The organism is Corynebacterium comes, assembly GCF_009734405.1.
Taxonomy (GTDB): domain Bacteria; phylum Actinomycetota; class Actinomycetes; order Mycobacteriales; family Mycobacteriaceae; genus Corynebacterium; species Corynebacterium comes.
This window is the reverse complement of the sequence record NZ_CP046453.1, coordinates 1,195,795-1,424,644: the sequence shown is the minus strand read 5'-3', so window position 1 is coordinate 1,424,644 and position 228,850 is coordinate 1,195,795. Positions and strand designations below refer to the sequence as shown.

Below are 228,850 nucleotides of genomic sequence, written 5' to 3'. Positions count from 1 at the left end.
CTGCGCACCTACACCGGCGCCGTCGTCCTGGTCACCCACGACCCGGGTGCCGTCAAGGCCCTGGAGCCGGATCGCGTCATCGTGCTTCCCGACGGCGACGAGGACCTCTGGTCCGACGCCTACATGGAGATCGTCGAACTGGCGTAACCGTCAGCACCGTCAGCGCGCATAGCGCGTGGCGAAGTTGCGCAGAATCGCGTCATCCACGGTGAGATCCACGCCCCGGGTCGTGGCGAGGATGGCGTCGAGCTCCGCCGGATCGTGGTAGCCGGCGTTGGCGTAGATGCGCAGACGGTGCTCGAATGCTTCCGGAGCCAGTTCCGGGTGGAACTGGGTCGCGTAGACGTTCTCCTGCACCCGGAACATCTGGACGGGGCAGTTCTCGCCGGTGACCAGTACCTCGGCGACGTCGGGAAGCACGGTGATGGCCTCTTTGTGGCCGACCATCGTCGAGAAGCGCTCGGGAACTCCCTCCAGGAGAGGGTCCCGCGCACCGCGACCGGTGACGGAGACGCCGATGACGCGGGGTGTCTCGCCGTAGGTGCCGTCAATGACCGCACCGATGGCGGTGCCGACCGTGCCCACTCCGTAGCAGGCCCCGAACAGCGGGAAGTCACGCTGCAGGACCTCTTCCATGAGCGCCGCGAGGTCCGCTTCGACGCGGGTCTGCATGGGCGACTTGATCGGGCTGGAGGCGTTGAAGGGGCTGCCTCCGAGCAGGACGCCTGAGTATTCCCGCAGGTCGAGATCGCCCAGAGGGCGGGATTCGAGCCGGATCTGCACGAGCCCGTCGGGGCCGAGCCCCATCTTGGTCCGGAAGCTGACGACCTCGGCTGAGGCAGCCTCAGTCTCCGGGCGGGTGCTCAGCAGGAGGAAGGGCTTGCGCGGGTGGATCAGGGAACCGGACATACCGGGAATTCTAGTCCCGGGGCAGGTCAGCAACCTAGTTCAGCTGCCGCCGGACTAATTTGTCCGCCTCCACGGCGCCGAACACGACGAGGCCCACCACCACCGGCACCGCCCAGCCGAACCAGCCGACGCCCGTGGTGTCGAAGGCCGCCTGCATGAACGGGAGATAGCAGAAGGCGATCTGCAGGACCAGCATGATACCCACGCACATCCACGACACCGGGTTGGTGGTGAACAGCTCCTTCCGCAGGGCGCTGACCCGGGCGAACCGGGCCGTGAACAGGTAGAAGATCTGGCCCACAACCAGTGTGTTCACCGCGATGGTGCGGGAGACCTCCAGGGATGAGCCGTTCATCTGGAGGTACTGGAACACCGCGATGGTGGCGCCGCCGATGAGGGCGGAGACGAAGATGATGCGCAGGACGGCCTCGGAGTCCAGGATCGCATCGGAGGGGTCGCGCGGTCGACGCTTCATGATGCCCGGTTCGGCCGGCTCGAAGGACAACGCCAGGGACAGGGTGATGGCGGTGATGAGGTTGACCCACAACACCTGGAGTGCGGTGATCGGCAGGGTCATGCCCACGAGCATCGCCACGAAGATCACCAGGCCCTGTGCGCCGTTGGTGGGCAGCATGAACACAATCGCCTTGCGCAGGTTGTCGTAGATGGTGCGTCCCATCTTCACCGCTGCGGCGATGGTGGCGAAGTTGTCGTCGGCCAGCACCACGTCGGCGGCGTCCTTGGTGGCCTCGGTTCCCTTGTCTCCCATGGCCACGCCGACGTCGGCCTGCTTGAGGGCGGGGGCGTCGTTCACTCCGTCGCCGGTCATGGCGACGACCTCGCCGTTGGCCTGCAGCGCCCGGACGAGGCGGAGTTTGTGCTCGGGGGAGGTGCGGGCGTAAACGTCGTGGTCACGGACGATCGCCTGCAGCTCAGAGTCCGTGGCAGCCTGAAGCTCCGCACCGGTGATCGCGCGGGCACCGCGCAGGCCGATCTCCTTCGCGATGGCCGAGGCGGTCGAGGCATGATCCCCGGTGATCATCCGGACCCGAATGCCGGCCTCCTGGACGGTGGACACTGCCTCCGGGACCTCGTCCCGGGGCGGGTCGATGATGCCGTAGAGGCCGAGAAAGACGAAGCCGCCGGCATCGACGTCCGTGGTCGCCAGCCCGGTCGACGCCGATCCCTCCCGCCATGCGGCGGCGAGCACACGCATGCCGCGGGCGCCGAGGGACTCGATGTACTCCTCCCAGTACGCCTTGTCGAGGGGTTCGGTGCCCTGCCCCGGCGCGCTCTGGCGATCGCAGCGCTCGAGCAGCCGGTCCGGTGCACCCTTGAGGTGGACGGTCGGGCCTTCGGGCATCTGGTCGAGGGTGGCCATGTACTTGTGCTCGGAGTCGAAGGGCACGGCGGCGATCCGGCGCTCTCTCTTCGCCAACCCCGCCTTCAGCGCGAAGGTGCAGATGCCGCCGTCGGTCGGCTCACCGGTGAGCCGCCACTCGCCGTCCCGCTTCTCGACGCTCGCGTCATTCGCGTACAACGCGACCTCGGCGATCCTCGCCAGATCGGGGTGCTCGGCGAGGTTGACGGGGGCGTCAGCAAGCAGAATCTCGCCGTCGGGGGAGTACCCGGTGCCCGTGACCTCATAAGTGTGTTCGCGGGTGTGGATCGCCCGGACCGTCATCTCATTACGAGTGAGGGTGCCGGTCTTGTCGGTGCAGATGGTGGTGACCGAGCCCAGGGTCTCCACGGAAGCGAGTCTCCGGGTGATGGCGTTGCGGTCGGCCATCTTCTGCACGCCGAGTGCCAGGGTGATCGCCATGACGGCGGGCAGGCCCTCGGGGATCGCGGCGACCGCGAAGCCGATGGCGGACATGAGGACATCACCCCAGCCGGTGTCGTAGATGACCACGGACACGATCACCATGAGGACAGCGAGCAGCACCGCGCCGACGGCCAGGATGGAGGAGAATCGCGTCATCGAGCGGGTCAACGGGGTTTCGACTCTCTCCACTTCCCCGAGCATCGTGGTGATGTGACCGATCTGGGTGTCCGAGCCGGTGGCGGTGACCACACCGAGCCCGGAACCCGCGGCCACCGACGTGCCCGAAAATGCCATGGAGGAGCGGTCCCCCAGGTCAGCGTCCTCGGCGGCGGGTCCGGTGTCCTTGTCCGCGGGCACAGATTCGCCGGTCAGCGCGGACTCCTCGATGCGGAGGCTGGTGGTCTCGAAGAGACGCAGGTCGGCGGGGACCTTGTCGCCGGCCCGGAGCTTCACCACATCACCCGGGACCAGCTCCTCCGATTCGAGGGTGACCCATGTGCCGTCGCGACGGACCTCGGAGGAGGGGGAGAGCATGTCACGGATCGCGGCGAGGGCGTTCGCGGCCTTACCCTCCTGCAGAAAACCGACGAGCGCGTTGATGATCACCACTGCGGCGATGACGATGGTGTCCACCACATGGCCCAGGAGGGCCGTGGTCACGGCCGCGCCGATGAGCACGTAGATCATCGGGTCGCGGAACTGACGCAGCAGCCGCTGGAGGGAGGTCTCCTCCCTGGTCTGGGGCAGGGCGTTGGGTCCGTACCTCTCCAGCGCCGAGGAGGCGGCCTCCCGGCTCAGCCCCTCCGGACGGCTGTCGAGTTCATGGAAGACTTCGCTGACGTCGGTGGAATGCGCTGGGGAGCTCACACAGGAGCATTCTACCCGTGTGAGCCCCGACGCATCAGTTACGAAGTCCGTGCACCGGGGCCGGGATGTAGCCCCCACGGCCGATGAATCCGGCGTTGCCGACCTGGTTGACCGGGATCACCGGGGCGTAGCCGAGGAGCCCACCGAAGTTCACCTCGTCGCCGGGTTTCGTCCCCGGAACCGGGATGACGCGGACGGCGGTCGTCTTGTGGTTCATCACACCGATGGCGGCTTCATCGGCGATCATGCCCGCGATGGTCTCCGCGGTGGTGTCCCCGGGTATGGCGATCATGTCGAAGCCGACGGAACAGATCGCGGTCATGGCCTCCAGCTTGTCCATGGTGATGGACCCGGCGCGGACCGCGTCGATCATGCCCTTGTCCTCGGAGACCGGGATGAAGGAACCGGACAGTCCGCCCACGCGGGAACAGGCCATCATTCCGCCCTTCTTCACGGCGTCGTTGAGCAGTGCGAGGGCGGCGGTGGTCCCGTGGGTGCCCACCTGATCCAGCCCCATGCTCTCGAGGATGTGGGCGACCGAATCACCCTGCTCCGCAGTGGGGGCGAGCGAGAGGTCGACGATGCCGAAGGGGACGCCGAGACGCTCCGCGGCCATGTCGCCGACGAGCTGGCCTGCGCGGGTGATCTTGAAGGCGGCCTTCTTGATCTCCTCTGCCACCTGGTCCAGGGTCGCCGTCTTCTCGAGGGATTCCAGGGCGCGGTTGACCACACCCGGCCCCGAGACGCCCACGGACACGACGCAGTCCGGTTCCTCGACACCGTGGTAGGCACCCGCCATGAAGGGGTTGTCGCCGACGGAGTTGGCGAACACGACCAGCTTCGCGCACGCGATGGCGGAGCGGTCCTTCGTCAGTTCGGCCGCCTCCTTGATGATCCGACCCATCTCAGCTGCGGCGTTCATGTTGATGCCGGCCCGGGAGGTGGCGATGTTGACAGATCCACAGACCAGATCGGTCTCACTCAGCGCTTCGGGGATCGAGCGGATCAGGGCCTTCTCCGAGGTTGTCGCGCCCTTGGCCACGAGGGCGGAGTAGCCGCCGAGGAAGTTGACGCCCACCTCCTTCGCGGCCTTGTCCAGGGCGCGGGCCACGTCAGCGGGGTTCCCCTCCCGCCCGGCGGTGATGAGCGCAATCGGGGTCACCGAGATCCGCTTGTTCACGATCGGGATGCCCAGCTCGGCCTCGATGCCCTCGCACACCTCGACGAGCCGCGCCGCCTGGGTGACCACACGGTCGTAGACAGCCCGGCAGGTCTCCTCCATGGTGGTGCGGGTGCAGTCGAGCAGGGAGATGCCCATGGTGACGGTGCGGATATCGAGGCGGTACTTCTCGATCATCTCGATCGTGTCGAGGATGTCGCGGGAGTTCAGATGGAAGCTCATGGTGTGTTCCCCGTCTAGATTTCGTTGACTGCGGTGAACAGAGCCTCGGACTGGATTCGGATGACCAGGCCCTGCGATTCCTCCACAGGTTCCATGGCCTTCTTGATACGGGTGATGTCATTGACCGACTCATCGAACTCCACCCGGAGAATCATGGTGAAGAAGTTGTCCATGATGGTCTGGGAGACATCGAGGATGTTGATGTCCAGTTCGGCGAGGGCAGTGGTGACGGATGCGATGATTCCGGTGTGATCGACACCGGTGACGGTCATGATGGCAAACATACAACCAATGATAGGGGCCGCTCCCTCCCGAGGCGGTTTCGCCGAAATTTGCCGCAGGTGAGAAGGCGGATCGGTAGACTTGCGGGCATGAACAGCAGAAACCCCAGTGTCGCCAAGGCGCGGACAGAGTTCGCAGATCTGCCCACCACCGCCAGAGTCAGCATCATCGTCGCAGCGGCAGTGGAGGTGACATCAAAGATCGCCGCGTGGGTCGACCTGTACCGCCGTCCGGCCGACAAGGTCCGGGGGCCGAAGTGGGCCTGGGCAGCAGCCCAGCTGATCAATGGCTTCGGCCCGGCCGCGTACTGGAGCTTCGGCCGGAAGTGACCGGCAGAGGAAACCTCACCTATCCCTCCCACCTCCAGTTGGCCACCCTGAAACTGGCGGCCGGACGCAGTCCTGCAGAACTCGGGCTGAACCGGTGGACCATCATCGATCACGCGGACATCCTCGGCCACGGTGAAGAGTGCTTCCGGGAGGCCGGTCGCCGGGTTCTCACCTGGCAGGCACATCGTCGGGCCCGTGTGCGTGCGGAGCGTTTCGGACCGCTGGTTCGGCTTCACATCGGCCCTCTGATGTCCTCGTGTTTCGTGTTGATGGAGGAGCAGACCGCCACCCGCACGGTCCTGGTCTACGGAACGCTTCCCTCCCACGTGGAGCTGGGGGAGGAGGCGTTCATCGTCGAACTCGCCACGGACGGGACCGTCACCGGCCGGGTCGTCGCCTTTTCCCGGCACTCGTGGTGGCTGGCCAAACTCGGTGGCCCCGTCGCCCGCGCCGTCCAGCGTCGGGCCAGCCGTGCCTATGTCGCGGGCATGCGCCCCTGAAACTTTCCGTAGGGTGGGGACATGAGTGACGCACAGAGCAGTAACCCAGGGAAAGTTCTCATCATCGGCGGCCACGGCAAGGTCGCTCAGCTGGTCACCCCACGCCTGATCTCCGCCGGCCTGGACGTGACCTCGCTGATCCGTAACCCGGAACATGCCCCGGATATCGAGGCGCTCGGTTCCACTCCGCTCATCCGTGATCTGACCGGACTGAGCGTCGGGGACTGGGCGGCACTGCTGCAGGATTATGACACCGCGATCTGGACGGCCGGCAACGCAGGCAAGGACGGCGCAACCGCCACGTACAACATCGACCGTGACGGCGCGCTGGCCTGCATCGAGGCGCTGGGTCAGCTGCGGGACGAGCGTGGAGACGCCCCGCGTCTGCTCATGGTGTCCTACCTCGGCTCGCTGGATCACGGCGTGGACCCGGAGGACTCCTTCTATCCTTACGCGGACGCCAAGGAGGCCGTCGACCGCAGACTGCTCGCCTCTGACCTGGAGTATCTCATCCTCGCACCGGGGCGTCTGACGATGGAGCCGGCCGGGGGACTGGCGGTCGTCGATAATGTCCGTCCGGAGTACAGCTCAGTGACAACCTCACGGGAACTGGTGGCGAAGGTGCTGGTGGAGATGGCCACCCGCGAACAGCTCCCGGACCGCCAGGTCCTCGCGTTCGTGGACGCCGAGGGCGGCGCCGGGGCGGGAGAGGCCGCGCTCAGCCGGCTCTGAGCCCCTCAGACGGTCTGGAGCGGCTGCCCGCAGTAGTCCACGAAGTTCTTGAGCAGCCGGTTGCTCCACACGGTGTCGACCGACGGAAGAGACGCGACGATCGCGTGGTAGTCATCCGGAGAGAAATACCCGTAGTCGTAGTAGAAGTCCATGCGGTCCTTCATGGCCTCCGCGTCCATGTCCGCGTGGAACTGGGTCGCCCACACCTGCTCCCCGGAACGGAAGAACTGGACCGGGCAGGATGGTCCGGTAGCCAGGACAGTGATCCCCTTGCCGGGCTTCTCGACGCTCTCCGTATGTCCGGTCAGCGACGTGAACATCTCCGGCATGTCGACGCACAGGGGATCCCGGTGGCCTTCTTCCGTGAGCTCGATGACCGTCCTGCCCGAACCCTCCGCGTAGGTGGGCCCGATCTGGCCGCCATTGATGTGGGTCAGCCAGCTGGCTCCGTAACAGACGAGGAACACGGGGACGCCGACGGCACAGATGCGGGCCAGCTCCGCGTGGACGTGGAGCTGCCACTCGTCCCAGTGACGGTTGGTGATGTTGAGGGAACTTCCGCCGACCATCACCCCGTCATACTCACCGAGGTCGCCGGCGGAGATGTCGACGTCGGAGATGTTGACGTGGGTCAGTTCCTCCGGATCAAGACGGGTGGCCCGGAGGAAATCACGCAGCTCTGCGGCCGCAATCTGGTCGGCCAGTTCACCGGAGCGCAGAGAGACGAGAAGGAAGTTCGACATATGGAGTGAGTGTATACGCTCGACCGTGCGAACCTATGAGCGACGCCGCACGGTTCCCTCCACCAGGTCGAGCACCTGCTCTAGACCCTCGGTGGAGCCGCCGGAGGCCAGACGGGTGATCAGACCGTCGAGGAAAGTCTCCAGGTAGGTGTGCAGGATCTCCGGTGTGACGTCCGTGCGCATGCGCCCGTCTGCCCCCAGGCGGGCGAGACGTTCGCGAACGGCCTTGTCCAGGACCTCCTGGTGTTCGCGCCACCGTGAGCGGAATCCGGCGTCGGTACGCAGCATCTTGGAGATCTCCAGCCGCGTGGCCAACCAGTCGTGGCGTTCGGGATGATGGAGGATGTCCCGCATCACCTCGACCAGGCCCTCCTCGGCGACCAGTTCGGCCTGCCGGGCAGCGTCCTCCCGGGCCAGCGTGAGAAACAGGTTCTCCTTGTCACTGAAGTGGTGGAAGATCGCCCCCCGGGATTTCCCCGTGGCCTGCTCCAGACGGCGTACGGTCGCGCCTTCGTAGCCGTGCTCGGCGAAGCAACGCCTGGCACCCTCGAGAATGTCGGCGCGCCTGCGCGAGAGCTCGGTGTCGCTGACCACGGGCATGGGGGGATCTCCTGTTCGCAGGAAAAGCTGGAAAAGCAGGAAAAAAGGGGAGAGGGGGCTGCCCTCCCCGGCGGCATGGCGCCTGTCCGGGGATGCAGCCCCCTCTCAAGGGCAGTTCACACTGCGCAGGTGATTCGCTTAGGCGTTGGCCGCGGCGATCATCTGGCGCAGGACGTACTGCAGGATACCGCCGTTGCGGAAGTAGTCAGCCTCGCCCGGGGTGTCGATGCGGACAATCGCGTCGAACTCGACGGTGGAGCCGTCTTCCTTGGTGGCGGAGACCTTGACGGTCTTCGGGGTCTCACCGTTGTTCAGAGCGGTGATGCCCTCGATGTCGAAGACCTCGGTGCCGTCCAGGCCCAGGGAGCCGTGGGACTCGCCGGCCGGGAACTGCAGCGGGATGACGCCCATACCGATGAGGTTCGAGCGGTGGATACGCTCGAAGGACTCGGTGATGACGGCCTTCACGCCGAGCAGGTTGGTGCCCTTGGCAGCCCAGTCGCGGGAAGATCCGGTGCCGTACTCCTTGCCACCCAGGACGACCAGCGGGGTGCCGGCAGCCTTGTAGTTCTCGGCGGCGTCGTAGATGAAGGCCTGCGGGCCACCCTCCTGGCTGAAGTCACGGGTGTAGCCACCGGTGACGTCGACCAGCTGGTTCTGCAGACGGATGTTGGCGAAGGTGCCGCGGACCATGACCTCGTGGTTGCCACGACGGGAACCCAGGGAGTTGTAGTCCTGACGCTCCACACCGTGGGCGTCCAGGTACTGGGCCGCCGGGGTGCCCGGCTTGATGGAGGAGGCCGGGGAGATGTGGTCGGTGGTCACCGAGTCGCCGAGCTTGGCAAGGACGCGGGCGCCCTTGATGTCGGTGACGTCGGATGCCTCGAGCGACATGCCGTCGAAGTACGGTGCCTTGCGGATGTAGGTCGAGTTCTCGTCCCACTCGAAGGTCTTGCCCGTCGGGATCTCCAGCTCCTGCCACTGCTTGTCGCCCTTGAAGACGTCAGCGTAGTCAGCCTCGTAGAGCTCGCGGGAGATGGCGCCCTCGATGGTGGACTCGATCTCCTCGGTGGAGGGCCAGATGTCCTTCAGGAAGACGTCGTTGCCGTTCTGATCCTGGCCCAGGGCCTCGTTCTCGAAGTCGAAATCCATGGTGCCGGCGATGGCGTAGGCGATGACCAGCGGCGGGGAGGCCAGGTAGTTCATCTTGACGTCGGGGGAGATGCGACCCTCGAAGTTACGGTTGCCGGAGAGGACTGCGGTGGCGGCCAGGTCGTGCTCGTTGATGGCGGAGGAGACCTCAGCCGGGAGCGGACCGGAGTTGCCGATGCAGGAGGTGCAACCGAAGCCGGAGAGGTAGAAGCCCATGGCCTCCAGGTCCTTCCAGAGGTCGGCGCGCTTGAAGTAGCCGTCGACGACCTGGGAACCCGGTGCACAGATGGTCTTGACCCACGGCTTGGACTTCAGACCCAGCTCGCTGGCCTTGCGGGCCAGCAGGCCGGCGGCGACCAGGACGGACGGGTTGGAGGTGTTGGTGCAGGAGGTGATGGACGCGATGGCGACCATACCGTGATCGAGCGTGTACTCGCCGCCCTGCGGGGACTCCACGACGACCGGCTTGGAGGCACGGCCCTCGGCGCCCTCGGCAGCGGACTCGCCGTTGCCTGCGAAGGACTGGTTGTAGTCGTCGCCCTCGACCTTGGTGGCGCGGACGGGCTCAACGGTCTCGTCGGGTGCGTAGGTCGGCAGGTCCTTGCGGAACTGCTCCTTGGCCTCGGTCAGCAGGATGCGGTCCTGCGGGCGCTTCGGGCCGGCGATGGACGGGACGACGGTGGACAGGTCCAGCTCGAGGTACTCGGAGTAGACTGCCTCCGGAGCATCCTCGAGCAGCCACATGCCCTGAGCCTTGGCGTAGGCCTCGACGCGGGCGACGTCTTCCTTGCTGCGGCCGGTGAGCTCGAGGTACTTGATGGTCTCCTCGTCGATCGGGAAGATCGCACAGGTGGAGCCGAACTCGGGGGACATGTTGCCGATGGTCGCGCGGTTCGCCAGCGGGACGGACTTGACGCCGTTGCCGTAGAACTCGACGAACTTCTGGACGACGCCGTGGTTACGCAGCATCTCGGTGATGGTCAGAACCACGTCGGTGGCGGTGACGCCGGCCGGGATCTGGCCGGTCAGCTTGAAGCCGACCACGCGCGGGATGAGCATGGAGACCGGCTGGCCCAGCATGGCGGCCTCAGCCTCGATGCCACCGACGCCCCAGCCCAGGATGCCCAGGCCGTTCTGCATGGTGGTGTGGGAGTCGGTGCCGATGCAGGTGTCCGGGTACGCGACGCCCTCGTTGTCGAAGACAACGCGGGAGAGGTACTCGATGTTGACCTGGTGGACGATGCCGGTTCCCGGGGGAACAACGCGGAAGTTGGAGAAGTTCTCGGCGCCCCAACGCAGGAACTGGTAACGCTCCTCGTTGCGCTGGTACTCGATGGCGACGTTCTTCTCGAGGGCGTCGGAGGTGCCGAAGGCCTCAACGATGACGGAGTGGTCGATGACCATCTCGGCCGGGTTCAGCGGGTTGACCTCGTCCGGGTTGCCGCCCAGGGTCTTCACGGCCTCACGCATGGTGGCGAGGTCGACGACGCAGGGGACACCGGTGAAGTCCTGCATGAGGACGCGTGCCGGGGTGAACTGGATCTCGATGGAGGGCTCCGCCTTCGGATCCCAGTTGGCGATTGCCTCGATGTGCTCGGTGGTGATGTTCGCGCCGTCCTCGGTGCGAAGCAGGTTCTCGCCGAGAACCTTCAGGGAGTACGGCAGCTTCTCCATGCCCGGCACGGCGTCGAGGGCGTAGTAGTCATAAGACTTTTCGCCGACCTCGAGAGTGCGCTTGGCGTTGAAGGAGTTCTTGCTTTCGGTCACAGGGAGCTCCATTTCCTCTTCATTGAACTGAGATGTTCGATACCCGCGGACGGTCTACCCCGGTCAAGGCAGTCGCACGCCGGCAGAACGCGATGGTCCGTACCCAATACTAGGGTTTAATACCAACGACTGTCGCAATTCTAACAGTACGGGCGTTTTGTTTTTGGTATTCGGTCCGGACCTGGCGGCGCGCCATCACCCCCGCCACACCCGTGGCCGATATAACCGACTGTGACAGGCAGTAGACGGCACCGTTGGAACTGCAGGATCCTGTAAGGAAGTGGCCCAAAAAGATGATTCCCGCCGACGTCGACCTGGACGATCTCGCCCATCAGCTCGACGAGGACTCCGTCGCCTTCGGCGCCTTTGTTCCGGCGGAGAAGGCCGCCGAGCTGGAGCCGGGGCTGGTCGACGCCGTCAGCCACGCCGAGGCGACCGACTTCGGGTCGTTGGGCGTGGTCATCCTCGAGCAGACGCCTGCCCACACTCCGGACATGCGCGACGTGGCCCAGGATCTGTTGATGATCACCGACCTGGACACCGTCATCGTCCGGGCGCCGCTGTCTGGCGCGGTGGTCAGCGGCACGCATTCCCGGGCGGACCTGGAGGCCGCCCAGTATCCGTTCCTGGGCAACCCCGATCTGGTCGGGGCGACCCGTCAGTTCGTCGACGACGTCAACGCGGCGGCCGTCAGCTGGCCTTCGGCCGTGGCTGTGATCGCCATCTCAGTGGTGGCGACCGCGACTTTCGCCGCAGTGGCAGCCCGACGTCGCTCCCGCGCACGGGACGGAAAGTCAAGTTTCCAGGCCTGACCCGACCTCCGCAATTCTTGTCCGTATTGTTATCCACTACCACGGGGAGATTTGCCCTACCTGAAGATTATTGTGATGAATATCACATGATCGTTGCAGGCTTGTGACAGTGCAGGTCAGTGACCTTTAGTAAGTCATGTGGTCAGACTTTAGTTATCTGAGCGTTGGTAAATATTGGGTCACGGGCTGCGGGCGTGTTCTATGGTGCCTTTATCGGCTCACGGGTCGATGGAAGCCCCAAACGAAATCAGGAGTCACAGCTTGACACCACGAAGGATGTGGGTCTGCTGTCACCGTCATCGCTCGGGCATGTGGGGAAGCACGCCAAGCGCGGAGAGTCACCTGGAGTTGTTACGGGGTCTGGATACCCGTGTGCCTGCACCGATGGACAATCGACCTGACATCTGCCTAGTCAAGACTGCCAGCTTGACGTTGCGGGGTCGTGAGGAGGACACGTGATTCCGACCAACTTCAGCCGTGCGCGCCTGCGTACGGTCATCGCCACCGCGCTCTGCGCGGCGAGCCTGACCGCTTTCTCACCCGCGGTCACCTCCGCGACACCGGACACTGCCGCGACGACAGCCACCGGCCTGGTCGGTGACGTCACCCGGACCGAGTCCGAGATTGACCGCCTGGCGCTCGAGATCGGGGGGCTGCACGAGGAGGTCAACAAGTCCCTGGTCGACCTCCACGATGCGCAGGCCACCGCAGAACAGGCACGCCAGGCCGTCCTCACCGCCCGTGCGGAGCTGGACGGGACCCAGGCGAAGATCGATCAGGCGCAGGTCAGACTCGACGAGATCTCCCGAGCCGCCTACCGCCGGACCGCGGCACCGCCGGCGGTGATCACCCTCGCCGGTGAGGACGCCTCCAACGACTCGCTTGACCGTCAGACCTACCTCCGCACCAACTCCGACAAGCAGCGCGCTGCGCTCGAGGAACTCGATCAGCTGCGCACGGAGCAGGCGAACCGGGAGTCCCAGCTACGCCTGGCCCGTGACCTCGCGGAGCAACGCGAAGCCCGGGCAGCGATCCGGGAGACCGACGTTCGCGGAGCCATCGAGAGAAACAACGCGCAGATCACCGTTCTCGCCGCCGAGCGTGACCGTCTGGCGGCCGAACGCGACGCAGCCCGGGAGCAGCTGAACGCCGCTCGCAACGAGATCGCCGCCGGCAACGCCGCGCAGCAGGACGCGGAGGAGTACCGCGCCGCTGAAGCCGCCCGGAAGGATGCCGAGGACCTGGCCGCAGCAGACGCGGAGGCGGCTGCCGGGGCACGAAGAATCGCCGAGGAAGAGACCGCCGCAGCAGACGCAGCACGAGTCGAGGCTGCGGACACCGCAGAAGCGGCGGTCCAGGCGGCCCTCGAGGTCGAGCAGCAGCAGGAAGAGGAGGCTGCCGCAGAGAAGGCAGCGGTGGCGGCAGCAGAAGCCGCGGAGGTCGCAGAAGCGGCGGTGCAGGCGGCCCTCGAGGTCGAGCAGCAGCAGGAGGAAAAGGCTGCCGCAGAGAAGGCCGCGGTGGCGGCAGCTGAGGCCGAGGAGCAGGCGGCCCTCGAGGTCGAGCAGCGGCGGGAGGACCGCGAGCGTCGAGAAGCGGAGGCCCAGGCAGCGGCCGAGACTGCCCGTCAGGCTGAGGATGAGGCCCGCGCCCGCGCAGAGGCGCAGGAACTGGCTGAGCGGGAGGCCGCAGAGCTCACCCGCCAGGAGACTGAGGCGCAGGCGTTCCGGGACGCGGCCACCGCCGCAGCCGTGGCTGCTGCCGCGGCGGTCGTCGCGCAGTCGCAGCCCGAGCACACGTCGCTGGACAATCCCTACCCGTCCGTCACGGACGAGGAGACGGCCCCGGCAGACATCGCCGCGGTCCAGAGCCCGGCCACCCTGGCAGAGGACGTGGCGGATGCCTCGGCTTCCGCGGAGGTGATCACGGTACCGGTGATCGACACCATCGAAGACGTCACCGAGCAGGCCGCAGGTGAGGTCGCCGCGATCGGTGACCGCTCCGCCCAGATCGAGGCCGTCATCGCACGCGCCGAAACCCAGCTCGGTCTGCCCTATGCGTGGGGCGGCGGCAACGCGAGCGGCCCGACGCGTGGCATCCGCGACGGTGGGGTGGCTGACTCCTACGGTGACTTCAACAAGATCGGTTTCGACTGCTCCGGACTGACGCTCTACGCATTCGCCGGCGCCGGTATCGCGCTGCCGCACTACACCGGCTACCAGTACAACCACGGCACGAAGGTCGACCCCGGCCAGATGGAGCGCGGAGACCTCATCTTCTACGGTCCCGGCGGCAGCCATCATGTGGCGATCTACCTCGGGGACGGCATGATGCTGGAGGCCCCGAACTCCGGCTCCGTGGTCAAGAAGTCTCCGGTCCGCTGGTCGGGCATGTCCCCGCACGCGGTCCGTCTGGTCTAGTTCCCGGCAGATGGCGGCGCTTGTCCGCTTTCAGCGGGCTCGTCAACCTGAAGGTTGATAGTCTGAACGTCATGACTGATGGACCTAATTTCGACGCCCTCCTCGTACTCTCCTTCGGTGGTCCCGAAGGCAACGAGGAGGTCGTTCCGTTTCTGGAGAACGTCACCCGTGGCCGCGGCATCCCCCGCGAGCGCCTGGAGAAGGTCGGCGAGCATTACTTCCACTTCGGCGGGGTGAGCCCGATCAACCGGCTCAACCGGGAGATCATCGCCAACCTGGAGAAGGAGCTGGCCACCCGGGGTCGGGACCTGCCGGTCTACTTCGGCAACCGCAACTGGCACCCCTTCGGTGAGGACGTGGCCGAGCAGATGGTGGCGGACGGGGTGCGCCGCGCACTGGTCTTCGCCACGTCCGCATGGGGTGGCTACTCCGCCTGTCTGCAGTACCACGAGGACATCCGCCGCATCATCGCGCACCTGGCGGACAAGGGTCTGGCGCCCATCGAGTTCACCAAGCTGCGCCAGTTCTACGATCACCCCACCTTCGTCCGACTCATGGCGGAGGCCGTGCAGGAGGCCTACGCGAAGATCCCCGCCGATCAGCTGGCCACCACCCGACTGCTGTTCACTGCCCATTCCGTGCCCACCGCGGCTGACGAGGCCGCCGGCGGTCCGACAGACCCGCACCTCTACTCCCGCCAGGTCGCGGAGGCCTCCCGTCTGGTCGCGGAGGCTGCGGGAGTGCCGACCTACGACGTCGTGTGGCAGTCACGCTCCGGCAATCCGCGCACCCCGTGGCTGGAACCCGACATCGTGGACCACACCACCGATCTCGCGGCTGAGGGAATCACGGCCGTGGTGGTGTGCCCGGTGGGCTTCATCTCCGATCACATGGAGGTGATCTGGGATCTGGACACCGAGCTTGTCGACGCCGCCCGTGACCTCAATGTTCTCGTCGAGCGCACCCGCACCGCAGGCCCCGAGCAGGAGTTCGCGGGGATGGTCGTCGACATCATCGACGAGCTGGTCGACAACTCCGGGCGTGCAGGTCTGGGCAACGTCACCGTCCAGGGCTGCACCGTCAACGGTGCGGCCTGCCGCCCGGGCTGCTGTCAGGTCAGCCGCCCGAACTCGCCCACCGCGTAGGCGACCCCGGCCATCCGGGCGGCACGGACGTGCCGCCACAGGGCCAGCAGCTGCGGGTCGATGCGGTGGTCGTTCATCCGCTCGGTCACCGTCTCCACGATCGCCGCAACCCGGTCCGCCCGCGCGAACAGTTTCGCCGCCCGGACAGGCACCGCGGCGGGCAACCCCGGGGTGTCGTAGAAGTCCGCCAGGGTGCCCACCGTCAGGCGGGGCGAGCTGAGCACGTCCGTGCGGTAGCCGGAGGCCTGCACCAGACGGGCGGCCTCGTTGGTGGCCTGCGTGAGCAGCTGATCCGCCTCCCCGGGACTCAGCCACGCCGGCGCCGGCAGCGGCTGCTCCTCCACGAACCACCGCCAGTCACCCCCGCGATCCGGGACGAGGACGTGGGAGGTGAGGGGGTCGGCGTCGCGAAGCACGAGGGCGCCCAGCCCGCTTTCCGACGTCGCCTCCGCCGCCTCGCTGCCCGCCCGCAGGGCAGGTGCCTCGCCCGGCCCTGACAGCACCAACCGGAGCACCGGCTCCTCACCGGACAGGGCGGTGCCCGACACCTGGCGGATATCGCGGAGCACCCCGACGAGCCCCTCGCCACCCAGGTCGGTGAGTGCATCGACGAGATTGTCCGTGGCCTCCAGACCATGGAGCCACGCGCCGAGCCAGACGGCGGTGTTCTGCAGCGGGGACCAGACTTCGGCGCGGATGTTCATGGCGGGGGAGTGTAGCCGATACACTTGCCGGCCATGAGCTTCCGTGATCCCTATCGCGGCGACATCTTCGCCGGACACGCCCGTTCCCGCCCCCGCGAGTACCCGAAGGTCGAGGCCACACCCGGTCTGGTGGTGGAGGTCCGGGGGGAGGACTATGTCGGGGCCGTGGTCAGCTGGGAGCGGACCTACGACGGTGAGTTCGTCCGCCTCGAGGACCGTCGCGGAGTGAAGCGTCTGTTCCAGCTGGTGGCCGGCGGCTTCCTGCTGGAGGGGCAACCGGTGACGCTCATCCGGCACGTCCCGCAGAAGGCACAGGCCCCGCGCAAGTCGAACTCCGGCTCGCGGCGGGTGGAGAACGTCGAGGCGAAGGTCGCTGCACCCTCACGCATCTGGGTCGAGGGCGTCCATGACGCCGCGATCGTGGAGAAGGTGTGGGGACACGACCTGCGGGTGGAGGGGGTGGTCGTCGAGTACCTTGAGGGCCTGGACAATCTGGAGGCCCGCCTGGCCGAGTTCGGGCCGGGTCCCGGCCGTCGGGTGGGCGTGCTCGCGGATCACCTCGTCGAGGGCTCGAAGGAGACCCGCATGACCAGGTCCGTCGGTGAGCACGTGCTGGTCACCGGACACCCCTACATCGACATCTGGGCGGCCGTGAAGCCCACGGCCGTGGGGATCCATGCGTGGCCGGAGGTGCCCTACGGCGAGGACTGGAAGACGGGGGTGTGCCAACGGCTCGGCTGGTCCGATCCCCGGGAGGGCTGGAATCGGGTCTACTCCTCCGTCTCCAGTTACCGGGACCTGGACTCCACCCTCATCGGCGCCGTCGAAAGGCTCGTCGACTTCGTCACCACCCCGGAACTGAACAAGTCCGACCTCATGTAGTCCCCGTTGGTACGTTGGGGGACGTGGGAGCAATCATCTGGTTTATCGCAGCACTCGTCCTCGCCGGCCTCGAGCTGGCGGTGGGCGAGATGACTCTGCTCATGCTCGCCGGCGGTGCACTCGCGGCGGCGGGGGTGTCCCTGGCGGGAGCCCCGTTGTGGGCCTCCGTCGTGGCCTTCGCCATCGCATCCTTCGGCCTGCTCGTCTTCCTGCGGCCCTTCCTGCGCCGCCGACTCCAGGCACCGAAGGCTCTGGACACCTCCGTCCGGGCGCTCGTCGGTTCCACCGCAGAAGTGATCTCCCCGGTCCACGGCACCGCCGGCCAGGTGCGTCTTGACGGCTCCATCTGGTCGGCCCGTTCCCTGGACGCCAGCACGACGTTCGCCGAGGGTGAGCGTGTCACCGTCATCGACATCGACGGTGCGACCGCCGTCGTATGGAAGGAGCCCTAGCCCATGGAAACCATCGGACTGATCCTCTTGGTGGTGGCGCTCGTCTTTGTGGCGTTCGTCGTCATCAAATCCATCGCCCTGATCCCGCAGGGTGAGGCGGCCGTCATCGAGCGTCTGGGCAGCTACACCCGGACCGTCTCCGGTGCGCTGACCCTGCTCGTGCCGTTCATCGACCGGGTCCGCGCCCGTGTGGACACCCGTGAGCGTGTCGTGTCCTTCCCTCCGCAGGCCGTGATCACGCAGGACAACCTGACCGTCGCCATCGATATTGTCGTCACTTACCAGATCAACGATCCCGCCAAGGCGATCTACGGCGTGGACAACTACATCGTCGGTGTCGAGCAGATCTCCGTGGCCACGCTCCGCGACGTCGTCGGTGGCATGACCCTGGAGGAGACCCTCACCTCGCGGGACACCATCAACCGCCGCCTGCGAGGGGAGCTCGATGCCGCCACCTCGAAGTGGGGCCTGCGCATCAGCCGCGTGGAGCTCAAGGCCATCGACCCGCCGGCGTCCATCCAGCAGTCCATGGAGATGCAGATGAAGGCGGACCGGGAGAAGCGCGCCACGATCCTCACCGCCGAGGGCCGCCGCGAATCCGACATCAAGACCGCCGAGGGCGAGAAGCAGGCACGGATCCTGTCCGCCGAGGGTGAGAAGCACGCCGCCATCCTCGCGGCCGAGGGTGAGCGTCAGGGGATGATCCTCAGGGCTGAAGGTGAACGGGCGGCACGCTACCTCCAGGCACAGGGTGAGGCACGTGCCATCCAGAAGATCAACGCCGCGATCAAGGCCTCCAAACTGACGCCTGAGGTGCTGGCCTACCAGTACCTGGAGAAGCTGCCGAAGCTCGCCGAGGGCAAGGCCTCCACCATGTGGATGATCCCCTCCCAGTTCGGCGACTCCCTGGAACAGTTCGCCAAGGCCTTCGCCAAGAAGGATGACGAGGGCACTTTCCGCTACGAGTCCGCCCACGTCGACCAGGAGACCCGCGAGATGGCCAGTGAGGAAGACACCGAGGACTGGTTCTCCACCGCCACCAACCCGGAGATCGCCGCAGCGGTCGCGGCCGCCACCGCCGTGGCCAACAAGCCCGTCGATCCGGAACCGCACGAGATCAAGGCCGCCCCCACCTTCGAGATCGGGCAGCGGGAGCCGGAGATCGGTTAGTCGTACCGGCCCGCCTCCGCGCGGGTCAGCAGATTGACCGCCAGCCGCCAACCGGCGGTCTCCGCCTGCCACCCGGCCGCCTGGAGACGCTGGGACATCGCCTGCTTGGAGATGTCCAGCTCTTCGGCGGCCTCGTTCTGATTCAGACCCGAGCGCACCAGGGAGGTGGCCTCCCGGCCCTCCAGCGTGCGTTTACTCAGCACGTGGCCCATCAGCGCGAAAACGGCGGCGATGTCATCGGCCAGCGTGGACTTCCCCTTCGGCAGGCTCGCCACCTTCACCGTCCCCGCGCGAACCCCACCCCGCAGTGAGCTTGTCGCGGTACCCCGGGTGAGCTCCTCATCCGTGGTACCTGGCACGACACCCACACCGACTGCCCAGCTGCCGTCAGAAAGCAGAGCCATAACCGTGTCGCACAAGGCCTCGGGGGAGTCGACCACCGCGCAGATGTCCTCGACGCCGAGCACCCGGAACTCGCCGACGCCGTCCAGGGTGGACAGTGCCTCAGCCGAACGCGTGACCAACAGGGCACGACGCGGCTCTCTACCCCGGTAACGGGCATGGACGGCTAGCACCTGACAGTCTCCTTCACACGACGATGTTGCCTCCAGTCTACGTCACAGACTTGACCGGCAAGCGTTGGTCCAGCGCGAGTCCGACAAGACCTGCCAGGGCCAGCAGCACGGTGAAACCCAGCACGAGGGGGTCGAGGTCGCCCACCAGGGCGTCGCCGAGCGCGACGGTGACCACCGTGCCCGGGGCGGAACCCACGAACGTGGCAAGCGTGAACATCCCCAATGGCACGCTCGTCAGCGCCGCAGCGTAGTTGAGCACGGAGAACGGCACTCCCGCGATCATCCGCAGGCTGGTCACCGCCAGCCAGCCACGCTCCTCCAGCCGCGTATTGACACCCGCGACCGCCGGATGCGCCAGCCGCGGCGCCATCCAGTCACCGAGAAGCCCCCGCACCACCACCAGGCTCAGCGCAGCTGACACCGTGGTCGCGGTCAACGCGATGAGTACGCCCTGCCAGGGGCCGAAGAGCACGCCGCTTGCCACAGTGAGGATGGTCCGGGGGACGGGAAACTGCGTGATCGCCACGTAGCCGAGCCAGAACAGGAGGATGAAAGGATCTCCGGCGGCCTCCGCCCACGTCCGCAGTGTGTCGATCGAGGGGACCTCCGTGAAGACGGTCACCGCCAGGAAGCCGGCGAGTGCCGCCGTGACCGCCAGTCGACGCAGCCACGACCACCCCGCGACGGTGTTCACACCGTCGCGGGTAAGTCCCACCAGAAACTGCCCGACACTCTTCACGAGGGGACAGTCTACGCCGCGGGGCAGGCCCAACTTCGTGGCCTGTGCAGCGGCGCTTCATTAGACTCGGTTGCTGAAGCACCCCAACGACCCAGGAGACATCATGGCAGATCTGCGCACCGACCACGGCCCCCATCCCTACGTCCTAGACATCGAGGATGTGACCAAGGAGAACGAGGCATTCCGCGACACCCTGTGGACCGGCAGGTTCCTCCAGATGACGGTCATGGCGATTCCCGCGGGCGGCGAGATCGGCGCTGAAGTCCACGGCGACCACGACCAGTTCCTGCGCCTTGAGGCCGGCAAGGGCCGCATCATGATCGGCGACAGCGAAGACAACCTGGACATCGATCAGGTCGTGGAGGACGATTTCGCGATCTTCGTGCCGGCGGGGAAGTGGCACAACTTCGTCAACGAGGGCGAGGAGACCGTGAAGCTCTACTCCATCTATGCGGCACCTGATCACGTCCCGGGCACCCACCACGAGACCAAGGCGGACGCGGACAACGATCCGAACGAGTAGGTCCGGCGCCGGACACTGGTTCGGCCGGCACCGGCGTGGGCGCCGTAGCAGGCGCCGACGCCGGTGCTGCACCGCAAATAAAAAATCTCGCGACACCGTAGGAACGATGTCGCGAGACTTCACAATGTGCCCGGAGGGGGACTTGAACCCCCACGTCCGTTAGTAGGACACTAGCACCTCAAGCTAGCGCGTCTGCCATTCCGCCACCCGGGCTGGGTGTTTATTCATTCTTCTGCGCCCCACCTGCTCGGCTTGGCACTTGCACTACTGTAGCCCTACTCCTGCAAAACGCACAAATCGGCAGGTCAGGGCTAGTTACAAGGGTGTAATGAGGACTGTTTCCGGGGACGGAAATCCGTACCCGAGGACATGGCCGAGCGTCCTCGGGTACAACGGAGGCATGAGCCACTACGCAGATGATTCCCGTTTCCCCGGCCCGGATCCTTATGCACCGCTGAAGGATCTCCCGAGCTTTCCGTTGACCTCGACCGACCTGCAGAACTGCGAAGAGCTTTCCGAGGGGCAGTGCGCCCCGGCGAATGTGTCGCCTCAGCTGGCGTGGTCGGATCTTCCGGAAGGAACCAGGTCCCTGGCGGTGACCTGTCTCGACCCGGACGCCCCCACGGGGTCCGGCTACTGGCACTGGGCGGCGTTCAACATCCCGGTGTCCGTGACCGAGCTGCCCACAGGTGCAGGCGCCCGGGAGGATCTGGGCATTGAGGGTGTGGTCTCCCTGGTCAATGACGCCGGAACGAGGAACTACTATGGCGCGAATCCGCCGGCGGGCCACACCCCGCACCGGTACCTGTTCGCGGTGCATGCGGTGGACGTCGAGAAGCTGGACATCGACCCTGATTCCTCGGCGACGGTGCTCGGTTTCAACCTGTACTTCCATTCCCTCGGCCGCGCCATCCTGTGGGGCTGGTACGAGAACAAGTAGTCTCTGAAGGTTATGAGCCAAAAGAACTCCCGCAGTGAGCGGTCTTTCCAGGTGCCGTTGGCCCTGCGGGTGGGCGGCGCCTTCATGGCGCTGGCCGTTGCCCTGCTGGTCTTCACGGCGGTCGCGTTGATCACGGACGGGTGGATGACGCCGTACGTGGTGACGCCACGTTTCCTGATCATCCTCGTCGCCGTGATCATCCTCGGTGCTTTCGCCACGGTCCGCCGGGATCAGGCGGCGAGCAGGGCGCAGGTCATCGCGCTGATAGCTGCGGTGGTGCTGGTGATGTTCACCCGGCTCATCCCGAACGAGGGTATCTACGTGATGGAGCAGTACTGGCTGGCCATGTACGCGGTGGCGGCTTTCGTGGCGGGCCTGGTCATCCGCCGTTCGCTGATCCCCAAGGGCTGAGTTTCCCGCATTACTGCCGAAGGGCGGGCCGCAGCATCAGTATGCTGCGGCCCGCCCTTCGGGGTTTCTAGACTCGTGCCGGTTTATCCAGCCACTCCAGCTCGGAGCCGATGGCCTCGGAGATGTTACCCAGTCCGTGGCGGTGGATCTGGCTGGCGATGCCCCGGTGGATGTCCCGGATCCAGTCCGGGCCACCGTAGATGAAACCGGTGTAGCCCTGGAGGAGGGTGGCGCCGGCGGTGATGCGCTCCCAGGCCTGCTGCGGGGTGGAGATGCCGCCGACGGAGATGAGCACCAGCTGGTCGCCGACCCTGGCGTGGAGGCGCCTGAGCACCTCGAGGGCGCGTTCGGCGACAGGCGGACCCGAGATGCCGCCTGCGCCCATGGCCTCCACCTCGGCGGCCGGGGTGGTCAGACCTTGGCGGGAGATGGTGGTGTTCGTGGCGACGATGCCCGCCAGACCCAGCTCGAGGGCGAGGTCGGCGACGGCGTCCACGTCCTCGTCGGACAGATCCGGGGCGATCTTCACCAGGACGGGGGCGGAGGTGGACTCCTGGACGGCCGCGAGGATGGGGCGCAGGGACTCGACGGCCTGCAGGTCGCGCAGACCCGGGGTGTTGGGGGAGGAGACGTTGACCACCAGGAAGTCGGCGAGGTCACCGAGGAGGGAGGCGGAGCGCCTGTAGTCGTCGACGGCCTCCGCGGGCGGGACGACCTTGGTCTTGCCGATGTTGATGCCGACGACGTCGTCGGACCTGCGGCGGCGCAGGTTCTCGGCGACTGCGGCGGCGCCCTCGTTATTGAAGCCCATCCGGTTGAGGATCGCCTGATCCGCCCGCAGGCGGAACAGTCGGGGAGTGGGGTTGCCGTCCTGCGGGGAGGCGGTGACGGTACCGAGTTCGGAATAGCCGAAGCCGAGGGCCGTCCAGGTGTCGGCCGTGGTGGCGTTCTTGTCGAAGCCGGCCGCCAGGCCCAGCGGGCGCGGGACAGTGCGCCCGAAGACCTCCTGGGCGAGCACCGGGTCGTTGACCTGGATGACCTTGCCCATCACCCTGTTGAGCGGGCCGGCGGACTGGAGGATGCCCAGAGCGTCGCTGATGATTCCGTGGATGCGCTCCGGCGGAAGGGTGAACATGGCTTTGAGGGCGAGCTGATAGGCGGAGTGACGCAGTGACAAGGCTGGGATCCTTACTGGGAGGTGAGTTCGGGGTTGTCGATGACCTGCAGGCCGCCCCCGGTGGCCGACGCGAGGACGAGGGTGCCGTCCTCGAGGATGACGATGTTCTGGGCGTCCGCGACGGTGTCCAGCAAGGACTTCCGCTCGGGCACGCCGGTGGACACGTCGAAGCCGGCAAGGGTGTTGGTGCCGGTGGAGGCGATCCAGGCGAGATCCCGCTCGGCGTCCCACACGACGCCCCACGGGCTCTCGTCGACGGGGGTGGTCTGGTGGAGGCGGATGACGTCGGTGGCGGTGTAGATCGCCAGCTGATCGCCGATGTTGTCGGAGACCACCACCAGGCTGTTCTCTCCGGCGGCGATCCGTCCGACGCCGAGGCCGACGCGCAGGGTGCCACCCTGTTCCCCCTCGCGCCAGTGGACGTCCTGGATGGTCGTGTTGGCGTGGTTGGTGCGCACGATCGTGTCGACGTCGCCCTCCCGGGGAACGGCGATGAGCTGGCTGGTGTTTCCCGCGACGGTGATCGTGTGGACCGGCTCTTCGGCGCCCTCCTCGAAGACGAGGACCTTGTCGGACTCGGCGTTGCCCACCACCAGTTCGCCCGTTGAGGTCAGTGCCGCAGCGACAGCCGGCGCGGCGTCGGTGCCGGCGATGTCGCGCTTGTCGACGTCGCCCGTCGCGGCGTCGACAAGCAGCACCTCCTCGCGGCACGCGAGGACGAAGGTGTCCGCGGATGCGGTGAGGTCGCCACAGTTCTCGGGGATGGTCACCTCGGTGACGTCGCCGGCGTCGAACTGACTGAGGGTGCCCAGCGCGAGGGTTCCCCCGGCGCGCAGCCCCAGGATGTCGCCGGCGATCTCGAGGTCGGTGACCTCGGAGTACCCGGCCACAAGCTCGATGACCCTGCCGGTCGGGTCCGTCGCCGGGGGAGAGACGTCGGCGACGGCGTTACCCATGTCGGGCACGTCCTGGCCGGGCCCGGCATTACAGGCTGCTGCGAGAAGGGTTGAGGCGGTCACTGCCGCCAGTACTGTCAAACGTCCGGCTTTCACATTGCATGAGCCTATCAGCGCGACACGTCGTCCAATGCCTTGACGATCGCCCTGGGCAGCACGGTGTCCGTGACCTGCAGCAGCTGCTTGAGCTGGCTGTGACTTCCCGCACCGACCACGGCGGACGACACGCCGGCGCGATCCCGTGCCCAGGCCAGTGCGACCACCGCGGGGGGAAGACCCAGGCCGTCGGCGGCGGTGGTCAACGCATCGACGATGGTGTGGGCCTTGCCGCCCAGGCGGGCGTGGACCTCGGCGCGCACGCCGTGGGGGAGGGTGCTGCGGTACCGGCCGGTGAGCACTCCCTGTGCCAACGGCGCGGCGGCGATGACCCCCACCCCCAGGTGGCGGGCGGCGGGAATCAGCTCCTCCTCGATCTCGCGGGTGAGCAGGGAGTACTCGTGCTGGGTGGCCACGATCCGGGGGGCGGAGTGTCCCGCGGCGGTGACCGCCAGCTGCCAGCCCGCGTAGTCGCGCACACCGGCGTAGCGGGTCCGGCCGGTCCGGATGGCCCAGTCGATGGTGTCGGCGACCTCGGCCGGCGGGGTCTTCTCGTCCCAGTAGCCGACTGACCACAGGTCGAGATGATCGGTGCCCAGTGTCTGCAGGGTCGCGTCCAGCTGGTGCATGAGTGCGCGGCGGGAGCAGTCCACCCGCCTGCCCACCGGCGAGCGCGGAGCGATCCCGGCAGAGGAGGACAGGACGAGACGCTCGCGGGGTACGTCGGCGGCCGTGAGGACCTCCGCCAGTATCTGCTGCGCCCGGCCCTGCGCGTAGCTGGGGGAGGAATCGACGAGGGTGCCCCCGGCGTCGAGAAATTCCTGCAGGATGACCTGCGCTTCCTTCACCGGTGTGGACTCGCCCCAGGTGGCTGTCCCCAGACCGATGTCGGAGACGCGGAGTCCGCTGAGGCCCACCAATCGCTGCTTCACCCCCACCACAGTAGTAGTACGGTGGTCCGGGTGAATGACGTGACCATCCTCTCCGCGGCCACCGACGTGGCAGCCACCTCCTCCGAGCAGATGTCCTGGATGCAGGTCATCGTGCTCTCCATCGTGCAGGGCCTGACCGAATTCCTGCCGGTCAGCTCCTCCGGCCACCTGCGGATCGTCTCGGAACTGTTCTGGGGCCAGGACGCCGGCGCCTCCTTCACCGCAGTGGTCCAGCTGGGCACCGAGTTCGCGGTGCTGGTGTTCTTCGCCAGGGACATCTGGCAGATCCTCACCGGCTGGTTCCGGGGTCTGTTCAACAAGGAACAGCGCGGGTTCCACTACCGGATGGGCTGGATGGTCATCGTCGGCACCATCCCGGTGGCTGTCCTCGGCTACTTCGGCCGCGACCTGATCCGCGAGGGACTGCGTAACCTGTGGATCACCGCCACTGTCCTGGTGCTGTTCTCGCTGGTGTTCATCCTGGCGGAGAAGTTCGGCCGCAAGGATCGCACGCTTGATGACCTGACCATGAAGGACGCCATCGTCATGGGCCTCGCCCAGTGCCTGGCGCTGATCCCGGGAGTGTCCCGCTCGGGCGGCACGGTGTCCGCCGGCCTCTTCCTCAACCTCGACCGTGAGGTGGCCACCCGGTTCAGCTTCCTGCTGGCGATCCCGGCTGTCCTGGCCTCCGGCCTCTTCTCCCTGCCGGACGCCTTCGCGCCGCAGGCCGGCCAGTCCGCCACCGGGCTGCAGCTGCTGGCCGGCACCGGCATCACTTTCGTCCTCGGCTACGTCTCGATCGCCTGGCTGCTCAAGTTCGTCGCCCACCACTCCTTCTCCTGGTTCGCCGCCTACCGCATCCCGGCCGGCCTGTTCGTCATGGCGCTCCTGGCCTTCGGCGTCCTGCAGCCGATCTAGCCCTCCCGGATGGGTGGGTGAATGGTCGTCCGTTAGAGTGTGGGCATGCGTTCATGGCCACAACCTGAGGTGCCGCGGGTCAGCGGCACTCCCGTCCCCCTTTCGCTCTTCGACACCGCGGACGGGATCAGCCGCCCCGTGGAGGCGGAGGGCACCGCCGGAATGTACGTCTGCGGGATCACCCCGTACGACTCCACCCACCTCGGCCATGCGGCGACGTACCTGACCTTCGACCTGGTCCACCGTCTCCTGCTCGACCAGGGTCTGAAGGTCCATTACGTGCAGAACATCACCGACGTGGACGACCCCCTGTTCGAGCGCGCCGAGCGCGACGGTGTGGACTGGCGCGACCTGGGCGACGATCAGATCGAGCTGTTCCGTTCCGACATGGAGCAGCTGCGGATCATCCCGCCGCGCGACTACATCGGCGCGATCGAGTCGGTGGACGAGGTCGTGGCACTGGTGGAGAAGCTTCTCGACGCCGGTGCCGCCTACGTCGTCGACGATCCCGAGTACCCGGACGTCTACGCCTCCGTCGAGGCCACCGGGAACTTCGGCTATGAGTCGAACTATGACCGCGCCACCATGGAGAAGTTCTTCGCCGAGCGTGGCGGCGATCCGGAACGCCCGGGCAAGCATGACCCGCTCGACGCGCTGGTGTGGCGGGCCCACCGGGAGGGCGAGCCCGCCTGGGAGTCACCCTTCGGCCCCGGCCGCCCGGGCTGGCACATCGAGTGTTCCGCCATCGCCACCAACCGCCTGGGCGGATCCTTCGACATCCAGGGGGGCGGCAGCGACCTGATCTTCCCGCACCACGAGTTCTCCGCGGCCCACGCCGAGGCCGGTCTCGGCGTCGACCGCATGGCCGGCCATTACGTGCACGCAGGCATGATCGGGCTCGACGGGGTGAAGATGAGCAAGTCCCTGGGCAACCTCGTCTTCGTCCACCGGCTGACCGAGGCCGGCCACGAGCCTTCGGCCATCCGTCTCGGGGTCTTCGCTTCCCACTACCGCTCCGACCGCGACTGGTCCGACCAGATCCTGGCGGAGGCGGAGGCGCGTCTGGCGACCTGGCGTCGCGCAGTGAACAATGCGGGATCGCTGGCTGCGGCACAGTCGCTGGTGCAGGAGTTCCGCGGGCACCTGGCCGCAGACCTGGACACCCCCGGGGCACTGGCCGCCGTGGACGCCTGGGCCGCCGCCGACCGTGGCGCGACCGAGGAAAACGCGGCCGATCTGGTGTGCGATGCCCTCGACGCGCTGTTAGGCGTGCAGGTCCGGTAGATTTCGGGGACAATGACCAACATGACCATCCGCGCCGAATTCCAGCCGACCGTCGACGAATTCATCTCCAACCTCCATTCCTTCGCCACCGGCGACTACCTCAAGCCCGAGGAGAAGGAGTTCTGGGATGAGCCCTTCGACCCGAAGGTGCTCCCGGAGCTGCAGACCATCCTGGAGAAGCTCCTCGACGCCCTCGATGCCCTCCCCGATGACCCGACCGCGGAGACGCTGGTCACGGTCGTCCAGGCCGCCGTGGACCATCTCTCCGACTTCAACACGAAGAATGATGGTGCGGTGCTGGAGCCGGAGGAGATGGCCGAGCTCAACGAACTGATCCATGACGCCTCCGCCGCCACCGGCGCGGACGATGAGGCACTCGCCGAGCTGCCGGAGATCGATTAACACTTCACCCACCCCCCGCCCCGCCGCCATCTTCTGGGACATGGACGGCACCCTCGTCGACACCGAACCCCTGTGGGAGCGGTTCACCTATGAGCTCAGCGAGCGCATGGGTCGCCGCCTGACACCCCGACTACGGGAGACCACCATCGGCGGCAGTTTCGGCCACACCGTACAGGTGTGCGCCGACCATGCCGGTGTCACCGTCACCCGGGACGATCACCCGATCTACCGGGCTTTCATGTATGAGCGGATGGCTGAGCTGATGAACGCGGAGCTCACCCCGAATCCGGGGGTGACCCGGCTGCTCGGTGACCTCAGCTCCCGTGATCTGCCCATGCTGGTGACCACCAACACCGAACGGGTGCTGGCGGACCTGTCGATCGCGGCCGTCGGCAAGCGGTTTTTCACGGGTTCGGTCGCCGGCGACGAGGTGCCCCGCCCCAAGCCCGCCCCGGACATGTACCTCCGGGCGGCGGAGAAGGTGGGCGCGCACCCGTCGGATTGTCTGGTGTTCGAGGATTCCCACACCGGCATGACCGCCGCCGTGACGGCGGGTTGCCGGGTGATCGGCCTGCCCTGGTATCCCGACACGGTGGTGCCCGACGGCGTCGTCACGCTGGAATCGCTGCACAACCGGAACGATTTCGAGGGCGTCGACGCCGCCACGGTCTTCGACTGGTTCCACCAACTGAAGCGCTGAGGGAGGGGACATGGAATAATGTCCCGTCGTGAAGAACTTTGACTCCTTGTTTGCCGAACTCACCGACCGCGCCACGTCCCGCCCTGAGGGTTCCGGGACCGTGGAAGCCCTGGATAAGGGCGTGCATCATATCGGTAAGAAGATCATCGAGGAGGCCGGCGAGGTCTGGATCGCGGCCGAGTACCAGTCCGATGAGGAGCTGGCGGAAGAGATGAGCCAGCTCATCTACTGGACCCAGGTCATGATGATTGCCCGCGGGCTGACCCCCGACGACATCTACAAGAACCTCTAGGAGATCATCATGATCAAGATCGCCGTCCCCAACAAGGGGTCACTGTCCGAAGCTGCCGTGGAGATCCTCCGGGAGGCCGGCTACAAGGGCCGACGCGACTCCAAGGCGCTCAACGTCTTCGACAAGGTCAACGACGTCGAGTTCTTCTTTCTCCGCCCGAAGGACATCGCCATCTACGTGGCCAGCGGCAAGCTCGACCTCGGCATCACCGGTCGCGATCTGGCCCGCGACTCGCGTGCCGACGTCTCCGAGGTCCTCACGCTCGGCTTCGGTGGTTCCACGTTCCGCTACGCGGCACCGGCCGACGAGATCTGGACCGTCGAGGACCTGGCGGGCAAGCGCATCGCCACCTCCTACCCGAACCTCGTGCGCGATGACCTCGCCGCCCGCGGTCTGGAGGCGGAGGTGATCCGTCTCGACGGTGCGGTGGAGATCTCCATCAAGCTCGGCGTCGCCGACGCCATCGCCGACGTCGTGTCGACGGGAAACACACTGCGTCAGCAGGGCCTGGCCCCGTTCGGTGAGCCGCTGGTCTCCTCCGAGGCCATCATCGTCGGCCGCAAGGGCGTGGAGCCGACCGCCGAGCAGAGGGTCGTGCTGCGTCGCATCGAGGGCATCCTCCACGCACAGAACTACCTCATGCTCGACTACAACGTCTCCCGCGAAAAGCTGGCCGAGGCCTCCGAGATCACCCCGGGGCTCTCCGGGCCGACGGTGTCCCCGCTGGCTCGCGACGACATGGTCGCTGTGCGTGCCCTGGTGCCCATCAAGCGCGCCAACGCCGTCATGGACGAGCTCTCCGAGCTGGGCGCTGAAGCCATCCTCGCCTCCGAGCTGCGCATCGCGCGTATCTGACCACCCGGACCCGGGGCATGAGGTGCGGCGTCCCGGGTTAGCATGGGGGGATGAATCGATCCGGATTCACTACCCGAGCTTGATGAGTGAGAGGAACCCGCACCACTATGGCGAATCCCACGGAGAAGTCCACAGACGTCTCTGCCAGCCCGTCGACCGAGACCCGGTCCAAGACGGTCGCCCGCAAGACCCGGACCGAGGAGGATCTCCTCGGTCAGCTCGAGGTTCCAGCCGACGCCTATTACGGCATCCACACCATGCGCGCGCTGGACAACTTCCAGATCTCACGCACCACGATCAACCACCTGCCGGAGTTCATCCATGGCCTCGTGCAGGTGAAGAAGGCGGCCGCCATGGCGAACCGCCAGCTGCACACCCTGCCGGCGAAGAAGCACGAGGCCATCGTGTGGGCCTGCGACCAGATCCTCTTCGAGGGCCGGTGCATGGACCAGTTCCCGCTGGACGTGTTCCAGGGTGGTGCGGGCACCTCCGTGAACATGAACGTCAACGAGGTCATCGCGAACCTGGCGCTGGAGTACCTGGGGGAGGAGAAGGGCCGCTATGACATCATCAACCCCAACGATGACGTCAACATGTCCCAGTCCACGAACGACGCCTACCCGACGGGTTTCCGCCTGGGGCTCCATGCCGCCCTCAACACCCTGATTCAGCAGGGTGAGGATCTGCAGAAGGCGTTCCGGGCGAAAGGCCGCGAGTTCCAGGACATCCTCAAGATGGGGCGCACCCAGTTGCAGGACGCCGTACCCATGACTCTGGGCGACGAGTTCAACGCCTTCGCCCACAACCTGGCCGAGGAACAGGCCGTTCTCCGCAACGCCGCCGACCGTCTCCTGGAAATCAACCTGGGCGCCACCGCGGTCGGCACCGGGGTGAACACCCCGCCGGGTTACCGCCACCAGGTCACCGCGACACTCGCTGAGGTCACCGGCCTGGAGATCAAGTCCGCGCTGGACCTCATCGAGGCGACCAGCGATACGGGCGCCTACGTCCACGCGCACTCCGGGGTCAAGCGGGCGGCGATGAAGCTGTCGAAGATCTGCAACGACCTGCGTCTGCTGTCCTCCGGCCCGCGCACCGGCCTCAATGAGATCAACCTGCCGCCGCGTCAGGCCGGTTCCTCGATCATGCCGGGCAAGGTCAACCCGGTCATCCCCGAGGTGGTCAACCAGGTCTGCTACAAGGTGTTCGGCAACGACATCACCGTGACCATGGCCGCCGAGGCCGGTCAGCTGCAGCTGAACGTCATGGAGCCGGTCATCGCCGAGTCCCTGTTCCAGTCCATCAGGATCCTGGGCAACGCCGCGACCACCCTGCGTGAGAAGTGTGTCGAAGGCATCACCGCCAACCCCGAGGTGTGCCGCGCGTTCGTGGAGAACTCGATCGGCATCGTCACCTACCTCAATCCGTTCATCGGCCACCACAACGGTGACCTGGTGGCCCGCGAGGCCGCCGAGACGGGCCGCTCCATCAAGGAGATCGTCCTGGAGCGCGGCCTCATGGACGCAGACACCCTGGACAAGGTGCTGAGCAAGGAGAACCTCATGCACCCGGTGTTTCGCGGCAAGCTCTACCTGGACGGCCAGTAGTCGGCTGAGTCCGGCCAGTCCGGAGGGGGAGCAGTACCCGTCTGTGTGGGATTCCACACAGACGGGCTTTTTTGTGCGGATTATTTAGGTGCCGGGAAGAATCAAACCCTAATGTATTTGATAGTACCTAACTATCACGCCCGAGAAAGTCTGCGCATATGCTCCTAGCCCTCCAGATCATCATCGTCCTGGGCGCCATCGTTCTCGGCGCCCGACTGGGCTCCATCGCCATCGGTTTCGCCGGTGGCCTGGGCGTCCTTCTCCTCAGCGTGACCGGTGTGCCGGTCACCGCCGAAGACATCCCCTTCGACGTCATCGGCATCATCATGTGCGTCATCGCCGCGATCTCCGCGATGCAGCGTGCCGGCGGCATGGACTACCTCGTCCACGTCGCCGAGCGTTTCCTGCGCCGCAATCCGAGGCAGATCACCCTGTGGGCCCCGGTGGTCACCTGGCTGATGACCGTCTTCGCGGGCACCGGGCACACCGCGTTCTCCACACTCCCGGTCATCATCGAGGTGGCCAAGGAGGGCGGCGTCCGTCCGTCCCGTCCCCTGTCCATCGCGGTCATCGCCTCCCAGATGGCGATCGTCGCCTCGCCGATATCCGCCGCAGTCGTGTTCATGGCCTCCGTCCTCGAACCCCTCGGTGTCAGCTACCTCACCCTGCTGGGGATCATGATCCCGGCGACGTTCCTCTCCATCTTCCCGACGGCCCTGCTCACCAACCGCATGGGCAAGGAGCTCATCGACGACCCCGTCTACCGGGACCGCCTGGCCAAGGGCCTGGTCCGCGAGCCGAAGGGCCCGGGCAACTGGCAGCCCCGGCCCGGCGCGAAGGCGTCGGTGTGGATCTTCCTCGCCGCCATCCTGGCGGTCATGGGCTACGCCACGGCCATCTCCGAGCAGGTCGGGCTCATCTCCGAGCCGACCCTGCCGCGTAACGAGGCCATCATGGCCATCATGCTCGCCGCCGCCGCCGTCATGGTCCTGACCCTCCGCATCCCGGCGGACGAGATCCTCAAGACCCAGGTGTTCCGTTCCGGCATGTCCGCCTCGATCTGTGTGCTGGGTGTCGCCTGGCTGGGCACCACCTTCATCAACCACTACATCGATGAGATCCAGGTCCTGGCCGGTGACGTCCTCTCCGCCAGCCCGTGGCTGCTCGCCGTGGTCCTCTTCTTCGCCGCCTCGCTGCTGTACTCCCAGGCCGCGACCGCCAAGGCACTCATCCCGGCTGCCCTGGCCATCGGCGTCGCCCCGCTCACCGCGGTCGCCGCCTTCCCCGCCGTGTCCGCACTGTTCGTCCTCCCCACCTACCCGACTCTGCTGGCGGCTGTGGAGATGGACGACACCGGCTCGACCCGCATCGGTAAGTTCGTCTTCGACCACCCCTTCCTCATCCCCGGCATGGTCAACATCACCCTGTCCGTCCTGCTGGCCTACGGCATCGGCGCGGTGCTCATCTGATCGATGGCGAGCCCCGTGCATCCGCGTTCACCCTCGATTGTCCCGACCATCCACAAACCTGCTCCGGAAAGTAGTCTGTTTGACATGGCCCAACCTCTCACCGACGTAGCAATTGCCCAGGCCCACACCCTCGAGCCGATCGAGGACATCGCCGCCAGGGCGGGCATTCCTCCGGAGGCCGTCATCCCCTACGGCAGGAACAAGGCCAAGGTGGACATCACCCGCCTGGCCCCCGCGCAGCGCAGGGGAAAGCTCATCCTTGTCACCGGCATCTCCCCGACGCCGGCCGGCGAGGGCAAGTCCACCGTGCTCATCGGGCTGACCGACGCCATGACGCGGCTGGGCAAGAAGGCCGCGGCAGCACTCCGGGAGCCCTCGCAGGGTCCGGTGATGGGGCTGAAGGGTGGCGCCGCGGGTGGTGGCTACTCGCAGATCGTGCCGATGGAGGAGATCAACCTTCATTTCACCGGTGACTTCCACGCGATCTCCGCGGCCACCAACACCCTGGCTGCGATCGTGGACAACCACGTCCATCAGGGCAACGTCCTGGGCATCGACTCCCGCCGGATCGTGTGGCAGCGCTGCCTCGACGTCAACGACCGTTCCCTGCGCGACATCGTCACCGGCCTGGGCGGTCCGGTGCACGGCACCCCCCGCGAGACGGGCTTCACCATCACGGCGGCGTCGGAAATCATGGCTGTCCTGTGCCTCGCCACCGACCTCGCGGACCTCAAGGAGCGCCTGAGCCGTCTGACCGTCGCCTTCACCTTCGACAACGAGCCGGTCACCGCGGGTGAACTCGGCGCCACCGGCGCTCTGGCTGCACTGATGAAGGAGGCCATCAACCCCAATCTCGTGCAGACCCTGGGCGGCACCCCCGCCTACGTCCACGGCGGCCCCTTCGCCAACATCGCGCACGGCTGCAACTCGCTGATCGCCACCCGGGTGGCCCTCCAGCATGCGGATGTGGTGCTCACGGAGGCCGGGTTCGGTTCCGACCTGGGTGCGGAGAAGTTCTTCGACATCAAGGCCCGCTACGGTGACCTGGACGTTCACGGCGCAGTGATCGTCGCGACGATCCGGTCGCTGAAGTACAACGGCGGCATGCCCCGGGAGGAACTGACCCGCGAGGACCTGCACCACCTGAAGGCCGGGGTGAAGAACCTCGCCCGCCACGTCTCCAACATCCAGCAGTTCGGCGTGACCCCGGTGGTGGCGGTCAACCTGTTCACCTCGGACACCCCGTCGGAGCGCGAGTTCATGAAGGCGTGGGCGAAGGACTTCCACGTCCCACTCGCCGAGGTCGAGGTCTGGGCGAAGGGCGGCGAAGGCGCCGAGGACCTGGCCCGCCTGGTTCTGGACAATCTCTCGAAGGAGTCGACGGAGCTCTACGACCCTTCGGAGGGCGTGGAAAAATCCATCGAGACCATCGCGAAGCGCATCTACCGCGCCGACCGCGTCGAATACTCGCCCCGGGCGCTGAAGGATCTGGCGGTGCTCAAGGAACACGGCTGGGACCGCCTGCCGGTGTGCATCTCCAAGACGCAGTACTCCTTCAGCGACGACCCCACCCGGCTGGGCACCCCGACCGGCCACACCCTGCACGTTCGTGAGCTCATTCCGCGCACCGGCGCGGGTTTCATCGTGGCACTGACCGGTGCTGTGATGACCATGCCGGGCCTGCCGAACAGGCCGGCCGCCGACGGCATCGACATCGACGTCAACGGAAAGATCTCGGGCCTGTTCTAGTGCGCCGTTGAGCCGGGCCAACCCGGATACTCCGGCGGGTTTCCGCCGAACTCGGGGCAGACGGACTGGAAGGAACACCAGCCGCACAGCTTCGACTTTGTGGGGCGGAAGCGCCCGGCCTTGCCGTCGCCCTCGATCTTCGCCCACAGGTCACCCAGATCGCGTTCGAAGTACTCGAGTTCCTCCTTGGAGGGGGTGAGGAACATCGAGTCGAGGACCTTGAGGTACATCAGACGCAGCTGGTGGGGGATCACGCCATGGAGACGCCAGTACACCAGAGCGTAGAAACGCATCTGGAACTGGGCGTCGTGGCTGTAACGGGGCAACGGCTTCTTGCCGGTCTTGTAGTCGACGACGCGGACCTCGCCGGTGGGTGCGACGTCGACGCGGTCGATGAAGCCGCGGACCGGCACGCCGTTGGGCAGGACGGTGTTGACGTACATCTCCACGGCGTGGGCGTCGAAACCCTGGGGATTCTCCATCTCGAAATAGCCGCGCAGCAGGGTGCGGCACTCGACGAGGAAGTCCATGAGCGAGTCCGAGGGCACCAGCTCGTCGAGCTCCGCGTCCTCCCCGGCCATGCGTGCCCAGTGCGGTTTGAGCTGTTTCACCGCGGCCTGATAGGTACGCTCCTCACGCGGCTGGGCGTGCATGTGCTCGAGTACCGAGTGGACCAGATTGCCCTTCACCTGGGGAACCGTCTTCGGTTCCGGCAACCGGTCGATGGCCCGGAGCCGGTAGAGCAGCGGGCACTGCCGGTAGTCAGAGGCACGGGAGGGGGACAGGGCGAGCGGGCGGGGAACGGAAGAGGTCATGATGACTGAGACCTTAACTGATTCTGCGCACCGATCCGGCACACGAGCGTCAGTCCCCGGCTGACTCGGTGTCCCGTTCCAGGGTGGCCAACACCTCCGGGTCATAGGGGGCCTTGTCACCGGGGATGTAGCGCACGGACTCCAGTTGTCCGCTGTAGGCGAAGGGTCCGTGTTCCTCGTGCAGGCCCCAGTGGACGGGACCACCGCGGTTGAGGCCGACATCGACGCCGCTGAACGGCGCGAACCCGATCAGCGCCCAGACGTCCCGCAATCTCGTCGCAGTGTCACCGTCGACGGCGACCAGGTGTTCGGCCCGGAACCCCGGGTGCAGTGTCGTGCGCAGGGTGATCCGCCGCGCGCCGGGCTCCAGCGGGCCGGCGTCGACGTCATGGAGCCGGCCGTATTCGTTGAGCACGAAGTAGAGGTGGCCGTTTCTGATGTAGAGGGCGTAACCACCGCCCTGGTCACCGTGGGCGACGAGGATCCCCTCGTCGCCGGGTGAGAATTGCAGCCGCACCTCCACCTCGAAGTTGCGCAGCGTGGTCAGTTTCGAGGAGCGGTAACGTTCCAGTTTCGGGGTTCCCGGCAACAAGGTGACGGGTTTCTCGAACTCCGCCTCTGCAGGTCTGCGCAGTGCACTCGAGAGTGAGGATCTGTCGTCCACCGGGAAGACGGTGTTGTGCCATGCCGCGTGTTCCCAGCCGGCGGCGAGTTCACGGAGTTTCCCGGGATGCTCCGCGGCGACATCGTGGAGCTCGTTGGGGTCCTCGGCCACGTGGTAGAGCTCCCAGTGGCCGTCGTCAAGAGGCACGCCCGGTTCGTGGTCGGCCACGATCTTCCAGCCCTCGCGGTAGAAGCCCCGGTTGCCTCCGAACTCCGTGTACTGCTCCGGATGTGTGCTCGGGGCGTCACGAGCGGGGAGGATGGAGGCGAAGCTGGCTCCGTCGACCTCCTTGGCAGGCAGGTTCCGACGGGTCCCGGGGTGGGGGAGTCCGGCCAGCTCCAGCAGCGTGGGGGTGAGGTCGGTGACGTACTGGTACTGGGTGCGGATGCCATCGTCGTCGGCCTCACGCGCGAGCCCCTGCGGCCAGGAGACGATCAGCGGGACTCGGATACCACCCGCATAGGTCTGCCCCTTGTAGTGGCGGAAGGGTGTGTTTGAGGCATTGGCCCAACCCTCCGGGTAGTGCGTCATCGTCCGGGGTCCGCCGATCAGGTTCGGGTCGATGTCCACGTCACGGTCGAAGTCGGCGGGAACACCCGGGAGGTGGAGGAATCGCGAGTAGTAGGAACGGGTCCCTTCGGCGCCACCCTCCGCGGTACCGCCGTTGTCGGAGGTGAAGATGATGATGGTGTTGTCCAGTTCACCGAGCTCCTCGAGGAGACCGGTGATGCGCCCCAGATTCTGGTCGACGTTGTCGACCATGGCGGCGTAGACCTCCATGTAGCGGGCGTAGCGGTCGCGGGTCAGCTCATCGAGGCTCTCCCATTCCGGGATCCTCCGGCCGAGTCGCCCCACGGCCTCCGGCAGCTGCGTGCCCTCAGGAAGAATGCCCTCCGCCAGCTGCTGTTCATACCTGGTGCGTCGGACCTCATCCCAACCCTTGCCGTAGGTTCCCCGGTACTTGGCGATGTCCTCGGGTTTCGCCCCGTGCGGGCCGTGCATCGCGGTGTGCGCGAAGTAGAGGAAGAAGGGTTTGAGGGAGTCCGAGGCGCGCAGCCCCTTGATGTACTGGAGTGCCTGATCGGTGTAGTCATCGGTCAGGTAATAGCCCTCGGGGGTGTCCTCGCGCTGGATGATCGTGTTGTCGCGGACAATCTGATTGGGGTGGAAGAAGGAGTTGAAGGCCTCCAGGGCGCCGTAGTACTGGTCGAAACCGCGTTGGATGGGCCAGGTGGACTTGTCGGCGGCGGCGTTGAGCAGCGAGTCGCGGGTCAGGTGCCATTTGCCGATGCCGTAGGTGGCGTATCCGTGGCCGCGGAGGATTTCGGGGAGGGTGGCCACGTCTTCCGCGAGTTCGAGCCGGAAACCGGGGTATCCGGGATCGGAGTTTGCCACGCTGGCGAAGCCTGCCCGGTGCGGGTTGAGGCCGGTCAGGGCTGCGGCCCGGGCGGGGGAGCACACCGGGGTGGTGTGGTAGTTGGTCAGGCGGAAACCCGTCTCCGCCAGGCGGGCGAGGTGGGGGGTGTCGATCTCGGCGCCGAAGGGGCTGATGTCGCTGTAGCCCATGTCGTCGAGAAGCACCAGGACAATGTTCGGGGAGCCTTCCGGGGCACGGCGTTCGGCGGGCCAGGCGGGGATCGAGTCCGCGAAGGTGCGGCCGATGGTGCCGCCGAAGTCCTCGTAACCGCGGGCGTGGGGAGGGATGGTGGAGTCTGTCATGGGTGATTCCTGTGTCAGGTGAGGGCGAGGGCAGGCAGGCGAGGGGCAGGTACGGCGTCCAGCAGCCGGCGTGTGTAGTCGGTGGTGGGGGAGCCGTAGACGGTGGAGGTGTCGTCGTACTCGAGGATTTCCCCGTGACGCAGGACGGCGACCTTGTCGGCGACCTGTCCGATGACGGCCAGGTCGTGGCTGATGAAGATCGCGGCGAATCCGAGTTCCGCCTGGAGCCGCCGGAACAGGTCGATGACCTCGGCCTGCACGGAGACGTCGAGGGCGCTGGTGGGTTCGTCCGCGACGATCAACCTCGGCGTGAGCGCCAGGGCCCTGGCGATGGCCACGCGCTGGCGTTGGCCACCGGACAGTTCGTCGGGGTACCGCCGGGCGAAGGAGACGGGGAGCGAGACGGCGTGGAGAAGCTCGGTGACCCGTCGACCGCGGGCCGCCCGGTCGCCGATGCGGTGGACGTCGAGGGGCTCACGGATGGAGTCGGCGATGGTGCGACGTGGGTTGAGCGAGGCCGCCGGATCCTGCGGGATGAACGCGAGCTCCCGCCGCAGGCGCCGGAGTTCGCCCCGGGACAGGCCGTGCAGGTCGCGTCCGTCGAGCCGCACCATGCCGGTGCCGGGTGCGATGAGACCGGTGACGACCCGGCCGAGAGTCGTCTTGCCGGAGCCGGATTCACCGACCACCCCGAGCACCTCGCCCCGCCGGACGGACAGCGTCACGCCCCGGAGCGCCTGGAACGGTGGGGTGCCGCCGGCCGCGGGGTAGGTCACCGCGACGTTCTCGACAGTCAGGTGGATGTCGCTTTCCGACGCCGCCGCGCCGGGCCCCGCAGGCGCCGTGCGGTCGAGGGTGGGGACGGCGTCGAGAAGCTGCCGGGTGTAGGGGTGCTGCGGGTCGGTGAAGAGGGCGGCGGTGGTGTCGGTCTCCAGGACGCGGCCCTCGCGAAGGACCGCGACCCGGTCGGCGTACTGCGCCACGACGCCCATGTTGTGGGTGATGAGCAGGACGCCGGTGCCCCGACGGGAGCTGATGCTCCTGAGCAGGCTGAGGATCTCCTCCTGCACGGTGACGTCGAGGGCGGTGGTGGGCTCATCGGCGATGAGAAGCTCCGGATCATTGGCCAGGGCCAGGGCGATGGCCACGCGTTGTTTCTGACCGCCGGAGAGCTGGTGCGGATACTTGCCCACCAACGATGCCGGGTCGGGCAGCTCGACCTGTGTCAGCAGCTCGATGGCGTGCTCCTCGACCTCGAGAGAGGGGGCCGAGCGGTGCGCGCGGATGGCCTCGCCGATCTGCCAGCCGATCCGCTTCACCGGGTTGAGCGCCGACTGGGGGTCCTGGAAGACCAGGGCGATGGAACGCCCGCGGTGGGCGTCGAGGACGGATTCCTGCGCACCGAGCAGCTCGAGGCCGTGGAACTTCACCGAGCCGGTGGCGGTGGCCCCCGGCGGCAGCAGACCGATCGCCGCACGGGCGGTCATCGATTTCCCGGAACCGGATTCGCCGACGAGGGCGAGCATCTCACCGGCGTGGACGTCCAGGTCGATCTTCTCGACAGCGGGTCGGGGCTGGGCGAAGGTGATGTGCAGGTCACGGATGGACAGAAGCGGAGGGGCCATGAGGGGGATTCCTTACCTGGGTCAGCGGATGCGGCGGGACAGTGACTGGGAGATGAGCATGAGACCGAGGGTGAGGGCGATGACGACCACCAACGGGCCGACGGCGAAGAACGGGGCGTGGAAGGCGTACCTGGCGCCCTCGTTGATCAGCGAACCCAGGGAGGGCGTCGGCGGGGCGATGCCGAGGCCGAGAAAGCTCAGGGCACCTTCGATGAAGACGCCGACCGCCATGGCGATGGTGAGTTGGACCAGGAGGGGGTCGATGCTGTTGGGCAGCAGGTGCCGGCGCAGCACCCACAGCCGACCGGCGCCGACGACGGTGGCGGAGTCGACGTAGGGCAGTTCGCGGACCCGGAGTGCCTGGGTACGCATGAGTCGTCCGAACACGGGGATCTCCGCGAGCACCACGACGAGGAAGACGGTTCCCGGGCCCGCCCCGAGGATGACCGTCAGGGCGATGCCCAGGATGATCGTGGGGAAGGCGAGCATGAGATCGAAGAGGCGTTGTACCACGGTGTCGGTGTGTCGCCAGGTGGCGGACGCCAGGCCGAGCAGACTGCCGACGACGGCGCCGACCGGCACGGCCACGAACGTGATGACCAGGTTGATGCGGATGCCGTGGAGGGTGCGGGAGAGGATGTCCCGGTTGACGGCGTCGGTGCCCAGCCAGTGCCCGGGTGAGGGGCCGAGAAGGTTCGCGCCGGGGATCTGCTCCAGCGGGGAGTAGGGGGCGAGGAGGGGGCCGAGGAGTCCCAGCAGGATCACCGCGGAGACGAGCAGGGCGCCCACCAGGCCGCGCCCGTGGCTGAGGGCATGCAGGTATGCGTTGCGGGAGTCGGTGTTCCCGGAGGCCGTGGTGGTCATGTGTGGGCTCCGATCCGGAGGCGGGGGTCGAGGCGGGCGTGGATGAGGTCGGTGATGACCTGGATGGTGACGAAGAGCGCGACGGACAGCAGCAGCAGAACCTGCACCAGCGGGTAGTCACGTCCTGTGATCGCCTGCTGTGTGAGCAGACCCAACCCCGGCCAGGCGAAGAGCGCCTCGACGATGACTGCACCCCCCAGCAGGTGACCGATCTGCAGGCCGAGCACGGTGATGGCCGGGGGCAGTGCGTTCGGCAGCACCTGAGTGAGCAGGATGCGCCTGCGCGGGATGCCCAGCGCCCGGGCGGTGGTGACGTAGGAGGAGGTGAGTTCGCGGGTGATGGCGTCGTTGAGGAACCGGGTGAGCGAGGCCGCGACCGGCAGCGCCAGCACCACGGCCGGGAGGATGAGGTACTGCAGGGTGACGTCCGGCCGGGAGAACAGGCCCTCCCGCGGAAGCCCTCCTGCGGGCAGTAGCGCCAGGAGCACGCCGAAGACGAGGAGCAGGACTGTGCCGGTGACGAAGTTGGGCACGGCGACGGCGATGGTGGTGAGGGCGTCGGAGAGGCTCTTCACCCACCGTTTGTCGCTGAGTTCCGCGCCGACGCTCAGCACCAGCGCGAGCACGACGGCGAGCAGGAGGGCGGCACCGGTGAGGATGACGGTGTTGAGGGCGGCGTCGGCAAGCAGATCAGCGATGACCCCTCCGATCACCAGTGATCGCCCCGGATCGAGGGTGAGGATTCCGGCGATCCAGGTGAAGTACTGGCTGATGGCCGGCCGGTTGAGACCCAGTTCATCGCGTATGGCGGCGACGGCCTCGGGGGAGGCGTCGACACCGGCGAGTGACTCGGCAGGATCCCCCGGTATGAGGCGGATGAGGGAGAAGATGAGGATCGACCCGACGAGGAGGACCCCGAGCGCCGAGGAGGCCCGGCGGAGCAGGAAATGATTCATGATGATCCTTGGTCGTCCGGTTGCTACCCAGTGAAATAGGCGTCTGAGAGGTCGTAGAGACCGCGCTTGTTCCACTTGACGTCGTGGAGGCTGCCCGTGGTGAGCAGCTCGGTGTCCACGACGGAGAGTTCGATGAGGAAATTGTGGTCGAGCAGATCCCGGTTGAGGGCGGCATAGGCATCGCGGGCCTCCGGGCTGTCCGGGTCGGAGGTCCGCCAGGACTCGGTGGCATGGCGGGAGTAGCCCTCGTCGCGGAAGTTGGAGGCGTTCTTCTCGGAGTTGAAGGGGAAGGCCGCGATCACCAGCGTCGACGGGTTGTACTGGGCGAAGGTGTGCCCGTAAATCCACAGACCCGGGTAGGTGCCGTTGATCAGGTGGCTGAGGTTGGCGGCGGGATCGAGGGGTTCAATCCTGGTCCTGACCCCGATCTCCGCCAGGTTGTCCGCGACTATTTCGGCGACGGATGAGTACGTGAGGCTCCCGGAGGGGATGGTCAGCGGGATCTCCGGGATCTCCCCGACGTCCTCGACGAGTGCCTCCGCTGCCGCCAGGTCACGGGAGGGGAGCTCGGCGGCCGGGTCGTGGGCGGGGGAATAATCGGGCCACGGCAGGGAGGAGGCGCGGGCACGGCCGCGGTAGACCTCCTCGAGGATGCGCTCACGGTCGACGGCGAGCGAGATCGCCTCACGCAGGCGCGGGTCCTCCAGCCCCGGGGCGGTGACATTGGCCCCGATGTAGGTGACGTTGGACGTCCCCTCCAGAGAGACGACGTTGAAGGCCGGGTCGTCCCCGAGCGCCTCGACGTCGCGTGGCTGCGCGGAGATGAGGTCGAGCTGGCCGGCCCGCAGCTGCGAGACCTGCGTCTGGGGGTCCGGAACCACCGCAACCTCGACGCCGTCCACCTTGGGGGCCCCGTCCCAGTAGTCCGGGTTCGCCTCGTAGGAGGTGTGCGCGCCGGGTTTCCACTCCTCGAAACGGAAGGGGCCGGTGCCGTTGTAGTGCTCGCCGGCCCGGAGCTGTTCTACGGTGTTCCGGTCGATGACGGGGACGTTCTCGAACAGGTCGAAGAGATTGTTCACCGGGTGAGCCAACTGCAGGGTGATGCGGTGGGGGTCGGAGCTGTCATAGGAGGTGATCGCCTGGGCCACCCGGAACAACTGGCCGGCGTAGGCCGGGTTGGAGTAGTTGACCAGGCTGAACTCCACGTCCTGCGAGGTGAAGGGGCGGCCGTCGTGGAAGGTGACGTCCTCGCGCAGGTTGAGGGTGACCGTACGGCCGTCCTCGGCCACCGTCCACGAGGTGGCCAGCCGGGGCTGGGGTTCCAGGTTGTCCGGCCGGTAGCTGGTCAGCGTGTCGTAGACCAGGCCGGTATGGGTGACCAGGCCGGAGTAGAAGGCCTGGGGGTTGAGGTCCTGGGCGGCGCCGATGCGGATCGTGCCGCCGCCGTCGGCGGCAGTTTCCGCGGCCTGCTGGCTCACGGCTGAGGTGCAGGAGCTGAGGACAAGGGTGCTCAGGAGGGCGGTGACGCCGGCCAGTACGCGGTTCTTCGTGGTCATGGGTAGTTCCTTTGTCGGGTGGGGCATCCACAGGGCGTCAGCCCGCGCCCGCCCCGTGATGAGGCGTGCACAGGCTGGGCGGTGCCGGAGGGCGTCGGAGGCGGGGCTCAGGCGTGGGAGGGCACGGCGGCGATATCGCCGTGGAAGTCCTGGATGGGACGGGGCTCCTCGATCGGTGAGTAGTGGGAGGCGTCACCGAGCAGGGAGCGTGACTTCTCGCCGTGGACGGAGGTCGGGACGGCTCCGGCGAGGGTGACGCGGCGGACGACACGGGCCTGTTCGCCGAAGTCGGCGAAACCGTAGTGCTGGGTGGCGTGGTTGTCCCAGATCACGAGGTCTCCCTCGGACCACTGCCAGCGGAAGGTGTTGTCCGGCTTGAGGATGCGCTCCTGGAGGATGCGGAACAGTTCGGAGGACTCGTAGGGGCGCAGGCCGGGGAACTCCCTGACGAAGTGTCCGAGCAGCAGTGCGCGCTCGCCGGTCTCCGGGTGGACGTGCACGACCGGGTGCTCGGTCTCGTAGTAGGTGCTCACGAACTCCTTGTGGTAGTCATCTCCACGCACGCCGGGCTCGATTCCCGCGGAGGCGTAGTCGTATTCGTTGGAGTGCAGTGCCCAGAGATTGTCGGCGAGGATGCGCAGCGGCTCGGGCAGCCCGTTGTAGGCGGCGACGGTGTTGGCCCACTGGGTGGCGCCGCCGTAGGAGGGGATGACGGGGGAGCGCAGGATGGAGGCCTTCGGGATGCGGTCGACGAAGGAGACGTCGGTGTGCCAGGAGTTGGCGGCGCCTTCGATGGAGAGGTGGTCGACCCCGCGGGAGGTGACCGTCGGGTGGGCGAGGGTGGGGATGCCCAGACGCTCGGCGAAGGCGTACTGGATGTCGTCGTCGACGTGGTGCTGATTACGGAAGCCGACGACCTTGTGGGTGGCCAGGGCGGTACGGATGTACTCGACCTCGGCGTCGGAGAGGTCGCCGGAGAGGTGGATGCCCTCGATGAGGGCGCCGATGTTGTGCCCCAGGCGGGTGGTGGTGATGGTGCTGAGCGAGGTGGTCATGGCCGTATGCCTTTCAGGAGATGTCGATGAACCGGTCGGTCCAGCAATTTCTGATCAAAGCGAACCAAGCGGTCTGTTTCGATCTGGTGACCAGTTAAGCCCGCGACCCACCGACGGCTCAACGGAATGTTTCATCCTGAATGAATCGAACCCCGACCTGGGTTTCTGCTTAGGTGGAGGCATGAACCAGACGCTCGACCTGATCAAATTCATCACCGCCAGCCCCAGCTCCTTCCACGCCGCACGCGTGGTCGCCGACAGGCTCATCGCCGCCGGATTCTCGCCGCAGGACGAGACCTCCCCCTGGGACGCCACCCCGGGCGGGCACGTCATGGTGAGAGGGGGAGCGGTGATGGCGTGGTGGGTACCGGAGGACGCCACCCCGGACGCCGGCTTCCGGATCATCGGCTCACACACCGATTCCCCCGGCTTCACCCTCAAGCCCGCCCCGGAGCTGGTCAACTCCGGTTGGGCACAGGCCGGCGTGGAGGTCTACGGCGGACCGATCCTGGCCTCCTGGCTGGACCGCGAGCTCACCTTCGCCGGCCGGGTCGTGCTCGGCGACGGCTCGGTCCGCCTCGTCTCCACCGGCCCGATCGCCCGGATCCCGCACCTCGCCGTCCACCTGGACCGTTCGAAGGAGCTGACCCTGGACCGGCAGCTGCACATGCAGCCGATCATCGGGGTGGCCGGGGACGGGGCGCCGTCGGTGCTGGACGTGGTGGCGTCACGGGCGGGCGTCGACAAGCACGACATCGACGGCTTCGAGCTGATCACCAGCGACACCCAGCCGGGGCAGATCTTCGGCGCGGACGGCGAACTCATCGCCGCGGGGAGGATGGACAACCTCACCTCGGTGCACGCCTCGCTGCTGGCGCTGCTGCGCGCGATCGGGTCCGGCGACACCGGACCGGACATCCTCGTGCTCGCCGCCTTCGACCACGAGGAGGTCGGTTCCGCGACCACGACCGGCGCCGCAGGGCCGATCCTCGAGGACGTGCTCACCCGCACCGCTCATGCCCTCGGAGCAGACGGGGACGGGCTGCGCCGCATGTACGCCCGCTCCAGCTGCGTGTCCGCGGACGCCGCGCACTCCGTGCACCCCAACCACGCCGCCAGGCACGACCCCGACCACCACCCGCTGATCAACGGCGGACCGGTGCTCAAGATCAACGCCAACCAGCGCTACGCCTCCAACGCCGAGACCGTCGCCCGGTGGCGCCGCGCCTGCCGGGCGGCCGGGGTGCCCAGCCAGACCTTCGTGGGCAACAACTCCGTACCCTGCGGTTCAACGATCGGCCCGATCACCGCGACCCGTCTGGGCATCGCCACGGTGGACGTGGGCGTGCCCCTGCTGTCCATGCACTCGGCCCGGGAGCTGGCGGGAGTGTCGGACCAGGTGTGGTTCGTGGACGCCCTTGAGGCATACTTGATCAATCGTTGATCCACCCCGCAAGGAGCACCCCTTGGCCAATTCCGGCCCCTTCCAGTACGGCGACCGCGTCCAGCTCACCGACGCCAAGCGCAGGCACTTCACCATCATCCTGACCCCGGGGGAGAAGTTCCACACCCACAAGGGTCTCATCCTCCACGACGACATCATCGGAATGGACGAAGGATCGGTCGTCCGCTCCTCCCTGGGTTCGGACTACCTGCTCTTCCGGCACCTCATGGTCGACCACGTCCTGTCCATGCCCCGCGGTGCGGCCGTGATCTACCCGAAGGACTCCGCCCAGATCCTCATCGAGGGAGACATCTTCCCCGGCGCGCGGGTCCTGGAGGCCGGCGCCGGTTCCGGCGCACTGTCGATGGCGCTGCTGCGCGCCATCGGCCCCACCGGCAAGCTCATCTCCTACGAGATCCGCGAGGACCACCTCGACTTCGCCGAATCCAACGTCGACGAATTCTTCGGCGGACGCCCCGCGACGTGGGACCCCCGCCTGGGTGACCTCACCCAGGTCACGGTCGATGACCTCGGCGGCCCCGTCGACCGCGTCATCCTGGACATGGTCGAGCCGTGGGAGTGCCTGGACGTGGTACGCAACACCCTCATCCCGGGTGGCGTGTTCATGACCTACGTGGCCACCGTCCCGCAGCTGATGAAGGTCATGGAGGGCATCCGCGAGCAGCAGTGCTTCACGGAGCCGAAGGCCTGGGAGTCACTCGTGCGTGAGTGGAAGGTGGAGGGGCTGGCCACCCGCCCGGAACACCGGATGAACGCCCACACCGCGTTCCTCGTCTGGGCCCGCCGGCTCGCCGACGGCGTCATGCCGCCGCGCCCCCAGCGCCGCGCCCGCAAGTAAGTCCGGCAGCCCATACCGCCAGAGGTATCCCTGGCAATAGCCCGGGGATGGACTGCAGGGACGGTGGCGGGGGTTACAGTTGAGGCATGGACAGCTCCCAGACCACGGACCCCACCGGCCTCAGGCGTGAGATCCAGACGCTGAGCAGCCGCAACGCCAAACTGTCGCAGCTGCTCAAGGCATCCCGGGACAGGCTCAAGGACCTCTCCGCCCAGGTCGACGCCCTGGCGGAGCCCGCCTCCACCTACGGCGTCCACCTCGGGGACAGCGACAACGGACGCGACGCCGAGGTCTACACCTCCGGACGCCGCATGCGCCTGAAGGTGTCCCCGCACGTCGACCGGGCGCAGCTTGTGCCCGGCACGCTGGTGCGCCTGGGCGACGGCTCCATCGTGGTCGAAACCTGCGGCTTCCCGGACACCGGCGAACTCGGGATGCTCACCGAGCGCATGGACGACAACCGCGCCCTGGTGGCCAACTCCACCGGCGAGGAGAAGCTGGTGCGCCTGGCCACGCCACTGCGCGGGACCGCGCGCGCCGGGGACACCCTGCTCGTGGACACCCGGGCCGGGGTGGCACTGGAACGCATCCCCAAGACGGAGGTCTCCCAGCTGTCGCTGGAGGAGGTCCCGGACGTCACCTACGCCGACATCGGTGGCCTGGACGAGCAGATCGACCAGATCCGGGACGCCGTCGAGCTGCCGTTCTCCCACCCGGACCTCTACCGCCACTACCAGCTCAGCCCGCCGAAGGGCGTGCTCCTGTACGGCCCGCCCGGCTGCGGCAAGACGTTGATCGCGAAGGCGGTGGCCAACTCCCTGTCCGCGCGGGTCGGCGACGGCTCAGCCAGCTACTTCCTCAATGTCAAGGGTCCGGAGCTGCTGAACAAGTTCGTCGGCGAAACCGAGCGCCGCATCCGGCTGATCTTCGAGCGCGCCCGGGAGCTCTCGGAGGAGGGGCGCCCCGTCATCATCTTCTTCGACGAGATGGAGTCGATCTTCCGCACCCGCGGCTCCGGCGTCTCCTCCGACATGGAGACCACCATTGTCCCGCAGCTGCTCACCGAGATGGACGGCGTGGAGAACCTCGCCAACGTCATCATCATCGGCGCCACCAACCGGGAGGAGCTCATCGACCCCGCGCTGTTGCGCCCGGGGCGTCTGGACGTCAAGATCCGCGTGCAGCGGCCCACCCTGGACGGCGCACGGGACATCTTCGCCCGCCACCTCACCGACCGGGTGCCGCATGCGGTGCCGGTGGCGGAGCTGATCGAGGCGGGCGTCGAGAAGCTCTATGAGCCGCGACCGTACGTGGAGCTCACCCTCGTCGACGGGGAGATCGAGCTCCTGGACTACTCGGACTTCGTCTCCGGCGCGATGATCGCCAACATCGTCGACCGCGCGAAGAAGCTGGCCATCAAGGACCATCTCGCGGGGGTCAGCGAGGCGGGTGTGACCGTCGCGCACATCCGGGAGGCGGTCGCCACCGAGCAGAACGAGAGCGAGGACCTGCCCAACACCGCGAACCCGGATGAATGGTCGCGGATCGCGGGGCGCCACGGAAAGCGCGTCCTCCAGGCACGAGTGATTGGTTAGGAATACTGAACATGAGCAGATACATGGGTACCGAGACCGAATACGGCATCTCCACCCCCGGGAACCCGGGTCTGAGCCCCATCGTCACCTCCACCCACGCGGTGGTGGCGTACGCCGCGATGAACACCGGCGCCCGGTCCCGCTGGGACTACGAGGAGGAGTTCCCGCTCCGGGACACCCGCGGCTTCGACCTGCGCCGTTACCGCACGGTGCCGGTCGTGGAGCCCGATGCGGTGGGTGTCGCCAACGTGGTCACCACCAACGGCGCCCGCTTCTACGTCGACCACGCGCACCCCGAGTACTCCTCCCCGGAGGTGTCCAACGCCTACGACGCCATGGTCTACGACGCCGCGGGGGACCTCATCCTGCTCAAGGCCGCAGCGGACGTGGCCGAGCTGTACGGGCAGGGCATGTCCGTCCTCCTGCACCACGACCCGTGCCCGCCGTTGAAGATCTACAAGAACAACGTCGACGGCAAGGGAGCGTCCTACGGCGCGCACGAGAACTACCAGTACTCGCGCGAGACGGACTTCGAGGTGCTGACCCAGGCGCTCATCCCGTTCTTCGTCACCCGCAACGTCATCATCGGGGCCGGACGCATCGGGATCGGCGAGGCAGGGGAGCGCGATGGTTTCCAGATCTCCCAGCGTGCGGACTACTTCCACCAGGAGATCTCGCTGGAGACCACCCTCAACCGCGGCATCGTCAACACCCGCGACGAGCCCCACGCCAACGCCGTGCGGTTCCGCCGCCTGCACACCATCGTCGGCGACGCCAACATGTCGCAGACCTCGACATTCCTCAAGCTCGGCATGACCAAGCTGGTCATCGACGCCATCGAGGCCGGCGTCGACTTCTCCGACCTGCGGCTGAAGGATCCGGTCGCCGAGATCAAGAACGTCTCCCACGACCTCACCCTCACCCACCGTCTCATGCTCCGCGACGGCCGCGAGCTCACCGCCCTGGAGATCCTCGCCGTCTACCGCGCGCGCGTCTCCGCGGGCGACGACGTGGACGAGCGCGTCATCGCCCTGTGGGGCGAGGTCATGGAGCTGCTTTCCGACGACCCCCTCAGAACCTCCCACCTGCTCGACTGGACCGCCAAGTGGGCCCTGATCAAGGGCTACCTCGACCGCGGCGTCGACATCGCCGACCCCAAGCTCAAGCTCATCGACCTGCAGTACGCCGACATTGACCCGGCGAAGTCCCTGTACCACGCACTCGTGCGCAAGGGTCGCATGGTCACCCTGGCCACCGAGGAGGAGATCCGGGAGGCCGCGCAGACCCCGCCGGCCGATTCCCGCGCCTGGTTCCGCGGCGCCGTGTCCGCCCGTTTCGGTGAGGACGTCATCGCCGCGAGCTGGCAGACGATGATCATCAAGTACAGCGACGGGACCGCCCGCCTGCAGACCAACGACGTGGACAAGTTCACCCGCGAGCACGTCGGGGACATCATCAACTCGGCCGGGAACACCGACGAACTGCTCGCCGGCCTGGCGCAGATCGGGCTCGAGGCCGAGCACTACATCACCCACCACAACAAGACCGACATCAACAAGCCTCACCAGCACTAGCAAAGGAGACCCCATCATGACCGGACCCCAGACCCAGGTGACCGCCGGCGGCGGCGAGAACAACGACGACGCCCACGAGACCGGTGCCGGGCAGGCCCAGCTGAACACCACGGGCACCGACGATCTGCTCGACGAGATCGACGGGCTGCTCGAGACTAACGCCGAGGAGTTCGTCCGCTCGTACGTGCAGAAGGGCGGTCAGTAGTCGCTCATGAGCAGTGCCACTGAGGGACGTCTGTTCGCCCGCCGCATCGTCGGCGTGGAAACCGAGTACGGCATCACCGCGGTCACCGGCGGCGGTGGCCGTACCCTGAGCCCGGACGAGATCGCCCGGTATCTGTTCCGGCCGATCGTGTCGCGCTACGCCAGCTCGAACATCTTCACGCCCAACGGCTCCCGTCTGTACCTGGACGTGGGCTCCCACCCGGAGATCGCCACCGCCGAATGCGACAGCCTCACCCAGCTGCTCAACCACGAGCAGGCGGGAGACCGGATAGTCGATGAGCTGGCGCAGCAGTCGGAGGCGGCGCTGGCCGCGGACGGCATCGACGGGCGTGTCTACCTGTTCAAGAACAACGTCGACTCGGTGGGCAACTCCTACGGCTGCCACGAGAACTACCTCGTCGGCCGTCACCTTCCGCTGCGCAGCCTGGGCAAGCAGCTCCTGCCGTTCATGATCACCCGTCAGCTCATCTGCGGCGCGGGCATGGTCGGCCGGGCGGGCGGCGGTTTCGACGCCGGTTTCCTCATCTCCCAGCGCGCCGACCAGGTGTGGGAGGGCATCTCTTCGGCCACGACGAGGGCACGGCCGATCATCAACACCCGTGATGAGCCGCACGGCGACTCCGAGCGTTTCCGCCGCATGCACGTCATCGTGGGTGACTCCAACATGTCCGAGACCACCTTCGCGCTCAAGGTCGGTGCCACGATGCTGGTGCTGGAGATGATCGAGGCCGGGGTCGAGCTGCCCGACTTCGAGATGGACAACCCCATCGGCCACATCCGGGACATCGCCCGCGACATGACCGGTTCGACCCTGCTGCTGCTCAAGGACGGTGGCACCGTCACCGCACTCGAGGTGCAGGAGGCCACCCTGGCCGCCGCCACGGACTGGCTGGACGAGCGCCCCGACGAGGGCACCCCCACCGGGGAACTGCGCCGGGTGGTCGACCTGTGGACCCGCCAGCTCGAGGCGATCCGCACGCAGGACTTCTCGCGCGTGGACCGCGAGATCGACTGGGTGATCAAGCTCAACCTGCTCAACCGCTACCGGGAGCGGGTGGGGGAGGAGTGGACCCACCCGAAGCTCGCCCAGGTCGATCTGGCCTACCATGATATCCGGCCTGGCAGGGGCCTGTTTCCCCTGCTGGAGACCAGGGGTCTGGTGGACCGGTGGACGGATGACGAGGCGATCGCGCGGGCCGTCGATACGCCGCCGGAGACCACCCGCGCGCACCTGCGCGGGCGTTTCATCGCCGCCGCCGCAGAACTCGGCGCGTCCATCACCACCGACTGGGTCCACCTGAAGGTCAACGAGCCGGAACCCCGCGTGGTGGATCTTCTCGACCCTTTTCAGCCGGTTGACGAGCGCGTGGACCACCTGCTGGCCTATCTTGATGAGAACGCCGGTTCCTACGGGAGGGACTAGATGGTCAAAACGCAGCTGGCGGTCAGCAGACTCACCAACCTGGTGTTCGCGCTGATCGACGCAGATCGCAACGGCGGGCGGATGCTCACCCCCGCATGGATCCGCGAGCACGTCAACGGCTATCAGGGGCTCCAGGACGATGCGTTCCTGACCAAGCTGCGACGCGACATCGCGACCCTCGGGCGGGCCGGAGTGCCGCTGACCTCGTCGCCCTCGGGCGACGGCGTGACCACCTACCGTCTGCTGTCGGACCAGTACGACCTCCCCGAGGTCACCTTCACCCCGGAGGAGGCGGCCGTGCTCGGCCTCGCCGGCGAGATGGGGCAGAGCAGTGAGCTGGGCGCCTTCGCCCGCTCAGGCTGGACCAAGCTCGCGGCGTCGGGTGTGAGCCGTGACCTCTCCCAGGCTCCGGTGTTCACCAACGTCAATGATCTGCACCGGCTGCCCCCGGAACTTCTCAAGGACACCCTCACCATCATTCGCCAGGGTCTGCGCATGACCTTCGACTACCTGGCCACCCCCACCTCTGAGCCGGTGCGGCGTGTGATGGACGCGTGGAGCCTCGTGCCGCTCCACGACCGGTTCTACCTCGTGGGCCACGACATCGAGCGCGACGAGCCACGGTGCTTCCGCATCCGCCGCATCCGCAACGTCCGCGCACTACGCACCAGGGCCACACACACCGAACCGCCGGAGAACCCGCAGGACATCGTCGAGAAGTCGCTGCGTGTCGGCCGTCGACGTATCGACGCCGTCCTGAGCATCCCCCCGGGAACCGCCCTCGAGCTCGCGGAGGCGGGCACCCGCCGCCACGACGGCCTCGTGGAGCTTCTCGACGTAGACCGGGACTGGCTGGCCCGCACCGCCGCCGGCTTTGCCCCGGCCGTGGTCGTACACGAACCTGCCGACGTCCGCGCCGACATCCTCGCCCTGCTGAAGGATGTGGCCCCCTGATGGCCCGGACCACCGATTCCCCCGGGAAGCTGGACACCCTCGTCCGGGCGCTCAACCTCATCCCGTACTTCCAGGCGCACCCCGAACGCAGCGTGCTGGAGGCGGCCAAGGACCTCGGCCGGGACCCGGCCGAACTCATCGACGAACTCGGTCGACTGGCCTGCTGCGGTATCGGCACCTGGCCGGAGGAGCTGGTCGACCTGACCGCGTCCTATCAGCGGGTGCAGATCGCCAATTCGCAGGGCATGGACATGCCGCTGCGGCTGACGCCCACGGAAGCCGGGGCGCTGCTTCTCACGCTCGAGTCCCTGGAGGCCACCCCGGGGCTCACCGACCGGGAGGCGGTGATCTCCGCGGCCGCCAAGCTCCGCGGTCTCCTGGGGCCCGAGGCCGTGGCCATCTTCGACTCCATCGCCGCGGACGACCCAGCGGAGCGGAGCTCGCAGGAGATCCTCCGCGAGGCGATGGAGACCGGACGGAAGGTGAGCTTCACCTACCGGTCTTTCGCCTCGGACAGCGCCAGCGTCCGCGTCGTCCATCCCGCCCGGATCTTCGTCACCGGCGGCGAAACCTACCTGACCGCCTGGGAGGAGGAATCCGGGCAGCACAAGAACTTCCGGGGTGACCGGATGCGGGGGGTCATGATCCTCGACGATCCCGCCACGCCGCATCTGGAGAAGCTGCCCTTCGACTCCGACGATCCCTTCGGTTACCGGATGATCGCGGAACAGGCCGACCTTCTCCTGCATCCGGACCACACGTGGCTCGCGGACTATTTCCCTGTCACCCTCGGCGAGGTCACGGACGAGGGCTGGGTCCGTGCCAGGATGCCGGTGGGATCGAAGGAGTGGCTGATCCGCTTCGCCCTGGGCCAGTCCGACCGGCTCAGGGTGGTCGGCCCGCCGGAGTTGGTGGGGGAGATAGATCACTCAGCGGCATCCGCCCTGACCGCGTATGATGATGCGCCAGACCGGTAATGCGAAGTGTTACCGTGGCCCTGTCCGCCCTGATTTCCACTGAAAGGCTCTCATGCCCAACATCGGTCCCACCGAGCTCATCATCCTTGTCGTCGTGCTGATTCTGCTGTTCGGCGCGAAGAAGCTTCCCGATGCGGCGCGCTCCCTCGGACGGTCGATGCGCATCTTCAAGTCAGAGGTCAAGGAGATGAGCAACGACGATCAGCCGCAGCCGGGGCAGCAGCCCCAGCCGGGCCAGATCGCCGCTCCTCAGCAGGACTACTGGGATCAGCCCCAGAACCAGCCGAACCCGCAGGCGGGTCAGCCGCAGCAGGGCCAGCAGTACCCGAACCAGCCGAACCAGCAGTAGACCGGGGTCACGTCGACAATGTCCCAGTCCGGTGACGTCACCCGGCAGCGCCCGCGCCTGAGGAAGAGGAAGAGCCCGTCGACCGGCGAAATGTCGCTGGTCGAACACCTCCAGGAACTGCGCCGCCGCGTGATCATCTCCCTGGCCGCCCTGCTCGTGGGCACAGTGCTGGGTTTCATGTGGTATCAGTACAGTCCCCTCGGGCTCAGCCCGCTGGGTGAGATTCTGCGTGGCCCCTACTGTGCGCTCCCGCCGGAGAACCGCGCCGATTTCACGGCCGACGGCGAGTGCCGCCTGCTGGCGACGGGCCCCTTCGAGATGTTCATGCTCCGCCTCAAGGTGGGTGCCCTGGCCGGCCTGGTGCTCTCATCCCCGGTGTGGCTGTACCAGATCTGGGCCTTCATCGTCCCGGGCCTGCACAAGAAGGAACGTCGCGGCACCTTCACCTTCGTCACCCTCGCTGTGCTGCTCTTCAGCGCCGGCGCGGTGCTGGCCTACTTCGTCGTGCACTACGGCCTGGATTTCCTGCTCACCGTCGGTGACGAGACCCAGGTGGCGGCTCTCACCGGTGAGCGTTACTACAACTTCCTGCTCGCGCTCCTGCTCATCTTCGGCGTGAGCTTCGAGGTGCCCCTGATCATCGTGATGCTCAACATCGTGGGCATCCTCGAGTACGAGACGATCAAGGACAAGCGGCGCGTGATCATCCTCTCGCTGTTCCTCTTCGCCGCGTTCATGACGCCGGGCCAGGATCCTTTCTCCATGGTGATCCTCGCCCTCGCCCTGACCATTCTGGTGGAGATGGCGATGCAGTTCGTCCGCTGGAACGACAAGCGTCGCCAGCGCAGGCGTCCCGAGTGGATGGACCTCAACGACGACGCCGCCTCCCCCCTGAGCACCGGCCCCGGTGGCGTCGACGCCCCGGCTCCGGTGAGCGCCCCGGCCCCCGTGGAGCCCTCCCGTCCGGCCGGTGGCGGATCGTACGGCGACTTCGACGACGTGCTCTGAGAATTCCCGCGCTCAGGAGACCTTCTCTTTCAGTAACCTGGGTGCCATGGACGTCAACGACAGTCATGTGAGTCACCTCGCGGAGTTCACCGCCCGCCTGAGCTTCCCGCTGGATGACTTCCAGCTCCAGGGGTGTCAGGCGGTGGAGGAGGGGCATGGTGTGCTGGTGTGTGCCCCGACGGGTGCCGGCAAGACCATCGTCGGAGAGTTCGCGGTGTCGCTGGCACTGTCGCGGGGGACGAAGTGCTTCTACACCACACCGATCAAGGCGCTGAGCAACCAGAAGTACCACGACCTGGTCAAGGCCCACGGTGAAGACGTGGTCGGTCTGCTCACCGGAGACGTGTCGATCAACAGCAACGCCGAGATCGTCGTCATGACGACCGAGGTGCTGCGCAACATGATCTACGCCGCCTCCCCGACGCTCGACCGTCTGAGCCACGTGGTGATGGATGAGATCCACTACCTCGCGGACCGGGAACGCGGCGCCGTGTGGGAGGAGGTCATCCTCAACCTCGACGAACGGGTGAACATCATCGGCCTGTCCGCGACCGTCTCCAACTCGGAGGAGTTCGGTGACTGGCTGTCCACCGTCCGCGGCGACACCACCGTGGTGGTCACCGACCTTCGCCCGGTTCCGCTGGAGCAGTGGATGATGGTCGGCCGGAAGATCTACCCGCTGTTTGAACCCGGCACCGGCGGCCAGGTCAACCGCGAGCTGGAGGAGCGCATCGAGCGGATGGAGTCCGCCCAGGCGGAGGAGGGTCGCTCCGACTGGGAGTCCGGTCACGGTTTCCGCGCGCGTGCGGAGGGCCGCCGGGCGGGCGTCAAACGCCCGGAGGATCGTCAGCGTCCGGTGGGGCGTCCCGATGTCATCCGGGTGTTGCAGAGCATGAAGATGCTGCCTGCGATCACCTTCATCTTCTCCCGGGCGGGCTGTGACGGTGCGCTCTTCCAGTGCGTGCGCTCCAATCTGGTCCTGACCAGCCCGGAGGAGTCGGAGCGCATCGAGCAGATCATCAACGAAGGCGTCGAGGGCATCCCCCTGGAGGACCTCGAGGTGCTGCAGTTCTCCCAGTGGAAGACGGCCCTCAAGCGCGGTTTCGCCGCCCACCATGCGGGCATGCTGCCCGCGTTCCGCCACATCGTGGAGAAGCTCTTCGTCCAGGGACTGCTGCGTGCGGTGTTCGCCACCGAGACGCTCGCGTTGGGCATCAACATGCCTGCACGCAGCGTGGTGCTGGAGAAACTGGTCAAGTTCGACGGTGAGAGTCACGTCGACCTCACCCCTGGCCAGTACACCCAGCTCACGGGCAGGGCAGGACGTCGCGGCATCGACGTCATCGGACACGCGGTGGTGCAGTGGTCACCGGCCATGGACCCGAAGGCGGTGGCGGGGCTGGCGTCGACACGCACGTACCCGTTGATCTCCACGTTCGCCCCCGGCTACAACATGGCCGTCAACCTGCTCAACATGATCGGATTCGAGCCCTCGCTGCGCCTGCTGGAGAAGTCCTTCGCCCAGTACCAGGCCGACGGGTCCGTCGTCGATGACGTCCGCGAGATCGAGCGCGCCGAACACCGGGTCCGTGAGCTGCGCTCCCAGCTCGCCGACACCATCGCCTCCTTCGCCCCACCCGCCCGCGACGGCGAGGATCCGACCGTCCTGCTCATGGACTACATGCGCCTGCGCCGTGAACTCAGCGACGAGGAGAAGGCCGCCCGTGTCTACTCCCTGGAGCAGCGGCAGCAGGAGACCGTGACGCTCCTGGGCAGGCTGCAGGTGGGCGACGTCATCGCCATTCCGGGGCGCAAGCACCCGGTGCTGGCGGTGGTGGTCACCCCGGCGAACCAGACCTCCGATCCTCGTCCGTGGGTGACCACGGAACAGGGCTGGTCCGGGCGTATCGACGCCTCGTCGTTCGCCAACCCGCCCATCACCCTCGGCCACATGCGCCTGCCCCGCAATGTGACCAAGGAACCGCGCAGGAACACCAGGTACGTCGTCGACCAGTTCCGGCGCCACAGCTTCGGCCGCCCGAAGAAGATACGCGAAGCAGCCCGGGTGCGTGACTCCGCCAAGGTCATCGAACTGCGTTCCGCCCTGCGCGCACACCCGGTGCACACCTGGCCGCCCACCGACCGGGAGCAGCTGGCCCGGGTGGGGGAGAAGCTGGCGCGTCGAGAGCGTGAGCTGGACCGTCTGAACTCCCGCATCGAGAAGGCCACCGACACCCTCGGCAGGCACTTCGAGCGCATCATCGCGCTGCTGTCGGAGATGTACTACGTCGAGTTCGAGGGCACCGGACCGGACCGGGTTCCGGTTCTCACTCCCGAGGGCGAGCTGCTGTCCCAGATCCACATCGGCTCCGATCTGCTGGTGGCCCAGTGTCTGCGCCGCGGCATCTGGAATGAGCTGGACCCGGCGGAGCTGGCTGGCACGGTGTCGCTGTGCACCTTCGAGAACCGCAAGTACACCGGGGGGGAACCCAACGCCCCCACCGACCGGATGGCCGCGGCGATCGACGCCACCATGCGTGTCTGGTCTGAGCTGGCGGCCGACGAGAAACGCCACAATCTGCCCATGACCCGGGAGCCGGAGGCCGGTTTCGCTCTGGCCATGCACCAGTGGGCGGCCGGCGCCCCGCTCGGTTATTGTCTGGCCGCCGCGGCCGATTCAGGCGCCGAGATGACCCCGGGCGACTTCGTCCGTTGGTGCCGTCAGGTGATCGACCTTCTCGACCAGGTGGCCAAGACCGCCTACACCGCCGACGTGCAGGCCAACGCCCGGCGCGCGATCAACGCGATCCGCCGGGGGGTCGTGGCGATCGGCTACTAGTCAGTACGCCTGCTGCAGCGCTGCCACCGCTGCGGCGATGGCGCGGCGGTGCGGGGCGACCTGCGCCACGGTGGCGATGCCGGTGTTCACGCCGAGGGGGTCGGTGACCATGGACTGGACCGCGACGATCTCCCCGTTGACGATCACGGGGCCACCGGAGTCTCCCTTGATCGCCTTCGGGTTGTTGTAGAGGATCGCTGCGGAGGTGACGAAGGTGCGCAGGTTGCGTCCCATGGCGATCGGGGATCGTGCGACCACCCGGCCCAACCGCTGCGCAGGGCGGCGGAGGTTGCCGCCGAAACCCTCGGTGACGGTGGGGGCGAGCCAGGGGGCGGGGGACGTCGATACGCGGAGGAGATCCTTCGGCGGTGACGGGGTGTCCAGGCGCAGGACCGCGAGGTCGGTGCGCGGGATGCGCACCGCGCCGAGGACCCGGGCGGGGAAGAAGGCGCCGCTGGCCGAGATCGGCCCGGTGCGTTCGCGCAGGAAGTGGGCGCAGCTGAGCACCAGGTCGGTGCGGGCGTCGGCGGCGGCGTCGAGGTCCGGGCTGATCAGTACGCCGGAGCAGTAGGAACGGCCGGACTTCAGGCGGATGGTGATGGAGGAGGACACATCGCCCCAGGGTAGTGATGCTTAGGATGGGTGGCATGGCTGAACTCTTCGATTCCACCGTGTACGCAGATCGCCTCGTCAAGGCGGCCCGCCTGTGCCGGGTCCGGGGGCTGGCGGGGCTGATCATCGGGACGGGCCCGGAACTGGCGTACCTGACAGGTTCCTGGGTGAGCTCGCATGAACGGTTCACCGCCCTGGTCGTACCCGCCGAGGGCACTCCGGTGTTCGTGGTGCCGGCGACGGATGCCGGTGACGTCGCGCGGTCGGCGGTACCCCGGCTGGACGTCGAGGTCCGCGGGTGGACAGACGGCCAGGACGCGCACGCACTGGCCGTGGCTGCGCTGGGGGAGACAGGTCCGGTGGCGCTGGGTTCCTCGCTGACCACGCTGCATGTGCTCGACCTGCAGCGGAAGCTGGCGGGGCGGGAGACGGTGGCGGCGGCGACCACGCTCAAGGAGCTGTTCATGCGCAAGGATCTCGCGGAGGTCGAGCAGCTGTACCGGGCGGCCACCGCCATCGACCGGGTGCATGAGCGGGTGCCCGCGCTGTTGCGCGTGGGTCGGACGGAGGCGCAGGTGGCCGCCGACCTGCATGCGTTGATCCTCAAGGAGCATGACCAGGTGGACTTCGTCATCGTGGGCTCGGGGCCCAACGGGGCGAACCCGCATCACAGTCACTCCGGCCGGGTGCTCGGGCTCGGCGACGTCGTCGTGGTCGATCTCGGCGGCACCCGGGGACCGGGCTACCACTCGGACTCGACACGCACCTACGTCGTCGGCGGGGTGGAGCACGCGGATCCGGCGGCGGTGGCCGCCTATGAGGTGCTGCAGCGGGCCCACGCGGCCGCGGTGGCTCAGGCCCGCCCGGGTGTGACTGCGGAGTCGGTGGATCAGGCCGCCCGTGAGGTGATCACGCAGGCGGGGTACGGGGAGTACTTCATCCACCGCACTGGGCATGGCATCGGGCTGTCCACCCATGAGGAGCCCTACATCATGGCCGGGAACGATCTGATCCTGGAACCGGGGATGTGCTTCTCCATCGAGCCGGGTATCTACCTGCCCGGCCGGTGGGGAATGAGACTGGAGGATATTGCTGTTGTATCTGATACCAGTGTAGAATTGCTGACACGTCACCAACGAGATCTGAGGTAACCCCCATGAGCAGCACCACCCACGCCCTGTTCGTCGGTCATGGCACCCCCATGAACGCCATCGAGGACAACGACTACACCCGCACCTGGTCGCGGCTCGGCCAGGAGGTCGGTCAGACCGCCCCTCGTGCGATCCTCTCGGTCTCCGCCCACTGGTACACCAAGGGCACCGGCGTCACCGCGATGACCAACCCGCGCACCATCCATGACTTCTGGGGCTTCCCGCCCGAGCTCTCGGCAGTCCAGTACAACGCCCCGGGCGACCCGGAGGTCGCGGAGCTGGTACGCGAGATCGCCAAGCCGACCCTGGTCCAGAACGACCTCGACTGGGGCCTGGACCACGGCACCTGGTCGGTGCTCAAGCACATGTTCCCGGAGGCGAAGATCCCGGTCGTGCAGCTGTCCATCGACGCCTCCAAACCGCTGCACGAGCACGTCGCCCTGGGTTCCCGCCTGGCGAAGCTCGCCACCGACCACAACGTGCTCATCGTCGGTTCCGGCAACGTGGTCCACAACCTCTCCCTGGTGCAGTGGCACGCCGGCGACACCGGTTTCGGCTGGGCCGACTCCTTCGATGAGGCGGCACGCGACATCATGCTCACCGACCCGGACCGTCTGGAGGCGCTCCGCGACCACGAGGGCTACACCCGCTCCGTCCCGACCCCGGACCACTTCCTGCCCCTGGCCTACATCGCCGGCGTCAGCGCCGCGATCGGTGGCGGCGAGGTCGACGTGTTCAACGAACAGCGCACCATGGGCTCACTGTCCATGACGGGATACCGGGTGGCATCCTAGAGGGCATGAACGGCATTCTGCTTCTCGGCGGCCACTCGGACATCGGCGGCGAACTCGCCGCCCGACTGTGCCCCGGGCGCGTGGTCGTGCTCGCGGCCCGTCGGCCCTCCTCGCTTGATGGCGTCGCCGCCCGCCTCCGCGCCGCCGGAGCATCGGACGTCCACACCCTCGACTTCGAGGCGACCGACCTGGCCGGCCACCGGGAGGTGGTGAGGCAGGCCCAGCAGCTCGCCGGTGGAGTGTCCACCGCGATCCTCGCCTTCGGCATCCTCGGCGACCAGACCCGCGCGGAGACGGATGAGACGCACGCCGCGGAGATCGCCACCATCGACTACACCGCCCAGGTGAGCATGCTCACCGTGCTGGCGGACTCGATGCCGCACGGGGAGATCGTCGCCTTCTCCTCGATCGCCGGCTGGCGGGCCCGTCGTGCCAACTACGTCTACGGCTCCACCAAGGCCGGCCTCGACGCCTTCTGCCAGGGGCTGGCTGACCGCCTGCACCACTCCCCGCTGCGCCTGATCACCGCCCGCCCGGGTTTCGTCATCGGTTCCATGACCGCGGGGATGAAGCCCGCCCCCATGTCCGTCACGCCGGCGCAGGTCGCCGACGCAGTCAGCAGAGAGATCCGCACGGGCAGGGGGAGCACCACCCTGTGGATCCCCGGGCGGCTGCGCCTGCTGGCCTGGGTGATGAGGATCGTCCCCCGCCCCGTCTGGCGCCGCATGCCCCGCTGAGGGCGAAAACCTAGCCGCTGACCTCATATTCCCCGTCGCCGGTGGCCAGGTACTCGGTGTGCGGGTACGCCGGGGCGCCGCACCGGTGGCTGCAGCCGACGAAGTGGGTGTGTCCCGTGCCGAGGGCGCCGGAGGAAGCTGCCTGCAGGGCGTCACCACGCACGTCGGAGAGCGCCAGACCGCACTGGCCGGTGCCCACACACGCGGACACGGTACGCAGCGGCGAGTTGACGTCGAAGATCAGACCCTGGGGCGCCAGCACACGCACGACCTGTTCGGCGACGGATTCGCTGAGCCCCTCGATGCGCAGCACCCGGTCGCGGCACAGCGTCACGGGTGCCTCGATGACGTCGAGCATCCGCGCCATTCGTGAGCTCAGGGCGCCGAGTGGCAGTGCTGCGCCGAGGTGCACCAGGCCGTCCTCCTGCGCGAGCCACCCGATCTCACCTGCGGGCGCGACACCCCCGGTCGGGTCCACCTGGAATCCGGCGGAGAGGAGGGCGTCGAGAAGCGCGGCGTCGGAACGCGCGTAGAGGCGCAGGCGGGCAGCTTCGGTGAGGTGCAGGCGGGAGGAGGCGTACTCGTCCGCGAGGGAGGCCAGCGGCTCCCAACCGCCGGGGGCGACCACCCCGGCGGGCGGGGCGAGGTCAATGAAGGCAGGCAGAATATCTGTCACGCCTGAGGAGTCTAGTTACAGTGGGGGTGGTGTTCACCAATCGTGCGGCCGACCCCCGGGTCCCCCGGGCGGGCGTGGGCGCGACCATGGCCCGGGCCTGGTTCCCGCTGGCGCATGAGGTGGGCAGGGGAGTGGCCCGCCGACTCATGGGCCGCGAGGGGCATCCGCGCCGACCGGGCTTCACCGAGTGGGAGGCGGAGCCGAGCTTCGACGACGCCACGTGGGTGATCGGCGAGAAGCCGGGGACGCTGCTGGCCTCCGCACCCATGCGTCTGCTGGGCACCTCAGGCAGGTCGAACCCCGCGACGGCCTGGCGCATCGAGTACGTCACCACCGACGCCCGCGACCGGACCATCACCGCGACCGGCGCCTTCCTGCGTTCGCACCGCCCCTGGTCCGGCGGCCCACGCCCGGTCGTCGCCTTCGCGCCCTCGACCCAGGGCGTGGCGAAGCACTGCGACCCCTCATACAGCTGTTCCGTGGGCATGAGCGTCACCCTCGACGGACCCGTCGACATCGTGGCCTCCTACGAGTTGCCCGCCGTCACCATGCTGCTCGCCGCCGGCGCCCACGTCGTGCTCACCGACTACCCGCGGGACCCGGACTTCGACTGGCAGCTCTACTGCGACCACCCCTCCGGCGGCCGTGCGCTCGTCGACGCCGTCCGTGCCGCCCGTTCCCTCGGCCTCTCAGCGGACGCACCGGTGGGAATGTGGGGCTTCTCCCAGGGTGGGGCAGCGGTGGGCATGGCGCTGGAGCGCCCCGGCTACGCGCCTGACGTGACGGCCCGTGCCGCTGTGGTGGGTGCCCCGCCCTCCCGCCTGAACGAGGTCCTGCGCCATCTCGACGGCTCCCTGGTCACCGGCGTGCTCTCCTACGCGGTCGCGGGCCTGCTGGTCGTCTCCCCGGAGATCCGCGCCGAGATCCTCAGCAGCCTCACCCGGGAGGGCATGGACCACTTCCTCGCGGACACCGCCACCTGTGCGGTCAGCTCCGTGTTCACCTCCGGGTGGCGCAGCACGGCCCGCTGGACACACTCCGGTGTGCCCCTCGGCGAGCTTCTCGACGACCTCCCCCACGTCAACGCCGAATTCGACCGTCGTGAACTCGGTGCTGCGGGCCCGTCCGTTCCCGTGTTGTTGTGGGGTTCGCGTAATGACGACGTCGTCCCCGTCCAGCAGGTCCTCGACCTGCGGGACGCATGGCGTGCGCAGGGCACCCGGATCACCTGGCTCGAGGACCGCACACCGAGGCTTCCGGGCAGGACCGGCGCGAACCATTTCGGGCCCTATTACCGGCATCTGCCCGGAAACGTCGGCTGGTTGATCGATCAACTGTGCAGGTAGTGTGGCAGACGTGCCGTTGATCTTCGCAATCTTCCCCCTACTTTTCATCGAGGCCCTGACCTTCTGGGCGGTCGCCTCCTGGCTCGGCGTCGGCTGGGCCCTGCTCCTGCTGTTCGCCCTGATGGCCCTGGGGCTGGTCAGCGCGTTCGTGGAGATGCAGCGCGTCGGCCGCCTGGCCGCCGCCCAGCGCATCAGCGCCGGCCGTCTGGCGGGTGATTACGGCCTGCTCACCGCCGGCGCCATTCTCGCGGGCACCCCCGGTATCGCGTCATCTGTGGTGGGCCTGTTCCTGATCTTCCCTCCGACCCGCTCCCTGGCGCGCAGGATGCTCGCCGCGAAGCTGGTCAAGTCCATCGAGAACCTCGGTGTGCGCAGTTTCGAGGCCACCAACGCGAACCGTTCCACCACCAGCTACGGCAGCTTCGTCGATCCGGAAGGCCAGCGCTCCGACGAGCCCGCAGGCGAGGTCATCGAGGAATCCGAGATCGAGGAATGGACCCGCAACATCCGCCCCGAGGACTTCGGCGGGGATTCCACCGGCGGCAAGCCGGGGGACAGGGAGTGACCCTCCTGCTGCGCCTGTTCCTCGCCGCAGCCTCCGGCTTCCTCGCCTTCACCTCCAACGAACCGTTGGGCTGGTGGTTCATGGCCGTCTTCGGCATGGCGGGGCTCTACATCAGCCTGATGCCCTGGAAGGGGCGCCCCGGGCCGTCCTTGCGCGCGGGCGCTCTGCTCGGATTCGTCCACGCCCTGGTGCTCTACCTGTTCATGCTGCCGTGGATCGGCGAGTTCGTGGGGAACCTGCCCTACGTGGCGCTCGCCCTCTTCTGCGCCCTCTCCGCGCTGATCACCGGCCTGGGCGGCGTGGCTGTCGCGCGCTGGCGCTACGGATTCCTCGCCTTCCCCTTCGTCTACCTGTTCGTCGAATGGGTACGCAGCTCCTTCCCCTTCGGCGGTTTCGCCTGGGTGCGCCTGGCCTGGGGCCAGATCAACGGGCCGCTGGCCAACCTCGTCGTCTGGGGTGGCCCCGCGTTGGTCACCCTGGCCACCGTGATGGTCGGTGCCGGACTCGCGGGCCTGTTCGTCCGGGACCGTCGGGTCCGGGTGACGGCGGTTGTCATGGCGATCGTGCCCCTGCTGGCCGGACTGCTCACCGGCCTGACCGTGGTCAACCACGAAGACGCAACCGTCGGCGACGTCACCGTCGCCGCAGTCCAGGGCAACGTCCCGCGCATGGGCCTGGACTTCAACGCCCAGCGCCGGGCGGTGCTGGGCAATCACGTCAAGGTCACCGAACAGCTTGCCGCGCAGGTGGGGGAGAGCGGTCAGGAACTCGACCTGGTCATCTGGCCCGAGAACTCCTCCGACGTCAATCCCTTCGCCGACGAGCGTGCCGGCGAGCTGGTCGACCGGGGGGTCGCGGCCGTGGATGCGCCGGTGCTGGTGGGCACCATCACCCGCGACGAGGTCGGCGACCGCAACACCATGGTCGTGATGGACCCGGAGACCGGCCGGGGCGACCACCACCACAAGCACTTCCTCCAGCCCTTCGGCGAATACATGCCCCTGCGGGACTTCTTCCGAATGTTCTCGCCCTACGTGGACCAGGCCGGCGACTTCAAGCCCGGCCCGCCCGAGTTCACGGTCCGCATGCGGGACGTCATCGTGGGCGTGGCCACCTGCTACGAGGTGGCCTTCGACCCGGCCTACCGCCAGGCGGTCCTGGACGGCGCCCAGCTGCTGAGCACGCCCACCAACAACGCCACCTTCGGCTTCACCGACATGACCTACCAGCAGCTGGCCATGAGCCGGATGCGTGCCATCGAGGTCGACCGGGCCCTGGTCGTTGCCGCCACCTCCGGCGTTTCCGCCATCATCCACCCCGACGGCTCCGTCAGCCAGAAGACCGGGATCTTCCACCCCGGCACCCTCGTGGAGACGCTCCCGCTGCGTGATTCCATCACGTTCGCGGCCCGGTACGGCCAGGTCGTTCAGTGGGGACTTATAATCCTGGGAGGCATGTTCTTGGCCGCCGCCCTGGTGGCCGCCCGCCGGAAGCCGCTTCCTGCCACAGGAAAGCGGCGACCGACAACATCCAGAAGGAGACCATCGTGACCAACCCCAGTGACGCGACCCTGGTTATCATCCCCACCTACAACGAGCTGGAGAACCTCCCGCTCATCGTCGGACGCGTCCGCGCCGCCACCCCGGAGGTCGACATCCTCATCGTCGACGACAACAGCCCCGACGGCACCGGCGCCAAAGCCGATGAGCTCGCGGCCGAGGACGAGCACGTCAACGTCCTCCACCGCGAGGGCAAGGGCGGACTGTGCGGCGCCTACGTGGCGGGTTTCCAGTGGGGTCTGGAGCGCGAATACACCGTCCTGTGCGAGATGGACGCCGACGGCTCCCATGCCCCCGAGCAGCTCCACCTCCTGCTGGCCGAGATCGATGCCGGGGCGGATCTGGTCATCGGTTCCCGTTACGTCCCGGGCGGCAAGGTGGTCAACTGGCCGAAGAAGCGCTGGATCCTGTCCAAGGGTGGAAACGCCTACATCTCGCTGATGCTGGGAGGTGGCCTCTCCGACATGACCGCCGGCTACCGCGCCTACCGTCGCGCGGTGCTCGAGGAGATGGATCTGGATGAGCTGTCGAACGCCGGCTACATCTTCCAGGTTGACCTCGCGTGGCGTGCGAATGTCGCTGGTTTCGACGTCCGCGAGGTTCCCATCACCTTCACCGAGCGTGAGATCGGCGAATCGAAGCTCGACGGCAGCTTCGTCAAGGATTCCCTCTTCGAGGTCACACGCTGGGGCGTCAAGCACCGTGCGGGGCAGCTCGCAGAAATGGCCGGAGTGACCAGGAGTGTCATCGGTTACGAGTACAACCGCTGGAATCGCAACCGCAGGCGCTGATAGATCAGCACTGTGCGGGGGAAGAAAAATCCCCTCCCGAGGCCCTGGGACAGGGTCGGGGAGGGGATCGGTCGTAGGCGAACCTGGGGGTTACTCGCCTTCCTTGGCCTGCTGCTCCTTGAGCAGACGGGCCGCGGAACGACGACGCTTACGCAGCAGCTCGATGCGCTCCTCCAGGAGCACATCCAGTTCCTCGATGGAGCGACGTTCGAGCAGCATGTCCCAGTGAGTACGCGGGGGCTTGACAGGCTTGGACTCGACGCCCTCGCCCTCCATGAGGGTTCCCAGCTGGCCGTTCTTGCACATCCACTCCTCGGGGATCTCCGCGTCCTCGGCGAACGGGACCTCGTAGATCTCGCCGCTGTCTGTGCGGTACTTCACCATCTGGCGCGGGGCAAGGTCGTGGTCGCGGTCAGTTTCATAGCTGACGGCACCCATGCGGCTGCCGCGGAGTACGCGATCTGCCATTGCGGCATCATCCTTTTCGTTGCATTCCCGGGGAACCTAAGCAGGCCATCTCGCCTGGTTCACTTGTAGACGTACCATTATAACGGACTCGCCACCCGGTTTGTTCCCTGCACATGGCAAGGATCGGTTATGGTGTGTCACGTGACGATATCTCCGACCCATCCCGTCACTTCCTGCGCGTGGTGCGGCAAGGAGCTCATGAGCACCGGCCGTGGCAGACCGCGGAAGTACTGCAGCAGATCATGCAAGCAGCGGGCGTATGAACAGCGACACAATGTTGCAGGTACCAGTATCCCGGCGGAAGCAGTTATCATTCATCCGGACCGCGTCGCGGCACTGCGGGATTCGCTCTTCGAATTGCGGTGCGCGGCCGAGGACGTGGCGACCGCATCTGCGGAAGGCGCAGAACCGGAAGAAATGCGCGTCCTCTGCACCGAACTGGTTGCGCTCGCACGGACGATTGAAAAGTTGAGGTAACAAGAGGATGTCCCAGCAGAAATCCGCCAACAAGATCGTCATCGCGATCTTCGTCGTACTCATCGTGGCGCTCGCCCTGGTGGCCGTGGTGCCCGTGCTGGTAGCCGCAGTGATGGGTCCGGGCGTCCGTACTGAAGGACTGTCCGCACAGAACGCCCAGCCGGCGTCGACGGACATCAACGGCGACTGGCAGGTCGCCCATACCCGCGACCAGAACACCACGTCGGTCGGCTTCACCTTCTTCGAGATCCTGCCGTCTGACCGCCGCCAGACCTCCGGCTCCACCCAGGCCGTCGAGGGCTATGCGACGATTGAGGCCGGCACCCTCAGGGCCGGCGAAATCACCGTCGACATGGCCGAGGTGTCCACCGACAATGAGCGGCGCGACATCAACGTCCGCAACAAGATCCTCAACACCAACGAGTTCCCGACGGCCACCTTCAGGATCACCGAACCGGCTGACGTCTCCCAGGTCCCGGGCAACGGAACCCCGGCCAAGCTGACGCTGACCGGCGAGCTGGAGATCCGCGGGGAGACCCGCCCCCTGAGCCACGAGTTTGATGTGCTTCGCGACGCCGAACGTCTCATCGTCTCCGGCGACGTCCTGATCGACCGCCACGAGTACGGCGTCGAATCGCCGGACTTCGTCGCCGCCAAGATCGACGACGTGGGCGAGCTGAACATCCGGCTCGCCCTGGAGAAGAACTGATGACTCCTTCCCGGATGATCCCGATGATCTGGCTGCGCCTGATTGTCATCCTGGCGTTCGGCGTCTTCGTCGCCTGGCAGGGTCATTGGATCGTCGGCATCATCGCCGGCATCCTGGTCCTGGTGTCCGTCTGGCAGCTCTGGTACGCATATCGGCAGCGTGAACGGCAGTAGCGAGATGGGGTCTATTTACGTCACAGTGACGTAAATAGACCGGCCCGGAGGTCGTGAGAAAGAGGCGGCCGACGGGCATTTTTCGCTTTCGGCGGGAACGAAGCATGTCGGGCGCCAGGGCATGGCTACGGGCCGGGGTGGACGTCAGCTGTAGTCCGGCCGACGCGGCCGGACCCAGGGAGTGCTCGGCAGGTGTCGGGGCGGAAAGATCTGCGGGTGCGCAACGGCGCACAGTCCGCCGTCACGCAGGAGGCTGCTCGCGGCGGGCCGTGCGGGACAGCGCCGGAGTGCGGCGAGTCCGAGCCGACGCCACGGGCGGGCGTTGCGGTGGCGGCGGTGCACGTCGGCGCGGAACGACATGCGGACCGAGTCGCCGTCCGGCCGACCCGGGCAGGTCATACCGATTGTCCGATAATGTACATTATGTCATTTCAGATCCGGGCACAGCTCCCCACCGGGTGTCTTTTGTCCGTTGACATGAAACACGGCTGCCGGCTTCGAGTTCGCCCGCCAGCCCTTTCCCGGACGGTTGCGTCGGCTCCCGGAACCTTCAGGGCGATTTCCCACGAGCCGGGCGCAGCGACGGGAACGTCCGGCAGGAGAATCACCCATCTCGACCACCTCCGCCTGATCTGACATAATGCTTCACTCACCGGCGCTCAGCCACGACGATGCCCGCCAGCCAACCAGGTGCCCGCCCGGGATCCGGCGGAGCGAAACTGCGGGCATCGATGCCCCCGGTGTGGAGCAGCCAGGCGATGAGCGAGTTCGAGTTCCACATATCCCCGATTCCCACTTCGTCTCTTCCCCACGTCAGTGGCGGGACTTCAGCGGTCCTCGCCAGCATGTCCGACACCTCGCGGCCGGTGAGCCGGATCAGGGAGGCTTCTCCAACCGCAAAGTCACGATCAGGGATGACGCCGTCTCTCCAGCAGCGCACTTCGTAGCGGAACAGCCGCGATCGGCCCAGAAACCCCGCCCCCACGGGCCCGGTCGCCACCACTCCCCTGGCCTCCACCTTCTGACCCCATGCCGGGGTCATCTCAATGACGTGGCCTGCCTCCCCATCGAACACCTCCAGCGCCGCATGAAAGAGAGGTTGCGGGGGTCGATGCTCGCGACGTGCCGTCATCACCTCCCACCAGTGGCTCGTGTGGACGACGAAGTGTCCGCCGGCGCCGACAGGGAGCCACCACAAGGCGGCGTACGTACGGTGAACAGGCATGATGCCTATCCCGTCGCTAGCCGCCGGGCGTGATCTGGCCGGCCAGTTCCGAGACCTTCAGTCGGCCTTCCTTCGAGGCCTGCATCACCTCACGGGCCTTGGGAACGGCACCCCAGGTGTTCCACATCAGCACGCCACGGACGACGTCCCCATCCAGGTAGTACAGGACCGCAGCGTCATGGGCGTCGTTCCACACCTCCTCGATCCGGTGGTTGGTGCGTGTTTCACCGAGAGCCTCATAGCCGTCGTCGAAGAGGTCCGACCAGAACAACGGGGTGTAACGGTACTCGGTCCGCGTGCCCGCCATGGTTCTTCCGGCCGCATCGCCGGAACGCTCCGCGTTGGCCATGTGCTCGACACGCCGGCGGCCGAGGATCGGATCAGAGAAGGTGGCGATATCGCCTGCTGCGTAGACGTCCGGGGCGCTGGTGGCCAGGGTCTCGTCGACGCTCACTCCCCCTTGCTCCATCTCCAGGCCTGCCTCCTCAGCCAGTTGGACATTAGGTACCGCGCCCAGGCCGAGGACGACCACGTCGGCCTCCACCTTCTCGCCGGACCGGGACTCCAGGGTGAGTCGGCGACCCGCGTGGATTGAGGAGAGGAAGAAACCGCTGTTCAGGCTGATGCCCTTTGATTCGTAGACCTCCGCGAGGTGGCTGGTGATCGAATCGGGGAACATCTGTTCCAGCAGGCGGCTGTCCGGGAAATGGACGCTGACGTCGGCCCCCGCGGCAGCCAGTCCGGCGGCGATCTCGGACGCGATGTAACCGCCGCCCACGATGGCGACCCGGATGCCCTCGGAGACCAGGGAGCGCAGGTGGCGGTAGTCGTCGGCATTGCGGTAGTAGACGATGCGGTCATCGTCCGGGGTGTCGATGTGGCGGGCCGCAGCTCCGGTGGCCAGCAACAGACGACCGTAGCCGACCTGTTGACCGTCCGAGGTGGTCACGGCGTGTGCCTCCGGATCAAGTGCGGTCACCGTCGTGCCCAGGAGCAGTTCAGCTCCGGTTTCAGTGGTGCCCAGGTCAATTCCTTCCAGGGTCGCGTCAGCCTTGAGCCACAGGTCCTTCGACAACCCCGGCCGGTAGAGTGGGCCGTCACTGACATCCGAGATGATCAGTACCGAAGCATCCGGCGCCTCCTCCCGGATTGCGCGAGCCGCCTTGTCTGCGGCCACCCCGCCCCCGACGATGACATGGTCATAAGCGGGCTTCAGGGTTGATTTCACTTCATTCGGGTTCGACATGCTGCCTGCACCGTCCTGGGAAGAGTGGATAGTAGTGTGTTGTAGCCCACAATACCCTTTCCTTTGTGTGGTGGCCCTCGAGTCGTGGGCCTCTGGTTGAGGTCATCTGAGAGCGACTGAGGCGTGGACAAGCAGCGAAGTCCAACGATCGGATAACGGTGCCCGGAGTGGAGGATCGGGAGGGACAGGGTGTGGGAAAATGGCGCTGGACGAGGTCCTTTTCACTCGGCGAGACGAACCTTGCTCTACTGCACCACTCGGATTTTCCGGCGCAAGGAGGCAGGATGAGAAGATCTCCCTTCTCTGCCACGCATCACACCACCCCGGCCCCGCTGTCCTCCTCTTCCCCGCAACCGGGTTGACCCCATGGAGACCAGGGAACAGGGCCTGACCTCGGCTGAGGCCAGAAAACGCCTGGCGGACACCGGAACGAATGAGCTTCCCGGGGTGCGCCGGGTCCCGGTGTTGCGGCGGTTCCTCAGCCAGTTCACGAACTTCTTCGCGTTACTTCTCTGGGGCGCGGCCGCCCTCGCCCTGGTGGCACGCATACCTGAGCTGGCAATTGCGGTCAGCGCGGTGGTGATCATCAACGGATTGTTCGCTTTCGCGCAGGAGGAACGCGCGACCCAGGCCGCCGCCAAACTCCGTGGGCTGTTGCCGACGCAGGTCACCGTCGTGCGGGATGGTGCCCCGACGAAGGTGCCGGCCGCCGAGGTGGTTCCCGGTGATGTGGTCATTCTCGCGGCCGGAGACCGCCTGCCGGCCGACCTCACTTTTTTAAGTACAGACAGCTGCACCGCGGACGAGTCGATGCTCTCCGGCGAGAGCCTGGCGGTGGTCAAGGAAGCCGGCGATGCAGGATTCGGCGGGACATTCCTTGCCAACGGTACGGCCGAGGCCTGTGTCACCGCCACGGGAAACAACACCCGACTGGCAGAGATCGCCTCCCTGACGTCACACGTGGTCCCGCCTCCCACGCCACTGCAGCGGGAGTTGCGTCGGGTCGTCCGGACGATTTCCTCGGTGGCACTGGGATTCGGCGTCACCTTCTGCATCATCTCGATTCTGGTGGGCACGCCTCTGCACAACGCACTGTTGTTCGCCATCGGAGTGGCCGTGGCCATGATCCCCGAGGGCCTGCTCCCCACGGTCACCCTGTCCCTGGCCGTGGGTGCCCAGCGGATGGCCGACCGCAACGCGCTGGTGAGGAATCTCCAGGCGGTGGAGACTCTGGGTTCCGCGACCTTCATCTGCACGGACAAGACCGGAACACTCACCCAGAACCGCATGAACGTCGTCGAGGTCTGGACTCCGGAAGGGATGGTGGCCGTCGACGGCGAGGGCTACTCCCCCGTCGCCGGGATCACCGGCCCATCGTCCGCGACAGACCCGGCGCGGCGGCTCGCGTGGGCTGCCAGAACCGCGTCACGGGGCCGCATCCGGCGCGCCGGGGAAGAGTGGATCGCTGACGGAGACCCGATGGAGGCGGCTCTCGATGCCCTGGCACATCGCCTGGCGGGGCCGGTGGGGCTGTCGGATCCGGAACCCACCAGGCGTTTCGCCTTCGATCCGGTGAGGCGGCGGGAATCCGTCATCCTGGGGGCGGAGCTGCTGGTGAAGGGCGCTCCGGAGAGCATGCTGCCCTTGTGCAGTAACACCGGGCTGGCGGACCGGGCCTCCGAGGAACTCACGGGCATGGCCAATCGTGGCCTTCGGGTTCTCGCGGTGGCCAGTCGAACTCTCCCCCGGGGAACGCGGGTGGATGAGGCGGCACCGGAGGAGCTTGAGCATGACCTGGTCCTGGAGGGGTTGGTCGGTCTGCACGATCCCCCGCGTCCGGGCGTTCCGGAGGCGATCCGGCAGGCCCGTCAGGCAGGAATCAGGATTGCGATGATCACGGGGGACCATCCGGTCACGGCCGCGGCGATCGCGCGGCAGACCGGGCTTGCACTGGGTGATCCTGTGGTCGTCGAGGGCAGGGATCTTCCCCCGGATGAGGAATCCCTGGGCGAACTGATCGATCATGATGGCGTGGTGGTCAGTCGCGTCTCTCCCGAACAGAAGCTCGCCATCGCCCGCGCCCTGCAGCGGAGGGGGCATGTGCTCGCGATGACCGGTGACGGGGTCAATGACGGCCCGGCGCTCAGTGAGGCCGACATCGGTGTGGCGATGGGCATGACGGGCACTGACGTCGCCCGGGAGGCCGCCGACCTGGTGCTTCTCGACGACAACTTCGCCACCATCATCATCGCCGTGGAACAGGGACGCGCGACCTACACCAACATCCGCCGTTTCCTCACCTACCACCTGACGAGTAACGTGTCGGAGCTCTTACCGTTCGTGGTGTGGATTCTGTCGGGCGGGAGCTTCCCCCTGGCGCTCGGGGTGCTCCAGATCCTGGCGTTGGACATCGGCACCGACCTGCTTCCCGCGCTCGCCCTCGGCGGAGAGAAACCGAGTCCGGATGTTCTGCGGAAGCCACCCGAAAAGCGTCACCTCATGGACGGAGCACTGCTGACGCGGGTGTTTGTGGTGCTCGGACCGGTGCAGGCAGCGTTCGCCCTGGGGATCTTCACCCTGGTGCTGTGGGGCTCAGGATGGACCTGGGGTGCGCAACCTGCGCCGGGCTTGCTGGCCACGGCCTCCGGTGCGGCGTTCTGCACGGTGGTCGTGGGCCAGATGGCCAATGCCGTGGCCTGCCGCAGCGCCACCCGCCCGGCCTGGAGGATCAACTGGTTCAGCAACAGAATGCTGCTGGTGGCGGTCCTCGTCGAAGTGGCGCTCCTGCTCTTCTTCCTCTTCTTCGCCCCGTTGGCCGGGGTGCTCGGTCACGCGCCCCCGCCGCTGGAGGGTGCGCTGTTCTCTCTCCTGGTCGTTCCGACCCTGCTGTCGGTGGATGGTCTGCACAAGTTTCTCCGGCATCGACGGCGGGACAACAGGTCTCGTGCTGGCAGTCAGCGTCCGGCAGATCCCCCTCCGCTGAAGCCTGAAGGGTAGCGAGGAGCCATGTCCCAGGAAAGGAATGACTGGCATACGGACCACAAGAGGTCCCTCACCCGGGGTGAGCGTGCCGCTGACGTTCTCCGCAACGCCATGGGAAGCTGGCGATTCGTGGCCGCCTTCCTCCTGGCCATGGCGGCGTGGACGGTAGCGAATGTAGTGACAGGCAGGCCCTGGGATCCGTATCCGTTCATTCTCCTGAACCTGTTCCTGTCCATGCTGGCGGGACTTCAGGGCGCGATTCTGCTCATCGCAGCGAAAAGACAGGATGCGATCTCGGCGGCCATGGCCCGCCACGATTTCGAGACTGACACGGCGGCGAAGGAGGAGATTGAGCTGCTGCTGCAGATCAATCGGGAGCAGCTGGAGCTCATCCGTCAGCTGCGGGCGGAAGGCCGCACGCAGGAGTGAAGGCGGCTTCGGGTCACAGCTGGTGGGCAGTCACTGCCCGGGCGTGTAGTTCGACGTTCTCACCCACGCACACGGCATGGCCGGATGGCCCGGCACTCACCGGCGTCCCCTCCTGTTCCTGTGGGTCAGGGTGAACTGGACCGTGTCCAGCATGCCCAGGCGGAACAGCGCCTCGCGCAGGGCGAACTGGTAGCTCCAGAGGCGGCGGAATACCGCGTCGAAACCCGCTGCCGCCGCCTCCCTGGACTGCCCCTCGAACAGTGAGCGCTGCATCGCCAGGGAACGCTGGTGATGGCTGCCCGTATGGGTCTGTGCCACGACCCGCAGTCCCGATTCGCGGTCCGTGAGTCGGTGGACGTCCGTGGCCGTCGGGTAATCGAGCCCCGGCCACACGTAGGCGCGGAGCGCATCAAGCGCGCCACGGGCGACGGGGCTCAATGCGTCCGTGGCGATCACCGACTGCATGGAGACGAAACCGCCGATGGTGAGCAACCTGTCCAGCGCCCGGATGTAGGCGACCCGGTCGTCCTCGTCAAGGACCTCCAGTTTCTCCACCGACACGATCGCGTCGTAGCTGCCCCGCCAGTCCCGTGGCCCGGGTACGGGGCGGTCGATGACCGCGGTGTGTACCGAGGCGTCGACGCCGGCGAGCATGAGCTGCTCGGTCACCGCGCGTGCCTGCGCAGGGTCGGCGGTGAGCGTATCGACGGTCGCCCGTCTGTGCGCCGCCGCGATCGCCACCGCTCCGCCCGCGCCCGGGTACTCCAGCAGGTGGGTGCCGCCGGTGACGCGGGCGGCGTCGAGAAGCATCGTCACCGTCCGGGTCTGGGCGTCTCCGAGATCCTCCCGGTCGACGTCCACCGGCTCGGAGAAGGTCGTCAGATCGACGAAGTGTGTGGCCAGGCCGCGGCCGCGGGAATGGCCCGGGACGTGGCTGGGGACGGCGGTGCGGACGGTCGTCGGAACGCCGGAGGCGAAGACCCCGCCGAAGGCGCTGAAACCTTCACCGGAACTCAGCCTGACGAGTTCGGTCGGCAGTTCCCCGCCGCTGTAGCGCCCCGGGGAGGCGACCTTGCCGGGGATGCCCACCCGGGGCCGGTAGCCGGTGCGGATCAACGCCGCGAGGACATCCGTGAGATGATCCGAGCGCCACTCCCCCGCCATGTAGCCTTCCGCCAGCCCGAGCCAGCCGGATACCGCCAGTCGGGCGAACAGGGCGTCGTGTTCGACCACGAGATCCGGCTCCCCGGACGGATCCAGGGTCAGATCAGCGTTCGCGCAGGCGCGTGCGAATGACGCCTCAGCCAGACGTGCGCGCAGGTCAATGAGCCTTCCGGCCGGGACTTCGGCCAGACCGGGCCATGCCGCAGCGTCGATCGCCGCCAGATGGGGATGCCTCACAACCGACGATCCTAACCCCCGCACTGTCGGGAAACACGAAAACCTCCCCATTTCCATGTCCGGAACCGGGGTTGACCATAAGAATTGCCACTCCCACGACCATGTTGGTGACAGGAACCCGATACGATGGAGCCGTTGATTCCCGCTAGGCAGATGAGGAACTGATTTTAATGAAGCACACACCTTCCCGCCCTGGGGGCGGCCGCCACCACGTGGTCATCATCGGCTCCGGTTTCGGTGGCCTCTTCGCCGCCCAGGAGCTGAAGAACGCCGACGTCGACATCACGATCATTGACCGGACCAACCACCACCTCTTCCAGCCCCTGTTGTACCAGGTGGCCACGGGCATCCTGTCCTCCGGTGAGATCGCACCGTCGATCCGCCAGGTCCTCAAGGGCCAGGACAACGCGAACGTGGTCAAGGGTGAGGTCACCGACATCAACCTCGAGGACCAGGTCGTGACCACCTCGCTGGGCGCGTACACCCGCACCTTCGAGTACGACTCCCTCATCATCGCCGCCGGCGCCTCACAGTCCTACTTCGGCAACGACCACTTCGCCGAGTTCGCGCCGGGCATGAAGACGATCGACGATGCACTGGAGATCCGGGCCCGTGTCGTCGGCGCCTTCGAGCGCGCCGAGCTGGCCAAGGACCCGGCGCAGCGTGAGCGCCTCCTCACCTTCGTCATCGTCGGCGCCGGCCCCACCGGTGTGGAGCTGGCCGGCCAGCTGGCTGAGCTCTCCCACCGCACCCTCACGGGCGAGTACTCCAATTTCTCCCCCGCTTCCGCGAAGATCATCCTGCTGGACGGCGCCCCGCAGGTGCTGCCGCCCTTCGGCAAGCGACTGGGACGCTACGCCCAGCGTCAGCTGGAGAAGCTCGGCGTCGACGTAAGGCTCAACGCCATGGTCACCGACGTCGACGAGAGGAACGTCACGTACAAGAACTCCGTCGACGGCACCGAAACCACCATCGAGGCTTTCACCAAGATCTGGTCCGCCGGTGTGTCCGCCTCCCCGCTGGGCAAGCTCATCGCCGACCAGTCCGGCGCCGAGATGGACCGTGCGGGCCGCGTCATGGTCAACCACGACCTGACCGTGGGCGACCACAAGAACGTCTTCGTCGTCGGCGACATGATGAACTACAACAACCTGCCGGGCGTGGCCCAGGTCGCGATCCAGGGCGGCCAGTACGCCGCCGAGCAGATCACCGATGAGGTCGCCGGCCGCTCCACCCCCGATCAGCGCGTCGCCTTCGAGTACTTCGACAAGGGCTCCATGGCGATCGTGTCCCGCTTCAGTGCCGTGGTGAAGATGGGCAAGGTCGAGGTCACCGGTTTCATCGGCTGGCTGCTGTGGCTGGGCGTGCACGTGTTGTTCCTCGTGGGTTTCCGCAACCGCCTGGTCTCCATGCTCAACTGGGGCCTCAACAGCGTCGTCCCGAAGCGATACAACCTGGCCACCACCCGGCAGCAGCTGCACTCCCGTACCGCGCTGATGAAGCTCCAGGAGTTCACCTCCGAGATCGAGGGAGACACCCCGATCGAGCTGCGTGACACCACCAAGTTCACCGGCAAGAAGCAGATCCGCTAGGCACAGAGCCGACAGGTCACCGCGGTCCGGGCACGGGCCCGGAGGGGATACGTCCCCTCCGGGCCCGTCCCGTTTTAATGGTAATACCTCATCTCGTGTGGCGACGGCACAAGGGGATATAATGGGCAATGGTTGCGGCACGCATCGCTTGACATCGCCCGGCCGGTGGGTTCCCGCCGGTGGACGCGGCACTGAAAGGGACGTGAGGGGCAGCGGTGTCGCCACAGGTAACCGAGCATTCCACCGTCTTTCATCCCACCCTGAGAGGTAGACACGTGACCACCATCACCCCACCCGCGACCCGGGCCCGGGAAGGTTTCGCTGAAGGTCCGTGGGTCGACAACATCGACGTCCGCGATTTCATCCAGCGCAATTTCACCCCCTACACCGGCGACGCACACTTCCTGGCCGGCCCCACGGAGAAGACGCTGCGCACCTGGCGGCACCTGGAGGACCACTACCTGTCCGTCGAGCGCGAACGACGCGTGTACGACGTCGACACGGACACCCCGGCGGACATCGACGCCTTTGGCCCCGGTTACATTTCCGACGACGACGACATCGTCGTCGGTGTGCAGACGGACACCCCGCTCAAACGCGCCATGATGCCCTACGGCGGCTGGCGCATGGTCGAGGCGGCCATCCGGGAGGTGGGCAAGGAGCCGAACGAGAAGATCCGGGAGATCTTCACCCGCTACCGCAAGACCCACAACGAGGCCGTCTTCGACGTCTACACCCCGCGCATCCGCGCCGCCCGTTCCGCGCACATCATCACCGGTCTGCCGGATTCTTATGGGCGGGGCCGCATCATCGGCGATTACCGTCGGGTGGCGCTCTACGGCGTCGATAAGCTCATCCAGGACAAGGAGGCGGCGAAGCATGCCGTGCACGCGCAGGGTTTCTCGGAGCACTGGGCCCGCCACCGTGAAGAGCACTCCGAGCAGATCAAGGCGCTGAAGAAGCTCAAGGTGATGGCGCAGTCCTACGGCCACGACATTTCCGGACCGGCCACCACCGCGCGGGAGGCCGTGCAGTGGACCTACTTCGGATATCTGGGGGCGATCAAGTCCCAGGACGGGGCCGCGATGTCCATCGGCCGGCTGTCCTCCTTCCTCGACATCTACTTCGAGCGCGACCTGGCCGACGGCACGCTGTCGGAGGAGGACGCCCAGGAGATCATCGACGCCCTGGTGATCAAGCTGCGCATCGTCCGCTTCCTGCGTACCGAGGACTATGACCAGATCTTCTCGGGCGACCCGTACTGGGCGACCTGGTCTGACGCCGGGTTCATGGAGGACGGCCGTCCGCAGGTGACGAAGACCTCCTTCCGTCTCCTGCAGACCCTGCGCAACCTCGGCCCGGCTCCGGAGCCGAACATCACCGTCTTCTGGGACGATGCGCTGCCGGCGGGCTACAAGGAGTTCTGCGCCGCCATCTCCATCGAGACCAGCTCAATCCAGTACGAGTCGGACAAGCAGATCCGTGACCGCTGGGGCGACGACGCCGCCATCGCCTGCTGCGTCTCGCCGATGAAGGTGGGCAAGCAGATGCAGTTCTTCGGCGCGCGCGTCAACGCCGCGAAGTCGTTGCTCTTCGCCATCAACGGCGGCCGGGACGAGGTGACCGGCAGGCAAATCACCCTGCCCGGCGCGTTCGCACCCGTCGAGGGCGACGGACCGCTCGACTTCGACGAGGTGTGGGCGAAGTACGAGGAGATGCTCGACTGGGTGATCGGCACCTACGTGGAGGCACTGAACATCATCCACTGGTCCCACGACAGGTACGCCTACGAGGCCATCGAGATGGCCCTGCATGACTCGGAGATCATCCGCACCATGGGCTGCGGCATCGCCGGCCTCTCGATCGTGGCGGATTCCCTGTCCGCCATCAGGTACGCCAGGGTCACCCCTGTGCGCGACGAAACCGGCCTGGTCGTCGACTATCTCACCGAGGGTGAGTTCCCCCGGTACGGCAACGACGACGACCGTGCCGACGACATCGCCGCGACGATCGTCCACACCGTCATGGCCAAGATCAGGGAGATCCCGCTCTACCGCGATGCGATCCCCACCCAGTCGGTGCTCACCATCACCTCGAACGTCGTGTACGGCAAGGCCACCGGCAACTTCCCGGACGGTCACCGCGCGGGCACCCCGTTCTCGCCCGGCGCGAACCCGAGCAACGGCGCCGACACCCACGGCATGGTCGCCTCCATGTTGTCCGTGGGCAAGCTCGACTACAACGACGCCCTCGACGGCATCTCCCTGACCAACACCATCACCCCCTCCGGTCTCGGCCGCACCAAGGCCGAGCAGGTGACCAACCTCGTCGGCATCCTCGACGCCGGTTTCATCATGGACGACAACTAGGAGCCCCCAATGTCCACCAAGACCTTTGACGAGCGCATGGCCGACATGAAGGCCTCCCGCTCCGCCCACAACATGGAATCGGGCCTGTACCACGCCAACATCAACGTCCTGGACAAGTCCACGCTCGAGGACGCGATGGCCAATCCCGGGAACTACCCCAACCTGACTGTCCGGGTGTCCGGCTACGCGGTGAACTTCGTCAAGTTGACCAGGGAGCAGCAGCGGGACGTCATCTCCCGTACCTTCCACCAGGGAGCGTAGTGGCCCGGGACGGTGTCACCGGCGAGGTTAGCCTCACCCCGTCGGTGGGTGAGAAGGTCCGTGGGGTGGCCGCGGGCCTCGGCGGCACCGCCGGGGACCTCACCCGGCCGGAGCTTCTCGACGCCCGCGTCACCGGCGACGTCGCCCTCGTGCACTCCTGGGAGATGGTCACCGCGGTCGACGGACCCGGCACCCGGATGACCCTCTTCCTCACGGGTTGCCCGCTGCGCTGCCGGTACTGCCACAACCCCGACACGATGGAGATGCGCTCCGGCACCCTCGAGCGCGTGGAGGACGTGGTCAAGCGCGTCAGGCGCTACCAGCGCGTCTTCCGGGCCACGGGTGGCGGCCTGACGATCTCCGGCGGCGAGCCGCTCTTCCAGCTCGCCTTCACCCGACGGGTGCTCGCCTCGGTTCACCAGGCGGGGATCCACACGGCGATCGACACCTCCGGCTTTCTCGGCGCCCGCCTGACGGAGGAGGACCTGGCGAACATCGACCTCGTGCTTCTCGACGTCAAGTCCGGCAACGAGGCCACCTACCGCACGGTCACCGGCCGGTCCCTGCAGCCGACGATCGACTTCGGCGACCGGCTGGCCGCCCTGGGCAAGGCGGTGTGGGTGCGCTTCGTGCTGGTCCCGGGATTGACCGATGATCCGGAGAACGTGGCTCAGGTGGCCGACATCGTCGCCCGCTGGCCCAACGTCGAGCGGGTCGAGGTGCTCCCCTTCCACAACATGGGTGCGGACAAGTGGCGTGAGCTGGGTATCCCCTACCACCTGGAGGACGCGGAGCCCCCGACGCCGGAGTCGCTGGCGGCGACCCGCCAGGTTTTCCTCGATCGGGGGATCGTCACTTACTGATAGGGTCGTCCACGACATTGGGGTGCACGGCTGCAGGGCTGTGCTGAGAACATACCCATGGAACCTGCTCTAGCTAGAACTAGCGAAGGGATTGTCGTGACTCAGCCACGCGTTCTGTCCATTGCCGGCACCGACCCGACCGGAGGTGCCGGCATCCAGGCGGACCTGAAGTCCATCGCCGCCGCCGGGGGTTTCGGCATGGCCGCCGTCACCGCACTGGTGGCACAGAACACCCACGGGGTCCGCTCCGTGCACACCCCGCCCCACGAGTTTCTCCGCGAGCAGCTCGCCTGCGTCTTCGATGACGTCACCGTGGATGCGGTGAAGATCGGCATGCTCGGGGACGTGGAGACCGTCGCCGTCGTCGCCGAGACGCTGGCCGCTCACCCGGTCCCCCACGTCATCCTGGATCCGGTCATGGTGGCCAGCTCCGGTGACCGCCTGCTCGACGAGGACGCGGAAGCCGGTGTCCGCGACCTCATCCGCCACGTCGACGTGATCACCCCCAATCTGCGCGAGCTGGCCGTGCTCTGCGACACCACGATGGCCGCCGATCTGGACGAGGCCATCGCCCAGGCTGCCGGGCTGGCCGGGGACACGGACACGGTGGTCATCGTCAAGGGTGGGCATCTGACCGGTTCCGCGGCCGACAATGCCGTCGTCCACCCGGACGGTACCGTCCACCACGTGCCCACTCGGCGGGTGGACACAAAGAACACCCACGGCACCGGCTGTTCGCTGTCCGCCGCCCTGGCCACCCGCATCGCCTCTGGTGAGCCGGTCAATGAGGCGCTGGAGTGGTCGACCCGCTGGCTTCATGATTCGATCAGCAACGCCGACGCCCTCGACGTGGGCAGCGGTCACGGTCCGGTCGACCACTTCCATCGGACGCGCCGTCTCGAAGCTGCCGCAGACACCACCCCGTGGCCGCACCTGACCGGCCCCCTGCCGACCCTCCCCGCACCCTCCCCGCACCTTGTCCCGGCCGGACCCCACACGCAGGCGATGTGGGAGGCCACCGGTGAGGTCTGGGGCGAGATCATGGACCTGACGTTCATCCGTGAGCTCCGCAGCGGCACGCTGCGCCCCCGCGACTTCGCCTTCTACCTCGACCAGGACGCCCAGTACCTCAACCGGTACTCCCGCGCGCTGGCACTGCTCTCGGCGAACGCCACCGACCAGGAGGGGCAGATCGGCTGGTCAGAGGGCGCGATGGGGGTGCTCGCCGGGGAAGCGCAGCTTCACCGCGACTGGCTGGGCGCCAACGGCGTCACGGTCACCGCCCCCTCCCCCGTCACGCTGGCCTACACCAATTTCCTCGTCGCCTCCTGTGCCGTGGAGCCCTACGCCGTGGGGGCCGCCGCGGTGCTGCCCTGCTACTGGCTCTACGCGGAGATCGGTTTCGAGCTGATGAAGGACAACCACCCGGAGCACCCGTACCACGCGTGGCTCAAGACCTATGCCGGCGAGGAGTTCATCACGGGAGCGCGTGGCGCCATCGCCCGCACCGAGCGTGCCCTTGCGTCAGCCTCCCCCGCCGAGCGTGAGCAGGCGATGGCGACCTACCTCAACGCCTGCGTCTACGAGCGGGAGTTCTTCGCCCAGGCCGACCGCGCCTGGTAGCAGGCACGGGTCGGCGCGGCGTCAGTGCCCGAGCGCGTCATCGATGGCTGAGCCCGCGGTCGGGGCTGTGAACTGGAAACCGGAGTCCGTGAGCACCTTCGGCTCCACCGTCGCGTCGGCCAGCAGCAGGGACTCAGCGGCGTCACGGCCGAGGACCAGGCGCAGCGCCCACTTCGGTGCGGGGAGCAGGTAGGGGCGGCGCAGGCGCTGCGCGAGGTGCCGGCCGATGTCGCGGGCGCTGGCCGGGGTCGGTCCGCTGAGGTTGACCGGCCCGGTGATGCGGTGGTCGATGATGTGGCGGATCGCCCTGACCTCATCCTCCAGGGAGATCCACGGCCAGATCTGGCGGCTGGTGCCCAGGGGGCCGCTGAGACCGAATCGGGTGAGGGGAATCAGTGGCTTGAGCACCGCCTCCGGGTGCAGCAGGGACGCCGTGCGCAGCAGCGCCACCTTCGCCCGGGGGCCGGCTTTGAGGGCCTCCTCCTCCCAGTCGACACAGAGCTGGGCGAGGAAGCCTTCACCTGCGCCGCTGGCTTCTGTGAGGGTGGCCCCGGGGCGGTCGCCGTAGATGCCGACGGCGGAGGCGGACACCAGCATCGGAGCGTCCTCGCCCAGCTGGCGGACGGCGTCGGCGAGCGTGCGGGTGGGTGCCAGGCGTGACGCCCGGAGAACCTCGCGGTAGTTCCGCGTCCACGGGAGTTTCCCGATGCTGGCGCCGTTGAGGTTGACCACCGCGTCCGCACCCGCGAGCAGGGCGGGATCGAGGTCGCCGCGGCCGGGATCCCAGAACGCTTCACCGGTGTTGCGGGGCTGACGTCGTACGAGCCGGACAACCTCAACGCCGTCGGCTTCCAGCGACGTGGTGAGGGCGGATCCGATCAGTCCGGACGCGCCGGAGATGATGATTCTGGTGGGGGCCATGTGGGTGCTTTCTGTGGGCTACGGGTAGGGGTTCGAGTCTGCCGGTCGGGGATTCAGGGCCGGGTGAAGATCGCCACGAGGAAGTCCGAGTCCTCCGTGAAAGGCTTCAGATCCCAGGACTCGAAGACGTTCTCCGGCTCAAGCCCGGCCTCACGGGCGGTGGCCAGGAAGTCATCGAAGCCCCAGCCGCGGCCGGCCCCGAAGCCGACGACGAAACGGCCGCCGGAATGCAGTGACCGGGCGATGTTCGACAGCGCGGGCAGCCTGCCGTCCGCGGCGAGGAACCCCATCACGTTGCCGGTGGAGACGGCCAGGTCGAAATCACCCTCGGGGATCTCGTCGGCGCTCAGGTCACCGACCACCCACGTCGCGTCCGGGTAGCGGTCCCGGGCGTACCCGATGAGCACCGGATCGATGTCGGTGCCCACCACCTCATGGCCACGGGCCGCGAGGTAGCCGCCGACCCGACCCTGGCCGCAGCCGGCGTCGAGGATGCGGGCGGCGCGGGGTACGAGGGCGTCGATAAGCCGGGCTTCGCCGTCGATGTCCTGGCCTTGGTCGATCATCATCTGCCAGCGGCGAGCATAGTTCTCCGAGTGGTCGGGATTCTGCGAGGTCACGTCAGTCCAGGTAGGCATGCGATCCAGTATAGGAACGTCGACCGGATAAGCTGGTGGTCGTCCATGAGCCCGGCCCAGGAGAGAGACTGCCACAGTGCCCAGTCCGTTTGAACGTGCCCTGCCTCCCCTCGTGCGGAAGAACGGGAATTCTCAACCTGCGCAGGAGCGCCCACCGTTCCGGGTGCCGCTGGAGCGGGCCGTCGATCACTGCCGTGTCTTCACCGACGGGATGAGACGGCCGGGCGAGTATCACGTGAGCTCCGCGTTGCAGGAGGTCCGTGAGCACGGCAACGGTTTCGTGTGGCTGGGGCTGCAGGAACCCGATGCACACCAGATGGAGCGGGTCGCGGAGGAGTTCGGCATCCATCCGCTGATCGTGGAGGACGCGGTCACCGCCCATCAGCGCCCCAAGGTCGAGCGTTATGACGACCAGCTGTTCCTGGTAGTCCGTTCCGTCAACTTCTGGGCGGACGCCACCGAGGGGAATACGCGTGAGCTCATCACGACAGGTGAGGTGCAGATACTCATCGGCCCGAACTTCATCATCACGGTGCGTCACGGCGCGGAGATGCCCGAGTTGTCGGACGAGTTGACTCACCCACCGGAGCTGGTGTCCCTCGGTCCGGCGGCACTGGCCTGGCGGGTGGCCGACCACCTGGTCGACGAATACAGCCGGATCGCCGAGCAGTTGGAGCGGGCCGTCGATGATCTTGAAGAAGAGGTCTTCACCCCGGGGTCGCGTTTCAACATCGAGCAGATCTACATGTACAAACGCGAGATCCTGGAGATGCGGCACTCGACCGACCCGCTGGCGCCCGCGCTGCGTTCGCTGATCGCCGAGAACCGAGACATCCTGGGCAAGCAGCTGCGCAGCTACTTCCGTGACGTCCTCGACCATGAGATGACGGTGAAGGACCAGATCGCGGGCTATGACGAGCGGCTCACGGCGCTCATCGACGCGTCGGTCGCGAAGATCACCATGCAGCAGAACACCGACATGCGCACGATCTCCGCGGTGGTCGGCATGGCGGCCGCACCGACCCTCATCGCGGGCATCTACGGCATGAACTTCGAGCACATGCCGGAGCTGGAGCACCGGTACGGCTACTACATCGCTCTGGGGCTCATCGCGCTGATCGTGGGAGTCATGTTCTGGTGGTTCCGCCGAAACAACTGGCTGTAGACCTACGGGACTCCCCGACCGCGCCGGACGGGGACTGTATGCAATTTTTCTGATGGTTGATAATTGTGGCGCAGGTCACCTATCATGGGTGTACCGCCGGTAGGGCGCTGGAAGACCCGGAACCGGTGGCATCCGAGAACCCCAGCCAGTTTCACCCTCCTCCGAAAGGGAATCACCATGATCAGGAAGCGCATCGCCGCCCTCGCCATCGGCGCGGCCCTCACCACCTCCGCAATCATCGCCCCGCAGGCCTCCGCCACCCCGCAGTACAAGTGCGATCGTGGCTACGAATGGGTCAAGGGCCACTGCAAGAAGGAGAACCACCACAAAAACCCCTGGGACAAGAAGCGCGACGAGCGCAACAAGGGCAAGTGGGACAACCGGGATCACGGCAAGAACGATTCCCGCCGGAACGTCTTCCTCTCCTCCTGGTAGGGGAACGCCCGGCCCCCAGCTCCTCCGGAACCGCCCCGCACTGCGCGGGGCGGTTCCGACGTGTGAACGGGCCCAGACTCAGAGCACCATGGTGCGCAGCGTCGTACGGGCGACCAGGCGACCACCGTTGGTCATGAGGACCTGCCACACCTGAGTGCGTCCGCCCACCTGAATGGGGGTCGCCTCGGCCTGGATGGCCCCGTCCCGGACGGAGGCGATGAAATCGGTGTTGTTGTTGACGCCGACGACGATCCTGCCCTCCGCCGCCACCATGCCGGCCAGCGATCCGGCGGATTCCGCGAGCGCGGAGAACACTCCGCCGTTGACCAGCCCGACGGGTTGGAGGTGCCGTTCGTCGACGTCGATCTCGGCCCCCACCCTGCCGTTGCCGATGAAGGTGTACCGGATGCCGAGCGTCCGGTCGAGCCCGCCGATCCCGGCGTTGACGAGTTCCAGCGCCTCCGCACCGATGCCCTCGGGGGCGTCTGCGGCCGCGGAAATGAGATCTCTGATGGTCTTCCCGGTCATGGTCGGAGATCCTACCGATCCGACCGCCCACCCAGCTGCAACTAGTGGAAAGATATGATCTTTGGCACCAGGTGTCTGAAGAAAAGTCACGCAGTGCGTAGAATCCGGAGGCATGAGCACCCCTGAGAATCTCGCCCAGATCGGCGTCGTCGGACTCGCAGTCATGGGATCCAACCTCGCCCGCAACTTCGCCCGCAACGGCCACACCGTCGCCGTCTACAACCGTTCCCCCGAGAAGACCCGCTCGCTCATCGACGAGCACGGCTCCGACGGCAACTTCATCGCCTCGGAGACCATCGAGGACTTCGTCGCCTCCCTCGAGCGTCCCCGCAAGGCCATCATCATGGTCCAGGCGGGCAGGGCCACGGATGCCGTGATCAACCAGCTCGCCGACGCGATGGAGGACGGCGACATCATCATCGACGGCGGCAACGCGCTGTTCACCGACACCATCCGCCGCGAGAAGGAGATGTCGGACCGCAACCGTCACTTCGTCGGCGCCGGAATCTCGGGCGGCGAGGAGGGCGCCCTCAACGGCCCGTCGATCATGCCGGGCGGCCCGAAGGAATCCTGGGACACCCTCGGCCCGCTGCTCGAGTCCATCGCCGCCAACGTCGACGGCACCCCGTGCGTGACGCACATCGGCCCGGACGGCGCCGGCCACTTCGTCAAGATGGTGCACAACGGCATCGAATACGCCGACATGCAGGTCATCGGCGAGGCCTACCAGCTGCTCCGCTTCGGTGCGGGCATGGAGCCGGCGGAGATCGCCGACGTCTTCTCCGAGTGGAACAAGGGCGACCTGGATTCCTACCTCATCGAGATCACCGCAGAGGTGCTGCGACAGGTCGACGCCGAGACAGGCAGCCCGCTCGTCGACGTCATCCTCGACGCCGCCGGCCAGAAGGGCACCGGTCGATGGACCGTCAAGGAGGCCCTCGACCTCGGTGTGGCGACCACCGGCATCGGCGAGGCGGTCTTCGCCCGCGCCCTCTCATCCTCCCTCGATCAGCGCAAGGCCGCCCAGGGCAACCTGCCCACCGGCGCCCTGCAGGACTTCGTACAGCTCGGCCTCAACAAGGATGAGTTCGTCGAGGACGTCCGCCGCGCCCTCTACGCCTCCAAGCTGGTCGCCTACTCCCAGGGATTCGACGAGATCAAGGCGGGATCCGACGAGCACAACTGGGATGTCGACCCCCGGGACCTGGCCACCATCTGGCGCGGCGGCTGCATCATTCGCGCCAAGTTCCTCAACCGCATCGTCGAGGCCTACGACACCAACGCAGAACTGTCATCCCTGCTCCTGGACCCGTACTTCAAGGGCGAGCTCGAGGGCCTGATCGACTCCTGGCGCAAGGTCGTCATCGCGGCCACCCAGCTGGGCCTGCCGGTGCCGGTCTTCTCCTCCTCGCTGTCCTACTACGACTCCCTGCGTGCCGAGCGCCTGCCGGCCGCCATCATCCAGGGTCAGCGTGACTTCTTCGGCGCCCACACCTACAAGCGCATCGACAAGGAGGGCACCTTCCACACGCTGTGGTCCGGTGACCGCTCCGAGGTGCAGACCGACTAGTCCGATCACGGAGGAGATCGCCCCCGGCCGTAGGTGACTGCGGCCGGGGGCGGGACGAACGTCGATGATGCTCCGTCCTGCCATGGCAACGGCAGTGGGCGTGCCATGCCCGCCTCCTTATGGCAGTGCGGGAAAACCGCGCTGTACAGCGTACAATCTCAGCAATGACAACTTTCAAGGACCTCGGTCTGCCCCTGCCCATCGTGAGAGAACTTCAGCGGCAGGGAATCACCGAACCTTTCCCCATCCAGGAGGCCGCGATCCCGGATGCGCTTGCGGGCCGGGATGTGCTGGGCCGTGGTCCGACCGGTTCCGGCAAGACCTTCACCTTCGGCCTGCCCATGCTGACGCGTCTGGCCGAGTCCGGCGTCACCCGCCCGGGGCACCCGCGTGCTCTGGTGCTCACCCCCACGCGTGAGCTTGCCGTCCAGGTGCGCGAGCGTCTCGACGCCCCCGCCAACGCCCTCGGTCTGCGCACGCTCGACGTGGTCGGCGGCGTGAACATCAACCGCCACATCCGCTCCCTGGCGGCCCCGGTGGACCTGCTCGTGGCAACCCCGGGCCGCGCCCAGGACCTGTTGGACCAGGGCATCCTGCACTTCGACGAGGTCTCGGTCACCGCACTCGACGAGGCCGACCAGATGGCCGACATGGGTTTCCTGCCGCAGGTCCGCCGCCTCATGGACCGCACCCCGAAGACGGGGCAGCGGCTGCTGTTCTCCGCCACCCTCGACGGCGATGTGCAGAAGCTCATCGACCGGTACCTCACCGACCCGGTGACGCACTCGACGGCACCGGTGGAGGCGTCCGTGGACACCATGGAGCACCACCGCCTTCTCGTGGGTGACCGCGACGAGCGCAACGACATCATCCTGCGGATCGGTGCCCGTGAAGGCAAGACCATCATGTTCATGCGTACCAAACACGGTGTGGACCGGCAGGTGAAGAAGCTGCGTCGCGTCGGCGTCGAGGCCGCCGGACTGCACGGCGACAAGGGGCAGAGCACCCGGACCAACGCACTCGCCGGTTTCTCCGACGGTTCTGTGCCTGTGCTGGTGGCCACGGACATCGCCGCGCGAGGCATCGACATCCACGACGTCTCCCTGGTCGTCCACGTCGACCCGCCCGCCGAGCACAAGGCCTACCTGCACCGGGCGGGCCGGACGGCCCGCGCGGGCAACTCCGGCACCGTGGTCACCCTCGTCATGGACGAGCAGCGCAAGGAGGTCGAGGGCATGATGCGCAAGGCGGGCGTCGAAGCCCCGGAGGTACGCGTCACCGCAGATTCCGATGTGTTGGCTAAGATCACTGGTGCACGGGTGCCCTCGGGCACTCCGCTGACGCCTCCCGGCCAGCAGCAGACCCCGGGCAAGAAGCCGTCCTCCCGAACCCCACGGCAGGGGGCAGCCGCGCAGCAGGGCAACGCCCGCCAGCGTGGCCGCACCGGACGATCAGCAGGTCGCCCGGGCGGTTCCGGCTCGCCGGGGCAACGCAGTAGCCGCCGTTCCTCCTAACCGATAACTGATGGACATACTCTTAAGCATCCTCTCCCTTCTCGGCTTCGTCGCACTGACGGCGTCCACCGGTCTCTTCGTCGCGATTGAATTCGCACTGACCGGCCTGGAGCGATCCACGGTTGACAACCATGTGCGCGAGAAGGGCGACCGCAGCGCCCTCGCGGTGCAGCGTGACTACCAGAACCTCTCGTTGGTGCTTTCGGGTGCCCAGCTGGGCATCACCGTGACCACCCTGGCGACCGGCTTCCTGGCGGAGCCGATCCTGGCGAAGTACTTCACTCCCCTGCTGGAACTGGTCGGCCTGACGGCGCAGGCGTCCTCGGCTGTGGCGCTGGTGCTGGCGCTGATCGTCGCGACGTTCCTGTCCATGGTCTTCGGTGAACTGGTGCCCAAGAACGTGGCCATCACGATGCCGTTGGAGACCGCCCGGGTCGTGGTCCACCCGGTCCACGTGTTCAACGTCGTGTTCAAGGGTTTCATCCACCTGATGAACCGCTCGGCGAACTTCATCGTCCGCAAACTGGGCATCGAGCCGGCGGATGAGCTGGCCTCGGCGCGTTCGAGTCAGGAGCTGGGCAGCCTGGTGCGCAGCTCGGCGGAACAGGGCGGACTGGACGTCAACACCGCGATGGTGATCGGCCGCTCGCTGCAGTTCGGCAACGCCACCGCCAACGAGTTCATGACCCCGCGTGCCACGATCTCCTACCTGGGGGCGGAGGACACCGTGGATGACCTCATCGCCCTGGCGCTGGAGACCGGTCACTCCCGTTTCCCTGTCGCCCGGGGTGACCTCGATGAGACGGTCGGTGTGGTCCACATCAAGGACGCCTTCTCCGTTCCGCGGGAGGCCCGGTCCACCACCACCCTCGGGTCGCTGGCGAGGAAGGTCCCCGTCCTGCCGGACACTCTCGACGGTGACGCCGTGCTCAATGCCGTGCGTGCCGCCGGTTCCCAGGTCGTGCTCATCGCCGACGAGTACGGCGGCACCGCCGGTCTGGTCACCATCGAGGACGTCGTGGAGGAGATCCTCGGCGAGGTCTACGACGAGCACGATGACGCCGACGCCGAGCAGGACTTCCAGAAATTCGGCTCCTCCTGGGAGGTGTCCGGCCTGGTCCGCATCGATGACCTGTCCGAGCGCGTCGGGTACACCGCCCCGTCCGGCCCCTATGAGACCCTCGGTGGCCTCGTGATGGCCACCCTGGGCAGGATCCCCAACGTCAAGGACGTGCTCCTGCTCCCGGAGGCTGACCGCCCGGGACACGCCGAGTTCGAGTCCGGCATCACCGGCAGGTGGATCGCCCGGGTCACCCTCATGGAGGACCGCCGGGTGGACAAGGTGATCCTCACCCCGATCACTGACGAGGAAGCGAAAGGGTATCTGTAAGTGAACGTCTTCACCACCATCCTTATGGTCGTCGCACTGCTCGCGGCCAACGCCTTCTTCGTGGCCGCCGAGTTCGCGCTGATCTCCTCGCGCAAGGACCGCATCGAGTCGCTGATCGCGCAGGGCAAGAAGGGCGCCCGGAAGGTCCTCTACGCCACCGAGCATCTGTCGATCATGCTGGCCGGCGCGCAGTTCGGCATCACCATCGCCTCGCTCATCCTGGGTAAGGTCGCCGAACCCGCGGTGGCGCACTTCCTCGAGGAGCCCTTCCTGGCGATGGGCCTCCCGGACAACCTGATTCACCCGATCTCCTTTGTCATCGCACTGGGGTTCATCACGTTCATGCACATCCTCTTCGGCGAGATGGTCCCCAAGAACATCGCCATCGCCGGCCCGGAGACCCTGGCGCTGTGGTTGACCCCCGCCATGATCTGGTGGGTGAAGATCACCCGCCCGCTGATCGAGTTCATGAACTGGATGGCCCGCATCACGCTGCGGGCCTTCGGCATCGAGCAGAAGGATGAGCTCAACACCACCGTCGACGAGGCTCAGCTGGCGTTCATGATCAAGGAGTCCCGCGAGGAGGGGCTTCTCGACGCCGAGGAGACCCTCCGCCTCTCCAAGGCCCTGCGTTCGGAGAAGCGCTCCCTCAAGGAGGTCGTGATCCCGCTCGACAAGGTCCGCACCCTGGCCTTCGGCCGCCAGGGCCCGACCCTGGGCGACCTGGAGGAGGCTGTCGTGGAGACCGGATTCTCCCGCTTCCCCGTCACCGGCGCCGACGGTTCCTTCCTCGGCTACATCCACGTCAAGGACGTCCTCGACCGCCTCGCCACCGCCGGCCCCGAGCAGTACATCCCGCGCACCGACCTCCGCCCGTTGACCATCGTCGACGGCTCCGGCACCATGGACGAGGCGCTGCGTAAACTCCACCTGCGCTCCGCCCACATGGCGCAGGTCCGTGATCGCGGCGAGCTCATCGGCGTGATCACCCTCGAGGATCTCATCGAGGAGTACGTCGGCACCGTCAACGACTGGACCCACGAGGATGCCTGAGCTTCTCGACGCCCCCTCCTGGCACGACCGCATGCAGGCCCACGAGGAGCGCGCCGACAGGCTCACCCGTGACCACCTCGCCCGGCGTCAACGCCAGGAGAAGCACCCGGTCTACGACTTCCTCTTCGAGTACTATCCCGTCCGCCCCTCCCACCTGCGCCGTTGGCATCCCGGCCCGGGCCTTGACCTCGCCGGCGACCCACCCCACGCCCAGTGGCGCGACTACCGGGTCGTGGACGGCCGCACCACCCTCGACCTCGAGGGCTTCTGGGCCCGAAGAGGCGAGGCGCTGATGTTCATCCGCGAGCTCCTGCACCGCACCAACCTCAACCCCGCCCACTTCGACTGCTTCGGTCTCCACGAATGGGCCATGGTCTACCGCACCGATTCCCCACGCCACGATCTGCCGCTGCGCCTGGGCGCGGCGGGCAGCGACGCGGTTGTCGAGAAGCACCGCATCCGGTGCACCCACTTCGATGCCTTCCGGTTCTTCACCCCGGCCGCGCGGCCGCTGAACCTCACCGTGCTGGAGCGGGAGGACCAGCCCGCCCACGACCAGGCGGGGTGCGTCCACGCGACGATGGACCTGTACAAATGGGCGTCGAAACTCGGACCGCTGGTGCCCGGCGAGCTCTTCCTCGACTGTTTCGAACTGGCCGTCGACGCGCGCGTGCTGGATATGGAGGCCTCCCCCTACGACTGCCGCGCCTACGGATTCGGCGTCGTCGCCATCGAAACTCCGGAGGGCAAGGCCGAGTACGTCGAGCGACAGCGCAGCCTGGCGGAACGCGGAAAGCCGCTGCGTGACCGGCTTGTCTCCCTCATCGACCATGCGGAAGCCACTACACTTCAGGGCTAAGGTCCGTCGCGTCAGGAAGGCAAGCCCGTGGCTCGTCATAGTAGTGGCAAGAACAATTTCGCCGTCTCCGGCTACGTCATCGTCGCCGGCGTGGTGATCCTCGCCCTCATCGCCGCACTCGTGTGGTGGTTCAGCCTCCGTGACGAATCCGATCCCGAGTCGCAGGCACAGGAGTGCATCCAGGGGGACCTCGTCCTTCCCGTCGCCGAATCATCGCCGGGTCTCGCTGAAGGCCTGATCAACCAGTGGAATGAGACCGGCCCCGTCGTCCGCGACCACTGCGTGACCGCCGAGGTGGTCGACTCCGTTGACGGCGCCGCGCTGCTGATCGCCCGGGACAACCCGGAAGTAGAGGGGATACTCGGTGAGCGTACCGTCTCCTCTACCGTTCCCGTGGACGTCTACACCGCCCAGCTGTGGACCGGCGGTGACGCCCGACTGGACGACGTCGATCCGGCAGACGTCACGTACCCCGTGGCCACGGACCCGGACAGCGCCGTCGCCGTCGCCGTCGCCTTGGCCGGCGACGGAGCCCCGGCACTCATCCAGCGCGACCGTGACATGACCATCGACTCCGACGCCGAGATCCTCGCCGTCGGCGCAGACGCAGGCGTCCACAAGGGGGCCGGCAGCACCCGCGACGTCCGGGGGGCCGAGGTGGTCACCATCGCGCACATCCTCAACCAGGTCACCGGGATCACGGAGGAACAGACCCGCGCGGCGGCCGCGTTCGCCGATTTCCACGACGCCACCGGGGACGTCCCCGCCGACCTGCCGGACCGCTCCGCTGCCTGGGCCGCCGTGACGCAGGACGTGGCGGTCGAGGAAACCACCGAGGCCGAGACCCCCGCACCTGAACCGGAGGCGAATACGCCGGTGGACACGCTCATCCTGCTCGACACCTCCGCAGGTACGACCGCCGCCTTCGGGGACCGTTCCATCTACGCGGCCTCCGCCGCCGCGCTTGCACCGATCTCCCGCGACCTGGGGGCGGGGGGCCAGCAGGTCGCCCTCTGGAACTACTCCTCCCCGCTCAACCCGGGAGTGACACAGGGTTGGCGCCGGAACGTCAACTTCTCGGACGGCGCCCAGGCCGCCGACGCAATCGTGCGCTTCGGCACCGGGGGTGTCCCGCAGACCCGCTCCGCTCTCGTGGCCGCCGCAGCCAACGCCGCGGACCAGGCACGGGCCACCGGCGAACCCGCCCGGGTGCTCCTGATCACCAGCGGCACCGCCCAGGACATGGACGACGAGTCCTTCCGCCGGGCCTACGCGGAGGCGGTCGGTGACGCCGACGTCAGCGTCGAGACCGTCCACGTCGGTGGTGGCCAGGTGGACGGCCTGCTCGCGGAACTCACCGACCACACGCAGATCGCCGACCCGGCCCAGCTCGAAGCCGGGCTGCGGGCAGCCGCCGGCCTCTGAGAATCGCCGAAGCCGCCCCCCTCCGACCGCACGTGAGCTGGGCGGGGAGGAAGGCGGCTGGGGAAAAATGGGGTCTAGCTGGTCTTACGCTGACGACGGGAGGCGAGTTCGTCCATGCCGATGACGGTGGGCTCGTTGTCGGCCTCGACCCGCTCGGAAGGGAAAGAAGCGATGGTCCCGGTGAGTTCCTTCATGATGCCCGGGACTGCGATGCCGAACACCCCCTGACCACCGCCGAGTAAATCGATGACCTCATCGGCGGAACGGCACTCGTAGACGGTGGTGCCATCGGACACCAGGGTGATCTCGGCGATGTCGCTGGCACCGCGGTCGCGGAGCTTCTCCACGGCGAGGCGAATGTTCTGCAGGGAAATTCCGGTGTCCAGCAGACGCTTGACGATCTTCAGCACGAGGATGTCGCGGAAGGAGTACAGACGCTGGGAGCCGGAGCCGCGGGCACCGCGGATGGAGGGCACGACAAGCTTGGTGCGCGCCCAGTAGTCGAGCTGGCGGTAGGTGATGCCGGCGACCTGGCATGCGATAGGCACGCGGTAGCCCACTTCCTCACCCGGACCGAGGTCGAACAGGGATTCCTGGACTGGATATTCGATTGTGCTCACGTAATTACTCCCATGGGGTTTGGAAAAGCGCCCTTTGCGTCATTAAAGTCCAAGACTAGACGAACGTCAAGGGGTAACCCGAAGACACGCCCTAAAGACACGCCTTCACCGGGAGACTGGACTCACTTCTCCTCGTCATCACCTCGGGTCGCACCGGTGTCATTTCCACCGTCATCCTCGGAGGCACCCCGCGGGCCGGGGCCCCGGAAGAAGTCAGATTCGGACATGCCCAGGGAGCGCATCATCTCCTCAAAATCGGCGTCCGCCTCAGCATCGCCGGAAGCGGAGAGATCCTCTCCCCCGTTCGGCCGGTCGGAATCGAAATGAAGGTCGAAGTATTCCGCCATGACCTCGTCCGAGACGAAGAAGGCCACCTGCGAGAGCACGTCCTCCTCCACGTGAATCTCCAGCTCAAGGGCACGGGCGACGAGCAGGGCATCGGAGGGGCGGGCATCGAGCTGCTCTCCGTCGGCCAGCACGATGGAGGCGATGAAAACACCTTCGAAGTGGCTGATGATGTTGACCGCCGTGACGCTGCCCGTGGTCCGGTTGATCAGATCGAGAAGCAGGTCAACCGTGCCGGGGCGACGCGGGGAGTAGCCGCCTTCACGCGCATCAAGTTCTGCGGCAGCCAGGGGAGAAAGCCAGATCGGCAGAATGCGGTTCTGCTCCGCCCAGCGCAGGAGCACACAGGTGAACTGCTCCGGGCCGACGGTGTGGACACCGTGAAATTCGACAGGAATCAATGTCATGAGAGCTCCTCCCGCAGGGCATTCTTGACCAGGCTGGCGTGGAGGGAGACGACCAGTGCGGTCATCTGCTGGCCCATCTCCTCGGCGCGCTGGCGGGCGGAGTCGCCTTTGGAACGGGCGACCGGGCCGGCGACCTGGCCGATGAGATCGGCCTGTCGGTTGGCGGTGTTGCGGAGTGACCTCAGGTGCCGCTCATCGAAGCCGAAACCCTTGAGCGCCTGGGCGGTGGTGACCACCCGCACGTCATCCGCGGTGAAGAAACCGGCGGCGTCGGGTTTGATCAGCCCGACCTCGAGAAGCGCGACGACATTCTCCATCGAGGCGCCAGCCTGCTCGGCGACATCCGTGTCGGTCAGGCGCGTGGCGGCCGGCGCGCGGAAGTTGTCGGCCGAGACGATCGGCTCTGTCTCGGCCGCAGTGAGGACTGCGGTGACAGTGCCGGAATCCATGCCGTCGAGCTGCTCCCGGATCACCTTCAGCGGCAGATAATTATCGCGTTGGGTGAGCAGGATGTAGCGAAGGCGCTGGACATCGTCGCCGGTGAAACGACGATAACCGGACGCGGTACGCTGCGGCGTGATGAGGCCCTCGGACTCGAGGAACCGGATCTTGGAGACGGTCACGTCCGGGAACTCGCCACGCAGCGCCTCGAGGACCTTACCGATGGACAGGGTCCTCACTGTCCGGGGTGCACCCCCGGTGGAGCCGTGTGTCGAGGTCGAACGGACGTCCGCCGACTTTCGAACAGCACTCACTGTGAACTACTTCAACCGTTCCTAGTCGTTCTTCGAGCCGGCGAGAAAGACAAGACGGAACTTGCCGATCTGAATCTCGTCGCCGGTGGTGAGCACCTGGGAGTTACGCGGCTCACGGTTGACGTAGGTGCCGTTGAGGGAACCGACGTCGAAGACCTCGAATTCACCGTCGTTGATGCGGAACTCGGCATGACGGCGGGACACGGTCACATCGTCGAGGAAGATGTCCGATTCCGGGTGGCGGCCGGCGGTGGTGATCGGCTGATCCAGCAGGAAGCGGGCACCCGCGTTGGGGCCTCGCTTGACCACGAGGAGACCTGCGCCCTCAGGGAGATTATCGGCGCCGGTTGCGGCGGGAGCAGAGCCTGCGCCGGACTCCATTTCCTTGAGAAGATCGGCGCGGAAGACCGAAGTGGTCTCGACCTGTGACTCAGGAGTACCGGTGTTCTCGCTCATTTTATAAATCCTCCGCTTTCGTCGTGACTGTGACTTGTTGCCATCATAGCGACTGCAACGACCACATGAGTGCGTCAGTGGTCGGATGTCGCACCCCGGGGGATCCCAGGGGTGCGTTGATCAGCGGAAAAGGTTGCCGATCCCGGACATCACCGAGTTGCCGGACCCCGCCAGCGGGTTGTCGGAGACCATGTAGGTCCAGGTTGCCGAGGGTCGCGCGAGGCCCCCGTCGACCAGGTGCGCGCCATCCTCGTCGATGTGGACGGTGGCGAATGTCTCCGCCGCCTTGTCGACGGCCCGTTGCGCCAGGTCCTTGAACTCGCGCACCGCGATGCGGTGGTACTCATCGATGGGAGTTTCGCGGGCGATGGCACGCAGGTGGATGGATTCGCGCACGTCATCCATGACGGCGAGGTGCTCCGCCCACTCGTCATCGAGGTGGAAGAGCATGATGTCGCGGGCCGCCTGCACCCGGGTGGCCTCAGCCAGGTGCGCCAGCTCCGCCGCACGCTCCGGGTGGCGTTCCGCGAGTTCACGCCACGCCTGATCGCTGTCGAGCAGCCGGGCGCGTCGTTCGTCGATGGTGACGCGCTGATCAGCGAGCAGCTGGTTGTACTTCCACGTCTGGGAGTGGATCTCCAGGAGCTGCCCCTCGGTGACGCGCTGGCAGTGCCCGACCCAGTCACGGATCCGCGCTGAATCTATGAGGCCGCTCGGGTCGGGCTGGGCGGTCACGGAGTCACCCGCACCGCCAGAGACGACCACGTCGTCCTGCAGCGACACGAAGAACACCGACAGCCCCGGATCCCCCTGGCGCCCTGCGCGTCCGCGCAGCTGGTTGTCCAGGCGCGCGGTGCGGTGGCGGGAGGTGCCGATCACCGCCAGACCACCCAGCTCCGCGACGGCCTCGTGATCCGCCTGGTCGGCCCCGCCCAGGCGGATGTCCGTGCCGCGTCCGGCCATCTGGGTGGACACGGTGACGCGCCCCAGGTCGCCGGCCTCGGCGATGATGCGCGCCTCCTCCGCGTGGTTCTTGGCGTTGAGGACGTTGACCTCGATGCCCAGATCGGTCAGGGCCTCCGCGAGCGCCTCAGACTCCGCGACGTCGTGGGTGCCCACGAGAACCGGCTGGCCGGTGGAGTTCAGGTGGGCGATCTCCTCGACGATCGCCCGGTTCTTGTCTGCGATGGTGGCGTAGATGCGGTCGGCCTCGTCGAAACGCGTCAGTTCCTTGTTCCGGTCGATGACGGAGACGTGCAGGTCGTAGAACTGCCGCAGCTGGTCAGTGGCCTCCACGGCGGTGCCGGTCATGCCGCACACCATGGGGTACCTGCGCATGAGGGCCTGCAGGGTGATGGTGTCCAGGATACGGCCCCCCTCGGTGACGTCGAGACCTTCCTTCGCCTCCACGGCGGCCTGCAGGCCGTCGGGCCAGCGCTGCAGGTCCGCGACGCGGCCGCGGGAGGCGTCGACGAGCTGCACTTTGGCGTCGGCGACGATGTAGTGGATGTCGCGGATGAGCAGCGCCTTGGCGTGCAGTGCGAGGTTCACCTTCACCAGGGTGGTGCCGATGTGCTCGTCGTCGTAGAGCGAGTCGATGCCCAGGGCACCCTCGATGCGGTCGGCGCCGGCGTCGGTGAGGAAGACGTTCCGACGGTCGTCGTCGATGGTGTAGTGCTCCCGCTCCCGCAGGTGCCGCACCACGTCGGTGATCTGGCCCGCCGTCTCCAGTCCGGGGCGGCTTCCTGCCAGGACCAGGGGGACGAGGGCTTCGTCGACAAGCACGCTGTCGGCCTCATCGACCAGCGCCACATCCGCGGGGGCCTGCACGGCGTCCTCGCGGCGGGTGATCTGGTGATCACGCAGGACGTCGAATCCGATCTCGTTGACCGGACCGTAGACGATGTCGGATGCGTACGCTTGTCGACGCTCCTCCGGATCCGATTTCTCCGTCACCGAGGCCACGCGCAGGCCGAAGAACTCGACCAGGGGGCGCATCCACTCGGCGTCACGCTCCGCGAGGTAGTCGTTCACCGTGATCACGTGGACGCGCTTACCCGTCAGCGCGAAACCCGTCGCCGCCATCGCGCCGACCAGGGTCTTGCCCTCGCCGGTGGCCATCTGGATGACGTCGCCCTCCACCAGACGGAGCACCGCCTGAGACTGGACCGGGAAGGGCGCCAGGCCCAGGGTCCGTTCCGAGGCGACGCCCAGCAGCGCCAGAAACGCCGCCGGATCGGAGATCTCACCGCCTGCGGCGAGTTCCCGGGCGCGTTGGGCGAGGGCGGCGTCGTCAAGCCGGGTCAGCTCAGCGGTCTGCGCGCCGACGTCCTCGACGATCGCGCGGCTGCGCTTCTGATTACGGGTCGATTGGGCCCCCATCGCCCGCCAGAACCAGTCGAATGCCACGTTGAACCTTCCTGTGGGCCTGCAAGTACTGGTCACCACCCTAGTTGAGACGGGTGGCTATTCTTGGGGACATGCATTCTGTGAGCGTGAAAATTCCCTCCGCACGGGGGACGATGATGGCCGGCACGATCGATTACCCGGACTCCCCGCCCATCGCCTACGCGGTGTTCGCGCACTGTTTCACCTGTTCGCGGCACGTGCCCGCGGCCTCGCGGGTGTGCAAGACGCTCGCCGAGCACGGGATCGCCGCGCTGCGTTTCGATTTCCCCGGCCTCGGCCAGTCAGAAGGTGACTTCGGCGACACCACGTTCACCACCAACGTCGACGACATCGTCGCAGCGAGCAGGTGGCTCGCCGACAACCACGAGGCCCCGCAGCTCCTCCTCGGACACTCCCTCGGCGGAGCCGCCGCCCTCAAGGCCGCGACCCTCCCGGAGATGGCCTCCATCGCGGCCGTCGCCACCCTCGGCGCCCCCTTCGACCCGGCGCACTCCGTCCTCCACTTCGCCGACCGCGTCCACGAAGCCGAGAAGGAGGGCTCCGTCACCGTCACCCTCGCGGGCCGGGACATCAACATCTCCCGCGAATTCCTCGAGGACCTCGCGGACAACAACCCCGAGGCCTACCTGCCCACCCTGCGCAAGCCGCTCATGCTCATCCATTCGCCCGTCGACCAGACCGTCGGCGTGGACAACGCGCAGAAGATCTTCCGGGTGACCCGCTTCCCCAAGTCCCTGGTCACCATGGACAAGGTCGACCACCTGTTCACACGCGGCGACTCCGCCCAACAGGCCGGCCACACCATCGCCAGGTGGGCACGGCCCTATCTCCGCCCCTCCCACGAGGCCCCGACGGTGGGAACCGACGAAGTGAGGTCGCACGTCGCGGCCGGCACCAAATACGGTGTGGTCCTCAACTCCCGCGCAGGCGAGCTCAAGGCCGACCTGCCCAAGACCAGCGGCGGCAAGGGCCTGGGACACTCCCCCGTCGACCTGCTCATGTCCGCGCTCGCCGCAGCCTCCACCCACGCCATCCGGGAGGCCGCCACCGGCATGAAACTCGACGACGTCGAGGTCACCATCATCAACGCCTCCCGCAATGTCTTCGAACGCAAGATCGCCCTCTACGGCGACCTCAGCGACGCCCAGCGCCGCAGGCTCATCAACGCCGCCCGCACCTCCCCCGTCGAGGCCATGCTCGCCGGCGCCAAGATCATGGACATTCCCGCATGAGGTGCCCCTGCAACACAGGCCTGAGCTACGACGAATGCTGCGGCCGCTACCACGCCGGCGCCGTCGCCCCGACCGCCGAGACACTCATGCGCTCCCGATTCACCGCCTTCGTCACCCGGGACGCCGGGTACCTCCTGCGCACCTGGGATCCCGACACCCGACCCTACGACCTGACCCTGGTGGATCTGCCCGTGCAGTTCTACCGCCTGGACGTACTGGAGGTCGTTGGCGGCGGCCCGCTCGACCAGGAGGGCGTCGTCGAGTTCGAGGCCTTCTACAAGGGATCGCCGGCTGGTTCGCAGCGCGAGCGTTCCACCTTCCGCCGCATCGACGGGGCCTGGTTCTACACCGCCGGAGATGTATCCTGACCAGCGGATTCGCCTAAAGGGATCACATTGTTGTAACCTGAACAACGTTGCACTTCAGGTGCGACGGCGGACTGTGGCGCAGTTTGGTAGCGCACTACACTGGGGGTGTAGGGGTCGCAGGTTCAAATCCTGTCAGTCCGACAAATAGCAGGTCAGAGGGTATAGAATTACCTTCTGACCTGTTTCGCATTTCCGAGAGCCGGGGCCACCATGATCACCCCCCTGACCTACGACACCTTCGACGAGTTCATCCACCGGGACGGGCTGGTCCTGGTCAATTTCTGGTCCACCTCGTGCGGGCCGTGCCTGCGCTTTCACCGGATCTTCAAGGCTGCCGCGGAGGCGGTTCCCACGGTGTCCTTCGGGGACGCCGAGGTGGAGATCCAGCAGCTGCTGGTCAAGGACCTGGAGAGCTCCACCATCCCCGTTCTGCTCATCTACCGGGACGGTGAGTTGATCTACCGGGACCCCACTCCCCGCCCGGAGTCCGGCACCTTCAGCACGATTCCGGACGCCCCGCGGTTCCTCGACCTCATGTACCGCGAGAAGGAGTTCACCGCTTTCGTGCGGAGTCTGTGACCGTCGGGTCTTGACCCCGCGGGGTTCTGCACGCCAGGCCAACTGTCCCCGCACCGGTCCGCCGCCACCCCATTGCCAAGCACGCACCCGCCCTCTATGGTCGAGATCACACAGAAACTTTTCCGGTCAAAACCATGTGGGAGACACTCATGAGCGACACCCCTGCGGGCTACAGCTATGACGAAGAGCTGCCGGCCTCCCCCGTTACTGAAGACCAGCTCAATAAACTACTCACGGACGTCATGTGGTCGGAGGCCGATGTCGCGGCGATCAGGCGTGCAGGTGAGATCCTCAAGCCTCGCGTGGCGGAGCTGATGGACGTCTGGTACGGCTTCATCGGTTCCACTCCGCACCTGGTGTCCGTCTTCCAGGGGGCGGACGGCCAACCGGACGGCGATTATCTCGCTGCGGTGCGGGAACGCTTCGAACGTTGGGTGGTTGACCTGTGCACACGCGACTTCGATGCCCGGTGGCTTGCGTACCAGGAGGAGATCGCGCTCCGGCACCACACGAGCAAGAAGAACCGGACGGACAACGTGGACTCACCGGTCCCCCATGTACCGATGAGCCATATCTTCGCCCTCGTCGTGCCGGTCACGCTGTCGGTGCGGCAGTTCCTGGCCGAGGACGGCACGGACGAGGCCGAGGTGGAGGCCATGCACCAGGCGTGGTTCAAGGCGGTGACGGTCACACTGGTGTTGTGGACACGCCCGTTCGCCGGGGACCTCTGGTAGCGGGTCGGCTCAGCCCAGGAACGCCTTGTCGGAGAGCGTCGCTCCCTTGATCTTGGTGAACTCCTGGAGCAGATCCTTCACGGTGAGCCTCGACTTCACGTCGGAGTCGGCCTCGTAGACGATGCGCCCCTCGTGCATCATGATCAGGCGGTTGCCCAGCCGGATGGCCTGTTCCATGTTGTGGGTGACCATGAGGGTGGTCAGCCCTCCTTCGGAGACGATCCTTTCGGTCAGGCCGGTGACCAGCTCGGCGCGCTGGGGGTCGAGGGCGGCGGTGTGCTCGTCGAGAAGCATGATCCGGGGGTTGGTGAACCCCGCCATGAGCAGCGACAGTGCCTGGCGCTGGCCGCCGGAGAGCAGGCCGACCTTCGCGGGCAGGCGGTCCTCGAGGCCGAGCTCGAGGGCGGCGAGCTTGTCCACGAACTCTTCACGCCGCTTCCGGTTCAGGCCCCGTCCGAGCCCCCTGCGCCTGCCGCGCAGGAGCGCCAACGAGAGGTTCTCCTCGATGGTGAGGTTCGGGGCGGTGCCCGCCAGGGGGTCCTGGAAGACGCGGCCGACGTAGCGGGCACGCTTGTACTCGGGAAGCCTGTTGACCTTCTTGCCGTCGATCTGCACGGTGCCCGAGTCGACGAACAGACGTCCGGCGACGGCGTTGAGCAGCGTCGATTTGCCCGCACCGTTCGAGCCGATGACGGTGACGAAATCGCCTTCCTCGAGCGTCAGGTTCAGGCCGTCGAGTGCCACGCGTTCATTGACGGTGCCCGGGAAGAAGGTCTTGGAGATGTTGTCTACGGTGAGCATTCCTAGACCGCCTTTCCGGCCGGGACTCTGGCGCCGACCGCGGTGGCGGGTCTGCGTCCGAAACGACTGGTCAGGCCCTTCCAACGCGGTACCAAAAGGGCGATGATGACCAGCAGGGCGGTGATCAGCTTCATGTCGTTGGGGTCGAGGCCGACCTGCAGCGCCAGGAAGATGATGATGCGGTAGATCACGGCACCGACGATGACGGCGAACACCCCGATCCACAGCATCCGCTGGCCGAGGATGGCCTGGCCCAGGATAACCGAGGCCAGTCCGACGAGGATGAGGCCGATGCCCATCGAGATGTCGGCGAAGCCCTGGTACTGCCCGACGAGCGCGCCGCACATGCCGACGAAGCCGTTGGACAGTGCCAGTGTGAGGGTCTTGGTGAAGTCCGTCGACACGCCGAAAGACGTGATCATCTGGCCGTTGTCGCCGGTGGCGCGCAGGGACAGGCCCAGGTCGGTCGTGAGGAACCACACCACGATCAGGCCGAGCAGGGAGACGAGGACGGCGATGATGGCCGCGCCGGCCCAGGTGCCCAGAATGCCGGCGTCGCGGAGCGGGGTGAACAGCGTCTCCTGGCGGAGCATCGGGATGTTCGCCCCGCCCATGATCCGCAGGTTGATCGACCACAGGGCGATCATGGTGAGAATTCCCGCGAGCAGGCCGTCGATGCCGCCCTTGGTGTGCAGCAGCCCGGTGACCGTACCGGCGAGAAAACCGGTGACAAAACCCGCCAGGGTGGCCAGCACCGGGTGCCAGCCGTTGAGGATGCCCACGGCAGCGGTGGCCGCCCCCGTGGTGAAACTGCCGTCGACCGTCAGATCGGGGAAGTTGAGGACCCGGAATGTCAGGTAGACGCCCAGTGCCATCACCCCGTAGATGAGGCCGACTTCGACGGCGCCGATCATACGGTCTCGGCCTCGTCGAGGATCGCCTGCGGAATGGTCACGCCCTGACGCTGCGCGGCGTCCTCGTTGATGACGTAGGTGAACTCGGTGGCCTTCTCCACCGGCATGGTGGCGGTGTCCTCGCCGTCGCGGAGCACCCGCAGAGCCATCTCGCCGGTCTGGCGGCCCAGCTCGGTGTAGTCGATGCCCAGGGTGGCCACTGCGCCGCCCTCGACGGTGCCTGCCTCGGCCGCGATAACCGGGATCTGCTTCTGCTCGGCGACCTGGACCAGGGAGGCGATGCCGGCGACGACCATGTTGTCGGTGGGGACGTAGATGGCGTCGACGTCGCCGAGGGCCTCGACGGCCTGCTGGATGTCGTTGGCGGTGGTGACGGTCTGCGTGGTGATCTCCAGGTCGCGCGGGCCGGCGGCCTCCCGGGCAGCCTCGACCTGAACCTGGGAGTTGACCTCGCCGGAGGCGTAGACGATGCCGACGGTCCGGGCGTCCGGGACGAGCTCCTTGAGCAGGTCCAGCTGATCCTCGATGGGCGCGACGTCGGAGGTGCCGGTGACGTTGGCGCCCGGGGCCTCCTCAGAATCGACCAGCTCGGCGGAGACGGGGTCGGTGACGGCGGTGAACAGGACCGGGATGTCGGTGATGTTCTGGGCGGTGGCCTGCGCGGCCGGGGTGGCCACGGCGAGCACCATGTCGAGGTCCTTGCCGGCGAACTGCTGGGCGATGGTCAGCGCGGTGGCCTGCTCGCCGTTGGCGTTCTGCTCGTCGAAGGTGACGTCCACCCCTGCGTCGTCGAAGGCCGCCTTGAAGCCGGCGGTGGCGGCGTCGAGGGCCGGGTGCTGGACGAGCTGGTTGATGCCGATGGTGTAGGAACCGTCGCCCGAGGCGTCCGTGGAGGTGTCGGAATCAGAGGAGCAGGCGGTCAGAAAGAGGGCGGCGGCGCTGAGGCCGGCCGCCACCTTGGTGCGAGATGAGAACATGAGTGGTTCCTTCCGGGGCCAGGTGTGATCTGCTACGTAGTTCAATCTACTTAACTACCATGTCACACCCGCTACGACCCGCCTTAAAGAATCATGAGCCGAACGCCCTGGTGCCGGGACGCGGCTCCCCCGGCTCCGCCGTCGGCGGGGGAACGGGCTCCCGGACGACCAGGCACCCGGGCTCGATGGTCACGGTGAATGCGGAGACCTCGCCGACCTCGTCACCGTCGACCTCGAAGACCTCCGGTTCCGCGAGGGTCACCTCGAGGCGGGTACCGGTGGCGTAGCGCAGGGATTCGATGTCATTGTCACCGCCGGTGACCTGCTCATCCCGGCGCGCCAGCCGGTTGCGCGTCTTCCTGCCCATGTGGAGTGCCAGCTGTCCGACGATCTGCAGCCAGCCGGGCAGTCCTGTGGGGCGCAGTGAGACGACGTCGAAGTGGCCGTCGTTGGCCACGGCGTCGGGAAGCAGCGGGATGCTGCCCACCAGGTCGCCGCAGTTGCCCACGATGAGTGAATGCACGCGGGTCTGCCGCGCCGGGCCGTGGTTCAGCTGCCAGGTCAGACGGATGCGGCGACCGCCGGTGAGGGACTTGGCGATGCCCACGCCGTAGGCCAGGAACTTCACCCGCTTCTTCAGGTCCTCGTCGGTGTTGACGATCATCCCCGCGTCCACGCCGATGCCGGCCATGACCATGAAGTCCAGCTCCTCGGATTCGCCGTCGGGTCGGGTGAGCAGGGCCGTGCAGACGTCGATGCGCGTGTCCTGCCCGGCGAAGGCGGTCTCCACCGCCTCGGGGATGTCGAGGGGCAGTTTCAGGTTGCGGGCCAGCAGGTTGCCGGTGCCTGCGGGGATGACGGCTAGCGAGACGTCTGTGCCGCGCAGCGCGGCGGCCACGGCCCGGACCGTGCCGTCTCCCCCGGCCGCCAGCACCATGTGGTGGCCGTCGTCGGCCGCCCGTTGTGCGGGGCCGAAACCGGGGTCCTCCACGGAGGTCTCCAGGAAGACCGGTTCCTGCCAGCCGTGTTCAGCGGCGGCCGCGACCACCAGGCGTTTCAGTTCCTCGGTGTCGCCCTTGACGGGGTTGAACACCACGGCCACGCGACGTGCGGAATCGTTGGGACTCATAAGCCCCCACGCTACACACCGAAGAAGGCCCGTACCTCTGTTGTGGCGATGTCCGGCCACACGTGTGCGCCGCCGCCCACACGCAGGTGGACCAGGGGAAGTCGGCAGCCCAGCCAGTGCTGTTCGAGGACCTCCTGGCTCCTGCGGGTGATCACAGTCCCCTCGCAGCCGTTGCGCCGGGCCACGCCGTCGAGGACCTCCGGAACGGACTCGTAGCCCATGCCGTGGCGTCTGCCGCCGTGGTAGGCGATGACGTCGTCGTGGGTGCCGTGGATGTCCAGTTGGGCGACCGGCTGCTCCGCGCAGTCCGCGTGGATCGACTCGTAGTAGGCCGCGCCCACCGGGGCGACCGCGCGGAAGGTGTCGGGCATGCGGCAGCTGAGGTAGGCGGCGAATCCCCCGCCGTTGGAGAAGCCCGTGGCGAAGATCCGCCTCCGGTCGACCGGGTAGGTGGACACCACGTCGTCGAGCAGCGCGCGCACGAAGGCGAGGTCCTCCTTCCCGCTCGTCTTCGCGTAGGGCGCCGGGGCCCAGGCACGGTCGACGCCGTCCGGGTAGATGACCACCGCCCGGGCCCCGCTCAGTCCCGTGGTCTCCTCCAGCGCTGCGGCAGTCCCGTCCCAGCCATGGAAGGCGAAGATCACCGGCCACTGCTTTCCGCGGTAGAAACCCTCCGGGGTGGACAGGCGGTAGTGACGATCCCGGCCGTCGACGGTGAGCGTGGCCTGGCGGGTCTTCTGCGGGGAGCCGACGCTTCTTGACGCCGTGGTCTCCCTCTGCTCCCCCTGCGGGCTGCTGCACCCCGCGAGCAGCAGCGAGGTGAGGACAACAAGGGCAGGCGCGAACCTCATGCGCGGCCCCTCGCCCAGGCCGTCCACAGGTCGGTGTACCGGCCACCCCGGGCGACCAGCTCGGCGTGCGTGCCGCTTTCCACGATCAGTCCCTCCTCCATCACGAGAACCTGGTCTGCACGCGCAGCCTGATCCAGCCGGTGCGCCACCACCAGGGCGGCGCGGTCGCGTGTGGCCTCCTCGGCCGCCGCCTCCAGGTCACCGGCGCCGGCGGAGCCCGATTCGGCGGTGGCCTCATCCATGACGACCACCTTCGGATCCAGCAGCAGGATACGCGCCAGCGCCAGCTGCTGGGCTGCCACGGGGTCGAGCTGGTGGCCGCGGGCACCGACCTCGGTGTCCAGCCCCTCGGCGAGCTCCGGGAACCAGTCCGCGCGGACCCGTCGCAGTGCGTCGATGAGCTCTTCGTCGGTGGCCTCCGGCCTGGCCAGGGTGAGATCCTCGCGCAGGGTGCCGGAGAACACGTGGACGTCCTGGGAGATCATGGCGAGGCGGGCGACGCGCTCGGCGTCGGAAAGCGAGGACACCTCGACCCCGTCGATGGTGACAGTCCCCGCGTCCGGAATGCGCAGCCCGGCCAGGAGCGCGGCGACGGTGGTCTTGCCGGCGCCCGATGCGCCGACCAGCGCAACCGTCTCGCCGGGGCGGATGCGCAGTGAGACGTCACGCACGGCCCAGCCGGAGCCGTAGCTGAAACTGACCTGGTCCATGACCACCTCTCCCACCTTCGCCGGGGCCCCGGAATCCGGGACAGCGGCGGGTGGGTCGATGACCACGCCGACGATGCGGGTCAGCGACGCGTACCCGGACTGCACCGTGTCCAGTACCCGCATGAACATCATCAGCGGACCGCGCAGGCGGATGAGCATGAGCATCGCGGCGGTCACGGCGCCGACTGTGAGAGCTCCGTCGCGGACGGTCAGGAATCCGACGATGAGTCCACCGGCGAGGATGAGGAACTCCGCGACGGACATCCACACCTGGAGGGTGATCATCGAGAGGCGGGCGGAGAACCCGTTGTCCACCACCGCCTGCGAAGCCTGGCGGATGTTCTCGTGCATCCTCGCCTCCATCCGGTAGGCGCGGACGGTGTGGCGGCCGTGGATGGCTTCGAGCAGCCTGCGGGCCCGGTCCGCCATGGACGCCCGCTCCGCGGCATACCGCCCCGGCGCGATCCGCAGGTAACGGCGGGCGGCGAAGAAGTAGATCGGCGCGACCACCACCAGGATCAGCAGGAACTGCAGGTTCAGCGACACCAGTGCCACGGCCGTGGCCAGGATGGTGAACAGTGAACTGCTGAGGATGGGGACGGTCTCCGTCACCGCCGAGGACAGCTGGGAGACGTCGTCGGTGGAGCGGGACACCAGGTCACCGCTGCCTGCGTCCTCCACCCGGTGGACCGGCAGCCCCAGGGCGGTACCCACCATCTCCTCGCGCAGACTCGCGATGATCCGCTCACTGAGCCGGGAAACCAGGAAGAACCCGAGGGCACTCAACACGGCGCCGGCGACGGCCGCCAGTACCAGCCACACGCCGGCCGTGAGGAGACCGGTGCCTTCCTGGATGACCAGGTCGACGATCCTGCCCAGTTGCCAGGGGATGGCCACGTTCGCCCCCGCACCCAGGCTGAGCAGCAGGACCGACACCAGTGCCTGTGCCCGCGCGCCGGGCACTGCGCTGATCTGTCGGCCCACCTCCCGGCGGACCTGGGCGAAGTCTGCCAGCGGGAATCTCAGGTCGCTCATGCGATCAGCTCTTCCGCGCTGGCGACCACCCGGTCGGCCACCGCCTTCCATGCCGGGGCGTCGGTGAACACCACGGTTGTCCTGCCCTCCCGGATACCGGCCACCCGCCCGCTGATCCGGGTTTCCGTCACCGAGTCGACCGCTGTGGTGGGATCCTGCAGAACGAGTACGTCTGAATCGGCGGCGACGGCACGGGCCAGCGCCACGCGCTGTCGCTGACCGCCGGAGAGGTTCCGGCCGTTCTCCCCCACCTCACGTTCCGGGCCGCCGGGGAGATCCTCCACCGCCGCGGTGTGCAGCGCGGCCCGTGCCCGGTCAGCGTCCGGATGCACGTTGTCCAGGACGGAGCCCTCGAACAGGTCCGCGGAATGGGGCGCGACGATCACCCGGTCGCGCGGGGCCAGGATGATCTGTTCCGGAGCTGGAGCCGTCACCACGGACAGGCCGAGGGGCAGGGGCGGCACGTGGGTACGTTCCGGGCCCAGCTCGTAGGGGGCATCCAGGACCTCCCTGATACGGGTCGCCGATGCCTGCGCCGCGGCCCACCGCGAGGCGATGTTCTTGCCCAGCATCGTCATCGGCATGATGATGAACTGCGTGAGCCCGATGATGGTGATCAGTTCGCCGATGCTCAGGCGTCCCTCGAGCGCCAGCCATGCCGCCGTCACCGCGATGACGATCACGTAGAGGGAGCCGGTGGTGTCGGTGGTGACGTTGAGTCGGGCCTGGGCTGCATTGGCGTCGACGGTGCGTTCATAGGCCTCGTCGGACACGGAGCGGTAACGCCCGCGGACGATGTCCACGGCGCCGAGCCCCTTGAGGATCCGCAGGCCCTGCACGACGTCGGTCGCCGTGGCGGCCGCCCGGGCCAGCGCGCGCTGCCGTTTCGTCGACCTGCGGCGCAGCGGTCCTGCGGCCTTGAGCGCGACCCACACGATGACCGGCCCCCCGACGATGACGGCGATGCCCAGCGGCACGTTGATCGTGAGCATGACCGCACCCACGTAGAGGATGGAGGCCACCTCCGCCACGGGGAACACCGTCATGAACACCGCGTCAGCCACCCGCTGGGTGTCCGAGGAGGCGATCGACAGCAGTTCTCCTGCGGTGCGACGCCGCCCGCCCACACCGCGCGGGTGCTGAATCCGGTCGGTGACCTCCATGCGCAGGTCATGGCCGATCACCAGCATCGAGCGGTTGAGCAGCCGACGGCCGAACCAGCTGGCCACGATGCCGACCAGGAAGGTCCCCGCGAGCACCCCGATCCACATCCACAACCGCCGCGGGTCGAGCGTCGCGACGGCGTCATCGATGGCCTGCCCGATGATCACCGGCGATAACCCGTTGCTCAGGAAACTCACCGCCATGAGGAGCCCGGAGGGAACGGTCCACCGCCACCGGGACATCACCGTCCTGGGCAACCAACGTGGATCGTCAGCTGCGGGAAGTCGATTCATGATGATCAAGCATACGACAGGTAACTTTGTCCCCGTGCCACGCGATTCCCTCTCCCGGCCCGCCTCCGCCAAGGATGCACCGGAATTTCTCGACGACGCCCACCGGTACCGCTCCGCCTCCGCCTTCCGGACCGGCGCGGACACCTACGACAATGTCCGACCCGGCTATCCGGCGGACGTCGTCGACCTCGTGGCCGGTCACCACACGGTTCTGGACGTCGGCGCCGGCACCGGCAAGCTGACCGCCCAACTCATCGGCGCCGGTCACGACGTCCTCGCATCCGACCCGAGCGCCGACATGGTCCGGGTCCTCTCGCGTCTGGGCATCCCGGTCTGGCGGGCCACCGCCGAGGCCACCTCGCTTGCCGACGCCGCCGTCGACGCCGTCACCTGCGCCCAGACGTGGCACTGGGTGGATGCCCGGACCGCCTGCGCCGAGCTGGACCGCGTGGTGCGTCCCGAGGGGCGGGTGGTGCTGGTGTGGAACAACCTGGACGTCTCCCACCCGTGGATTCTGCGCCTGGCCCGCATCATGCATTCGGGCGACATCCAGCGCCCCGGTTTCCTGCCCGAGGTGCACCCCCCCTGGCGGATCTCCTCCGAACTGCGCACGGGTTGGGTCCAGCATCTGCGTACCGGCGACGTGCACCGGCTCATGCAGACCCGCTCCTACTGGCTGCGTTCCCCGGAGAATATCCGTGAGCGGATGACCCGCAACCTCGACTGGTACCTGTTCGACCGTCTCGGATTCCAGGAGGGACAGCTGCTGCCGATCCCCTACCGGACGGATGCCTTCGTGCTGTCCAGAGCGTGAAGACAGGCCGGATTCAGGAGGTTGGCGGACGGCATCTTCCACCTGTCAGTTTGCTGAATTTTCCCGGACTTGTGGACATGGCAATACTAAGCCTGGCAAGATAGTTTGTGTCGCAAAAAGTGACCTTAACCACAATGAAAGGTTCCTCATGAAGCGCATCATCGCAGCAGCCGGCGCAGTCAGCCTTGCCCTTGCCCTCGGAGCTTGTGCAGAGTCGACCGACTCTGACGAGTCTGCGGCCACCACCACGGCAACGATGGAGGAGACCACGACGACTGAGGCAACCGAGACCACCGAAGTAACGGAGACCACCACCACCGAGGCGGACGCCGCCACCACCGACGTCGTGGACACCGCGGTCGCAGCTGGGGACTTCACCACCCTGGCCACGGCCCTGGGGGCCGCAGGCCTGGTGGAGACCCTCAAGGGTCCGGGACCGTTCACGGTCTTCGCCCCCACCGATGAGGCCTTCGCCGCACTGCCGGAAGGCACGCTCGACGAGCTCCTGGCGGATCCCACCGGCGACCTGGCTGAGATCCTGAAGTACCACGTCATCGAGGGTGAGGTCATGGCCGCCGACGTCCTCGAGATGGACGGCGAGTCGGTCCAGACCGTCCAGGGCGCGGAGCTCACCATCGAGGTCGAGGGCGATCAGGTCACCCTGGTCGACAACTCGGGCAACCGTGTCAATGTCGTCGACACTGACGTCGACGCGAGCAACGGCGTGATCCACGTCCTCGACGCGGTGCTTCTCCCCACCCTCTGATCACTGACACCCCACAACGATGCCCCCGACCGTGAAATCCGGTCGGGGGCATCGTTGTGGAACGACTTACTTACGCTGACGGCGTTCGCGCACACGCACGGCGATGCGGACAGGCGAACCATGGAAACCGAAACGCTCGCGGAACTTGCGCTCCAGGTAGCGGCGGTAACCGGCGTCAAGGAAGCCGGTGGTGAACAGCACGATCACCGGCGGGCGGGTCGACGCCTGGGTGGCGAACATGACGCGCGGCAGTCGACCTGCCTTCATCGGCGGCGGGTTGGCCGCGATGGCCTCGCGCAGCCAGTTGTTGAGCTGCCCGGTGGAGATGCGCTTGTCCCAGCTCTCGAGGGCCTCGATCATGGCGGGCTCGAGTCGTTGCAGGGAGCGACCGGTCTGCGCGGAGACGTTGATCCGGGTCACCCACGGCAGGTGGAGCAGCTGCTGGTCGATCTCGCGGTCGAGGTCGTCACGACGGTCCTCGTCCATGAGGTCCCATTTGTTGAAGGCGATGACCAGCGCCTTACCGGCGTCCAGCACCATGGTCAGGACGCGCTGGTCCTGCTCGGAGATGGGCTCGGAGGCGTCGATCAGCATGACACACACCTCGGCGGCGTCGATGGCCGAGCGGGTACGCAGGGATGCGTAGTACTCGTGTCCCTGCGCGGTATGGACCTTCTTGCGGAGACCCGCGGTGTCGACGAACTTCCACAGCTTCTTGTCCAGCTGGACGAGGGTGTCGACCGGGTCGACGGTGGTGCCGGGGACGTTGTCGACGACCGAGCGCTCCTCCTTGGCCACCTTGTTCAGGAGCGAGGACTTGCCCACGTTCGGCTTGCCCACCAGGGCCACGCGGCGCGGGCCCTCGACGATGGATGCGCGGCGCGGCGTCTCAGGGAACCGTGCCAGCACCTCATCGAGCACGTCGGCTCCACCTCGGCCGTGGAGCGCTGAGACCGGCCACGGGTCGCCGAGACCCAGGGCATAGAACTCGGCCATGTCGGCGTAGAGGTTGTCGGAGTCGAACTTGTTGGCCACCAGCAGGACCGGGACATCGGCCTTCTGCAGCATCTTGGCCATCACGGCGTCGGTTTCGGTGATACCCACCTTGGTGTCCACGACCATCACGATGACGTCAGCCGTCTCCATGGCCACCTCCGCCTGACGGGCGATGGCCCCGTGGATGCCCTTGACGTTGGGATCCCAGCCGCCGGTGTCCTGCACCAGGTAGCGGCGGCCGTTCCACTCCGCGAGGTAGGAGATACGGTCGCGGGTCACACCCGGGAAATCCTCGACGACGGCCTCCCTACGGCCGATGAAGCGGTTGACCAGGGTCGACTTACCCACGTTGGGGCGGCCGACGACGGCCACGGTGCACAGTTCCTCCTCGAGGTGCTTCTCGTTCTCGATGCCCAGGCGGTCCTCGAGGGCGGCCCACTGCTCCTCGGTCATTTCCTCGAATTCGAAGTCCTCGGCGTCGAAGTCCTTCGAGGCCCACCCTTCGCCGGGCGCGAGCTCTTCTTCATCGACGAAGACGCCCTCGGCGTCCATTTCTCCGCCGTCGGCAGTGTGGAAGACGAACTGGGTCTCGTCCTCGTGGTTGTTCTGTTCAGTCATCGGGAGGACTCCTTCACGAGTTCGATGAGGGTCTCGAGCACCTGGTCGAGGGTCATCTCGGAGGTGTCGATGATGGTGGCGTCCTCAGCGGGACGCAGGGGTGAGGTGGCACGGGACGAGTCCATCTCGTCACGACGGATCACGTCCGCCAGCACGGTGCCGAAGTCGGCCTCCCGGCCGGCGGAGCGGTCCTGCTGGTAGCGACGACGGGCACGCACCTCGGCCGAGGCGGTGAGGTACGCCTTCGCGGGGGCGTCGGAAAGCACGACGGTGCCGATGTCACGGCCTTCGACGATCGCACGCTGCGCGTCGACGGCCAGCCGGCGCTGGAGGGCGACGAGGTTCTCGCGGACCTCCGGCACGGCGGAGACGGCGGAGACGTTCCGGGTGACCTCCGCTCCGCGGATCTCGTCGGCGACGTTCTCCCCGCCGAGCAGGACCTCGGTGGAATCGGGGTCGTTGTTCACGGACAGGGGCAGGTCGCGGGTGACGTCGATGACCTTCGCCACGTCTGCCGGATCCACTCCCGCGCGAAGCACAGCGAGGGTGGCCACGCGGTACATGGCGCCGGTGTCGATGTAGCAGGCGTCGAGACGCTTGGCCAGTGCCCGGCAGGTGGTGGACTTGCCGGTGCCGGAGGGGCCGTCGACGGCGAGGATCAGGCCACCGTCGGGCATGTTCGCCAAGGTCACATTCCCACCACCTTGTACAGGGAGGTCAGCTCGGAATCGTTGAGGGCACGCAGGCTCCCCGGCTTCTGCTCGCCGAGCTGGACGGTGTGGATCTTGGTGCGCACCAGGCGCTCGACCGGGTAACCGGCCGCCTTGAGCATGCGACGCACGATGTGCTTGCGGCCCTCATGGAGCTCGATGCGCAGGAGGGAGTGCCCCTCGTGGGTGTCCACGATCTGGACGTAGTCGGCCTTGGCCGGGCCGTCCTCGAGCTCGACGCCGTCCTTGAGGGTGCGGATGAGCTTGCGGTCGGCCTCGCCCAGCACGGTGGCCAGGTAGGTCTTGACAACCTCGTACTTCGGGTGCATGAGGCGGTTGGCCAGCTCGCCGTCGTTGGTCAGCAGCAGCAGGCCCTCGGTGTCGGCGTCGAGACGACCGACATGGAAGAGGCGCTGGCCGGAGGCGATCTTCTCGGCCACGATATCGCCCACGCAGTAACGGCCCGCGTCGTCGGACATGGTGGACAGGACGCCACGGGGCTTGTTGAGGATGAAGTACTCCAGGTCCTCGTTGACGTTGATGCGCACACCGTCGACGCGGATGACGTCGACGTTCGGGTTGACGCGCGTGCCCTGGACCTTCACGACCTCGCCATTGACCTCGACGCGGCCCTTCTCGATGAGGACCTCCGCGTGGCGGCGGGAAGCGACACCCGCCTGGGCGAGCACCTTCTGCAGGCGCATCCCCTCGGCCCCCGGGGCGTTCTCGCCCTCGAAGAGCCAGTCCGCGCCGAGACTCTCGGCGACGGAGCGGGCGGAGACGGCCTTCTGGCGGCGCTCATCGGCGGTGACATTCTGACGGCGGGCGGGGCGGGCGTTGGACAGCGGAATCTCGGATGCACGGGGCTTTTTGCCCTGGTTTTCCGGTGTGCCGTCACGGCGAGCGGGTGGAGTCACGGGAATCGTGTCCTTCTCAATCGACTATGAAGTTGGTTCTGATACACCCTACCGGACGGAGGCCTAAAACTCCTCGTCGATGGAGTCCACGTCGGGTAGCAGCGGAGCCAGGTCCGGCAGCCTGTCCAGCGAGTCGATCCCCAGAAGTTCCAGGAAGAGTTCGGTCGTGGTGTAGCGGTGGGCTCCGGTCGACTCCTCCACGTCGACCTCCCTGATCAGCCCCCGAAGCTGAAGGGTGCGCATGACGCCGTCGACGTTGACGCCGCGGACCGCGGAGATCTGCGACCGGGTCGCCGGCTGACGGTAGGCCACCACCGCCAGGGTCTCCAACGCGGCGCGGGAGAGTTTTGTCTGGGTGCCGTCCAGCAGGAAATGCTCGACCACGGGTGCGTTCACGGGGCGGGTGTACAGGCGCCACCCTTCTGTGTTCTCCCGGAGGTCAAAGCCGGAACCACGCTCATCGAATTCCGCCGACGTGGCCCTGAGCACGCTGAGGACGGTGGCCTCCTCCGCATCCAGCACGCGTGCCAGAGTGCCGACGGTCACCGGCGAGTCAACGACCAGCAGGACCGATTCGAGTCGGGCGCGCAGCTGACTGATCAGGGGAAGCTCGCTCACAGTCGACCCCATTCCGCCCATGAGCCCTCGTAGACCGCCAGGTCCCGGTAACCGGCGACGGTGGCCGCCAGCGCCGTGACGCATGCGGTGACCCCGGAACCACAGGAGAAGGTCAATGCCTCCTCCTTGTCGACGACCTCATGGAACAGCTCCCGCAACTCCCCTTCCGGAAGCATCCGCCCGGCACCGTCATAGACCCGGACGTAGGGCAGGTTGACCGATCCGGGGATGTGCCCGGCCCGCAGGCCTGCGCGGGGTTCCGGCTCGGTGCCCGCGAAACGACCCGCCGAGCGTGCGTCAACGATGAGGCGGTCGCCTTCGGCCACGCGGGCGGCGTTGTGCAGCAGATGGGGCCGGCCTCCGGCGGTGAGCGTTCCCCGCCCGGTCGGCCGGACCAGTTCTTCGACCGCCCCGCCGGCGAGACGCCAGGCGGGCAGGCCGCCGTCGAGGACGCGGGCGTGGATGCCCGCAACCTCCGCCAGCCACCACACACGCGGGGCTGTCGCACCGGCCTGATCGTCGTAGATCACCACCGTTGTGCCGTCCGATACCCCGTAGGACCCGAAGAGTCCGGTGAGGTCCATGGGCGCGGTGTGCGGCAGCGGGCTGTCCCGGTCGGAGAAATCCCCCTCCAGATCAGCCAGGTGCGATCCCGGGATGCCGAATTTCGGTGGATGCGGCCCCATGGAGGCGCACAGGATGACGGGCGGGTTGTCGCGCAGCAGCGTCGCGAGTTCCTCTGCCGTGATCAACGGATTCATGCCAGTCAGTCTAGGCCGTGTGACATTCGGCGAAGTTTTTGTTGCTAATCACTTTTGTAGGACTATGTGATGTGTGTAACATGCGCGTATGGCTACCATCACCCGAACCGAGCGACTCATCCTCATGCCCCTGAGCGCCAAGCACGACGAAGAGGCCTACAAGGTCTACAGCGACAAGCGACTCTGGACCCACCGTCCGCATGCACGTCACGAGGACGTCCGCGAAACCCACCAGCTCATCGGCCGCACCCAGGCCTCCTGGGCGGCGAAGGATCTCGGCCCCTGGGGCGTTTACCTGCGGGACCAGCCTTCCGAGTTCATCGGCGTCGGCGGCATCGAGCTTGTCGACGGCCGCGTCTGGGACCTCAAGTACCGCTTCCGTCCCGACAAGTGGGGCAACGGCTACGCCACCGAGGTCGCCGAGGCCGCCCTCAAGGCCGTGCGCCGCATGGACCCTGACACCCCCGTCACCGCGCGCATCACCACCAACCACCCGGCCTCCGCGCGCATCCTGGAGAAGCTCGGCTTCACGCCGGTCTGGGAGGGTCGTCGCGTCGGCACCGAGGAGGATCCGACCGAGCCGGACGTGCGTATCTACGCGGACCGGGACCTCCCTCCGGAGATCCTCGAGTTCCTCAAGGCACGACCCTGAGGTCTGCGGACACCGGGCGGGACCATCCTCCCGCCCCTCAGTCCCAGTTCGTGGCCGCGACGACGGTGGGATCCACCTCGAGCCCGGTCCAGGAGACCGACAGCTCCCCCAGCGGCTCCTCCTGCCGGGTTTCCACGGCCTGCGCCTTGTAGAGCTCAAGGAGTGCGAGGAATCGCCCGACGATCTCCATGGAGACGGTGCAGTCGCGGACGAGCGCGGGGAAGGTGACCCAGTGGTCTGCCCCCATGAGGCGGAGAGTGTCCAGGATGCGCCCGGCCTGTTCGGGGACGGACACCTCCACCTGGTGCAGGTGTGAGGTCCCCACCTGTTCCGGGGGCCGGGGGCGGAAGACGCCCACCGCCAGCTCGGCGAAGGTGGCCGGAGTGTGGCCGAGGGTGACGGGGGGCAGCAGGTCCGCGAACTGTTTCTCCGGGCCGACGGCACGCGGGTAGCGGCGCAGAGCCTTCTTCTGCCATCGGTCGAACAAGTCCGCCACCTGCTTGTAGGCACGGTACTGGAGCAGTCGCGCGAAGAGCAGGTCCCTGGTCTCCAGGAGAGCCAGATCATCGACGTCATCGACATCGCCCCGCGGCAGGAGCCGGGCCGCCTTCAGGTCGAGCAGCGTTGCCGCGACAACGAGGAATTCCGTGGTCTCATCCAGGTCCGCAGTCGCGCCGAGGGCACGGGTGTAGGCGATGAAGTCGTCGGTGACCTCAGCGAGTGCGATCTCGGTGACGTCGAGCTTCCGGGAGCCGATGAGGTGGAGAAGCAGGTCGAACGGGCCCTCGAAATTGTTCAGGGCGACCCGAAACCCTGGCCCGGGGATCGAGGTCACCGCTTGGCGGTCCGCTCCAGCACCTCTCGCGCCAGGTGGCGGTACTGCTGCGCCCCCTGGGAGTTGGGCGCCCAGGTGATGATCGGCTCACCGGCCACCGATGTTTCCGGGAAGCGGACGGTGCGGGTGATCACCGCATCAAAGACCTTGTCCCCGAACACCTCGACCACGCGCGACATGACCTCCCGGGCGTGGCCGGTACGGCGGTCGAACATGGTGACCAGGATGCCCACGATCTCCAGATCGAAGTTGAGCCGGTCGGCGACCTTCTCCACGGTGTCGGTGAGCAGCGCCAGGCCACGGAGCGAGAAGTACTCGCACTCCATGGGGATGATCACGCCGTGGGCGCAGGCGAGCGCGTTGACGGTGAGCAGCCCGAGGGAGGGCTGGCAGTCGAGGATGATGAAGTCATATTCCTTCAACACCGGGCGCAGCGCACGGGCGAGGGTCTGTTCCCGCCCGACCTCGTTCACCAGCTGAATCTCAGCCGCCGACAGGTCGATGTTGGCGGGCACCAGGTCCATGTTCGGGATACCCGTCTGATGGATGGCCGAGTGGATGGAGGTCTGGTTGTCCAGGAGCAGATCGTAGACGGTGATGTCGAGTTCGTCGTGCATCACGCCGAGGCCCGCGGAGAGCGCGCCCTGGGGGTCGAGGTCGACGAGCAGAACCTTGCGGCCGAGTTCGGCGAGGCAGGCGCCCATGTTGATGGTGGACGTCGTCTTTCCGACGCCGCCCTTCTGGTTGCACATCGCCAGGATCTTCGCGGGCCCGTGCTTCTCCAGCGGCTCCAGCTCTGGAAGTTCACGCATCGGCCGACCGGTGAGGCCGAGCTCAACATCGTGATCATCGGACTGTCCCTCTCGGCTCACAGTCATCCCCTCTTCCTTGACCAAATCCACTCCGGCGCTGAGCACCTCTGCTGTTCAATAGGTTACATCGTGCGCACTGTCGACCCGCGAGACACGTCGAAACCGAAAATGATCAAGCCCTGAAACTTGATTTAAGGGCGTTCTACTGGCCCTCCTCAGTCACGTCCGCGTCTGCGGCGGGCGAGGAAGAACACCACTCCGACGATGACCAGGAGGCCGAGAACTCCCGCCCCGGCAAGCTGGGCGACGCCCGTCACGTCCCCGCCGGCCACACCTGCCGCTTCTGCGCGCGCCGTCGACGCGGGATCGCCGTCATCCGCGCCCCCGTCGATCGGGACGTTCGGATCAGTGAGGGTGACCACGGCCACGGCGGCGCCATCACGCACCAGTTCCATGATGAAGGGGTTGTCGGGGGTCTCGCCCTCGGGGTAGGTCAGCGTGAGTGTCCGCGAGCCTTCGTCGATGTCGCGGGCCACGCCCTTGATCAGCCGTCCTTCCGCGTCCAGGTAGCGCAGCGTCAGGCCGTCGCGGGAAACGTCCTTGAACTGGTTCAGCAGCTTCAGCGCCTGCATCATCCCCAGGGAGGCGACGATCCGGTTACCTTCGACCGTCGACTCCAATTCGATGAGCTCGGCGCCGCTGCGGTCCGCCGCGGAGGCCGCGGAACCGTCGTCCGGGGACGTCTCCCCCGGCACCCTTCCTGCCGTACCTTCCGACAATCCTGCGGAGGACTCATCCGGACCACTCCCGGGAGCTTCTCCGCCCCCGGTGGGACCCGGGGACGCGGGGGACGCGGGGACGGAGGCACCCTCCTCCGCCACCAGGGTCAGGTTCGCGCTGTATCCCGCCGCAGAAACCGGGACCACGATGCTGGTTCCTCCCTCCGCCGGCGCCGTGACCGAGACGGCCGTGCCCGCAGAGGTGACCGACCAACCGCCGGAGTTGTAGCTGACGCTCACCGGCACCCCGAGATCGACGGTGGTGGTCTGCCCGGCCGGAACCGAGATCGGCGCGCCGACGACCTCCTGGACGTTGACCCCCGGGGGAAGTGCCGGGAGCGCTGCGGCGGCAGGTGCCGTTCCCAGGAGAGCGATGAAGGTGGCGATCGTGATAACGCGGCGCACGGTGTCCTTTCGTGGGGTGTCCGGAATCGACTGCTCACCCTACCGCCCCCCGTTCACGAGTGCTGCATGCAAACTCCCGGAACCTGGACATCAACTTCCGTAAAATGAGAGTCAAAAGTAATAGACCAGCAGAGAGGTGTCGTCATGCCTTCGAGCACGCCCCGTCGATGGGCGGTCACGGGTCTCAACACCATCTCTGCCCTTATCGGTAATGAAGATCCCTGCGGAATCTATGTCCTCGAATTCGAAAATGGTGAGTCCTATGTCGGACAAGCTGTCGACGTACGCAAACGGTTTGTGTCCCATTGCAGGAATTCCGCGCATCACCCTGCGTGGCATGACATCACCCACATTTCTTTTACGCCGTACCCCGCCGCCGAATTGAATGTCCGCGAAACAACAGTGATTCAGGCCCTAAAGCGTGAGGGGTGTCCCCTCCGCAATAAAGCGATGAATCTTTTCCACGAACAAGTGTCCCCCTTGGACAAGGTCATTTCGCCGGTCGACCAGTACCACTGGGCGGATTCCGAATATCTCCACCGGACAGCCAGCCAGGTACCGGAGCGGAAAATGGCCCGCGCGATTGCGGACCTTCCGCCGGGAGCTTCAAAGATGTCGAGGCTCCCTATGTACGGGGAATGTCTGGCCGATGTTGCCGCGTTCATTGATCTCGTGCTCCCCGACCCACTCGCAACGATGGAGAAATACTGGACTGTCTCCGACTGTCCGTCCACAAATGGAGGTCGCTTCTACACGGTCAACGTGGGCGTTCTGGAAATGCTCCGCTGCATCAGAGCTTTTGGAGAACGAAGCTGTCTGAATACGATCGTCTGGCCAGAACTCCGGGACGAAGATCCGGACTCATCCATGCTGTTTACATTTGAAGAGCCGGAGGGGATAGAAGTTCTCGCCTATAACCTCACATATCCTAAGGCGACTGTAACCGCAGCTGAATTCGAGACTGGGTCTCTCCGTGGCCTCCTAGAGAGCAACCCCGACGTTCTGGCAGATGCCCGCGCTCTGGCTGTTGCGCTGATGCGGACCGGCACGGCCGGACTATTCCGTCGCTGGCATTCCAAGGAACTCACACGCGAAGCTTTGCTGGAGATTTGGGAGCATCGTCAGCGGAAGTAGTCAGGCCCACGCACGCACCCTGCAGCACATCTATCTGTTCCGCACAGCTCAGTACAGAAGGCCTATCCATGGATTTCCTCTTCCGGCACGCTATCGTGCCCGGTTGATGGCCGATGACGTCTCCGTGAATCTCGGCACCGAACGATCATCGCTCATCTATCGCTCTCGTTGTCCCCGGGCACACGCATCTTCGTCGTCGGTGAGAATGGCCGCGACGAGACCACCCTTCTTGAGACTCTGATCGGGCGGATCCGACCGAATTCAGGCCCTGGGGTGCGCCTCCCGCCACACCTGCCGGAGGTTCTCTGCGGTGACGTGGGTGTAGATCTGTGTGGTGGTCACCGAGGAATGGCCGAGGAGTTCCTGGACTACACGGACGTCGGCGCCGCCCTCGAGCAGGTGGGTGGCATAGGAATGGCGCAGCGTGTGCGGTGAGATCTCCTTGTCCAGCCCGGCGCGCTGTGCCGCGGTCTTGAGCACCGCCCACGCGCTCTGCCGGGACAGCGCCCCACCCCGGGTGTTGAGCAGCAGGGCGTGACTTTTCCCCCTGGCGAAGGCCGGGCGGGCCCGCACCAGGTAGGCGTCGGCGGCCTCGAGTGCTTTGGATCCGACGGGGACGAGCCGCTGTTTGCCGCCCTTGCCGGTGATGCGCAGGATGCCGTCGCAGTCGGTGAGGTCGTCGACAAGCAGGCCCGTGACCTCCGAGATGCGCGCGCCGGTGCCGTAGAGCAGTTCCAGCAGCGCCTTGTCCCGCAGGTCGACGGGAGTGGCGAGGTCGTCGGTGGGGACGGCGTCGAGAAGCTGCGCCACCTCCGTGACGCTCAATGTGTCCGGCAGATGACGCCCGGCCTGCGGCGGGGAGACCTCTGCGGCGACATCGACGCCGACGATGCCCTCCCGCACGGCGAACTTGTGCAGGCCGCGGGCGACGACGAGCGCCCGTCCGGTCGACGTGGCCGCCAGCCCGGAGCGACGCAGGTCGGCGACGTAGGCCTCGACGTCAGGGGTGGAGACGTCGGAGAGTCCGGAGCGCCCGGCCGCCTCCAGCCAGGTGAGATAACGCTCGACGTCGCGTCGGTAGTTGCTCAGCGTGTTGGCCGACAGCCCACGCTCCACGGCGAGATGGTCCAGCCACGTCGCCGCGCATTCGCGCGCGGTGGTCACAGGGGCAGTGTCTTCAGGTCCGGGCCGAGCCCTGCTTCCCGACGCCGCCGCGGCAGTGCCGTCGGCCGCCACGGGTTGGGCACGTCGACCGGCCGCGGGGTGGCCCGTCCTGCGAGCACCTCGGAGGCGGTCATGATTCCGGAGATGGCGATGGCGTTCATGATCTCACCACGCAGGATCATGTCGCGTGCCGTGGCGAGCGGGGTCCACTCGAGGACCAGGTCGGCCTCCTCGTGCTCCACCTCTCCGCGCTGCGTGTCGTGCAGATCGCGGGCGAGGAACACGCGGACGGTCTCATCGCAGAATCCGGGCGAGGTCACCAGGTCACAGAGCACGTCCCAACGGTCGGCGGCGAGGGCCGCCTCCTCGGCGAGTTCGCGTTGTGCCGTGGAGATCTCGTCCTCGCCGTCGACGTCGAGAAGCCCGGCGGGCAGCTCCCACAGGCGGGCCCGCACGCTGTGGCGGTACTGCCGTACCAGGGCGATCTCCCCGTTGTCGCGGACCGCGACGACCGCGACCGCCCCGAAGTGCTCCACGATCTCGCGGCGTCCGGTGTCTCCGCCGGGCATCGCGAGGGTGTCGCGACGGACCGCGAGGATCGGGGACTCGAGCAGCAGCTCGCTGTCCAGGACGCGGAAATCATGGGTGCCGGGGCTTGTCATGCTGACTAATCTACCGACAGTGCCGCGCCCAGCAGCCCCACGAACAGCGGGTGTGCCCGAGTCGGCCGGGAGCGGAACTCCGGGTGCGCCTGTGTGGCCACCAGGTAGGGGTGCTGTTCGCGGGGGTATTCCACGAACTCCACCAGTCGGCCGTCCGGTGACGTGCCAGAGAACTGCAGGCCTGAGCCGGCGGTGATCTCCTCGCGGTAGGCGTTGTTGACCTCGTAGCGGTGGCGGTGGCGTTCGCTGACCTGGAGTTCGCCGTAGGTCCCGGCGACGACGGAGCCCGCCACGAGAGTGGCCGGGTAGGCCCCGAGGCGCATCGTGCCGCCCAGGTCGGCCTCGCCCGCCACGGCCGCGCGTTGCTCCGCCATCGTCGCGATGACCGGGGTGTCGGTCTCCGGGTCGAACTCGGTGGAGGTGGCGCCCACCAGCCCGGCGGCACGTGCGGCTTCGATGACGACGGTCTGCAGACCCAGGCAGATGCCGAGCATCGGCAGCCGGTGCGTGCGGCAGTAGCTGACCGCACCGATCTTGCCCTCGATGCCGCGGTGGCCGAAGCCGCCGGGGATGATCACGGCGTCCACCCCCTCCAGGGCTGCGGCGGCCCCGTCGGCGCACTCGTCGGCGGGGATCCACACCACCTCGGCGCGTACCCGGTGATGGAAGCCGGCGGCATGGACGGCCTCGATGACCGAGAGGTAGGCGTCGGGCAGTTCGGTGTACTTGCCCACGATGCCCACGGTCACCGTCCCCTTCGGATGGCGGACGCGGTCAAGCAGGTCCTGCCAGCTGCGCCAGTCGGGCTCCCCGTCCGGTAGACGCAGCCGGTCGAGGAGGAAGGAGTCCAGACCCTGGGTATGGAGGACCTCGGGGATGTCGTAGATGGAGGGGGCGTCGGCGCAGGAGATGACGCCGGCCTCGTCGACGTCGCACATCAACGCGATCTTGCGCTTGAGCCCCTCGGGCACCTCCCGGTCGCAGCGCAGGACGATGGCGTCGGGCTGGATGCCGATGGAGCGCAGCGTGGCCACCGAGTGTTGCGTGGGCTTGGTCTTCAGTTCCCCGGAGGGCGCCAGGTAGGGGACGAGCGAGACGTGGATGAAGGCGATGTTCTCCCGGCCGACGGTGTGGCGCAACTGCCGTGCCGCCTCGAGGAAGGGCAGGGACTCGATGTCCCCGACAGTGCCGCCGATCTCGGTGATCACCACGTCGACGCCTTCGCCGACCGCCACCATCCGGTCGCGGATCTCATCTGTGATGTGCGGGATGACCTGCACCGTCCTGCCCAGGTATCCGCCGCGGCGTTCCTTGGCGATGACCGAGGAGTACACCGCTCCCGTGGTCACGTTCGCGTTCCGGGTCAGATCCCGGTCGAGGAATCGCTCGTAGTGGCCCAGGTCGAGGTCTGTTTCGGCGCCGTCGTCGGTGACGAAGACCTCTCCGTGTTCGAAGGGGTTCATCGTGCCGGGGTCGACGTTGAGGTACGGGTCGAGTTTCTGCATTGTCACCCGCAGGCCGCGGGCTGTGAGCAGGCGGCCGAGGCTGGCGGCCGTGAGCCCCTTGCCCAGGGAGGAGACGACTCCTCCGGTGACGATGATGTGGCGAGTGGATTCAGGCATGTGAGCCTCCCGTGGGTCCGTGGATGATGGAGCACTACGGAACCTCAGAATAACCTATCTATCAACAGATAGGAATACCCCCCGGCTCAGGGCGCCGGGCTGGCCGCTTCCGCGGACTCGGCCGAACCGTAGGCCCCGGTCTCCCCCGCCAGCTGCTCACGGACCGAAAGCACCGTGGCCATCTTTCCCACGGCCCGGTCCACGGAATCGATGGTGGAGACCCCGTTCTCCGGGTTCGCGCGGACCAGACCGACCGCGCCGGTGTCCGCGGCGGTACGGATCCGTCCGGCCAGGACGGCACCGTTACCGCTGCCGTCCAGGGCCGAGACGAAGTCAGCCAGGTTGCGGGCCGCCAGCCCGGCCTCGCCGCCACCGTCCGAATCACCCGTGACCACCACGATGACCTGTGCGGGCAGGATCGTACCGTCCTCGTAGTCCAGGTATCCCGCGTCCCGCAGCGCACGCAGCAGCAGGGCCCGTTCATCCGAGGTGGCCCGCTGCTCCCCCGTCCCCGGGTCGAGCGTGAGCGCGGAGCCCAGCGCCTCCCCTGCGTGCAGACCCGGGTCGAGGCGGTCCTCCGAGAGCCTCGCCCCGGCAGGAAGAGTGTTCGCCACGATGGACTTGAGCTGATCGGCCCCGGCGCTGGTGAAGAACTCCTCGCCCAGCGTGATGGTGCCCGCGTCGATGGCGGCGGCGTCGGAAAGCAGCTTCTCGACGCCCGCCACATCCTCCTCGACCGCGTCCACGGTCCGGATAACCAGGATGGGACGATCAGCGAGCGTGCCCTCAACCGCCGAGGTGGCCAGCTCACCGACCACACTGTCAGCGGAGGCCATCTGCGCCTCGGCGATGTCGGCGCGGACGTTCGCGGCCTCGAGATCCTGCTGCGGGACGCCGGCCGAAGGTCCGGATCCCTCGGGCATGTTGGGGGCGATCACCAACGTGCCCAGCAGCACGCCGGCAGCGACACCGAATCCCAGTCCACCGACCAGCCATCCGGCCTTTCCACTTCCTCGTGCCATGTCTTCGCTCCCTTAACGGAACCAGCCCTGGAAGGTCAGCGCGATGCTGTTCCAGGTGTCGATGAGGTTGTCGGTGAATGAGCCCGGGCCGGCCAGACCGACGACGAGGACAATCACGGCCAGCGCCACGAGGATGCCCAGCACCGCCCACAACCAGCCCACACCCTTGCCGCTGCCCATGTTGTAGAGCCCGACGATGGCGTTCGCATCGACGAGCTTCGGCCCGAGCTTCGAGCGGACGAGCATCGCCGCGGGGGTCGCGCTCGCTTCGTCGGCGAAGACGTCATCCAGATCAAATGGGCTGCCGGCGAGCACGATCAGCTTCGCACCGTGGTAGTCGGCGAGCAGGAGTGCCAGGTCAGTGGCGGAATCGGTCGCCGCCGGGAAGGTCATCGCGCCGACGCCGAGATCCTGGATCCGCTCCAGCCCGGCGGCATGACCGTCCGGGTCCGCCGGAAGGACGACGCGGGCGCCGCTGCGCAGCGTATCCGCCCCGATGCCGGCCGGGTTACCCACGATGAGGTCGGGCTTGTAGCCGAGCTCGACCAGGGTGTCCGCGGCCGAGTCCACACCGATGATCACCGGTTCGTATTCGCGGATGAAGTTGCGCAGCAGCTTCACCTCGTTGCGGTGTTCCGCGCCGGGGCTGACCACGAGAACCTTCTTGCCGCGGATCTCCGTGCCGGTGTCCGGGATGCCCAGTCCGTCGAGGAGCAACGGCCCCTCGGAGTGGATGAACTGGATGGTGTTGCCGAAGAACGCCTCCATGCGGTCCACCAGGGACTGCTGGGCGGAGGTGAAGGTCGTCTCCGCGGACTGCGGGGTGACCACGGTGCCGCCACCGATCGCACGGTCCCCGATGTGGACCTCGCCGTCCTCGGTGATGCGGCCCTTCTTGCCGTCCTTGAGCGAGGTACCGATTTCGGCGCCGACACCCTCGACGAGCAGCATCCCGGATTCCAGCAGCATGTGGGGGCCGAAGTTGGGGACCGCGCCCGTGGAGAACTGGGAGACGTTGACCACGGCGGCCGGCTTGGCGTCGATGAGCCGCTGGGCCTCCTGCCGGGAGATGTCAGGGGTGTTGATGACGGCGATGTCACCGGCACGCAGGCGCGACTGGCCTTTGCCTCCGGCAGTGCAATCGCGCAGGGTGCCCTGGAGCCCGGGCAGTTCGGCGGTGCGGGAGAACAGACTCATGAGGCCATTGTGACGGCCCTCCCGCCCGGAATGGTGAAGGCGCGCGGGACTCAGCCGCGACGAAACTCCTCGCGTTCGGTCCGGGCACGTTCCAGCAGCTCCGCGGCATGCGCCCGGCCGGTGTCGGTGTCGTCCAGCCCGGCAAGCATGCGGGCCAGTTCCTCCACCCGCTGCTCCGGGCTGAGCGTGAGCACGCCCGACGTGACGGCCTCGTCCCCCACATCCTTGGCCACGTGAAGATGGGTGTCCGCGTAGGCCGCGACCTGCGGGAGGTGGGTGACCACGATGACCTGGTTACGCGTGGCCAGTCGCGCCAGTCGCCTGCCGATCTCCACGGCGGCGCGTCCGCCCACGCCGGCGTCGACCTCGTCGAAAACGAGGGTCGCGCCCTGCGTCCCGGCGGAGAGGATCACCTCCAGCGCCAGCATGACGCGGGAGAGCTCGCCGCCGGAGGCCGAGGAGGCCAACGGCCGGGGCTCGGTGCCCGCGTTGGGGGCGAGCATGAGCTCCACCTCGTCGGCGCCGTCGCGTCCCGGGGCGACGTCACGCACGTCAACCACCAACCTGGCCTTGGCCATCGCGAGGCCCTGGAGCTCCGCGGTGACCTCCCCGGCAAGCCTGCCTGCGGCCTTCCTCCGTGCAGCACTGAGCTTCCTGGCGGCGGCGGTCATCGTCTTTTTCGCCGCAGCCACCTGCTTCTTCAGTTCATCCAGCGCCTCGGAGGAGATGTCGATCCTGCCCAGTCGCGTCCGGGCCTTGTCCCGCCAGGCGAGCACCCCGTCGATGTCGGGCGCGTATTTGCGGGTGAGCATCTTCAGCTGCTGCTGTCGCTGCAGGAGCTGCTCGAGCTGCTCCGGGTCCGCCGGCAGGTCGGTCAGAAATCCGCCGAGCTCCACGGAGATCTCGGAGAGTTGCGTGGTGATCTCCGTGAGGCGCTCCCCCAGCTCCTTCAGTTCGGCGTCCTCGGACCCGCTCAGCGCCGTCGCTGCCCGGCCCAGCAGCGTGGAGGCGGGATCCTCCTCGGAGTAGCCGCCGAGGGATTCCGGACCGTCGATCGCCGAAAGCGCGGTGGACGCGTCCTCCCGCAGCGTGTCCACGTCCTGCAGCCGACGGATCAGGGTGAGGACCTCGGCGTCCTCACCGGGCTCGGGCTCGACGCCGTCGATTTCATCGAGCGCGAACTGCAGCCGGTCGATCTCCTGCGCCAACTCACGACGGGACTCGGTGCGCTGGCGCAGGTCCTTCTCCAGAGCGCGCCACTCCCGCCAGGCGCTGCGATAGTTCGCCAGCAGCGGAGAGATCGCCGGGTCGAACCTGTCGAGCGCGACGAGCTGCTGCTCCGGGGCAAGCAGACGCAGCTGATCGTTCTGACCGTGGATGGTCAGCAGTGGGGCCGCGAACTCCGCCAGCGTCGCCGCCGGGACGGAACGCCCGCCCAGGTGCGCGCGGGAACGTCCGTTGGCGTTGACGGTGCGGGAGGCGATGAACTCGCCGTTCTCGTCGGGGGCGCCCCCGGCGGCATCCACAAGTTCAACCACCTGACCTGCGACGTCCTCTGCCAGCGAGGAGGTGATGAACCGGCCCTCGACGACTGCCTGGAGTGCGCCGTTGCGCACCCGGGAAGCGTCGGCGCGGCCGCCGGCCAGCAGTCGCAGACCGGTGACCACCATGGTTTTACCGGCGCCGGTCTCACCGGTCAGGACGGTGAGACCCTCGGCCAGATCCGCGGAGGCGGCGGGGATGACGCCGAGGTTCTCGATGGCGATGTCAGCGAGCATGCCGCCAACCCTACCCGAACACCTGTACTAGATACCCGATTGACACTACGGGTTCTTCTGTGCCCTCGGGCCCCGCCAACCGGAGATCGGCAGGCGCAGCTTGGTCACCAGCCGGTCGGTGAAGGTGGAGTCGTCGAGACGCACCCACCGCACCGGACGGGAGCCGCGGACGACCTCGACGCGCGAGCCGGGGGGCATGGGGATGGGGCGGAAACCGTCCATGACGGCCATCGCGGGTGAGGACTCCGGGTTGGACTCGACCGCGACCGTCGACCGCGGGGAGACCACCAGCGGCTTCGTGAACAGCGCGTGCGCGTTGTTGGGGACCACCAGGATCGCGTCGAGCTCCGGCCACAGCACCGGGCCGCCGGCGGAGAACGCGTAGGCGGTCGAGCCCGTCGGAGTGGAGATGAGCACGCCGTCGCAGCCGAAGGAGGAGACGGGCCGTCCGTCCACCTCGAGGATGGCGTCGAGCACGCCGCGGCGGTTGAGGTTCTCCACGCTGACCTCGTTGAGGGCCCAGCCGCGGCCGATGACCTCGAGATCATTGTCCAGGACGGTGACGTCCACGGTCATGCGGTCCTCGACGCGATAGGAGCGGTCGATGACCCGTTGGATCGCCACATCCAGGGACTCCACCTCCCACTCGGCGAGGAAGCCGACATGCCCGAGGTTGATACCCAGGACCGGGACGTCCACGGAATGCGCCAGGTCCGCGGCACGGAGGAAAGTGCCGTCGCCACCGAGGACGAGCACCAGTTCACAGCCCTCGGCAGCATCCGCGGTGTGGGTGACACGCGACAGACGGGAGAGCACCGGGCTGCCCTCCAGGGGCCGCCCGTCCTGATGGACGAGGACACGGACGGTGATGCCGGCGGAGTCGAGAAGCTCAGCGGTGCGTTCCGCCGCCACGAGATTCTTGCTGCGCCCGGTATGCGGGACCAACAGAATCTCGCGGAACTCGTCGTTCAGGTGCTCACTCATTGGGGGCCCTCCTGCACGGCCTGGTCGATCATCACGGTCAGCTGCTCCGGCGCGGGCGCGGATGCGCCGCCGTCCTTGATCAGCCACAGAAAGTATTCTACGTTTCCGCTGGGCCCGGGAAGCGGCGACGCCACCACACCCCTGCAACTCAGCCCCAGGGTAGCGGCGAACTCCGCCACCTCCCGGGTGACCTCGGCGCGCAGCTGCGGACTGCGAACCACCCCACCCGAGCCCAGGCGGTCCTTGCCCACCTCGAACTGGGGCTTGACCATGGGCAGCAGATCCGCCCCATCGGTAAGGGACGCCACAATGGCGGGCAGCGTCAGGCGCAGCGAAATGAACGACAGATCGCCGACCATCATGTCGCACGGTCCGCCGCACATCTCGGGGGTGAGATGGCGGATGTTGGTCCGGTCGAGCACCCTCACGCGCGGATCATTCTGCAGCCGCCAGATGAGCTGGCCGTAACCGACGTCGACGGCGACGACCTCGGCGGCGTCGCGACGAAGCAGCACATCCGTGAATCCTCCCGTCGACGCACCCGCGTCCAGGACCTTCCGTCCGCTGACCTTCAGCCCCTGCGGCTCGAAGGTCTCGAGAGCGCCGAGCAACTTGTGGGCGCCCCGCGAGGCCCAGTCATCGTCCTCGGTCTCCTCCACACGGATGGACACCTCGGGTTCGACGACGGTCGCGGGCTTCATCGCCTGAAAGCCGCCGACGAACACCCGTCCGGCCCTGATCATCTCCACGGCCTGTTCCCGCGAACGGGCGATCTTGCGGCGGACCAGTTCGGCGTCCAGCCGCCTGCGTGCGACAGCCATGACTCGGCTCCTATCCGTTGTCCTGCAGGGCACGGTGCAGCACCGCGTGCGCCCGGGTGAGCTGATCGGCCTCCCCGGCCAGGCTGGTGGTCTCTTCTCCGAGGATGTCCGCCAGCTGCTTCTCCACGTCCCCCGGGCTCAGCCCTTCCTCCGCCCGCTTCTGCACCCGGGCCAGGTCGCCGGGGTTCACCACCAGTCCGCCACCGCGCGGTAGGCGTCATCGCTCATCGGGCGGATGAGCGCCGGCGGCTTCGGCAGCGCCCAGGCCACCTCCAGCACGGTCCGCAGCGCCTGAATGGAGGTCGAGCCTGCGGTGCCGCGCTCGAGCAGAATGTCATCGCCGTCGACGCGGGCGGTGAAACCGCCCTGGGCGCCCGGGGAGAGTTCCGCCGCCGACAGGTTCAGCTCATGCAGAGAATCAGCCACATAGGTGGGGCGCTGCTCCTTGACCGCCTCCACCAGTGCGATGTGTCCGGAAACGCCCGTGAGCACCTGGAACGTCGGCATGCCCGCGGCGTTGCCGCCTTCGATGTCCGTGTCCAGACGATCGCCCACCACCAGGGGCCGTTGAGCCCCCAGACGTCGTGCGGCGGTGTGCATCATCGCCGGCAGCGGCTTGCCCGCGGAGGTAGGGGTGACGCCCGTGGCGGACACGACAGCCGCGACCATCGAGCCGTTGCCCACCATCAGGCCCCGCTCCGTGGGCAGCGTGGTGTCCAGGTTGGAGGTGAAGTACGAGGCCCCGCCACGAATGGCCAGCGCTGCCTCCGAGAGCTGCGCCCAGGTCACCTCCGGGTCCAGCCCCTGCAGCACGGCCTTAGGCTTATCGTCTGCAGAGTCGACCACGACATAACCCGCCCGGGTCGCCAGCTCCTTGAAGGAGGAGGTACCGATGACATAGATCGCGTCACCCGGTTCCAGGGACCGGGCAGCCAGCTCGATGGCGGCCTGTGCGGAGGTGACCACGTCCTCTTCCACCGCGTTCAGGCCGATGCCCCGCAGCTTTTCTGCGACATCGGAAGGGGCGCGCATGGCGTTGTTGGTGATGTAGACGCCCGGCACCGGCGAGGCATTGATGGCCTCCACGGCCCCGGGGATGGCCCGTCCCCCTTCCCAGACGGTTCCGTCGAGATCGAGGAGCAGGGCATCATGGGTGGCTAGAAGGCTCATGTTTTCCCAGTGTAATCAGGTGTGTGGGGCTCAGGACAGTTCGGCGATGCGGTCGGCGGCATCCAGCATGCCGTCCTCATCGATCTTCTCGGCGTGCTCGAACCATTCGAGAGCCTCAGCCGTACGGCCGGCTGCAGCCAGCGCATCCGCATAGGCGTAGGACAGGCGTGCGTCGACCTGGCCGGTCGAGGCCTTGTCGGGGTTCAGACGCTGAAGGGTCACCACCGCGCTCTCCGGCTGGCTCATGTCGAGTCGCGCACCGGCGATGACGATGCCCAGTTCCACCGCCCCTTCACGGTCCAGCATCCGGGCCTCATCCGATCGGCCCAGCTCAACAGCCTTCTCCGGACGGCCGAGACCACGCTCGCAGTCGGCCATGACAGCCATCATGCCCGGTCCGCCCTGCATACGACGGGCAGCACGCAACTCGGAGAGCGCCTCTTTCCACTCGCCGGCACGGTAGGCGGCGATACCGTTGGTCTCACGTGCGACAGCCACCCGGCCGGCACGGTCCTTCGCGGCACGCGCATGACGCAGCGCCAGCTTCGGGTCATCCTCCATGAGGGTCGCCGCCATGATCATGTGGCGGGCGACAGCCTCGGCGTTGTCCTTGGACAACACCTTCAGATCCTGGAGCACCATCGGATCCAGGTCGGTGATCTCGATGTCGTCCGGAAGATCCGGCTCGGTCATCCGTTTGTTCAGTCGTTCCTCGCGGAAACCCGAGCGCTGAGGGCCGGAACGAATGTGGGAGGGACGATCCTCGCCGGCACGCTGGGCGTGACGGCGTTCCCCACCCGCACGACGGTCCCGGTCCCCCGGACCTTCACGACGGTCGCGGTAGTCACCGCGTCCCTGTCGTTCGCCCTGCCCTCCACGGTCGTCGCTGCGCTCTTCTCGGCGGCGGGGGCCACCGGGGCGCTGCGGACGTCCATCGTGGGAATCGTTCTGGCGGTCACGGCTCGGGCGATCGGACATGCGACTATTCTCTCCCATATTCTCTGCCCTCAGGCAGGTATGCGAAAAACGCGGTCCATCGAGGAGAAGACTCTCAACTCGACAGACCGCGTCTTTCATTCCTCTGTTAAATTTTAGTGTCGGCGGTAACCTACTCTCCCACACCCTCCCGGGTGCAGTACCATCGGCGCGGGCAGGCTTAGCTTCCGGGTTCGGAATGGGACCGGGCGTTTCCCTGCCGCTATCAACCACCGACACATCCCACGGAACAACCCCCCCACAAGAGGGGGTGGTGTCCCGGTGATACGGGTGTGCTGTGTCAGACACTGCATAGTGGACGCGGGCAACACTTACATATTGTGCTGCTGATGTGTTACGTGCGTTGCACACACCCCACGAGGTGGGATGGTATGTGTTTTTGTCGGTGTATTAGTACCGGTCACCTCCACACCTTACGGTGCGTCCAGATCCGGCCTATCAACCCCATCATCTATGGGGAACCTCAAAAGAAACCTCATCTCGAAACAGGCTTCCCGCTTAGATGCTTTCAGCGGTTATCCCTTCCGTACGTAGCCAACCAGCCCTGCTCCTGGCGGAACAACTGGCACACCAGAGGTACGTCCGTCCCGGTCCTCTCGTACTAGGGACAGCCTTCCTTAAGTTTCAACGCGCGCGGCGGATAGAGACCGAACTGTCTCACGACGTTCTAAACCCAGCTCGCGTACCGCTTTAATGGGCGAACAGCCCAACCCTTGGGACCTACTCCAGCCCCAGGATGCGACGAGCCGACATCGAGGTGCCAAACCATCCCGTCGATATGGACTCTTGGGGAAGATCAGCCTGTTATCCCCGGGGTACCTTTTATCCGTTGAGCGACACCACATCCACAAGTTGGTGCCGGATCACTAGTCCCGACTTTCGTCCCTGCTCGAGTTGTCACTCTCACAGTCAAGCTCCCTTGTGCACTTACACTCACCACCTGATTGCCAACCAGGCTGAGGGAACCTTTGGGCGCCTCCGTTACTATTTAGGAGGCAACCGCCCCAGTTAAACTACCCACCAGGCACTGTCCCCGACCCAGATCATGGGCCAAGGTTGAGGTATCCAATCCGATCAGAGTGGTATTTCAACAACGACTCCCACACAACTGGCGTCATGTGATCAACGTCTCCCACCTATCCTACACAAACCGAACCGAACACCAATACCAAGCTATAGTGAAGGTCCCGGGGTCTTTTCGTCCTGCCGCGCGTAACGAGCATCTTTACTCGTACTGCAATTTCACCGGGCCTGTGGTTGAGACAGCAGGGAAGTCGTTACGCCATTCGTGCAGGTCGGAACTTACCCGACAAGGAATTTCGCTACCTTAGGATGGTTATAGTTACCACCGCCGTTTACTGGGGCTTAAATTCTCAGCTTCGCAACCGCAAGGGTCACTAACCGGTCCTCTTAACCTTCCAGCACCGGGCAGGCGTCAGTCCGTATACCTCAACTTAAACGTTTTCGCACGGACCTGTGTTTTTAATAAACAGTCGCTTCCCTCTATTCTCTGCGACCACCACCAGCTCACGTTGCAAGAACGGTCACCGGTGCTGGCCCCCCTTCTCCCGAAGTTACGGGGGCATTTTGCCGAGTTCCTTAACCACAGTTCACCCGAACGCCTTAGTATTCTCTACCTGACTACCTGTGTCGGTTTGGGGTACGGGCCATGTATGTCCATCGCTAGAGGCTTTTCTCGACAGCACGGGATCACCGACATCACCCCGAAGGGCTACGCATCACGTCTCACACCTTGATGAGGGGCGGATTTGCCTGTCCCCTCGTGCTACACGCTTACACCACAATCCAATAAGTGGCACGGCTACCCCACTGCGTCACCCCATCGCTTGGCTACTACCAGATCAGGCTCCACGCACGCCCCGCCCCCGTCAGGCAAAGCCTGACAGGTGACGGATTATGGGTGGTTAGTATCACTGATTCACCATGGGCGCACATACACGGGTACGGGAATATCAACCCGTTGTCCATCGACTACGCCTGTCGGCCTCGCCTTAGGTCCCGACTCACCCTGGGAAGACGAACTTGACCCAGGAACCCTTAGTCATCCGGCGGGCAAGATTCTCACTTGCCAATTCGTTACTCATGCCTGCATTCTCACTCGCACACACTCCACAGCCCCTCACGGTACTGCTTCACCGCGTGCACGACGCTCCCCTACCCAACATCCACCAATGTGGATTGTTGCCGCGGCTTCGGCGGTGTACTTGAGCCCCATTACATTGTCGGCGCAGGACCACTCGACCAGTGAGCTATTACGCACTCTTTCAAGGATGGCTGCTTCTAAGCCAACCTCCTGGCTGTCTTCGCGATCCCACATCCTTTTCCACTTAGTACACCCTTAGGGGCCTTAGCCGGCGATCTGGGCTGTTTCCCTCTCGACTATGAAGCTTATCCCCCACAGTCTCACTGCTGCGCTAACTTAACCGGCATTCGGAGTTTGGCTGACATTGCTAAGATTGTAGTCCCGCTCAACCAACCAGTAGCTCTACCTCCGGCAAGCACCACGCAACGCTGCACCTAAATGCATTTCGGGGAGAACCAGCTATCACGGAGTTTGATTGGCCTTTCACCCCTACCCACAGCTCATCCCCTCAGTTTTCAACCTAAGTGGGTTCGCGCCTCCACGACGTCTTACCGTCGCTTCACACTGGCCATGGGTAGATCACCCCGCTTCGGGTCCAGGACATGCCACTAGATCACACTAGTTAGTATTCGCTTTCGCTACGGCTACCCCACAACGGGTTAACCTCGCGACATGCCGCTGACTCGCAGGCTCATTCTTCCAAAGGCACGCCATCACACACAAGAGGTGCTCTGACGGATTGTAGGCACATGGTTTCAGGTACTATTTCACTCCCCTCCCGGGGTACTTTTCACCATTCCCTCACGGTACTAATCCGCTATCGGTCATACTGGGTATTTAGGCTTACCGGGTGGTCCCGGCAGATTCACAGCAGATTTCACGTGCCCGCTGCTACTCGGGAATACGACAACACGGCACACACAGTCTTCACGTACGGGACTCTCACCCGCTCCGGTGGGCCTTCCCAGACCACTTCCGCTGACCACATGCACATCGTGCGGGCAGCCGGCAGGCCACCCCCATCGCATCCCACAACACCGCATGTGCAACCCCTGCCGGGTATCACACACACACGGTTTAGCCTCATCCGCGTTCGCTCGCCGCTACTGACGGAATCATTACCTTATTTTCTCTTCCTACGGGTACTGAGATGTTTCACTTCCCCGCGTCAACCTCCACCACAGCTATGAATTCACTGTGAGGTGACCACCCATAACGGTGGCCGGGTTTCCCCATTCGGACATCCTCGGATCAACGCTCAGTTGGCAGCTCCCCGAGGCATAACGCAGCCTCTCACGTCCTTCATCGGCCCAGTATGCCAAGGCATCCACCATGCGCCCTTACTACAAACACATTCCACCGACCCACCCACCCCCACAACAGGGACAGGCCGACCGGCGGGTGAACTAACACTCACACAAACATTCACCGCACACCCTCCCCCACCCGAAAGCAGGGACAAAGGCACACGGCACACACAAAATAAAGATGCTCGCGTCCACTATACAGTTCTCACACAACACACCACCCACCCCCACCGGCACCCGCACCGGGACACCACCGACCCCCCACAAGGAGGACCCGGCAGCACCCCGGTACCCACGGCACCGACGAAAACATGGATGATCACCGAAACAACAATGTTGTCCCAGACACCCAACAGCGTGCCAACATACCCTCTTCAACGTCTGTGACCCCGGCTGAAATTCGCCCACCCTCACGGTGTGCGTCCACCCGATTATCTGTTCGCCGGCGGGTTGACATTCGCAACCCCAACCAGCGGATGCGACGCCGCTACCGCGACGCCGACTGTCAAGCTCCTTAGAAAGGAGGTGATCCAGCCGCACCTTCCGGTACGGCTACCTTGTTACGACTTCGTCCCAATCGCCGATCCCACCTTCGACAGCTCCCTCCCACAAAGGGGTTGGGCCACTGGCTTCGGGTGTTACCAACTTTCATGACGTGACGGGCGGTGTGTACAAGGCCCGGGAACGTATTCACCGCAGCGTTGCTGATCTGCGATTACTAGCGACTCCGACTTCATGGGGTCGAGTTGCAGACCCCAATCCGAACTGAGGCCGGCTTTGAAGGATTAGCGCACTCTCGCGAGTTGGCGACCTGCTGTACCGACCATTGTAGCATGTGTGAAGCCCTGGACATAAGGGGCATGATGATTTGACGTCGTCCCCACCTTCCTCCGAGTTGACCCCGGCAGTCTCTCATGAGTCCCCACCATGACGTGCTGGCAACATAAGACAAGGGTTGCGCTCGTTGCGGGACTTAACCCAACATCTCACGACACGAGCTGACGACAACCATGCACCACCTGTACACCGACCACAAGGGAAGACGTATCTCTACGCCGGTCCGGTGTATGTCAAGCCCAGGTAAGGTTCTTCGCGTTGCATCGAATTAATCCACATGCTCCGCCGCTTGTGCGGGCCCCCGTCAATTCCTTTGAGTTTTAGCCTTGCGGCCGTACTCCCCAGGCGGGGCGCTTAATGCGTTAGCTACGGCACAGAAGACGTGGAAGTCCCCTACACCTAGCGCCCACCGTTTACGGCATGGACTACCAGGGTATCTAATCCTGTTCGCTACCCATGCTTTCGCTCCTCAGCGTCAGTAACTGCCCAGAGACCTGCCTTCGCCATTGGTGTTCCTCCTGATATCTGCGCATTTCACCGCTACACCAGGAATTCCAGTCTCCCCTACAGCACTCAAGTATTGCCCGTATCGCCTGCACGCCCGAGGTTGAGCCCCGGAATTTCACAGACGACGTGACAAACCACCTACGAGCTCTTTACGCCCAGTAATTCCGGACAACGCTCGCACCCTACGTATTACCGCGGCTGCTGGCACGTAGTTAGCCGGTGCTTCTTATACAGGTACCGTCATTTTCACTTCGTCCCTGTCGAAAGAGGTTTACAACCCGAAGGCCGTCATCCCCCACGCGGCGTCGCTGCATCAGGCTTCCGCCCATTGTGCAATATTCCCCACTGCTGCCTCCCGTAGGAGTCTGGGCCGTATCTCAGTCCCAATGTGGCCGTCCACCCTCTCAGGCCGGCTACCCGTCGACGCCTTGGTAGGCCATTACCCCACCAACAAGCTGATAGGCCGCGGGCTCATCCTGCACCGGAAAAACCTTTCCACCCCCCACACTAAAGAGAGGTCCTATCCGGTATTAGACCCAGTTTCCCAGGCTTATCCCGAAGTGCAGGGCAGATCACCCACGTGTTACTCACCCGTTCGCCACTCGAGTACTCCCGAAGGAGCCTTTCCGTTCGACTTGCATGTGTTAAGCACGCCGCCAGCGTTCGTCCTGAGCCAGGATCAAACTCTCCACAAAAACTTCAGAAAAAGTCTCAGGCGTAGAAAGCCCAAACCCAACCAAAAACAAACAACCAGCACACCACCACCCCGAAAGGCGATGATGTTTCAGTTGATTGCCAAAAAACAACCACAGCCACCCCGAACCACAAAAGGGTCCGGGACACCATGATCACCTAAAAAAATCTGTGACCCCTCACCCACCCTGACGGGGAAGGAAACGGGGGCCACCTACTTCCTATCAGCGACCATGACCATGCCTGCGCCACAACAACTCACACGATGACAACCACCGCGCGCATTATTTACAGTGGCACCCCGTTATGAACAGGTACCACCCGGCACACACCCACCCCACCCCCACAACACGGGGAGTCAGGGCCGATGAACGACACAACCAAAGTCACAAACAAAAGTACATTGGCACACTATTGAGTTCTCACACAACATCCGCACACCGATCTCTCACCCTTTCGGGCTTGGTCTTTGGCGGCTGGATTTCTAACTGTAGTTCACCGTTATCTTGGTGTCAACTTCGAGTTAATCTCCCGGTCACACTGTGCGTCTCGCAGTTTCCCGCGGCGCTCTGTGCGACTCCCATTAAGTTACTCAGCTCCCCCGCCTTCACCAAATCGCCTGTTCAGACGGGGTATCGCTGCGGCCTCAGCGGTCAGGCACTGATCTTCACGCCGGCGAAGTTCTTCTTGCCGCGGCGCAGGACCAGCCAGGAGCCGTGCAGGAGGTCTGCGTCAGTCGGCTCCCAGTCCTCGGATTCGATGCGCTCGTTGTTCACGTATGCGCCACCTTCCTTGATGGCACGACGTGCGGCGCCCCGGGAGTCGACGAGTCCGGTACCCACGAGCAGATCGACGATCTTGCGGTCCCCACCGGCATTGATCTCGAAAACCTCGGTTTCCGAGACCGCGGATGCGAGGGTCTTCTCGTCGAGGTCGCTCAGCTCGGCGCGGCCGAAGAGCGCCTGCGAGGCGAGCTCGACTGCCTTTGTCGCCTCTTCACCGTGGACGAGGTTGGTCATCTCGCGCGCGAGTCGTTTCTGCGCCTCGCGCTTGAACGGGCGCTCGGCGACCTCGGTCTCCAGTTCGGCGATCTCCGCCCGGGTGAGGAAGGTGAACCATTTGAGGTAGTCGATGACCACAGCATCGCCGGCGTTGATGAAGTACTGGTACCAGGAGTAGGGGCTGGTCTTCTCCGCGTCCAGCCACAGTTTTCCACCGCCGGTGGACTTGCCGAACTTGTTGCCCTCGGCGTCGGTGACCAACGGGACGGTGAGGCCGTGCACCTTGGCGCCGTCCATCCTCCGGTTGAGGTCGATGCCGGAGACGATGTTGCCCCACTGATCGCCGCCACCGATCTGGAGGATGGCGTCGAAGTTGCGCCGCAGCTGCACGAAGTCGTTGGCCTGCAGCAGCATGTAGGAGAACTCGGTGTAGGAGATGCCGTCAGTTTCCAGGCGACGCTTGACGGTGTCGCGGTCGAGCATGGTGTTGAGGGAGAAGTTCTTGCCCACATCGCGCAGGAAGTCGATGACGTTCATGCTCATCGTCCAGTCGGCGTTGTTCACCATGACGCCGTCGTTGTCCGCGCCGGCATCGAACTCGACGAAGCGACGCAGCTGGGACTTGATCGCCTCCATGTTCGCGGCGACGTCCTCGTCGGTGAGCATGCTGCGCTCCCCGACGTCACGCGGGTCACCGATCATGCCCGTGGCGCCGCCGGCCAGCGTGACGGGGCGGTGGCCGAAATCCTGGAAACGGCGCAGCATCACCATCGGCACCAGGTGGCCGGCATGGAGGGAGTCCCCGGTCGGGTCGAAACCGCAGTAGAGACTGATCGGCTTTTCACAGGCCTCGCGCAGGGCGTCCAGGTCGGTGGACTGGTTGATCAGGCCGCGCCAGGCGAGCTCGTCGATGATGTTCATGGGTGTTCTTCGGGATCCTTGTGTGTCGTGGGAGGTGGAGGCTTAGTCTGCGTCGGGGGCCGGCGGCCAGGGAATCGCTTCGTCGATGAGCATCACGGGGATGCCGTCATCGATGCGATAGGCGAGGCCAAGGCGTTCATTGACCAGGACCTGACGGTCCTCGAGATAGGTCAGCGGGCCCTTGTCCTTGGGACAGGCCAGGACCTCCAGCAACTTCGGATCGAGACTCATGGTTCAGTATCGTACCCGGCGTCCGACCCTCAGCCGGACTGGATCCTCGGTGTACAGAGAGGGGCCCGGAGAAGCAGCACTGAAGTGATGCTTCTCCGGGCCCCTGCGGCAGATGCCTAGGCCCGCACCGGGGTGGTGGCCCAGGTGTGGTGGTCGCGGGAGGCGTTTGCCACCCGGTCCCGCTGCTCTGCGACACGCACACCGGCGGTGCCGCCGCGGGTGACACGCGACGCCACCGCGCCGTCGATGGTGAGCACCTCACGCACCGCGGGGGTCAGTCGCTTATCGACGCCCTGCAGTTCCTCGTCCGTCAGCTCGTTCAGGCCGACGCCACGCTCCTCGGCGAGGCGGACGCACGCGCCGGAGGCCTCGTGAGCCTCCCGGAACGGCACGCCCTCGCGGACCATCCACTCGGCGAGGTCGGTGGCCAGGGTGAACCCGGCCGGAGCGAGCTCGCGCAGACGATCCTCGTGGAAGGTCAGCGTCGACACGAGACCGGTCATCGCGGGCAGCAGCAGATTCAGCTGGGACACCGAGTCGACGATGGGCTCCTTGTCCTCCTGCAGATCACGGTTGTAGGCCAGGGGCTGCGCCTTCAGGGTGGCCAACAGGCCGGCGAGGTTGCCGATCAGTCGACCGGACTTGCCGCGGGTCAGCTCCGCGACATCCGGGTTCTTCTTCTGCGGCATGATCGACGAACCGGTGGACCAGGCGTCGGCGAGCGTGACGTAGCCGAACTCCGGGGTACACCACGCGATGATCTCCTCAGCCATACGGGACATGTCAACCGAGATCTGGGCCAGCACGAAGGCCGTCTCAGAGGCGAAGTCACGGGAAGAGGTGGCGTCGATGGAGTTGTCCGCCGCGGAGTCGAAACCGAGCTCCTCGGCGATCGCCTCCGGGTTGAGCTTCAGGGAGGAACCCGCCAGAGCGCCGGAGCCGTAGGGGCTGACAGCCAGACGCTTGTCCAGGTCACGGATGCGCTCGATGTCGCGCAGCAGCGGCTGGGCGTGCGCCAGCAGCTGATGGGCGAGCAGCACGGGCTGCGCGGCCTGGAAGTGGGTCTTGCCGGGCATGATGGCGTCCGGGTGGGCGGCGGCCTGGTCGACGAGGGCGTCGACAAGCTCGGTGACGCCGATGGCGATGTCACGGACCGCGTCGCGCACCCACATGCGGAACAGGGTGGCCACCTGATCGTTGCGGGAACGACCCGCACGCAGGCGACCGCCGACCTCCGGGCCGACGCGGTCGATGAGACCGCGCTCCATGGCACCGTGAACGTCCTCGTCGGTGGGCTCGGGGCCGAACTTGCCGGAGGAGACGTCACGCCCGAGCTGATCGAGGCCGTCGAGCATGGTGGCCAGGTCGGCGTCGGAAAGCAGGCCGGCGGAGTGCAGGACCCGGGCGTGCGCCTTGGAGGCGAGCACGTCGTAGGGCGCCAGAACCCAGTCGAAGTGGGTGGAAACGCTCAGCGCGAACATGGCCTCCGACGGGCCACCGGAGAATCGGCCGCCCCAGAGCGCACCCTCGTTGGTTCCGTGCTGCTGCATGGGTTACTTCGCCTCGCGGTCGCGCTTGTTGGCGATCTCGGAAGACAGGCCGTGCAGCTTGACGAATCCCTTGGCCATGGTCTGGTCGAAGGTGTCGCCGGAGTCGTAGGTCGCCAGGTTGAAGTCGTACAGGGAGTGGCCGGAGCGACGACCGTTGACGGTGATGGAACCCGCGTGCAGGACCAGACGGATGTCGCCGGTGACATGCTCCTGGGTGGACTCGATGAAAGCGTCGAGGGAACGCTTCAGCGGGCCGAACCAGAGGCCGTCGTAGACCTCCTCGGACCAGCGGGCGTCGACGAGACGCTTGTAGCGGGCGAGCTCGCGCTCGACGGTGACGTCCTCGATGGCCTCGTGGGCCTTGATCAGGATCATGGCGCCCGGTGCCTCGTAGATCTCACGGGACTTGATGCCCACGAGACGGTCCTCGACCATGTCCAGGCGACCGACGCCCTGGGCGCCGCCGCGACGGTTGAGCTCCTCGATGGCTTCGAGCATGGTGACGGGCTTGCCGTCGATGGCTACCGGCTTACCGGCCTTGAAGGAGATGATGAGCTCGTCCGGGGCGTTACCCAGGGTCGGCTCCTCGGTGTAGGCGTAGATGTCCTTGGTCGGGGCGTTCCACAGGTCCTCGAGGTAGCCGGTCTCGATGGCGCGGCCCCACACGTTCTGGTCGATGGAGAACGGGGAGGATGCGGACTGCTCGATCGGCAGGTCGATCTCCTCGGCGAAGGCGATGGCCTTGTCGCGGGTCCAGGCGTAGTCACGGGCCGGGGCGATGATCTCCAGTTCCGGGTTGGCGTTGCGGAAGCCGACCTCGAAACGGACCTGGTCGTTGCCCTTGCCGGTGCAGCCGTGGGAGACATGGGTGCCGCCGAACTCCTCGGCGGCCTTGACCAGGTGCTTGACGATCAGCGGGCGGGAGATCGCGGACACCAGCGGGTACTGCTTCATGTACATGCCGTTGGCCTTGATGGTCGGCAGGCAGTACTCCTCGGCGAACTCGTCGCGGGCGTCGATGACGATGGACTCGACGGCACCGGAGTCCAGGGCGCGCTGGCGCACGGACTCCATGTCCTCGCCGCCCTGACCGAGATCCAGGGACACGGCGACAACCTCTCCACCGGTCATCTTCGACAGGTAGGGGATGGCGACGGTGGTGTCGAGGCCGCCAGAGTAGGCGAGGACGACGCGTGCAGACATATGGGTTCTCCTTGAGTGATGAAAAGTGAAAGGAAGGAAGGTATTTTCTCAGTCCCGACCAGGATACCGGGGGCTCACCGGCTGGTGAGCAGGTCCCCCAGCTCACGGCCGGTGAGGGGTTCGCGGGCGAGGACGAAGATGGTGTCATCACCCGCGATTGATCCGACGACCTCGTCGAGGCCGACCCGGTCGATGAAGCTGGCCAGGTACTGGGCCGCCCCGGGCGGGGTCCGCAGCACCGCGATGTTGGCCGAGTGGTCGACCCCGACGACCAGCTCGTCGAGCATGCGCCGCAGCTTCTCCTTCGGGCCGGTGAGCTGCTCCGCCAGCGCCTGCTCGACGTATCCGACGACGTAGTAGGCCCGGCCCTCGTCGGGTCGGATCTTCTTCGCGCCGAGTTCATCGAGATCCCGGGACAGGGTGGCCTGGGTGATGTCGAAGCCTTCGTCGAGAAGCAGTTCCGACAGCTGCACCTGGCTGGAGACCCGTGTCTTGGACAAGATCTCCAGGATCTTGGCCTGCCGGGCGGTGCGGGTTGCCGGGGTGGTCATCGCGCCTACTCCGGCCGGGTGCCGGGTTGGTTGCCCAGCAGCCACACCATGAGTGCCTTCTGCGCGTGCAGACGGTTCTCCGCTTCGTCGAACACGCGGGAGGCGGGTCCGTCGATGACCTCGGCGGTGACCTCGTTGCCGCGGTAGGCGGGGAGGCAGTGCAGGAAGATGGCCTGCTCCCCCGCCTTCGCCATGATCTCCGCGTTCACCTGGTAAGGCAGGAACGGGGTGCGGCGGTCCTTGCCGTCCTCCTCCATGCCCATGGACACCCAGGTGTCGGTGATGACCACGTCCGCGCCGGCGACTGCCCCGACGTCGTCGGTGACGGTCACGGTCGCGCCGGTCTCCTCCGCGCGGCGGCGCGCACGCTCGACGAACTCCGGCTTCGGCTGGAACCCGTCCGGCGCGATGACGGCGATGTCCATTCCGGCAGTGGCGAAACCGATCATGTAGGAGTTGGCCATGTTGTTGTCGCCGTCACCCAGATAGACCGCCTTCCTGCCCTTCAGCCCGGCGGGGCCCTGCCCGGGGCAGAGGTTCTCCACGCAGGTCTGCAGATCTGCCAGGATCTGGCAGGGGTGCAGATCATCAGACAGGGAGTTGATGATCGGCACGGTGGCGGTCTCCGCCATCGCGAGGAGATTGTCGTGGGCGAAGGTGCGCCACACGATCATCTCCGTGAATCGGGAGAGCACCGCCCCGGTGTCCTGATAGGACTCGCCCTTGCCCATCTGGGTCTTGCCCGAGTCGACGACGATGGCATGTCCACCCAGGTGGGCGATTCCGGCGTCGAAGGAGAATCGGGTGCGGGTGGAGGACTTGTCGAAGAGTACCGCCACGCTGAGCGGGCCCTCGAGGGGACGCTCCGACAGCGGATTCTTCTTCAGCTCGGCGGCAAGCTCGAGCACCTCGGCCTGCTCGGCCGGGGTGAGGTCGTCATCGGCGAGGAAGTGCCGCACGTTGGGGGTGGTCATTGTCAGTCCTCCTTGGAGAGTTCGGTGAGCAGCTCGGAGAGCTTGTCGACGCACGCGTTCATTTCGTCGTCGCTGATCACCAGCGGCGGCGTGAGGCGGATGACGTTGTCCGCCGGTGCGTTGAGGATCAGGCCGTGGTCGAAGCCCTTGGCCACGGCCTGCTTCGCGACGTCGTGTTCCAGCACCACGCCCAGCATCAGTCCACGTCCGCGGACCTCGGTCACGCCGTAGATGGCGCGCAGCTTCTCGGCGAAGAACTCACCCTTGCGGCCGACGTCCCGGCAGAAGGCGTCGTCGACGATGCCGAGCACCGCGTTGGCGGCGGCACACGCGATCGGGTTGCCGCCGAAGGTGGTGCCGTGGGAGCCCGGGCCGAAGAGCTCGGCGGCCCGGCCGCGGGCGATCGTCGCACCGATCGGGATGCCGCCGCCGAGGCCCTTGGCCATGGTGACCACGTCGGGGAGGACGTTGTCATGCTGGAAGGCGAAGAAATCGCCGGTCCGGCCCACTCCGGTCTGCACCTCATCGGCGACGAAGAGGATGCCGTGGGTGTCACAGAGCTCGCGGACGGAGCGGAGGAAGCCCTCCGGCGCCGGGATGACACCGGTCTCACCCTGGATGGGTTCGAGGAAGATGGCCGCGACGTCCGTCGGGTTCACCTCGACCAGCGTGGTCAGGTAGTCGATGTCGCCGTAGGGGTAGAACTCCACGCCGGTGGGTAGGGGCTCGAAGGGCTTGCGCTTTTCCGGCTGACCGGTCAGGGCCAGCGAACCCATGGTGCGGCCGTGGAAGCCGTTGACGGCTGCGAGCACACGGGAGCGGCCGGTCAGGCGCGCCAGCTTGAAGGCGGCCTCGTTGGCCTCGCCACCGGAGTTGCAGAAGAACACCCGGGCAGAGTCGTCGCCGATGCGTTCCTTCAACGTCGTGGCGGTCTGGATGACCGGCTTGGTGGCGAAGAGGTTGGACACGTGGCCGAGCTGGCTGAGCTGGTGGGTGACGGCCTCGATGATCGCCGGATGCCCGTGTCCGAGGGCGTTGACGGCGATGCCCGCCAGCATGTCGATGTGGACCCGGCCCTGGGAGTCCGTCACCGTGGCCCCCTTGCCGGAGACCAGCTCGATCGACGGGGTGCCGTAGTTGTTCATCAGCACCTCGTTCCACTGCTTCAGTGCGTCACTCATTGGTGTCCTTCCTCAGAACGGTTCCCGCGGGGTAGTCGGCGCGGTCGTAGTCGTCGGGCAGCACCATGGTGCCGATACCACCCATGGTGAGCAGCTCCAGGAGGACGGAGTGCGCGATGCGGCCGTCGATGACGTGCGCGGCGGAGACGCCGCTTCGGACGGCACGCAGGCAGGACTCCATCTTCGGGATCATGCCGGAGTCCAGGTCCGGCAGGAGCGTCTCCAGCTCGGAGGTGACGATCTTGGACACCAGTGAGTCCCTGTTCGGCCAGTCGGTGTACAGACCCTCGACGTTGGTGAGGATGAGCAGACGCTCGGCGCCGATGGCCTCAGCCAGCGCGCCGGCGGCGGTGTCGGCGTTGATGTTGTAGACCTCGCCGTCCTCACCGGGGGCGATGGTGGAGACGACCGGGATCCGGCCGGCCTCGATGATGTCCATGAGTGCGTCCGGGTTGACGTCGGTGATGTCGCCGACCAGACCGATGTCGGTCGGCACTCCCCCGACGTCGACCAGTCGCTTGGTGGCGGTGAACAGGCCGGCGTCCTCTCCGGAGGTGCCCACCGCGTAGGGGCCGTGGGAGTTGATCAGCCCGACGAGGTCGCGGCCCACGCGGCCGAAGAGCACCATGCGGACGATCTCCATGACCTCGGGCGTGGTCACACGGAATCCGCCCTTGAACTCACCCTCCAGGCCGACGCGCGAGAGCATCTCGGAGATCTGCGGTCCGCCGCCGTGGACGACGACCGGCTTGGCGCCGACGGTGCGCAGGAAGACCATGTCGGCGGCGAAGGCTGCCTTGAGGTCCTCATCGACCATGGCGTTGCCGCCGTACTTGACCACGACGATCTTGTCGCGGAAGTGCTGCAGCCAAGGCAGGGCTTCAGCGAGTACGTGCGCACGCGCCTCGGGGCTGAGCTTCTTCAGGGAATCCATGGGGGATGCTTCCTAGCTGGAGTAGGCGGAGTTGATGTGGACGTAGTCGTGGGACAGGTCCGTGGTGCGGACGGTCGCGCGACCCGGTCCCTCGACGCCGAGGTTGACCAGGACGTCGATGTCCGGGCCGGACAGGTCCACTTCGCGGGCGCCGGGGGCCCCGGTGGTGTCGATGCACACCGGCTGGTCATTGAAGTACACGGAGATGTGGTCCGGATCCATGTCCGCGTCGGCCATGCCGACGGCGGCGAGCACGCGACCCCAGTTCGGGTCGGAACCGAACATGGCGCACTTGAAGAGGTTGTCGCGGGCGAGGGTCCGGGCGGCGTTGAGTGCCTGCTCGTCGGTGGAGGTGCCCTCCACGGTGACGACGACGCGCTTGGTCACGCCCTCGGCGTCTGCCTGCATCTGGCGGGCGATGTCCTCGCTGGCCTCGAGCACGGCGGCGTTGAGTTCCTCCTGGCTCGGCGTCACGCCGGAGGCCCCGGAGGCGAGCAGGAAGACGGTGTCGTTGGTGGAGGTGGAGCCGTCGATGTCGAGGGTGTCGAAGGTGACCTTCGAGGCTGCCCGCAGTGCGGTGTCGAGCATCTCCGGGGTGGCGGATGCGTCGGTGGTCAGGCACACGAGCATGGTGGCCAGGGACGGTGACATCATGCCGACGCCTTTACCCATGCCGCCCAATGTCCAGCCCGCACCCTTGACAAGGGTCTCCTTCTTCACCAGGTCGGTGGTCATGATGGCCTCGGCGGCGGCCGAGCCGTTGTCGCCCAGAGCCGGCACCAGCTTGTCGACGCCCGCGCGGATCTTATCCATCGGCAGCAGCTCACCGATGAGACCGGTCGAACACACACCGACGTCGGTGGGCTGCACGCCGAGCAGGTCGGCGATGCGCTGCTGCGTCTCGGCGGCGTCCTTGTCGCCCTGGCTGCCGTTGCAGGCGTTCGCGTTGCCCGCGTTGAAGATAACCGCATGGATCTGGCCGTCTTCGATGGCCTTGCGCGACAGCTTCACCGGGGAGGCGACGACGCGGTTTCGGGTGAAGACAGCTGCCGCGTTGAACTCGGGACCGTTGTTGACCACGACGGCCATGTCGGGGTTTCCGGAGGGCTTGATGCCTGCGGTGAGGGCGGCGGCGGTGAAGCCCGCCGGGGCGGTGATGCCGGTGGTGCTCATGCGTGTGTTGTCTTTCTTGGGTCAGGGGGCGACGGCGGCCTGCGGGAGACCGGCGGCCTCATCGATGCCGAGGGCGAGGTTCATGCACTGGACGGCGGCGCCGCCGGTGCCCTTGGTGAGGTTGTCGATGGCGGAGGTGAGCAGCAGGACGCCAGCGCGCTCATCAACCTCGACCTGGACGTGGCACATGTTGGAGCCGAGGACGTTCTGGGTCTGCGGCTGCTGCCCCGCAGGCAGGAGATGGACGAAGGTCTCTTCCGCGTAGAAGGCACGGTAGGTCTCGTATGCGGCATCCTGCGTGACCCCCTCCTTGAGCGGGGCGGTGATGGTGGTCAGGATGCCTCGCGGCAGCGGAGCCAGCACCGGCGTGAAGCTGACCGTCACCTCTTCATCGGTGACCTCCGAGAGGTTCTGGATGACCTCAGGGGTGTGACGGTGCCTGCCGGCGGTGTTGTAGGCCTTGAGGTTGCCCATCACCTCGGAGCCGAGCAGTCCCACGGAAGCCTTCTTGCCTGCGCCGGAGACGCCGGTGATGGACACGATGGCGAGGTCCGGGACAATGAGGCCCCCTGCCACGGCGGGCAGCGCCGCCAGCGTCGCACCCGTGGGGAAGCAGCCGGGCACGGCGATGCGTCTGGCGCCCTGCAGCTGCTCACGGTGGCCGGGCATCTCGGGGATGCCGTAGGGCCAGGTGCCCTGATGCGCGGAGCCGTAGTAGTGCTCCCACTCCTCCGCCTCCTGCAGGCGGAAATCAGCGGCGCAGTCGATGACGACGGTGTCCTCGAGAGCCTTGCCGATCGCGGCGGAGTGGCCGTGCGGCAGGGCGAGGAAAACGACGTCATGACCGGAGAGAACCTCGACCGTGGTGTCCTCGATGATCCGGTCCGCCAGCTGCGGCAGGTGCGGCATGAGGTCGGCGACCGGGGTGCCGGCCGAGGAACCCGCGGTCAGCGCACCGATCTCGAGATCACCGGAGAGGTAGGAGGGGTGCCCGAGGATGAGACGGAGGATCTCCCCGCCCGCATATCCGGAGGCACCAGCGACTGCAACCTTGATCGTCATGCCCACCACCCTAACATTTATGCAGTCGGATGCAAAGTATGCAGAACAGTTCTGTCCTGCCGGTGATCCTCATCCTCCGACGCAGAGGTCTGCCTCCGGACTATGACCCGAATCATAACGGAGAGCCCCCGGTTCCGTCGGGGGAACCGGGGGCCGCTGAGACCAGTGACGCAGTCTAGGCGCGCATCTGGGCGCCGACGCGCTCCCGTGCCAGTTCGGCCGCCGCGAGGCGGTGCTCGTTGGCCTCTTCGTCGGTCAGGGTGCGGTCGGTCGCCCGGAAGAGCAGGGAGAAGGCGAGAGACTTCCTGCCCTCACCCAGCTGTTCGGAGCGGTAGACGTCGAAGAGCTCGACCGCCTCCAGCAGCTGCCCGGCGCCTTCCTCGACGATGCGTCGGACCTGCTCGGCCGGGACGTCCTCGTCGACGACCAGCGCGATGTCCTGGTGCAGTCCGGGGTAGCTGGACAGGACCGGTGCCGGGAAATTCTCCCTCAGCGGCAGTGCCGTCAGGTCCAGCTCCATGGCGCAGGTACGCTCCGGCAGGCCGAGTGCCTCGAGCACCTGCGGATGGAGCTCGCCGGCGTGGCCGACGACGCGGCCGTCGATAAGCAGGGCGGCGCAGCGGCCCGGGTGCCACGGAAGTTCCCCGGCGGACTCGACGTCCAGCTCCACGTCGGCGGCACGGGCCACCACCCGGGCGGATTCGATGGCGTCAGCCCAGGTGTAGGCGCGGCCCTGACCCCAGGGGCCCTCGTACTCGAGGTTGCCGGTGGCCACGGTGGCCACGTGCAGCGGCTGGTACGGGAGGGACTCGACCAGCTCGGTGAGGGTCCCGTCGGACGGGCGGGACGCGACGGACGGCATCGGGGAACGTTCCGCACGGGCGAAGGAGACCTGCTGGAGGCCGAAGAGGGCGACATCCCTGCGCCCGCGGGCGACGTTGCGCACCACGGCATCGAGCATGGTCGGCAGCAGGGTCGTGCCCAGGATCGCACGGTCGAACTCGAGCGGGTTCTGCACCTTCACCGCGTTGCGACGCTCGTCGTCGGCGGCCAGACCCCAGACGTCGAAGGTGTCGTTGCTGATGAAGGGGCTGGGCAGAATCTCCGCGTAGCCGTTGTACGCGAGGGCGTGACCGACGGCCCGGCGACGGCGCTGCGCCGGGGACAGGCCGCGGCCGCCCACCGGGGTCGGCAGGACGAGCGGGATGTCCTCCAGCCCCTCGAGACGCAGGACCTCCTCGACCAGATCGGCGGGGATGCCCAGATCCGGACGCCAGGTCGGCGGGGTGACCTCGAGCTTGCCGCCGCACTCGGACACCTCGACCGTGCAGCCGACCTCCTCGAGACGGGCGATCACGGTCTCGCGGGTGTACTCGACTCCGGCGAGCTCCGAGGGGTGGTTCACGCTCATGGTGATGGTCGGCATGGCCGGGACGTCACCGACGATGGTGCGCTCGGCGCTGACGACGCCGCCGGCGATCTCGACGAGCAGGGCACACGCCATGTCCAGGGCGACCTCGACGATCGCCGGGTCGACGCCGCGTTCGAAACGACGGGAGGCCTCCGAGCTGAGCTTGTGCCGGCGCGAGGTGCGCGCCACGGTCTTCGGGTCCCAGGTGGCGGCCTCGAAGTAGACGTCGGTGGTGTCGTCGGCGATCTCCGAGAGGGTGCCGCCCATGACACCGGCCAAGGACTGGATGCCGGTGCCGTCGCAGATGACGACGTCCTCGGCGTCCAGGTCCCGCACCACGTGGTCGAGAGTCTCGAACTTCTCGCCCTCGGAGGCGTTGCGGATGGTCAGCCCACCGGTGATGCGGGCGGCGTCGAAGGCGTGCATCGGCTGGCCGAGCAGCAGCATGAGGTAGTTGGTCACGTCCGTGGCGGCGTTGACCGGACGCTGGCCCGAGAGCATGAGCTCACGCTGCAGCCACAGCGGGGACTCAACCTCCGGATCGATGCCGGTGACCTTGCGCAGACCGAAACGGACGGTCTTCGTCTCCGGGCGGACATCGATGTCCAGCAGCTCCGCGGCGGGGGCAGGGACAGCGGAGACGTCGAGACCGGCGACGGTCGGATCCTGTGCGACGTCCGCGTACTCCAGGGCGAAGGCGGAGGCCAGCTCGCGGGCCAGGCCGCGGGCGGACAACGCGTAACCGCGGTCCGGGGTGACGTTGACGTCGAAGACGGTGTCGCCCAGACCGAGGATTTCACGGGCGTCCTCGCCGGGCCTGCCCGAGGTCGGGTCCAGGGTGATGATGCCCGCGTTCTGCTTATCCGTGAAGCCCAGTTCGGAGGCGGAACAGATCATGCCGTTGGAGACGTGGCCGTAGGTCTCACGTGCCGCGATCTCGAAACCACCCGGCAGGACCGCGCCGGGCAGGGACACGACGACGGTGTCGCCCTCGACGAAGTTGCGGGCGCCGCAGACGATGCCCTGCAGCTCGCCGGTGCCGTTGGCGTCGCCTACGTCGACCAGGCAGTAGCGGATGGGCTTCTTGAACTCCGTGAGCTCCGTGATCTCCTTGACCACACCGATGACCAGCGGTCCGGTGGTCTCGGGGATGGACTCGTAACCCTCCGTCTCGAAACCGACGCGGACGTAGCCCGCGTCGAGCTCCTCCGGCGTGACTCGGAAGTCCGGGTTTGCGTGACGCAGCAGTCCGGTCACCCAGTTCTGTGCGATGAGCATGCTGAATTCTCCTTGATTTGCAGGAACTGGGGGTTACTTCTGGATGCCGAAAGGCAGGGTGAAGCGGACGTCGCCCTCCACCATGTCGCGCATGTCGGACAGGCCGTTGCGGAACTGCAGTGTGCGCTCCAGGCCCATGCCGAACGCGAAACCGGTGTAGACCTCCGGGTCAACGCCCACGGCCTTGAGCACGTTCGGGTGAACCATGCCGCATCCACCCCACTCGATCCAGCCGGCGCCGCCCTTCTTGTTCGGGAACCACACGTCGACCTCGGCCGAGGGTTCGGTGAAGGGGAAGAAGTTCGCCCGCATGCGGGTCTTCGTCTCCGGGCCGAACAGCGTCTTGGCCAGGTGATCCAGGGTGCCGCGCAGATGTGCCATGGTCAGGCCCTTGTCCACCGCCAACCCCTCGACCTGATGGAACACCGGGGTGTGGGTGGCGTCGAGCTCATCGGTGCGGAACACACGGCCCGGGCACGCGATGTAGAGCGGCACGTCGCGGTCGAACATGGAACGGATCTGCACCGGCGAGGTGTGGGTGCGCAGGACCTGGAGGGAATCCTCCGCACCGACGTGGAAGGTGTCCTGCAGGGTGCGCGCCGGGTGGTCCGGCAGGAAGTTCAGGGCGTCGAAGTTGAAGTACTCGGCCTCCACCTCCGGGCCCTCCTCGATCTCCCAGCCCATCCCGAGGAAGATGTCGGAGATGGTCTCCATCAGCGAGGTGATCGGGTGCAGCGCACCGATCTGCCCGCGGGTCGTCGGCACGGTGACGTCGACCTTCTCGGCCACCAGCTGCTCCGCGCGCTGCCGGATCTCCAGAGCCTCATGGACCTCGGCGAAGTGCTTCTCCACGCGCCCGCGGGCCATGTTCACCAGTCGGCCCGCCTCCTTGCGCTGGTCCTTGGGCAGAGTGCCCAGCGCACGGCGTGCCTGCGGGATCGGCGCATCATCGCCCAGGTGGTCGCGGCGGGCGACGGCGAGTGACTCGAGATCCGGGGCGGCGTCGAAGGCGGCGATCGCCGTCTCGGCGGCGGCGTTCAGCCCCGCCTCGGTCAGTTCAATTTCAGGAGTCTCAGACACGTGGCCTTACCCGAACCCTTCTTCTGGTTGACGCTACATTTCAGACCTGTACAGCATACCCGTGTCAGCTGCGGGCACGCGCCTGGGCCTGGGCCGACTCATACAGGCAGATCGACGCCGCCGTGGCCAGGTTGAGGGACTCCGCCTGACCGCGGATGGGAATGCGCACGCGGTGATCCGCCTGCGCCAGCAGGTCCTTCCCCAACCCGTGGGCCTCGTTGCCGAACAGCCACGCGGTGGGCTTCGCCAGCAGTTCCCCTGCCTCTTCCAGCTCCACCTCACCGTCGGCCGAGGTGGCCAGGATCTGCAGGCCGGCTGCCCGCAGCTGGCCGAGGACGTCCTTGACGTTGGGGTGCCTGGCGACCGGCAGGTGGAAGAGCGACCCGGCGGAGGCACGCGCGGCCTTGCTCGACTGCGGGTCCACCGACTCGCCGGCGAAGATCACGGCGTCCGCCCCCATCGCGTCGGACACCCGGATGAGCATGCCGGCGTTGCCCGGCTCCGATGTCTCCACCGGCACCGACACCAGCTTCGGTCGACCCCGCAGCGCCTTGCCGGCCGTCCACAGCACCGGCTCGCACACGGCGAACAGTCCCGTGGTGGTCACGGTGTCTGAGAGCGACTTCGCCGCCTTGTCGGTGATGGGGTGGACGTAGACCCCCATGTGGCCGCAGGTGATGAGGATTTCCGCGTACCGCGCCGCGGCCTGCTCGGTGACGAACACGTCGCGTGCCGCGCCGGTGGCCACTGCGGCCTCCACCGCGTTCTCCCCCTCCACGATGAACCGGTTGGCCTTCTTCCGCGCCGCCGGACGGTGCAGTTTGGCGGCCTCGACGATACGGGGTGTGCGTTCGGTGAAAGGGTCCGAGAAATCCAGAGTCATGGGCCTAACGCTAGCAGTGACCTGCGTATGCCTCGGCGCGTGCCCTTTCTCCCCGACATCGCATCACCGGACAGCACCGTGATTTCGGGGTGTGGAGCAGTGAAGTCATGGTGGTGAAGTCGGCGTGTTGCCGAGACCGCTCGACCCCACAGGACGGAGCCGACGACGAAACCCCCCGCCACCACAACGGTGACGGGGGGTCGGGAGAAAGGATCGCTGCACGACCCCGATCGCGTCGCTCCGGTTGAGGCCCGGCGATCAGTTCAGCGGCACTCCGCGGGAGTCCGTGCTCATCGAACCGGAACGCAGGAGGATGAGGACGAAGTCGATGAGAGCCCACAGTCCGACGATGGCCAGGAAGAAGAAGCCGATGATGATGATGGCGGTCACCCATCCCAGTACCGTCAGGGAAAGCTGGGCCACTCCCCGGCCGGTGTTGCCGAGGTAGAAGTTGTGCACGCCCAGGGTGCCCAGGAAGAAGGCCAGCAGCACCGCCACCACCCAGGACTTCTGCTGGGCCACCTGCGGAAGGGCGACATACATCGGTGTGTGCGGGGCGGGACGCTGCTCGCCCAGGTAGGTCGGAGGAGCGACAGGCAGACCGTCCTTGTCGTAGTGGCCCTGATGGCCGTACTGGTTCTGGTCGAAAGGCATGGACATGGCGGATCTCCTGGTGATTGGCTGGGGCGGCGCCCGCGGAATGTCCTGACTCTAACCTCAGGGCACGACACACGGTGTCGGTTTTCGAACTACTGTGCTCCGGCATCACGAAGGCCCCTGCCCATGTCCCCGTTGGGGGACACAGGCAGGGGCCGTGACTGACAGGGCCGGAACTTAAGCGGCGACCCGCGGAGCGTTGACATCCTCCGGCAGGGCTGCCTTGGCGGCCTCGCACAGTACGGAGAAAGCGGCGAAGTCGCTGACGGCGAGCTCGGCGAGGATCTTACGGTCGACATCGATCTCAGCCAGGCGCAGGCCGTGGATGAGACGGTTGTAGGTGATGTCGTTCATGCGGGCGCCAGCGTTGATGCGCTGGATCCACAGCTTGCGGAACTCGGACTTACGCGCGCGACGATCGCGGTAGGCGTAGGTCATGGAGTGCAGCCACTGCTCCTTGGCCTTACGGTAAAGGCGGGAGCGCTGGCCGCGGTAGCCCTTGGCGGACTTCAGAATTGCGCGACGCTTCTTCTTGGCATTGACGGACCGCTTGACACGTGCCACGTTGTTACTTCCTTAACTGCTTTGAGATGTGTGGGGGTTTCAGGCGGCCTGAATCAGGCCTTGCCGAGGAGGCGCTTCATGCGCTTGACGTCGGCCGGGGCCACGTCGACGGTGCCCTTCAGGCGACGGGTGCGGGTGGAGGCCTTGCCCTCGAGGAGGTGGCGACGGCCGGCCTGCTCGCGACGCAACTTGCCGGACCCGGTGATCTTAATGCGCTTGGCGGTGCCCTTGTGGGTCTTCTGCTTCATGAGAATTAAGTCCTTAAATCCCGGTTGACGGTTTCTACTTCTTGCCCTTGCGGACAGGCCCCAGGACCATGGTCATGTTGCGGCCGTCCTGCTTCGCGCGGGTCTCGACGACACCGTACTCAGCGACTTCGGAGGCCAGTCGCTCCAGGAGCCGGTAACCCAGCTCCGGTCGGGACTGCTCGCGACCGCGGAACATGATGGTCACCTTGACCTTGGACCCCTTCTCCAGGAAGCGGATCACGTTGCCCTTTTTGGTCTCGTAGTCATGAATGTCGATCTTGGGGCGGAACTTCTGCTCCTTGACCACAGTCTGCTGCTGGTTCTTGCGAGACTCGCGGGCCTTCTGGGCCTGCTCGTACTTGAACTTTCCGTAGTCCATGATCTTGGCGACCGGCGGCTTAGCTTCCGGGGCGACCTCAACCAGGTCGAGATCTGCCTCGTATGCGAGCTTGCGGGCATCATCCGTACGGACGATTCCCACCTGCTCACCGCCTGGGCCGACAAGGCGGACCTCGGGAACTCGGATACGCTCATTAATGCGAGCTTCAGCGCTGATGTGTGACTCCTCAAAGTAGCTGGATACGTGATACATACCGCGCCACCTGCAAGGACCTCTCCCCCACGACAAAATCCCGCCTGCCGGATGAACCGACGGCGGGAGATCTCGCACAAATAGGACACGCGGGCCATGAAAGACCTGCTGCCCTACTCTTGACCTGTATCCAACCGGCTGAACCGGCGGCATGAGGTGGGATGATCTCCGCTTGTGGCCCGAGCCCCTGGAGAAGGCGCGCGGGTGGTAGTGCCGATAACCCTAACAGACGCCACATGCGGACACCAAATCACCCGGGGCAGGTGGCGGCCGGGCCGATGGAATGGGCGTCGAGAAGCTCTTTCAGCCTGCTGCCGACCTCGTCGAGGATCTCCTCGGCGCTGGCATGGGAGCCGTCGTCGGGATGGGAGATGATGGCCAGTCCGACCACCCCGTCGTCCACATCCGCAGTGCCGAACTGGCGCAGGGTGTAAACGGTGTCGGTGTCATAGCCCCAACCACCCTTGAAGTGCGCGCCAGGGATGTTCGCGAGCCCGAACTGCTGCCATTCGACGATCTCCCCCATCGCCCCGTACGTGGTCCCCGCGGTATCCGTGCAGGGCAGCAGAACCGCGAACTGGGCCTGATCGGCGAGACGCCACTTCGTCTCCCCGGGCGGGTCGGCGAGCGTGGGCGCGTGGCGGAGATTGCCGTAGTCGCCGTCGATCAGCACCGAGAGCTGGTAGGCGGCGTCATTGTCCGAGGAGGAGATGGACGCCTCGATGAGCTCCTCGGTGGCCAGTCCCCGATCATCAGCCGCCATCGCCACGGGCACCTTGATCGTCGACCACGCCCAGGAATTGCCCGACAAACCCGAATGGACCACCCCCTCACCGGTGGCCACCGCGATACCGATGCGTCCGCCGTGTTCGTCGTTGACGTCGCGGATCAACGCCCGCAGTTCCTGGCGCAGCTCCTCCGGGCCGAGGTAGCCGTTTTCCGCCACGGGCGCGACGTTGGCCACCCGTGCCGCGGGCTCATCAACGTCCGCCGCACATCCCACCAGCAGAACCGCTCCTGCCAGGGCCGTAGCCAGGCCCCGAGACCACCTATTCACAAGCGGAAACCATACCCCGCCGGGTTCCGGCACCCTCAATCACGCACCGATCGAGCCTCCAGGACGACCACGGCTTTGTCGCCACCCTCGCACACGAAGGAGTTCCCGCCCTGTCCGGTACAGGCCATCTCGTAGTTCTGCCCGGTCACCGGACTGCGCGCCGTGATCAGCGCGCTGCCCCGCTCGCCGGAGTAGGCGGCCATCTCCACCGCCACGGCCTCCGCCAGACCGCAGCTGGTCTGGTCGTTGGCCCGGAAGATCCGCCAGTTGACGTTCGCCGCGCACTGCACCGCAGAGTCGGGTGCCCTGTATGCGGGCTCCGGCGGCGCCGTCGACACGGTCGAGGTCGTTGTGGGTGCCACAGTCGAAGTCACCGTTGTCACCGGTACTGCGGATGTCGTGGTGACCGGCACCGTCGACCTTTCCACCTGCGCCTCCTGCTGCGGTTCTCCCCGCAGGAGGGCGTTGTACATCCACACCCCCAGCACCACCGCTCCCAGCACGAGCAGCGCCAACAACAGCAGCGCCAACCCCGACCGTTGACTTTGCGGCGGCTGAGCCCCCGGGTGGTACTCCGGTTGCGCCGGGAACGACGAGGTCTCCGGGTTCTGCGGGGTCATGAATCCTCCTGGGTGCTCTCTTCGGCCTCCTCATCCTAAACACTTCTCCCGCACACCTGACGGGCCTACTCTGTGGTTATGACCACTGATCCCCGTGATGCCCTGGAGCTGCGCCTCACGCTGCGGCGTCTCGAGGCCGCCGAAGCAGCGATTGCCGACGCCCGCCGCTCCCTCGACGCCGTCCTCACGCGGCAGGCGGGGACGTCCATCCCCGACACTCCCGTGCCCGCCCCAACCGTCACGCCCGCCCCGGCACCGGCGTTCACCCGTGATCCTTTCCTCAGGTTCGGGCACCGCGCCGATCGGTCGCCGATCCCACCCGCGAAGCCCCCCAAGCCCGCGAAACCACCGGTGCCCACGGAGACGAAGGTCATCCGGGCCATTGCGGTGGTGGGTTCGCTGATCACCGTCGCGGGCGTCGCCCTCGCGGTGACGCTGGCCATCCAGGCCGGGCTGCTCGGCCCCCTGGGACGGGTGCTGCTCTCGGTCCTGCTGGCGGTGGCGCTGCTGGGGGCCGGCCTGTGGCTCGACAGCTACCGCCACAAGGCAACAGACCGCGACACCGCCGGCATGGTGGCCGGGGTGACCGCACTGGTCGTCACCTCCTGGCTGGTGTCGGCGACGATCATCTACGCCCTGGTCCAGGAGTTGGAGTGGTGGCCGGCCTGGCTCGGAGCGCTGGTGCTCATGGCGGTGTGGCTGGTGTTCCTGGCGATCTCCGTCATCCGCCGGCTCTCACCCGTCGCGGTGTCGATGGGACTGTCGATCCTGCCGGTGGCCACCGTCTTCTATGACTTCCGCGAGCCGGTCACCTGGCTGGTGACCCTCCTGCCGCTGACGTTGCTGGCGGTCACCCGGGGGCGGAAACACCCGGAGGTCCGTCTGGTCACCGCCGCGGTGGCCGTCCTCCTCCAGGCGTGGCTGCTCAACGACGTGGTCCACGTGGTCTTCTCCACCCCGAGGTCGGTCAACCTCACCATCGCACTGGTCGGCATGGTTTCCGCGCTGGCTTTCGCCGCGATGACCCTGCGGTTCCCGAAGGGTGACCGCAACGTCAATCTTCTCAGCGGCATCGTCACCCCACTGGCGCTGCTGGGCCTGGCTGCCCCCGCGGCCAATGACACGTGGGCGATCTGGCTGCTCGTCCCCACGGCGGTCGGCCTGGCGGCGATCGGCTACCTGCACAAGGACCTGCTGGGCATGGTCGGCGTCTGCGCCACCGCAGTCGCCTTCGTCCTCGTCTGGTGGCTCACCCCGCCCCTGGGCGCGGGCGCGCTCATCGACGCCACCATCGTCACCGCCGTCTTCTTCGCGGCAGCCGTGCTCACCATCCTGTGGCTGGAGCGCCGGAAGGAGACCAGCGTATGGCCGTGGGCCTTCTGGCTCGCAGCGGCCCTGGTGGTCACCATGCACCTGTCCCGCAACGTCCTGGGCAAGTCGCCGGTGTGGCTGATCGACCACGTCGCCCTGGTGCAGGCACTGCTCATCGCGGTGTTCCTCGGTGTGGCCCTGGCACGTCGTCGGGCGCTCGCCGGATTCCCGGTGTGGGCGCAGGTGGTGTTCGCCGTGGCGGCGCTGCACCTGTCGATGGTCACCGTCGTCACTGCGGCCACCTGGTTGGGCAACATCATCGGCGGTAACACCGGAATGTGGCTGGGTTACCTCACCGGCCACGCGCTGGTGAGCATCCTGTGGATGGTGCTGGCGGCCTGGATCCTGCTCGCGGCCCGGGGTATGTCCGACCGGGCTTCCCTGGGCGCGGGCGTGGTGCTGGCGATCGCGGGTGTGGTCAAGCTGGTCGTGTTCGACCTGGGCACGCTCGAAGGTCTGCCCCGGGCCATGGCGTTCCTCGTCTCCGGCGTGGCGCTGCTGGCGATCGCCGCGCTGCGGACGCGGCGTCGCCCCTCAGGCGCAGGAGACGGTGATACCCACCCCGATGAGCAGCAGGATGGCCGGCACCCTGCCCGCGGGTCGGCCGACGTTGAAGGTGACGTTAACGCCTGACCAGGTGCCCACCCCTGAGGATCCCCTACAGCACCTCGGCCAGGAACCGTCCGGTGTAGGAGCCCTCCACAGCGGCGACGTCCTCCGGTCTGCCCTCCGCGACGACGCTGCCGCCGCCGGAGCCACCCTCCGGACCCATGTCGATGATCCAGTCCGCAGACTTGATCACGTCGAGATTGTGCTCGATGACGAGCACCGAGTTGCCCTTGTCCACCAGCCCCTGGATGACCAGCATCAGCTTGCGCACGTCCTCGAAGTGCAGGCCCGTGGTCGGCTCGTCGAGGATGTAGACGGTCCTTCCCTGGGAACGCTTCTGCAGTTCGGAGGCGAGCTTCACGCGCTGAGCCTCACCCCCCGAAAGGGTCGTGGCGGACTGGCCGAGACGGACGTAACCCAGGCCGACGTCGACAAGCGTCTGCAGGTAGCGGTGGATCGAGCTGATGGGCTCGAAGAAGGCCGCGGCCTCGCTGATCGGCATGTCCAGGACCTCGGCGACGTTCTTGCCCTTGTAGTGGACCTCGAGGGTCTCGCGGTTGTAGCGCGCGCCTTCGCACACCTCGCAGGGCACGTAGACGTCGGGCAGGAAGTTCATCTCGATTTTCAGGGTGCCGTCACCCTGGCAGGCCTCGCAGCGGCCGCCCTTGATGTTGAAGGAGAAGCGTCCGGCCTTGTAGCCGCGGACCTTGGCCTCGGTGGTCTCGGCGAAGAGCTTGCGGATCTTGTCGAACACACCCGTGTACGTGGCCGCGTTGGAGCGCGGGGTGCGACCGATCGGTGACTGGTCCACCTGGACGAGCTTGTCCAGGTGCTCCACGCCCTCGACGCGCTTGGCCCGACCAGGGACCTGGCGTGCGCGGTTGAGTTTGTTGGCCAGGGTCTTGGCCAGGATCTGGTTGACCAGGGTGGACTTGCCGGAGCCGGAGACGCCGGTGATGCAGCACAGCACGCCCAGGGGCACCGAGACGTCGATGCCCTGGAGGTTGTTCTCGCGGGCGCCGATGACGGTGAGCTGGCGATCGGGGTCGATCTCGCGGCGTTGGTCGGGCACGCCCAGGGTGCGCCTGCCGGAGAGGTAGTCGCCGGTGATGGAACCCTCGGCGGTGAGGATACCGCCGGGCTCACCCTGGTAGACGACCTCGCCGCCGTACTCGCCGGCCTTGGGGCCGATGTCCACGAGCCAGTCGGCGGCGCGGATGGTGTCCTCGTCGTGTTCGACCACGATGAGGGTGTTGCCGATGTCGCGCAGTCGCTTCAGGGTGGCGATCAGACGCTGGTTGTCCCGCTGGTGCAGGCCGATGGAGGGCTCATCCAGGACGTAGAGCACGCCGGCCAGGCCGGAACCGATCTGGGTGGCCAGGCGGATGCGCTGGGCCTCGCCACCCGACAGGGTGGCTGCCGCACGGTTGAGGGTGAGGTAGGACAGGCCGACGTCGAGAAGAAACTGCAGGCGCGCCTGGATCTCCTTGAGTACCGCACCCGCGATCATCTCCTCCTTGCGTCCGAGGACCAGCGAATCGAGGAACTCGCTGGCGTCACTGATGGACAGATCCGTCAGGCCGGCGATGGACTTCCCGCCGTGACTGGAGGAATCCAGGCGGACGGCGAGGATCTCCGGCTTCAGGCGTGCTCCCTGACAGGTCGGGCAGGCGATCTCGCGGGTGTAGGCGAGGAAACGCTCCTTCGACCACTCGGACTCCACCTGGTCGATCTTGCGGTGCAGGTAGCCCATGACGCCTTCGAAGGGGGCGGTCCAGTTGCGGACACGGCCGTAGCGGTTCTTGTAGCGGACCGACACCTCCGACTTCGTACCGTGCACGAGAGCCTTGCGCTGCGCGGCGCTGAGCTGCGAGTACGGGGTCTCCGGGTCGAAGTCGAGCGCTGCGGCCAGACCCTCGATGAGTTTCTCGAAGTATCCCGCGTTCGGGCTCGACGTCCACGGCTGGACGGAACGGATGACGGGTGCGTCCGGGTCCGGGATGATCAGGTCGATGTCGACCTCGGTGCGTGTTCCCAGGCCGTCGCAGGCCGGGCAGGCGCCGTAGGGCGAGTTGAAGGAGAAGGCGCGCGGCTCCAGCTCGTCGATGTCCAGCGGGTGACCGTTGGGGCAGGCGAGCTTCTCGGAGAAGATCATGAACCGGTCCGTCGATTCCGTCGGGCGGTCGACGAACTCGAGCGCCACGAGGCCGTCGGCGAGCCCCAACGCCGTCTCCACCGAGTCGGTGAGGCGCTGCTGCTGGGACTCCTTGACCTGGAGGCGGTCGACGACGACGTCGATGTCGTGCTTGATCTGCTTCTTCAGCGTCGGCGGCTCGGAGAGCGGATACACCTCACCGTCCACGCGCACGCGGGCGTAGCCCTGGGCCGCGAGGTCCTTGAACAGGTCGACGAACTCGCCCTTGCGGGTGCGCACCACCGGGGCGAGCACCTGGAACTTCAGGCCCTGCTCCATCGCCATGACCTGGTCGACGATCTGCTGCGGGGTCTGCCGGGCGATCTTCTCGTCGCACACCGGGCAGTGGGCGGTCCCGGCGCGGGAGAAGAGGAGGCGGAGATAGTCGTAGATCTCCGTGATCGTGCCCACCGTCGAACGCGGGTTGCGGTTGGTCGACTTCTGGTCGATCGACACCGCCGGCGACAGGCCGTCAATGAAGTCGACGTCCGGCTTGTCCATCTGACCGAGGAACATCCGCGCATAGGAACTCAGGGACTCGACGTAGCGACGCTGACCCTCCGCGAAGATCGTGTCGAAGGCCAGCGAGGACTTACCCGAGCCCGACAGGCCCGTGAACACGACCATCTTCTCGCGGGGCAGGTCGATGTCCACACCCTTGAGGTTGTGTTCGCGCGCACCGCGCACGACGAGGCGATCAGCCACAGTTACCTAGCCCTCCGTCACCTTGGCAGAGCCGGTGACTCCGACTCCCAAACATCCTCGAACATACCAACGATCCCGCTTCCACCGCTACCCTGGGTGACATGACAAACATGCTTGAGCTCCACCGGATCTCCGTCTCAGAGATGGACAACAACTGCTACCTCCTCGTCGCGGGCGATGAGGCCCTGCTTATCGACGCCGCCGCCGACGCCCCCGCCATCCTCGCCCTCGCGCAGCAGGCCGGCGCCAAGATCACCGCCGTGCTGACCACCCACCGCCATCCCGACCACCATCGTGCGCTGGTCGAGGTGCTGAAGGAGACCGGCGCCACCCACTACGCCTCTTTCCTCGACGCCCCGGCACTCCCGGCCGACGTCGACGTCGAACTCAACCAGGGCGACACCATTGAATTCGCCGGCCATGAACTGCCGGTGACCATCCTGCGCGGCCACACCCCCGGCGGCGCCGCCCTCACGGCGGAAATCGACGGCCGGACGCACCTGTTCGTCGGCGACAGCATCTTCCCCGGCGGGCTGGGAAAGACGACGTCAGAAAGCGATTTCGTGCGCCTTTTCAAGGACGTCACCGAGCGGCTCTTCAACCGCCACGACGACGAGACCATCGTCCACCCCGGCCACGGAGTCGACACCACCCTCGGCGCCGAGCGCCCGAATCTCGACGAGTGGTGGGAGCGCCGTTGGTAGGAATTCGTCGCTAGACTGGATTGAGTACAGACGAAACATAATCAAGGAGCAACATGATGATCCGCAAGATCGCCCGCCCCATGATCGCCTCGGTCTACATCGCCGACGGTGCCGACAGTCTGCTCCACACCTCCGAGCACGTGGAGAGCGCAGAACTCCTGATCAAGCGCGCCCGGGCCATCCTCCCCCGCGAATACGCCCGCCGTATTCCGCGTGACCCGGAGCTGGTCGTCCGCGCGGTCGCCGCCGCCAAGGTCGGTGCCGGCACCACCCTGGCCGTCGGTTTCCTGCCGCGTGTGTCCGCATCGATTCTGGCGACCACGGCCGTTCCGACGATGCTCGCCCGCCACGCCTTCTGGGAGACCCAGGACAAGGCCGAGCGCAGTGCCCGCCGCTCCGGTTTCCTCACCAACCTGGCCCTGCTCGGCGGTCTGCTGATCACGTCGACCGACACCGCCGGAAAGCCGGGTCTGAAGTGGCGTGCCACCAAGGCCGCTGAGGTGACCAACAAGAAGGTCCACGCAGCGCTGCCGACCAAATCGGAGTCGGAGAAGGCCGCTGATTCCGCCCGCGACTGGTTGGACGACGCCTCCGGGCGGGTCACCGAGTACGCCCACCGGGCCCAGGACTACTACGTGGATCACAAGGACGAGTGGCGCGACACCGCCACCGCCAGCGCGGCGGCAGCCACCACCGCGGCAGCCGGTGCGGCCCACAAGGTCTCGGGCTACCTCGCGGAGAACAAGGACGACTGGCTCGGCGCGGCGCGTGACAACGCCCAGACCGCCCGCAAGGGCATCGTCAAGGCTGCGGCCCTCGCCCAGGACCGCGCCGATGAGGCCCTGGTCGCCGCCGAGAAGAAGTCCGGCCGCGCCGCCAAGCAGGCCCGCAAGAACGCCGACAGGTGGCAGGTTCGCGCGGACAAGGCGATCACGAAGGCACAGAAGAAGGTCGGCAGGATCTAGCCTTCCGCAAGCTGAACGGGCCCGCTCCCCACACGGGGGGCCGGGCCCTCTCCCTTTCCGCGGGTCGTCCGGGTATCCTGGATCATCCGTTTGTCTCAGGGAGGTAATGCACAGGTGAGTGAGATCGCGAAGGAACAGGCTTACGTTGACGACCTCTTCGCCCGACTCGACGAGGAAGTGGCGACCGCCAATGAAAAGCTGCGTCAGGTGCAGCTGGAGGTGGACCCCGCCAACCCGGACGCGGATGCGCTGATCCGGCGTGAGACCGAGTACCACGCGCTGAACTCGAAGCTCGACCGCCTCAACCTGGCTCAGCTGGGGCTGGTGTTCGGGCGCATCGACATCGATTCGGATGACCCCGAGAACCCGGTCCCGGGCCATCCGGAGCTGGATCGCCGCTACATCGGCCGTATGGGTCTGGACGTGCGCGAGGAGGGCTACCGGACCCTTCTTCTCGACTGGCGCGTGCCCATGGCTCGTCCCTTCTACCTGGCCACCACGGCGCAGTCGGAGGGTGTGACGCTGCGTCGTCACATCCGCACGAAGGGCCGCACGGTCACGGGCGTCGATGACGAGTGGCTCTCCGGCGAGCACGCCGGCGAAGGTCTCGACGGCGTCGGCGGTGAGTCAGCCCTGGTGGCGGCGATGAAGGCCGCGCGCACCGGCCGCATGAAGTCGATTGTGGAGACGATCCAGCGCGAGCAGGACCTGATCATCCGGGATGAGACCCGTGGGGTCATGGTCGTGGAGGGTGGCCCCGGCACGGGCAAGACCGCCGTGGCGCTGCACCGCGTGGCCTACCTTCTCTACACCGCGCGTGAGCAGCTGACGAAGTCCGGCGTGCTCATCGTCGGCCCCAACCCGACCTTCCTGGACTACATCTCCCGCGTCCTGCCGGAGCTGGGTGAGACCGGCGTGGTGCTGAGCACCGTCGGCGACCTCTACCCCGGCGTCCACGGCGCCGCACCTGAGTCCCTGCTCACCCGGGAGATCAAGGGTTCGGAGGAGATGGTGACCATCCTGCGCGAGGCGGTGCGCTCCCACCAGACGCTTCCCGACGCCCCGATCGAGTTGCCGCACGGTTCGCTGCGTCTGCTTGTCGACGCCGCCATGGTCAAGGCCGCCCGCACCCGCGCCCGCCGCTCCCGGCGGCCGCACAACGAGGCCCGCGCCGTCTTTGCCGAGCACCTCATCGACCAGCTCGCCGGGCAGCTGGCGAAGAAGATCGGCGAGGACCCGCTGGGCGGGGCCAACCTGCTCTCGCGCGCGGACATCGACCAGCTGCACGATGACCTGGCGGAGGAGGCCGGCGTGGAGAAGCTCATCGAGGAATTCTGGCCCGAGCTGAGCCCCGAAGGCGTGTTACGGGGACTGCTGGAGAACACCGAGGCCATCGACGTGGCCGCCGCCGGCTACGACGATGAGACCCGCGAAGCCCTCTGGCGGCCCGAGGGTTCGGACTGGGCCGCCTCCGACGCGGCACTGCTCGACGAGCTGGCCGTGCTCATCGGCCTGCCGGACGAGGAGAAGTCCGACCGCGAGAGCTGGCTCGAGCAGATCGAGGATGCGCAGGAAGCGCTGGACATCCTGGAGTCCTCGGGTTCCGTGGATGACGACGACCTCGGCGACATCTTCGACGCCGAGCACCTGACCGCCACCGACGTCATCTCCGCCAAGGAACTGGCGAAACGGCAGATCGTCCGGGACTCCCGCTCCACCGCCGAGCGCGCCCGCGAAGACCTGCAGTGGGCCTACGGGCACGTGATCGTCGACGAGGCGCAGGAGCTCTCCCCCATGGAGTGGCGCATGGTCTTCCGCCGCAGCCCGTCACGCTGGATGACCCTGGTCGGCGACACCGCCCAGACCGGCTCACCCGCCGGCGTGGACACCTGGGCCGCGACGATGGAGCCATACGTGGGCACCCGTTTCCGCCACCACGAGCTGACCGTCAACTACCGCACCCCCGTGGAGATCATGGAGGTGGCCAACGCAGTCCTGGCCCAGATCGACCCGGAGGCGACGCCCGCGACGGCGATCCGCGAGTCCGGTGTGCCGGTAAAGTACCTGGGGACGGGTGAGTCGTGGGAGACGCCGGCGGAGGGGCTGACGCAGGTGATCTCCGCGGAGAACGTGACACAGATCAAGGGCCTGGAGTTCGACCACGTGGTGGTCGTCGAGCCCTGCGAGATCGTCGAAGCCTCCCCGCAGGGTTGGCAGGACCTCTACGTGGCGGTGACCCGTGCTACGCAGACGCTGACGGTGGTGGGTGATCTGCCGGGGTGAGGGGTGGCTATCGTCCACAGCAGGCTCACCAATAGTAATTAGGAAAACGCTCCTCTAAGCGGCGACGGCCGAAGAACGTTTCACCGGGACATACCTAGCGGATCACTAGTACTTTGGCGTCTTCTTATCGTTCCTGACAGCTCCGTATTGTGAGCGACGTAGTGGTCAACCCAACATCTACGGCAGAAGAAGCCAATTCAAAGGGTGGTTCTAAGGATAGGGGCAATGTAGACATGAACCCCTTGAGTATTGAGTTGAGCTACTTGACGAGACAGATTGACTTGCGTGAATGTGAAGAGTGAGTCTGCGTTAAGCTTTTTCCCTTCTTTGGCCATGACGATCACTACTTGTTTAGGTTTGAGCATAAAAACATCAGGATTGATTCCCTTGCTGCGAATTCTCTCTGCGAGATGTCCTTGCGCCGTCTTGTCGTAGGTAAGCACCTCGGTTGAAACGAGAGCCTGAGCGAGAAGGTGGCTTGCAGGCGATGACGAACCTACGTTCTTAACATGGATGAAGGTCCCGTCTTCCAAGAGGACATCGCATGCTTCTATTCCTCTTCTGTGAGTCTCGCTATGAACCAAGACTTGGTCTAGGCAAAGCCCCCCGAGATGAGTTGCCAACTTCTTGTTGTAAGACAGCTCGCTATTCTTTCTTTTTTTATCTTCCTTATTACCCTGATCAGTTAGTTCCCAGACGGGAAGATCTTGAAGGAGGGGGCCCCGGTCAAAAATCTCGCGCACTCGGCGCTTTACGACGTCGGCGTAATTCCTATCCATTAGGTACCATCGGCCATGATGAAGGAAGTATCTGTTATCCCCTACTTCGGTTTGGAAAGCCAGCCACTTCTTCAAGGGAATTTTCGGGCTGCTTGGCGCCTCATCGTCCAAGTTTTCAAAAAGAAGCACCGAGAGCCGTCCCATTTTGTCTAGTCGTTGTTCCTCGGGGACGGATTTAATTGGTTCGAGAAGGTCTTCCAAGGTAGGCAAATAATCTCGTCGTGCGCGCTCCCTGGTCCCCAAGAGTTTATATGCCTCCGCTTTGCCATATTCATCAATGAGCTCGTGAGGGAAAGATAGTGTTAAGAGCGGACTATCTTCTTCACCGATTGCTTCAATAAGGCGCGCATCCAGCTCCGTGATCTTGCCTTTGTCTTTAATCAAGGCAAGTTGCTCTAGGGCTGCCAGTTCATCTGAGGCTGGCTTCTGTGAAAGTGTTTTCTCGATGTGTAGGAGATCGTCTACTAGCTCTTTAGGGTCTTTGGATAGGGGAAGGCTGAGGGCATCGGCTCCGCGCAGCTTAATCAATTTATCGCCAGTCCCAACCCCGTCTACCCGACCTTCTGTGACCAAACGGGTTGCAAGATCGCCAAGATCTTCAAAGCCGAAGTTGCGTAGATGGGCACCAGAAGCGATCGTAGAGCGCTCGATACGGGGTCGTTCATCAAGTGTTGTTTTGCTGATGGAGTGCAACCCAAGAGGGTTTGCAGAACGGATCGCGGCTCTCTGTCCAAAACCATTGTCTATCGCGTTTTGGTTGAGAAGCTGAAAACCCATACCGTAACTTAAAGCCCATGCAACAATGCCTTCGTCATTATTCTCTGTAGTCTGCTGACCCCCTCTCAGGACCCTATTCGAAGGGGAGATCCCCTCGGCGGCAGGGATAACGAGAACAGCTGCTGCGACTGAGTTCTTGAGGGGTATGCTTTGCCCGGTTAAGCCAGCTATCACTGATCCCCAGCTCACCTCTTTATCTGGAGTTTTTCCATAGACAAGGAAAGCCTTTCGATTATCGACTAGGACCCACTTTTTCTGGAAAGTTTCGAGCTCAAGATATTTCTCCCGAACCGCCTCAGGAACGCTATCGAGCCCGGTAAGGCGATAGAGAGTCATCCGCACTTCCGTCTTCTTTTCGCGTGTCATGGCTACCTCTCCTTGATTGGCCATCGATTCTTATACTGATGCCGATACCCTCAGTCTTACAGGTTCATACACGCCATAAGCCCTTATGAAGTCATCTTCTTATATAGGCCTTGACAACGCCTATTCAGGGCCCCGGCCCACAAACCCCACAGGCGGTGTGGGTCTCTATGTCATTCTAGGAGTACTCCGGACCGACGCTATCCTCTGCTAGGCGGGTGCCGCTATCGCCACCACGCTGGCCCTGCCTAGCGAAGTACCACTAGCTGAGGCTGGCCCACACCCCAACTACACCTCCGTCCGGGTCGACGTCGATACGTCATCTCCTCGTTCGACCCGCGCGATGGTGGGACGAGTGAGGCCAGCATGAGCAGCGAGCTCGCTCTGGGACCGGCGCCGTGTAGCAGAAGCACTGCGCACCTGTCTAGCGATGATCTCCGTTCGAGTACCGACTTAGTGTAGGGCCATGGTCAGTCCATCGGTTTGACGTTCGACTCAATGAACGCGATCTCGTGGTCGCCAAGCCCGTACTTGGCGTAGAGCTGCTGGTCGATTTCTGGAATGGACTTTGACCAGTCGATGTCCGACGCTGTGGTGAAGTCCTGGAGAGGGACATGCTTCCACACCTTGGCGGGGTTGTGCTGGGTGCTCTTCAGAACGCCTAGCATCGTCCGAGCGAACTTGGTCTTGACGTACTTCAGGCAGGATTCGGCTTCATCCCGATTGTGGAAAGTGCCGATGGTGATGAAGGTCTGTGTAACAGCAGTGTTTGGCTCCAGCACAGTGGGGGTAGAGAGCGTTTCACCGAAAACGCCGGAACCATTCGCAGCGGGTAGCGCGGTCTTGCACGTCGTAAAGCTAGCTGGGCCAGTCACGTAATCGCTGCGGATCCAACGGGAGAACCGCACGTTCTTAATTAGGCCGAGGACCTGAACATAGTCCTGGTCGTCGTCGGGCTCACTCTCGTGGAAGAGGAAGGGGAGCTGCTCGAACGTGTTCGTGCTGACGCGAAACTGTGCGTCGCTAGACATGAGGCTGGATGCCACGGGGTTTTCCTCATGCATCTTCGGCGTGTAGGCATAGGCGCGTCCGCTGGACACCTGATCAGCAAGCGAGGGAGGGTGCTGAGTAACCACTTTCTGCACGATCTCGTTGAGCTCAGGAGAACTTGTGAATGTGCCGATCGCTTCACCCTTCTGATCTGCGTCGCGATAGGTTACGGCGATGCCGCCCTTGATGTCGGTCCCGGGGAACAGCTCTGCGCTGCTCGGGACGTAGACCGGCACACTCAGATGCGGGTCCGCGAGCATCTTCTCATTCCAGGCCTGAGGTGTGAAACCCGCATTGAACAGGAAGCGTGCCGGGGTGATGAGCACAACCTTCTCTCCCAACTCGTAAGCAGCATCCATGAATCGGTGGTAGATGGGAGTGTCCCGGGTTCCTCCTCCCTTGGCTTCCTCCTGGTACGGCGGGTTACCGATCACGACGTCGAACTTCTTGCTCATCTCAGTTCCTCCCGCTCAGCAGGTTGTCGACAGCCTTCTGTCGTTCTTCTGGTTCCATGTGGGCCAGGTTGCACACCGTGAAGTGGCCGGATTCCTCGATCCAGCGCTTGCGCTTCTCGACTCCACCAGAGACAGCTTCGATGGTAATCTGGTGCAGGATCTCGTTGTGGCTCATCTCGAAGATCTGGGTGGTGAGTATGTGACGCAGGCGCTCGTCCTGCTCGGGGAAGACGCCAGCGAGACCGGTGTCCAGGCGCCGGACGAGCTCCATGAGGAACAGACCGGCGGTGGAGAACAGGTCCGCGAAGGTCTTGTCGGGGTCGGCGAAGATACCGGGGTTCTGGGCCTCGAGTTCGTCAACCATCATGGTCACGACCTTCTGCGGGGTGAACACGAGTGAGGTCTTCTGCTGGGGGATGTAGGCGAAAATATCCTCGGTGAGCGATTCATCGAAGTAATCGGCAAGCTCTTCCTTCTTGTCGAGGAACTCTTGGACGGACCGGTCGAAGACGGCTTCGTCGAACAGACCCGGGATCGTGGCGACGCTGCCGTCCTCCTCGGTGACCTTCTGACCGTCGCGAAGCATCCGAAACTCCTCTTCAGAAATCCCGGCGATCTCCTCGAACACGTCATCGGGGGTGTAGTCGTCGAAGTTCGACAGCCGCATGTCTCGGTCCCCGTAGGCCATCAGGAACATGGGGATGGTTCGGGCGAAACCGCGAAGGTGAGCGCGAGCATCATCCATCGTCTCGTCGGCCCGCGACTGCTCCTTCTTCGTCTCTTCGCGGGTAACAACCTCAGTTGCCACCTCATCTGTGAGCGAGGTGACCACTGCGAGGAGATCCTTCTGGAAGTCCTGCTCCTGCTCGATACGCCGTTCCTCGATCTTCTTTGCTTCAGCTTGTGTGGCTGCTTCGGCGAGCTCGCTCTCGATGTGTTTTTGGGCAATGGCGCGCTCGGTGAGGGTCCGTTCGACGGTGGCGCGCACCTTGTCCTCGGTTGCCTTTTCGTCGCGGGTGATCTGCGTGTTGGTCAGGCCATACTCGGCCTTGAGCTTATCGCGGATCGGCCGCAGCTTGTCGGTGACGAGCTTGGCAACCTCAGATGCGACCTTGTTGCGAGGGGTGTCCTGGTGAATGGGTTCGATCTCCTCGACGCCCCAGAACGGCTTGCCGAGGCCAGCGACCTTAGGATTGATGACGGTCTCGGGGTCGACCTGGGCGTTGCCGTCGCGGTCCACAGTAGGTACTGGCTCAGGGAGCTCGATCGCCTCTCCTGACTTGAGCTTGCCGGCCTTGGCTTTGGGAAGCTTTTCTAGGATTTCCCTGTAGTGCTCGGAGTAGCGAAAGATGCCGGCTACGTTGTCGAAGAGGAGGTTGGAGAGAAAGCCACGGCGGACGACTTCTCGCGCCTTGAAGACCTGTGGGAAGGTGAGCACCTGCGCGGCGTCGAGCTCAACCATGCGCCCCTCGGAGTCTTCACCGATGACCGGGAAGAAGTTCAGCAGCGTGCGGATGTTGTCCTGACGCACGGCAGTGCTTCCGGAGGGATTAGGGTTGAGGTTGTTGGCGAAGGCGTCGTAGATCGTGAGGGTGCGCTCGGGGGCGAAGTCGAAGATGTAGGCGTTCTGCTTCTGCATCACCTGGCCGCCGCGCTCGAAGGTACAGGGGTTTTGCGCCCGGAAGGCGGCCTGCATGTACTGCGCCGGTGAGGTGAGGTTCGACAACATGATGACCGCGGTCCACTCTGGTACGGTCACGCCGGTGGTGAGCTGGCCGACCGAGAGGGTGATGGTCTTACCCCCGGACTTCTCGGCTTCGGCGATGGCGTCGCGGACCCGGTCGAGGGATTTGCCGACGAGGGCAATGTCAGCGTCGGCGGAGCGGCCGTCGCCGGCGGCCAGCACGATCGTGTAGTCCTTGAAAACCTCGTGCTTCTTCAGCATGCGCTCAAGGGCCTTGACGGACGTCACGCGGTCAAGCAACCAGAACGAGTGGCGTATCTCGTCGCGAAGCTCCGGCGTCGAGAAGGGGTACTTCTCGTTAGTGGCTAAACAGTCGAGAAACTTCTGGATGTCAGCTTCGTGCTCGAAGAAGCCGTTGTTCTTGGTGGCGAAGAAGGCGTTGAGGTCGAAGGCGTAGTCGATGTTCTCCTCGTCCTCGTCGAGGGCCATGCCGACGGCGAGCTTGTCGCTGATCATCCGCGAAACCTGATATGTGAACATGTTCAGCTTCGGCAGCGTGTAATAGGGGTTGTCTTCGGAGTCGTTGTCCCACGTCTCGAGGGCCTCGCGCTCATCGGTGTAGGTCCAGTTGTAGATCTGGTCCGGGGTGAACTTCCCCGATGCCAACGCACGGAACGGTGTGCCGGACAGGTGCAGAGTATGACTGCGTGTGATCTGGTCGAAGGCGATGTCAGTCTTGGTGGTGTCCACACCCTCGTGGGCCTCGTCGATGACGAGGATGTCCCACTCTTCAGTGGAGACGTGGTGCAGCTTGTTGTAGGCGCCGCCAAAATACTGGGAACCCTTCAGGTCTTGAAGGGAGACGAACTCGATGAGACGGGGGTCGTCGGCGGAGTCCTGCAGGACGAGGTTGAGCCAATGCTGGCGCGACATCGGGGCGCGTGAGGCCAGCGACGGTGACTCGGAGACGAACTTGAAGGTCGTCTGGTGCCCGATGAAGCGTGCGAAGTCGTCGTACCAGGAGTTCGCGATGGCCGGCCGGTTGGTGACAATCAGTGCTCTGCGGACGTCCAGACGACGCATGAGGTCGTAGGTGGTGAGTGTTTTGCCGAAGCGTGGCTTGGCGTTCCAGAGCACCTCGGTCTCCCCTGCCTCGAAGGCTTCGAGAGCCTGCTTAACGGCAGCTTCCTGTTCCGGGCGAAGCTGGTAGTCATCCTCTCCCGTGGTCTTCAGCCTAGTGAAGTCCTGCCCGGCGAAGTCATTGAAGTACTGCAGCGAGGTCTGGGGCGTGCCCGTGAAGCGATGCCATTCGGTGCGCTTGGGCGTGAGTTCACGCTTGACGCCCTGCTGGCGCAAGTACTGGTGGAAGTCGTGGTCGGTGAAGTGTCCACCGGCCTCGGAGGTAAAGAACGCACGACGTGACCACTGTTTATGCTGCGTGACGGATAACTGTGAAGCCTGCTCGGCGATTCGTTTGTCAGCGCTTGACTGTTCGGTGTAACCGATCTTCTCCCAACCGCCGTACTTAGGGATGTCGGGTGTAGTCCATGAGTAGATCAGCGGCGTGATCTCCCGGTACGTCTCGATGTTCGGCCTAGACATCGGCTCTCACTTCCTTGTGGACATGGTCAATACGACTTGGGGCGTAGGTGGGATGGACGTCGAAGTCCAAGGTGCCGGCATTCTCGTGGCGCAGTGATGCGAGTGTGAAGACCTCGCGCTGGACGATGGCCGGCTCGTTGGACACTCGGTGCCACCAGGAGAACTTGATCGGGTTGCCCTTTGGGTCGATGCCTGTGAGGCTGTTGCCTTGCAGGATGTTGGTGGAGACCAGGTGGTTGGCCGAGCGGAAGAGGTTGGTGCGGGGGCTGCACTTGATGCCGTTGCGCTTGTGGAACTTGACGAACTCACCGAGCATGGCCGCCTGCGCTGCTTGATGATTGTCCTCCAGGAGCTCGATGCCGTAGATCGAGGCGAGAGCGAAGAGGGATTCCTTCGGCCTGACGGCCGGAGTGTAGCGCTTCTCGATGGCGGCGAACTTGCGTTTGAGGATGGCAGTGAGGAAGTTGCCGTCGCCTGCGGAGGGCTCAAAAAACGTCTTGTCGACAAAGCCGGGCCCGGTTTCGAGCTCCGGCTTCACCAGATCGAGCATTCGGTTGACCATGCGCAGCGGGGTGAAGACTTCACCGTAAGCCTTGACCCGGGCGCGTGACTTGACGATCACTTCAACGCGGTCGCCGACAACTACGGCCTCGTTGCGCTTCTGGAGCTCTGGGGTGGTGGCCATGTTCTCGTTTCGGTCGTCGCACTGCATGAAATGGATAGTTTACCTGGGGGCCTGAGCGCTCAATCTGTCGACCTAAGGCAGTAACGAGATAGTGTTCAGGAGCTCTACCAGGCTAAAGAAGCTTCAATAGCAGGATGAGGGTGCCCGTGTACCCCGATCACCGTCCATCGCTGCTACGACCAGGCCCCGCCCTCAAACTGATCCACCGCACATCAAGTTGAGATCGGCTTGCTGAGGATATAGATCCATCCCATCCGATATGAGAACACCGATGAAGGCGAGTACTGCTGGATAACCTGCCTCGGTGGCCACCGCCGCTTGGTTTCTAGGTGCTGTAAGCGTGGTGGAGGGATCCGAACCTGGGACCGCGTTGGGTCGGGGGTTATAGAGCACCTGAAAACGAATGCATATCTAGGTTTCTCCTAGTGTCCTGCACCGTTAATTCGCTGCTGGATCATTGTAAAATGAGGTATGGCGCAACGAGGGCCAGCATTGGCCGCATTGACACTGTCAGAAGACGAACGCGACCAGCTGGAGCGATGGGTACCTCGACGAAAATCCGCCCAGGACCTCGCGCTGCGCTCCAGAATCGTGCTGGAATGCGCGACCGGGGCATCTAACTCGGAGGTCTCCCGCCGATTGGGGATCTCGTTACCCACCGTGGGCAAGTGGCGCTCCCGATTTATCGACAAGCGCCTCGATGGGCTGGTCGATGAGCCCCGGCCCGGGCGACCGGCAACGATCGGTGTGGACCAGGTCGAGCAGGTCATCGTCGACACCCTGGAATCCACACCGGTGAATGCGACCCACTGGTCGCGGGCGAGCATGGCGGAGAAATCCGGGCTCTCGAAATCCACGGTCGGCCGGATCTGGAAGGCATTCGGTCTCAAACCCCACCTGGAGGAAGGGTTCAAGCTCTCCACTGATCCACTGTTCACCGAGAAGGTATACGACATCGTCGGGTTATATCTGAATCCGCCGGAGTCGGCAGTGGTGTTGTCGGTGGATGAGAAAAGCCAGGTCCAAGCCTTGCAACGGTCCCAGCCGGCGTTCCCGATACTGCCCGGGACCCCCGAGCGCCGCGCGCACGATTATGTTCGGCACGGCACCACGAGCTTGTTTGCGGCTCTCAACGTTGCTGATGGGACGGTGATTTCCTCGATCCATCGCCGGCACCGCTCTGTGGAGTTTAAGAAGTTTCTGGTCAAGATCGACAAGACTGTTCCCGAGGGCCTGGATGTCCATGTCATCTGTGACAACTACGCCACGCACAAGCATCCCTCTATCCAGACCTGGTTGGGGAAACATCCCCGGTTCCACATGCACTTCACACCGACGTACTCATCCTGGATAAACCAGGTCGAGCGGTTGTTCGCTGAAGTGACCCGGGAGCTTCTTCAGCGCTCGGATCACCGGAGTGTCCAGGCCCTGGAGAAAGACCTCCGTAACTGGGTGAAAGCGTGGAACGAGGACCCCAAGCCGTTCATCTGGACTAAAACGGCCGAAGAGATCCTCGCCTCCCTGGCCCGATACTTGAAACGAATTAAAGGCGCAGGACACTAGAAGGATAGATTCTTGGGCGAAAATGCTCTTTTATGACTAGGTCTACGGCGCAACGATAACTCATTTCCTGAAAGCAATAAAACACGTCCCCCGGGATATAACCGGGGGCCGCGTCAGTGCTTCTGAGGCACAGGCCGCTAAGAAACCGTGTGCACAATCATCACGTCGCAGTCGGACTGACGGGCGACGTCGGCCGGGACGGAGCCCAGCAGGCGGCCGGTCAGGGAGTTGATGCCACGGTTGCCCACGACCAGGAGGTCGGCGTTGGACTCGTTGACGATGGCCATCAGGGCCTCGACCGGGGTACCCGGGCGGACGGCCTGCTCGACCTTGGTGGCGCCGGCCTTACGGGCGGCCTCTTCACCTGCGGCGAGGTTCTTGGCGGCGGTGTCATCGCCGAGGATGGTGACGGAATCCTGGCGAAGGGTCTTGGACGCCTCATCCTTGTTCTCATAGTAGGCGCAGCCAATGATGAGGGTGGCGTCGAAGGCGGCGGCGATCTTGGCAGCACGCTCAACGGCCAGCAGGGAAGACTTGGAGCCGTCCGTGCCGACGACGATCTTCTGGTAGTCGCTCATGGGATCTGTCAGGACCTTTCCTCAGGAATGATGGTTGTGTCCTAGCTTAACAACGTTTAGCGGCTAAGACTCATGCTCCGCGGTATTAACGATCAACACGTTCACCGGAGAATTCCGGACCACTTCGGTGGGAATGTTTCCGAAAATCCTTCCTGTCAGGGTATTTACGCCCTTGTTCCCCACAACCAGCAGGTCAATGCCCCTCTCCTGGACTTCCTTGGTCATGGCTTCTGCGGGGGTACCCGCGATCTTCCACAGTTCGATCTGGGACACACCCTCCTCTTCCGCCACAGCTTTCGCCTTGAGGAGCTGCTGCTCGGCGGCCTCCTCTTCACTGACGGCGACGGAGGCGAGATCCGGGTGGGAAGAGTTCAGCAGTGGTCCGGAGGCCGCATGCCATGCGGACATGATCACCAGCTTCGCTTCATAGAGACGTGCCAGGCTGGCCGCGGCGCGGACCGCCGCCAGAGATGTCTCGGAACCATCGGTTCCGACTGCAATCTTCGAATAATTGATCATGGTGATATTTTACATTCCCGCGTCCTTTACGCCGCGCAGCTCCTTCTTCAGCTCGGCGATCTCATCGCGAAGTCGGCCTGCCAGCTCGAACTTGAGCTCCCGGGCGGCGGCTCCCATCTGGGCCGTGAGGTCGTCGATAAGCTTCTGCAACTGCTCGGCGGGCATGTGGGAGGTGTCGGGCCGCTTGACCACGGCCGTCTCTCCCCCGCCCCGTTCCTCCCCGCCGGACTCGTAGACCTGGTCGAGGATGTCCGCGATCTTCTTGCGCAGCGGCTGCGGGTCGATGCCGCGTTCCTTGTTGTAGGCGACCTGCTTCTCCCGCCTACGGTCGGTCTCCTCGATGGCGTGCGCCATGGAATCGGTGATGCGATCGGCGTACATGATGACCTCGCCGGAGACGTTTCGCGCGGCACGCCCGATGGTCTGGATCAGTGAGGTGGCGGAACGCAGGAAGCCCTCCTTGTCGGCGTCGAGAATGGCGACGAGGGAAACCTCGGGGAGATCGAGGCCCTCACGCAGGAGGTTGATGCCCACCAGGACGTCGTAATCACCCAGGCGCAGCTGGCGCAGCAGCTCCACGCGCTGCAGGGTGTCGATGTCCGAGTGCAGGTAGCGGACCCGGATGCCGTTCTCCAGGAGGTAGTCGGTGAGGTCCTCCGCCATCTTCTTGGTCAGGGTGGTCACCAGGACGCGCTCATTCTTCTCGGTGCGCCCGCGGATCTCGTGGATGAGGTCGTCGATCTGGCCCTGGGTGGGCTTGACGGTCACCTTCGGGTCCACCAGGCCGGTGGGGCGGATGACCTGCTCGACGAACTCTCCCCCGGCGGCCGCCATCTCGTACTTGCCCGGCGTCGCCGAGAGGTAGACCGTCTGGCCGACGCGGTCCTCGAACTCCTCCCACGTCAGCGGGCGGTTATCCATCGCGGAAGGCAGGCGGAAGCCGAACTCCACCAGGTTGCGCTTACGCGACATGTCGCCCTCGAACATGCCGCCGATCTGGGGCACGGTGACGTGCGACTCGTCGATGATGGTGAGGAAGTCCTCCGGGAAGTAGTCGATGAGCGTGGCCGGGGAGGTGCCTGCGCCGCGGCCGTCGATGTGCCGGGAGTAGTTCTCGATGCCCGAGCAGAAACCGACCTGCTCGATCATCTCCAGGTCGTACTCGGTACGCATGCGCAGGCGCTGGGCCTCCAGCAGCTTGCCGCGGTTCTCCAGATCCGCGAGCCGCTCGGCCAGCTCGGCCTTGATCGCCGCGACCGCCTTCTCCATCCGCTCCGGACCGGCGACGTAGTGGGTGGCCGGGAAGATGCGGATCTCCTCGACCTGGCGGACCGCGTCGCCGGTGAGCGGGTGAATGTAGTAGAGCGCGTCGACCTCGTCGCCGAAGAACTCCACCCGCACCGCCAGCTCCTCATAGGCCGGGATGATGTCCACGGTGTCGCCCTTCGCCCGGAAGGTGCCGCGCTGGAAGGCGATGTCGTTGCGCTCGTACTGGATGTCCACCAGCAGGCGCAGGAAACGGTCACGCTCGACCTCGTCACCGACCTTGAGCACCACCGAGCGGTCCAGGTAAGACTGCGGCGTGCCCAGGCCGTAGATGCAGGAGACGGAGGAGACCACGACGACGTCGCGACGCGAGAGCAGCGAGGACGTCGCCGAGTGACGCAGACGCTCCACGTCCTCGTTGATCGACGAGTCCTTCTCGATGTACGTGTCCGTCTGGGCGATGTACGCCTCCGGCTGGTAGTAGTCGTAGTAGCTGACGAAGTACTCCACCGCGTTGTTGGGCAGGAGGCTCCGCAACTCGTTGGCCAGCTGCGCCGCCAGCGTCTTGTTCGGCGCCATCACCAGGGTCGGGCGCTGCTGCTTCTCGATCAACCACGCCGCCGTCGCCGACTTACCCGTACCCGTGGCACCCAGCAGGACGATGTCACGTTCCCCACGGTTGAGCCGCTCGTCGAGCTCCTTGATCGCCGCCGGCTGATCACCGGCCGGCTCAAACTCGGAGATGACCTCGAACTTGGCGTCCGAGCGCTCGATCTCGCCCACCGGGCGGTGCTCGGAGTGGGACAGCACAGGGTGTTCAGCAGCGAAAGCCATGAGCTACAGGGTACGCCGGTTGGGGGTGGGGGTCGACGGGCGTGGTTGAGGTGGACTCCACAGAGTCGAGGATCGCCAATTCTCGGGAGCGCCGGTGTGCGACAGTGGCACGAGCGTGACATCCGGGTAAGTCGCCATCATTTCGGGAAGCCACTGATCCTGGCCAAGGCCGAGAGAGCGTTGCAGGTACTGAATGGTGGTGAGTTGCCCGAAGAGGCGATTCGTTCGCCCAGAAGCGATGCCGAGGTCGCCGGGTTCTTTCGGGAGCTTCGGCTTGAGGTCATAAACGCGGTTGAACATACGGCCGTGGTGAGCAGCGTAATTGCGGACGATGTTGAGTGCTTTGAGCCATGATTCCAACTGTGGAGCGCTCAGCTGGCATTGTTCGGCCACGTTGTTGCGGACCTTGTCGGGCGACATGCCGTACAACCAGGTGAGCGCGCCCCAGTCGAGTATTTCCACCGCAGCCCACACCGGGAGCCTTCCCCCGTACTCCAGCTTGTGGTGCTTGACAAAGTCCTCGTGAGACTGATTGAGTTCGCGCTGATACCTTTGGATCCATTTCGAGTACTGAGGCGACTCATCTGTCGAGGCGGGTTTTCGAGCACGACTGCCGAGGAGATCCGGTCGCAGATGCGCGTACCGGTCGATCGCTCCGAGTTCATGTCCGAGTAACGCTCGGACTGCCAATTCGATTGGCGCGAGCGTTTCCAACGCAGTGGTACGCAGTCTGGCATCGAAGTTGTAGAGGTCAATCACATCGTCGAATGTCGTCCCCGGATAGAAGTCGTCCTGACGACGCTTGCCGCCATTTTTGTCCAGGATCCGGAACGGGTACCAGTAACCGCTGAGTCGGTAGTAGTTGATCCGACGGAGCAGCCGGACAGCGTGTTCCCGATCTCCCACAATCATCCCGCGGTTGGCGAGCAGCTCAATCTGTTGCTCGTAGGTCCTGAAAATCTTGCCCCCTGGCTGATGTCCTGGCGACACAAGTGGTTGACCTTCCACGCATACCCCTGCAGAAAGATGAAGACCGGCCCTGGGCTCGCACAAAGCGAGCGGTACCGGTCATGATGGCTCTATAGTATCCCAGCCCATGACCGGAATCCACACCGCCGGAACCGGGCTCCCTCCCCTACCCCTCCCACGGAATCAGATCCTGCGGGTACCGGGACGTGTCGAGCTGCAAGGTCGGCACCCCGAGGGTCTCGGCGATCCCCTCGCCGAGGAGGTAGGCCCGGTTCGCATCGTGGATCTTCACCACATCGCTGCGGGTGTCGATGATGATGTCACCGATACGGGTCACGGAGGCGTCGGGAAGCATCTCGAAGGTCGACTCCTGCGACGGGAAGGTGCCGACATCGGTCCGGACCTCCCCGGGGTCCTGGAAGTTCAACAAGGCGATGTTGGCCATGCTCCCTGCGTCCGCCTCCCGGTCCCCGGTCTTCAGCGGCCAGGGCAGCGCCGTTTCGGAGTAGCAGACCAACTGCATGCCGTTGAAGGTGGCGAAGTCACAGGCGATCTTCTTCTCCCCCATCATCAGGGAGTACTGGCGTCCCATCGGAAATTCCTGGTCCCAGGGACGATAGTTCGCGTTACCGAAGAGCCGTGGGGGATCTTCCGTCGGCGGGCCAACCCGGGTGAGATCCAGGCGCACATTGTCGCGCTGCTCCGCGGGGAGCCGTTCCTCGCCCAGAAGTCGGCCGTCATCGAGGCGGTAGTCCACCGGGTGCTCCTCGGTGACGCTCTCGGCGGTGCGGCGGTAGGTGACGGTGATGGAGCGGTCGTCGATACGCTCCACGGAGGCGGCTTCCTTGAACTGGCGGGGTGCGGGATCGGTGAAGAGGTCCTCGCCGGTGAAGAAGACGAGCGCGTGGACGAGTCCGTTGCCGTTGCCGTCGTCCTGGCCGGCGTTACCGTTCGTCCCCGACAACATCACCCAGCTCAGATCGCTGCAGGGGTTGAACTGGTTGTCCGCGACCGTGAAGTAGTAGGACGTCCCAGGCTGGTCGGTGGGAATGATCTGGGAGCCGAGCCACGCGCCGAAGGCCGTCTCCATCAGGTCCAGGTTCTGGTTCTCGCACTGGACTGGCGGCCGGGTGGTGGGAGGCAGCGTGGCCGACGGGACCCTGCCGACTGTGACCTCGGTGGGGGCGTCGGTTTCGTTGGAGGCGCAGCCAGTGAGAGCCAGTGCCATTGCGAAGCCCGCCAAAAAGATTCTGTGCAGTCTCATCGGGAGCTCCCTGGACTGGAGGTGAAGTGCAACTTACTTCACCTATCGCGGCCCTGTCGGGATGTATAAGCACAGGAGCACGCACGTTGCCCAGATGTGACCACACTGTGGTCAGTCGGTGATGGAGTGGCAGCACCCCTGGCTGGATGCACTAGCGAGGGACCCGCCGAAAAGACGACCACGTCAGCAAGCACAACCACACCATCCAGCAACTACATCGGCATCCCAGGCAGTCGTTTCGCAGGCGAGATTGCGAACGTCACCGAGACCGGGCCTGCAGTTCACTGGGCCGGACGGCACCTACTGCGAGATGTACAGCGAGAGCGATCCGACCGCCATGTTCACCCACAACGTCAACCGGATCTTCGTCGCTGGCGAGCGGACCCGAGTCCTTGAGCCCGGCTTCTGGCTGGTCGAAGGGCCCGTCAGCTGCGCGGTCCCGGAGGCAGACGTGCGGGTGATGTGTGCCATCGGCTTCTACAGCTTCACGGTCAGCCGCGAAGGCGTGGAGCTGAACTAATCGGTCTTGACCAGCTCACTCTCCAGGTGCTGCTGCATGGGCTGGCCGACAGCACCCATGTGGAAACGGTGCTTCACGGAGGTGCGGTCAGCGTTGAAGGTGTAGCTGCGGCTCGTCGCGTCGACCTGCTTGGCTGTCGGAGAGTTGGCCACCGTGGAGGGGTCGAACTCGAAGATCAGGGTGTCGCCCTCCTCGCGCGCCTGGCCCGCCAGCAGCTCGGTCTGGCCCATCGGCTGGGCGATGACGAATTCCAGACGCCCCTCCCCGACCGGACGGAAGAATCCGGCCTCGGTGTGCATCGGGCCGCCTGCGCCCATGGTCTTCTGCTCGTAGCGGAAGAAGGGCTTTCCGGGGGTGGCGGCGAAGGTCAGGGTCTCGGAGTAGGAGAAGTCGTCGATCGTGGGATAGTAGCCACGCCCCTCCCCTTTCCAGGTGCCGAGGAGGAACGCGTAGGGCTGCAGGTTCGGGTGAAGTTCCATACCTGAAGATCGTAGGCGAGAATTCCTAGCCCAGGCTGACGTGCGCCTTCGCCTTCCATTCATAGAGCTGGTCCGTGCCCTGCTCGGCCCAGTGGCCGGCGAGCTCGGAGACGGTGCCGTCGGAAAGCACGGCGCCGAGGCTCTGGCGCAGCCGCTCCCTCATCTCCGGGGTCTGCAACGGCATGACCTGCTCGGGTGTGATGCCCTCGGGCAGGTCTCCGGCGGCCAGGTGCGCAAGGGCGACGATCAGCGCGCCCTGATCGGCCTCGATGTAGCGGGTGCCGGAGTCCGGCAGCAGCTCCTCGAGGTAGAGGTCGCCGGCGCGGACGTCGTTGAGCAGCTCGGCTGCCTCATGGTTGTCGAAGGGCCCGGTGTTCCAGATTTCCATGACCGACACCTTACTCCGGCCCGCCGGTGTGACCCACGCGATAGGATCACACCATGCACAACCGACTCATCCGCCCCATGCTGGTTGCTGTGGCCGCCGTGTCGCTCTTCCCGCTGGCGCCCGCTCACGCCCAGACCTCTGCGCTTCTGCCCGGTTCCTCGCAATCTCTGCCGATCCCCGGCCTGGAGAAGGTCATCCTCGTGGGCATCCCGGGTTACGGCCCCTACGTCATCTCGCAGGAGGTCCAGGGGGCCGGGCTCAACCCGGGGGCGGCAACCCAGGAGGACCTGCTCAGCGCGGCGGTCTTCTCCGCCGACTTCGAGAACAACACCGCGGCCCGCGACGCCGCGCTGCGCGCCCTCAGTCCGGGACGTCAGGCGCAGGTCAGCGCCGCGCTGAACGCGCTGCACTCCCCCGTCCGCCAGCCCTCCGCTGTCCCCGCCGACGCCCCCATCGTGGTGCTGGGCAACGGGCTGAACACCGACGGCACCGTCCACCCGAACCTGCGTAACCGCCTCGTCGCCGCGAAGGTGCTTGCCGACGCCCGCCCCAACGCCCCCGTCGTCGTCTCCGGCGGCGCCACCCCGGACGGCTTCGTCGAGGCCGAGGTCATGCGCGACTGGTTGGTGGGTCAAGGCCTGCCCGCGGGGCGGATCATCGTGGAGGGCCGCGCCAACTCCACCGTCACCAACGCCCGCTACAGCCGGGAGCTTCTCCCCCGGGCCGGCGCCGTCGTGGTGGTCACCTCCCAGAACCACGTCCACCGCGCGGTGGTCGACTTCACCCTCGCCTTCGGCACGGAGGTCGCCGGCGTGGGCGCCCCGAATGATCCGCCGACGGAGATGCCCAGCCTTATCTGGACCTACCGCGACGTGATCAACTGGTTCCTCTCCTGAGTTAGGAACTTTGTTCGATTGAGGGGTTGACCGTGCCTTAGGGCGGCGGTACTGTCGAACACATGAACGAGGGGGCGTCATGGCGGTGAAACAACGGGCAGATCAAGCGGTCGACCAGATCCAGTCGAGCATTGCCGTGCTGTCCGAGATCATGGCCGACCCCTCCGGGGTGCCCTTTGATGACGTCGCCGCCGGATTCGAACGCCTGGAGAAGGTCCTGGCCACCAAGGCGCACCTCGACGCCGCTTTCGCCTGGCTGGCCGATCGCCATGACGCCGGCCGGCTGGTGGGTTCCGCGAATGTCGTGGAGTACCTGACCAGGACGCTCGGGGTGTCCCGGCGGGAGGCGCTCGCTCGCCTGCGGACGGGCACGAACCTGTTCAGCCCGCCACCGCCGCCACCGCCGCCACCGCCGCCTCCGGAGGACCCGGAGCCGGAAGAACAACGCCGCGCGAGAGAGGAGGCGGAAGCCGAGCGCGCTGCGCGCGACCGGGCGGAGCAGGAGGAATCCCGCCGCAAAGCCGCCGAAGCCTCCGCCGAAATCCTGCGTATCATCGACCAGGAGCTGAAGGAACTGTCCGATGTCGCCGATCCCGGCCGGGCGACCCTCCACCACCTGGCATTGACGGAATCGAAACACCGCACACCCGAGGACCTGCGGGACTGGTTGCGCCGCCAGGTCAGCCGCGCCAATCAGAAGGGTGCCCCGGATCTGCTCGCCGGGTACCGGCGCCGCGGCCTCTTCATCGGTGAGCCCGACGCCGACGGCAGCTGCACCATCCGCGGCAGGCTTCCGGCGGCCGACGCGGCGATGCTCAAGTCGGCCATCACGCCCGGGCAGCGCCCCGGAGCCAACCTCGACGACGGGGTCGAGGACACCCGCACCCGGGCACAGCGCCGCGCCGATCAGCTCTCGGCCATCCTGAAGAAGCATCTGGCCACCCTGCAGACCACCACCCGCCACGGGGTGGGGTCCATCCTGCTGTCCGTCACCGCCGAGGACATCGCGGACCTGTCCGCCTCCTCCGAGTTCTCCACCAACACCGGGGACCGGCTCAACCTCGTCGACCTGCTGCGTCTAGGGGCGGCACAGTTCGACGTGATGACGCTGCACGACCAGAAAGGGCAACCCCTGGCCCTCGGGCGGGGCAAGAGGCTGGCCAGCTTCTTCCAGAAGATCGCGCTGTACGCGGCGCAGGGGGTGTGCGGCTGCCCCGACTGCACGAGTGCCGCAGTCAACAACGACGCACACCACATCCAGCCCTGGGACAAGGGCGGACCTACCGATCTGAGCAACCTCACCCTCGTGTGCCCACCACATCACGGCGACAACGATGACTCCCGCACCGGGTCCCAGAACAGAGGCTACCTGGACCGGTGCCCCATCACCGGGAGAGTCGGCAGGCGCGCGGGCCCCGGGCAGCCGCTGGAGTTCAACACCACCCAGGCCGCGGAGGAGTCCGCCGGGGCACGCATCCGCCGACGCCAGCAGCCACCGGACGACTCGGAAGAAGCAGCCTGATCGTGCCCTGCCCTACGCCTGGCGGATGCGCTCCACCAGCGCGTCCACCTGCGCAGGCAGGTCCTCGAGCGATCCGTTGTTGTCGATGAGCACGTCCGCTGCGGCCCGCCGCACGTCGTCGGACACCTGCGCCGCGATCCTGCGCCGCACGTCATCCTCCGCCAGCCCTCGTCCCGCAACGAGCCTGCGTACCCTTTCCTCCACGTCCACGTCCACCACCACGACCAGGTCCATCCCGCGATCGAGTCCCTTGTCCACCAGGAGCGGCATGTCGTAGACGACGGCCGGCTCGCCGGCGGCCTCGGCTGCGGTGAAACGTCGGGCGGTCTCCGCCGCGATCCGCGGATGGGTGATGGAGTTGAGCAGGGCGGTGTGCTCGGCGTCGACAAACGCACGGGCGGCAAGCCCCGCCCGGTCGAGCGAGCCGTCCGGCCGCAGGATGTCCTCTCCGAAGGCTTCGGCCAGCTCCGCGAGTGCGGGCTGGCCGGGTTCGACGATGTCGCGGGCGATCTGATCCGCGTCCACCACCGGGATGCCCCGCTCGATGAGCAGGCCTGTCACTGTAGATTTTCCGCTTCCGATACCACCTGTGAGTCCCACCTTGATCATGGGACCCATGGTAGCGCCGCCTAGACCTTTTCGGTCACCTTCGGGGTGATGTCCAGGATCTGGTCACCTAGGGCGACCTCTTCGGGGCAGTCGAGGGGGACGACGTCGGCAAGCTTGCGGTGATTGGTTACCACCACGGGGGTGATGGCGCTGTAGCCGGCGGCCTCGATGGCGGCGCGGTCGAAGCGGACCAGGGGCTGGCCGGCGGTGACGCGCTCACCCTTGGCCACGAGCAGCTCGAAGCCCTTGCCTTCCATCTTCACTGTGTCGATGCCGATGTGCACCAGCAGCTGCACCCCGCTGTCCAGCTTCAGGCCGATGGCGTGGCCCGTCGGGAAGGCCACCATCACCGAGCCGTCCGCCGGGGCGAAAACGGTGTCGCCGGTGGGGTCGATGGCCACGCCCTTGCCCACCGCCCCGGCGGCGAAGGCCTCGTCGGGCACCTCCGCCAGCGGGATGACACGGCCGGCCAGCGGAGTGGAGATCTGGATGGTGTCGGCGGCGGGGATGTAGGCGGCGTCGATACGCTCGTCCTCGGCCTCATTGGCTTCCTCCCGCTCGGCAGCGATCCGGGCCAGGGCCTCGGCCTTCTCATCCTTGCCGCGGTAGTCGAGGAAGACCACCAGCAGCAGGGAGGTGAAGAACGCGGCGGCCAGGCCGAGGGCGTAACCCGGGATCGGGTCCATCGCCGGGATGGTCAGCAGCGAGGTGAACACGAAGGCATAGGCCTTGACGTCGAAGATGCCCATGACCACACCGCCGATGAAACAACCCGGCAGCAGACGGGCGTAGGTCTTCTTGAAGCGCAGCAGCACACCGTAGAGGGAGGGTTCGGAGATACCGCCCAGCAGGCCGGCGAGCATGCCGCCGAGGGAGACCTGACGCATCGGTACGTTCTTCTCCCGGATGGAGATGACCATTACGCCCGTGACCACTCCGAAGCAGGCGAAGTTCCACGCGCCCATGGGGCCCTGGATGAAGTCATAACCCAGGGTGGCGATGTTCTGGATCATGATGGCGTTCAACGGCCAGTGCAGACCCAGCGGCACGAGGAACGGGTAGAGCATGGGGATGATGATCGCCAGGATGAACGGCGAGAACCCGTTGACCGCCTCGAGCATGCTGGCGATTCCGTTACCGACGCCGATGCCGAACGGGCCGAGCAGGAACGCCGTCGCCGGGATCATGATGAGCAGCGAGAAGAACGGCACGAACACCATCTGCACCGCCGCGGGGATGATCTTCTTCAGCAGCTTCTCCACCCAGAACAGCCCGACGGCTGCGATCAGCGGCGGGAAGACCTGCCCGGAGTAGTCGTTGAGGACCATCGGCAGACCGAACACGGTGACGGAGTCGCCGGCCGCGCCCAGCGCGAGGAACTCAGGCGTGAGCAGTGCCGCCGGGATGGCCGCACCGACCCATTCGTTCGCACCCAGCTTCCGGGCGGCGGTGGCGCCGACCATGATGGGCAGGAAGTAGAACACCGAGCGCCACATCGCGTGCATGAACACGTAGGTGTCCGGCTGTTCATCCATCGGGGCGCGGAACTCCTGCCACCCGAAGGTGTCCGCCAGCACGAGCAGGGTGATGATCAGGGAGGCGCCGAGCAGCGCCCACAGAATCGGGCGGAAGGTGTCGGAGAGGAACTCGAAGGCGAAGTCCACGTAGGAGTACTTGCCGCGGACCCCCTCGTACTCCTTCTTGGACGAGGCGGATTTCTCATCTCCCTCGCCCATGCCGGGCTCCTTGACCAGGGCGTTGTAGTAGTCCGCCACGCCGCCGCCCATGACCACCTGCAGGCCTGTGTCTCCCTGCTTGACCACACCGAGCACGGCTGGATCCGATTCCAGCTTGTCGATGTCGACCTTGCTCGAGTCATTGAGCTGGAAACGCAGGCGGGTGGCGCAGTAGGTGAGGTTGGAGACGTTCTCCGGCCCGCCGATCTCGCGGAGGATGTGTTGGGAGGTCGTCGTTGTCTTCGAGGCCATCTGTGCAGACCTTTCGTGGGGGTCCGGCGTGGCGGCAACGTTGTCGGGTCCGGCACACCGCGGAACTGTGTCGTACGGGCCCGAAAGATCCGGACCCGGTTATAACCGGCGGCCACGAATCCAGTCTCCTCGTGCATGGAAGTGGGCGAGACCTCGCTCAGGGCACCGACGCCGAACAAGCTCGGCTGCCCTCGACTTTAGGCGGAAACCCGCACATATGGAAGAGATTTCCCCCGGATTATTTCTGTTTATGTTGGTTGACTGCGCGAACGGAAGATGACATAACCACCCGGGACAACGCCGGGCTACCCGGGGAACAGAAAAACCGCGGTGTGAGGATAATCCTCACACCGCGGTCTTCAGGTCAGCAGTTAGTTGCCGGCCAGCTTCTCGCGCAGAGCAGCGAGCTGCTCGTCGGAAGCCAGGGAACCACCGGTGCTCTCCGGAGCGTCCTCGGATGCCGGAGCAGCATCCTCAGACTCGGAGGAGTAGTTGGTGGCAGCCTGCTCGGCAGCCTCTGCCGCAGCGACACGGTGACGCTCGATCTGAGCGGTGTGCAGCTGGTGGCGACGATCGGCCTCAGCGTAGCGACCTTCCCAGGCCTCGCGCTGCTCGTCGAAGCCTTCGAGCCACTCGTTGGTCTCCGAATCGAAGCCCTCAGGGAAGATGTAGTTGCCCTGCTCGTCGTAGGAGTCGGCCATGCCGTACTTGGACGGGTCGAACTCCTCGGTGTAATCCTCGTCAGCCTGCTTGAGGGACAGGGAGATACGACGACGCTCGAGGTCGATGTCGATGACCTTGACCATTGCCTCCTGGCCGACGGTGACAACCTGGTCCGGAACCTCGACGTGGCGCTGAGCCAGCTCGGAGATGTGGACCAGGCCCTCGATCCCCTCTTCGACGCGGACGAAGGAGCCGAACGGAACGAGCTTGGTGACCTTGCCCGGGACGATCTGGCCCACAGCGTGGGTGCGGGCGAACACGCGCCACGGATCCTCCTGGGTCGCCTTCAGCGACAGGGAGACACGCTCGCGGTCGAGATCGACGTCGAGAACCTCAACGGTGACCTCGTCGCCGACGGTGACGACCTCAGACGGGTGATCGATGTGCTTCCAGGACAGCTCGGAGACGTGAACCAGTCCGTCGACACCGCCGAGATCGACGAATGCGCCGAAGTTGACGATGGAGGAGACGACGCCCTTGCGGACCTGGCCCTTCTGCAGCTGGTGCAGGAACTCGGAGCGGACCTCGGACTGGGTCTGCTCGAGCCATGCCCGGCGGGACAGGACCACGTTGTTGCGGTGCTTGTCCAGCTCGATGATCTTCGCCTCGAGCTCCTGGCCGATGTACGGGTCCAGGTCGCGGACGCGACGCATCTCGACGAGGGAGGCCGGCAGGAAGCCGCGCAGACCGATGTCCAGGATCAGGCCGCCCTTGACGACCTCGATGACGGTACCGGTGACCGGCTCGTCCTTCGCCTGCAGCTCCTCGATCGCACCCCATGCGCGCTCGTACTGTGCACGCTTCTTGGAGAGGATCAGGCGACCCTCCTTGTCCTCCTTGGTGAGGACCAGTGCGTCGATCTGATCGCCGACCTGGACGACCTCGTCCGGGTTGACATCGTGCTTGATCGACAGCTCGCGGGACGGGATGACGCCCTCGGTCTTGTAGCCGATGTCGAGCAGGACCTCGTCACGATCGACCTTGACGACGGTGCCCTCAACGATGTCGCCATCGTTGAAGTACTTGATGGTCGCGTCGACTGCTGCGAGGAAGTCCTCAGCGGTGCCGATGTCGTTGATGGCAACCTGAGGGGTAGTGGTGTTGGACATGTGTTGAGTTGCTCCGAGTTGGATAGGAGATAGTAAGTGGACAGGAACGTGTCTCTCGGTGCCCGTCGGCCTTCCGACGGGGTCGATCTCACCCTGCAACTGCCCAGACCCTCCTATTACAGCCCGCAGCACCGCAAAGCACAGACACGCGCCTAAAACCCTACCGCCTCACACGCACAGGGGCAAACACCACGGAGAAGGAATCTATGCCATTGACCTCATCGACCTCACCCGACTCAGCTTCCTCGGCAAACCGATCCTGGTGGGACCACGACGCCGCCGACTACCACGCACGTCATCGCAGCTATCTGGACGGATTCCACTGGTGCCCGGAGATGATCACCGAGGCTGACGCGCGGCTGCTGGGCGACGTCCGCGATCTGGCCGTCCTCGAGATCGGCTGCGGCTCCGCACCGTGCTCCTCCTGGCTGGCCCGCGACGGCGCCGGCTTCATCACCGCCTTCGACCTCTCCCTCGGCATGCTCCGCCACTCCGACGGCGCCGTCCCTCTCGTCCAGGCCGACGCGCAGGCGCTTCCCTACCTGGACCACTCCTTCGACGTCGCCTTCTCCGCCTTCGGGGCCCTGCCCTTCGTACCCGACGTCACGTCCGTGCTTGTCGACGTCGCCCGGGTACTGCGCCCCGGCGGCCGCCTCGTCTTCTCCGTCACCCACCCCATGCGGTGGATCTTCCCCGACGACCCGGAACAGTTCGAGGCCCAGATCAGCTACTTTGAGCGTGAATACGTGGAGACCGACGACAACGGCCTGGTCACCTACGCCGAATTCCACCGCACCATCGGTGACTGGGTCCGCGCGCTGGTCGCCGCCGGCTTCGTCCTGCAGGACATCATCGAACCGGAATGGCCGGACTCGCTCACCGAGACCTGGGGCCAGTGGTCGCCCGATCGGGGCAGGATCTTCCCGGGTACCGCAATCTTCATTGCACAGGCGGCCGACTGAACCATCCACAGATTCCCGGCCCGCGGGGACGGCGGGTGGACGCGGGGGCGCCGGCAGGCGACCATGCGGGTATGAGGAACTGGGGGAAGGAACTCGGCTTCGTCGACGTCCGCGGACTGAGTGACCGGGCGGGCCACACGCTGCTCACCGCGGAGATCGCCGTGACCGATGAGCTGTGGACCCCGCTCGCACCGTGGGAGAAATCCGCGGCGCGGGCGTTCGCGGTCGGGCTGACCATGGACACCGCGGTGGTGTGCGGGAAATCCGCCGCCCGGTTGATCGGGATCGAGTTGCCCGGCTGGGAGGACACCGTGGAGGTCACTTACCCGGGAAAGCGGAAACCGGGCGGACAACGCTACTGGCCGGAGGGCGTCCGCTTCCGCTACCGGAATCTGGGGGAGGACGAGGTGGTGGAGCGCGAGGGGATCCGCCTGACAGCTATCTACCGCACCCTGCGCGACATCGCCGTCCTGCACGGCCTGGCCGACGGAGTGGTCGCCCTCGACTCCGCCCGCCGACGGTGGCCCGAGGTGAGCATGCAGACCTGGCGCTCCGGCCTCCTCCGGGGACCGCGTTTCAAGGGCGTGGGCACCGTGCGGAGGGTGCTCGACCTCTCCGTGCCCGACTCCGACAGCCCGCAGGAGTCACTTGCGCGGATACGGCTGATCATCGCGGATCTGCCCGGGGTGGAGGAAATAAGGACACAGGTCCGTTTCGAGGCCGATGGGCGGAGCTACCCCGTCGATCTGCTCATCAATGAATGGCTGGTGCTGGAGTTCGACGGCGACATCAAGTACGAGGAGGGTGCCTTCGGCCGGACGACCCGGGAGACGGTGCTGAAGGAACGTGAACGGGAGGTCCTCCTTCTCAACCTCGGCCTGCAGGTGCGCCGGGTCCGGGCGAGGGACCTGGAGCTTGACGCGGACGGGTGGTGCCCGATGTTCGGCATCGTCCTCGACGCGCTGCGCGGTCGGGAGGAGCTGGGCAGGAAGATCCGGGACTGAAAGACGCGATCTCAACGACGCAAGGGGCTCACCAAACTACGCAGGGGCGGGGCAAAGGGCGCGGCCGCGTAGTCGAGATCGCGCCCTTTGCCACGGGGCTTTCCACACCCCTAGTGCGCAGCCTCGTCCCAGTTCGCCCCGGAACCGGCGGACACCTCCAGCGGCACCCGCAGGGTGATGGCCGAGCCCATCTCGCGCTCAAGGATCTCCTGGACCTGCTCCAGCTCACCCGGGGCGATCTCGACGACGAGCTCATCGTGGACCTGCAGCAGCACCCGGGACTTCACGCCCGCGGCCCGGAACTCACGGTCGACGCGGATCATGGCCACCTTGATGATGTCCGCCGCCGTGCCCTGGATCGGAGCGTTCAGGGCCGCACGTTCGGCGTTGTCACGGGCGACACGGTTGTCTGAGTTGAGTTCGGGCAGGTAGCGGCGGCGGCCGAAGAGGGTGGAGGTGTAGCCGTCCTTGCGTGCCTGCTCCACGACCTCGGCCAGGTAGCGCTTGACGCCGCCGAAGCGCTCGAAGTAGTTGTCCATGATGGTCTTGGCCTCGCCGGCGGGGATGTTCAGCTGCTGGGACAGGCCGAAGGCGGAGAGTCCGTAGACCAGGCCGTAGGACATGGCCTTGACGCGACGGCGCAGCTCGGGGGTGACCTTGTCGATGGGCACCTCGAAGACCTTGGAGCCGACGTAGTTGTGCAGGTCCTCGCCCTCCTTGTACGCCTCGGTGAGCCCGGGATCCTGGGAGAGGTGCGCCATGACGCGCATCTCGATCTGCGAGTAGTCGGCGGTGAGCAGGGTTTCGTAGCCTGCGCCCACCACGAAGGCGGAGCGGATCTTCCGGCCGGCGGGGGTGCGCACGGGGATGTTCTGCAGGTTGGGTTCGGTGGAGGACAAACGCCCGGTGGAGGCGACGGTCTGGTTGAAGGTGGTGTGGATGCGCCCGTCGGACTGGACGGTCTTGATCAGGCCCTCCAGCGTGGATTTCATCTTCTGGTACTCGCGGTGTGCCAGCAGGTGGTCGAGGAACGGGTGCGGGTGCTTGACCGCCAGCAGTTCGATCTCCTTGGCCGCGGTGGACCAGCCGGTCTTGGTTTTCTTGGTCTTGGGCATGCCGAAGGTCTCGAAGAGCACGACCTGCAGCTGTTTGGGGCTCGACAGGTTGAGCGTGTCATCCCCCGCCAGCTCGCGGGCGGCGACCTCCTCCTGGGCGACCTGTTCGACGAAGTTGGCCAGCTGCTCCTCGAGCGTTTCGACGTCCACCGCAATGCCCGTCGCCTCCATCCGCGCGAGGATCCCGGCCAGTGGGATCTCCAGGTCGTGGTAGAGCTCGAAGGAGTCGATCTCCTGGAGCTGCCTGGTCAGCTCTTCGGTGAGTTCGAGGATGGCGGCCGCCGAGTCGATCAGCGTGGAGTCCCCGAGCAGGGAGAGCTGGCCTTCCGGTTCGGCGAGCTGGCGCTGCAGGTGCCGCTGGTAGACGTCCTTGAGCTCGTAGGTGCGTTGCCCCGGCCGCAGCAGGTAGGCGGCGATGGCGGTGTCGTGGACCACACCGTTGAGCTCCATCCCGCGTCCGGCGAACATGTGGAACGCGGCCTTCGACTCGTGCAGGTACTTCGGGTCCTCCGAGGCCAGCCACCCCGCCAGCGCCTTCTCGTCCGCGGGGTCCAGGTCGGCGAGCTCAGCACTCACCGCACGCCGTTGCTTGTCGACGACCGCGATCGCCGTCGCGTCCCCCTGGTTCGGCGCCGGCGTACCCGTGACGAAGAGGGCAAGCCCCTGGCCTTGACGGGCTGCGAGCCAGGCGGCGAGCGGGGTGTGGTCGACGACGACGTCGGCAAGCTGCACGGTGGTCTCGACGGCACCCTCGGTGGGCACGGCGGCGAGGACGCGTTCGCGGAGGTTGGCGCCGAACTGGAGATCGTCGAAACGCTTGGCTACTGCCCCCACGTCCGCCGGCCTGAGCGTGAGCTGGTCCGGCCCCACGGGCAGCTCCATGTCCGTGAGCATGTGGGTGAGGCGACGGTTGAGGCGGACCTGGTCGATGCGCTCGCGGAAGTTCTCCCCCGCCTTGCCCTTGATCTCATCCGCATGGTCCAGGAGGTTGTCCAGCGTGCCGTACTGCTGGATCCACTTGGTGGCGGTCTTCTCGCCGACGCCGGGGATGTTAGGGAGGTTGTCGGACGGGTCGCCGCGCAGGGCCGCGAAATCCGGGTACTGCTCCGGGGTCAGTCCGTACTTCTCCTCCACGGCTTCGGGAGTGAAACGGTGCAGGTTGGACACGCCGCGCATCGGGTAGAGCACAGTGGTGTGTTCGTCGACCAGCTGCAGGTAGTCGCGGTCGCCGGTGATGATGAGCGTCTCATACCCCAGCGGCGTCGCAGCGGTGGCCAGGGTGGCGAGGATGTCGTCGGCCTCGTAGTTCTCCTTGCTCAGCGTGGTGATCCCGAGCGTGCCCAGGACCTCCTCCAGGATGTCCACCTGGCCCTTGAACTCCGGCGGCGAGGCCTCCCGCTGCGCCTTGTATTCGGGGAACATCTCCGTACGGAACGTCTTGCGCCCCACGTCGAAGGCGACCGCCACGTGCGCCGGCTTCTCCTCCGCCAGGATGTTCGCCAGCATCGAGAGGAATCCGTACACCGCATTGGTGTGCTGACCACCCGTGGTGGAGAAGTTCTCGGCAGGCAGGGCATAGAAGGCGCGGAAGGCCATCGAATGCCCGTCGATGAGCAGAAGGCGGTTGTTCTCGGTCGTCTCAGTCACAAGAGCCAAGTGTAGCCAGGCCGATTCCCACCGAGGGAGGGCCGTGCACTAAACTGTCCCCTTGCCGCCCCCGTAGCCCAATTGGCAGAGGCAACGGATTCAAAACCCGTTCAGTGTCGGTTCGAGTCCGACCGGGGGCACCATGACGTCAGAGCCGCAGGCCGTAGCCCTGGGCGTAGACGTTGCCGTCGCGGTCGCGGTAGGGGTAGTCGTCGCCGCAGTACTTGCCGGGCACGTCACGCGGTGACTGCCCGATCTTCTCCACGGAGGCGGGCAGGCTCATCGGCAGGCGGCCGGCGGGGCCACCGTCCTCCCCTGCCAGTGAGCGCAGCAGATTGTCGGGGTGGATCTCGAAGGAGCCGACCACGGCTGCGGCCTCCGGTTCTATCTCGCCGAGCAGCCACGGGTTGGTGAAGTTGACCACCAGCAGGGTGGGTACGGTCTTCTCGATCTCCCGCACCCGGTCCACGTCCACCCCGTTGTCGCGGGGGTCCACCGACAGCGCCACGCCCTCACGGTCGTCCTCGAACAGGGCGATCTCGGGCCGTGCCCACACGAGGGCCAGCTCAGCCTCCTCCGGGCTACCCACCAGATGAGCCCCCGCCCATGTCCGTGTGATCGCCTCCTCCAGCTTGACCTGCACGTCCCCGATGCGGGTGCGGCCGGTGACGAAGGCATAGACCTTCACCTCGCGCGCCGGGTTCAGCGGCAGCAGCCCGGAGGAACGCAACAGGGTGACGGACCGGCGTTGTGCCTGCTCGCCCAGGGCGGCGACCTCCTTCGCGCCGATCACCGCCGCGGCGGCATCCACATCGACGTAGGGGTTCTCGAAGAGTCCCAGCTGGAAGATCTCGGTGAGGAGGCGGGTGCAGGCCTGGTTGAGCTCGGCGTCGGAAAGCAGGCCCTGCTCGATGGCCCTGATGAGCTCGGTGGGGTCGGACATGTCGGAGAAGATGTCCGTGCCGGCCTGGATGGCGGCTGCGAAGCGCTCCGGCTTGGTCAGGCCCTCCACGCCCCAGACCATGGCGTCGATGACGCCGGAATCTGAGTTGACGTAGCCGCCGTGGCCCAGACGGCGGCGCAGGAGGTCCTCCAGGAACACCTTGTTGTAGGCGAAGGCGACCTCGGCGAACTGGGTGGTCGGGCCGTGCCAGAACTGCTCGTCGAGCTGCGCCGCCGAGGTGTTCACCGGCTTGGCGTAGTACGGCATGATCGAGCTGGCCCCGGCCACACACGCGGCCTGGAACGGCGGGAGGTGGTAACGCTCCAGGGCCCCCTGGGTCGGGTACTCGTTGGTCTGGCCCCACTCGAAATGCGGGTCGTGGCCGTCCAGGCGCACGCCGCCACCGGGGAAGTGCTTGATGGTGCAGGCCACGGAGGTGTGGGAGAGCTTCCTGCCCTGCATCCCCCGGACGACGGAACCGATGTACGAGGTGACCAGCTCCACGTCCTCACCGAAGGTGCCGTTGAAGCGGGACCAGCGCGGCTCGGAGGCGACGTCGGCCATGTAGCCGTAGAGCTTGTGCAGGCCACCGGCGCGCCACTCCCGGGCGATCTCCGAACCGAAGGTCTCCATGAGAGCCGGGTCATCGAGTGCCGCGAGGCCGAGCTCGTTGGGCCACTCGGAGAACACGCCCGCGGATTCGTTGACGCCGAACTGCGGGACCAGGGCGACGTGGTTGCGCGGGTTGGAGGCGAACACCACCGGGATGCCCAGGCGGGAGTTCTCGGCCATCTCCTGGACGGCGTTGGTCCACGTGGCCAGGTCCCCGGGCCCGAGGTTGTCGCGGCAGATGAGGAAGCGCTGGTGGCGGGCGTTGATGGCGTTGTCCGTCGAGGAGGTCACCAGGACCGGCTCCGGGTAGGGCTGGGAGGTGATGGGGTTGGCGTCGCGCCACACGTCCTCGGGGTTGAGGACCAGGCCTTCCTCCGCGTGCGGCAGGAATGAGGAGTACCCGGGGTGGTGGGAGCCGATGACCATCAGACCCGCCTTCTCCTCCGGGGTCATCCGGTGGACCAGGTCGACGGCCCGCGTCTCGGGGTCCAGGCGCCAGTCCTCGTAGGGGTTGAGTTCTCCGTCGCCGTTGAGGTCACGGAACTGGAGGTCGTCCTGTGTGATCAGGCGGCCGGTTCGGGTGCCCAGGCTCGGCTGGGGCGGCGTGGTGGCAGTCATGTACCCACCGTATCGACGCCCGCGTGGCAACGCCGATGTTGCCGGAAGTTTCCGCGCATCCACGGTTAAAGTGAACGGGTCCCGTTTCCCACCTACCAAGGATCCCACCACATGCGCCGTACTTTCATTGCCCTGGGCACTGCAGCCACCCTCACGCTGGGTGTCGTTCCTGCCGCGCAGGCCGCCCCCTCCTCACAGCTGGACTCGCAGGTCAACGAGCAGGTCAACGAGCTGCCGACCGACATGCGCCTGGGTTCCTCCGGTGCCCGGCTGCTCTCCTCCAACCCTTCGGAGGAGCAGATGAAGGAGGGTGCCGCGCTGCTCGGACGCGACTGGTTGATCGGTTTCGTGGCGGTCGCGGTGCTGGGCACCGTCATCCAGGCGGTCTCAGCGACACTGCGTTAGTGCCGTAAGGTTAGGGGCTGAGATTTTCCGCCCCCCTGACCATGGAAGGCGTGCGCCGAGAAGCCATGACCACCCCTCATCATTATCCCGCCAAGACTCCGCGTACCCCGCTGAATGTCGTGGCAAACCTCATCCGCGGCGCCCTCATCGGCATGGCCGAGCTGGTGCCGGGCATCTCCGGCGGCACCGTCGCGCTGGTCGTGGGCATCTACGAGCGTGCGCTCAACACCGGCAATCAGCTGTTCCGCCGTCAGTTCAAGGCAGTGGACTGGCCTTTCCTCATCGCCGTGGGCCTGGGCATGGTGGCAGCAGTCTTCACCATGTCGACGGTGCTGCACGATTTCGTGGAGAACTCCCCCGAATACGCCCGCGCGCTGTTCCTGGGCATGGTGGCGGTGTCCATCTGGGTGCCGGTGGCGATGATGGACCCGAAGGACGTCAACCGGAAGTGGAAGGTGGTCGTCCCGCTGTTCCTGATCGCGGCGGTGGTGAGCTTCTTCGGCACGGGATTCACGTCGGCGCCGCAGGACAACCCCTCCCTCATCGTCATCTTCCTCGCCGCCGCCATCGCGATATGTGCGCTGGTGCTGCCGGGTGTCTCGGGGTCCTTCTTCCTGCTGGCCGTCGGCCTCTACGGTCCAATCATGGGGGCTCTCTCCGCCCGTGAATGGCCGGTGATCTTCACCTTCATGGCCGGCGCACTGGTCGGTATCGCCCTGTTCATCCGTGTCCTCACCTGGGCGCTGGAGAAGCACCGCACCATCTCGTTGACACTGATGGCGGGCCTCATGCTCGGGTCGCTGCGTTCCCTGTGGCCGTGGCAGTCCGACACCGCCGACCTGCTGTCCCCGGGCGGCAACGTCCTCGCCATAGTCGGCCTCGTCGTCCTCGGTGGCGTGATCGTCGCCGTGTTCATCATCGCCGACCGCGTCGCGACGACCCGCCGCGAGTCCGAGATCATCGAAGAGAAGCTGCCGGTATGATGCGCCGCCGCATGAGTGCGCTGGCGGTGCTGTCGGCGGCGTCGATGAGCATGAGCGCGTGCGTGACCAACGTCGAGGAGGTCCATCCGGAGGGATGGACCCCCGTCACACCGGACGCCGTGCCGGAGATCGCGGCGATGGTGCCGGAGTCCGTGGCCGTCGACGGGGTGCTCTCCGGTGGCACGAACCCGCCTTTCGCCCCCTTCGAGGTGAAGGATTCCGACGGCACCATCGTCGGCCTGGAGATCGACCTCGCCCGCGCCGTCGCCGCCGTGATGGGCCTCGAGTTCGAACCCGTGGAGCAGGACTTCGCCATGATCCTGCCCGCCGTGCAGGCGGGCACCCTGGACGTGGGTACCTCGGGTTTCACGGACAATGAGGAACGACGGAAGAACGTCGATTTCGTCAACTTCCTCTACGCCGGCATCCAGTGGGCACAGCCGACGGGCACGAACGTCGACCCGGAGAACCCCTGCGGGCTGACCGTGGCCGTGCAGCGCACCACCGTCTCCGAAACCGACGACGTGCGGCCGAAGTCGCAGGCCTGCGAGGACGCCGGCGAGGAGCCCATCACCATCCTCTCCTATGACACATCGGACAACGCGGCACTCTCCGCGCTCATCGGGCGTGCCGACGCCCTGTCCGCCGACTCCCCCGTCACCGCCTGGGCCGTCGCCCGTTCCGAGGGGGAACTCGAACTGACCGGCGACATGTTCGCCGCCGCCCCCTACGGCTGGGCCGTGCCGAAGGATTCCCCGCTGGGCCCGGCGATGGCCGCCGCGCTGCAGCACCTCATCGACACCGGCGACTACCAGCGCATCCTCGCCCAGTGGGGCGTGGAGACCGGACTCGTCGACAAGGCCATGATCAACGAAAAGGAGCCTGACGCATGACCACACCCGCCCCCATCCAGGCGAAGCCGCTTCGCCACCCGGGTCGCTGGATCCTCGCGGCGATCGTGCTGGGTCTGTCCACCTGGTTCATCATCGGCGCCCTGACCAATGAGGCCTACGGCTGGGCGACCTACCGCGCCTATCTCTTCGACACCCGGGTCGCCACCGCCGCCCTGCACACCCTGGCGCTGACGGTCCTGGCGATGCTCATCGGCGTCGTCCTCGGCGCGACCCTCGCGGTCATGCGCATGTCCCCCAACCCGGTGCTGCGTGGCGTGGCCTGGGTGTACCTGTGGATCTTCCGCGGCACCCCGGTGTACGTGCAGCTGGTGTTCTGGGGCCTGCTCGGTTCGCTGTACCAGTCCATCAACGTCGGCTTCGCCGAGGTCGAGCTGGAACCGCTGCTGCAGAACGCCTTCCTCCTCGCCGTCCTGGGCCTGGGACTCAACGAGGCCGCCTACATGGCCGAGATCGTCCGCTCGGGCATCTCGTCGGTGCCGGAGGGCCAGATGGAGGCCTCGAAGGCGCTGGGCATGAGCTGGACGCTGACCATGCGCCGTACCGTCCTGCCCCAGGCGATGCGCATCATCATCCCCCCGACCGGCAACGAGTTGATCTCCATGCTCAAGACGACCTCGCTGGTGGTCGCCATTCCGTACACGCTGGAACTCTACGGTCGCTCCATGGACATCGCCGCCGCGCTCTTCGAGCCGGTGCCGATGCTGCTGGTCGCCGCCACCTGGTACCTGGCCGTCACCTCGCTGCTGATGGTGGGCCAGTACTACCTGGAGAAGCACTTCGAGAAGGGGGCGCGCCGCGAACTCACCGGCCGCCAGCTCGCCGCACTCGCCGACGCCGAGGGTACGATCCCCGGCAACGTCACCGTGAAGGAGACCCCATGACCGACCTCATGATCGACGCCCAGCAGGTGTGCAAGTCCTTCGGCCAGCTCGAGGTTCTCAAGGGCATTGACCTGAAGGTGCGCAAGGGCCAGGTCACCTGCCTCATCGGACCCTCCGGTTCCGGAAAATCCACGTTCCTGCGCTGCGTCAACCACCTGGAGAAGGTCACCGCCGGCCGCCTCTACGTCGACGGCGACCTCATCGGCTACCGGGAGCACGACGGTGTGCTCCACGAGATCTCCGAGAGGGACGCCGCCAAGCAGCGTGCCGACATCGGCATGGTCTTCCAGCAGTTCAACCTCTTCCCCCACCGCACCGCCCTGGAGAACATCATGGAGGCGCCGGTGCACGTCAAGGGCGTTCCCGCCGCGGCCGCCCGCCAGCGGGCCATGGAGCTTCTCGACGAGGTCGGACTCGCCCACAAGGCCAACGCCTACCCCGTGCAGCTCTCGGGCGGCCAGCAGCAGCGCGTGGCCATCGCCCGCGCCGTCGCGATGGACCCCAAACTCATGCTCTTCGACGAGCCCACCTCCGCCCTCGACCCCGAGCTCGTCGGCGAGGTGCTGCGGGTCATGCGAAAGCTGGCCGACGACGGCATGACCATGCTCGTGGTCACCCACGAGATGGGCTTCGCCCGCGAAGTCGCCGACACCGTCGTCTTCATGGACGGCGGCAGGGTCGTCGAGTCGGGTCCGCCCGCCGAGGTCCTGGACAACCCGAAGGAGGGGCGCACCCGGGCCTTCCTGTCGTCGTTGTTCTAGATGTCGCGCCGGTGGTCGAAAATGTTGCGCTGGTCCAGGAAATCGAAGACGAAGCGCACCACCGACTCCCGGTAGTTGATGAACCGGCCGGAACGCACCAGCTCCAGCACCTCATCGAGATACGCCCACCTGACCTCCGCGACCTCCTCATTGGGGACGGCGAGCCGGGGCAGGTCGGCGTCGATACGCAGCAGGTAGAAGTCGTCGAAGCCGTACTGGAAGTTGAAGGTGAAGCTGGGGCGGGCGAGATCGACGTTCAGACCGAGCTCCTCCCGCACCTCGCGCACGGCCCCCTCGCGGCTGCTCTCCCCCGCATGGACGCTGCCGCCGACGCTGAAGTCCCACAGCCCGGGCCAGTTCGGCCTGGTGTCGGTCCTCCGCTGAATGAGCAGCTGACCCGCCCCGTCGAACACGCACACGTGCACCACGACGTGCAGCTGCCCCTCCGGCAGGCCGGACCGCCGCTCCACGGTGGCGCCGGTCGGGAGTCGATCCACGTCGTAGAGATCCCACAGTTCCATCAGGGCAGCCACTCCCCTGCGACGTGGCCCCCGTAGCCGGCGTCGCGCAGCTGCTGCACCCATTCCGCCAGCGGCAGGCTCCCGGTACCCGGCGCGCCACGCCCCGGGCTGTCCGCGATCTGCACGTGTTCGGGCATGACACCGTTCAGGTCGACCGGGCCGTTGACGGCGAGGTGGTACAGATCGAGCAGCAGGCCGCCGGGGAGCAGGGCGGCGTCGGCAAGCGTCTTCACGGGGTAGTCTTCGGCGCCGGAGAGCGGCTCGATCATGACCACTCCCCCGAACCGCTTCTCCACGTCCCGGGCCACCGCCCCGAACCTCTCCACCTGCTGGTCGGTGAGCTGCGCTCCGCCACGGCCGACGAGCAGGTTGAAGCGCGGGACACCGGTGAGATTGTGGAAGCGTTCGATGGCGTCCAGGTGGGCGGCCGGCATGTCGCGTTCGTGGAGGATGCCCCGGTCCCCGGCGGCGAGGTCACCGCCGAACATGTTGAGCGCCACCAGCGTGAGGTTCCGGCTCTTCAGCTCGGCGACCACGGCGTCGATGTCGGCGTCGGTGGGGTCCGGGACGGCGAAGGGCCACCAGAGTTCGACGTTGGGGGTGGTGGCGGCGTCGAGGCCCTCGGTGAGGCTGTTTCGGCCGATGGAACAGTTCATCGCGGTGATCACACTGACCACTCTACGATGGGCCCATGGACAACAGAGTTGCAGTAGTCACCGGGGCCGGCGCAGGCCTCGGCCGCATGTTCGCCCGGGCGCTGGCGGCCGACGGCTGGTCCGTCGCCCTGCTGGGGCGCACGCGCTCGACGCTGGAGGAGACGGGGTGCGGCCTGGTCGTGCCTTGCGACATCTCCGACGAGGCCAGCGTCGCCGCCGCCTTCCACGAGGTCACGGACCATTACAGTCGCCTGGATCTGCTGGTCAACAACGCCGGCGTGCCGGGCCCCACCGGCGAGCTGCACACCATCTCCCCCGCCGGGTGGAGGGCCACCTTCGACACCAACATCACGGGTACCTTCCTGTGCACGCAGCAGGCCTTCGCGTGGATGGCGGCCAACGGCGGCGGGCGGATCATCAACAACGGCTCCATCGCGGGCCACTCTCCGCGCGCCGGGGTGGCCGCCTATGCGGCGTCCAAGGCGGCGGTGGCCAGCCTGACGGTCTCCACGTCGCTGGACGGTCGCCCCTACGGCATTACGGCGACGGAACTGGACATCGGCAACGCCCGCACCGCCCTGCTGGGTTCCTTCACCGGCTCCGAGCCGATGTTCGACGCCGCCGAGGCGGCCCGCCTGCTCGTGGCGGTGGCGTCGATGCCTACCGACGTCAGCGTCGATCAGGTGACTGTCACGGCTGCGGGGATGCCCTACCTGGGCCGGGGCTGACGCCCCCGGACGGGGGTGCCGTGTCGGGGTGGTGGTTTAGCGTGCTCATCGAACGCCAGATCGAACCCCCGACGCCACGTGAGGACGTGAGCTCCGATCCTGAACTTCTACTCCGTCAACAATCCCGATGACCCCCACGCCGTTGCCTGCAACGCCGTCTCCCGCGCCGACTACTTCCTCTGGCGGATGCTTGCCGACGCCGTAGACGAGACCGTCGACTGCGACGTCAACTACGCCGCCATCGTCCGTAGCACCGGCCTGGGCAGCCGCACGGTGGAGCGCAACCTCATGGCCATGGCCACGCTGGATGAGCTCCCCGCCCTGCGGGCCCACCATGAGCAGCTCCACCACCTGGACCTGGCCCGGCTCCGGGCAGTCGAATCCGCGCTGGCCATGGCCGACCGGGCGTACTTCCCGGAGCTCGACGAGCGGATCACCCGCTACCTCACCGCCACCCGTCCCCACCAGCCCCTGCCATCGCCGAAGTCGATCCGGAAAAGAATCAAGGCCATGCTCGACGAACTCGACGCCTCGCTCGCCACCGATGAGGAGGACCCCGAGCTGCCCGGCACGACCTACTCCATGAAGATCCACGACGACGGCACCGCCGACCTCTTCGCACGTTTCGACGCACCCACCGCCGCCGCCATCGACGCCCGCGTCAGGGCGCTGGCGGAGGAGCGCAGGATCGGTCACGCGGCCGCCCATGCGCTTCTGCTCACCGGGGAGGACGCAGGCGTGAAGGTGCACATGAACCTCTACCGCGCGCACGACGTGGAGGAGGCCCCCGTGTACCTCCCGCGTGCCGGCTGGCTCAATCCCCGACGGTCCGCGGAGTGGCTGGCCAGGGCCTCGACGGTCCGGGACATGGACGAGGCTGCGACGTTCAGCACCGACGCCTACCGGACCCCGGCCATCCTGGAGGCCCTCCTCGAAGGCCGGGACGACGTCTGCCGCTACCCGGGTTGCCCGGTGCCCGCCCAGTTCTGCGACAACGACCACATGCTCAACCACGCCGACGGCGGGACGACCTCGGCCGACAACCTGGTCAACCTGTGTCGGCACCACCACAACCTCAAGACGGCGGGCCATATCCGCTATGTCCTCGACGCGGTGACCGGGCACGTCATCTGGCTGCTGCCCAACGGCGAATGGGTCGAGGACATCCCGGAGGGCCCGCTCACCACTGATTCGAGGAGGTGGGTGCAGACCTTCGTCCAGCGACGTGATGCCCGCAACGAGCGCGCCCGCCTGGAGGCTCAGGCCAGGAAACGCCTCAGGGATGAGCTGCTAGAGAAGGCCCGAGACACCCCGGACGAGGGCGACGACGCCACCGGCGGAGGCGAGGACGAGGGCGATGTTGCGTGCCCGTGGTCGGCTGACCTTCTCACTGAGCCTGACGCCGATCCACAGACCGAGGGCCATACCCAGGATCCCGACGGGCCAGATGAGCCAGTTGGTCTCCGTCAGTGACCCGGCACCCGAGAGGATCTTGGTGAGGAAGGAGAGCGCACCAGCCACCATGAAGATCGGCTGCAGAGTGGCCGCGAAGGACTGCTGCCCCCAGCGGGACGCCTGCGCATACACGGTGATCGCTGGCCCGGCGATGCCGGCGAGGGTGTTCATGAAGCCACCGGCGATGCCGGCGACGAGTGCGGGGGCGGGGCCCTCCGCGTGGGGGATGTACTTCTGGCCGAAGGTGGTCACCGCCAGAGCGATGAGGAGCAGGCCACCGACGAGCGCCTGGAGCAGGGAACCGGAGACCTCGCGCACCAGCAGGGCGGCCGGAACGGAGCCGACGACCAGGACGGAGCCGATGAGGGCGAATTTCCGCCAGTCGACGTATTCGCGGACGGTGACGGTCGTGGCGGCGGCATTCAGGAAGGCGAGCACGTTGACCACGAGGATGCCCTCAACGGGGCCCATCGTCACCACGAGCACGGGGCCGGCGATCAGCCCGAGGCCCATACCGGAGATCCGCTGCATGGCGGAGCCTATGGCGACGATGAAAAAAATAAGGAGAAGTTCGGCAAGCACCCGAACAGACTACCCGTTGAGGGTACGGTACTTTTCCTTGACCGCATCGACGACGACGTCGGGAAGCAGACCGTGCACGTCCCCGCCGTACTTTGCCACCTCCTTGAGCAGCGACGACGAGATGTAACCGTACTTCTCGTCGGTGAGCAGGAAGAAGGTGTCGATGCCGGTGAGGCGCCGATTCATCTGTGCCATCGGCAGCTCGTACTCGTAGTCGAGCGCGGTGCGCAGGCCTTTGACCAGGGCGGAGATGTCGTTCCTGGTGGTGTAGTCGACGAGCAGGCCACCCCACCAGTCGACGCGGATGTTGGGGACGTCGCTGGTCACCTCGCGGATGAGTTCCATCCGCTCCTCGATGGTGAAAAGGCCCGACTTCTTGCTGGGGTTGCCGGTCACCAGCACGACCAGCTCGTCGTAGTGGGCGGCGGCGCGGCGGTAGATGTCCAGGTGGCCCATGGTCACCGGGTCGAAGGAACCTGGGCAGACGGCTTTCACTGGGGATCCTTTCGGCGGTAGACGGCCATGTCCATGCGTGCGATGCCGTAGGTGCGTTTCTTCAGCTTCTGGGTGGTGGGTTCGTAGCCTGCGGGCCAGTCGGTCTCGGGCGAGGAGACGTGGCGTTCGACGACAACTGCGGCGCCGTCGATGAGCGCGGGTTCCAGTGCCTCGAGCATCTCGCGGACGGACTCGTCGGCGAGTTCGTAGGGCGGGTCAGCGAGCACCATGTCGAAGTAGTCGCGCGGCGCATTCGCCAGGTAGGTCGACGCCTTCATCTCCTCGATCCGCACCGCCGGATGCTTCACGACGCCCGCGTTGTGCCGGATGACCTCAACCGCAGCGTGGTCGTTCTCCACGAGCACGACCTCGGCCGCGCCACGCGAGGCCGCCTCGAGGCCGAGGGCGCCGGATCCGGCGAAGAGGTCCAGGACCCGGGCGTCGTTGAAGCCGAAGCGCACCTGCAGGGAGGAGAACAGTCCCTCCCTGGCACGGTCGGAGGTGGGGCGGGTGCCCTCGGGCGGGACCTTGATCCTGCGGCCACGGGCCTCACCGGAGATGATGCGGGTCATTCGGTGACCTCCAGGAGCAGCTCGCCGCCGACGACGTCAGAGAAATCGTCTCTGGCGAGCGTGCCGACGGTGCCGGGACCCGGCGCGAGGACCGGCGCCTCAAGTTTGACGGCCTCGACGGTGGCCAGCGTGTCACCGGTGTCAACGGTATCTCCGGCAGCGACGTGATAACGCACGATGCCGGCGAAGGGGGCACAGATATCCATGCCCCACACTCTAACTCTTCTCCAGGAACTCCCGGTCAGTGCGGTCGATCTCCAGGACCAGTCGCTGGGCGAGCAGCGGATGCCTGTCGACGAGCACGGCGGCGTCGCTGGTGGCGCGTTCGATGATGGCGTAGTCCTCCAGCAGGTTGAGCAGCCGGACGGTGCGGGCGGTGCCGGACTGGCTGGTGCCCAGGACGTCACCCTCCTGACGGTGGATGAGGTCGAGTTCGGCGAGCAGGAAGCCGTCGGAGGTCGCGGCGACGTCGCGGATGCGTCGGTCGGCCTCGGAGTCCTCCTCGGCGAGGGTGTGGAAGATGCAGAGGGAGGCGTGGTCGCCACGGCCGACGCGGCCGCGCAACTGGTGGAGCTGGGAGACCCCGAAGTTCTCGGCCTCGCGGATGAGCATGACGGTGGCGTTGGGCACGTCGACGCCGACCTCGATGACGGTGGTGGCCACGAGGATCTGGATCTCCCCGGCCGCGAAACGGCTCATGACGGAGTCCTTCTCCTCGCCCGACATCCGGCCGTGGAGGTAGCCGACGACGAAATCACGGAAGGGGCCGTGGCCGAGGATCTCGAACACCTGGAGGACGCCGCCCTCGCCCTCGATCCGCGGGCACACGACGTAGGCCTGCCGGCCGGCCTCGACCTCCTCCCCGATGCGGGTGATGGCGCGTCGCACCCAGGTGGGCCGGTACTCGGGCACCACGACCGATTCGATGGGGCGTCGGCCGCCGGGCAGCTCGCGCAGCGTGGAGACCTCGAGGTCGCCGAACACCGTCATGGCGATGGTGCGCGGGATGGGGGTGGCCGTCATGACCAGCAGGTGCGGCGTCTGTCCGTCGCGGCCCTTGGCGCGCAGCCGGGCCCGCTGTTCGACGCCGAAGCGGTGCTGCTCATCGACGACCACCAGCCCGAGGTCGAAGAACTCGACCGTGTCCTGGATGAGTGCGTGGGTGCCCACCACGATGTCGGCCTGCCCGGAGATGATGTCCAGCAGGGCCTGGCGTTTCACCGCCACGGGCATGGAGCCGGTGAGGGGGACGACGGTGGCGGGGACGGCGGCGTCGGCAAGCAGGGCGGTGAGGGTGCGTGCGTGCTGGGCGGCGAGGACCTCGGTGGGCGCGAGCAGGGCGCACTGGTGGCCGGCGTCGACGGCCTGGAGCATGGCCACCAGGGAGACGACCGTCTTGCCCGAGCCGACCTCGCCCTGCAGGAGCCGGCTCATGGGTTCGCCCCTGCTCAGGTCCTGCCCGATCTCCCCGATGACGGTGCGCTGGCCCTCGGTCAGCTCGTAAGGGAGATGCGAGAGCAGTCGGGTGCGGTGGCCGTCCTCGACCGGGGGCAGGGCGGGGGCGTTGCGGCGCATGGTCTCCAGGCGACGCAGCGCCATGACCAGTCCGAGTGTGAGCGCCTCGTTGTACTTGAGCCGCTCCAGGTGCGGCTCGGGGCCTTCTGGGCCGGGGAAATGAACGCCACGGATCGCCTCGTCGAAGCTGACGTGACCGGCCGGGACCTCGCCGAGGGGCTCCGGCACCGGGTCGAGGGTGCGCAGGATGTGCCGGACGGCGGCCATGATGCGCCAGGACGCCATTTTCGCCGTCGCGGGGTAGATGGGCACGTAGTCGAGGTCGCGGAGCTGCTCGTCGGGGTCGCCGTACAACGCGAAGGTCTTCAGCGAGCCACTGCCTGCGGCCTTCTCGCCCGGGCCGGGCAGGATGAGGAAATCAGGGTGCTGCAGCTGCGGCTCGCCCCGGTAGAACTTCAGCTTCCCGGAGAACATCGCCTTCGAGCCCTGGCGCAGGACCCGGGTGACGTAGGCGGAGTTGAAGAAGGAGGCGCTGAAGACGGTGCGTCCGTCGTTGACGGTCAACCGGGTGATCGTCCTGCCCTCGCGGGTGTGGAATTCCCGTACCGCGATGACCTCGCCGACGCACGTGATCATGTCGCCCTCGAGGGCGTCCTCGGCGAGCACGCCCGAACCGTGGCGTGACCAGGCGCGCGGGGTGTGTTCGAGCAGGTCCTGGCAGGTGACGTACCCGAGGGCCCTGGTCATGGCCGTCGCCTCCTTCCCGGGGAGGACGTCGGCGAGCAGCCGGTCGTCGGTCCAGCCGAGCACCGCTACTCGACCCCGATCTCCACCAGATGGCACAGCCCGTCGGCCGGGAACGCCATGACGTCCACCTTCAGCACCTCAGCGAGCTTCTCGACGTCCATCTGCGTCCCCGTCAGCAGGATCACGTGCTCGCCCCCTTCGGCGAGCAGGGCCCGGCAGGCGGCTTCCACGGCGGCCTCGACGGTGGTGGTGACGTCGTCTGGGGTGACAATCGTCGTGCGCATCGACGCCGCTGCCTCGGACATGGTGTATGCCGCCACCCCGATGGGTGCCTGGGCGTCGTGGACGCTCAGGGCCGCGATACCGGAGACCAGCCGCCCGGTGGGCACGATGGTGATGGACTGTTCGAAGGCGTGGGTGGCGCGTTCGACGGAGATGAGCTGACGGTGGTCGAGGAGCCCGTTGGGCAGCAGGATCAGTTCCTGTGCGCTGGAGTGGCGGACCTCGGAGAGGATGTCGGAGACGACGTTCTCACCGGGTGTGACGACGACCGCGCCCGCCTCGCGGTACAGATCAGCGACGGATCCCGCCGGGGTGACGGCGACGACGACGCGGCGTGGGGTGGCGACCTGCGGGGCGTCGGGAAGCACCTCGAGCCGCAGGTCAGAGACCGCACCCGCCGCGAAAGCCGTCTCGATGATCCGGCCGGCGACGTGCGAATGGATGTGCACCCGGCCGCTGGTTTCATCGGCGCGCGCGATGACCAGGCTGTTGCCCAGGCCGGACAACGCCGGTTCCAGGGCACCCAGGTCGCCGTGGAAGAAGAACATGACCTCCAGCTCGGGGCCGGACTGGACGGGGGTCTCCGCGGTGGGGGCGGTGACTGTCGTGCCCTCGATTTCCGCGAGCAGGGCCTCCAGCAGGACGACGAACCCGGCTCCCCCGGCGTCGACCACCCCGGCCTCACGCAGCACGTCGAGCTGCGAGGGGGTGTTGGCCAGGGCGGTGCGGGCGGCGGCGACGGCCGCGAGAACCACCGCTTCGAGTTCCCGGCCGGCGGCTTCCGCGGCGACGGCGGCGGCCCGGAGCACGGTGATCACGGTGCCCTCGACCGGTTCCGCGATGGCGCGGTCCACGAGTTTCACCGCCAGGGTGAGCGCCTGGGCGATGCAGGTGCCGTCGACGTTCCCGTGGTTGGTGGAATCCGCGATGGCGCGCAGGACCTGGCTGAGGACGAGTCCGGAGTTGCCGCGCGCGCCCCGCACGCTGCCGATGGCCAGGGCGCGGGCGACCTCAGCGACGCCCGGCTCCCCGGTCAGTCGTCCGGCCTCCGCGAGGGCGGCTTCCATGGTGTGGGCCATGTTGGAACCGGTGTCCGCGTCCGGCACCGGGAAGACGTTGAGGGCGTTGATCTCCGCGCGGCGGGCGGACAGCTCGGCGACGGCCCGGACCGCCCAGTCGTGGAGTCGGCTGCCGTCTAGCTCTCGCGGATGGGACATAACGCCGTAGTCTACAGCCGCCAGTCTACCTCTTCCGCTCCAACAGACACGAGAAGCTCATTCGCCCGGGAAAAGGGCCGGGAGCCGAAGAAACCCCGGGAAGCCGACAACGGGGAGGGATGGGGGGACTCGATGCGGGGGGTGTCCCCCAGGACACGCGCGGCCGTCTGGGCATCGCGTCCCCAGAGGATCGCCACCAGGGGCTGCCGCCGCTCGACGAGCGCCCGGATCGCCGTCTCCGTCACCGCCTCCCAGCCCCTGCCCCGGTGCGACGCGGCTTCACCGGGCCGCACGGTGAGCACCCGGTTGAGCAGCAGTACTCCCTGACGGGACCAGGCGGACAGGTCGCCGTCCTCCGGGATCGGCAGGCCGAGGTCGGCGTTGAGTTCGCGGTAGATGTTGGCCAGGCTGCGCGGCAGGGGCCGCACCCCGGGGCGGGTGGAGAAACTCAGGCCCATGGGGTGGCCCGGGGTGGGGTACGGGTCCTGGCCGAGGATCAGGACCTTGACCTCGTCGAAGGGGTCCTGGAAGGCGCGCAGGATGTCATCGCCCTCGGGGAGGAACGCCGGTTCGGTGCGCAGGAAATCACCGAGCGCGTGGATCTGGTCCTCGACCGGGGCCAGCACCGGCTGCCAGGTGGGGTGCACGGGAAGCATGATCAGAAACTCACCCACCCGTAGTCGTACTTCGGCGCGGCGCCGTCGACGCTGACCCCGTCACCGCGCACCACCCGGCCGATGGCGCGGAAACCCGAGGGCGGGTCTCCCGCAGTGGTGGCCAGCAGGGTGTGGTCCTCCCCACCGGACAGGACCCACTCCCACGGGTCCGCCCCCAGCAGCTCGGCGGCCTCGACGAGCAGGGGCTCAGGCGCGATGTCGGCGGAGTGCAGGTCGATGCCCACCCCGGAGCGGCGTGCGATGGTGTTCAGGTCCACGACGAGACCGTCCGAGTTGTCCGTCATGGCGGTCGCCCCGGTGGCGCGCGCGATCACGCCGCGGCCGGGGTTGAGGCGGGGGGCGCAGTGGGCGTCGACAAGCGGGGCGAATTGCCCGGGCACCCCCTCCCGGCCGAAATGCCTCAGGAGGGCCAGTCCGGCGGCGGACCAGCCGATCCTGCCGTGGGCCACCACACGCTGCCCTGGTCGGGCGCGGTTGAGAGTGAGCTCGGGGCGCGAGCCGCCCAGGGAACCGATCGCGGTGACCGAGAGCACCAGCTGATCCCCCGCCGTCAGATCACCCCCGACGAGTTCCGCGGAGTACTCCCCCACCCGCTCGGCGATGCCGGCGGCGATCCCCCGGATGTAGGACACCGGCGTGTACAGCGGGGCGGACACCGCCAGGAGTGCGGCGACCGGTCGGGCGCCCATGGCCTCCACGTCGGCGAAGTTCTGCACGATGGACTTCTGGCCGATCTCCTCCGGCGTCGACCAGTCCGCCCGGAAGTGGCGGCCCTCGATGAGCATGTCCGTCGTGGCCACCGCCCGGGAGTTCGGTGAGGCGTGGTTGAGCACCGCGGCGTCATCGCCGTTGCGGGACGAGGGTGCCGCAGCGACGATCGCCTCAATCGTCCCGTGTTCGCCGACCTCCCCGAGCGTCGGGCCGGAATAATGGGCGGGGAAGATGGTCACGCCATCCCTTTCGATAGACTTCCAGTTCATGAGCTCCACTTATCAACCTAGTCGCTCCAGCCGAACCGCCATCTACCTCGCCCTGGTCCTCGCAGTCGCCCTGGTCCTCGGGGTCGTCATCGGTGCGAAGCTGGTGTTCGATCGTGCCGCCAAACAGCCGGTGTCCATGAGCGACCTGCCCGCCCCCCTGGCGGACTCCCGGGAGTGCAGCGACTTCATCGCCGGCCTGCCTGATGAGCTCATCGGCCACGACCGCGCCGAGATCGCCGAGCCCGCCCCCGATGGCGTCGCCGCCTGGGCCTCCAGCTCCGTGGAACGCGTGACACTGCGCTGCGGCGTCGAGCTGCCGCTGCAGTACACCGACTACGCCCCGACCGAGACGATCGACGGCGTCGAGTGGCTGCTGATCACCGACGCCACGCCCGGTTCCACCCTGGCCTCCTGGTTCACCGTCGACCGCACCCCGGTCATCGCCGTCACCGCGGACGAGGAGTCCCTGGGTCGCGCGGACAACCCGGTCGAGGGCCTCGGAGCCTCCGCGCTGGCGGCCACGGTCCATGACACCTTCCCCGCCCCGTTGTCCCTGCTCGCGGGCGGTGACACTGCCCGGTGCGGGGAGCTGATGGCCAACCTGCCGGACACCCTCGCCGAGGAGTACTCGCGTATCGACGTCGCCGAGCCCCTCACCGCGGCCTGGACCGCCAACGGCCTCGAGCCGGTCGTCCTGCGCTGCGGCGTCGCCCCGCCGGAGAACTACCAGCCGGGCATCCAGCTCAACCAGGTCAACGACATCGTCTGGTTCGAGGACACCACCCTGGCCAACGGAACCACGTCCTCGACCTGGTTCGCCCTGGGCAGGGACGTGGACGTCGCCGTCAGCGTCCCGCAGGCGACCGGCAACGCGGCCGTCGTCGAGCTGGGTGAGGCTATCTCCGCTGGGACTGGAGAGCAGTAGCGATGAGGACGTCGAGAAGCTCCTCGTAGGGCACCCCCGAGGCGGCGAACATCTGGGGGTACATCGAGATGGGGGTGAAGCCCGGCATGGTGTTGATCTCGTTGAGCACGGGGCCCTCATCGGTGAGGAAGAAGTCCACGCGGGCCAGGCCCTGGCAGTTCAGTGCGCGGAAGGTCTCGATCGCCATCTCGCGGATCCGGTCGTTGGTCTCCTGGCCGAAGGGCGCCGGGATGGTGGGGGTGACCACGTTGTCGAGGTACTTCGTCTCGAAACCGTAGAAGCCCTCATCCGAGTCGCCGGTGTTGTTGAGCTTCGCCGGAACGGAGGCCACGAGACGGCCGTCGGGGTACTCCAGCACACCGACCTCGACCTCTGCGCCGATGATCTCGGCCTCGATGATGACCTTGGCGTCCGACTCCCGGGCCAGCTCGACCGCCGCCGGCAGCTCCGCCCAGTCCGAGACCTTGGACACACCGATCGAGGAGCCGCCGCGGGCGGGTTTGACGAAGACAGGCAGGCCCAGCAGGTCGCGCTGCCTCTCGTTCAGGTCGGTTTCGCCGTGACGCAGGATCACCTCGGCGGTGATGGGCAGGCCCTCAGCGGCGGCGAGCTTCTTGGTGAACTCCTTGTCCATGCCGCACGCCGAGGACAGCACACCGGTGCCCACGTACGGGATGCCCACGAGTTCGAGCAGGCCCTGGATGGTGCCGTCCTCGCCGAAGGGGCCGTGCAGTGCGGGGAAGACGACGTCGATGCGGGCATGGTCCGTGCCGGTGCTGAGGTTGCGCACGAGACCACGTTCGGCCGGGTTCAGCGAGAGGGAGAGCTCCGCGCCCGGTTTCACGGACGGCAGCTGGCCGTCCCGGATCATCAGTCTGGTGGGGTCAGATTCCCCCACCGTCCACATTCCCTCGTGGGTGATGCCGATGGGCACCACCACGTACCTGCTCGGGTCGAGGTGCGACATCACCGCACCTGCGGACACGCACGACACTGAATGTTCGCTGCTGCGGCCGCCGTAAATGACACCGACCGTGATGCGTTGTGGCTGTTCCATGAGGGGTCAGCCTACCGGGTTGTACTCCGCCTTCTTGGAACGACCCATCAGTGCGGCGATCATGTCCCGCACATCCAGCCCGCGGTGGCACACGGCGTACACGGCCTGGGTGATGGGCATCTCCACCTTGTGGGCCTCCGCCAGCTGGAAGATCGAGTTGGAGGAGATGACGCCCTCCGCCACCTGCCCGTGGGTGGCCTTCTTCGCCTCCTCCAGCGTGCCGCCCTCGCCCAGGCGGACGCCGAAGGAGCGGTTACGCGAGAGCGGCGAGGTGCAGGTGGCCACCAGGTCGCCCAGCCCGGCCAGGCCGGCGAAGGTGCGCGGGTCCGCCCCCAGTGCGTCGCCCAGGCGGGAGATCTCCGCCAGGCCGCGGGTGACGATCGTGGCCAGGGTGTTCTCGCCGAAGCCCAGGCCCGCGGAGACGCCGCAGGCCAGGGCGATGACGTTCTTGCAGGCACCGCCGAGTTCGACGCCGATGACGTCGGTGTTGGTGTACGGGCGCAGATAGGGGGTGGCCACGGCGGCCTGGACCAGCTTGGCCCGGTTCTCGTCGGCGCAGGCGATGACGGTGGCCGCGGGCTGCTCCTGGGCGATCTCCCGGGCCAGGTTGGGGCCGGAGAGTACCGCGATGCGGTTGGTGTCCGCGCCGGTGATTTCGGCGATGACCTCGCTCATGCGCAGGTGGGTGCCGGTCTCCACGCCCTTGGAGATGCTCACCAGCGTGGAGTCGGGGGGCAGGAGCGGGGCCCACACCTGGAGGTTGTCACGCATCGTCTGGCTGGGGACGGCGAAGATGACGATGTTCGCGCCGTCCAGCGCCAGGGTGGCGTCGTCGGTGGCGGTCACCGACTCCGGGAGGGTGATGTCCGGGAGGTAGTCCGGGTTGGCGCGGGTCTCCTGGATCTGCCGTGCCAGTTCGGGGCGGCGTGCCCACAGGGTGACGGTGTTGCCGCCGTCGGCGAAGACCTTGCCCAGGGTGGTGCCCCAGGACCCCGCACCCATGATCGCGACCTTGACCACGCGTTGCTCCCTCACTCATTCGACCACTGTTCGGAGCCAGCTTAAAGGACGCGGAGGGCGGGTTGGTCGTGCGAACCGCGCGGAGGTGAGTGAAAATGGTGGGAATCGTATCCGACACCGCCGAAGGAGAAATATGGCGAAGAATCCGCTGCCTCACGAGGTGGACAAGGATCAGGGACCGGAACTGCTGGTCAACGGCCGTCATCAGGTGATCCCGGCCGACCCGGTGAAGGAGTTCAAGCGTTCGATGCTGGCCGCTGGCGCGGTGCTGTGGCGCGGTGACATTCATGACCTGGACACCGTCGAGGTGGCGGTCATCCACCGTCCCGCCTATGACGACTGGTCGCTGGCGAAGGGCAAGGTCGACCCGGGCGAGTCACTGCCGACGACCGCAGCCCGCGAGATCCTCGAGGAGACCGGCTACGAGATCCGCCTGGGCAAACTCCTGGGCAAGGTGACCTACCCGGTGCTCGACCGCACCAAGGTCGTCTACTACTGGACCGGTGAGGTCCTCAGTGGCGAGTTCACCCCCAACGCGGAGGTGGACGAGCTCCGCTGGCTCCCGTTGGCGGAGGCCAGGGCGCTGTTGAGCTATGAGGTCGACCGGCACGTGCTGGACAAGGCCGAGAAGCGTTTCCGTCTGCCCGCCACCTCGCGGGTGCTCTACATCCGTCACGGTCGTGCGCACCAGCGCCGTAACTGGGAGGGCGACGACAACCTGCGGCCACTGGACAAGAAGGGGCGCAGGCAGGCGGAGATGCTCGTCCCCATGCTCCTGCCGTACAAGCCCGTGGCCGTCTACTCCGCGGAGCCGGAGCGTTGCCAGGCGACGGCTGCGCCGTTGGCCGACGAACTCAACGTCGACGTCGTGGTCGACCCGCTGTTCGGCGACGAGGCGTGGCTGCGCAACGAGGTCGAGTGCAAGCGGCGCTTCACCGAGCTCATCGACGCCGGCGGTACCTCCGTCGTCGTCTCCCAGGGCATCTCCGTCCCCGAGATGATCGCCTGGCTCAGCGCGAACGGACGTCTCCCGCTCGACGAGATCGAGGCGAAGAAGGCGTCCGTCTGGGTGCTCTCCTTCAATGGCGGGCAGTTGACGGGGGCGGACTACCTGGTCAGCCCCCTGCCGGCGAAGTAGCGGGCCGGGACGGAACCGGACTGTATACAAACTGCAGACTGGTCGGTACAATCTGCTGATCCGTCCGTCTGTGAGGAGTCTGCCTTGAACCGATCCCTGTTCGTCTTCCCCAATCCGGTCAACGAGTACGCCGCCCGGTGCACCGCCGGCCTGGTGGTGGCGCTCACCGCGGCGACGATCCTCTCCGGGGACGGCGTGCGGCTGGCGCTGCTCGTGGCGCTGACGCTCGGTTTCGCGCTCCGCGTCGCGGGTGGTCCCCGGTACTCCCCCTTCGGACGCCTCTCCGTGCACGTCCTGGTGCCGCTGCTGCGGCGCGCCCCGCGACTGACCGCCGGACCGCCGAAGCGTTTCGCCCAGGCGATCGGCCTGGTGGTGAGCGGAACCGCGCTGGCCTTCACGTTCGCCGGGTGGACCACCGCCGCCACCGTCACGCTGGTCGCCCTGGTGGTGGCCGCGACCCTGGAGTCGGCGTTCGGCTTCTGCCTGGGTTGCCGGATCTTCAGCGTGCTCATGCGGTGGGGCGTCATCCCGGAGGACATCTGCGAGGAATGTGCGTCTGTCGGCCGCCGCTACGCCAAGGTGACGCCGGCGGCGCTCACGATCGAGCGTGCCGACGTCGGGCTGGTCACTCCCCGCTCGGGGTCCTAGGGCCGAGTTCGGCCTCCAGAACCTCCTGCACCACTTTCATGGCCGACAGCGCGGCGGGCGCGCCACAGTAGCCGGAGGCGTGGATGACGGCCTCGGTGATCTCCTCACGGCGCAGGCCGTTGCGCAGTCCGCCGCGGACGTGGCCACGCAGCTCCTCGGTGGCACGCAGTGCCACGAGCATGCCGATGTTGAGCAGGCTGCGGTCGCGTTTACCGAGCCCCTCGCGGGTCCACACCGAGCCCCAGACCGTGTCGGTGATGTGCCGCTGCAGTTCCTCCCCGTCGGTGCCCGCATTGCGGGACAGTGCGGCGTCGACGAAGTCGTCGCCCATCACCTCGCGGCGGATCTGCAGTCCCGCCTCAAATCTGTCGTCTGCCATGGATCGTCCTTTCAGGGCGAGGGGTCAGGGTAGTGCCGAATCTACCCGGAACGAAGGAGAGGCCACCGACGGATCCGTCGGTGGCCTCTCCTGTCGGGGTACCTAGGCCTCGGCGGCGATCGTCGGCTTGAAGGCCGGGCGCTTCGCCTCGAAGTCGGTGATGGCCTGCTCGTCGCGCAGGGTCAGGCCGATGTCGTCCAGGCCCTCCAGGAGGCGCCAGCGGGTGTAGTCGTCGACGGAGAACTGGTAGGTGTTCTCCCCCGCCGTGACGGTGCGGGACTCCAGATCAACGGTGATCTCCAGGCCCGGCTCGGCTTCGAGCTGCTTCCAGAGCAGCTCGATGTCGGCCTCCTCCAGCTGCGCGGCGAGCAGACCGGCCTTGCCGGAGTTGCCCCGGAAGATGTCGGCGAAGCGCGGGGACAGCACGACGCGGAAGCCGTAGTCCATGAGCGCCCAGACGGCGTGCTCACGGGAGGAGCCGGTACCGAAGTCGGGGCCGGTGACCAGCACCGAGCCCTTGCGGTAGGGCTCCTGGTTGAGGACGAAGTTCTCGTCCTTGCGCCAGCTGGCGAACAGGCCGTCCTCGAAGCCCGTGCGGGTGACGCGCTTGAGGTAGACGGCGGGGATGATCTGGTCGGTGTCGACGTTGGAGCGGGTCAGCGGGACGCCGACACCGGTGTGGGTGGTGAACTTCTCCATGGTGTTCTCCTTACAGGTCGGCGGGGCTGGCGAGGTGGCCGAGGATGGCGGTGGCGGCGGCCACCGGCGGGGACACGAGGTGGGTGCGTCCGCCCGGGCCCTGGCGGCCCTCGAAGTTGCGGTTCGAGGTGGAGGCGGAACGCTCACCCGGCTTCAGCTGGTCGGGGTTCATCCCCAGGCACATGGAGCAGCCGGCGGTGCGCCACTCGGCGCCGAACTCGGTGAAGATCTTGTCCAGACCCTCTTCCTCGGCCTGCTCCTTGACCATCGTGGAGGACGGCACGACGAGCATCCGGGTGCCCTCGGCGATGGTGCGGCCCTCGAGCACCTCAGCGGCGGCGCGCAGATCCTCGATGCGGGCGTTGGTGCAGGAGCCGAGGAAGACGGTGTCGATGGCGATCTCACGCAGCGGCGTGCCGGGCTTGAGGTCCATGTAGGTCAGGGCCTTCTCCGCGGCGGCCTTGTCGCCCTCGTTGGTGAAGTCCTCCGGGTCCGGCACGTTGGCGCTCAGCGGCAGGCCCTGGCCGGGGTTGGTGCCCCAGGTGACGAACGGGGTCAGTGCGGAGCCGTCGATCTCGACGACGGTGTCGAATTCCGCGCCCTCGTCCGTCGGCAGCGTCTTCCAGTATTCGACGGCCGCGTCCCAGTCCGCGCCCTGGGGTGCGAACTCACGGCCCTGGACGTACTCGAAGGTCTTCTCGTCCGGGGCGACCATGCCGGCACGGGCGCCGGCCTCGATGGACATGTTGCAGATGGTCATGCGGGCTTCCATGGACAGCGCCCGGATGGCCTCGCCGCGGTACTCGATGATGTAGCCCTGGCCGCCGCCGGTGCCGATCTTGGCGATGATGGCCAGGATCAGGTCCTTTGCGGTCACGCCCGGCTGCAGCTGACCCGAGACCTCGATGGCCATGGTCCTGAAGGGCTTGAGCGGCAGCGTCTGGGTGGCCATGACGTGCTCCACCTCGGAGGTGCCGATGCCCATGGCGATGGAGCCGAAAGCGCCGTGGGTGGAGGTGTGGGAGTCGCCGCAGACGATGGTCATGCCCGGCTGGGTCGCGCCCAGCTGCGGGCCGACGGTGTGGACGATGCCCTGCTTCACGTCGCCCATCGAGTGCAGGCGGATGCCGAACTCCGCGCAGTTCCTGCGGAGGGTCTCCACCTGGACACGGGAGGTCGCCTCCTTGATCTCCAGGAGGGAGCCGGAGACGATGCCCTCGGTGGGCACGTTGTGGTCCTCGGTCGCCAGGTGCAGGTCGGGGCGGCGGAGCTTCCGGCCGGCCAGGCGCAGCCCGTCGAAGGCCTGCGGGGAGGTCACCTCGTGGAGGAGCTGCAGGTCGATGTAGAGCAGGTCGGGCTCCCCGTTTTCGCCCTTGGCGACGATGTGGTCGTTCCACACCTTCTCTGCCAGCGTGAGCTTCTCGGCCATGGATGTCCACCTTTCCATCTGTGAAATCTCACGTTGTGAGATGTTAGTATCGCGGTATGGGACAGTATAGCGCAGTTTCCGGCATCAAGGTGCTCGACCGGGCAGTGGCCATCATGACGGCCGTGGCACCCCATCCCCTCTCCCTCACGGAGCTGTGTGAGACCACCGGCCTGCCGCGCGCGACCGCCCACCGGCTCGCCACCGCCCTGGAGACCCACCGCATCCTGGCGCGCGGCGGGGACGGTCGGTGGATGACCGGCCCCGCCCTCAGCTCCCTGGGCACCGGCGGCAAGGACCACCTCATCGCCGCGGCCACCCCCGTCATGGCCCGCCTGGTCGACACCACCGGCGAATCCGTGCAGCTCTACCAGCTCACCGGCAGCTCACGCACCTGCGTCGCCGCCCAGGAACCGCCCGTCGGCCTGCAGAACACCGTCCCCGTCGGCTCCCAGCTGCCGCTCACCTCCGGCTCGGCCGCCAAGGTCTTCCTCGCCTTCGGCCCGAAGGAGCTGCGCGAATCCCTGCTTGCCGACGCCCGCTTCTCCCCCGCCGACCTCGACGGGGTGCGGGACCGCGGGTGGAGCGAGTCCGTCGCCGAGCGCGAGGTCGGCCTGGCCTCCCTGTCCGCCCCGGTGTTCACGCCCGCGGGCCAGTTCGTCGCCGTCCTCTCCGTCTCCGGGCCTGCCGAGCGCCTGCGCCCGCACCCCGGACGAAAATGGGGCGCTGACCTGGCGAAGGCGGCGGAACACCTGTCGGCCTCCCTTTAGACGTCGATGTCGTCGAGCACACCCGCCGGCCAGACCACGTTCTTCGCCAGCGGGATCTGGTGCGAGGCGCTCTCGAGGATATGCATGAAGTAGCCGGCGGTGTTCGGGATGGCGATGACGTCGCCGGCCTTCACGCCCTTCGGGAAACGGATGCGCCGGCGCAGGATGAGCTCGTCCTCGATGCAGTAGGCGCCCACCAGGTACGCCTCCAGCTCCTTCCCGTCCGCCGAATCGGTGACGTGGATCGGGTCGACCAGGTAGTCGTCGGAGGTGGTGCGGCACTGGGTGCGGTTCATCGCCAGGCCGACCAGTGGTACGCCGTCGCTGCGGGTCTTCACGAAGGCCACCTCCGCCAGGATCAGCCCGCACCCGTCGAGCACGCTGCGCCCCGGCTCCAGGTGCAGGCGCAGGTGCCGGCGCCTCAGCTCGGCGGCGACCCCGTCCCCGAGCACCTGCTTCAGCCACCCGCCACGCACCGGCGACTGGTGGTAGGGGTAGGTGTTGTTCAGCGGGTCGGACTTCCAGGTGAAGGGGTCGGCGTAGCCGTCGATCATCGCGGCGCGGGCCGCCTGGTAGCCGGCCCACTGCTGCGCATCGTCGAGGTAGTTCATGGGGACCCCGCCGCCGAGGTCGATGAAGGAGGGGGCGTGGCCGGCGGCGACGAGGGCGTCGACAAGCGAGCAGCACTCGCGTAACGCGGTGGCCCGGGCGGCTGCGGAGTAGCCGTGGAGGTGAACGTGCAGGCCGACGACGTCCACGCCCGCGACCGGACCCGCGAGATGTCGGGCCCAGTCCCCCGAGCGTTCGCCGAAACGGGTCGGCGGGAGCAGCTCAGGGTCAGGGGCCACCCGGGGTGCCACCCGGGCACGGCGGTCCCCGGCGAGAGCGGAGATGCGGTCGAGCTCGGCACGGGAATCCGCGGAGATGGTCACCCCGTTGGCGATGGCCAGCTCCAGGAGCCGGTCCGGTTTGATGGCGGCGGAGAGGATGATCCGTTCCCCGGGCACGCCACGGGCGAGGACCTGCGAGAGTTCCCGCTCGCCGGCCACATCCACGCCGTGCCCGGCGTCGCGGACCGCGTCGACGAACGCGAGCCCCTTGTTGGCTTTGCGGGCGAAGAAGATGCGGGTTTCCACGCCCATGTCCGCGCCCGCGTCGACGAGCTCCGCCAGGTGCGGCGGCATCGTCTCCGGGTGCAGGACATTGACCGGACTGCCGAACTCCGAGATCAGGTCCCGGCAGGCCCCGGGGTCGGAGGTGAGCTCACGGGCCCAGGGTTCCAGACGGGCGGTCAGCGGCGGGATGCCGTGGGCCTGTCCCGGCCCGGGGACCACCCGGCGCGCCCAGCGCGGGATGACGTCGTGGAGGGTGCGCGAGAGGGTGTCGTTGCCCAGGACCACGTCCTCGGTCATGCGGCCGACGGCCGCGAGGTTCTTCTGCCCCACGACGGTGCCGTCCGGTTCCACGTCCAGGCCGCGGGTGCCCGGGCGGACACGGGCGTGTCCGGCGTCGACAAGCGACCGGCACAGGGTGCCGGGGACCACGCCGGGTGGCGGGATGACGGCGTCGACGACCACCGTGATGTCGAGCTCCCGGACGAGGTCGTTGAGGGGTTCACCGCCGCGGTGCAGGTGTGTGGGGTCGACGCGCCCGGAGTCGATGAGCGACTGCAGGTGCGCGGCGGTCTCCGGCGGCGGTCCGAAGGCGACCCGCTCGAGGCGGCGTGCGAGTTCGCCGAAGCCCGCGAGGCTGTCGCGTCCGGCGTAGGAGGCCCGCTCGACGATCGCGGGGTAGAGGTCGCGCCACGCAATTCCGGCGGCCCAGTCCGTGTCCGTGGTACCGGCGCGTTCCAGCAGCTGCCCCGCGACGTCGTCGAGGACGTCGACGAGTTCCGGCAGATCCTCGACTCCACGGATGCGTTCCCGGCCGGCGTCGATGATCTCCCGCACGTCCACAGTCCCGATCTCAGGCTTGACCACCATGAATTTTCCTGTTCGTGTGACGGGAATGAACACCGCCGGGGAACAGGCCCGGGTGACGTCGTGGAAGGTCAGGGCCGCACCGCGCACCAGCACCCGGTCCTCGGGCCCGATGCCCGCGAGGTTGCCGGCCGGGTAGGGCGAGGCGATGACGCGCACGTCCTCGGGCAGCTGCGCATGGGCGAGGGAACCCGGCCAGTCGGTGGCATGACCGGTGGCGAGGAGGACCTCGTCGAAGAGTTCTCCTTCGACGCACCACTGCCCGCCCCCGGGTTCAAGCTCCGCCACGTGCACCGTGTGCCGGGTGAAGGTGCAGCGCGGCGGCACGTGGTCGGCGAGTGCCACCCAGGATGCGGCGAGGAACTCCCCCACCAGACGCCGCGGCGGGAAGGGATCGTCGTGGACCCCGCGCCAGTCGTCGAAGCTGCCCAGCTGCGTCCGGATGACCGAGGAACGCACGTTGATCAGCCACTCCTCCGGCTGCTGCGGATCATAGGCGGCGGGACCGCCGTCGTCGAAGACGTGCAGCGCCACCGCCGCACCCCGTTCGCGGGCCACGCCCAGCAGCTCCTCGGCCGCCCACAGGCCCCGCGGCCCCCCGCCGATGATGGCAACCGTGATCACAGGTTCTTCTCCACCCATTCGTCGTTGTAGATCGTGTCCAGGTACCTGGTGCCGCTGTCGTGCAGGATGAGCACGACCTCGCTGCCCGGCGCCAGCTCCGGAAGGAGCTTCTCGACGGCCGCGATCACCGCCCCGCCCGAAGCCCCCGGCAGGATCGCCTCCAGCCGGACCAGCTTACGTGCGCCCGCCACCGATTCGCGGTCGTTGATGCGGAGCACACGGTGCGGGCTCACCGATGTCGCGAGCTCGGGCACCATGCCCGCGCCGAAGCCCGGGAGGTGGCGCTCGCCCGGGTGGCCGTCGAAAAGCACCGAACCTTGCGCGTCCACAGCGGTGACCTGAGTGTGGAGGCCTCGGGCGGCGATGTGGCGCAGGCAACCGCCGATCGTGCCGGTGGTGCTCACCGCGACGACGAGGTGGTCCGGGGCATGGCCGAGCTGGCGGAGAATCTCCGCCATGGTGCCCTCATCGTGCGCCCGGAAGGCCTCCGGGTTGGAGTACTGGTCCAGGCAGATGGCGCCGTCGATCTCCGTGAGCAGCTCCGCGACCCGGGCGCGCCGGGCGGTGAGCCAGTCACCGGTGGCCTGATCAGGTTCGGTCACCTCATGGACGACCGCACCCAGCGCCTGCATGTGGGCGATGGTGGAACGGTTGGTGCGCGGATCGACGACGCAGTGGAAGTTCCAGCCACCGAGGACCGCCTCCCGGGCGAGTGCAATGCCGAGGTTGCCGGAGCTGGACTCCACCACGGTGTCACCGGGCTTCAGGCCACCGGAGGCGACCATGGCCTGGGCGGTGCGGTCCTTGGCGCTGCCACCGGGATTGAAGAACTCGAGTTTCGCCCACACGGTGACGTCCCGGCCTGGGGCGATCCGGTTCAGGCGGACGAGGGGCGTGTTCCCGATGGTGTCGGCGATCGTGGGACCATTCATGCGGGAAAGCTTACGCGGAAACGGGGGCGGAGGGCCGGGAAAAAGTTCCCGGTGCAGGACATGAGATTCCCCATACCCAGTGGGGTATATTTTCCAGTCCGGCGGCGATACCTTTGAAATATCAGCCACAGACCTTCTCAAGGAGATGTTGACAATGGCACTCGCCCGTAAATTCGGAGCAGCTGTCCTCGCCGCCACCCTGACGCTCACCGCCACCCAGGTGGCGGATGCCGCAGGGCCCCGCCGAGGACAGTCCGGCCAGCAGCAGGTCGCCGCGGCGCCGACCGCCACCTCCACCACCGTGGACATCAACTCCGAACTCCTCTACCTCATCGAGGAGGAGAAGCTCGCCTACGATGTCTACCGGGCGATGCTCAATGCACACGGCACCCGCATCTTCGAGAACATCAGCGCCAGCGAGGCCACCCACCAGAATGCAGCTCTGCCGCTCCTGCAGAAGCGCGGGCTCACCGATCCGCGGCTCGGCGCCGGAAAGTTCAGCGACCCCGGCCTGCAGAAACTCTACGACGAGCTGGTGGCCAAGGGCGTGCAGAGCCCGCGCGACGCCCTGGAGGTCGGAAGGACCATCGAGGAGATGGACATCGCCGATCTGGAGCAGGTGCTCGCCGGCATCGGCCCCGAGGACGCCGATGTGAGGACCGTCATGGAGAACCTGCTCAAGGCCTCCCGCAACCACCTCAGCGCCTTCAACCGTCAGCTCGCCCTTTAAACCGCTCCACCAGCCCGGCCAGCTCCCTGTTCAGGGGCAGGCCGGGTATCCTCTTCTCCACCACCCGGGAAATCTCCCGGTACCACCACTGCTGCTGTTCTTTTCCGGAGTTGAAGCGCTCCCACAGCCGATCCCCCAGGGCGGCGTGATCCTCGAAGATCGACATGAGATTGTGCAGCTTGTCCGCACACGCGATGAGCACCGATTCCTCGGGGGCATGGTGCTCCAGGTGCTCGAGATAGGCATCCGCCCGGGCCTGCCAGTCCGGCAAAGAGTCGTCCTTGGTCATCCCGAGCACGATGTCGGCGACCCGGTCACCGAACTCCGAACGCATCCGGGACTCCGGGTAGACCTCCGGGACATCCTCGAGCGTGTCGTGGAAGAGCGCGGCGATGAGGACATCTTCATCCCCGGTCACCTGCGAGACCATGTGCATCACCGCGTAGAGGTGTGCGATATACGGGATACCGGACCCCTTGCGCACATGCTCCCGATGATTGACGGCCGCGGTGTTCATCGCCCGCATCAGGCGGGGAGTCAGTGTCGGCATGGTGCACTCCTGTCTCTGGTACCGGACCCGATCAGCCCTGTTCGGCCGGTAGGCGAAGCCGACGGCGGTGGATGACCTACCCGTCGCCGGCTGCACTGCCCGACGGGACATCCGGATTGCGCGCCATGAAATCCGAAGTCATACAGGTGATTATGCCCCGCGCCCACTGTCCGACCCATACAAAGCAGAAAAGCCAGGTCCGAAGACCTGGCTTTCCTTTATATCTTGGTACCCCGTACGGGATTTGAACCCGTGCTACCGCCGTGAGAGGGCGGCGTCCTAGGCCGCTAGACGAACGGGGCTTGCTCGCTGTTACTGCGGTGTCCGTTGCGGACTCCATCACTCTAAACGTTGACTGCATTACAGCACAAATCGCCAGGTCAGAAGGAAAAACCTGGCGCACCAGGACAGAAAGAAACCCACCACTCTCGGTGGTGGGTTTCTCGTTGTTTCCGAACCGTGGACGGTGGGTACTTCCACCACTTCCGACTTCGGTGCGGAGGTTTCGTCGACCCGGGGTAATGATCCCATCATGGTCGCGTCCGCTGCAGTTCTGAGGAACTAGTTGTCGGGGGTTGGCCTGTCCATGCCGTGGGGTCCGGTTGACTGCTGACGCTTCATATCGCTCCCGTTAGCTCCGGTACTTCGCGCATCTCTTGCGCTCTGGAAGTTCTGGATTATGGCGGTGCCGCTTATGAGAGGACGCCTGCGTCGCGTCCGGAGATATGATCTGTTCGACTTGCTGTCATATGCTCTCCTTCCGGTAGTTCGGTCCGGAGATTCTCGCTACCTTCTGCCTGGTACCGGGGCCTGAGGTGTGATCCTCTCCGCTTACGTGAAGCATATGTCAGCGAGTTCTCGAGTTAAAAGAGGTTTTACTTTTCTGTTACTTTCTGTTACCCCCGTCGCAATATTTTGCGAGGTGTGATCCACGCACCAGAAGTAAGCGCGGGGGTAACGGCAGAATCGAAAAGAACTCCCGGACTCAAAAGAGTCCGGGAGTTGTTTTTGTACCCCGTACGGGATTTGAACCCGTGCTACCGCCGTGAGAGGGCGGCGTCCTAGGCCGCTAGACGAACGGGGCTTAGCGACTTTCTTCGCTGGCAGATTGCTCTGCAGCTGGCCTACCAGGACTCGAACCTAGAACGACGGTACCAGAAACCGCTGTGTTGCCAATTACACCATAGGCCATTGTGGAGTTATCTCCCCGTGCACTTTCTGACTGCGTTCAGATTTCTTCCCGCCGTCGCTCTGTGCAACGTGGATAACTATAACCACAACGGTGCAACACTGACAAATCACCAGGTCAGGCCAGATTTCCCTGCGCCGGGCAGATGCCTGGACCCCCGCCCCCGGAATTCGGGGTCGCCCGAAACGGCATATCGATATACGATAGTTTTCTATCGCATTTCAATAAGAAAGGTCCCGGAATGTCACTACAGGTCACCGTCCTCCTGCGAGGAATCCTCGTCATCGGGCTGCTCGTCTGCCTCACGGTGCAGGTCCTGGCCGCCGGCGGACTGCTGTTCGGCGACGGAACCGCCCCACTGACCGCGAAGGTGGTTCTGGCTGTCGCCGCGGTCCTCGGCCTCGCCTGCGTCGAGGTCGCCATCGTCTCGGTGTGGCGCCTCGTCTCACTCGTCAGGCAGAACACGGTCTTCTCCCCCGCCGCCTTCCGTTGGGTCGACGCCATCATCGGCGCGATCGTCGGCGCAGCGTTCTTCGTGCTGCTCGCGGGCTATGTCGTGGCGGAGGTCGATGATGCCCCCGGACTCATCCTCGTGACGGCGGTGCTGTCCCTGCTCATCGCGGGCGTCGCGCTGATCGTCTACGTCCAGCGGATGCTGCTCGTACAGGCGACGGGCTTCTCCGCCGAGCTCGAGGCGGTCATCTGATGGCCATCATCGTGGATATCGACGTCATGCTCGCCCGGCGGAAGATGGGCGTCGGCGAGCTGGCGGAGCAGGTCGGCATCACCCCGGCCAACCTCTCCGTGCTCAAGAACGGGCGGGCCAAGGCGGTCCGGTTCACCACCCTCGCCGCGCTGTGCGAGGTCCTCGACTGCCAGCCCGGGGACCTGCTGCGCTACTCCCCCGATCCCCCGACTACGCGGCCGGGAAAGGCGTGACTGCGCGTGCGGCGCGGAGACGGGCGAGTGTCGATTCGCGGCCCAGCAGCTCCATGGACTCGAACAGCGGCGGGGAGACCTGCTCGCCGGAGATGGCCACGCGCAGGGCGCCGTAGGCGGTACGCGGCTTGAGCTCCAGATCCTCGATGAGGGCCTTCGTCAGGGCGGCCTCGATGTCCGGGGTTTTCCACTCCCCCACGGCTTCGAGTGCGGCGATGCCGGCGTCCAGCGGCTGGATGGCGGCCTCCTTGAGGTTCTTGCGGGCGGCCTTCTCGTCGAGCGTCAGGTCCTCATCGGCGGTGACGAGGAACTTGAGCAGGCCGTAGGCCTCGGACAGCGTCTTGATGCGCGTCTGCGTCAGCTCTGCGGCGACCTTGAACTTGTCGGCCGGGTAATCCTCCGGGAAGTCCGTGAACTCGGTCAGGTGCGCACGGAGACGCTCCTCGAACTCTGCCGCCGGCAGCAGGCGGATCTGATCGGCGTTGATCGCCTCGAGCTTCTTCTGGTCGAAGCGGGCAGGGTTGCCCAGCACGTCGGCGACGTCGAAGTTGGCCACCAGCTCCTCGACGCTGAAGATGTCCCGGTCGCCGGACAGGGACCAGCCCAGCAGCGCGAGGTAGTTGAGCATGCCCTCCGGGATGATGCCGTTCTCGCGGTGGTGGAAGAGGTTGGACTGCGGATCACGCTTGGACAGCTTCTTGTTGCCCTCGCCCATGACGAACGGCAGGTGGCCGAACTCCGGGGTGAAGTCGGTGACGCCGATGCGCTTGAGTGCCTCGTAGAGGGCCAGCTGGCGCGGGGTGGAGGACAGCAGGTCCTCGCCGCGCAGGACGTGGGTGATGCGCATCAGGGCGTCATCGACCGGGTTGACCAGGGTGTACAGCGGGGCGCCGTTGGAGCGGGCGACCACGAAGTCGGGCTGGGTGGCGGACTTGAACTCGACCTCGCCGCGGACCAGGTCGTTCCACTTCCAGTCCTGGTCGGGCATGCGCAGGCGCCAGACCGGCTGACGTCCCTCGGCCTCGAAGGCGGCGATCTGCTCATCGCTCAGGGTGCGGTCATGGTTGTCGTAGCCGAGCTTCGGGTCACGTCCGGCAGCCTTGTGACGCTCCTCGACCTCCTCGGCGGTGGAGTAGGCCGGGTAGACCTCGCCGGCCTCGATGAGCTTCTGCAGGACGTCCGCGTAGATGTCCATGCGCTGGGACTGGCGGTACGGCTCGTGGGGGCCGCCCTTCTCCACGCCCTCGTCCCAGTCCAGGCCGAGCCAGTTCATGGCGTCGAGAAGCGCCTGATAGGACTCCTCGGAATCGCGGGCGGCGTCGGTGTCCTCGATGCGGAACACCATCGTGCCCCGGGTGTGGCGGGCGTAGGCCCAGTTGAACAGTGCGGTGCGCACCAGGCCCACGTGCGGGGTTCCGGTGGGCGATGGGCAGAAACGAACACGAACGTCAGTCATGCCCGTCATGTTACTGGTCAGCCGAACTGGCGTGAGAGGAAGTCCCGGGCCAGGGCGGGGGCATGACGTGGCCACTGGTGTCCGGCGGACTCCGAGACCACCAGCTCCGTCTCTGTGTGGCAACCCAACCAGACGCGATGGGTGGCGTCGACGGCCGGCCGCGGCCGGTCGGTGGTCGCCGACAGGCAGCCGTTGCGCGTTCCCCAGCGGTCGAAGATCTCGTAGGTGGACCGGAAGGGTGCGCCGTGGCGCACTCCGCCGCGGATCTGGGCGACGTCATCGTTGCCGGCGTGGATGAGCATCACGGGAACCCCGTTGCCGGAGCAGTCCTCGTCGATCGGGTGGTAGAACATTCCGGAGACGCTCACCACACCCGCCACGAGATCCGGGGCACGGCAGGCCAGGGCCATCGCGAAGGCTCCGCCGTTGGAGTGGCCGATGGCGTAGACCCGTGCGCGGTCGACGGGGTGCCGCGCGGCGATCGTCTCGACGATCGCGCGCGCGTAGGCGGTGTCCTCCCCCAGGCCCGTCCGCGCATAGGGCGCGCCGGCCCAGGCATTGTCGACGCCGCGCGCATAGGCGATGATCGCGTCCGAGCCGGCCCGCAGGCCCGTGGTCCTCGCCACCTCCTCGGGGCCGACGCCCCACCCCCCGAAGGTGAGCAGCACCGGGTGGGCCTTCGCCGGGTCATAGTCGGCGGGCAGGGAGACCAGCACGTCCCGCTGCCCCACGGCCAGTGAGTACGTGGCGTCAGGCACGACCCTGGAGCTCCCGGGCAGGGAGGACCGGGCGGAGGCCGGAGCGGGCGAGATCATCCCCAGGGAGAAGATCAGGGTGAACACCGCCACGAGCACAGGGCAGAGATACTTCGTTTGGCTCACAAGAGGAAACATTAACAACGCCGACCTCCTCCAGAACGGCTTTTGTCCAACCCGGACACAATCCAGGGCAGTGCACGACCGTGCCTGAGCCACGCACTAGACTCTTTCGACATGTGTGCCCACCGACCTCTCACCGCGCCGGACTTTCTCCTGTCCAGGGCGCACGGCTCGGTACGCACCCAGGGATCGCTGGAGACCTTCACCGATCCCTGGGCCGCGATTGAGGCACTGCGTTCCGGACGCGTACCCATGGTCGTCGGCGCCCTGCCCTTCGACCGCTCCGCACCGGCGGCGCTGACCGTCCCGGATCGGATCATCCGGGAGGACGGCCCCCTCGAACCCCACGCCTACTACCGGCAGGGCCCGGGCTCGGTGCTTCACGCGAGCATCGTCGGCGTGGATCCGGAACCCGAGGAGCACCTGCGCAGGGTGGAGGCGGCGGTGAGCACGATCCGGGCCTCCAAGCTGGAGAAGGTCGTCCTGGCCCGGGCCGTGGACATCGCCTTCGATCCGCCGGTGGATCCGCTGCTCGTGGCGGCCCGGCTCATCGACAACTCCTACAACCGCGACGGCTTCATCGCGGACCTCACCGCCGCCGGCCGCCCGGGCGACATGATCGTCGGATCCTCCCCCGAGGTCCTGGTCAAACGCCAGGGCTCGACCGTCACCGCCTACCCGCTGGCGGGTTCGGCGCCGCGGCAGGCGGATGAGGATGCCGACCTGATGGTCGGAAAGAGACTCGCCAAATCCGCCAAGGACCTCGACGAGCACCGATACGTCGTCGAGCATCTGCGGGAGAAGCTGACTCCCTTCTGCGCGCACCTGGCCATCCCCGAGTATCCCGAGGTGACCCGCACCAACGAGATGTGGCACCTGGCGACCCCGATCGTGGGCACCCTGAAGGACCCGGCGGTCAACGCCCTGGAGCTGGCCGTGCACGTGCACCCCACCCCGGCGATCTGCGGAACCCCCACAGACGCGGCGGAGGCGCTCATCGAGACTGCCGAGACCGACCGTGGCTTCTACTCCGGCGCCGTGGGTTGGTGCGACGACTCCGGCGACGGGGAATACATGGTGGCCATCCGCTGCGCCGAGGTCTCCGGCGACGGACGCACTGCCCGGGCCTGGGCCGGCGGCGGCATCGTCGCGGACTCGGACCCCGCGGAGGAGCTCGAGGAGACCACCGCGAAGCTGCGCACCATCCTGCGTTCGCTGGGTCTCTAACGCACCGCGCGCAGGATGATGTCCTCGTGATGGTGCGCACCCGCGCCGTGGGTGACGTCGCGCGTGCTGTGCCGCAGGTCCATCGAGCTCATCCGGCCGGCGATCAGTGATTCCATGGTGGCGGGGTTCATCCTTTCGGGACGTCGATCCTCCCAGTCATGGTCCACCCACAACAGCGTGCCGCCCGGCTTGAGCAGCCTGAGCAACGCATCCGTCTCTTCCGCCGACACGGGCGCGGGGAAGAAGAAGGCGCAGATCAGGTCGAAGGTTTCTTCCCCCGACGCCGCCAGGTAATCGGACAGCAGGGCCACCTCGAAGGTGATCTGCTTGTCGACGCCGCGCTGCCCCGCCAGCTCCCGCGCCCGTTCCACGGCCGCGGTCGCGGGCTCGACGGCGGTGACCCGCCAGCCGCGTTCGGCCAGCCAGACGGCGTCAGCCCCCTCGCCGGCACCGATGTCGAGGACCCGACCCGGCGTCAGTTCAGACGCCTCACGGATCAGTGCCTCGTTCGGGTTACCCGACCACTGGTGGCCGCCCGCATAAAAATCGTCGAAATTTCCGTGCCGGCCACCGTGGTCATCATGCATGATCAGGCACGCGCGACCGGGTTGCGGAGGGTGCCCAGGCCGGCGATCTCGATCTCGATGACGTCGCCCGGGTTCATGGCCTCGGTGCCGGCCGGGGAACCGGTGCAGATGACGTCGCCCGGCAGCAGGGTCATGGAGGCGGTGACGAACTCGATGATCTCACCCATCTTCATGATCATCTGGTTGGAGTTGGAGTCCTGCTTGGTCTCCGTGACACCCTCCTGGGTCAGGTGGGCCTTGATCGACAGGTTGTCCAGGTCGAAGGCGTCGATGTCGGTCTCGATCCAGGGGCCGACCGGGCAGAAGGTGTCGATACCCTTGGCACGTGCCCACTGGCCGTCGGCGAACTGCAGGTCACGGGAGGAGACGTCGTTCACGATGGTGAAGCCACGGATGACGGACTTCCAGTCGGCGGCCTTGACGTTCTTGGCGACCTTGCCCACGACCACCGCGAGCTCACCCTCGAACTCGACCTTGGTGGCGAACTCGGGGATCCGGATGGCGGCATCGGGGCCGACGACGGAGGTCGGCGGCTTGAGGAACAGGGTCGGCGGCAGGTGCTCCGCGGACGCCTGGAAAACCTCGGCGACGTGATCGGCGTAGTTCCGGCCGATGGCCACGACCTTGCTCGGCAGGGTGGGTGCCAGCAGCTTCACGTCGGCCAGCGGCCATTCGCGGCCGGTGAACTCCGGCTCGGTGTAGGGGGTGTCCTTAATTTCCTTTGCGACGAGATTCTCGTCGTCCTTGCCGTCGACGACGACGAAACTGAAACCTTCAGGGTGGGCAATTCTTCCAAAGCGCATGGTGACAACTCTACAATGAGTGCCGCCCGGTCACCCCATGACATCCTTCAATGTGCTCATCGGCAGCGTGGCCCGGTGCGCGAGGTACTGCTCGGCGCACGCCAGGGCGTCCGTGAGCGCATTGTGGTTGTGGTAGTCGGGCAACCCGTAGCGCTGACGGACGCGGGCGAGCCGCAGGTCCTCGCCCCGCGGGTACGTCCCCATCCTCTCCATGTGGCGGCGTTCGATGGCGAAGGTGTCCACTGTGGGCACCTTCAGCGGAGCGTTGAAGATCTCCTGACAGGCCAGGGAGAGGAACCCCTCCTCCATCGCGACGAAGTGCCCGAGCATCACCCGCCCGGCCAGTGCCCGGAGCAGCTGTTCCACCGCGTCGGCGTGGTCGATTCCGGCCGCGATCTCGTCGTCGGTCAGCTGGTGGATCGTCGCCGAGGGGCCGACGGAGAATCCCTCGGTCCCCCGGAGGATGACGTAGCCTGCCCCCGCAAGATCGATACTGGCGCCGTTGACCGGCACCCAGCCGATCGAGACCAGCTGGTGTTTTTTCGGGTCCATGCCGGTGGTCTCCACGTCGACGGCCAGGAGCGGAAGCTCCGCGAGCGGGGTGGCGTCCGCGGGCGGCGGGGTGGCGTAGAACTCTTTGAGCGGACCGGTGGCCCTGTGCGCGGGATCAGCGCGGAACGGCCACATCAGATGTTCCTGACCAGGTATTTCGTGGCCAGTGCGTTCTGCATATCCTTGATGATCTGGAAGCTGTCCCGCAGGTGCTCACGGTCCATCTTGCCCAACCTGTTCGGGTCGATGTGGTAATCCGGGGTCACATTCTCCCGCAGCTGGAGGGACTGGTGCCGCAGGGTGATCGACGTGAGGTAATCGAAGGCGTCGACAAGATCCTGCGCGCCCTTATCGGACACACCGCCGGCGGCGGCGGACTCGAGAAGCCGGCGGCGGGTGCCCAGGGCCGTCACCCCGCTGGACAGGGCGAACAGCCGTGCCATCTGGACGATGCCGGCCGTGCCGCCCTTCTTCACGTTGAGGGTGTTGGCGTACTCGCCGGAGCGCTCCACGACCAGACCGCGGAAGAATCCGAGCGGTGGTTCGCGGCGGGCGGCGAGTGCCGCCAGGTGCGCGTGCATGCGGCGGGCCCCCCGGGCCATGCCCACGGCGTTGTTGTGGAC

The 228,850-nt window shown here is 66.5% G+C and carries 208 protein-coding genes, 6 tRNA genes, 3 rRNA genes, 4 pseudogenes and 1 riboswitch (2 of these 222 running past the window's edge); of the genes and pseudogenes, 92 read left to right on the top strand and 129 right to left on the bottom strand.

Annotated features, from left to right (window positions below):
* On the top strand, positions 1-147 hold the end of the coding sequence (locus CETAM_RS06875) for an ABC-F family ATP-binding cassette domain-containing protein (protein ID WP_156228177.1). Its footprint begins 1,485 nt before the window's first position; 147 of the gene's 1,632 nt are visible here — the last part of the coding sequence; its start codon lies beyond the left edge, outside the window; it ends in the stop codon at positions 145-147.
* Positions 148-159: 12 nt separating this feature from the next.
* Here the strand turns inward: CETAM_RS06875 and CETAM_RS06870 are convergent, their stop codons facing one another.
* Genes CETAM_RS06870 through CETAM_RS06855 form a run of 4 tightly spaced genes read right to left on the bottom strand, consistent with a single transcriptional unit; the run spans position 160 to position 5,287 of the window.
* The gene (locus CETAM_RS06870; RefSeq protein ID WP_156228176.1) at positions 160-909 is read right to left on the bottom strand and encodes a glutamine amidotransferase; all 750 of its coding nucleotides are present in this window, start codon (positions 907-909) and stop codon (positions 160-162) included.
* Between the two features lie 34 nt (positions 910-943).
* Positions 944-3,601 carry a cation-transporting P-type ATPase gene (locus CETAM_RS06865; RefSeq protein ID WP_156228175.1) on the bottom strand — a complete coding sequence of 886 codons (2,658 nt, stop codon included), beginning with the start codon at positions 3,599-3,601 and terminating at the stop codon, positions 944-946.
* Between the two features lie 34 nt (positions 3,602-3,635).
* Entirely contained in the window at positions 3,636-5,003 is a 1,368-nt protein-coding gene (locus CETAM_RS06860) for a PFL family protein (protein WP_156228174.1), read from the bottom strand.
* Between the two features lie 14 nt (positions 5,004-5,017).
* The gene (locus tag CETAM_RS06855; protein WP_156228173.1) at positions 5,018-5,287 is read right to left on the bottom strand and encodes an ACT domain-containing protein; all 270 of its coding nucleotides are present in this window, start codon (positions 5,285-5,287) and stop codon (positions 5,018-5,020) included.
* Positions 5,288-5,374: 87 nt separating this feature from the next.
* Between CETAM_RS06855 and CETAM_RS06850 the strand changes: the two genes are divergently transcribed.
* Genes CETAM_RS06850 through CETAM_RS06840 form a run of 3 tightly spaced genes read left to right on the top strand, consistent with a single transcriptional unit; the run spans position 5,375 to position 6,846 of the window.
* Complete coding sequence (locus CETAM_RS06850; RefSeq protein ID WP_156228172.1) at positions 5,375-5,614, top strand: PLDc N-terminal domain-containing protein; 240 nt, start codon at positions 5,375-5,377, stop codon at positions 5,612-5,614.
* On the top strand, positions 5,611-6,114 hold the full coding sequence (locus CETAM_RS06845) for a DUF1990 domain-containing protein (RefSeq protein WP_156228171.1): 504 nt from the start codon (positions 5,611-5,613) through the stop codon (positions 6,112-6,114). Before CETAM_RS06850 ends, CETAM_RS06845 begins: the two co-directional genes overlap by 4 nt.
* A 21-nt stretch (positions 6,115-6,135) precedes the next feature.
* Positions 6,136-6,846: an NAD(P)H-binding protein gene (locus CETAM_RS06840; RefSeq protein WP_156228170.1), complete on the top strand. Its 711-nt coding sequence runs from the start codon at positions 6,136-6,138 to the stop codon at positions 6,844-6,846.
* 5 nt (positions 6,847-6,851) lie between these two features.
* On the opposite strand, the gene CETAM_RS06835 is transcribed toward CETAM_RS06840, so the two are convergent.
* The 3 genes from CETAM_RS06835 to acnA all read right to left on the bottom strand — a co-directional run bounded on the left by CETAM_RS06835 (position 6,852) and on the right by acnA (position 11,108).
* Positions 6,852-7,589 (bottom strand): glutamine amidotransferase, encoded by a 738-nt coding sequence (locus tag CETAM_RS06835; RefSeq protein ID WP_156228169.1) that lies wholly within the window; start codon positions 7,587-7,589, stop codon positions 6,852-6,854.
* A 33-nt stretch (positions 7,590-7,622) separates the two neighbouring features.
* A complete protein-coding gene (locus CETAM_RS06830; RefSeq protein WP_156228168.1) occupies positions 7,623-8,189 on the bottom strand; it encodes a TetR/AcrR family transcriptional regulator in 567 nt (188 codons plus the stop codon).
* A 138-nt stretch (positions 8,190-8,327) separates the two neighbouring features.
* On the bottom strand, positions 8,328-11,108 hold the full coding sequence (gene acnA, locus CETAM_RS06825; RefSeq protein WP_231587382.1) for an aconitate hydratase AcnA: 2,781 nt from the start codon (positions 11,106-11,108) through the stop codon (positions 8,328-8,330).
* 293 nt (positions 11,109-11,401) lie between these two features.
* On the opposite strand from acnA, the gene CETAM_RS06820 reads away from it, so the two are divergent.
* The 3 genes from CETAM_RS06820 (at position 11,402) to CETAM_RS06810 (ending at position 15,482) form a co-directional block, all read left to right on the top strand.
* Positions 11,402-11,920, top strand: a complete 519-nt coding sequence (locus CETAM_RS06820) for an Rv1476 family membrane protein (protein ID WP_156228166.1) — start codon at positions 11,402-11,404, stop codon at positions 11,918-11,920.
* Between the two features lie 455 nt (positions 11,921-12,375).
* The gene (locus tag CETAM_RS06815; RefSeq protein ID WP_231587379.1) at positions 12,376-14,337 is read left to right on the top strand and encodes a DIP1281 family NlpC/P60 protein; all 1,962 of its coding nucleotides are present in this window, start codon (positions 12,376-12,378) and stop codon (positions 14,335-14,337) included.
* A 71-nt stretch (positions 14,338-14,408) separates the two neighbouring features.
* Positions 14,409-15,482: a ferrochelatase gene (locus CETAM_RS06810; RefSeq protein ID WP_156228165.1), complete on the top strand. Its 1,074-nt coding sequence runs from the start codon at positions 14,409-14,411 to the stop codon at positions 15,480-15,482.
* Here CETAM_RS06810 and CETAM_RS06805 read toward each other — a convergent pair.
* Positions 15,449-16,186, bottom strand: coding sequence for a hypothetical protein (locus tag CETAM_RS06805; protein ID WP_156228164.1), 738 nt, complete (start codon positions 16,184-16,186; stop codon positions 15,449-15,451). The genes CETAM_RS06810 and CETAM_RS06805 overlap by 34 nt on opposite strands.
* A 33-nt stretch (positions 16,187-16,219) precedes the next feature.
* Between CETAM_RS06805 and CETAM_RS06800 the strand changes: the two genes are divergently transcribed.
* The 3 genes from CETAM_RS06800 to CETAM_RS06790 are packed head-to-tail and all read left to right on the top strand — an operon-like array spanning position 16,220 to position 18,690.
* Positions 16,220-17,068, top strand: coding sequence for a DUF3097 domain-containing protein (locus CETAM_RS06800; protein ID WP_156228163.1), 849 nt, complete (start codon positions 16,220-16,222; stop codon positions 17,066-17,068).
* 23 nt (positions 17,069-17,091) lie between these two features.
* The gene (locus CETAM_RS06795; protein WP_156228162.1) at positions 17,092-17,520 is read left to right on the top strand and encodes an NfeD family protein; all 429 of its coding nucleotides are present in this window, start codon (positions 17,092-17,094) and stop codon (positions 17,518-17,520) included.
* Between the two features lie 3 nt (positions 17,521-17,523).
* Positions 17,524-18,690, top strand: a complete 1,167-nt coding sequence (locus CETAM_RS06790) for an SPFH domain-containing protein (protein WP_156228161.1) — start codon at positions 17,524-17,526, stop codon at positions 18,688-18,690.
* Here CETAM_RS06790 and CETAM_RS06785 read toward each other — a convergent pair.
* Together CETAM_RS06785 and CETAM_RS06780 are read right to left on the bottom strand one after the other, a co-directional pair.
* Positions 18,687-19,265, bottom strand: coding sequence for a MarR family transcriptional regulator (locus CETAM_RS06785; RefSeq protein WP_156228160.1), 579 nt, complete (start codon positions 19,263-19,265; stop codon positions 18,687-18,689). The genes CETAM_RS06790 and CETAM_RS06785 overlap by 4 nt on opposite strands.
* A 37-nt stretch (positions 19,266-19,302) precedes the next feature.
* Positions 19,303-20,004 carry a TVP38/TMEM64 family protein gene (locus tag CETAM_RS06780; protein ID WP_156228159.1) on the bottom strand — a complete coding sequence of 234 codons (702 nt, stop codon included), beginning with the start codon at positions 20,002-20,004 and terminating at the stop codon, positions 19,303-19,305.
* 103 nt (positions 20,005-20,107) lie between these two features.
* Here CETAM_RS06780 and CETAM_RS06775 point away from each other — a divergent pair, with 103 nt between their 5' ends.
* Positions 20,108-20,527, top strand: coding sequence for a cupin domain-containing protein (locus tag CETAM_RS06775; protein ID WP_156228158.1), 420 nt, complete (start codon positions 20,108-20,110; stop codon positions 20,525-20,527).
* 127 nt (positions 20,528-20,654) lie between these two features.
* Here CETAM_RS06775 and CETAM_RS06770 read toward each other — a convergent pair.
* Positions 20,655-20,740, bottom strand: a tRNA-Leu gene (locus tag CETAM_RS06770).
* A 187-nt stretch (positions 20,741-20,927) separates the two neighbouring features.
* Here CETAM_RS06770 and CETAM_RS06765 point away from each other — a divergent pair.
* Positions 20,928-21,467, top strand: coding sequence for a YbhB/YbcL family Raf kinase inhibitor-like protein (locus CETAM_RS06765; protein WP_156228157.1), 540 nt, complete (start codon positions 20,928-20,930; stop codon positions 21,465-21,467).
* 12 nt (positions 21,468-21,479) lie between these two features.
* Entirely contained in the window at positions 21,480-21,878 is a 399-nt protein-coding gene (locus CETAM_RS06760) for a hypothetical protein (protein ID WP_156228156.1), read from the top strand.
* Between the two features lie 67 nt (positions 21,879-21,945).
* Here the strand turns inward: CETAM_RS06760 and CETAM_RS06755 are convergent, their stop codons facing one another.
* Genes CETAM_RS06755 through CETAM_RS06745 form a run of 3 tightly spaced genes read right to left on the bottom strand, consistent with a single transcriptional unit; the run spans position 21,946 to position 25,039 of the window.
* Positions 21,946-23,064: a quinone-dependent dihydroorotate dehydrogenase gene (locus tag CETAM_RS06755; RefSeq protein WP_407923968.1), complete on the bottom strand. Its 1,119-nt coding sequence runs from the start codon at positions 23,062-23,064 to the stop codon at positions 21,946-21,948.
* 2 nt (positions 23,065-23,066) lie between these two features.
* Positions 23,067-24,074: a hypothetical protein gene (locus tag CETAM_RS06750; RefSeq protein WP_231587613.1), complete on the bottom strand. Its 1,008-nt coding sequence runs from the start codon at positions 24,072-24,074 to the stop codon at positions 23,067-23,069.
* 47 nt (positions 24,075-24,121) lie between these two features.
* Positions 24,122-25,039 carry an aldo/keto reductase gene (locus CETAM_RS06745; RefSeq protein WP_231587612.1) on the bottom strand — a complete coding sequence of 306 codons (918 nt, stop codon included), beginning with the start codon at positions 25,037-25,039 and terminating at the stop codon, positions 24,122-24,124.
* A gap of 90 nt (positions 25,040-25,129) precedes the next feature.
* Between CETAM_RS06745 and CETAM_RS06740 the strand changes: the two genes are divergently transcribed.
* The 9 genes from CETAM_RS06740 (at position 25,130) to CETAM_RS06700 (ending at position 34,315) form a co-directional block, all read left to right on the top strand.
* Positions 25,130-25,957 (top strand): undecaprenyl-diphosphate phosphatase, encoded by an 828-nt coding sequence (locus tag CETAM_RS06740; RefSeq protein WP_156229412.1) that lies wholly within the window; start codon positions 25,130-25,132, stop codon positions 25,955-25,957.
* A gap of 45 nt (positions 25,958-26,002) precedes the next feature.
* Positions 26,003-27,241 (top strand): cysteine--1-D-myo-inosityl 2-amino-2-deoxy-alpha-D-glucopyranoside ligase, encoded by a 1,239-nt coding sequence (mshC, locus tag CETAM_RS06735; RefSeq protein ID WP_156228154.1) that lies wholly within the window; start codon positions 26,003-26,005, stop codon positions 27,239-27,241.
* A 21-nt stretch (positions 27,242-27,262) separates the two neighbouring features.
* Entirely contained in the window at positions 27,263-27,643 is a 381-nt protein-coding gene (locus tag CETAM_RS06730; protein WP_156229411.1) for a hypothetical protein, read from the top strand.
* Positions 27,609-28,343: an HAD family hydrolase gene (locus CETAM_RS06725; protein ID WP_330221210.1), complete on the top strand. Its 735-nt coding sequence runs from the start codon at positions 27,609-27,611 to the stop codon at positions 28,341-28,343. The genes CETAM_RS06730 and CETAM_RS06725 overlap by 35 nt, the downstream gene beginning before the upstream one ends.
* A gap of 28 nt (positions 28,344-28,371) precedes the next feature.
* Positions 28,372-28,635: a phosphoribosyl-ATP diphosphatase gene (locus tag CETAM_RS06720; RefSeq protein ID WP_156228152.1), complete on the top strand. Its 264-nt coding sequence runs from the start codon at positions 28,372-28,374 to the stop codon at positions 28,633-28,635.
* Between the two features lie 9 nt (positions 28,636-28,644).
* The gene (gene hisG, locus CETAM_RS06715) at positions 28,645-29,490 is read left to right on the top strand and encodes an ATP phosphoribosyltransferase (protein ID WP_156228151.1); all 846 of its coding nucleotides are present in this window, start codon (positions 28,645-28,647) and stop codon (positions 29,488-29,490) included.
* A gap of 107 nt (positions 29,491-29,597) precedes the next feature.
* Entirely contained in the window at positions 29,598-31,097 is a 1,500-nt protein-coding gene (aspA, locus tag CETAM_RS06710; RefSeq protein WP_156228150.1) for an aspartate ammonia-lyase, read from the top strand.
* A gap of 158 nt (positions 31,098-31,255) precedes the next feature.
* Positions 31,256-32,566: an anaerobic C4-dicarboxylate transporter gene (locus tag CETAM_RS06705; protein WP_156228149.1), complete on the top strand. Its 1,311-nt coding sequence runs from the start codon at positions 31,256-31,258 to the stop codon at positions 32,564-32,566.
* Positions 32,567-32,650: 84 nt separating this feature from the next.
* Positions 32,651-34,315 (top strand): formate--tetrahydrofolate ligase, encoded by a 1,665-nt coding sequence (locus tag CETAM_RS06700; protein WP_156228148.1) that lies wholly within the window; start codon positions 32,651-32,653, stop codon positions 34,313-34,315.
* Here CETAM_RS06700 and CETAM_RS06695 read toward each other — a convergent pair.
* The 7 genes from CETAM_RS06695 to CETAM_RS06665 form a co-directional block, all read right to left on the bottom strand.
* Positions 34,312-35,130, bottom strand: a complete 819-nt coding sequence (locus tag CETAM_RS06695; protein ID WP_156228147.1) for a RecB family exonuclease — start codon at positions 35,128-35,130, stop codon at positions 34,312-34,314. The genes CETAM_RS06700 and CETAM_RS06695 overlap by 4 nt on opposite strands.
* A gap of 49 nt (positions 35,131-35,179) precedes the next feature.
* Complete coding sequence (locus CETAM_RS06690; RefSeq protein ID WP_156228146.1) at positions 35,180-37,513, bottom strand: arylsulfatase; 2,334 nt, start codon at positions 37,511-37,513, stop codon at positions 35,180-35,182.
* Between the two features lie 14 nt (positions 37,514-37,527).
* Complete coding sequence (locus tag CETAM_RS06685) at positions 37,528-39,138, bottom strand: dipeptide ABC transporter ATP-binding protein (protein WP_156228145.1); 1,611 nt, start codon at positions 39,136-39,138, stop codon at positions 37,528-37,530.
* Between the two features lie 21 nt (positions 39,139-39,159).
* Positions 39,160-40,002 (bottom strand): ABC transporter permease, encoded by an 843-nt coding sequence (locus CETAM_RS06680; RefSeq protein ID WP_156228144.1) that lies wholly within the window; start codon positions 40,000-40,002, stop codon positions 39,160-39,162.
* Entirely contained in the window at positions 39,999-40,958 is a 960-nt protein-coding gene (locus CETAM_RS06675; RefSeq protein ID WP_156228143.1) for an ABC transporter permease, read from the bottom strand. Before CETAM_RS06675 ends, CETAM_RS06680 begins: the two co-directional genes overlap by 4 nt.
* Before the next feature lie 23 nt (positions 40,959-40,981).
* Positions 40,982-42,514, bottom strand: coding sequence for an ABC transporter substrate-binding protein (locus CETAM_RS06670; RefSeq protein ID WP_156228141.1), 1,533 nt, complete (start codon positions 42,512-42,514; stop codon positions 40,982-40,984).
* A 107-nt stretch (positions 42,515-42,621) separates the two neighbouring features.
* On the bottom strand, positions 42,622-43,569 hold the full coding sequence (locus CETAM_RS06665; protein WP_156228140.1) for a TauD/TfdA dioxygenase family protein: 948 nt from the start codon (positions 43,567-43,569) through the stop codon (positions 42,622-42,624).
* Positions 43,570-43,750: 181 nt separating this feature from the next.
* Between CETAM_RS06665 and CETAM_RS06660 the strand changes: the two genes are divergently transcribed.
* From CETAM_RS06660 to CETAM_RS06610, 11 genes are all read left to right on the top strand, one after another.
* Positions 43,751-45,013, top strand: a complete 1,263-nt coding sequence (locus CETAM_RS06660; RefSeq protein ID WP_156228139.1) for a M18 family aminopeptidase — start codon at positions 43,751-43,753, stop codon at positions 45,011-45,013.
* 22 nt (positions 45,014-45,035) lie between these two features.
* Positions 45,036-45,872, top strand: coding sequence for a tRNA (adenine-N1)-methyltransferase (locus CETAM_RS06655; protein WP_156228138.1), 837 nt, complete (start codon positions 45,036-45,038; stop codon positions 45,870-45,872).
* Positions 45,873-45,958: 86 nt separating this feature from the next.
* Positions 45,959-47,467 (top strand): proteasome ATPase, encoded by a 1,509-nt coding sequence (gene arc, locus CETAM_RS06650; RefSeq protein WP_156228137.1) that lies wholly within the window; start codon positions 45,959-45,961, stop codon positions 47,465-47,467.
* 11 nt (positions 47,468-47,478) lie between these two features.
* Positions 47,479-49,041: a depupylase/deamidase Dop gene (dop, locus tag CETAM_RS06645; protein ID WP_156228136.1), complete on the top strand. Its 1,563-nt coding sequence runs from the start codon at positions 47,479-47,481 to the stop codon at positions 49,039-49,041.
* A 16-nt stretch (positions 49,042-49,057) separates the two neighbouring features.
* Complete coding sequence (locus CETAM_RS06640) at positions 49,058-49,246, top strand: ubiquitin-like protein Pup (RefSeq protein WP_156228134.1); 189 nt, start codon at positions 49,058-49,060, stop codon at positions 49,244-49,246.
* A gap of 6 nt (positions 49,247-49,252) precedes the next feature.
* Positions 49,253-50,689, top strand: coding sequence for a Pup--protein ligase (pafA, locus tag CETAM_RS06635; RefSeq protein WP_156228132.1), 1,437 nt, complete (start codon positions 49,253-49,255; stop codon positions 50,687-50,689).
* Positions 50,690-51,643, top strand: a complete 954-nt coding sequence (locus tag CETAM_RS06630) for a helix-turn-helix transcriptional regulator (protein WP_156228130.1) — start codon at positions 50,690-50,692, stop codon at positions 51,641-51,643. It begins immediately after the preceding gene.
* Positions 51,643-52,620, top strand: coding sequence for a helix-turn-helix transcriptional regulator (locus CETAM_RS06625; protein ID WP_156228128.1), 978 nt, complete (start codon positions 51,643-51,645; stop codon positions 52,618-52,620). Before CETAM_RS06630 ends, CETAM_RS06625 begins: the two co-directional genes overlap by 1 nt.
* Before the next feature lie 52 nt (positions 52,621-52,672).
* Complete coding sequence (gene tatA, locus CETAM_RS06620) at positions 52,673-52,969, top strand: Sec-independent protein translocase subunit TatA (protein ID WP_156228126.1); 297 nt, start codon at positions 52,673-52,675, stop codon at positions 52,967-52,969.
* 18 nt (positions 52,970-52,987) lie between these two features.
* Positions 52,988-53,977 carry a twin-arginine translocase subunit TatC gene (tatC, locus tag CETAM_RS06615; protein WP_407923961.1) on the top strand — a complete coding sequence of 330 codons (990 nt, stop codon included), beginning with the start codon at positions 52,988-52,990 and terminating at the stop codon, positions 53,975-53,977.
* 46 nt (positions 53,978-54,023) lie between these two features.
* A complete protein-coding gene (locus CETAM_RS06610; RefSeq protein ID WP_156228124.1) occupies positions 54,024-56,816 on the top strand; it encodes a DEAD/DEAH box helicase in 2,793 nt (930 codons plus the stop codon).
* On the opposite strand, the gene CETAM_RS06605 is transcribed toward CETAM_RS06610, so the two are convergent.
* On the bottom strand, positions 56,817-57,428 hold the full coding sequence (locus CETAM_RS06605; RefSeq protein ID WP_156228122.1) for a S1 family peptidase: 612 nt from the start codon (positions 57,426-57,428) through the stop codon (positions 56,817-56,819). It abuts the gene before it with no gap.
* Positions 57,429-57,463: 35 nt separating this feature from the next.
* On the opposite strand from CETAM_RS06605, the gene CETAM_RS06600 reads away from it, so the two are divergent.
* From CETAM_RS06600 to CETAM_RS06590, 3 genes are read left to right on the top strand one after another with little or no spacing between them, the layout of a single operon-like run.
* Positions 57,464-58,579 (top strand): M24 family metallopeptidase, encoded by a 1,116-nt coding sequence (locus CETAM_RS06600; protein ID WP_156228120.1) that lies wholly within the window; start codon positions 57,464-57,466, stop codon positions 58,577-58,579.
* Positions 58,580-58,584: 5 nt separating this feature from the next.
* Positions 58,585-59,373: a 4,5-DOPA-extradiol-dioxygenase gene (ygiD, locus tag CETAM_RS06595; RefSeq protein ID WP_156228118.1), complete on the top strand. Its 789-nt coding sequence runs from the start codon at positions 58,585-58,587 to the stop codon at positions 59,371-59,373.
* A gap of 5 nt (positions 59,374-59,378) precedes the next feature.
* Positions 59,379-60,110 carry an SDR family oxidoreductase gene (locus tag CETAM_RS06590; protein WP_156228116.1) on the top strand — a complete coding sequence of 244 codons (732 nt, stop codon included), beginning with the start codon at positions 59,379-59,381 and terminating at the stop codon, positions 60,108-60,110.
* 10 nt (positions 60,111-60,120) lie between these two features.
* Here CETAM_RS06590 and CETAM_RS06585 read toward each other — a convergent pair whose 3' ends face one another.
* Complete coding sequence (locus tag CETAM_RS06585; RefSeq protein WP_156228114.1) at positions 60,121-60,786, bottom strand: hypothetical protein; 666 nt, start codon at positions 60,784-60,786, stop codon at positions 60,121-60,123.
* 29 nt (positions 60,787-60,815) lie between these two features.
* On the opposite strand from CETAM_RS06585, the gene CETAM_RS06580 reads away from it, so the two are divergent.
* The 4 genes from CETAM_RS06580 to CETAM_RS06565 are packed head-to-tail and all read left to right on the top strand — an operon-like array spanning position 60,816 to position 65,047.
* Positions 60,816-62,132: a lipase family protein gene (locus CETAM_RS06580; RefSeq protein WP_231587611.1), complete on the top strand. Its 1,317-nt coding sequence runs from the start codon at positions 60,816-60,818 to the stop codon at positions 62,130-62,132.
* Positions 62,133-62,142: 10 nt separating this feature from the next.
* The gene (locus tag CETAM_RS06575) at positions 62,143-62,697 is read left to right on the top strand and encodes an FxsA family protein (protein ID WP_156228112.1); all 555 of its coding nucleotides are present in this window, start codon (positions 62,143-62,145) and stop codon (positions 62,695-62,697) included.
* On the top strand, positions 62,694-64,247 hold the full coding sequence (gene lnt / locus CETAM_RS06570) for an apolipoprotein N-acyltransferase (protein WP_156228110.1): 1,554 nt from the start codon (positions 62,694-62,696) through the stop codon (positions 64,245-64,247). Before CETAM_RS06575 ends, lnt begins: the two co-directional genes overlap by 4 nt.
* Positions 64,244-65,047, top strand: a complete 804-nt coding sequence (locus tag CETAM_RS06565) for a polyprenol monophosphomannose synthase (protein ID WP_156228108.1) — start codon at positions 64,244-64,246, stop codon at positions 65,045-65,047. The genes lnt and CETAM_RS06565 overlap by 4 nt, the downstream gene beginning before the upstream one ends.
* A gap of 90 nt (positions 65,048-65,137) precedes the next feature.
* Here the strand turns inward: CETAM_RS06565 and CETAM_RS06560 are convergent, their stop codons facing one another.
* Positions 65,138-65,515, bottom strand: a complete 378-nt coding sequence (locus CETAM_RS06560; RefSeq protein ID WP_156228106.1) for an RNA polymerase-binding protein RbpA — start codon at positions 65,513-65,515, stop codon at positions 65,138-65,140.
* A 129-nt stretch (positions 65,516-65,644) separates the two neighbouring features.
* Between CETAM_RS06560 and CETAM_RS13815 the strand changes: the two genes are divergently transcribed.
* The 3 genes from CETAM_RS13815 to CETAM_RS06550 are packed head-to-tail and all read left to right on the top strand — an operon-like array spanning position 65,645 to position 66,874.
* The gene (locus CETAM_RS13815; protein ID WP_231587610.1) at positions 65,645-65,992 is read left to right on the top strand and encodes a hypothetical protein; all 348 of its coding nucleotides are present in this window, start codon (positions 65,645-65,647) and stop codon (positions 65,990-65,992) included.
* A gap of 7 nt (positions 65,993-65,999) precedes the next feature.
* On the top strand, positions 66,000-66,701 hold the full coding sequence (locus tag CETAM_RS06555; protein ID WP_156228104.1) for a YceI family protein: 702 nt from the start codon (positions 66,000-66,002) through the stop codon (positions 66,699-66,701).
* The gene (locus CETAM_RS06550; protein WP_156228102.1) at positions 66,701-66,874 is read left to right on the top strand and encodes a DUF2919 family protein; all 174 of its coding nucleotides are present in this window, start codon (positions 66,701-66,703) and stop codon (positions 66,872-66,874) included. The genes CETAM_RS06555 and CETAM_RS06550 overlap by 1 nt, the downstream gene beginning before the upstream one ends.
* A 144-nt stretch (positions 66,875-67,018) precedes the next feature.
* Here CETAM_RS06550 and CETAM_RS06545 read toward each other — a convergent pair whose 3' ends face one another.
* The 3 genes from CETAM_RS06545 to CETAM_RS06535 all read right to left on the bottom strand — a co-directional run bounded on the left by CETAM_RS06545 (position 67,019) and on the right by CETAM_RS06535 (position 69,345).
* Positions 67,019-67,273 (bottom strand): hypothetical protein, encoded by a 255-nt coding sequence (locus tag CETAM_RS06545; protein ID WP_156228100.1) that lies wholly within the window; start codon positions 67,271-67,273, stop codon positions 67,019-67,021.
* Positions 67,274-67,523: 250 nt separating this feature from the next.
* Positions 67,524-68,099: a hypothetical protein gene (locus tag CETAM_RS06540; protein ID WP_156228098.1), complete on the bottom strand. Its 576-nt coding sequence runs from the start codon at positions 68,097-68,099 to the stop codon at positions 67,524-67,526.
* A 16-nt stretch (positions 68,100-68,115) separates the two neighbouring features.
* Positions 68,116-69,345, bottom strand: a complete 1,230-nt coding sequence (locus CETAM_RS06535; protein WP_156228096.1) for an NAD(P)/FAD-dependent oxidoreductase — start codon at positions 69,343-69,345, stop codon at positions 68,116-68,118.
* A 366-nt stretch (positions 69,346-69,711) separates the two neighbouring features.
* Between CETAM_RS06535 and CETAM_RS06530 the strand changes: the two genes are divergently transcribed.
* Both CETAM_RS06530 and CETAM_RS06525 read left to right on the top strand, forming a co-directional pair.
* The gene (locus CETAM_RS06530; RefSeq protein WP_156228094.1) at positions 69,712-72,342 is read left to right on the top strand and encodes a cation-translocating P-type ATPase; all 2,631 of its coding nucleotides are present in this window, start codon (positions 69,712-69,714) and stop codon (positions 72,340-72,342) included.
* Positions 72,343-72,351: 9 nt separating this feature from the next.
* A complete protein-coding gene (locus CETAM_RS06525) occupies positions 72,352-72,756 on the top strand; it encodes a DUF1003 domain-containing protein (RefSeq protein WP_156228092.1) in 405 nt (134 codons plus the stop codon).
* A 96-nt stretch (positions 72,757-72,852) separates the two neighbouring features.
* On the opposite strand, the gene CETAM_RS06520 is transcribed toward CETAM_RS06525, so the two are convergent.
* On the bottom strand, positions 72,853-74,157 hold the full coding sequence (locus CETAM_RS06520) for a class I SAM-dependent methyltransferase (RefSeq protein ID WP_231587609.1): 1,305 nt from the start codon (positions 74,155-74,157) through the stop codon (positions 72,853-72,855).
* 170 nt (positions 74,158-74,327) lie between these two features.
* Between CETAM_RS06520 and CETAM_RS06515 the strand changes: the two genes are divergently transcribed.
* The 5 genes and pseudogenes from CETAM_RS06515 to CETAM_RS06495 form a co-directional block, all read left to right on the top strand.
* A complete protein-coding gene (locus CETAM_RS06515; RefSeq protein WP_156228088.1) occupies positions 74,328-75,749 on the top strand; it encodes an NAD(P)/FAD-dependent oxidoreductase in 1,422 nt (473 codons plus the stop codon).
* Positions 75,750-75,964: 215 nt separating this feature from the next.
* A pseudogene (locus CETAM_RS06510) lies at positions 75,965-77,848 on the top strand (pyruvate formate lyase family protein); the annotation flags it as partial.
* Positions 77,828-78,379 (top strand): annotated as a pseudogene (gene grcA2, locus CETAM_RS14015) (autonomous glycyl radical cofactor GrcA2). The pseudogenes CETAM_RS06510 and grcA2, both read left to right, overlap by 21 nt.
* Entirely contained in the window at positions 78,379-79,242 is an 864-nt protein-coding gene (pflA, locus tag CETAM_RS06500; protein ID WP_156228082.1) for a pyruvate formate-lyase-activating protein, read from the top strand. Before grcA2 ends, pflA begins: the two are co-directional and overlap by 1 nt.
* A gap of 8 nt (positions 79,243-79,250) precedes the next feature.
* A riboswitch (TPP riboswitch) is annotated at positions 79,251-79,350 on the top strand.
* Positions 79,339-80,865 (top strand): annotated as a pseudogene (locus CETAM_RS06495) (bifunctional hydroxymethylpyrimidine kinase/phosphomethylpyrimidine kinase); the annotation flags it as partial. Its footprint overlaps the riboswitch before it by 12 nt.
* Before the next feature lie 21 nt (positions 80,866-80,886).
* Here CETAM_RS06495 and CETAM_RS06490 read toward each other — a convergent pair.
* A complete protein-coding gene (locus tag CETAM_RS06490) occupies positions 80,887-81,786 on the bottom strand; it encodes a TIGR01777 family oxidoreductase (RefSeq protein ID WP_156228078.1) in 900 nt (299 codons plus the stop codon).
* A gap of 53 nt (positions 81,787-81,839) precedes the next feature.
* A complete protein-coding gene (locus CETAM_RS06485; RefSeq protein ID WP_156228076.1) occupies positions 81,840-82,424 on the bottom strand; it encodes a class I SAM-dependent methyltransferase in 585 nt (194 codons plus the stop codon).
* Between the two features lie 76 nt (positions 82,425-82,500).
* On the opposite strand from CETAM_RS06485, the gene corA reads away from it, so the two are divergent.
* On the top strand, positions 82,501-83,589 hold the full coding sequence (gene corA, locus CETAM_RS06480; RefSeq protein WP_407923960.1) for a magnesium/cobalt transporter CorA: 1,089 nt from the start codon (positions 82,501-82,503) through the stop codon (positions 83,587-83,589).
* A gap of 177 nt (positions 83,590-83,766) precedes the next feature.
* Positions 83,767-84,024, top strand: coding sequence for a hypothetical protein (locus CETAM_RS06475; RefSeq protein WP_156228074.1), 258 nt, complete (start codon positions 83,767-83,769; stop codon positions 84,022-84,024).
* 78 nt (positions 84,025-84,102) lie between these two features.
* On the opposite strand, the gene CETAM_RS06470 is transcribed toward CETAM_RS06475, so the two are convergent.
* The gene (locus tag CETAM_RS06470; RefSeq protein WP_156228072.1) at positions 84,103-84,552 is read right to left on the bottom strand and encodes a PaaI family thioesterase; all 450 of its coding nucleotides are present in this window, start codon (positions 84,550-84,552) and stop codon (positions 84,103-84,105) included.
* 112 nt (positions 84,553-84,664) lie between these two features.
* Between CETAM_RS06470 and gndA the strand changes: the two genes are divergently transcribed.
* The 6 genes from gndA (at position 84,665) to CETAM_RS06440 (ending at position 92,363) form a co-directional block, all read left to right on the top strand.
* A complete protein-coding gene (gene gndA / locus CETAM_RS06465) occupies positions 84,665-86,122 on the top strand; it encodes an NADP-dependent phosphogluconate dehydrogenase (RefSeq protein WP_156228070.1) in 1,458 nt (485 codons plus the stop codon).
* 164 nt (positions 86,123-86,286) lie between these two features.
* A complete protein-coding gene (locus CETAM_RS06460; RefSeq protein WP_156228068.1) occupies positions 86,287-87,636 on the top strand; it encodes a DEAD/DEAH box helicase in 1,350 nt (449 codons plus the stop codon).
* Between the two features lie 10 nt (positions 87,637-87,646).
* Entirely contained in the window at positions 87,647-89,026 is a 1,380-nt protein-coding gene (locus CETAM_RS06455) for a hemolysin family protein (protein WP_156228066.1), read from the top strand.
* Positions 89,027-89,050: 24 nt separating this feature from the next.
* A complete protein-coding gene (locus CETAM_RS06450) occupies positions 89,051-90,079 on the top strand; it encodes a hemolysin family protein (protein ID WP_407923967.1) in 1,029 nt (342 codons plus the stop codon).
* Positions 90,072-90,938, top strand: coding sequence for a 3-methyladenine DNA glycosylase (locus CETAM_RS06445; protein WP_156228062.1), 867 nt, complete (start codon positions 90,072-90,074; stop codon positions 90,936-90,938). Before CETAM_RS06450 ends, CETAM_RS06445 begins: the two co-directional genes overlap by 8 nt.
* Before the next feature lie 27 nt (positions 90,939-90,965).
* Complete coding sequence (locus tag CETAM_RS06440) at positions 90,966-92,363, top strand: hypothetical protein (RefSeq protein ID WP_156228060.1); 1,398 nt, start codon at positions 90,966-90,968, stop codon at positions 92,361-92,363.
* Positions 92,364-92,437: 74 nt separating this feature from the next.
* Here the strand turns inward: CETAM_RS06440 and CETAM_RS06435 are convergent, their stop codons facing one another.
* From CETAM_RS06435 to secA2, 5 genes are all read right to left on the bottom strand, one after another.
* A complete protein-coding gene (locus CETAM_RS06435; protein WP_156228058.1) occupies positions 92,438-92,983 on the bottom strand; it encodes a MerR family transcriptional regulator in 546 nt (181 codons plus the stop codon).
* 122 nt (positions 92,984-93,105) lie between these two features.
* Positions 93,106-93,735, bottom strand: coding sequence for a bifunctional nuclease family protein (locus CETAM_RS06430; RefSeq protein ID WP_156228056.1), 630 nt, complete (start codon positions 93,733-93,735; stop codon positions 93,106-93,108).
* A complete protein-coding gene (gene ftsR / locus CETAM_RS06425) occupies positions 93,732-94,490 on the bottom strand; it encodes a transcriptional regulator FtsR (RefSeq protein ID WP_197085812.1) in 759 nt (252 codons plus the stop codon). The genes CETAM_RS06430 and ftsR overlap by 4 nt, the downstream gene beginning before the upstream one ends.
* Positions 94,491-94,511: 21 nt before the next feature.
* On the bottom strand, positions 94,512-94,946 hold the full coding sequence (gene odhI, locus CETAM_RS06420) for an oxoglutarate dehydrogenase inhibitor Odhl (protein WP_156228054.1): 435 nt from the start codon (positions 94,944-94,946) through the stop codon (positions 94,512-94,514).
* 120 nt (positions 94,947-95,066) lie between these two features.
* Complete coding sequence (gene secA2 / locus CETAM_RS06415; protein WP_269076387.1) at positions 95,067-97,355, bottom strand: accessory Sec system translocase SecA2; 2,289 nt, start codon at positions 97,353-97,355, stop codon at positions 95,067-95,069.
* Positions 97,356-97,441: 86 nt separating this feature from the next.
* Here secA2 and CETAM_RS06410 point away from each other — a divergent pair, with 86 nt between their 5' ends.
* The 5 genes from CETAM_RS06410 to CETAM_RS06390 all read left to right on the top strand — a co-directional run bounded on the left by CETAM_RS06410 (position 97,442) and on the right by CETAM_RS06390 (position 100,268).
* Positions 97,442-98,587, top strand: a complete 1,146-nt coding sequence (locus CETAM_RS06410) for a bifunctional alpha/beta hydrolase/OsmC family protein (protein WP_330221209.1) — start codon at positions 97,442-97,444, stop codon at positions 98,585-98,587.
* Positions 98,584-98,955, top strand: coding sequence for a YchJ family protein (locus CETAM_RS06405; protein WP_156228049.1), 372 nt, complete (start codon positions 98,584-98,586; stop codon positions 98,953-98,955). Before CETAM_RS06410 ends, CETAM_RS06405 begins: the two co-directional genes overlap by 4 nt.
* Before the next feature lie 67 nt (positions 98,956-99,022).
* Positions 99,023-99,096, top strand: a tRNA-Pro gene (locus tag CETAM_RS06400).
* A 69-nt stretch (positions 99,097-99,165) separates the two neighbouring features.
* The gene (locus CETAM_RS06395) at positions 99,166-99,534 is read left to right on the top strand and encodes a thioredoxin family protein (RefSeq protein ID WP_156228047.1); all 369 of its coding nucleotides are present in this window, start codon (positions 99,166-99,168) and stop codon (positions 99,532-99,534) included.
* A 149-nt stretch (positions 99,535-99,683) separates the two neighbouring features.
* Positions 99,684-100,268: a protoglobin domain-containing protein gene (locus tag CETAM_RS06390; protein ID WP_156228045.1), complete on the top strand. Its 585-nt coding sequence runs from the start codon at positions 99,684-99,686 to the stop codon at positions 100,266-100,268.
* Between the two features lie 9 nt (positions 100,269-100,277).
* Here the strand turns inward: CETAM_RS06390 and CETAM_RS06385 are convergent, their stop codons facing one another.
* The 7 genes from CETAM_RS06385 to CETAM_RS06355 form a co-directional block, all read right to left on the bottom strand.
* Positions 100,278-101,069: an ABC transporter ATP-binding protein gene (locus CETAM_RS06385; protein ID WP_156228043.1), complete on the bottom strand. Its 792-nt coding sequence runs from the start codon at positions 101,067-101,069 to the stop codon at positions 100,278-100,280.
* 2 nt (positions 101,070-101,071) lie between these two features.
* On the bottom strand, positions 101,072-101,983 hold the full coding sequence (locus tag CETAM_RS06380) for an ABC transporter permease (protein ID WP_156228041.1): 912 nt from the start codon (positions 101,981-101,983) through the stop codon (positions 101,072-101,074).
* Positions 101,980-102,960, bottom strand: a complete 981-nt coding sequence (locus tag CETAM_RS06375) for an ABC transporter substrate-binding protein (RefSeq protein ID WP_156228039.1) — start codon at positions 102,958-102,960, stop codon at positions 101,980-101,982. The genes CETAM_RS06380 and CETAM_RS06375 overlap by 4 nt, the downstream gene beginning before the upstream one ends.
* Positions 102,961-103,051: 91 nt before the next feature.
* Complete coding sequence (locus CETAM_RS06370; protein ID WP_156228037.1) at positions 103,052-104,089, bottom strand: diacylglycerol/lipid kinase family protein; 1,038 nt, start codon at positions 104,087-104,089, stop codon at positions 103,052-103,054.
* Positions 104,090-104,100: 11 nt separating this feature from the next.
* Positions 104,101-104,940, bottom strand: a complete 840-nt coding sequence (locus tag CETAM_RS06365) for an alpha/beta hydrolase family esterase (protein WP_156228035.1) — start codon at positions 104,938-104,940, stop codon at positions 104,101-104,103.
* The gene (locus CETAM_RS06360) at positions 104,937-106,685 is read right to left on the bottom strand and encodes an ABC transporter ATP-binding protein (protein ID WP_156228033.1); all 1,749 of its coding nucleotides are present in this window, start codon (positions 106,683-106,685) and stop codon (positions 104,937-104,939) included. The genes CETAM_RS06365 and CETAM_RS06360 overlap by 4 nt, the downstream gene beginning before the upstream one ends.
* On the bottom strand, positions 106,682-108,142 hold the full coding sequence (locus tag CETAM_RS06355; RefSeq protein WP_156228031.1) for an ABC transporter transmembrane domain-containing protein: 1,461 nt from the start codon (positions 108,140-108,142) through the stop codon (positions 106,682-106,684). Before CETAM_RS06355 ends, CETAM_RS06360 begins: the two co-directional genes overlap by 4 nt.
* A 1-nt stretch (position 108,143) precedes the next feature.
* Here CETAM_RS06355 and CETAM_RS06350 point away from each other — a divergent pair, with 1 nt between their 5' ends.
* Positions 108,144-108,956, top strand: a complete 813-nt coding sequence (locus CETAM_RS06350) for a class I SAM-dependent methyltransferase (RefSeq protein WP_156229405.1) — start codon at positions 108,144-108,146, stop codon at positions 108,954-108,956.
* Between the two features lie 148 nt (positions 108,957-109,104).
* The gene (locus CETAM_RS06345) at positions 109,105-109,722 is read left to right on the top strand and encodes a fasciclin domain-containing protein (RefSeq protein ID WP_156228029.1); all 618 of its coding nucleotides are present in this window, start codon (positions 109,105-109,107) and stop codon (positions 109,720-109,722) included.
* A gap of 66 nt (positions 109,723-109,788) precedes the next feature.
* On the opposite strand, the gene der is transcribed toward CETAM_RS06345, so the two are convergent.
* From der to CETAM_RS06320, 5 genes are all read right to left on the bottom strand, one after another.
* Entirely contained in the window at positions 109,789-111,336 is a 1,548-nt protein-coding gene (gene der / locus CETAM_RS06340; protein WP_156228027.1) for a ribosome biogenesis GTPase Der, read from the bottom strand.
* Positions 111,333-112,028 carry a (d)CMP kinase gene (gene cmk, locus CETAM_RS06335; RefSeq protein ID WP_156228025.1) on the bottom strand — a complete coding sequence of 232 codons (696 nt, stop codon included), beginning with the start codon at positions 112,026-112,028 and terminating at the stop codon, positions 111,333-111,335. The genes der and cmk overlap by 4 nt, the downstream gene beginning before the upstream one ends.
* Positions 112,025-112,963 (bottom strand): pseudouridine synthase, encoded by a 939-nt coding sequence (locus CETAM_RS06330; RefSeq protein WP_156228023.1) that lies wholly within the window; start codon positions 112,961-112,963, stop codon positions 112,025-112,027. The genes cmk and CETAM_RS06330 overlap by 4 nt, the downstream gene beginning before the upstream one ends.
* A 63-nt stretch (positions 112,964-113,026) precedes the next feature.
* Positions 113,027-113,593 carry an SMC-Scp complex subunit ScpB gene (gene scpB, locus CETAM_RS06325; protein WP_156228021.1) on the bottom strand — a complete coding sequence of 189 codons (567 nt, stop codon included), beginning with the start codon at positions 113,591-113,593 and terminating at the stop codon, positions 113,027-113,029.
* Positions 113,578-114,342, bottom strand: a complete 765-nt coding sequence (locus CETAM_RS06320; protein WP_156228019.1) for a sulfurtransferase — start codon at positions 114,340-114,342, stop codon at positions 113,578-113,580. Before CETAM_RS06320 ends, scpB begins: the two co-directional genes overlap by 16 nt.
* An 88-nt stretch (positions 114,343-114,430) precedes the next feature.
* Here CETAM_RS06320 and CETAM_RS06315 point away from each other — a divergent pair, with 88 nt between their 5' ends.
* The gene (locus tag CETAM_RS06315; RefSeq protein ID WP_156228017.1) at positions 114,431-114,994 is read left to right on the top strand and encodes a GNAT family N-acetyltransferase; all 564 of its coding nucleotides are present in this window, start codon (positions 114,431-114,433) and stop codon (positions 114,992-114,994) included.
* A 37-nt stretch (positions 114,995-115,031) separates the two neighbouring features.
* Here the strand turns inward: CETAM_RS06315 and CETAM_RS06310 are convergent, their stop codons facing one another.
* From CETAM_RS06310 to CETAM_RS06300, 3 genes are all read right to left on the bottom strand, one after another.
* A complete protein-coding gene (locus CETAM_RS06310; RefSeq protein WP_156228015.1) occupies positions 115,032-115,829 on the bottom strand; it encodes a segregation and condensation protein A in 798 nt (265 codons plus the stop codon).
* Complete coding sequence (locus tag CETAM_RS06305) at positions 115,826-116,707, bottom strand: ParA family protein (RefSeq protein ID WP_156228013.1); 882 nt, start codon at positions 116,705-116,707, stop codon at positions 115,826-115,828. The genes CETAM_RS06310 and CETAM_RS06305 overlap by 4 nt, the downstream gene beginning before the upstream one ends.
* A 149-nt stretch (positions 116,708-116,856) precedes the next feature.
* Positions 116,857-117,825, bottom strand: a complete 969-nt coding sequence (locus tag CETAM_RS06300; protein ID WP_231587607.1) for a hypothetical protein — start codon at positions 117,823-117,825, stop codon at positions 116,857-116,859.
* A gap of 144 nt (positions 117,826-117,969) precedes the next feature.
* On the opposite strand from CETAM_RS06300, the gene CETAM_RS06295 reads away from it, so the two are divergent.
* Positions 117,970-118,959 (top strand): GIY-YIG nuclease family protein, encoded by a 990-nt coding sequence (locus CETAM_RS06295; protein ID WP_156228011.1) that lies wholly within the window; start codon positions 117,970-117,972, stop codon positions 118,957-118,959.
* A gap of 261 nt (positions 118,960-119,220) precedes the next feature.
* On the opposite strand, the gene xerD is transcribed toward CETAM_RS06295, so the two are convergent.
* The 33 genes and pseudogenes from xerD to CETAM_RS06130 all read right to left on the bottom strand — a co-directional run bounded on the left by xerD (position 119,221) and on the right by CETAM_RS06130 (position 154,994).
* On the bottom strand, positions 119,221-120,123 hold the full coding sequence (xerD, locus tag CETAM_RS06290; RefSeq protein WP_156228009.1) for a site-specific tyrosine recombinase XerD: 903 nt from the start codon (positions 120,121-120,123) through the stop codon (positions 119,221-119,223).
* Positions 120,120-120,785 (bottom strand): NUDIX domain-containing protein, encoded by a 666-nt coding sequence (locus CETAM_RS06285; protein WP_156228007.1) that lies wholly within the window; start codon positions 120,783-120,785, stop codon positions 120,120-120,122. The genes xerD and CETAM_RS06285 overlap by 4 nt, the downstream gene beginning before the upstream one ends.
* 5 nt (positions 120,786-120,790) lie before the next feature.
* A complete protein-coding gene (locus tag CETAM_RS06280) occupies positions 120,791-122,407 on the bottom strand; it encodes a CTP synthase (RefSeq protein WP_156228005.1) in 1,617 nt (538 codons plus the stop codon).
* Positions 122,408-122,493: 86 nt separating this feature from the next.
* Entirely contained in the window at positions 122,494-123,429 is a 936-nt protein-coding gene (locus tag CETAM_RS06275; RefSeq protein ID WP_156228003.1) for a copper transporter, read from the bottom strand.
* A 12-nt stretch (positions 123,430-123,441) separates the two neighbouring features.
* The gene (gene steA / locus CETAM_RS06270) at positions 123,442-124,626 is read right to left on the bottom strand and encodes a putative cytokinetic ring protein SteA (RefSeq protein WP_156228001.1); all 1,185 of its coding nucleotides are present in this window, start codon (positions 124,624-124,626) and stop codon (positions 123,442-123,444) included.
* Between the two features lie 50 nt (positions 124,627-124,676).
* Positions 124,677-126,404, bottom strand: a complete 1,728-nt coding sequence (gene recN, locus CETAM_RS06265; RefSeq protein WP_156227999.1) for a DNA repair protein RecN — start codon at positions 126,402-126,404, stop codon at positions 124,677-124,679.
* A gap of 45 nt (positions 126,405-126,449) precedes the next feature.
* Positions 126,450-127,388 (bottom strand): NAD kinase, encoded by a 939-nt coding sequence (locus CETAM_RS06260; protein WP_156227997.1) that lies wholly within the window; start codon positions 127,386-127,388, stop codon positions 126,450-126,452.
* Positions 127,385-128,209 (bottom strand): TlyA family RNA methyltransferase, encoded by an 825-nt coding sequence (locus CETAM_RS06255; protein ID WP_156227995.1) that lies wholly within the window; start codon positions 128,207-128,209, stop codon positions 127,385-127,387. Before CETAM_RS06255 ends, CETAM_RS06260 begins: the two co-directional genes overlap by 4 nt.
* Before the next feature lie 10 nt (positions 128,210-128,219).
* Entirely contained in the window at positions 128,220-128,402 is a 183-nt protein-coding gene (locus CETAM_RS06250) for a hypothetical protein (RefSeq protein ID WP_156227993.1), read from the bottom strand.
* Positions 128,396-129,379: an HAD-IIA family hydrolase gene (locus CETAM_RS06245; RefSeq protein WP_156227991.1), complete on the bottom strand. Its 984-nt coding sequence runs from the start codon at positions 129,377-129,379 to the stop codon at positions 128,396-128,398. The genes CETAM_RS06250 and CETAM_RS06245 overlap by 7 nt, the downstream gene beginning before the upstream one ends.
* A gap of 30 nt (positions 129,380-129,409) precedes the next feature.
* Positions 129,410-130,417, bottom strand: a pseudogene (locus tag CETAM_RS06240) (tetratricopeptide repeat protein); the annotation flags it as partial.
* Positions 130,418-130,474: 57 nt separating this feature from the next.
* Positions 130,475-130,592 (bottom strand): 5S ribosomal RNA (gene rrf, locus CETAM_RS06235).
* Positions 130,593-130,745: 153 nt separating this feature from the next.
* A 23S ribosomal RNA gene (locus tag CETAM_RS06230) occupies positions 130,746-133,833 on the bottom strand.
* A 471-nt stretch (positions 133,834-134,304) separates the two neighbouring features.
* A 16S ribosomal RNA gene (locus CETAM_RS06225) occupies positions 134,305-135,825 on the bottom strand.
* The 16S, 23S and 5S rRNA genes sit together here, the layout of an rRNA operon.
* 651 nt (positions 135,826-136,476) lie before the next feature.
* Complete coding sequence (tyrS, locus tag CETAM_RS06220) at positions 136,477-137,745, bottom strand: tyrosine--tRNA ligase (protein ID WP_156227987.1); 1,269 nt, start codon at positions 137,743-137,745, stop codon at positions 136,477-136,479.
* A gap of 42 nt (positions 137,746-137,787) precedes the next feature.
* Positions 137,788-137,976 (bottom strand): Trm112 family protein, encoded by a 189-nt coding sequence (locus tag CETAM_RS06215; RefSeq protein ID WP_156227985.1) that lies wholly within the window; start codon positions 137,974-137,976, stop codon positions 137,788-137,790.
* 116 nt (positions 137,977-138,092) lie between these two features.
* Positions 138,093-139,526 carry an argininosuccinate lyase gene (argH, locus tag CETAM_RS06210; protein WP_156227983.1) on the bottom strand — a complete coding sequence of 478 codons (1,434 nt, stop codon included), beginning with the start codon at positions 139,524-139,526 and terminating at the stop codon, positions 138,093-138,095.
* Between the two features lie 3 nt (positions 139,527-139,529).
* Positions 139,530-140,729, bottom strand: coding sequence for an argininosuccinate synthase (locus CETAM_RS06205; protein WP_156227981.1), 1,200 nt, complete (start codon positions 140,727-140,729; stop codon positions 139,530-139,532).
* A gap of 74 nt (positions 140,730-140,803) precedes the next feature.
* Complete coding sequence (locus CETAM_RS06200) at positions 140,804-141,280, bottom strand: arginine repressor (protein ID WP_156227979.1); 477 nt, start codon at positions 141,278-141,280, stop codon at positions 140,804-140,806.
* A 5-nt stretch (positions 141,281-141,285) separates the two neighbouring features.
* On the bottom strand, positions 141,286-142,254 hold the full coding sequence (argF, locus tag CETAM_RS06195; protein WP_156227977.1) for an ornithine carbamoyltransferase: 969 nt from the start codon (positions 142,252-142,254) through the stop codon (positions 141,286-141,288).
* A gap of 2 nt (positions 142,255-142,256) precedes the next feature.
* On the bottom strand, positions 142,257-143,435 hold the full coding sequence (locus CETAM_RS06190) for an acetylornithine transaminase (RefSeq protein WP_156227975.1): 1,179 nt from the start codon (positions 143,433-143,435) through the stop codon (positions 142,257-142,259).
* Positions 143,428-144,369, bottom strand: a complete 942-nt coding sequence (gene argB, locus CETAM_RS06185) for an acetylglutamate kinase (RefSeq protein ID WP_156227973.1) — start codon at positions 144,367-144,369, stop codon at positions 143,428-143,430. Before argB ends, CETAM_RS06190 begins: the two co-directional genes overlap by 8 nt.
* A gap of 12 nt (positions 144,370-144,381) precedes the next feature.
* The gene (gene argJ, locus CETAM_RS06180; RefSeq protein WP_156227971.1) at positions 144,382-145,542 is read right to left on the bottom strand and encodes a bifunctional glutamate N-acetyltransferase/amino-acid acetyltransferase ArgJ; all 1,161 of its coding nucleotides are present in this window, start codon (positions 145,540-145,542) and stop codon (positions 144,382-144,384) included.
* A gap of 21 nt (positions 145,543-145,563) precedes the next feature.
* The gene (argC, locus tag CETAM_RS06175; protein ID WP_156227969.1) at positions 145,564-146,604 is read right to left on the bottom strand and encodes an N-acetyl-gamma-glutamyl-phosphate reductase; all 1,041 of its coding nucleotides are present in this window, start codon (positions 146,602-146,604) and stop codon (positions 145,564-145,566) included.
* Positions 146,605-146,779: 175 nt separating this feature from the next.
* Positions 146,780-149,293, bottom strand: coding sequence for a phenylalanine--tRNA ligase subunit beta (pheT, locus tag CETAM_RS06170; RefSeq protein ID WP_156227967.1), 2,514 nt, complete (start codon positions 149,291-149,293; stop codon positions 146,780-146,782).
* A gap of 33 nt (positions 149,294-149,326) precedes the next feature.
* On the bottom strand, positions 149,327-150,373 hold the full coding sequence (gene pheS / locus CETAM_RS06165) for a phenylalanine--tRNA ligase subunit alpha (protein ID WP_156227965.1): 1,047 nt from the start codon (positions 150,371-150,373) through the stop codon (positions 149,327-149,329).
* Positions 150,374-150,437: 64 nt separating this feature from the next.
* A complete protein-coding gene (locus CETAM_RS06160; RefSeq protein WP_156227963.1) occupies positions 150,438-151,256 on the bottom strand; it encodes a TrmH family RNA methyltransferase in 819 nt (272 codons plus the stop codon).
* 258 nt (positions 151,257-151,514) lie between these two features.
* The gene (locus CETAM_RS06155; RefSeq protein WP_156227961.1) at positions 151,515-151,916 is read right to left on the bottom strand and encodes a TM2 domain-containing protein; all 402 of its coding nucleotides are present in this window, start codon (positions 151,914-151,916) and stop codon (positions 151,515-151,517) included.
* Positions 151,917-152,090: 174 nt separating this feature from the next.
* Positions 152,091-152,477 carry a 50S ribosomal protein L20 gene (gene rplT, locus CETAM_RS06150; RefSeq protein WP_156227959.1) on the bottom strand — a complete coding sequence of 129 codons (387 nt, stop codon included), beginning with the start codon at positions 152,475-152,477 and terminating at the stop codon, positions 152,091-152,093.
* Positions 152,478-152,530: 53 nt separating this feature from the next.
* The gene (gene rpmI, locus CETAM_RS06145) at positions 152,531-152,725 is read right to left on the bottom strand and encodes a 50S ribosomal protein L35 (RefSeq protein WP_156227957.1); all 195 of its coding nucleotides are present in this window, start codon (positions 152,723-152,725) and stop codon (positions 152,531-152,533) included.
* Between the two features lie 34 nt (positions 152,726-152,759).
* Positions 152,760-153,317 (bottom strand): translation initiation factor IF-3, encoded by a 558-nt coding sequence (gene infC / locus CETAM_RS06140; RefSeq protein ID WP_156227955.1) that lies wholly within the window; start codon positions 153,315-153,317, stop codon positions 152,760-152,762.
* Positions 153,318-153,567: 250 nt separating this feature from the next.
* Positions 153,568-154,374, bottom strand: coding sequence for a serine hydrolase (locus CETAM_RS06135; protein WP_156227953.1), 807 nt, complete (start codon positions 154,372-154,374; stop codon positions 153,568-153,570).
* A gap of 35 nt (positions 154,375-154,409) precedes the next feature.
* Positions 154,410-154,994, bottom strand: coding sequence for a hypothetical protein (locus CETAM_RS06130; protein ID WP_156227951.1), 585 nt, complete (start codon positions 154,992-154,994; stop codon positions 154,410-154,412).
* Positions 154,995-155,072: 78 nt separating this feature from the next.
* Between CETAM_RS06130 and CETAM_RS06125 the strand changes: the two genes are divergently transcribed.
* Positions 155,073-156,998: a DUF2339 domain-containing protein gene (locus CETAM_RS06125; RefSeq protein ID WP_156227949.1), complete on the top strand. Its 1,926-nt coding sequence runs from the start codon at positions 155,073-155,075 to the stop codon at positions 156,996-156,998.
* 25 nt (positions 156,999-157,023) lie between these two features.
* On the opposite strand, the gene uvrA is transcribed toward CETAM_RS06125, so the two are convergent.
* Entirely contained in the window at positions 157,024-159,873 is a 2,850-nt protein-coding gene (gene uvrA, locus CETAM_RS06120) for an excinuclease ABC subunit UvrA (RefSeq protein ID WP_156227947.1), read from the bottom strand.
* A gap of 101 nt (positions 159,874-159,974) precedes the next feature.
* On the opposite strand from uvrA, the gene CETAM_RS06115 reads away from it, so the two are divergent.
* The 3 genes from CETAM_RS06115 (at position 159,975) to CETAM_RS06105 (ending at position 163,825) form a co-directional block, all read left to right on the top strand.
* A complete protein-coding gene (locus tag CETAM_RS06115) occupies positions 159,975-160,577 on the top strand; it encodes an MBL fold metallo-hydrolase (RefSeq protein WP_156227945.1) in 603 nt (200 codons plus the stop codon).
* A gap of 56 nt (positions 160,578-160,633) precedes the next feature.
* On the top strand, positions 160,634-161,542 hold the full coding sequence (locus CETAM_RS06110; protein WP_156229403.1) for a DoxX family protein: 909 nt from the start codon (positions 160,634-160,636) through the stop codon (positions 161,540-161,542).
* 90 nt (positions 161,543-161,632) lie between these two features.
* Positions 161,633-163,825 carry a HelD family protein gene (locus tag CETAM_RS06105; RefSeq protein WP_407923959.1) on the top strand — a complete coding sequence of 731 codons (2,193 nt, stop codon included), beginning with the start codon at positions 161,633-161,635 and terminating at the stop codon, positions 163,823-163,825.
* A gap of 197 nt (positions 163,826-164,022) precedes the next feature.
* Here CETAM_RS06105 and CETAM_RS06100 read toward each other — a convergent pair whose 3' ends face one another.
* From CETAM_RS06100 to CETAM_RS06080, 5 genes are all read right to left on the bottom strand, one after another.
* Positions 164,023-165,747, bottom strand: coding sequence for a DUF6119 family protein (locus CETAM_RS06100; RefSeq protein WP_197085811.1), 1,725 nt, complete (start codon positions 165,745-165,747; stop codon positions 164,023-164,025).
* Positions 165,748-166,032: 285 nt separating this feature from the next.
* On the bottom strand, positions 166,033-166,164 hold the full coding sequence (locus CETAM_RS06095) for a helix-turn-helix domain-containing protein (RefSeq protein WP_231587606.1): 132 nt from the start codon (positions 166,162-166,164) through the stop codon (positions 166,033-166,035).
* Between the two features lie 50 nt (positions 166,165-166,214).
* A complete protein-coding gene (locus CETAM_RS06090; RefSeq protein WP_156227939.1) occupies positions 166,215-167,249 on the bottom strand; it encodes an Eco57I restriction-modification methylase domain-containing protein in 1,035 nt (344 codons plus the stop codon).
* Between the two features lies 1 nt (position 167,250).
* Entirely contained in the window at positions 167,251-170,535 is a 3,285-nt protein-coding gene (locus tag CETAM_RS06085) for a DEAD/DEAH box helicase (protein WP_156227937.1), read from the bottom strand.
* Positions 170,528-171,247: a methylase gene (locus CETAM_RS06080; protein ID WP_156227935.1), complete on the bottom strand. Its 720-nt coding sequence runs from the start codon at positions 171,245-171,247 to the stop codon at positions 170,528-170,530. Before CETAM_RS06080 ends, CETAM_RS06085 begins: the two co-directional genes overlap by 8 nt.
* Positions 171,248-171,691: 444 nt before the next feature.
* Here CETAM_RS06080 and CETAM_RS06075 point away from each other — a divergent pair, with 444 nt between their 5' ends.
* On the top strand, positions 171,692-172,783 hold the full coding sequence (locus tag CETAM_RS06075; RefSeq protein WP_156227933.1) for an IS630 family transposase: 1,092 nt from the start codon (positions 171,692-171,694) through the stop codon (positions 172,781-172,783).
* A 137-nt stretch (positions 172,784-172,920) separates the two neighbouring features.
* On the opposite strand, the gene CETAM_RS06070 is transcribed toward CETAM_RS06075, so the two are convergent.
* The 5 genes from CETAM_RS06070 to CETAM_RS06050 form a co-directional block, all read right to left on the bottom strand.
* On the bottom strand, positions 172,921-173,361 hold the full coding sequence (locus CETAM_RS06070; protein WP_156227931.1) for a universal stress protein: 441 nt from the start codon (positions 173,359-173,361) through the stop codon (positions 172,921-172,923).
* A 63-nt stretch (positions 173,362-173,424) separates the two neighbouring features.
* Positions 173,425-173,880, bottom strand: a complete 456-nt coding sequence (locus CETAM_RS06065; protein ID WP_156227929.1) for a universal stress protein — start codon at positions 173,878-173,880, stop codon at positions 173,425-173,427.
* A 9-nt stretch (positions 173,881-173,889) separates the two neighbouring features.
* Positions 173,890-175,980, bottom strand: coding sequence for an excinuclease ABC subunit UvrB (gene uvrB / locus CETAM_RS06060; RefSeq protein ID WP_156227927.1), 2,091 nt, complete (start codon positions 175,978-175,980; stop codon positions 173,890-173,892).
* Positions 175,981-175,983: 3 nt separating this feature from the next.
* Positions 175,984-176,970, bottom strand: coding sequence for an Abi family protein (locus tag CETAM_RS06055; protein ID WP_231587605.1), 987 nt, complete (start codon positions 176,968-176,970; stop codon positions 175,984-175,986).
* Positions 176,971-177,115: 145 nt separating this feature from the next.
* Positions 177,116-178,213 carry an LppP/LprE family lipoprotein gene (locus CETAM_RS06050; protein ID WP_156227925.1) on the bottom strand — a complete coding sequence of 366 codons (1,098 nt, stop codon included), beginning with the start codon at positions 178,211-178,213 and terminating at the stop codon, positions 177,116-177,118.
* A gap of 310 nt (positions 178,214-178,523) precedes the next feature.
* Here CETAM_RS06050 and CETAM_RS06045 point away from each other — a divergent pair, with 310 nt between their 5' ends.
* Positions 178,524-178,733, top strand: a complete 210-nt coding sequence (locus tag CETAM_RS06045) for a hypothetical protein (RefSeq protein WP_156227923.1) — start codon at positions 178,524-178,526, stop codon at positions 178,731-178,733.
* On the opposite strand, the gene CETAM_RS06040 is transcribed toward CETAM_RS06045, so the two are convergent.
* On the bottom strand, positions 178,730-179,212 hold the full coding sequence (locus CETAM_RS06040) for an FABP family protein (protein WP_156227921.1): 483 nt from the start codon (positions 179,210-179,212) through the stop codon (positions 178,730-178,732). The genes CETAM_RS06045 and CETAM_RS06040 overlap by 4 nt on opposite strands.
* Before the next feature lie 25 nt (positions 179,213-179,237).
* The gene (locus CETAM_RS06035) at positions 179,238-179,600 is read right to left on the bottom strand and encodes a DUF4259 domain-containing protein (RefSeq protein WP_156227919.1); all 363 of its coding nucleotides are present in this window, start codon (positions 179,598-179,600) and stop codon (positions 179,238-179,240) included.
* A 53-nt stretch (positions 179,601-179,653) separates the two neighbouring features.
* On the opposite strand from CETAM_RS06035, the gene CETAM_RS06030 reads away from it, so the two are divergent.
* Both CETAM_RS06030 and CETAM_RS06025 read left to right on the top strand, forming a co-directional pair.
* Complete coding sequence (locus CETAM_RS06030) at positions 179,654-180,496, top strand: YdcF family protein (RefSeq protein ID WP_197085810.1); 843 nt, start codon at positions 179,654-179,656, stop codon at positions 180,494-180,496.
* Between the two features lie 79 nt (positions 180,497-180,575).
* Positions 180,576-182,018 carry an HNH endonuclease signature motif containing protein gene (locus tag CETAM_RS06025; RefSeq protein ID WP_156227917.1) on the top strand — a complete coding sequence of 481 codons (1,443 nt, stop codon included), beginning with the start codon at positions 180,576-180,578 and terminating at the stop codon, positions 182,016-182,018.
* A gap of 12 nt (positions 182,019-182,030) precedes the next feature.
* Here the strand turns inward: CETAM_RS06025 and coaE are convergent, their stop codons facing one another.
* The 3 genes from coaE to rpsA all read right to left on the bottom strand — a co-directional run bounded on the left by coaE (position 182,031) and on the right by rpsA (position 186,447).
* On the bottom strand, positions 182,031-182,627 hold the full coding sequence (gene coaE / locus CETAM_RS06020) for a dephospho-CoA kinase (protein ID WP_156227915.1): 597 nt from the start codon (positions 182,625-182,627) through the stop codon (positions 182,031-182,033).
* A 20-nt stretch (positions 182,628-182,647) separates the two neighbouring features.
* Entirely contained in the window at positions 182,648-184,615 is a 1,968-nt protein-coding gene (locus tag CETAM_RS06015; protein ID WP_156227913.1) for a glucose PTS transporter subunit IIA, read from the bottom strand.
* 371 nt (positions 184,616-184,986) lie between these two features.
* Complete coding sequence (gene rpsA / locus CETAM_RS06010; protein WP_156227911.1) at positions 184,987-186,447, bottom strand: 30S ribosomal protein S1; 1,461 nt, start codon at positions 186,445-186,447, stop codon at positions 184,987-184,989.
* A gap of 206 nt (positions 186,448-186,653) precedes the next feature.
* Between rpsA and CETAM_RS06005 the strand changes: the two genes are divergently transcribed.
* Both CETAM_RS06005 and CETAM_RS06000 read left to right on the top strand, forming a co-directional pair.
* The gene (locus CETAM_RS06005) at positions 186,654-187,409 is read left to right on the top strand and encodes a class I SAM-dependent methyltransferase (RefSeq protein ID WP_156227909.1); all 756 of its coding nucleotides are present in this window, start codon (positions 186,654-186,656) and stop codon (positions 187,407-187,409) included.
* A gap of 71 nt (positions 187,410-187,480) precedes the next feature.
* The gene (locus CETAM_RS06000) at positions 187,481-188,413 is read left to right on the top strand and encodes a hypothetical protein (protein ID WP_156227907.1); all 933 of its coding nucleotides are present in this window, start codon (positions 187,481-187,483) and stop codon (positions 188,411-188,413) included.
* Positions 188,414-188,523: 110 nt separating this feature from the next.
* Here CETAM_RS06000 and polA read toward each other — a convergent pair whose 3' ends face one another.
* Positions 188,524-191,124 carry a DNA polymerase I gene (gene polA, locus CETAM_RS05995; RefSeq protein WP_231587635.1) on the bottom strand — a complete coding sequence of 867 codons (2,601 nt, stop codon included), beginning with the start codon at positions 191,122-191,124 and terminating at the stop codon, positions 188,524-188,526.
* Positions 191,125-191,241: 117 nt separating this feature from the next.
* On the opposite strand from polA, the gene CETAM_RS05990 reads away from it, so the two are divergent.
* Positions 191,242-191,318: transfer RNA gene (locus CETAM_RS05990), tRNA-Leu, on the top strand.
* 5 nt (positions 191,319-191,323) lie between these two features.
* On the opposite strand, the gene CETAM_RS05985 is transcribed toward CETAM_RS05990, so the two are convergent.
* Entirely contained in the window at positions 191,324-193,348 is a 2,025-nt protein-coding gene (locus CETAM_RS05985) for a glycoside hydrolase family 3 protein (protein ID WP_156227905.1), read from the bottom strand.
* Positions 193,349-193,459: 111 nt separating this feature from the next.
* Here CETAM_RS05985 and CETAM_RS05980 point away from each other — a divergent pair, with 111 nt between their 5' ends.
* The 5 genes from CETAM_RS05980 (at position 193,460) to CETAM_RS05960 (ending at position 197,292) form a co-directional block, all read left to right on the top strand.
* Complete coding sequence (locus CETAM_RS05980) at positions 193,460-193,753, top strand: hypothetical protein (RefSeq protein ID WP_156227903.1); 294 nt, start codon at positions 193,460-193,462, stop codon at positions 193,751-193,753.
* A gap of 65 nt (positions 193,754-193,818) precedes the next feature.
* Entirely contained in the window at positions 193,819-194,736 is a 918-nt protein-coding gene (locus CETAM_RS05975; protein ID WP_156227901.1) for a DUF368 domain-containing protein, read from the top strand.
* Positions 194,736-195,629, top strand: coding sequence for an ABC transporter substrate-binding protein (locus tag CETAM_RS05970; protein ID WP_156229398.1), 894 nt, complete (start codon positions 194,736-194,738; stop codon positions 195,627-195,629). The genes CETAM_RS05975 and CETAM_RS05970 overlap by 1 nt, the downstream gene beginning before the upstream one ends.
* Positions 195,626-196,531 (top strand): amino acid ABC transporter permease, encoded by a 906-nt coding sequence (locus CETAM_RS05965; RefSeq protein ID WP_156227899.1) that lies wholly within the window; start codon positions 195,626-195,628, stop codon positions 196,529-196,531. The genes CETAM_RS05970 and CETAM_RS05965 overlap by 4 nt, the downstream gene beginning before the upstream one ends.
* Entirely contained in the window at positions 196,528-197,292 is a 765-nt protein-coding gene (locus tag CETAM_RS05960; RefSeq protein ID WP_156227897.1) for an amino acid ABC transporter ATP-binding protein, read from the top strand. Before CETAM_RS05965 ends, CETAM_RS05960 begins: the two co-directional genes overlap by 4 nt.
* Here CETAM_RS05960 and CETAM_RS05955 read toward each other — a convergent pair.
* Together CETAM_RS05955 and CETAM_RS05950 are read right to left on the bottom strand one after the other, a co-directional pair.
* Positions 197,289-197,813, bottom strand: coding sequence for an NUDIX hydrolase (locus tag CETAM_RS05955; protein WP_156227895.1), 525 nt, complete (start codon positions 197,811-197,813; stop codon positions 197,289-197,291). The two genes, CETAM_RS05960 and CETAM_RS05955, sit on opposite strands and share 4 nt — an antisense overlap.
* Positions 197,813-198,481: a TIM barrel protein gene (locus tag CETAM_RS05950; protein ID WP_231587603.1), complete on the bottom strand. Its 669-nt coding sequence runs from the start codon at positions 198,479-198,481 to the stop codon at positions 197,813-197,815. The genes CETAM_RS05955 and CETAM_RS05950 overlap by 1 nt, the downstream gene beginning before the upstream one ends.
* A 23-nt stretch (positions 198,482-198,504) precedes the next feature.
* Between CETAM_RS05950 and CETAM_RS05945 the strand changes: the two genes are divergently transcribed.
* Complete coding sequence (locus CETAM_RS05945; RefSeq protein ID WP_156227893.1) at positions 198,505-199,197, top strand: SDR family oxidoreductase; 693 nt, start codon at positions 198,505-198,507, stop codon at positions 199,195-199,197.
* A gap of 1,290 nt (positions 199,198-200,487) precedes the next feature.
* Here CETAM_RS05945 and CETAM_RS05935 read toward each other — a convergent pair.
* Genes CETAM_RS05935 through CETAM_RS05900 form a run of 8 tightly spaced genes read right to left on the bottom strand, consistent with a single transcriptional unit; the run spans position 200,488 to position 207,719 of the window.
* Complete coding sequence (locus CETAM_RS05935) at positions 200,488-201,183, bottom strand: sulfite exporter TauE/SafE family protein (protein ID WP_231587634.1); 696 nt, start codon at positions 201,181-201,183, stop codon at positions 200,488-200,490.
* A 60-nt stretch (positions 201,184-201,243) separates the two neighbouring features.
* Positions 201,244-201,729: a pantetheine-phosphate adenylyltransferase gene (coaD, locus tag CETAM_RS05930; RefSeq protein ID WP_156227888.1), complete on the bottom strand. Its 486-nt coding sequence runs from the start codon at positions 201,727-201,729 to the stop codon at positions 201,244-201,246.
* Positions 201,726-202,301 carry a 16S rRNA (guanine(966)-N(2))-methyltransferase RsmD gene (gene rsmD, locus CETAM_RS05925; protein WP_156227886.1) on the bottom strand — a complete coding sequence of 192 codons (576 nt, stop codon included), beginning with the start codon at positions 202,299-202,301 and terminating at the stop codon, positions 201,726-201,728. The genes coaD and rsmD overlap by 4 nt, the downstream gene beginning before the upstream one ends.
* Positions 202,298-202,507: a biotin/lipoyl-containing protein gene (locus CETAM_RS05920; protein ID WP_156227884.1), complete on the bottom strand. Its 210-nt coding sequence runs from the start codon at positions 202,505-202,507 to the stop codon at positions 202,298-202,300. Before CETAM_RS05920 ends, rsmD begins: the two co-directional genes overlap by 4 nt.
* Positions 202,508-202,517: 10 nt before the next feature.
* Entirely contained in the window at positions 202,518-204,626 is a 2,109-nt protein-coding gene (locus CETAM_RS05915; protein WP_156227882.1) for an ATP-dependent DNA helicase RecG, read from the bottom strand.
* Positions 204,627-204,628: 2 nt separating this feature from the next.
* Positions 204,629-206,062, bottom strand: a complete 1,434-nt coding sequence (locus CETAM_RS05910) for a DAK2 domain-containing protein (RefSeq protein WP_156227880.1) — start codon at positions 206,060-206,062, stop codon at positions 204,629-204,631.
* A gap of 11 nt (positions 206,063-206,073) precedes the next feature.
* Positions 206,074-206,718, bottom strand: coding sequence for a uracil-DNA glycosylase (locus CETAM_RS05905; RefSeq protein WP_197085809.1), 645 nt, complete (start codon positions 206,716-206,718; stop codon positions 206,074-206,076).
* A 2-nt stretch (positions 206,719-206,720) separates the two neighbouring features.
* Complete coding sequence (locus CETAM_RS05900) at positions 206,721-207,719, bottom strand: thiamine-phosphate kinase (RefSeq protein ID WP_156227878.1); 999 nt, start codon at positions 207,717-207,719, stop codon at positions 206,721-206,723.
* On the opposite strand from CETAM_RS05900, the gene CETAM_RS05895 reads away from it, so the two are divergent.
* The gene (locus CETAM_RS05895) at positions 207,718-208,644 is read left to right on the top strand and encodes a DUF3515 domain-containing protein (protein ID WP_156227876.1); all 927 of its coding nucleotides are present in this window, start codon (positions 207,718-207,720) and stop codon (positions 208,642-208,644) included. The two genes, CETAM_RS05900 and CETAM_RS05895, sit on opposite strands and share 2 nt — an antisense overlap.
* On the opposite strand, the gene CETAM_RS05890 is transcribed toward CETAM_RS05895, so the two are convergent.
* Positions 208,616-209,701 carry a D-alanine--D-alanine ligase family protein gene (locus tag CETAM_RS05890; RefSeq protein WP_156227874.1) on the bottom strand — a complete coding sequence of 362 codons (1,086 nt, stop codon included), beginning with the start codon at positions 209,699-209,701 and terminating at the stop codon, positions 208,616-208,618. The two genes, CETAM_RS05895 and CETAM_RS05890, sit on opposite strands and share 29 nt — an antisense overlap.
* 6 nt (positions 209,702-209,707) lie before the next feature.
* Positions 209,708-210,721, bottom strand: a complete 1,014-nt coding sequence (locus CETAM_RS05885; RefSeq protein WP_156229395.1) for an NAD(P)H-dependent glycerol-3-phosphate dehydrogenase — start codon at positions 210,719-210,721, stop codon at positions 209,708-209,710.
* 133 nt (positions 210,722-210,854) lie between these two features.
* Here CETAM_RS05885 and CETAM_RS05880 point away from each other — a divergent pair, with 133 nt between their 5' ends.
* Together CETAM_RS05880 and CETAM_RS05875 are read left to right on the top strand one after the other, a co-directional pair.
* Positions 210,855-211,859, top strand: coding sequence for an NUDIX hydrolase (locus CETAM_RS05880; RefSeq protein ID WP_156227872.1), 1,005 nt, complete (start codon positions 210,855-210,857; stop codon positions 211,857-211,859).
* An 84-nt stretch (positions 211,860-211,943) separates the two neighbouring features.
* Positions 211,944-212,507 (top strand): DUF4395 domain-containing protein, encoded by a 564-nt coding sequence (locus CETAM_RS05875; RefSeq protein ID WP_231587602.1) that lies wholly within the window; start codon positions 211,944-211,946, stop codon positions 212,505-212,507.
* Here CETAM_RS05875 and CETAM_RS05870 read toward each other — a convergent pair.
* From CETAM_RS05870 to leuC, 3 genes are all read right to left on the bottom strand, one after another.
* Complete coding sequence (locus CETAM_RS05870) at positions 212,485-212,886, bottom strand: carboxymuconolactone decarboxylase family protein (RefSeq protein ID WP_156227870.1); 402 nt, start codon at positions 212,884-212,886, stop codon at positions 212,485-212,487. The two genes, CETAM_RS05875 and CETAM_RS05870, sit on opposite strands and share 23 nt — an antisense overlap.
* Before the next feature lie 102 nt (positions 212,887-212,988).
* Positions 212,989-213,585, bottom strand: coding sequence for a 3-isopropylmalate dehydratase small subunit (gene leuD / locus CETAM_RS05865; RefSeq protein ID WP_156227868.1), 597 nt, complete (start codon positions 213,583-213,585; stop codon positions 212,989-212,991).
* 10 nt (positions 213,586-213,595) lie between these two features.
* The gene (gene leuC / locus CETAM_RS05860) at positions 213,596-215,014 is read right to left on the bottom strand and encodes a 3-isopropylmalate dehydratase large subunit (protein ID WP_156227866.1); all 1,419 of its coding nucleotides are present in this window, start codon (positions 215,012-215,014) and stop codon (positions 213,596-213,598) included.
* Positions 215,015-215,070: 56 nt separating this feature from the next.
* Here leuC and CETAM_RS05855 point away from each other — a divergent pair, with 56 nt between their 5' ends.
* A complete protein-coding gene (locus tag CETAM_RS05855; protein WP_156227864.1) occupies positions 215,071-215,781 on the top strand; it encodes an IclR family transcriptional regulator in 711 nt (236 codons plus the stop codon).
* Here the strand turns inward: CETAM_RS05855 and CETAM_RS05850 are convergent.
* Together CETAM_RS05850 and CETAM_RS05845 are read right to left on the bottom strand one after the other, a co-directional pair.
* Positions 215,778-218,402, bottom strand: a complete 2,625-nt coding sequence (locus tag CETAM_RS05850) for an FAD/NAD(P)-binding protein (RefSeq protein ID WP_156227862.1) — start codon at positions 218,400-218,402, stop codon at positions 215,778-215,780. The genes CETAM_RS05855 and CETAM_RS05850 overlap by 4 nt on opposite strands.
* A complete protein-coding gene (locus CETAM_RS05845) occupies positions 218,381-219,316 on the bottom strand; it encodes a pyridoxal-phosphate dependent enzyme (protein WP_156227860.1) in 936 nt (311 codons plus the stop codon). Before CETAM_RS05845 ends, CETAM_RS05850 begins: the two co-directional genes overlap by 22 nt.
* A gap of 154 nt (positions 219,317-219,470) precedes the next feature.
* Here CETAM_RS05845 and CETAM_RS05840 point away from each other — a divergent pair, with 154 nt between their 5' ends.
* Positions 219,471-220,046, top strand: a complete 576-nt coding sequence (locus CETAM_RS05840) for a DUF2202 domain-containing protein (RefSeq protein ID WP_197085808.1) — start codon at positions 219,471-219,473, stop codon at positions 220,044-220,046.
* Here the strand turns inward: CETAM_RS05840 and CETAM_RS05835 are convergent.
* From CETAM_RS05835 to CETAM_RS05820, 4 genes are all read right to left on the bottom strand, one after another.
* Positions 220,024-220,596, bottom strand: a complete 573-nt coding sequence (locus tag CETAM_RS05835; RefSeq protein ID WP_156227856.1) for an HD domain-containing protein — start codon at positions 220,594-220,596, stop codon at positions 220,024-220,026. The two genes, CETAM_RS05840 and CETAM_RS05835, sit on opposite strands and share 23 nt — an antisense overlap.
* A gap of 226 nt (positions 220,597-220,822) precedes the next feature.
* Positions 220,823-220,898: transfer RNA gene (locus CETAM_RS05830), tRNA-Glu, on the bottom strand.
* 709 nt (positions 220,899-221,607) lie between these two features.
* A tRNA-Glu gene (locus CETAM_RS05825) sits at positions 221,608-221,680 on the bottom strand.
* 35 nt (positions 221,681-221,715) lie between these two features.
* Positions 221,716-221,787, bottom strand: a tRNA-Gln gene (locus CETAM_RS05820).
* A gap of 239 nt (positions 221,788-222,026) precedes the next feature.
* Here CETAM_RS05820 and CETAM_RS05815 point away from each other — a divergent pair.
* Together CETAM_RS05815 and CETAM_RS05810 are read left to right on the top strand one after the other, a co-directional pair.
* Positions 222,027-222,491, top strand: coding sequence for a DUF2975 domain-containing protein (locus tag CETAM_RS05815; RefSeq protein WP_197085807.1), 465 nt, complete (start codon positions 222,027-222,029; stop codon positions 222,489-222,491).
* Complete coding sequence (locus CETAM_RS05810) at positions 222,491-222,724, top strand: helix-turn-helix domain-containing protein (protein WP_156227852.1); 234 nt, start codon at positions 222,491-222,493, stop codon at positions 222,722-222,724. Before CETAM_RS05815 ends, CETAM_RS05810 begins: the two co-directional genes overlap by 1 nt.
* On the opposite strand, the gene gltX is transcribed toward CETAM_RS05810, so the two are convergent.
* Entirely contained in the window at positions 222,702-224,189 is a 1,488-nt protein-coding gene (gene gltX / locus CETAM_RS05805; protein WP_197085806.1) for a glutamate--tRNA ligase, read from the bottom strand. The genes CETAM_RS05810 and gltX overlap by 23 nt on opposite strands.
* A gap of 8 nt (positions 224,190-224,197) precedes the next feature.
* Entirely contained in the window at positions 224,198-225,061 is an 864-nt protein-coding gene (locus CETAM_RS05800; RefSeq protein ID WP_197085805.1) for an alpha/beta hydrolase family esterase, read from the bottom strand.
* Between the two features lie 111 nt (positions 225,062-225,172).
* Here CETAM_RS05800 and CETAM_RS05795 point away from each other — a divergent pair, with 111 nt between their 5' ends.
* Complete coding sequence (locus CETAM_RS05795) at positions 225,173-226,285, top strand: isochorismate synthase (RefSeq protein ID WP_156227846.1); 1,113 nt, start codon at positions 225,173-225,175, stop codon at positions 226,283-226,285.
* Here CETAM_RS05795 and CETAM_RS05790 read toward each other — a convergent pair.
* The 4 genes in view from CETAM_RS05790 to CETAM_RS05775 are tightly spaced (at most 30 nt apart) and all read right to left on the bottom strand, a layout consistent with a single transcriptional unit that may run on beyond the window.
* A complete protein-coding gene (locus CETAM_RS05790) occupies positions 226,282-226,872 on the bottom strand; it encodes a class I SAM-dependent methyltransferase (RefSeq protein WP_156227844.1) in 591 nt (196 codons plus the stop codon). The genes CETAM_RS05795 and CETAM_RS05790 overlap by 4 nt on opposite strands.
* Before the next feature lie 2 nt (positions 226,873-226,874).
* On the bottom strand, positions 226,875-227,675 hold the full coding sequence (locus tag CETAM_RS05785) for a fumarylacetoacetate hydrolase family protein (RefSeq protein ID WP_156227842.1): 801 nt from the start codon (positions 227,673-227,675) through the stop codon (positions 226,875-226,877).
* 30 nt (positions 227,676-227,705) lie between these two features.
* The gene (locus CETAM_RS05780) at positions 227,706-228,362 is read right to left on the bottom strand and encodes an exonuclease domain-containing protein (RefSeq protein WP_156227840.1); all 657 of its coding nucleotides are present in this window, start codon (positions 228,360-228,362) and stop codon (positions 227,706-227,708) included.
* On the bottom strand, positions 228,362-228,850 hold the 3' portion of the coding sequence (locus CETAM_RS05775; protein WP_156227838.1) for a DUF294 nucleotidyltransferase-like domain-containing protein. It continues 1,368 nt past the right edge of the window; the window shows 489 of its 1,857 coding nt (coding positions 1,369-1,857); its start codon lies off the right edge, out of view — the gene reads right to left on this strand; the stop codon is at positions 228,362-228,364. The genes CETAM_RS05780 and CETAM_RS05775 overlap by 1 nt, the downstream gene beginning before the upstream one ends.

Excerpts from the sequence above, each read along its gene's own strand:
- CETAM_RS06355 (WP_156228031.1), bottom strand. The coding sequence starts at position 108,142 with ATGAATCGACTTCCCGCAGCTGACGATCCACGTTGGTTGCCCAGGACG.
- CETAM_RS06375 (WP_156228039.1), bottom strand. The coding sequence starts at position 102,960 with ATGTTCTCATCTCGCACCAAGGTGGCGGCCGGCCTCAGCGCCGCCGCC.
- rpsA (WP_156227911.1), bottom strand. The coding sequence starts at position 186,447 with ATGTCCAACACCACTACCCCTCAGGTTGCCATCAACGACATCGGCACC.
- CETAM_RS06790 (WP_156228161.1), top strand. The coding sequence starts at position 17,524 with ATGGAAACCATCGGACTGATCCTCTTGGTGGTGGCGCTCGTCTTTGTG.
- CETAM_RS06395 (WP_156228047.1), top strand. The coding sequence starts at position 99,166 with ATGATCACCCCCCTGACCTACGACACCTTCGACGAGTTCATCCACCGG.
- CETAM_RS06255 (WP_156227995.1), bottom strand. The coding sequence starts at position 128,209 with ATGGCTGTCGCACGCAGGCGGCTGGACGCCGAACTGGTCCGCCGCAAG.
- CETAM_RS06305 (WP_156228013.1), bottom strand. The coding sequence starts at position 116,707 with ATGACTGTGAGCCGAGAGGGACAGTCCGATGATCACGATGTTGAGCTC.
- CETAM_RS06630 (WP_156228130.1), top strand. The coding sequence starts at position 50,690 with ATGGTCAAAACGCAGCTGGCGGTCAGCAGACTCACCAACCTGGTGTTC.
- CETAM_RS06005 (WP_156227909.1), top strand. The coding sequence starts at position 186,654 with ATGCCATTGACCTCATCGACCTCACCCGACTCAGCTTCCTCGGCAAAC.
- CETAM_RS06600 (WP_156228120.1), top strand. The coding sequence starts at position 57,464 with ATGGCTGAACTCTTCGATTCCACCGTGTACGCAGATCGCCTCGTCAAG.
- CETAM_RS06705 (WP_156228149.1), top strand. The coding sequence starts at position 31,256 with ATGCTCCTAGCCCTCCAGATCATCATCGTCCTGGGCGCCATCGTTCTC.
- CETAM_RS06080 (WP_156227935.1), bottom strand. The coding sequence starts at position 171,247 with ATGCAGTGCGACGACCGAAACGAGAACATGGCCACCACCCCAGAGCTC.
- CETAM_RS06775 (WP_156228158.1), top strand. The coding sequence starts at position 20,108 with ATGGCAGATCTGCGCACCGACCACGGCCCCCATCCCTACGTCCTAGAC.
- CETAM_RS06200 (WP_156227979.1), bottom strand. The coding sequence starts at position 141,280 with ATGACCACCCCGGCAACCCGCACCGCCCGGCAGGCCAAGATCCTGGAG.
- gndA (WP_156228070.1), top strand. The coding sequence starts at position 84,665 with ATGAGCACCCCTGAGAATCTCGCCCAGATCGGCGTCGTCGGACTCGCA.
- CETAM_RS06360 (WP_156228033.1), bottom strand. The coding sequence starts at position 106,685 with ATGAGCGACCTGAGATTCCCGCTGGCAGACTTCGCCCAGGTCCGCCGG.
- CETAM_RS06345 (WP_156228029.1), top strand. The coding sequence starts at position 109,105 with ATGAAGCGCATCATCGCAGCAGCCGGCGCAGTCAGCCTTGCCCTTGCC.
- CETAM_RS06685 (WP_156228145.1), bottom strand. The coding sequence starts at position 39,138 with ATGGCCCCTCCGCTTCTGTCCATCCGTGACCTGCACATCACCTTCGCC.
- polA (WP_231587635.1), bottom strand. The coding sequence starts at position 191,124 with ATGGCCTTCCGCGCCTTCTATGCCCTGCCTGCCGAGAACTTCTCCACC.
- CETAM_RS06805 (WP_156228164.1), bottom strand. The coding sequence starts at position 16,186 with ATGAACATCCGCGCCGAAGTCTGGTCCCCGCTGCAGAACACCGCCGTC.
- CETAM_RS06455 (WP_156228066.1), top strand. The coding sequence starts at position 87,647 with ATGGACATACTCTTAAGCATCCTCTCCCTTCTCGGCTTCGTCGCACTG.
- leuD (WP_156227868.1), bottom strand. The coding sequence starts at position 213,585 with ATGGAGAAGTTCACCACCCACACCGGTGTCGGCGTCCCGCTGACCCGC.
- CETAM_RS05815 (WP_197085807.1), top strand. The coding sequence starts at position 222,027 with ATGTCACTACAGGTCACCGTCCTCCTGCGAGGAATCCTCGTCATCGGG.
- CETAM_RS05970 (WP_156229398.1), top strand. The coding sequence starts at position 194,736 with ATGCGCCGCCGCATGAGTGCGCTGGCGGTGCTGTCGGCGGCGTCGATG.
- CETAM_RS06215 (WP_156227985.1), bottom strand. The coding sequence starts at position 137,976 with ATGAGTCTCGATCCGAAGTTGCTGGAGGTCCTGGCCTGTCCCAAGGAC.
- CETAM_RS05895 (WP_156227876.1), top strand. The coding sequence starts at position 207,718 with ATGAGCTCCACTTATCAACCTAGTCGCTCCAGCCGAACCGCCATCTAC.
- CETAM_RS06835 (WP_156228169.1), bottom strand. The coding sequence starts at position 7,589 with ATGTCGAACTTCCTTCTCGTCTCTCTGCGCTCCGGTGAACTGGCCGAC.
- CETAM_RS06445 (WP_156228062.1), top strand. The coding sequence starts at position 90,072 with ATGCCTGAGCTTCTCGACGCCCCCTCCTGGCACGACCGCATGCAGGCC.
- rpmI (WP_156227957.1), bottom strand. The coding sequence starts at position 152,725 with ATGAAGCAGAAGACCCACAAGGGCACCGCCAAGCGCATTAAGATCACC.
- CETAM_RS06660 (WP_156228139.1), top strand. The coding sequence starts at position 43,751 with ATGAACCAGACGCTCGACCTGATCAAATTCATCACCGCCAGCCCCAGC.
- CETAM_RS06560 (WP_156228106.1), bottom strand. The coding sequence starts at position 65,515 with ATGGCAGATCGCGTACTCCGCGGCAGCCGCATGGGTGCCGTCAGCTAT.
- CETAM_RS06280 (WP_156228005.1), bottom strand. The coding sequence starts at position 122,407 with ATGCCTGAATCCACTCGCCACATCATCGTCACCGGAGGAGTCGTCTCC.
- CETAM_RS05845 (WP_156227860.1), bottom strand. The coding sequence starts at position 219,316 with ATGAATGGTCCCACGATCGCCGACACCATCGGGAACACGCCCCTCGTC.
- mshC (WP_156228154.1), top strand. The coding sequence starts at position 26,003 with ATGCGTTCATGGCCACAACCTGAGGTGCCGCGGGTCAGCGGCACTCCC.
- pheT (WP_156227967.1), bottom strand. The coding sequence starts at position 149,293 with ATGCTCATCGCACAGAACTGGGTGACCGGACTGCTGCGTCACGCAAAC.
- CETAM_RS05945 (WP_156227893.1), top strand. The coding sequence starts at position 198,505 with ATGGACAACAGAGTTGCAGTAGTCACCGGGGCCGGCGCAGGCCTCGGC.
- aspA (WP_156228150.1), top strand. The coding sequence starts at position 29,598 with ATGGCGAATCCCACGGAGAAGTCCACAGACGTCTCTGCCAGCCCGTCG.
- CETAM_RS06555 (WP_156228104.1), top strand. The coding sequence starts at position 66,000 with ATGTCCCAGCAGAAATCCGCCAACAAGATCGTCATCGCGATCTTCGTC.
- CETAM_RS06380 (WP_156228041.1), bottom strand. The coding sequence starts at position 101,983 with ATGATCGGCGCCGTCGAAGTCGGCCTCATCTACGGGGTGATGGCACTG.
- CETAM_RS05850 (WP_156227862.1), bottom strand. The coding sequence starts at position 218,402 with ATGGGTGGAGAAGAACCTGTGATCACGGTTGCCATCATCGGCGGGGGG.
- CETAM_RS06490 (WP_156228078.1), bottom strand. The coding sequence starts at position 81,786 with ATGGCCCCCACCAGAATCATCATCTCCGGCGCGTCCGGACTGATCGGA.
- CETAM_RS06760 (WP_156228156.1), top strand. The coding sequence starts at position 21,480 with ATGAGCCAAAAGAACTCCCGCAGTGAGCGGTCTTTCCAGGTGCCGTTG.
- CETAM_RS06050 (WP_156227925.1), bottom strand. The coding sequence starts at position 178,213 with ATGAGACTGCACAGAATCTTTTTGGCGGGCTTCGCAATGGCACTGGCT.
- CETAM_RS06160 (WP_156227963.1), bottom strand. The coding sequence starts at position 151,256 with ATGACTCTGGATTTCTCGGACCCTTTCACCGAACGCACACCCCGTATC.
- CETAM_RS06670 (WP_156228141.1), bottom strand. The coding sequence starts at position 42,514 with ATGACCACGAAGAACCGCGTACTGGCCGGCGTCACCGCCCTCCTGAGC.
- CETAM_RS06765 (WP_156228157.1), top strand. The coding sequence starts at position 20,928 with ATGAGCCACTACGCAGATGATTCCCGTTTCCCCGGCCCGGATCCTTAT.
- CETAM_RS06075 (WP_156227933.1), top strand. The coding sequence starts at position 171,692 with ATGGCGCAACGAGGGCCAGCATTGGCCGCATTGACACTGTCAGAAGAC.
- CETAM_RS05810 (WP_156227852.1), top strand. The coding sequence starts at position 222,491 with ATGGCCATCATCGTGGATATCGACGTCATGCTCGCCCGGCGGAAGATG.
- CETAM_RS06800 (WP_156228163.1), top strand. The coding sequence starts at position 16,220 with ATGAGCTTCCGTGATCCCTATCGCGGCGACATCTTCGCCGGACACGCC.
- CETAM_RS06405 (WP_156228049.1), top strand. The coding sequence starts at position 98,584 with ATGAGGTGCCCCTGCAACACAGGCCTGAGCTACGACGAATGCTGCGGC.
- tatC (WP_407923961.1), top strand. The coding sequence starts at position 52,988 with ATGTCCCAGTCCGGTGACGTCACCCGGCAGCGCCCGCGCCTGAGGAAG.
- CETAM_RS06110 (WP_156229403.1), top strand. The coding sequence starts at position 160,634 with ATGATCCGCAAGATCGCCCGCCCCATGATCGCCTCGGTCTACATCGCC.
- CETAM_RS06065 (WP_156227929.1), bottom strand. The coding sequence starts at position 173,880 with ATGATCAATTATTCGAAGATTGCAGTCGGAACCGATGGTTCCGAGACA.
- CETAM_RS06000 (WP_156227907.1), top strand. The coding sequence starts at position 187,481 with ATGAGGAACTGGGGGAAGGAACTCGGCTTCGTCGACGTCCGCGGACTG.
- CETAM_RS06190 (WP_156227975.1), bottom strand. The coding sequence starts at position 143,435 with ATGAGTGACGCACTGAAGCAGTGGAACGAGGTGCTGATGAACAACTAC.
- CETAM_RS05920 (WP_156227884.1), bottom strand. The coding sequence starts at position 202,507 with ATGGATATCTGTGCCCCCTTCGCCGGCATCGTGCGTTATCACGTCGCT.
- CETAM_RS05985 (WP_156227905.1), bottom strand. The coding sequence starts at position 193,348 with ATGACTGCCACCACGCCGCCCCAGCCGAGCCTGGGCACCCGAACCGGC.
- CETAM_RS06475 (WP_156228074.1), top strand. The coding sequence starts at position 83,767 with ATGATCAGGAAGCGCATCGCCGCCCTCGCCATCGGCGCGGCCCTCACC.
- CETAM_RS06830 (WP_156228168.1), bottom strand. The coding sequence starts at position 8,189 with ATGCCCGTGGTCAGCGACACCGAGCTCTCGCGCAGGCGCGCCGACATT.
- CETAM_RS05785 (WP_156227842.1), bottom strand. The coding sequence starts at position 227,675 with ATGCGCTTTGGAAGAATTGCCCACCCTGAAGGTTTCAGTTTCGTCGTC.
- CETAM_RS06470 (WP_156228072.1), bottom strand. The coding sequence starts at position 84,552 with ATGACCGGGAAGACCATCAGAGATCTCATTTCCGCGGCCGCAGACGCC.
- coaE (WP_156227915.1), bottom strand. The coding sequence starts at position 182,627 with ATGATCAAGGTGGGACTCACAGGTGGTATCGGAAGCGGAAAATCTACA.
- CETAM_RS06515 (WP_156228088.1), top strand. The coding sequence starts at position 74,328 with ATGAAGCACACACCTTCCCGCCCTGGGGGCGGCCGCCACCACGTGGTC.
- CETAM_RS06625 (WP_156228128.1), top strand. The coding sequence starts at position 51,643 with ATGGCCCGGACCACCGATTCCCCCGGGAAGCTGGACACCCTCGTCCGG.
- CETAM_RS06725 (WP_330221210.1), top strand. The coding sequence starts at position 27,609 with ATGAGGCACTCGCCGAGCTGCCGGAGATCGATTAACACTTCACCCACC.
- steA (WP_156228001.1), bottom strand. The coding sequence starts at position 124,626 with ATGAGTCTGTTCTCCCGCACCGCCGAACTGCCCGGGCTCCAGGGCACC.
- CETAM_RS06365 (WP_156228035.1), bottom strand. The coding sequence starts at position 104,940 with ATGAGGTTCGCGCCTGCCCTTGTTGTCCTCACCTCGCTGCTGCTCGCG.
- CETAM_RS06545 (WP_156228100.1), bottom strand. The coding sequence starts at position 67,273 with ATGACCTGCCCGGGTCGGCCGGACGGCGACTCGGTCCGCATGTCGTTC.
- CETAM_RS05880 (WP_156227872.1), top strand. The coding sequence starts at position 210,855 with ATGGCGAAGAATCCGCTGCCTCACGAGGTGGACAAGGATCAGGGACCG.
- CETAM_RS06550 (WP_156228102.1), top strand. The coding sequence starts at position 66,701 with ATGACTCCTTCCCGGATGATCCCGATGATCTGGCTGCGCCTGATTGTC.
- CETAM_RS06525 (WP_156228092.1), top strand. The coding sequence starts at position 72,352 with ATGTCCCAGGAAAGGAATGACTGGCATACGGACCACAAGAGGTCCCTC.
- CETAM_RS06540 (WP_156228098.1), bottom strand. The coding sequence starts at position 68,099 with ATGCCTGTTCACCGTACGTACGCCGCCTTGTGGTGGCTCCCTGTCGGC.
- argF (WP_156227977.1), bottom strand. The coding sequence starts at position 142,254 with ATGACCACCCCCAACGTGCGGCACTTCCTCGCCGATGACGACCTCACC.
- CETAM_RS05910 (WP_156227880.1), bottom strand. The coding sequence starts at position 206,062 with ATGTCCCATCCGCGAGAGCTAGACGGCAGCCGACTCCACGACTGGGCG.
- CETAM_RS06740 (WP_156229412.1), top strand. The coding sequence starts at position 25,130 with ATGTCCTGGATGCAGGTCATCGTGCTCTCCATCGTGCAGGGCCTGACC.
- CETAM_RS05795 (WP_156227846.1), top strand. The coding sequence starts at position 225,173 with ATGTGTGCCCACCGACCTCTCACCGCGCCGGACTTTCTCCTGTCCAGG.
- CETAM_RS06100 (WP_197085811.1), bottom strand. The coding sequence starts at position 165,747 with ATGACACGCGAAAAGAAGACGGAAGTGCGGATGACTCTCTATCGCCTT.
- CETAM_RS13815 (WP_231587610.1), top strand. The coding sequence starts at position 65,645 with ATGGTGTGTCACGTGACGATATCTCCGACCCATCCCGTCACTTCCTGC.
- odhI (WP_156228054.1), bottom strand. The coding sequence starts at position 94,946 with ATGAGCGAGAACACCGGTACTCCTGAGTCACAGGTCGAGACCACTTCG.
- CETAM_RS06700 (WP_156228148.1), top strand. The coding sequence starts at position 32,651 with ATGGCCCAACCTCTCACCGACGTAGCAATTGCCCAGGCCCACACCCTC.
- CETAM_RS06675 (WP_156228143.1), bottom strand. The coding sequence starts at position 40,958 with ATGAATCATTTCCTGCTCCGCCGGGCCTCCTCGGCGCTCGGGGTCCTC.
- CETAM_RS06430 (WP_156228056.1), bottom strand. The coding sequence starts at position 93,735 with ATGACATTGATTCCTGTCGAATTTCACGGTGTCCACACCGTCGGCCCG.
- CETAM_RS06535 (WP_156228096.1), bottom strand. The coding sequence starts at position 69,345 with ATGTCGAACCCGAATGAAGTGAAATCAACCCTGAAGCCCGCTTATGAC.
- CETAM_RS05890 (WP_156227874.1), bottom strand. The coding sequence starts at position 209,701 with ATGGAACAGCCACAACGCATCACGGTCGGTGTCATTTACGGCGGCCGC.
- CETAM_RS06870 (WP_156228176.1), bottom strand. The coding sequence starts at position 909 with ATGTCCGGTTCCCTGATCCACCCGCGCAAGCCCTTCCTCCTGCTGAGC.
- leuC (WP_156227866.1), bottom strand. The coding sequence starts at position 215,014 with ATGGCCGAGAAGCTCACGCTGGCAGAGAAGGTGTGGAACGACCACATC.
- argH (WP_156227983.1), bottom strand. The coding sequence starts at position 139,526 with ATGCAGCAGCACGGAACCAACGAGGGTGCGCTCTGGGGCGGCCGATTC.
- arc (WP_156228137.1), top strand. The coding sequence starts at position 45,959 with ATGGACAGCTCCCAGACCACGGACCCCACCGGCCTCAGGCGTGAGATC.
- CETAM_RS06590 (WP_156228116.1), top strand. The coding sequence starts at position 59,379 with ATGAACGGCATTCTGCTTCTCGGCGGCCACTCGGACATCGGCGGCGAA.
- CETAM_RS06530 (WP_156228094.1), top strand. The coding sequence starts at position 69,712 with ATGGAGACCAGGGAACAGGGCCTGACCTCGGCTGAGGCCAGAAAACGC.
- ygiD (WP_156228118.1), top strand. The coding sequence starts at position 58,585 with ATGAGCAGCACCACCCACGCCCTGTTCGTCGGTCATGGCACCCCCATG.
- CETAM_RS06030 (WP_197085810.1), top strand. The coding sequence starts at position 179,654 with ATGCACAACCGACTCATCCGCCCCATGCTGGTTGCTGTGGCCGCCGTG.
- CETAM_RS06125 (WP_156227949.1), top strand. The coding sequence starts at position 155,073 with ATGACCACTGATCCCCGTGATGCCCTGGAGCTGCGCCTCACGCTGCGG.
- CETAM_RS06245 (WP_156227991.1), bottom strand. The coding sequence starts at position 129,379 with ATGAGCCTTCTAGCCACCCATGATGCCCTGCTCCTCGATCTCGACGGA.
- CETAM_RS05975 (WP_156227901.1), top strand. The coding sequence starts at position 193,819 with ATGACCACCCCTCATCATTATCCCGCCAAGACTCCGCGTACCCCGCTG.
- CETAM_RS06155 (WP_156227961.1), bottom strand. The coding sequence starts at position 151,916 with ATGTCCATGCCTTTCGACCAGAACCAGTACGGCCATCAGGGCCACTAC.
- CETAM_RS06205 (WP_156227981.1), bottom strand. The coding sequence starts at position 140,729 with ATGTCTGCACGCGTCGTCCTCGCCTACTCTGGCGGCCTCGACACCACC.
- CETAM_RS06040 (WP_156227921.1), bottom strand. The coding sequence starts at position 179,212 with ATGGAACTTCACCCGAACCTGCAGCCCTACGCGTTCCTCCTCGGCACC.
- CETAM_RS06070 (WP_156227931.1), bottom strand. The coding sequence starts at position 173,361 with ATGAGCGACTACCAGAAGATCGTCGTCGGCACGGACGGCTCCAAGTCT.
- CETAM_RS05855 (WP_156227864.1), top strand. The coding sequence starts at position 215,071 with ATGGGACAGTATAGCGCAGTTTCCGGCATCAAGGTGCTCGACCGGGCA.
- CETAM_RS05935 (WP_231587634.1), bottom strand. The coding sequence starts at position 201,183 with ATGCAGCGGATCTCCGGTATGGGCCTCGGGCTGATCGCCGGCCCCGTG.
- CETAM_RS06810 (WP_156228165.1), top strand. The coding sequence starts at position 14,409 with ATGACTGATGGACCTAATTTCGACGCCCTCCTCGTACTCTCCTTCGGT.
- recN (WP_156227999.1), bottom strand. The coding sequence starts at position 126,404 with ATGCTCGCTGACATCGCCATCGAGAACCTCGGCGTCATCCCCGCCGCC.
- CETAM_RS06855 (WP_156228173.1), bottom strand. The coding sequence starts at position 5,287 with ATGTTTGCCATCATGACCGTCACCGGTGTCGATCACACCGGAATCATC.
- CETAM_RS05870 (WP_156227870.1), bottom strand. The coding sequence starts at position 212,886 with ATGGCAGACGACAGATTTGAGGCGGGACTGCAGATCCGCCGCGAGGTG.
- CETAM_RS06450 (WP_407923967.1), top strand. The coding sequence starts at position 89,051 with ATGGTCGTCGCACTGCTCGCGGCCAACGCCTTCTTCGTGGCCGCCGAG.
- CETAM_RS06285 (WP_156228007.1), bottom strand. The coding sequence starts at position 120,785 with ATGACAAGCCCCGGCACCCATGATTTCCGCGTCCTGGACAGCGAGCTG.
- CETAM_RS06045 (WP_156227923.1), top strand. The coding sequence starts at position 178,524 with ATGTACAGCGAGAGCGATCCGACCGCCATGTTCACCCACAACGTCAAC.
- dop (WP_156228136.1), top strand. The coding sequence starts at position 47,479 with ATGAGCAGATACATGGGTACCGAGACCGAATACGGCATCTCCACCCCC.
- gltX (WP_197085806.1), bottom strand. The coding sequence starts at position 224,189 with ATGACGGGCATGACTGACGTTCGTGTTCGTTTCTGCCCATCGCCCACC.
- CETAM_RS06090 (WP_156227939.1), bottom strand. The coding sequence starts at position 167,249 with ATGAGCAAGAAGTTCGACGTCGTGATCGGTAACCCGCCGTACCAGGAG.
- rsmD (WP_156227886.1), bottom strand. The coding sequence starts at position 202,301 with ATGACCCGCATCATCTCCGGTGAGGCCCGTGGCCGCAGGATCAAGGTC.
- CETAM_RS06275 (WP_156228003.1), bottom strand. The coding sequence starts at position 123,429 with ATGGCACGAGGAAGTGGAAAGGCCGGATGGCTGGTCGGTGGACTGGGA.
- CETAM_RS05965 (WP_156227899.1), top strand. The coding sequence starts at position 195,626 with ATGACCACACCCGCCCCCATCCAGGCGAAGCCGCTTCGCCACCCGGGT.
- CETAM_RS05980 (WP_156227903.1), top strand. The coding sequence starts at position 193,460 with ATGCGCCGTACTTTCATTGCCCTGGGCACTGCAGCCACCCTCACGCTG.
- CETAM_RS06850 (WP_156228172.1), top strand. The coding sequence starts at position 5,375 with ATGAACAGCAGAAACCCCAGTGTCGCCAAGGCGCGGACAGAGTTCGCA.
- infC (WP_156227955.1), bottom strand. The coding sequence starts at position 153,317 with ATGTATCACGTATCCAGCTACTTTGAGGAGTCACACATCAGCGCTGAA.
- CETAM_RS06690 (WP_156228146.1), bottom strand. The coding sequence starts at position 37,513 with ATGACAGACTCCACCATCCCTCCCCACGCCCGCGGTTACGAGGACTTC.
- CETAM_RS06350 (WP_156229405.1), top strand. The coding sequence starts at position 108,144 with ATGATCAAGCATACGACAGGTAACTTTGTCCCCGTGCCACGCGATTCC.
- CETAM_RS06370 (WP_156228037.1), bottom strand. The coding sequence starts at position 104,089 with ATGAGTCCCAACGATTCCGCACGTCGCGTGGCCGTGGTGTTCAACCCC.
- CETAM_RS05900 (WP_156227878.1), bottom strand. The coding sequence starts at position 207,719 with ATGAACTGGAAGTCTATCGAAAGGGATGGCGTGACCATCTTCCCCGCC.
- CETAM_RS06260 (WP_156227997.1), bottom strand. The coding sequence starts at position 127,388 with ATGAGTGAGCACCTGAACGACGAGTTCCGCGAGATTCTGTTGGTCCCG.
- uvrB (WP_156227927.1), bottom strand. The coding sequence starts at position 175,980 with ATGGCTTTCGCTGCTGAACACCCTGTGCTGTCCCACTCCGAGCACCGC.
- CETAM_RS06820 (WP_156228166.1), top strand. The coding sequence starts at position 11,402 with ATGATTCCCGCCGACGTCGACCTGGACGATCTCGCCCATCAGCTCGAC.
- CETAM_RS06610 (WP_156228124.1), top strand. The coding sequence starts at position 54,024 with ATGGACGTCAACGACAGTCATGTGAGTCACCTCGCGGAGTTCACCGCC.
- CETAM_RS06035 (WP_156227919.1), bottom strand. The coding sequence starts at position 179,600 with ATGGAAATCTGGAACACCGGGCCCTTCGACAACCATGAGGCAGCCGAG.
- scpB (WP_156228021.1), bottom strand. The coding sequence starts at position 113,593 with ATGGGGTCGACTGTGAGCGAGCTTCCCCTGATCAGTCAGCTGCGCGCC.
- CETAM_RS06320 (WP_156228019.1), bottom strand. The coding sequence starts at position 114,342 with ATGAATCCGTTGATCACGGCAGAGGAACTCGCGACGCTGCTGCGCGAC.
- der (WP_156228027.1), bottom strand. The coding sequence starts at position 111,336 with ATGACTGAACAGAACAACCACGAGGACGAGACCCAGTTCGTCTTCCAC.
- CETAM_RS05790 (WP_156227844.1), bottom strand. The coding sequence starts at position 226,872 with ATGCATGATGACCACGGTGGCCGGCACGGAAATTTCGACGATTTTTAT.
- argJ (WP_156227971.1), bottom strand. The coding sequence starts at position 145,542 with ATGAGCACCACCGGCATCACCGCCCCGGCGGGCTTCACCGCCGCCGCC.
- hisG (WP_156228151.1), top strand. The coding sequence starts at position 28,645 with ATGATCAAGATCGCCGTCCCCAACAAGGGGTCACTGTCCGAAGCTGCC.
- CETAM_RS05840 (WP_197085808.1), top strand. The coding sequence starts at position 219,471 with ATGGCACTCGCCCGTAAATTCGGAGCAGCTGTCCTCGCCGCCACCCTG.
- CETAM_RS06385 (WP_156228043.1), bottom strand. The coding sequence starts at position 101,069 with ATGCTCACCGTAGACAACATCTCCAAGACCTTCTTCCCGGGCACCGTC.
- CETAM_RS06840 (WP_156228170.1), top strand. The coding sequence starts at position 6,136 with ATGAGTGACGCACAGAGCAGTAACCCAGGGAAAGTTCTCATCATCGGC.
- CETAM_RS06115 (WP_156227945.1), top strand. The coding sequence starts at position 159,975 with ATGACAAACATGCTTGAGCTCCACCGGATCTCCGTCTCAGAGATGGAC.
- CETAM_RS06390 (WP_156228045.1), top strand. The coding sequence starts at position 99,684 with ATGAGCGACACCCCTGCGGGCTACAGCTATGACGAAGAGCTGCCGGCC.
- CETAM_RS06460 (WP_156228068.1), top strand. The coding sequence starts at position 86,287 with ATGACAACTTTCAAGGACCTCGGTCTGCCCCTGCCCATCGTGAGAGAA.
- CETAM_RS06295 (WP_156228011.1), top strand. The coding sequence starts at position 117,970 with ATGCCTTCGAGCACGCCCCGTCGATGGGCGGTCACGGGTCTCAACACC.
- CETAM_RS06730 (WP_156229411.1), top strand. The coding sequence starts at position 27,263 with ATGACCATCCGCGCCGAATTCCAGCCGACCGTCGACGAATTCATCTCC.
- argC (WP_156227969.1), bottom strand. The coding sequence starts at position 146,604 with ATGACGATCAAGGTTGCAGTCGCTGGTGCCTCCGGATATGCGGGCGGG.
- CETAM_RS05780 (WP_156227840.1), bottom strand. The coding sequence starts at position 228,362 with ATGTGGCCGTTCCGCGCTGATCCCGCGCACAGGGCCACCGGTCCGCTC.
- CETAM_RS05955 (WP_156227895.1), bottom strand. The coding sequence starts at position 197,813 with ATGGAACTGTGGGATCTCTACGACGTGGATCGACTCCCGACCGGCGCC.
- CETAM_RS05960 (WP_156227897.1), top strand. The coding sequence starts at position 196,528 with ATGACCGACCTCATGATCGACGCCCAGCAGGTGTGCAAGTCCTTCGGC.
- CETAM_RS06665 (WP_156228140.1), bottom strand. The coding sequence starts at position 43,569 with ATGACCACCTCGCTCAGCACCATCACCACCACCCGCCTGGGGCACAAC.
- argB (WP_156227973.1), bottom strand. The coding sequence starts at position 144,369 with ATGGATTCCCTGAAGAAGCTCAGCCCCGAGGCGCGTGCGCACGTACTC.
- CETAM_RS05905 (WP_197085809.1), bottom strand. The coding sequence starts at position 206,718 with ATGCTTCCCGTGCACCCCACCTGGCAGCCGGTGCTGGCCCCGGTCGAG.
- CETAM_RS06860 (WP_156228174.1), bottom strand. The coding sequence starts at position 5,003 with ATGAGCTTCCATCTGAACTCCCGCGACATCCTCGACACGATCGAGATG.
- CETAM_RS06130 (WP_156227951.1), bottom strand. The coding sequence starts at position 154,994 with ATGACCCCGCAGAACCCGGAGACCTCGTCGTTCCCGGCGCAACCGGAG.
- tatA (WP_156228126.1), top strand. The coding sequence starts at position 52,673 with ATGCCCAACATCGGTCCCACCGAGCTCATCATCCTTGTCGTCGTGCTG.
- tyrS (WP_156227987.1), bottom strand. The coding sequence starts at position 137,745 with ATGAACATCATCGACGAGCTCGCCTGGCGCGGCCTGATCAACCAGTCC.
- CETAM_RS06640 (WP_156228134.1), top strand. The coding sequence starts at position 49,058 with ATGACCGGACCCCAGACCCAGGTGACCGCCGGCGGCGGCGAGAACAAC.
- CETAM_RS06015 (WP_156227913.1), bottom strand. The coding sequence starts at position 184,615 with ATGGCCTCGAAGACAACGACGACCTCCCAACACATCCTCCGCGAGATC.
- CETAM_RS06695 (WP_156228147.1), bottom strand. The coding sequence starts at position 35,130 with ATGACCTCTTCCGTTCCCCGCCCGCTCGCCCTGTCCCCCTCCCGTGCC.
- CETAM_RS06485 (WP_156228076.1), bottom strand. The coding sequence starts at position 82,424 with ATGCCTACCTGGACTGACGTGACCTCGCAGAATCCCGACCACTCGGAG.
- CETAM_RS06315 (WP_156228017.1), top strand. The coding sequence starts at position 114,431 with ATGGCTACCATCACCCGAACCGAGCGACTCATCCTCATGCCCCTGAGC.
- pafA (WP_156228132.1), top strand. The coding sequence starts at position 49,253 with ATGAGCAGTGCCACTGAGGGACGTCTGTTCGCCCGCCGCATCGTCGGC.
- CETAM_RS06680 (WP_156228144.1), bottom strand. The coding sequence starts at position 40,002 with ATGACCACCACGGCCTCCGGGAACACCGACTCCCGCAACGCATACCTG.
- CETAM_RS06025 (WP_156227917.1), top strand. The coding sequence starts at position 180,576 with ATGGCGGTGAAACAACGGGCAGATCAAGCGGTCGACCAGATCCAGTCG.
- CETAM_RS06085 (WP_156227937.1), bottom strand. The coding sequence starts at position 170,535 with ATGTCTAGGCCGAACATCGAGACGTACCGGGAGATCACGCCGCTGATC.
- CETAM_RS05835 (WP_156227856.1), bottom strand. The coding sequence starts at position 220,596 with ATGCCGACACTGACTCCCCGCCTGATGCGGGCGATGAACACCGCGGCC.